The sequence below is a fragment of the Microbacterium sp. NPDC080220 genome, from assembly GCF_040686395.1.
Lineage (GTDB): Bacteria > Actinomycetota > Actinomycetes > Actinomycetales > Microbacteriaceae > Microbacterium > Microbacterium gawkjiense.
In genome coordinates this window covers 1-227,757 of the sequence record NZ_JBFBOP010000004.1, presented here as the reverse complement: position 1 = coordinate 227,757, position 227,757 = coordinate 1, and the positions used below count along the sequence as shown (strand labels likewise).

The window sequence follows — 227,757 nt, the reverse complement described above, 5'->3', positions numbered from 1 at the left end:
TTCGCGGACGACCTTCTCGCTCACGGTGGTGCGGATGCGTTCGACCGCCTGCGTGCCGATCGTCGAGGCGAGGTAGTTGTTGGCGTCGTTCGTCGTCAGGTCGATCTCGGCCTGACGCGGGTCCGCCGACGAGATCGAGGCGACGGCTGCGGTGAAGTCGGCGGGCAGGGTGACGGCGAAGTCGAACGCGCCGTCATCGAGGCCGCGGCGGGCACCGGCGGCATCCACTTCGTGCCAGTCGAAGCTGCCGTCCTCGAGCAGCGAGTCCGCGACCTCGTCGCCGAGGTTTCGGGCGCTGCCGTTGAGCGTCGCGCCCTCGTCGCTGACGACCAGGGCGACCGGCACCTGCGACAGGTTGCCGTACGGGTCCTGGTTCGCCCACAGGTACAGCCCGCCGTAGAGGACGGGCACGAGGATCAGGGCGATGAGGGCGATCACCCGCATGCGGGTGGAGGTGAGCCGCCGCAGCTCGGCGGCGAACAGGGCGGGGATCTTCACGGACGGATGCCTCCGGTCGAAGGGCGAGCGGTGACGGATGCCGGCCGGCGGCGCGCGCGGCGCAGCGCGGCGCCGGCGCGGATCCGCGGCCGACCGACGTGCGCGGGCGCCGCGGGCACGCTCGGGGTGAGCGCGCTCGCCGCGGCCGTCCCGGCGATGACGAGCACGGCGAAGCCGCGGGCGGCGAACTCCTCGGCGATCCGCTGCCAGTGCACGGGATCGCCGCCGTGGCGGTCGGGCGAGACGAGGACGAGAGCCTCGATGCCGCGGCGGAGCGCCGCGAGTTCGAGCAGCATGCGGATGCGGTCGTCCGCCGGGACCTGGCCGAACGGTGTGCGGGTGAGGTGGCGCCAGCCGTGGTCGTCGAGCCAGTGCCGGGCCGACAGGGGGTCGGCGCGACGCCCCGCGAACATGAGCTCCTCCTCGACGACACCGACGACGGCGACGTCGGGGGCCGGGTCGTTGACCTCGGGGGCGTCGACGAGCGCGGCGACGCGGCGGAGCCGACGGGCGCCGGGGTGTCCGCCGAGGGTCACCGTGCCGGCATCCTGACGCATCCGTCCCGTCGCGATGAGACCGAGCACCGAGGGGCGCTGCTCCGTCTCGGCGGTGGCGAGGGTGACACGTCCCGTCTCGAGGATGAGCGAGGTGGGGGGCAGGATGCCGCCGTCCTTGCCCTTCGCGACGGCGTCGAGGGCGATCCTCATGCGCGAGCCTCCGCGAGCACGGCGTCGGCCTCGCGCCACCCGAGCCCCGCGACACCGAGGACCGCGCGGACGGCCACACCGGCGGCATCCGGCCGACTCGAATCCAGCCGCGTGATGACGGTGCGTGCCGCCTCTTCGACGAGGCGCGCGACCGTCGTGACGTGCAGGTCGCCGCGGAGGGTGCCCTCGCAGCGGCCGCGGTCGACGATCTCGAGCACGCGGCGGCGGACCGGCGTGAGGATGGCGGCGGTCTCGCCGACGTGGGAGTCGTCGAGGGCGAGGGCGGCGGCGAACTGCACGTGCGCGGCGCCGTCCCAGAGGGCGAGGGCCAGCCGGGCGAGGGCGAGCGGCGCGGGGCCGTCGTCGTCGACCGTGTCGGCGATGGCGTTGAAGCGCTCGGCGCCGGCGTGAATCATCTCGCGGATGAGCGCGTCGCGGTCGTCGAAGTGGCTGTAGAGGGCGCGGCGGCTGAGGCCCGCGGCACGCGCGATCGTGTCGACGGAGGCGTTCGGGTCGGCCGCCAGGGTCTGTGCCGCAGCCGTGAGCAGGCCGGCGCGGTTGGCGACGGCGTCACGGCGGATGCGGCGGGGAGTAGGGGAGTCGGTCACGGAGCCAGTGTAATTATCCTGCACACATGTGTGCAAGATAATTCAGCCAACCCACAGCGGGCGCTCGTCAACTACTACCTGGACGTGGCTCGTCCGCCGCTCGGGCGAGACCCGTGCCCGGGTCGCGTACCGCCCGCCGCGGGGCTGAGGCTCAGTCGGCGCCGAAGTCGAACGAGGCGGACTCGCCGGCTTCGTCGAAGGCCTCGGCGAGACCCTCGCGCTGCTCGTCGAAGGGCTGCGCGTGACCCGTGATGGCCGCCGCGCCGCCGCGCTCGAGGTCACCGACGAGCTCGCCGGTCGCCCCGCCGATGAGACCGAGCGACACGAAGTGCTCGAGGCGGGCGCGCGAATCGGCGATGTCGAGGTTGCGCATCGTCAGCTGGCCGATGCGGTCGGTCGGGCCGAAGGCGGCATCGCCGACGCGCTCCATCGAGAGCTTCTCGGGCGAGTACGACAGGTTGCGGCTCTCGGTGTTCAGGATCGTGTAGTCCTCGCCGCGACGCAGACGCAGGGTCACGGTGCCGCTGATCGCGGACCCGACCCAGCGCTGGATCGACTCGCGCAGCATGAACGACTGCGGCTCGAGCCAGCGGCCCTCGTACATGAGCCGACCGAGACGCCGGCCCTGCTCGTGGTACGTGGCGAGGGTGTCCTCGTTGAGGATGCCGTTGACCAGGCGCTCGTACGCGATGAACAGCAGCGCCATGCCCGGGGCCTCGTAGATGCCGCGGGACTTCGCCTCGATGATGCGGTTCTCGATCTGGTCGCTCATCCCGAGGCCGTGGCGCCCGCCGATCGCGTTCGCCTCCATGACCAGGGCCACGGCATCCGCGTACTCGACACCGTTGATCGCGACGGGGCGACCCGCCTCGAACGTGATCGACACGTCCTCGGTCGCGATCTCGACCTCGGGGTCCCAGAAGCGGACGCCCATGATCGGCTCGACGATCTCGAGCGACACGTCGAGGTGCTCGAGCGTCTTCGCCTCGTGGGTCGCGCCCCAGATGTTCGCGTCGGTGGAGTACGCCTTCTCGACGGAGTCGCGGTAGGGGAAGCCGTGCGCGACGAGCCACTCGCTCATCTCGGTGCGGCCGCCGAGCTCGGTGACGAAGTCGGCATCCAGCCACGGCTTGTAGATGCGCAGGGCCGGGTTCGCCAGCAGTCCGTAGCGGTAGAACCGCTCGATGTCGTTGCCCTTGTAGGTGGAGCCGTCGCCCCAGATGTCGACGCCGTCCTCCTTCATGGCGCGGACGAGCATCGTGCCCGTCACGGCGCGGCCGATCGGCGTCGTGTTGAAGTAGGTGCGCCCGCCGGAGCGGATGTGGAACGCGCCGCACGAGAGGGCGACGAGGCCCTCTTCGACCATCATCGGCTTGCAGTCGATGAGGCGGGAACCCTCGGCGCCGTACTGCAGGGCACGGCCGGGGATCGATGCGATGTCGTCCTCGTCGTACTGGCCGAGGTCGCCGGTGTAGGTGAACGGGACGGCGCCCTTGTCGCGCATCCAGGCGACCGCGACCGAGGTGTCGAGACCCCCCGAGAAGGCGATGCCGACGCGCTCGCCGACGGGCAGGGACTGGAGGACCTTCGACATGGCCTCCATCCTATCGAGCGGGCGGTCCGCTCCCCGGCGCGGTTACGCGCGGGCGGTTGCGGCGGAGATGCGGGGCGACACGCGGGGGAACGGATGCCGGGGGCCGGTGTGTCGGCGAGAACTTCCGCTCGGCGGGTCGGTGCGCCGGGATGTGAATGCTCACATCCCCTGGGGCCGGGCCGCCGGGCGTCCGGGCAGGTGCAGCCCCGCTCGCCCCCCGTGTTACCGGAATGTTATCGCTCACAATCTAGCGCTGCAAGAAATGTGAAGGCTAACATTCGAGCATCCGAAGGCCAGGGCGGCCCGGAACACCGGCGGTGAGCCGGACCCGAACAAGGAGGTTTTGGGATGAAGAAGAGCGTTTTCGCGGCTGCAGCCATGCTGGGGGCATTCGCGCTGGTCGCAACAGGCTGCGCCGGCGGCGCGGCTCCCGGAGCCGGTGGCAACGGGGGCGGTGGCGGTGACGACGTCATCAAGGTCGGCTTCGCGCAGACCGGGTCGGAGTCGGGGTGGCGTGCCGCCAACACCGAGTCGATGAAGAAGGCCTTCTCGGCAGAGAACGGCTTCGAGCTGATCTTCAACGCGGCCGACAACAAGCAGGAGGCGCAGATCTCCGCCGTCCGCAACTTCATCAACCAGGGTGTCGACGCCATCGTCATCGCCCCCATCACGGTCGACGGCTGGGACGACGTCCTGAAGGAAGCCAAGGATGCCGGGATCCCCGTCATCCTCGAAGACCGCACCGTCTCGGCCAGCGAGGACCTCTACGCCTCGTGGGTCGGCCTCGACTTCGAGCAGGAGGGTCGCACCGCCGGCGAGTGGGTCAAGGAGAACTTCGACGGCAAGGGCGCGAACCTCGTCGTCCTGGAGGGCACGACCGGTTCGTCGGCCGCGCTCGACCGGGCGACGGGCTTCAACGAGGCGATCGAGGGCACAGACATCAACGTGCTCGACTCGCAGACCGGCGACTTCACCCGTGACGGCGGCAAGAAGGTCATGGAGGGCTACCTCCAGAAGTACGGCAAGGACATCAACGTCCTGTTCGCGCACAACGACGACATGGGCCTGGGTGCGCTCGACGCCATCAAGGCCGCCGGTCTGACCCCCGGCAAGGACATCCAGATCGTCACGATCGACGCGGTGAAGGACGGCATGACCGCCCTCGCGAACGGCGAGTTCAACTTCATCGTCGAGTGCAACCCGCTCCTCGGTGACAAGGCCGCCGAACTCGTCAAGGCCGTCGTCGCCGGCGACGAGGTCGAGAAGCGCACGATCGTCGAGGACCAGTCGTTCACGCAGGAGCAGGCCGCCGAGGTCCTCGACTCCCGCCCCTACTGATCGACGGAACCCCACGGTCCGTACGGATCACCGAACCACCGCCGGGGACCGGATTCCGGTCCCCGGCGGTCACCACGGAAAGGTGCGCGTCATGGTCGATGTCGCAGCCACGCCGGAGTCCCCGGCCACCGTCCCGGCGCACGACGAGGTCGTGCGGATGCGGGACGTCACCATCCGGTTCCCGGGCGTGCTCGCCCTGGACCGGGTCGACCTGACGCTGCGCGCCGGCGAGGTCCACACCCTGATGGGTGAGAACGGCGCCGGCAAGTCGACGCTCATCAAGGCGCTGACGGGCGTGTACGCCATCGACGGCGGGACGATCGAGGTGGCCGGCGAGCAGCGGGTCTTCCGCTCGACGGCCGACGCCGAGGCATCCGGGATCTCCACGGTGTACCAGGAGGTCAACCTCTGCACCAACCTTTCGGTCGGCGAGAACGTCATGCTCGGCCGCGAGGTGCGCCGGGCGGGCTTCATCGACTGGCGGGCCACCCACCGCGAGGCGACGCGGTACCTCGCCGCCCTCGGCCTCGACATCGACCCGCGCTCGGCGCTCGCATCGCACTCCATCGCGGTGCAGCAGCTTGTCGCGATCAGCCGGGCGACGGTCGCCGATGCCCGGGTTCTCGTCCTCGACGAGCCCACCTCGAGCCTCGACCGCAGCGAGGTCGAGCAGTTGTTCGCCGTCGTCCGCGGTCTCCGCGACCGCGGCGTCGCCATCCTCTTCGTCACGCACTTCCTCGACCAGGTCTACGAGATCTCCGACCGGCTCACGGTGCTGCGCAACGGCCAGCTGGTGGGCGAGTACCTGCCCGCCGAGCTTCCCCGCGGCGAACTCATCGCCAAGATGATCGGCCGGCAGCTCGACGAGCTCGAGGCCCTCTCGCGCTCGGCCGAGCGCGAGATCGACCGCACCGCGACGCCCGTCCTGCGTGTCGCGGGCCTCGGCCGCAAGAACGTCATCGAACCCGTCGACATGGAGGTCTACGAGGGCGAGGTCGTCGGCATCGCGGGTCTGCTCGGCTCGGGGCGCAGCGAACTCGTCCGCCTCGTCTACGGCGCCGACCGCGCCGACGCGGGCACCCACGAAGTGCGGGGGGATGCCGCACGCATCACCAACCCGCGGAACGCGATCGACAAGCGCATCGCGTTCTCGAGCGAGGACCGTCGCGCCGAGGGCATCATCGCCGACCTGACCGTCGCCGAGAACATCGTCCTCGGCATCCAGGCCAAGCGCGGAGCGATGCGCCCGATCGGCCGCGCCGAGCGCGACGCCATCGTGACTGAGTACATCTCGGCACTCGGGGTCCGCCCCGCCGACCCGAACGCACTCGTGCGCAACCTCTCGGGCGGCAACCAGCAGAAGGTGCTGCTCGCGCGCTGGCTCGCCACCGCGCCGCAGCTCATCATCCTCGACGAGCCGACCCGCGGCATCGACGTCGGCGCGAAGGCCGACATCCAGCGCAAGGTCGCCGAGCTCTCGGCGGAGGGCCTCTCGGTCGTCTTCATCTCCTCGGAGCTTGAGGAGGTCGTCCGCATCGCGCAGCGCATCGTGGTGCTGCGCGACCGTTCTAAGATCGGCGAACTGGACGCCACCGACGTGACCGTCGACGACCTGGTCGCCCTCATCGCGCAAGAGTCCGGCGAGACGACGACGTCCCGCCTCAACCCGGAGACAGCGGCATGAACCCGACACTCAAGCGCTTCCTGGCGCATCGCCTCGTCTGGCCGATCGCGGCACTGCTCGTGCTCGTGATCATCAACACGATCGCGCGGCCCTCGTTCATCTCGATCACGGTGCAGAACGGTCAGCTCTACGGGCCGCTCATCGACATCCTGCGCAACAGCGCACCGCTCATGCTCGTCGCGCTCGGCATGACGCTCGTCATCGCGACGCGCGGCATCGACCTCTCGGTCGGCGCGATCATGGCGGTCTCGGGCGCGGTGGCCCTCACCTTCATCTCGTCGTCGCCGGCGCCCGAGGACCTCTCGACGGTGCTCATCGCGATCGCGCTCGCCGTCGGGGTCGCCCTCGTGCTGGGTGTCTGGAACGGCTTCCTCGTCGCCGTCGTCGGGGTGCAGCCGATCATCGCGACCCTCGTGCTCATGCTCGCCGGCCGCGGTGTCGCCCTCCTCATCACGGGCGGCTTCATCACGACGATCACGAGCGCGCCGTACCGCTTCATGGCGCAGGGGTACCTCGTCGGTCTGCCGTTCGCGTTCTACGTCTCGGTGGTCGCGATCGTGATCGTCGCCGTCCTGCAGCGGCGCACCGCGCTCGGCGTCCTCACCGAGGCCGTCGGTATCAACCCCGAGGCCAGCCGCCTCGCCGGTGTCCGCTCGCGCGGCATCGTCTGGGGCGCGTACGCGGCGAGCGGGCTGCTCGCCGGGTTCGCCGGCATCCTCTACTCGTCCAACATCATGGCGGCCGACGCGAACGCCGCGGGCCTCTACATCGAGCTCGACGCGATCCTCGCCGTCGTCCTCGGCGGAACCAGCCTCATGGGCGGCAAGTTCACGATCGCCGGCACCGTCGTCGGCGTCTTCACGATCCAGACCCTCAAGTCGACGATCACCTTCCTCGGGGTGCCGCCGGCGGTCAGCCCGCTGTTCCTCGCCATCGTGGTCGTGATCGTCGTCCTCGTGCAGTCCCCGCGCACGCGGTCCCTCTTCGCCAAGGGAGCCGATGCCGTCCGGGGCGGCACCCGTCGCACCGTGGAGGTGGCCTCGTGAGCGCGATCACCGCAGACCTCGGACGCACCGGCGGCTTCGCCGACACGGTCCAGCGCTTCCGCAGCCGGCACGCCTCGTGGGTGCCCGTCTTCGCCGCCGTCGTCATCCTCGTCGCGATGCTCATCGGGGCGCAGGCCTACTTCGGCAACTTCGTCACCCCGCGCGTGCTGTCGGCGCTGCTGCTCGACAACGCGTACCTGCTGATCCTCGCCGTCGGCATGACCTTCGTCATCCTCACTGGCGGCATCGACCTCTCCGTCGGCGCCGTGATGGCCTTCACCGGGATGCTGGGTGCCAGCATGCTGAGCCAGGGGATGCCGGTGGCCCTCGTCATCCCGGTCATGCTGGTCCTCGGCGCCCTCATGGGTCTGTTCGTCGGCGTGCTCGTGCAGTACTTCGGGGTGCAGCCGTTCATCGCCTCGCTCGCGGCCATGTTCGCGGCGCGCGGTCTCGCGTTCATGGTGAGCCTGTCGTCGATCCGCGTCGAGGAGCCCGCCATCCTGTGGCTGCAGTCGACCCGCATGCAGGGCGGACCGGGCAGCTTCTATCTGACCCCGACCGGCATCCTGGCGCTCCTGGTCGTGCTCGCCGGCATCCTGATCCTGCAGTTCACCCGCTTCGGACGCACGATCTACGCGATCGGCGGCAACGAGCAGTCCGCGCGCCTCATGGGTCTGCCGGTCGTGCGGACGAAGCTGCTCGCCTACGTCATCAGCGGGGTGTGCGCGGGACTCGCGGGCGTCGTCTTCACGGCGTACACCGGGGCCTCCTACCCGTTGAACGGCATCGGTACCGAGCTCGACACCATCGCCGCGGTGGTGATCGGCGGCACGCTGCTCACGGGCGGCAGCGGGTTCGTGCTCGGATCGATGATCGGCGTGTTCGTCTACGGCACCATCAAGACGGTCATCTCCTTCCTCGGAGTCGACCAGTCGTGGACCCGCATCACGATCGGAGCACTGCTGCTCGTCTTCGTCGTCGTGCAGCGCCTGCTCGTGGCGCGGACCGCGCGAACGTCGCGGTGACGCTCGGGGGGAGCTCACCGCGGGCATGATGGTCCGTATGGATGCGTGCGAAGCAGCGGTCGCGCCGGTCGTCGAGGTGACCGGCGCGACCGTTCGCTTCGGCTCCGAGACGGTGCTCGACGCCGTCGACTTCCGTCTGCTGCCCGGCGAGGTCCACTCGCTGATGGGCGAGAACGGCGCCGGCAAGTCGACGCTCATCAAGGCGATCACGGGTGCGCTGCGACCGGATGCCGGGACGATCCGCGTCGGCGGTGAGCCGGTGCACTTCGGCTCGCCCGCCGATGCGCTCGCCGCCGGGATCAGCGCCGTCTACCAGGAGATCGACCTGCTGCCGAACCTCTCGGTCGGCGAGAACGTGCTGCTCGGACGTGAGAGCAGGCGGTTCGGGGCGATCGACTGGCGCGAGACGCACCGCCGCGCGGGCGAGATCCTCGAGGGGCTGGGGCTCGACATCGACCCCCGCACGCGACTGTCGCGGCATTCCCTGGCGATCCAGCAGCTCGTCGCGATCGCGCGGGCCATCTCGGTCGACGCCCGTGTCGTGGTGCTCGACGAGCCGACCTCGAGCCTCGACCTCGACGAAGTCGCGGAGCTCTTCCGCGTCATCCGCGAACTGACCTCCCGCGGTGTCGCGGTGCTGTTCGTCTCGCACTTCCTCGACCAGGTCTACGAGATCTGCGACCGCATCACGGTGCTGCGCGGCGGCCGCCGCATCGGCGAGTACGTGCCGACCGAGCTGCTGCGCATCGACCTCGTCGAGAAGATGCTCGGACGCGGGGCCGACGAGCTCGACGTCCACCAGCGGGAGGACGCCGCGGCATCCTCTCCCGTCGCCCTCGCCGGACGCGGCCTCGCCTCGGGGACGGGGCTGACCTCGGCCACCCTGGCGATCGGCGAGGGCGAGGTCGTGGGTCTCGCGGGGCTGCTCGGTTCGGGACGGTCCGAACTGGCGCGCGCGCTGACCGGGGTGGATCGACCGGATGCCGGTGAGATCGAGGTCCGCGGTGCGCCCGCCGTGCTCGCGACGCCGCGACGGGCGATCGGGCAGGGGATCGTCTACTCGTCCGAGAACCGGCGCACCGAGGGCATCATCGGCGAGCTCAGCGTGCAGGACAACATCACCCTCGCGCTGCAGGCCGATCGCGGCATCCTGCACCGGCTCTCGCGGGCCCGCCGACGCGAACTCGCTCTCAGCTGGATCGAGGCGCTCGACATCCGTCCCGCCGATCCGGACCGGCCCGCGGGCACCCTGTCCGGCGGCAACCAGCAGAAGGTACTGCTCGCGCGGCTGCTCGCGCTGTCACCCCGGGTGCTCGTGCTCGACGAGCCGACCCGCGGCATCGACGTCGGCGCGAAGGTCGAGATCCAGCGGCTCGTGGCCGACCTCGCCGACAACGGCCTGTCGGTGCTGTTCATCTCGGCCGAGCTCGAAGAAGTGCTGCGGGTCTCGAACCGCATCGCGATCATGCGGGGCGGTCGACTCGTCGACACCATTCCGGCGGACTCGCTCACCGTCGACTCGCTGCTGGCGCTCGTGGCCCGACCCGAGGACGAGTCGTGAGCGACGAGCGCGGCGCGAAGTCCGCGAACATCTTCGACGTCGCGCGCCTCGCCGGCGTCTCGCACCAGACCGTCTCGAGGGTGCTCAACGACCTGCCGAACGTCCGGCCCGCCACCCGCGCGCGGGTCGAGCAGGCGATGGCGCAGCTGCGCTACAGCCCGTCGCCGGCCGCCCGTGCCCTCGTCACGAAGCGCACCCGCACGATCGGTCTGATCACGCCGGGGACGGCGGACTTCGGGCCCACCTCGATCGCGATGCACTTCAACGTCGCGGCGCGCGTGGAGCGGTACTCCGTCGACTCGGTGACCGCGCCCGACACGGATGCCGCCAGCATCCGCTCGGTCGTTGAAGGGCTCCTCCGGCAGCGCGTCGACGCGATCGTCCTCGTCGTGACCGACCTCGGCGTCCTCGAGGTCGTGCGCGGGCTCGACCTCGGTGTGCCGATGGTCGCCGCCGCCGCGACGCAGCGCCGGCATCCGCAGCTCGTGTCGATCGATCAGTACCGCGGCGCGCGGTCGGCCGTGCGTCACCTCGCCGAGCTGGGGCACCGCCGCATCCTCCACATCGCGGGTCCGGTGCGGAATCCGGATGCCGTCGAGCGCATCCGCGGCTGGCGCGACGAGCTCGCGGCCCGCCAGCTGGCGGTGGTGGAGCCGCGCCACGGCGACTGGACCGCGGCGAGCGGGGCCGAGATCGGACGGTCGCTCGACCTCTCCCCGGGTGACGCGGTCTTCGCGGGCAACGACCACATGGCGATCGGTCTGCTCTCGGCGCTGCGCGCCCGTGGACTGCGCGTCCCCGAGGACATCGCCGTCGTGGGGTTCGACGACGTGCCTGAGGCCGCCTACCTGTCGCCGCCGCTCACCACCGTGCGGCAGGACTTCCGTGCCCTCGGCGAGCTCATGATGCAGAAGGTGCTCCTCGCCGTCGAGGAGCCCGACGGACTCACCGAGGACACCCCGCTCCCGACCCACCTGATCGTGCGCGAGTCCTCGCGCCCCGCGGAGTGATCCCGGAGGTCCACTGATGAGCGTCGAGGAACTGATGGCGATCGTCCGCGAGGAGTCCCTCGATGCGCCCGTCCTGTACGGCGTGGGCGACGTCCACATGAACGCGGTGCTGCTCACGCGCACGGATGCGCAGTGGCAGGCGTGGGTGTCGGACGAGCGCGGCGGTGTCATGGGACGCACGCTGCAGACCTTCGACACGGAATCCGCAGCGCTCGAGTACGTCCTGTTCAAGCTGCGGCAGGTGACTCCGCTGCGCCGCAAGCTCGCCGCCTGGCGTAGCTGACGCGCGCGACCGCCCTCGGAATGATCCGGGGTTCAGACCGTGAGGGCGGAACGCGCCCCGCGGGTGCGCAGGCGCCCGACGGCGACGACGATCGTGCCGACGACGACGAAGGTGACGGCGATCCCGGCGACGTACGCCCAGACACCGCCCCACCCGGCGACCCCGTTCGGGTTCAGGAACGGGTACGGGTACCAGAACGCGACGCCGCGCACCGGGTCGGTGACGAACGGTCCGCGGATCAGGGTGTAGACGATCCAGAGGATCGGGACGGCGAGGATGACGAGGACCGACCGCCACCGCAAAGCGCGGTGGGTGGGCGCGACGAGCAGGTCGATCACGAGGAACAGCGGCGCGACGACGTGGAGGATCTCGTTGGCCCAGGCGACGTGGTCGTCGGCCGTGGGCAGCCCACGCAGCAGCAGGTTGTAGACCACGCCGGTGATCGTGAGGTAGGTCGTGGCTGCGGCCAGGGCGACGGCGATCCCCCGGGGTTCGCGGTCTTCGTGCGGCGGTCGCATGAAGAACCAGATGACCGCCGCCAGCAGGGCGATGGCCCCGACGAGGTTCGACAGGATCGTGAAGAAGCTGAAGAAGTTCGCGATCGTGGTCGTCACGTCGTGGTCGTTTGCGATCGCCAAGCGGATCGTGGTGACGAACTGCCCGACGACGGCGGTCATGAGGACCGCGGCGGCGAGCAGCCTGACGACCGACCACACCGTCGGCCACGTTCGGGTACGCATGACCGAACCCTAGCGCGCGGCCCGGCGAGGCGGGCCGCGCGCTAGGGGAGAGGTCAGCCCTTGACGACGGGGACGACGAGGCCGCCCCAGGTCTCGTTCTCGAAGTCCGCGGTCTCCTGCGAGGTCAGCAGCTCGTAAAGCTTCTGCACGCGGGCGTCGTCCTTCAGCTCGGGGCGCGTCGCGAGGACGTTGTAGTACGGGCTGTCCTCGCCCTCGAGCAGGATCGCCTTGTCGCTCGTGAGGCCGGCGGGCAGGGCGAACGAGATGGTGACGAAGGCGGCATCCACATCGGGCAGCGCCTGCGGCAGCGTCGCGTTCTCGATCTCGCGGAACTCGAAGTCCTTGGGGTTGGCGGTGACACCGCTCAGGTCGACGACGTCGTCGGTGACCTCGATGAGGCCCTCGGATGCCAGCAGCTTCAGCGCCCGTCCCTCGTTGGTCGGGTCGTTGGGGATCGCGATGCTCGCGCCGTCGGCGAGGTCGTCGAGGCTCGACACCTTGTCGGAGTAGAACGCTGCGCTCGGCAGGTATGCCTCGCCGAGGCTGACCAGTTCGCCGCCGGCCTGCTCGTTGAAGGTCTCGAGGAAGGTCGCGTTCTGGAACAGGTTCGCGTCGATCGACCCGTCGGCCAGCGCGGTGTTGGGCGTGTTGTAGTCGGTGAAGGGCACGAACTCGATGGTGAGTCCCGCCTCCTTCGCACTCGTCTCGGCGATGTGGTTGAGGATGTCGCCGGCCGGCGTCTGCAGCGCGCCGACCTTGAGCGTGCCGAGGCCGTCGCCGTCGCCCTCACCACCGGCGGAGGGCGTCGAGGCGCAGCCGCTGAGCAGGAGCGCGGTGGCGGCGGCGGTGGCCAGGAGGGCGGAACGGAGGGTGCGGGACATCGTGATGCCTTTCGTCGGTGGTGCGGGGGACCGGCGTCGGGACGGCCGGAGGAGGGAGGGGCGGATTAGACGGTGGATGCCGCGGCGACTCGCGCGCTGCGGCGGGTGCTGCGTCGGCCGAGGCGCCGGGCGCCCCAGGCGGCGAGGCTCTGCAGCACCATGACGATCGCGAAGATGATGACGATGACCGCGACGATGTGGATCCAGCTGTACTGCTGGTAGCCGTAGCGGATCGCGACGTCACCGAGACCGCCGCCGGCGACCGTGCCGACCATCGCCGAGAAGTTGATGATCGAGGTCACGGTGGTCGAGAGGCCGAGGAGGGCGGCGGGGGCCGCCTCGGGCAGCAGGACCTTGGTGACGAGCTGCCACCGGCTCGCGCCCAGGGACGAGGCGACCTCGAGCAGACCGGGATCGACCTCCTTGACCGCGATCTCGACCATGCGGGCGAAGAACGGGATCGCGACGGCCGACAGCGGGACGATGGCCGCGGTCGATCCGATGAAGGTGCCCACGAGGGCGCGCGTGACGGGGATGAGGGCGACCATCAGGATGATGAACGGCACCGACCGGCCGAAGTTGACGATGAAGTCGAGCGCCCGGTTGATGGCGACACCCGCGGCGCGCGACCCGAACGGACGCTCGAGGAACCGGCCGGCCTCGGTGCCGACGAGCACGACGCCGAGCGGCAGCCCGATGACGATCGTGACGAGCAGGGCCACGCCGACCATGTAGAGCGTCTCGCCGGTGGCCTTCAGCAGGACGTCGATCAGCTGCTGGTTCATGCGGCCACCCCCTGGAGGACCTCGATGAGCAGGCCCTGCGCGCGGAGGTCCGCGATGACGGCCGCGGCGACGTGGCCGGGCACCTCGAGGCGGGTGCGGCCGGCCTGGGTTCCGGCGATGCGCTCGACGACGGCGCCGAGGATCGATACGTCGGCGTCGTGGTCGCGTGCGAGCCGTGCGATGACGGGCCGGTCGGCGGTGCCGCCCGCGAAGGTGATGTCGATGACCGTTGCCTCGGCGGATACGCCGTCGGGCACAGGGCCGAGCGGGAACAGCTGCGAGGTGAGGCGGGAGCCGGGCGTGCGGATGACGTCGACGAGGCGCCCCTGCTCGACGACGCGGCCCTGCTCGAGGAGTGCGGCCGAGTGGCAGGTGGACTTCACGACGTCCATCTCGTGCGTGATGAGGAGGACCGTGAGTCCGAGCTCCTCGTTGATGCGGCGGTACAGCTCGAGGATCGAGTCCGTCGTCTCGGGGTCGAGGGCGCTGGTCGCCTCGTCCGAGAGCAGCACGCTCGGCCGCGAGGCGAGGGCGCGGGCGATGCCGACGCGCTGCTGCTGACCGCCCGACAGCTCGTGGATCGACGCGTCGCCGCGGTGGCCGAGGCCGACGAGGTCGAGCATCTCCTGCGCGCGGTCGCGACGGGCGGCGCGGGAGCCGCCGTCGAGCTCGAGGGCGAGCTCGACGTTGCCGCGCACGGTGCGGCTGCTGAGCAGGTTGAACCGCTGGAAGACCATGCCGATCCGGCGGCGGGCCGCACGCAGCTCCGTCTCGCCCAGTGCCGTGAGCTCGACGTCGTCCACGGTCACGGTGCCGCGGTCGGGCCGTTCGAGGAGGTTGACGATGCGGGCGAGGGTGCTCTTGCCGGCGCCGCTCTGACCGACGATGCCGAACACCTCGCCGGTGGGGATGGTCAGCGAGACGTCATCTACGGCGGGGACACCGCCGTAGTGCTTCGAGACCCGATCGAGCGCGATCAACGGCCGTCCTCTCGGATGGTGGGGGTGGGGGAACGATGGCGCGGTTCCGCGCGCAGTCCCCTCGATGCAACCCAACCCGTGCCGACGACGACAAATCGTGTGACGCCGCGTTGCGGGGCGGATGCCGCGGCTCGGGCCGCGGACCCGGCCCGATAGGATGGGGTGTAACCGTCCGATAACGGGGGAGAGCCCATGCCAGGCATCGTGATCGTCGGCGTTCAATGGGGAGACGAGGGCAAGGGCAAAGCCACCGACCTCCTGGGTGAGCGCACCGACTGGGTCGTCAAGTTCAACGGCGGCAACAACGCCGGCCACACCGTGGTGATCGGCGACGAGAAGTACGCCCTGCACCTGCTGCCCAGCGGCATCCTGTCGCCGGGCGTCAACGCCGTCATCGGCAACGGTGTCGTCATCGACCTCGAGGTGCTCTTCGCCGAGCTCGGCGCCCTGCAGGCCCGCGGCGTCGACGTCTCGCGGCTGAAGGTGAGCGCCAACGCGCACATCATCACGCAGTACCACCGCACGCTCGACAAGGTCACCGAGCGCTTCCTCGGCAAGCGCATGATCGGCACGACCGGTCGCGGCATCGGCCCCACCTACGCCGACAAGATCAACCGAACCGGCATCCGGGTGCAGGACCTGTTCGACGAGAACATCCTGCGCCAGAAGGTCGAGGGCGCCCTCGACCAGAAGAACCACTTGCTGGTGAAGGTCTTCAACCGCCGCGCCATCACCGTAGACGAGGTCGTCGACGACCTGCTCTCGTACGCCGAGCGCGTGCGGCCCATGGTGTGCGACACCGGTCTGCTGCTGAGCGACGCGCTCGATGCCGGCGACGTCGTCGTCTTCGAGGGCGGCCAGGCGACGATGCTCGACATCGACCACGGCACCTACCCGTTCGTCACGTCGTCCTCCGCGACGGCGGGCGGCGCATCGACCGGATCGGGCGTCGGGCCGAACCGCCTCGACCGCATCGTCGGCATCGTGAAGGCGTACACGACGCGTGTCGGCTCGGGTCCGTTCCCGACCGAGCTGTTCGACGAGGACGGTGACTTCCTGCGCTCGCGCGGGTTCGAGTTCGGCACGACGACCGGCCGGCCCCGCCGCGTCGGCTGGTACGACGCCCCGATCACGCGCTACGCGACGCGGATCAACGGCATCACCGACCTCGTGCTCACCAAGCTCGACATCCTCACGGGTCTGAAGGAGATCCCCGTCTGCGTCGCCTACGACGTCGACGGACAGCGGTTCGACGAGGTGCCGGTCAACCAGAGCGACTTCCACCACGCGACGCCGATCCTCGAGAACTTCCCCGGCTGGAGCGAGGACATCTCCACCGCGCGCACCTTCGAGGACCTGCCGCAGACTGCGCAGGACTACGTGCTCGCCCTCGAGAAGATGAGCGGCACGCGCATCTCGGTCATCGGCGTCGGGCCCGCGCGCGACGCGGTCATCGTGCGCCACGACCTGCTCGACTGACCCGTGCGGTTCCTGCTCGGCGGGTACTCCGCCGACATGGGCGGCTCCGCGACGGGCATCGGCCTGCTGGATGCCGGGAGTGCCGCATCCCCGTTGGCGAGCGGCCCCCTCGGCTTCGGCGGCGACGTCGTCGCGGCCGAGTCACCGTCGTGGATCGCGCGGCACCCGTCCCTCGACGTCGTCTACGCGACGCTGGAGGGCCGCGGCACCGTTCGCGCCTACCGTCAGACGGGGGAGCGCACGTTCGCTCCGCTCGGACCCGAGGTGGCCGTGGGCGAGAGCCCCTGCCACGTGCTCGCGCTCGAGGACGCGCTGATCGTCTCCTGTTACGGCGACGGCGCGGTGGTGCGCGTCGCGCTCGCTCCCGACGGGCGGCTCGGGTCCGCCCGCGCGTGGACGGCCGCCGCCGAGGGCGGACCGGCATCCGATCTCACCGCTGCGGCCCGCGCGCTGCGTGCCGCCGCCGGCGCGGAGTACGCCCACCTCATCCCGCACGCCGACGACGAGACCGATGCGGCGGGACCCGCGCCCGGCCGACCGTCGCACGCGCACCAGGCGGCCGCGCTGCCCGGCGGAGTGATCGCGACGACCGACCTCGGCCTCGATCTCGTGCGCTTCTGGCGCGGCGGCCGCGAGGTGCAGCGCCTCGCCCTGCCGACCGGCACCGGCCCGCGTCACCTGCGGGCGCACCCGAGTGAGCACGTGTACGTCGTGACGGAGTACTCGGGCGAGGTGTTCGCGCTCGCGGCGGATGCCGCCGGCGAATGGCGCCTGGTGGGTGGGGCGCAGCTGGGCGCCTTCCCGGGCGACAGGGGCGCGGAGCTCGCGATGTCCGCCGACGGTGTCTTCCTCTACGCGGGGCTGCGCGGCAGCGACACGATCGCGACCGTCAAGGTGCGCGGCGGCGGCGAGGCCCTGCAGCCGATCGCGCTCGCCGAGGCGGGCACGGTCTGGCCGCGTCACCACGTGGTCGCGCGCGACACGCTGCTCGTCGCGGGTGAGCGGGCCGACGAGGTCGTCTCGCTCGCGATCGAGGATCGCACGGGGGTCCCCGGCCGCGTCCGGCACCGGACAATAGCACCGTCGCCGACGGCGCTCCTAGCCTTCTCGTCCTGACCTCCGTGCCCGGTAACGTGTCGGGACGGAGGGGAACATGAGCGCGGGCGGGCAGACGGGCGCGAGCCGGACGGCGATCGCGCGACTGGGCGGTTTCACCGCTTTCGTCTGGATCGCGGGCCGGTCGGTGTCGACGAGGACTACGCGCGCGAGCCGTGGACGAGCCCGGCCCCGATCGTCGCGGACGACCGCGGCGGCGGCGGGATCGAGGTCTGGGGTCCGCTCGACGATCTCGTGAACTCCGTCGCGCACCTCGCGGGGATCGTGGTCGCACTCGCCCTGAATCCGGGCTGGCTGCGCACGATGTGGGAGCGTCGCAGCCGGGGTCAGAGTCTGCGAGGGTCGGATGCCGCGGGCGCCGAGCAGTCGGGGGCTCGCGCGCCGCGGCCTGCGGGGTCCTCGCGCTGGTCGCGTTCCTCGCGTTCGAAGCGTTCCTCGCGTTCGAAGCGGTCGGCGGCGCGGGGAGCGCGGGTGCGCGACGAAAAGCCCGCCGAATCCGAGGCGACCAGGATCGCGGCTGATCTGGGTGCGGGGTCGTCCGACCTGCTGGCGTCGGAGGCTCCCGCCGAACCGGTCGACGTGCAGACGGCGACGGCTGAAGAGCTGCAGGACCTGCCCGGCATGAACCGCACCCGCGCTCGCCGCGTGGTGAAGGAGCGCACGAAGCAGAACGGCTTCTCGTCGCTCGAGGACTTCGGCGAGGCCGCCGGGCTGCAGCCGCACGAGATCGTGCGGCTCCGTGCCGCGGCGACCTGCTCGCCCCGGCCGCGCGGTGAGCGCCGCTTCGGGCGCCGGGTCGACCTCTGAGATGAGTCGCTCGACCCTCGACCCGCGCGCGTGCCCCACCTGCGGCGACCCGCTGCGGTTCGAGATCCTCGACGACGAGCGGTTCCTCGTCGTGTGGTCCTGCCTGACCTGCGGTGCGCTCCCACCCCCTCTACGGGGATGCGGACGCCGGAGACGACGAATTGTGGCGAGCGCTCGAGATCGCGCAGGCCCGCGAGCTCGTCGAGGCGTTTCCGGAGGGCCTCGACGCCCCGGCGCCGCCCTCGTGCACGAACTGAAGCGACGTGCCGTCGGGGAAGGAGTCGCGGAGAGCGTCGGGGGAGAGGCGGTCGATCTCCATCGAGGCGGTCGCCGGGTATGCCTCGGCGCCGCAGCTGCTCGCGCCGAAGCCCCCGTCGTCCTCGGTGACGACATCGAGGCAGGACTGGGCGCCGCCGGGGCCGAAGGTCTGCGGGAACACCAGCACGCGGAGGCTGTCGCCGCCGCGGCGGAGGGGAGCTGGGCGGCCGGCGCGACACCCGACGGCAAAGGCGAGTTCACCTACCTCGACGGGCCGACGACGTCGGTGCTGATGCCGACTCCGACGCAGCCCGACCCGCGGTTCTACGGTGCGGACGCCAAGCCCAACGTGATGGACAAGGCGGCGGGCGTCGTCGAAGACAAGCTCAGCAAGAAGTGAGCCGCGGCGTGCGCAGCGCCGTGATCAGTGGGCGGTGCGCACGCCGACGAGGTCGTGCACGAGCACGGCCGCGGCTCGGGCTCCTTGGCCTGCGGCGACGATGAGCTGCTGCGGGCCGGGGGAGGCGGCATCCCCCGCGGCGTACAGTCCTCGCACGGACGTGCGCCCGGAGCGGTCCGTCACCAGGTTGCCGAACCCGTCGCGCTCGAGATCGAGGCCGCCCAGGAAGTCCAGCGCCGGATGCCACTGCGGGCGCACGAACCCGCCGTCGACCTCGACGCGTCCGCCCCCCTGCAGGCGCACCGCCGACACGGCGCCCCTGTCGCCTTCGAGGTCGTCGATCCGGCGGCGTTCGACGACGATCCCGGATGCCGCGAGCTCGGCCTCTTCGACCGTGTTCACGGCGTCCGAGCCGTGCGTGAAGACGGTGAGCCGGTCGGTCCAGCGCGCGATCAGCCGCGCCCTCACCGCGAGGTCGGGCGTCTCGCCGATGAGCGCGAGGGGCCGGTCCTGCAGCTCCCACGCGTCGCACGCGGCGCAGCTGAAGACGGTCATCCCGTAGAACGCGCGGAGGCTCGGGATGTCCGGGAGCGTCTCGCGCAGACCCGTCGCGACGAGCACCGAGCGCGCCGAGACAGCGGGCGGGATGCTCGCGCCACGGCCGCTCAGCGCCGCGATGAATCGGCGTCCGTCGCCGCAGTCCTTCTCGAGGAGAGCCGTCGCGGCGGTGCGGTCGTACACCGTCACGTTCGGGTAGGCGGTGAGCTCCGCCCTGGCCAGCTTGCGCAGCTCGAGAGGCGAGACCCCGTCGCGTGTGAGGAACCCATGCGAGCGCAGCGTGGCGGCGTTGCGGGGCCGGCCGGCGTCCACGACCACCACCGACGCACGCGCGCGCGCGAGGTTCAGCGCCGCGGAGAGCCCGGCGGGACCGCCGCCGACGACGACGACGTCGACCTCGGTGGGCGGCGCGTCCGCCGAGGCGGGAGGGGTGTCAGCCATGGCCTTCTCCTTGGGGAGGCAGGGCGGCGATCACGGGATGGTCCTTCGCGATCACGCCGGTCTTCGCCGCGCCGCCCGGCGAGCCGATGTCATCGAAGAACTCGACGTTCGCGGTGTAGTAGTCCTGCCACTGGTCGGGCAGGTCGTCCTCGTAGTAGATCGCCTCGACGGGGCAGACCGGTTCGCAGGCGCCGCAGTCCACGCACTCGTCGGGGTGGATGTACAGCGACCGCGTGCCCTCGTAGATGCAGTCGACCGGGCACTCGTCGATGCAGGCGCGGTCCTTGACATCGACGCACGGCAGCGCGATCACATACGTCACTGGACGAGCGCTCCCCGCGAGATGCCGACCTGCTCGTCGCGCGGCACCACCTTGACGCGCTCGCGGGTGTGGACGTGCTCGGCGCCGAGCGACCGCTCGTGCGCGTCGAGGGCGAGCCAGCCGTCCCACGTCGTGTAGGCGACCTTGCGCTCGTCGAGCAGGTCGAGCACGTCTTCATCCAGAGTGGGGGCGACGAGCCGGCCGGCCTGGACGTCGGCCACGAGGTGGGCGATCGTCTCCATCGCGTCGGACTTGGTGTGGCCGATGAGTCCCACGGGCCCGCGCTTGATCCATCCGGTGGCGTAGAGGCCCGGGATCACCGGTGCGTCGGCGTCGCCGGTGGTGGAGGCATCCGTCACCCGTCCCTCGACGTTCGAGACGACGCCGGCCTTCTCGTCGAACGGCGCGTCGACGACAGGCGTGCCGTAGTAGCCGACGGCGCGGTACACCTGCTGCACCGCGTAGTCCCGGAACGCGCCGGTGCCGCGCACCCGGCCGTCGCCGACGGGCTCGGTGCGCTCGAAACGCAGCCCTTCCACCCTGCCGTCGCCGAGCACCTCGACGGGCGAGTGGTAGAAGTGCAGGTGCAGGCGGCGGCTCGCACCGGTCGACTCCCGCGTGCGCCAGCTCTCGAGGATGCGCAGCATCACTTTGAGCTGGTTGTTCGCCGGTGTGAGGCCTTCGAGATGGGCGAAGTCCTCGTCGCTCACGACGATGTCGACGTTCGGCACCTCGCCCAGCTCGCGCAGCTCGATCGGCGTGAACTTGATGTCGGCGGGTCCGCGGCGGCCGAAGACGTGCACATCGGTGACGGCGGATGCCTCCAGCCCGGCGAGCACGTTGTCGGGGACCTCGGTCGAGCGCAGGTCGACGGCGTGCTTGGCGAGGATGCGGGCGACGTCGAGCGCCACATTGCCGTTGCCGATGACCGCGACCTCGCGCTGGTCGAGCGCCCACTCCGTGGGCACGTCGGGGTGACCGTCGAACCACGCGACGAAGTCCGCGGCCCCGAACGATCCGGGCAGGTCGATGCCGGGGATGTCGAGCGACGCGTCGCGGATCGCCCCGGTGGCGAGGATCACGGCGTCGTACCGCTCGTGCAGCTCGGCGAGGGCGATGTCGCGGCCGACCTCGACGTTGCCGATGAACCGGGTGTCTCGACGGTGCGCGGCCAACGAAGAGCGATCGAGCATCTCGTGGAGCGAGTTGACGATGCCCTTGATGCGGGGGTGATCGGGCGCGACGCCGTACCGGATCAGGCCGTACGGCGCCGGCAGCGACTCGAAGAGGTCGATCTCGACGGAACCGCCGACGGCGGTCACCGTTGTGGTCAGGATGTTGCCCGCGTAGATGCCGGCGGGACCGGCGCCGACGATCGCGACGCGCAGGTTCTGGAGGCTCGAGGAGGTCACTGCGTGGGGGCCTTTCGGGAGGTGCCGGAAACGGCGAGGGGGTCGTACTGCGTGAGATTTCGGGTGGTGAGCTGCTCGGGTGCGTAGGGGCTCAGCCGCACGACGTCGCCGACGACGACGACGGCGGGGGAGCGGATGCCTCGTTCCGCGGCCTGGTGCGCGATGGTCGCGAGCGTGCCGACCGTGACCCGCTGGCGCGGTCCGTATCCGTCCTCCACGACTGCGACCGGGCAGTCCGCCCCGCGCTCGCCGCGGGCCAGCGTGATCGCGGAGTTCGCCAGCGTGCCGATCCCCATGAGCAGGACGACGGTGTGGTCGCGTCCGCCGCCGAGGGCCTCGATCTGGTCGTGGGCGGTGGCGACCGTGAACGCGGTCGCGACGCCGCGGTGGGTGAGCGGGATGCCGGCGATCGCGGGCACCGAGATCGCGCTGGTGATCCCCGGCACGACCTCGACCGTGACGCCCGCCGTCTGGCAGGCGAACAGCTCCTCGCCGCCGCGGCCGAAGACGTACGGGTCGCCGCCCTTCAGGCGGACGACCGTCTTGCCGCTCTGCGCGAGCTGCACGAGGAGGGCGTTGATGGCGTCCTGCGGCACGGCGTGATGGCCGGGCAGCTTGCCGACGTCGACGACCTCGGCCCGGAGCTCGACGCCGTCGGCGGCGAGCCCTTCCAGCACCGCCCGGGCGCCGAGCCGGTCGGCGACGATGACGTCGGCCGCCTCGAGGGCGCGCAGTCCCTTGACGGTGAGGAGGCTCGCGTCGCCGGGACCGGCCCCGACGAGCCACACCTTGCCGGTGGGCGTCGACTCTGGCACGTGTATGAGGGCGGTCATCGGGAACCTCCTGTGATGAGAAGACCCCGGCGCTGCAGCATCCGGCGCTCCAGGGGACCGAAGAAGACGAGCTCGATGAGCACGCCGATGGCGAGGATCACCAGGATGGTGCCCAGCACGCCGGCGAGGTCGGCGAGATCGCGGCTGTTCTGCAGCATCGAGCCGAGTCCGAAGCCGATGGTGCCGCCCATCGCGATGATCTCGGCGGCCATGAGCGAGCGCCACGAGAACGCCCAGCCCTGCTTGAGCCCAGCGAGGTAGCCGGGGAGGGCGGCGGGGAGCACGACGGCGGTCGCGAGCTGCCAGCGGGAAGCGCCGAGCACGGTCCCCACGCGGCGCAGCTGCGGCGGCACCTGGTCGATGCCCGCGATGAGGCCGTTGACGATCGACGGGATCGCGCCCATGAGGATCACGAAGTACACGGTCGCGTCCGACAGGCCGAACCAGATGATGGCGGCGGGCACCCATGCGACCGACGGCAGTACCTGCAGGCCCGAGATGATGGGCCCGACGGCACGGCGGATGGGGCGCACCTCGGCGAGCAGCAGGCCGAACGGGGTGCCGACGACGATGGCGATGAGGAAGCCGATGATGCCTCGCTCGAGGCTCGTGGTCACCGCCTCCTGCAGGCGTCCCGCGTCCCACGCCGACCCGAGCGCGGCTGCGACGTCTGCGGGCCCCGGGATGATGTCGGGCCGCGGCTGAGCGATCACGACGTACAGCTGCCACGCGACGATCAGGAGGATCACGAAGACGATCGGCGGCACGACGCTCGCGGTGATGCGACGCCAGTGACGCGGGCCGGTGCTCGCGTCGGTCTGGAGGCGATCCAGCCCGGCCTCGAGCGACCTCAGCTCGTCGGAGTGTGCGGCCTCTGCCCGGTTTCCGGTGTGGACGGCATCCGTCTTCGAGGCGGTGAGGTTGTCATGCGGCATTGCGACGGATCTCCTTCCGCAGCTGGTCGGTGATCTCCACCGAGAGCGCGGCGACCTCGGGCGACTCGATGCGGCGCCCCGTGGTCTTCGCGATCTGCCACTGCTGCACGACGCGCCCGGGGCGGCTGCCCATGAGCACCACGCGCTGACCGAGACGCGCCGCCTCGCGCACGTTGTGCGTGACGAACACGATGGTGCGGCCGGTGGCCCGCCACACGCGCTCCAGCTCCTCGTGCAGCAGGTCCCGCGTGATGGCGTCGAGTGCCGCGAACGGCTCGTCCATCAGCAGCACCGGCCGGTCCTGCGCGAGCGCCCGCGCGAGGGCGACGCGCTGTCGCATGCCGCCGGAGAGTTCGTGCGGTCGCTTCTCGGAGGCATCCGCCAGATTCACGGTGTCGAGCAGTATCAGCGCCTTCTCGCGGCGCTCGCCACGGGGGACCCCGCGCAGACGCAGGGCGAGCTCGACGTTCTTGCGCGCGGTGAGCCACGGCATGAGGGCCGACTCCTGGAACATCACGGCCGAACCGTCGACGGGCGTGTCGATCCGACCCGCCGTGGGGCGATCGAGGCCGGCGATGAGGTTGAGGAGCGTGGACTTGCCGCAGCCGGATGCGCCCAGGAGACACACGAACTCGCCGGGGGCGATGTCGAGCGACACGTCGTCGAGCACGACCGGGCCGACGCCGAACCGCTTGGACACGCCGTCGATGCGGACGGCGGGGGCGGGGGCCGGCGCCGGCACGGGCACCGGCGCGACACCGTCGAAGCTCGGTGCGAACGGCACGGCCACGCTCGGCGCTGCCGGCGCAGCGGTGACCGGCGCGCCGGGCGCGCCCGCCTCCGGGGACGCCGGCGTCTGAGCCGGCGAGCTCGGTGCGGCCCCGGAGGCGGAAGCGGGAGCGGTGCTCATGTCAGTCCTCGCCGAGTCCTGCGGCCGAGACCGGCTCGGTGCCGTTCCCCTCGAGCAGCTCGTTGAGCAGGCGCAGATCGAACAGGCCCTCGATCGAGCCCTCCTTCTGCGTGCCTGCCCCAATGCCGTTGTCGACGAGCGTCTCGAAGGTGTCGGCGTGCGGGTCAACCGAGAAGGTGACGTGCTCGAGGGCGCGCTCGATGACGGCGTCGGCGAGCGGCTTTCCCGCTTCCTTCTCGATCGCGCCGTTGATCACAGCGGGGGCGTCGGCGGCGTTGTCGGCGATCCACTGTACCGACGCCTGGTGGCCCGCGAGCAGGTCGGCGACGACGTCGGGGTGCTCATCGAGGAACTCCTTGCGCACCAGCAGCACGGTGGTGGGGAACTCGCCGTCCTCCCACAGGTCGGCCTCGTCCTGCAGCACCTTCGCGCCGGCGTCGATGATGAGCCGCGAGACCCAGGGCTCCGGCAGCCACGCGCCGTCGAGCTGGCCCTGCTGGAACAGCGTCAGCGTCTGCGCGTTCTCGGTGGGCGTGATGTTGACGTCGCCGCCGCCCGACGTGTCGGTCTCGAACCCCTCGTCGGCGAGCCAGACCCGCGCCGCGACGTCCTGGGTGTTGCCGAGCTGCGGCGTGGCGATCATCGTGCCCTCGAGGTCGGCGGCGTCGTCGATGCCCTCGCGGACGACGAGCGCGGCACCGCCGGTCGCGGCGCCGGCGATGATGCGTGCCGACTCGCCGTCGGACTGGATGAAGGTGTTGATCGACGGGTTCGGCCCGATGTAGGTCGCGTCGATCGCGCCGGCCGAGAGCGCCTCGATGGCGGCGGGTCCGGCGTTGAACACCTGCGTGGTCACCTCGACGTCGCCGAGCGCGTCCTGGATGAGTCCCTCTTCGAGGCCGACGAGCGCCGGCGCGTGAGTGACGTTCGCGAAATATCCCAGGCGCAGCTCGTCAACCGACGAGCTGTCGCTGTCGCCCGACGCCTCGCCGGGCGACGCGGCGGCGGAGGCGCAGCCGGCCATCATGGCCGCCACGAGCCCCAGGGTTGCCAGTGTGGTCAATGAACGGCGTGCGGTCGCGGTGCGGATGTTGTTCACGGTGTCGCCTCCTTAGGTCGGGTGGTGCTCGATCGGGGTGGGAAGGGTGTGCGCGACGGGTCAGTCGCGCACGATGCCGGCGGCGAGCGTGGCGCCGTCGGACGGATGGATCACGAGGAACGATCCCCCGTGACGGCTGGCGCGGTAAGGCTCCAGCGGCAGGTCGGCCGCCAGGCGCAGCCGCACGCGGCCGATGTCGTTGGTCTCGAGCGTCTGCGCCGGCTCGTGCACCAGTGCGTCGAGGTCGTAGCGCGACTCGATCTGCGCGACGATGGCCTGCACGGTCGCGGTGCCGTGCTTGACGAGGACGCGGATGCCGGGCGTCAGCGCCCGCGCGTCGAGCTGGAAGAGCTCCGCCTCGAACTCGCGACGTGCAGTCGGCAGCGAGCCTGCGGCGACCACGAGCGCGCCGCGCGCGGTGTCGATCTCGTCCTCGAACTCGAGCGACACGGACTGGGGAGCGGTGGCCTCTTCGACCTCGACGCCGGCCGACCGAATGCCGGTGACGGTGGTGGCGCGGGCGGCGGGGAAGATCTCCACGCGGTCTCCCACGCGCACGACGCCGCTCGAGATGCGACCGGCGACGGCGCGGTAGTCGCGCAGACCCTCGGCCTCGTCGGCGTCGATGTCGGGCGCAAGACCGCCCTGCGGACGCAGCACGAGCTGCACCGCCAGTCGCAGCGGCTCGAGCTGACGCTCGGCGTCGTCTGCGGCGGGCAGCGTCTCCAGCAGCTCGAGGAGAGCAGGCCCGTCATACCAGGGGGTGCGCTCCGAGCGCTCGACGACATTGTCGCCCTCGAGCGCCGACACGGGCAGCACGTGCAGATCCTCGATCCCCAGCTCGGCCGCGACCGCACGGGCCTGCGCGGCGACGTCGGCGAAGGCATCCGCCGAGAAGCCGATCAGGTCGATCTTGTTCACCGCGACGATGACGTGCGGAACGCGCAGTAGCGCGACGACGGCGAGGTGACGCTTCGTCTGCTCGAGCACGCCCTTGCGGCCGTCGACGAGCATCACGACCGCGTCGGCGGTCGTCGCACCGGTGACCATGTTGCGCGTGTACTGCACATGGCCGGGGCAGTCGGCGAGGATGAACGACCGCGCGCCCGTGGAGAAGTAGCGGTAGGCCACGTCGATCGTGATGCCTTGCTCGCGCTCGGCCCGGAGGCCGTCGGTCAGAAGGGCGAAATCGACCTCGCCGTGCGCGAAGCCGCGGTCGGCCGAGGTGCGGGCGACCTGCTCGAGCTGGTCGGCGAGGATCGCCTTGGAGTCGTGCAGCAGGCGGCCCACGAGCGTCGACTTGCCGTCGTCGACCGAGCCCGCCGTGGCGAAGCGGAAGAGGGTCGGCTGCGCGGTTAGTGTCGCGGTCATCAGAAGTACCCGTCCTTCTTGCGGTCCTCCATGGCCGCCTCGCTGAGGCGGTCGTCGGCGCGTGTCGCACCGCGCTCGGTGAGGGTCGAGACGGCGACCTCGGCGACGATCGACGCGAGGTCGGCGGCATCCGATTCCACCGCTCCGGTGCAGCTCATGTCGCCCACGGTGCGGTAGCGCACGGTGCGCACTTCGACCGTCTCGCTCTCGCGCGGCGGTGAGAACGGGCCGGCCGGGCGCCACATGCCGTCGCGGGCATAGACCTCGCGTTCGTGCGCGAAGTACAGCGACGGCAGCGGGATGCCCTCGCGCTCGATGTAGCGCCACACGTCGAGCTCGGTCCAGTTCGAGATCGGGAACGCACGCACGTGCTGGCCGGGCGTATGGCGGCCGTTGTAGAGGCTCCAGAGCTCGGGGCGCTGGTTGCGCGGGTCCCACTGGCCGAACTCGTCGCGCAGCGAGATGATGCGCTCCTTGGCGCGGGCCTTGTCCTCGTCGCGACGCGCGCCGCCGAAGACGGCGTCGTGGCGGCCGGCGGCGATCGCGTCGAGGAGCGGCAGCGTCTGCAGGGGATTGCGGGTGCCGTCGGCGCGCTCCTGCAGGCGGCCGTCGTCGATGTAGTCCTGCACGCGGGCGACCTCGAGACGGATGCCGAGGCGCTGCACCGTCTCGTCGCGGAAGGCGAGCACCTCGGGGAAGTTGTGTCCGGTGTCGACGTGCAGCACCGGGAACGGCACCTTGCCCGGCGCGAACGCCTTGGTGGCGAGGTGCAGCACGACGACGGAGTCCTTGCCGCCCGAGAACAGCAGCACCGGACGCTCGAACTCGGCGACGACCTCGCGGATGACGTGGATCGCCTCGGCCTCGAGCAGGTCGAGCGTGCTGAGGCCCGCGGGCGCATCCCGGGAGTCGGAGATCTGCCGCAAGTCGGACGTTTCGGCCGAATCGGTCCGATTGTCGGAAGATCTCCGAGTCTGTGGCGTGGTGGGGGCGGTGGCCGTGTTCGACAGAGTCATTCGTGGAGCCCGCATTCGATCTTGGCGGAACCGGCCCAGCGGCCGGATCGGGGGTCTTCGCCGGGGGCGACCGGCCTCGTGCACGGCTCGCAGCCGATGGAGGGGTAGCCGAACCCGACGAGCAGGTTCACCGGCGCCTTGTGCGCGGCGGCGTAGGAGAGCACGTCGTCGAAGCTCCACGCGGCGACCGGGTTCACCTTGACGAGACCGTTGCGCTCGTCCCAGGTGACCAGCGGCGTGTTCGTGCGGGTCGGCGCCTCGTCGCGGCGCACGCCGGTGAACCACACCTCATAGCCGCCGAGCGCCTGCTGCAGCGGGGCGACCTTGCGGCGCGCGCAGCAGAGGCTCGCGTCCCGCTCGAAGAGCTTCGCTCCGAACTGCGCATCCTGCTCGGCGACGGTCTGGTCGGGGGTGATGTCGACGATCCGCACGTCGAGTGCGCGCTGCACCTCGTCGCGCGTGGCGTACGTCTCGGTGAAGTGATACCCGGTGTCGAGGAACAGCACGTCGACGCCCGGCAGCTGCTCGGCCACCAGGTGCGGGAGCGCGGCGTCGGCCATCGAGCAGGCGACGGCGGCGGCATCCGTCCCGAAGTTGCGCGCGACCCACGCGACCACCTCGGCGGCGGATGCCTCGTGGTCGGTGAGGCTGCCGAGCTCGGCGTTCCCCTGCGCGGCGAGCGCCTCGAGCTCGTCGCGGGAGCGCTTGACCGCGATGCGCGGGGCGAGGGAGACGGTCACCGCAGCGCCTCCTCTCGCGCGCTTCGCCCTCTTGCGTGTCCCGATTTCCCGCCTTCGTGTCCCGAAAACGGAGTGCTCAGCGCCGCCTTGCGAACGAAAGTGGGACATGCAGGCGCTGTGGGGGCGGGGATCGCGGCGCGGCTCACTGCAGGGCCTCCTCTTCGGCCCGGTGCGCCCACTGCGCGAACGTCTCGTTCGACGCGGTGTCGCGGTCGGCGAGGAAGCGGGTGACCACGCGCTCGACGTAGTCGGCGATGCCGTCGGCGGCCACCTTGAGGCCGCGCACGGTGCGGCCGAGACCGGGCTCGTCGCGGTCCTGCGACGCCAGCCCTCCGCCGAGGTGCACCTGGTAGCCGGGAACCTGCTCGCCGTCGATCGTGACGAGCTGGCCCTTGAGCCCGATGTCCGCGGTCTGGATGCGCGCGCACGAGTTGGGGCATCCGTTCACGTGCAGGGAGATCGGATGCGGCAGCTCGAAGCCCTTGAGGCGCTCCTCGAGGTCGATGACGGCCGCCGTGGCGTTGACCTTCGTCTCGACGATCGCGAGCTTGCAGAACTCGATCCCGGTGCACGCGATGGTGCCGCGGCGGATGAGGCTCGGACGCGCCTGCAGGCCGAGGGCGTCGAGCTCGCCGATGAGCGGCTCGACATCGCCTTCCGGCACGTCGAGGATCACGAGCTTCTGGTGCGGCGTGGTGCGCAGCCGCGTGGAGCCGTGCGCCTCGATGACGTCGGCGAGCTTCGCGAGGTTCGAGCCCGAGACGCGGCCGACGATCGGTGTGACGCCGACGTAGAAACGGCCGTCCTTCTGGCGGTGGACCCCCACGTGGTCGCCGATCGTCGTCGGCTGCGCGGGCGCGGGACCGTCGGGCAGGGCGTAGCCGAGGTACTCGTCCTGCAGCACCTGGCGGAACTTCTCGGTGCCCCACTCCGCGAGCAGGAACTTCAGGCGCGCCTTGTTGCGCAGGCGCCGGTAGCCGTAGTCGCGGAAGATCTGCGTGACCCCGTGCCAGGCATCCGCCACCTGGTCAGGTCGCACGAACGCGCCGAGGCGCTCGCCGAGACGCGGAGTGGTCGACAGGGCGCCGCCGACCCACAGGTCGTAGCCGATGCCGAGCTCGGGGTGTTCGACGGCCACGAAGGCCACGTCGTTGATCTCGTGCACGACGTCCTGGCTGGGGTGGCCGGTGATCGCCGACTTGAACTTGCGGGGGAGGTTGGCCAGCGTCTCGTCGCCGAGGAAGCGTGCGGTGATCTCCCGGATCTGCGGCGTCGGGTCGATGAGCTCGTCGGCGGCGATGCCGGCGACGGGCGAGCCGAGGATGACGCGCGGCACGTCGCCGCAGGCCTCCGTGGTTCCGAGACCCACGGCCTCGAGGCGCCGCCAGATCTCAGGGACGTCCTCGACGCGGATCCAGTGCAGCTGGATGTTCTGACGGTCGGTGATGTCGGCGGTGCCGCGCGCGAACTCGGTGGAGATGCCGGCGATGACCCGCAGCTGCGTGGTGGTGAGCTGGCCGCCGTCGATGCGGACCCGCAGCATGAAGTACTCGTCCTCGAGCTCTTCGGGAGTCAGGGTCGCGGTGCGGCCGCCGTCGATGCCGGGCTTGCGCTGCGTGTACAGGCCCCACACGCGGAAGCGGCCGTGCAGGTCGGTGGGGTCGATCGAGGCGAAGCCGCCCTTCGAGTAGACGTTCTCGATGCGCTCGCGAACGCTCAGGCCGTTGTCGACCTGCTTCCACTCCTCATTGCCGTTGAGCGGCGTCGTGCCGTCGATCTTCCACTGGCCGTTCGGCTTCGACGACGGCCGGGGAGGGCGCACGGCGGCGCGCGGACGCTCTGCCGCTGCGCGCGCGTCGGTGTCGCTGATGGTCACGGTGGCCTCCGGGTCGATTCCCGGGCCGCGCCCGGGCAGGACTCGAGCGAGCCCATTCCATGAGACTAGAAGCGCGCGGCGCCCCGTCCTGAGCGAGTGTCAACGTGCGTTAACCGGCGTAACGGGGCGTCACACAGTTGCGGCGCGGGCGACGCGGGGATGTGATCCGCGTGCCCGGCTGCTGAGCCGACCCGCAGTCGGGCTCAGCCGGCGCGGCCGGCGGCGACGCGGTAGCGCTCGACGACGAGGTCGACGAGGGCGGCGGGCGGCTCGTCCTCGCCCAGCAGCGGCGCCGCGACGGAAGCGCCGTCGGCGAGCGTCACGGCCAAGTCGTGGAAGTACCCGGGGGCGAGGAGGTAGTCGGCGACCACGACGCGGGAACCGCTCGTGCGCGCGGCTCTCACCGCAACGTCGACGCGTGGGTCGGCGGCCGCGAGGAAGCCGACCGTGATCTCGCGTCCGAGCCGGGCGCCCAGCATCCGTCCGATCTCGCGGCAGTCCTCATTCGCACGGTCGTCGCTGGAACCCGCGACGGCGAGCACGACGGCATCGGATGCCGCGAGCTCGAGCGGAGCGAGACGGGCGAGCAGGGCGTCGACGAGCCGGGAATCGGGTCCGAGTGCGGGGGCGATGAGGACGCCATCACGCCCCGCCGTCTGCTGGATGAGGTCGACACGCACGTGATAGCCGGCTGAAAGCAGGAGCGGCACGACCACGACGGGCGCGCCGGCGGGGATCGCGTCGAGGGATGCCGCGACATCCGGCTGCTGCACGTCCACGTGCCCGAGCCGCATGATCGTGTGGGGCAGCCGCCGGGCTACCGCCTCGACGAGCGACTCCACCGCCGCCTGTCCCGCGGGCGACGACGTGCCGTGCGAGATGGCGAGGAGCGCGGGCGTCGAGGTCACGCGCCCATTGTGCCTCGCCTCGATGACGGGCGTGTGACGCCGACGCCCGGGAGAGACCACGGACGCGCCGAGACATCCCGTTCGCAGTGGTGTCTCGGCGCGCGTGTGGCTTGTGGACGGATGCCGCGGCTCAGGCCGCGCCGGCCTCCCGGCCGCGTGCGAAGCCGGCGTCGAAGCCGCGCTCGTACGCGCGCTGCGCGCGCCGTCCGCCGTGGTGTCCGCGATAGGGTCGGGCGCGGAGGAATCATGACCGACCCGATCGCCCAGCTGCACAGCCTGCGATCCAGCATCGACAACATCGACGCCGCCCTCGTCTTCATGCTCGCCGAGCGATTCCGCTGCACGAAGCAGGTCGGCGTCCTCAAGGCCGAGCACGGGATGCCGGCATCCGACCCCTCCCGCGAGGAGCAGCAGACCGCGCGCCTGCGCCGTCTCGCCCTCGAGGCCGACCTCGACCCCGAGTTCGCCGAGAAGTGGTTCAACTTCGTCGTCGCCGAGGTGATCCGCCACCACACCGAGGCCGCCGAGGAGCGCTGAGCCCCAGCTGCGCCGCCGGCGTTCACGGATGCAATGGATCCGAGGCGACACGCCGGTGAATGAACGGATGCCGCGGCGCGCCGCGCGGCATCCGTGGCATCCCGTGACAGCAGGCGTCAGACCGGCCGCACCCGCAGCCAGCGGAACCCGTGCGCCGGCAGCTCGAGCCCGCCCGACAGGTCGACATCCTCGCCGGTGACGACGTCGGTGGCGTCGGCCCGGAACCCCGAGAGGGTGTCGGCCTCGACGACGACCGCGTCATCGCCGACGTTCGCGAGCACGAGCACGACGCCCTCGCCGATGCGCTGGAAGCCGACGACGGACGGATGCGGCGTGTGGAACGGCGTCAGCGGGATGTCCGCGAACTCCGGCGTCCGCCGCCGCGCCTCGATCAGCGCCGTCAGCCGGGTGTGGATGCGGCCCGCCACCGTCGTCGGGTCGTGTCGCGCGGCGAACGCGACCGGGTCGGCCGCCGGTCGGTGCACCCACCGGCTGTCGCCCGCGTGGGCGGGGTCGTCGCGGTAGCTGTAGTCGTTCAGCTGCCCCAGCTCGTCGCCGAGGTAGAGCAGGGGGATGCCGCCGGTCGACAGCGCGAGCGCATGCGCGAGGATGACGCGGTCCTCGCCGCCGGGGTCACCCGCCTCGACGCCGGCGAGCGACGCCGTCGTCCCCGTCACCCGGGCGTCGCCGGCCTTCGGGTTCTCCTGGAAGGGCACCCCGCGCGAGAACGTGCCGGGGAAGCGGCCCACGTAGAAGTCGTTGAGGAACCGGCGGTGGGAGTAGCCGTCGATGCCGAGGGCCGCGGCATCCTCGTCGGCGAAGGTCCAGCCGATGTCGTCGTGACTGCGGACGTAGTTCACCCACGCAGTGCCGGCGGGCAGGGCGTGACGCTCGTCGAGCGCCTTCTGCAGGAGGCGGCCGTCGCGGGTGGCGAGCGCCTCCCACCCGAGCGCCATCTGCAGCGGGTTGTAGGAGAGCTGGCACTCGTCGGTCGAGATGTAGGTGATGACCTCGTCGGGGTGCACGATCGCCTCGGACTTGAACAGCACCGACGGCGCACCGAGCGAGAGCACCTGGTTGAAGGCGCGCAGCAGCAGGTGCGCTTCGGGCAGCGACTCGCACGTCGTGCCGAGCCGCTTCCAGATGAAGGCGACGGCATCCATCCGCAGCACCTCGACGCCCTGGTTGGCGAGGAACAGCATCTCGCCCGCCATCGCGCGGAACACCGCTGGGTTCGCATAGTTGAGGTCCCACTGGAAGTGATAGAACGTCGCCCAGATCCAGCGGCCGTCATCGAGCTGCACGAACGCGCCCGGGTGGTCGTCGGGGAAGATCTCGCGGACGGTCTCCTCGTACCGGTCGGGCATCGTCCGGTCGGGGAAGATCAGGTAGAAGTCCTCGTACCCCGGCTCACCCGCGACCGCCTTCTGCGCCCACTCGTGCTGGTTGCTCGTGTGGTTGAAGATGAAGTCCACGACGAGCGAGATCCCCGCCTCGCGCAGGTCGGCGGCGAGCTCGGCGAGGTCGTCCATCGTGCCGAGCTTCTCGTCGACGGCGCGGTAGCTCGACACCGCGTACCCGCCGTCATTGTTCCCCTCGGGCGAGGCGAACAGCGGCATGAGGTGCAGATAGGTGAGCCCGAGTTCGCGGAAGTAGGGGATGCGATCCCGGATGCCGCGGAGCGACCCCGCGTACCGGTCGACGTAGCAGACGCCGCCCAGCATCCGCTCCGACAAGTACCACCCCGGGTCGGCCGTGCGCCGACGGTCGAGCGCCTTCAGGTCGTCGGGCCGGTCGCGCCAGCTCGCGGCGGCCGATGCGACGACGGCGGCCAGCGCCTCGCGGCCGTCCTCGCGCTCGCCGTAGAGCTGCCGGAACAGGTCGTGCAGCACGGGCAGGGACTCCTGCAGGCGGGCGTCGAACGACGCATCCGGTCCGCCGAGTTCGGACCTGACCGCAGCCCTCGCGGCCTCGAAGTCGGTCGTCGGATCGGGGCTCAGACGTGCCATGGTGCTCCCAGCGTCGGGTCGGTGTTCCGCATCGTAGCGCGGCCGGGGACCGCGAGTGCGATCCCCGGCCGCGCCGGTCACGAGGGCTCCATCACGCGATGGCGCGTCGCAGCATCCCGTACGAGAGGGCGGCCAGCAGGGCGCCGACCAGCACCATCCCACCGGTCACCGCGATGGGTGTCAGCGAGCCGAAGAAGGCGAACAGATCGCCCCACGCCCGAAGCTGCCCCACGAGCCACATCGCGGCGATGAGCACGAAGCCCAGCGAGACGAGCACGACCGTGAGGACGAGGTTGCCCCACCGCTTGTAGACGGTCGCCGCGCAGAACCCGACGACGAAGAACAGCATCGCGAGCCCGAAGAAGAACAGCCCCGCGACGACGGGGCCCTGCGACCAGACCCACGGCAGGTAGAACATGTAGCCGCCGATGCCCCAGCCACCGGTCGCCTGCTCGATGAGCCCGCCCACGATGAAGAGGGCGGCGAGTACGAACGACGTCAGGGCGGCGGTCAGCAGGGTGCCGAGGTAGAACTCGCGCCGGGTGACGCTCATGGCCTGCGAGAACGGGAACGTCAGGGTGAGGGCCTGCACGCCGACGACGCCGAAGTACCACAGCGGTGCCTGCGCGCCGCCGCCGAACATCTGCGCGTCGGCCCCGCTGCTCGAGATGAGCCCGAAGATCGCGAGACTGATGAGGAGCGTGCCGCCGAGGATGATCAACGGCACCCAGATGTAGGTGGCGCGGTTGACCAGCTGCATGCGCACGACGTTGAGGGTGCGGTTCATCGGAGTGCTCCTTCGTCGGTGGTGGCGGCGTTCTGGGTCTGCCGCACGATGAGCTGCTGCAGCGAGACGGGGGTGACGTCGAGGCCGGATGCCGCCAGTTCGGCGCGGTCCGCAGCGGTCAGCTCGCCGATCACCGTGGCGCTCGTGACGCGGCCGAGGGTCTCGCGGTGGATCACCTCGCGGCCGGCGACGAACGCCTCGACGGCCGCCGAATCGCCGACGACCGTGGCGGCCCGGCCGCGCACGGACTCGGTGTCCTCGTCCATCACGATCCGCCCGCCGTCGATCACGATGACCTTCTCGAGCAGGTTCGAGACCTCGTCGATCAGGTGGCTCGACAGGATGATGGTGCGCGGGTGCTCCGCGTAGTCCTCGAGCAGCCGGTCATAGAAGATCTGGCGGGCGACGGCATCCAACCCCAGGTACGGCTCGTCGAAGAAGGTGACCTCGGCGCGGGCCGCGATGCCGATGATGACGCCGACGGCCGAGAGCTGACCGCGGGACAGCTTCTTGATGCGCGTCTTCACGGGCAGCCGGAACTCGCGGATGAGCTTGTTCGCGAGCGCCTGGTCCCAGTGCGGGTAGAACAGCCGCGCGATGCGGAACGCGTGCAGCGGCGTCGCGTCGTCGGGGTACTTCTGGCTCTCCCGCACGAAGCACATGCGGCTGAGCACGGCGGCTTTCTCGTACGGCGACTCGCCGAACACGCGGACCTCGCCCGCGGTCGGGAAGTTCTGCGCCGTGAGGATCGACATGACGGTGGTCTTGCCGGCGCCGTTGCGGCCGAGCAGTCCGTAGATCGAGTCGCGCTCGATGGTGAACGAGATGTCGTCCACGGCGGTGGTGTCGCGGTAGCGCTTGGTGAGGTTCTTCACCTCGATGACGGCGGTCATCGTGCGGTTCCTTTCGTTCCGGATGCGGTGGCGCGCTCCGCCAGCAGGCGCGCGAGGTCGTCGGGGCCGAGGCCGAGCTTGCGGGCTTCGGCGATCAGCGGGTCGAGGTAGCGGTCGGCGAAGGCCGAGCGCCGCTCGGTGAGCAGGAGCTCGCGCGCACCGTCGGCGACGAACATGCCGATGCCGCGTCGCTTGACCAGCACACCCTTGTCCGTGAGCATCGTGATCCCCTTCGCCGCGGTGGCCGGGTTGATGCGATGGAAGGCGGCGAGCTCGTTCGTCGACGGGGCCTGGTCCTGTTCGGACAGGCTGCCGTCGATGATCGAGTCCTCGATGCTCTCCGCGATCTGCAGGAAGAGCGGGCGTCCCTCATCGACCATTCCGACTCCGCGTTGTTCGTTGGTTAGTTACATGAGTAGGTAACCATTGAACCCGAGGAGTATCAAGAGGGCCGTGCGGCCGGAATCAGACGGAGCGGACCGCCTGCCCGAGGCGGCGGACGATCTGCTCGAGGATCGGCCTCGGCGTCGCGAAGATCAGGCGGGTGAAGCCCGTGCCGGCCACGCCGCACATCGACCCCTCGGTGAGGGTGACGCCGGCCTCGCGGGTGAAGAAGTCCGCGGGGCGGTCGCCGAGCCCGACGGCGCGGAAGTCGATCCAGCCGACGTATGTCCCCTCGGGCTCCGGCATCCAGGCGCCGGGGATCTCCTCGGCGAGCAGGTCGAGGAGGGTGTCGCGGTTCTGCTCGAGGTAGGGGACGAGGTCGGCGAGCCACGGGTCGCCCTCGCGGTAGGCCGTCGCGTTCGCGATGGCGCCGAGGTTGCTGGTGCCGTGACCGGCGAAGGGGCCGAGCTTCTCCCATGTCTCGCGGTCGGCGTCGCTCGTGAGCACGAGCTGCGCGCACTTGAGCCCCGGCAGGTTCCACGCCTTCGACGCACTCATCGCCGTGATCGTGTGCTGCGCCGCGGCGGGGGAGACGGTCGCATAGGGGGTGTGGGTGGCGCCGCCGTAGACGAGGGGCGCCCAGATCTCGTCCGAGAACACGCGGCCGCCGTTGCGCTCGACGACCTCTGAGATCGCGACGAGCTCGTCCCGCGAGAACACGCGCCCCACCGGGTTGTAGGGGTTGCAGAGCAGAAGGAGGCCGCCGCCGTCGTCGAAGGCGCGCTGCAGCGCGTCGAGGTCGAACTCGTACCGACCGTCGCGGACGGCGAGCGGCACCTCGATGACCTCCCGCCCGCGCATCGGCGGCACGAAGAGGAATGGCATGTACGACGGCGTCGGCACGATGATCTTCGACCCGGCGGCGGAGCAGTGCTCCATCGCGAGCTCGAGACCCATGATGACGTCGGGGATCGGCTGCACGTCGGATGCCGCCACCTGCCACCCGTACCGACGCGCGACGAACTCGGCGGTCGCCGCCGAGAGATCCGCCGAGATCCCCTGCGGCATGTAGCCGAACGACCCGGCATCCACCGCGCGGTGAAGGGCGGCCGTGATCGTCGGGTCGATCCCGAAGTCCATTTCGGCGACGAACGCGCCGAGCGTCCCGTCATCCGCCGACCACTTGGTGGCCCCCGTCGAGCGCAACTGCTCGATCGTCGTGCCGTCGATCCGTCGTGCGAACCCGCTCATGGCGCTCCTCTTCTCGGGCTCTCCTGATTCTGGCGGATCGCCGACGCCGTGTCGTCGCCCCGGCGCGCGCGTGATACCACCGTCGGCGATTCATGCAACCCGATGGATCGATTTGATTCCGGTCAACGATCTTCGTTAGCGTCGAGGCGGGCCATGTGCCCTCGACGACCAGTCCGCGGCCGCTCGAACCGACACCCCGTGATGTCGGCGACGAGCGGGCGTATGGTCGGCGGTCTGGACGACGAGCCCGATGTTCGTCGTCGGAGCCCTGCACTCGAGTGACGTTTTCGCTCGTGCGGATGCCGGTGATCGCCACCCGGGCGCTACCTATGCGGACGCGTGCGCGCCCGCCGAGGGAAGCACGTGACAACTGCCGCTGTCGAAGCGAAGAACCTGTTCAAAGTCTTCGGACGCAATCCCGCCCAGGCCGTCAAGCGCCTGAAGGCGGGAGAACGCCGGGACGCCGTCCGCGATGGGGGCACCGCCGCCGTGATCGACGCGAGCTTCCGCGTCGAGAAGGGCGAAATCTTTGTGATCATGGGTCTGTCGGGGTCGGGCAAGTCCACCATCATCCGCATGCTCAACGGGCTGCACGACGCGACCGGCGGGGAGGTGCGCGTCCACGGCGAGCCGATCACCGGCATCCCGGCCGCGAAGCTGCGCGGCATCCGTCGTGAGCGCATCGCAATGGTGTTCCAGCACTTCGCCCTGCTGCCGCACCGCACCGTCGCCGCGAACGTCGCCTACCCGCTCGAGCTGCAGGGCGTCGGTAGAGCCGAGCGCCTCGCCAAGGCCGAGGAGATCCTCGCCCTCGTCGGCCTCGAGGGCTGGGGCGACAAGCTGCCCTCGGCGCTGTCGGGCGGGATGCAGCAGCGCGTCGGGATCGCCCGCGCGCTCGCCGCCGACACCGACATCCTGCTGATGGACGAGGCGTTCAGCGCGCTCGACCCGCTCATCCGCCGCGAGATGCAGGAGCAGCTGCTCGAGCTGCAGCAGACCCTGCAGAAGACGATCATCTTCATCACGCACGACCTGAACGAGGCGATGTTCCTCGGCGACCGGATCGCGGTCATGCGCGACGGGCGCATCGTGCAGATCGGCACCCCCGAGGACATCCTCACCGACCCCGCCAACGACTACGTCGAGCAGTTCGTGCAGGACGTCGACCGCGCCCGCGTGCTCACGGCGGCGAACGTCATGGAGCGTCCGGGCTCGGTCTCGGTGACCGTGGCCGCCGGTCCCCGCACGGCGCTGCGCACCATGCGCGACGCCCGCATGGCCGCCGTCTACGTGACCGACCGCAGCCGCAAGCTCCTCGGCATGATCACCGACCGCGACGCGCTCAAGCTCGTCCGCCGCGGCGAGACGACCATCTCGTCGCTGCTGCGCCCCGTGCCGCAGGCGGTCGGCCGCGACGACGTCCTCATGGACCTGTTCTTCCCCGCCGCCGAGTCGCCGCTGCCGCTGGCGGTGACGGATGCCGAGGGTCGCCTCGTCGGCGTCATCCCGCGCATCACGCTCCTCACCGCGCTGGGCTCCTCGACGACCGAGACGACCGAAATCCCCGTCATCCTCGACCCGGTGCCGGGCGCCGAGATCGACGCAGCCCTCGCAGGTGCCTCCGGCGAAGGCCCGGCATCCGACGCGGAGGTGGTGCGCTGATGGATGGTTTCCGCATCCCCGTCGGCGAATGGGCCGACGCCGCCGTCGACTGGATCCGCGACACGCTCGGATGGCTGCTCTCGTTCATCTCGACGGTGGTCGGTTGGCTGGTCGACACGCTCGCCGACGGGCTGCTCGCGCTGCCCATCGTCGTCGCGATCGTGCTGTTCGCCGCACTCGCCTGGCTGCTGCGCTCGTGGCGTTTCGCGATCGGCACCGTGATCGGCTTCGTGCTGATCCTGGGCGTCGGTCAGTGGGTGACCGCGATGCAGACCCTCGCTCTCGTGCTCGTCGCGGCGCTCATCGCCGTCGTCATCGCGGTGCCCGTCGGCATCGCGGCGGCGCGCAGCGACGCGTTCAGCGCCGCCATCCGCCCGGTGCTCGATCTCATGCAGAGCATGCCGGCGTTCGTCTACCTGATCCCGGCGATCGTCTTCTTCAGCATCGGCGTGGTACCCGGCGTGATCGCGACCGTGATCTTCGCGCTGCCCCCGGGCGTGCGACTCACCGAGCTCGGCATCCGCGGAGTGGACAACGAGACCGTCGAGGCCGGCCACGCCTTCGGTGCGACGCCCGGCCAGATCCTGCGCGGCGTACAGCTGCCGCTAGCGATGCCCAGCATCATGGCGGGCGTCAACCAGCTCATCATGCTCGCCCTGTCGATGGCGGTCATCGCCGGCATCGCCGGCGCCGACGGTCTCGGCAAGGAGATCGTCCAGGCGATGTCGACAGTCAACATCGCGAAGGGCGTCGAGGCCGGCCTCAGCGTCGTCATCCTCGCCGTCTACCTCGACCGTCTCACTGGGGCGCTCGGCGCGCTGAAGAACCAGCGCGGCTCGCTCCTCGGCGCGATCGCGCGTCGCCGGGGACCCGGTCAGAAGGGCGGCGAGACGTCGCATCCTCGGGATGCTGCGCAGGATGCCGCCACCGAGGCGGAGCGCGAGCAGGCGTCGCCTCGCCGGGCGCCGATCGCCACGGGCGGCATCTGACCCCACACACGTGCGGCCTCGGTCGCACGGTCCGGTTGCACCCGGACCTGCACGATACGGAACCAGCAATCACATACGGAAGGCACTTCATGAACAAGCGACACCTGACCGGCATCCTCGCGATCGGCGCCACGGCATCCCTCGCGCTGGCCGGCTGCGCCAGCGGCAACCAGGCCGAGGGCGGTTCGAACGAGGGAGGGGACGAGAGCCTCGGCACGATCACCCTCGGCTTCCTGCCCTCGTGGACCGACGGCCTCAGCACCGCGTACCTGCTCGAGGACCAGCTCGAGAAGATCGGCTACACGGTCGAGATGCAGGAGCTCACCGAGGCGGGCCCGCTGTACGCCGGCCTCGCGCAGGGCGACGTCGACATCTACCCGTCGGCCTGGCCCGAGCTGACCCACAAGTCCTACATGGACGAGTACGGCGACCAGATCGAGGACCTCGGCTCGTACTACGACGGTGCCAAGCTCACCATCGCGGTTCCCGAGTACGTCGACATCGACTCGATCGAGGATCTGAAGGCGAACGCCGACCGCTTCGGCGGCAAAATCTACGGCATCGAGCCCGGGGCCGGCCTGACGGCGCAGACGCAGGACTCCATGATCCCCGAGTACGACCTCGGCGACAGCTACGAGCTCGTCACCTCGTCCACCGCGGCGATGCTGACCGAGCTCGACAGCGCGATCGCTGCCGAGCGCGACATCGTCGTGACGTCGTGGCGGCCGTTCTGGGCCAACGACCGGTACGGCCTGAAGGACCTCGAAGACCCGAAGGGTGCGATGGGCGAGGCCGAGGCGCTGCACTTCCTCGGCACGGACGGCTTCGCCGAGGAGTACCCCGAGGCTGCGGAGTACATCGCCGGCATCGCCCTCGACGACGAGCAGTACGCCTCGCTCGAGGACATGGTCGTCAACGAGTACGGCGAGGGCAAGGAAGCCGAGGCCGTCGACGCCTGGCTCGAGGCCAACCCCGACGCCTACGACACGATCGTCACCGACTGACCGTCGGCGACGTCAGGGGGATCCGGCTGCGGCCGGGTCCCCTTCGTCGTTCGGACGCTGCGTCAGCGGCTGGGCGACCTTCTTCTCCAGCACCTCGACCGCCTCGTCCGACAGGGCGATGAGCCCGTCGACCTCCTCGCGCACGCGCTGGTAGGCGAGGTGGCGCTCGGCGGGGGTGGCGGCTTCGTCGGTCGCGACGGCGAGCATGCGGGATGCCGTCGCGAGACGCTTGCGCTCCGCGTCGGTCAACCCGGAGTCGCGCACCCGACGGGCCTCGCGCTCGGCGAGGTCGAAGGCGACCTCGAAGTCGGTGACGGCGCGACGGTACTCGCGCACCTGGTCGGCCGGGGGCTTGACGCTGTCGGCCGGTCGCGCGCGGTCGGCGACCTTCTTGGCGCGCAGGAACCCGGCGGTGAGCGGGTCGCGGCCGTCGCTCATCGACGGGAAGGCGATGAGCTTGGCGACGTCGAGCTCGTAGTCCAGCCAGCGATGCGTGACCTCGTCGTGCACGGCTCGCAGGTCGTCGAGCTGATCGGCGAGGGACTGCGACGGCGCCTCGACCTCGGCCGCGGAGGCCGAGCCGACGCCGCGCTTCGCGGCGGCGCGGGCGGCGGTGAGCTCGGCTTTCGCCTTCATGATCTCGAGACGGTGCTTGTGCCGACGCTTCGAGGCGGCGGCGAACGATCCGCTGGCGGCCGAGGCGAGTCCGAAGAGCGGGAACACGAGCCACCAGTAGTTGCCGGCGAAGGCCCAGAATCCGTCCACCCGCTACAGCTTAGGTGCGGGGACGATCGTCACGACCGCCGCGGCGCGACCGGTAGGCGTCGAGAGCGGATGCCGCGCCCTCGGCCGCGCGCGTGATCCCGTCGACCGAGCGGGCGATCGCCTCACCGGCGATGACCGTCCAGACGGGTGCGGAGGGTGCGTCGGTCGGGGCGTCGTCGGGTCGGTGCCCGGCGCGGCGCCACGCCTCCTGCTCGGCGGCGGTGAAAGCGCGGCCCACCTCGTCGACGGCGGACCGGTAGGCGGTGAACTGGTCGGGGGTGAGCTTCGCGGTGGGGGATGCCGGGCGCAGCTCGCGGGCGATGCCCTCGAGGCGCAGGAACTCGGCCGTCGCGGGTACGCGCACGTCGCTCATCGCGGGGAAGGCGAGGCGGCGGGCGGCATCCGTCTCGTACTCCATCCAGCGCGCGGCGATCGCGTCGTGGGCGGCCATGAGGCGCGCGAGGGGGAGGTGCTTCGGGTCGGTGCCGCGGGCGGGGACGGCGGCGCGCTCGGCGCCCACACGGGCGCGCGCGACACGGATGGTCGCGGTCGCCGCGGCCTTCGCGCGCTGGGCGGTCTCGAGCGCGCGGCGCGCGGCGCGGACGTCGTCGGGGCGGGCGCGGCCGGCGGCACGCTCGGCTTCGGCGCGGACGAGCTCGGCCTGCGCGACACGCGCCGCAGCGCGGGCGCCGACCGCGTCGGAGCGGGCCTGCTGCAGTTCGCGCTGCGCCGCGGTCAGGCCGAGGCGCCGCGCGCGGGTGATGCGCCCGCGTCGCACGCCGAGGACGCTGACCGCGCCGGCGCCGACCGCGGCGGGCGCGACCCACCAGAACTCCGCCACCGCGGCCCCGATCGCGACGACCCAGAGCTGCATGCCGCCATGCTAGCCGCGACCGGTGGGTGCGCTCCCAGGTCGCGCTCAGCGCACGCGGCGTGCGCCCGAGAACCGGGTGACCACCCCGGGGTGCCGGGCCGGCATCGCGAGCACCGAGTCGGGTGCGCGGTCCGCGAGGCCGGGGAAGCCGGCATCCGCGAGCAGGCCGTCGTCGAGACGGCCGACCGTCGCGCGGACGATCGGCCACGGCTCGTGCTCGTTCGCGGCCCAGATCGTCCGGCCGAGGTGCCGTTCGTGGAAGCCCCAGCGCGCCGTGAGGAACCGGCTCAGCTCGTCGTCGACGGCCTCGGTTCCGGGGGTGACGCGGATGCGGGTGCGCACCCGATCCCCGAATCCCGGATGCCGCCGCGACGCGTACTCGATCGCGTCGCCGTCCGTCCGCGTCGCCGCCTTCGCCCAGCGGTAGGGGAGCCCGAACACGGCGCGCGCGCCGAGGACCGGCAGGAGGTGCTCGGCCTCGAGCGTCTGGAAGACGACGCCGCGGCGACCGTCGGCATCCCGCGCGTACGTCCGGACGTTGATCTCGACGAACCGCCCCACGAACGGGACCGGGGGCAGCGGCAGGAACCGGAACTCGCTGAGGACGAACGGGATGAGGCCCACCCACGCCGACCCGTCGAACACGTCGGGTTCGGTGCCCGGCGGCAGCAGCGGCGCGACCTGCGACGGGTCGACGCGCCAGTGCAGGAAGCACGCCCCGCTCCAGCGCTGCTGCAGCACCGCACGGCCGGGAAGGGCGGGAGCGGTGGCGTCCATGACCCGGGTCAGCCGAACAGGAGCGTGAGCACGGTCGCGCCGCCGCCCACGAGCACCATCGAGATGATCACGGTCCACGCGATCACCTTCGTGCGGGCGCGCCTGCGCCCGACGAAATCGGCGTACTCCGGGTCGTCGCTCACGCGGGGACCTCGTCGACGATCGGGCCGAAGGCGGCGGGCAGCGTCGCCTTCGCGACGCGTCGCAGCTCGGGCACCGGGATCGAGAAGACATCCTGGATCTCGAGCGACGACTGCTCGCCCTCGGGGGCCGAGTCGGTGACGCCGATGCGCAGCACAGGGTAACCGCGACCCTCGCACAGGCCGCGGAACTTCACGTCCTCCTCGCGCGGGACCGAGACGATGACGCGGCCGGTCGACTCGCTGAAGAGGGCGGTCGCGGCATCCACCCCGTCGCGCTCCATGATCTCGCGCAGCCACACGCGGGCACCGACGCCGAACCGCGTCGTCGCCTCGGCGAGGGCCTGCGCCAGACCGCCGGCCGAGAGGTCATGCGCGCTCGAGACGAGCATCTCGTCGCGCGCGGCCTGCAGCAGGCCCGCGAGCGTCTTCTCGCCGGCGAGGTCGACCTTCGGCGGACGACCGCCGAGGTGACCGTGGACGGTGTCGGCCCAGGCCGAGCCGTCGAGCTCGGTGGAGGTCGTGCCGAGCAGGTAGATGTTCTCGCCGGCATCCTGCCAGCCGCTCGGGATGCGGCGGGCGACGTCGTCGATGATGCCCAGCACGCCGACCACGGGGGTCGGGAAGATGGGCTGGTCGCCGGTCTGGTTGTAGAAGCTGACGTTGCCGCCCGTGACCGGGACGCCGAGCTCGAAGCAGGCGTCGGCGAGACCGTCGACGGCCTGCCCGAACTGCCACATGACCTCGGGGTTCTCGGGGCTGCCGAAGTTGAGGCAGTCGGTGACCGCCGTCGGCTGGGCGCCCGTGACGGCGACGTTGCGGTATGCCTCGGCGAGGGCGAGCTGCGCACCCGCGTACGGGTCGAGCTGGCAGTAGCGGCCGTTGCAGTCGGTCGCGATCGCGAAGCCGAGACCGGACTCCTCGTCGACGCGGATCATGCCGGCGTCGTCGGGGAAGCTGAGGGCCGTGTTGCCCATGACGTAATAGTCGTACTGGTTCGTGACCCACGACGTGTCGGCGAGGTTGGGGCTGCCGAGCAGCTGCAGGAACTGCGTGCGGAGGACCTCGGGATCGTCGCTGCGCTCGAGCGCGGCGGCCGAGTCGTCGCGCAGCGCGTCGATCCACGTCGGGTAGGCGACGGGGCGCTCGTAGACGGGGCCGTCGACCGCGACGGTCGAGGGGTCGACGTCGACGATCTGCTCGCCGTGCCAGAAGATCTGCAGGCGGCCGTCACCGGTGACCTCGCCGAGGACGCTCGTCTCGACATCCCACTTCTGCACAACGGCGAGGAACGCGTCGAGCTTCTCGGGAGCGACGATCGCCATCATGCGCTCCTGGCTCTCGCTCATGAGGATCTCCTCGGGCGTGAGCGAGGGGTCGCGCAGCAGCACCTTCTCGAGGTCGACGCGCATGCCCGAACCGCCGTTGGCGGCCAGCTCGCTCGTCGCGCACGAGATGCCGGCGGCGCCGAGGTCCTGGATCGCCTCGACCAGCTCGCCCTGGTACAGCTCGAGGCAGCACTCGATGAGCACCTTCTCGGCGAACGGGTCGCCGACCTGCACGGCGGGACGCTTGGTGGGGCCGCCGTCGGCGAAGGTGTCGGATGCCAGGATCGACGCGCCGCCGATGCCGTCGCCGCCCGTGCGGGCGCCGAAGAGGACGACCTTGTTGCCGGCGCCGGTGGCGTTGGCGAGCTTGATGTCCTCGTGGCGGAGGACGCCGACCGCGAGCGCGTTGACGAGCGGGTTGCCCTGGTAGACCTTGTCGAAGACGGTCTCGCCGCCGATGTTGGGCAGGCCGAGGCAGTTGGCGTAGAAGCTGATGCCGCTGACGACGCCGTGCACGACGCGGGCGGTGTCGGGGTCGTCGATGTCGCCGAAGCGCAGCTGGTCCATGACGGCGACGGGGCGCGCGCCCATCGAGATGATGTCGCGGACGATGCCGCCGACGCCCGTCGCGGCCCCCTGGAACGGCTCGATGTAACTCGGGTGGTTGTGGGACTCGACCTTGAAGGTGACGGCCCAGCCCTCGCCGACGTCCACGACGCCGGCGTTCTGGCCCATGCCGACCATGAGCCGTTCCTTCATCTCGTCCGAGACCTTCTGGCCGAAGCGGCGCAGGTAGATCTTCGAGGACTTGTAGGAGCAGTGCTCGCTCCACATGACGGAGTACATCGCCAGCTCGCCCGAGGTGGGGCGGCGGCCGAGGATCTCGCGGATCTTGTCGTACTCGTCAGGCTTGAGGCCGAGCGCCGCGTACGGCTGCTCCTTCTCCGGCGTGGCGACGGCGTTCTGGACAGTGTCTGCGACGGGGGTGCTCACGCGGCTGGGCTCCAAGACTCGGGATGCCGGGGGACGCCCCCATCCTATCGGCGGGGCACCCGCATCCCGTCGTATACGGGTCGGGCCCGTAGCGATACGCTGACGCCGTCAGCTCGGCGCACTCCTGGGGGAACACATGTCGACAGCACCGCGTCGAGGGCGCCTCATCACGACGGCCGGCGTCGGCGTCATCCTTCTCGCGGCGACACCGATGCTCGCGGGATGCTCCGAGGTGGTGTTCGCGGTCGCCCGCGGGATGGCGCAGGCGGAGAAGGGCCCGACCGCAGCGCCGGAGGACGATGACCCGGCGTCGCACCTGCAGGTCAGCGTGAGCGGGCTCGAGGTGGGGGACTGCTTCGACGAGCCCGAGCCGGACGAGTCGACCCCCGAGTGGAGCTCGGCGGTCTATCCGGTGTCGTGCGACGACCCGCACATGTTCGAGCTGTACGCCGACACCGACATCCCGGAGTCGCTGTTGCCCGCGGGCGAGTACCCCGGCGACGAGGCGGTCTGGGACGCTGCCGACACCGTCTGCTACTCGGCGTTCGAGGACTACGTCGGTGAAACGTACGAGGACTCGTTCCTCGAGTTCTGGTCGTACACCCCGACCGAGGCGTCGTGGAAGTACGACGATCGTCGGGTGCTCTGCGTCGTCTTCGACGAGGACGGGATGCTCACCGGCAGCGCCGAGGGCAGCGGGGCGGAGTCGTCCTAGTCCTCAGCGCCGGGCTCGTCCGTCTCGCTCGGGTCGGAGTCGATGACGCCGATGCCGACGGCGTGGTGGCTGGGTTCCTCATCCTGCTGCGGGGGAGCCTTCGGCTCTTCGCCGGGCTCCTTGGCGACGCTGGGCTCCTCGAGCTCGTCGGTGTCGGGCATCTCCTCGGGGTCGGCGTGCTCGGTGCCTTCCTGATCGGTGCCTTCGTTCTCGGTGCCTTCGTTGTCGGCCATGGCGGCTCCTTCCGTTGGTCTTACTGTGCGGGTGGGATGCCGCGGTCGCGACGGTCTTGACGGCCCTCGTGTCGGTGGGTAGGCCTAGGCTGACCGGATGGATCCGATCGAGCGTCTGCGGGAACGTGAGCGTGAGTTGCGCGCGCAGCTCGCCCGGCTCGATGCGGATGATGCGGCGCTGCGGGTCGACCGGTCGGACGCGACGGCGGATGACGAGCACGACCCCGAGGGCTCGACGCTGTCGGGTGAGTGGCAGCGCGTCGACGCCTTACGGGCCTCGACGCGGGACGAGTTGACGCAGGTGGCGACGGCGTTGGCGCGGGTGGATGCCGGGACCTACGGCGTCTGCGAACGGTGCGGACGACCGATCCCCGAGGCGCGACTCGAGGTGCGCCCGCAAGCGACGATGTGCGTCGCGTGCGCGTCGATCGGCTGACCGCAGCCGCCTTCGTTGGTCGGCGCTTCGCGGCGTTCGGGGAACGCGCGGTAGGGCGCGGTCTTCGTCGCCGGGCGGAAGGCGGCCGGTTTCCCGCACGCCGCACGGGCATGCGGGTCTCGCCGGGCATCGCGCGAGCGCCGGACTGACTGCGATGCGTCGGGGTGGATGCTGCTGCCGCAACACGACGCGCGCCGTGGGTGACGTCAGAAGGGTGCGGGTTCCGCTGGTGCGGTCGGCGGTGATGGTGGTGCGGCAGGGGTGAAGGCGACTGCCGGGGCGGGGGCGTCTTCGCGGTAGGTCCTGCCGAGGGGTGAGGTCCATTCGAGGACGCCACCCTTCAGTTGTCGGACTCTCCAGGCGGTGAACTGCTTCATCGAATGGTGCCGTTGGCACAAGTGCGCCAAGTTGGTGAGTTCGGTGCGGCCGCCGAGGGCGTGGTCGTGGGTGTGGTCGACTTCGCAGCGGATGGCCGCGACGCGGCATCCGGGGAACCGGCAGTGCTGATCACGGGTTTGCAGGAACCGGCGCATCCCCGACGGGACACGGTACGAATCTGTCGACACCGTGACCCCGGTGGTGGGGTCGTGGAACAGGCGCTCCCAGACGCGGGTGCCGCCGGCGAGCGTCCGCGCGGTTGCGGGGTCGATAGGGGAGCGCCCGGTCAGGTCGCAGGGCCCGTCGTCCTGACCGGTGAGTGTCGCTGCGGGGATGAGTACCTGCACGCGAGCGCGGATCGCGCCCAGCGGACCGGCGGTGGTGTCGCGGGTGTCGTCGAGGGCTGGGGTTCCCGCGAGGAGCATATCCGCGAACACGTCCGCCCGGACCTGGTCGATGGAGCGCTGGTCAGTGGCGACGATGGCTGCGGCATCGTCGCTGTCGCTGTGCGCCGTGGCTGCTTCCCCGAACGCGACACCAGCCCCGCCGTGCGCAGCGGCGCGCTCGTCGCGGGTGTCGATGATCGCCCTCGCTTGCTGGGTGAGTCGGTCGTGGATGCCCTCGGCGATCACCGTCGAGACGGTTGCGACCACGTCGGACATTCCGTCTCGGCCCGACACGATCCGGACGCACCGCGTCGCGGCGGCATCCTCGTGCCGCTCCGCGAACGAGCGGGGATGCATCCGGTGGGCGAGGATCTCGAGCTCTCCTCGCACACGGTTCGGGGTGTCCTTCTCGCATCGGCTGATCGCGAGCTGTTCGAACTCGGACCACATCTCCGCCGGCAGACTCGTCCCGGTCTCGAGAATCGCGATCGCGTGCCCGCGGACGATCCGCCCCTGCTCCCACGCCTCGACCGTCGCGGGAAACCCTTCGATCATGGTTCGTGCTTCACCGATCCGGCGTTGCACGGTCCGATCGGTGACACGCATGACCCCGCCCACCTCGGCCGCGATCGACCGCAGCGCCATGTCATGGACCTGGACGCGGGCGTTGCGCTGCGCGGTCTGCACCTCCGCCAACCGGCCCGCCGCAGCCAGCGCGCGAAGTTCCTCGATCTGCGCGGCGGCGATCCGCCGGGCCGCGGAATCGACGTCCGCGACGACACCCGCCAGGGCGGCGAGATAGTCCTCGCCACCGGGGGTTTCCGCCGCATCCGTCATACCTGCACTCTGCCACGGACCACCGACATCGATTCCTGACGGAACCACTCCCGGCAGAACGGATACTCGCCCGGGTGGCGAGAATCCTCGCCTCCGTCGACGCCGCGTCTTCAGGCCGCCTTCGCTAGGACACCCGGAGCGACAAACCCTGAGGGCCCTGCCCGGGTGGCAAATATCCTCGCCCCCGTCGACGCCGCGTCTCTCAGCATTCACGGCCGGGGCGGAACCGCAGGGTCGGGCGCGTCGGGGCTGCCGGCTGCGTCGGGGCCTCCGGCTGTGTCTGCTGCTGGAGGGTGCGCATGGCCTCCTCCGCCTGAGCAGCGACGGACGGAGCGCCCTTCGCGCGCTCTGCGATCTTCGGAGCCTCCTCCTCGCCCTTCGTCGGGATGGCTTCCCATCGCTGCTGCATCGGCTTGATGAGTCCGCCGCCGGCGCCGACGATGATGACGCCCGCGATGATGGCCAGGACGGCGATCAGAATGGGGCTCGTGACCGAGGTGGCCACGTCGATCTGGTTCAGCGCGGCGGTGACGCCGAGGAAGATGATGAACACGGCGGCGATGTTCGCGAGGGCTGAGGCGATGGCGGCGGCCTGACATCGACTCCGTAGCCGCCCCTTGACGCGGGGCATCCGCTGCCCTAACGTACAACCAAATGGTTGCACAAACGGAGCTCAGCGACGATCGGATCGACCGTGTCTTCCACGCCCTCGCGACGGCGACGCGGCGCGACATCTTGCGCCGCACGTTGCAGCGCGAGCAGTCCGTGTCCGCACTCGCGGCCGACTACGACATGTCGTTCGCGGCGGTGCAGAAGCACATCGCGGTGCTCGAGGCGGCCGAGCTCGTCGTCAAACGCGCCGAGGGTCGCGAGCGACTCGTCCGAGCGGACCCCGCGATGATCGCCCGCGCCCGCGCGCTGCTCGCCCAGTACGAAGACCTGTGGCGCGCGCGCATCGACCGCCTCGATGCGCTGCTGGCCGAACCCGAACCCCAGAACTGACCGACCGTCCACCGAAGGAGAAGGACATGCCCGTCACCGACATCACCACCGACACCGAGAACCTCACGATGACGCTCATCGCCGACGTCGACGCCCCCGTCGACCGGCTGTGGCGCGCGTTCACCCAGCCGCGTCAGCTCGAGCGGTTCTGGGGCCCTCCCGGCTGGCCGGCGACCTTCACCGAGTTCGACTTCACGGTCGGCGGTCGCGCCCGGTACGCGATGACGAGCCCGCAGGGCGAGAAATCCCGTGGCACGTGGGAGTTCCTCGCCATCGACGAGGGCCGCAGCTTCGAGGTGCTCGACGCGTTCGCCGACGAGGACGGACAGCCGATCGCCGAGTTCCCGTCGATGCGGATGGTCTTCTCGTTCGCCGAGACCGCCGGCGGTTCGCGCCTCTCGAACGTCACGTACTTCACCTCCGCCGAGGCGCTCGAACAGGTCGTCGCGATGGGCGCCGTCGAAGGCTCCCGCATGGCGATGGACCAGCTCGACACCGTGCTCCACGGCCTGCGCGAGTGGTTCCAGGGCAAGGGCACGAACGTCGAGCTGCTCGACGACACCCACGTGCGCATCACGCGCCTCGTCGAGGGGCCCCGCGATCTCGTGTGGCGTGCCCACCACGATCCGGAACTTCTGAAGAAGTGGATGCTGGGCCCCGACGGCTGGTCGATGGTCGAGTGCGTCGTCGGCGACACCTACCGGTACGTGTGGGAGGAGGGCGGAAACCCCGAGAGCCGCTTCGGCTTCGAGGGCGAGACCCTCCTCGACGACGAACCCCGCCGCTCGGTCAGCACGGAGAAGATGATCGGCATGGACGGCCCGTCGACGACCAACGACCTGCAGTTCTACGAGGAGGACGGCGCCACCCTGCTGACACTCCTCATCGAGTACCCCGACAAGGAGACGCGCGACATGATCCTCGCCACCGGCATGGCCGACGGTATGGAGACCTCCTATGCCCGCCTCGAGAGCGAGGTGCTGCAGGCGGCCTGACCGGGTGCGCAACGGCGCGCCGCGGGGCGGGCCGCGGCATCGTCAGGCTCAGGCGCGGGCGAGGGCGTCCTCGAGCGCGACCCACGCGAGCATCGCGCACTTCACGCGCGCCGAGAACTTCGAGACCCCCGAGAGCGCCGCCGCGTCCGCAAAGGTCTCCTCGTCGAGCGGGATCGCGCCGCGTGAGCGCAGCGCCTCGCGGAAGCCGTCGATGAGCTTCACGGCATCCTCCCGCGGCAGTCCGTCGTCGCCGCCGTCCTCCTCGATCAGCGCCGCGAGCATCGAGGCGGACGCCTGCGAGATCGAGCAGCCCGACCCCTCCCAGGACAGGTCGGTGATGCGCTCGCCCGCGTCGTCGACGCGCACGCGCAGCGTGATGTCGTCGCCGCACATCGGGTTGTGCTGGTGCGAGCTCGCCGTCCGCCCCTCCTCGGGGGACAGACCGCGCCCGTGCGGGTGCTTCGAGTGATCCAGGATGAGCTCCTGGTACAGCGAGTCGAGACCGTTCATGCGTCCACTCCGAAGTAGGAACGGATGCCGCCCACGGCATCCACCAGCGCATCGACGTCGTCGTCGGTGTTGTACAGCGAGGCCGACGCCCGGACGGACGCCGTCACCCCGAACCGCTTGTGCAGCGGCGCGGCGCAATGGTGCCCGACGCGCACGGCGATCCCCTGCGCGTCAAGGTACTGACCGGCATCGTGCGCGTGCACGCCGTCGACCGTGAAACTCCACAGGCCCACGCGCTCGGCGCCCTCGGCGTCTCCGAGCAGGCGGATGCCGGGGATGTCGACGAGCCCCTCGCGCATCCGCGCGGCCAGGCGCACCTCGTGCGCGTGCACGGCGGCCATGCCCGCATCCTCGAGGTACGACACCGCGGCGGCGAGTCCGATCGCGGGACCGATCGGCTGGGTCCCCGCCTCGAACCGCTGCGGCGGCGGCAGGTATCCCGCCTCGTCCAGCGTCACGGTCGTGATCATCGACCCGCCGGTGAGGAACGGGGGCAGCGCCTCGAGCACGTCGCTGCGGCCGTAGAGACCGCCGACGCCGTACGGGCCGAGCATCTTGTGCCCGCTGAAAACCGCGAGGTCCACCCCGAGCGCGGGCAGGTCGAGCCGCATGTGCGGAGCGGACTGGCACGCGTCGAGCACCGTCAGTGCGCCGACCTCCTGCGCGAGCGCGACGAGCTCGGCGACGGGGTTCACGATCCCGAGCACGTTCGACACGTGTGAGAACGCCACGATCCGGGTGCGCTCGCCGATGATCTGCGCGGCGGCATCCAGGTCGAGGCGGCCGTCGTCGTGCACGGGGATGTGGCGCAGCACGGCGCCGGTGCGCGCGGCGAGCTCCTGCCATGGGATGAGGTTCGCGTGGTGCTCCGCCTCGGTCGCGACGATCTCGTCGCCGGGCTGCAGCGCGAACCGAACGGATGCCGGTGCCCCCCGCCCGAGCGTCGCGTTGCCGATCGCGTACGCCACGAGGTTCAGTCCCATCGTCGCGCCGCTCGTCCACACGAGCTGCTCCTCGCGGGCGCCGACGAAGCGCGCGACCGTGGCCCGGGCATCCTCGAACAGGTCCGTCGCCTCGGCGGCGAGGGTGTGGGCGCCGCGGTGCACGGCCGCGTTGCTGCGGGTGAGGAAGTCGTACTCGGCCTGCAGCACCTGACGCGGCTTCTGGCTCGTCGCACCGGAGTCGAGGTAGACGAGCGGGTGCCCGTTCACCTCCTGCTGCAGGATCGGGAAGTCCGCGCGCAGCCGGGCAGCGTCGAGCGTCGCGGTCTCGGACAGGGCGGGAGAAGTCACCCCTCTAGGCTACGCCGGTGCGGGGTTCCGGGGCCGGTCGCCCCGGCTCAGAGCTCGGACCACGGGCGGTACGTGATGGAGACCACCGTCTCGTCGGCGGGGTCGGTGTTGACCCACGGCGAGTATCCGTCGAGCTCGGCGTCGTCCTCGGGTCCGTCGGCGCGATCGATCGCGAAGAAGAAACGCGGTTCGCCGTCGGGCATCTCGACCTCTTCGTCGGGTCCGAGGGCGCGGACGTCGTCGGCGGTGAGACCGATCGCGAGGTCGAACTCGGGCGTGACGGCGACGTCGCCCACCTCGTTCGCCGTGACCGAGACGTACGAGGGGACGAAGTACTCGTCGCGCGGCTTGCCGTCCTCCGTGACGATCATGTCGCGGAACATGAACCCCTCCCAGTCGTACGACGTGTAATCGGGGAAGTGCGAGCCGTCGCCCTCGTAGACCGATTCCGACGGCTCGGAGCCGAACGCGTCCGTGAGCGCCGCGACGGCAGCTTCCGCGTCGTCGCGCCACCCGTAGGCGTACAGCTCCGACCCGTCATCCGCGACGATCGTGAAGCCGTCCGCGCCCAGCAGGACCGCGCTCGCCGTCGGGTCCTCGGTCTGCGTCTCCGAGGGCGCGGGCGTGGGCGCCGCCGGGGACGGAGTGGATGCCTCGGGCGTCGGCGAGCCTGCTCCCGGCGCGGCGGCGGGGGCCGGCGCGCGGTTCAGCAGGAGCACGATCGCGATGACGGCCGCGATCGCGAGCACACCCGCGAACGTCAGGAGCGGGATGAGGTTGCGGGGACGCCGGGACTCTGCCATGGGCACATCATGGCAGCCCGCCGACTTTCATCCATCAGCTTTCGGAATGCTCTACCAAACCGTAATGACGCTGTTCGACGCGGCCGCCGCGGTCGTCGCCGGGGAGGGGGCGCGAACGCCGTCCGTAGACGATTTCGGACGAGTCGAGCAGCCATGGCACGAGCGTCACCGTGACGCCGTGCACCATCATCAGCTGCTGCGCGATGCGGCGGGCCCGGCGGTTGTGGAGGGGTGTCTCCCACCAATGCCCGACGATGTACTGCGGCAGGTAGACGGTCACGACGGAGGGTCCGTGCTTCTCGCGGTACTTCTCGATGAAGCCGATGAGCGGCCCGGCGTAGTGGCGGTAGGGCGAGTCGACGACGACGAGGGGCACCGGCATCCGGTGGTACTCCCAATCGGCTTTCAGCTCGGCGATGTCGTCGGTCGTGACGGCCACGTGGACGGCGAGCGTCTTCTCGTGCTTGGCGGCGAGGGCGTAGTCGATCGCCTTGGCGACGGGCTTCTGCAGCTTGCCCACGAGGATGATGGCGAGGTCGCCCGACGAGCCGAACTTCACGGAGTCGTCCATCTCGATCTCGTGCTCGACGTCGCGGTAGTAGCGGTTCACGCCGATCATGAGGAACGCGAGCACCGGCATCGCCAGGAAGACGAGCCACGCGCCGTGGGTGAACTTCGTGATCGTCACGATCGCGAGCACGGCCACGGTGAACGCCGCCCCGATCGAGTTGATCACGAGTCCCGCCGTCGCCTCGCGTCGCGCCGCGGCGGGCCGGGTCTTGAGCAGCCGCAGCTCGCGCCGCCAGTGGCGCACCATGCCGATCTGTCCGAGCGAGAACGACACGAACACACCGATGATGTAGAGCTGGATGAGGGTGGTCAGGTTGGCCTGGAAGACCACGAGGATCGCGATCGCCGCGCCGCCGAGGATCAGCATCCCGTTCGAGAAGACGAGGCGGTCGCCGCGGGAGTTCAGCGCCTTCGGCGCGTAGCTGTCGCGCGCGAGCACCGATCCGAGCAGCGGGAACCCGTTGAAGGCGGTGTTGGCCGCCAGCAGCAGGACGCACGCGGTCGCGGCCTGGATGACGAAGAAGAAGATCGAGTCGCCGCCGAACGTCGCCGCGGCCACCTGGGCCATGAGGCTCGGCTGGGGTCCCGCCTCGCAGTCGAACCCGATCAGCTTGCAGGGGTTCTCGGCGTAGTGCACCCCCGCGATGAGGGCGAGGGCGGTGAGCCCGGCGAACAGCGCGATGGCGATGCCGCCCATGAGGACGAGGGTCGTCTGCGCGTTCTTGATCTTCGGCGTGCGGAAGGCGGGGACGCCGTTGCTGACCGCCTCGACACCGGTGAGGGCGGAGCATCCGCTCGAGAAGGCGCGCAGCAGGAGCAGGATGAAGGCGACCTGCGACAGGCTCTCGGCCTCGACGGTGAAGTCGGCGCTCGAGGCGACGGGGGCGTCGCCCATCGCCCACCGGGAGAGACCTGTCACGATCATGAGGGCGACCGACCCGATGAAGACGTACGTCGGGATCGCGAACGCCTGCGACGCCTCGCGCACGCCGCGCAGGTTGACGATGACCAGCAGGATGACGAAGCCCACCGCCAGTTCGACGCGCCAGGGGTCGAGTGCCGGGAGGGCCGAGATGATGTTGTCGACGCCGGAGGAGACCGACACGGCGACGGTCAGCACGTAGTCGACGAGCAGAGCGGATGCCACGACGACACCGGCCTTCTCGCCGAGGTTCGTGCGGGCCACCTCGTAGTCGCCACCGCCGGAGGGGTAGGCCTTGATGAGCTGGCGGTAGCTGAGGACCACGACGACCAGCAGCACCACGACGGCCGCCGCCACCGTCGGCGCGAAGGCCATGAACGCCGTGCCGCCGAGCAGCAGGATCATGAGCAGTTCCTGCGGCGCATAGGCCACCGACGAGAGCGCGTCGGAGGCGAAGATCGGCAGCGCCCGCTTCTTGGGCAGGAGCTGCCCGTCGAGCTTCTCGGTGTCGAGGGGTTCGCCGATCAGCATGCGCTTCACGGCGGGGGAGGGGGCCGCGTTCGGATCGCGGCTGTCACTGGTCACGGCGGGCGACATTACGCCTCCCGCGAACACAGTGCAACGCGACGCGGATGCCGCTCCGTCCCCAGAATCCAGGCATGACCGGGGAGCTCTCGCGGTCAGACTCCGCGCGCGCCGACGGTCACTGACCGCGGGCGCGGAACGTGTACGTGATCGTCGCGACCTTCTGCGCGGACTCGTCCGACTCGACGAAGGCGCTGAACACGCGCTCGCCGTTGTTGTAGAACGTGCCGCGGCCCTCGCCGTAGGTCAGGCGGAGGCGCCCGTTCGTGAGGGCGAACTCGTCGAACGGCCCCTTGCTGCGGGCCTGGTCGATGGTGTCGCCCACCGCGACGCCGAACTCGTTCGTGACCTGCACGTCGGCCGGCAGACCGGCACCGACGGTGACCCAGGTCGGCGCCGGCACCTCGCTGCGCGAGCGTCCGCCGTCACCGAGGAAGACGTCGTAGAGGCGGAAGCCGGGCCACACGTAGATGTCGTACGCCCAGTTCTCGGCGTCGCCGTTGACGAAGTCCTCCTCCGGCGCCGTGCCGAACGCTTCGGTGAGCGCGGCGATCGCGGGGGCCGCGTCATCCGCCCATCGGTGCGTGAACTCGCCGTCCTCGGACGTGATCGTGAAGCCCGATCCGTTCAGCGCGATCGTCGAAGCCGCCGCCGGCGGCTCGGGCGTGGGCGTCTCGGACGGCTGCGGCTGCTCCTGCGGCGTCGAGGGCGCGGGCTGCGGCGCGGCCGGTGAACTCGCCGCGGGCGGGGCCGCTGTGGTCGGCTCGGTCGCGCGCAGCAGGTAGGCGCTGACCACGACGATCACGGCCACGAGCAGCACGCCGGCGATGGCGCCGAGGATCATCGGCACCCGGTTCGGGTTCTCGGGGCGCTCCGGCTCGCGGTGCTCCTGCGGGTCGAGGGGGGCGAAAGGCAGCCAGTCGTCGTTGCTCACGAGAGGAACTCCCGCGCGGCGACGGCCAGGGCGTCGACGCCGCGCTCGATGGCCGGATGCAGCACGGGGGCGAAGAAGGGGGAGTGGTTCGTCGGGATGTCGCGCGAGATCGTGCCGGCAGCGGCGGCATCCGCGTACTGCTGCGGGTCGACACCGCCCCAGAACCAGTAGACGAGCGGGGCGCCGGACTCGCGGGCGAACCACGAGACGTCCTCGCTGCCGGTGAACATGCCGGGGTCGACGACCGTGCCCTCGCCGAACGCGCGGTCGAGCGCCGCGGTCAGACGCGCGGTCGCTTCTGCGTCGTTGATCGTCGGCGGGAGGGAATGGAGGGTCGAGATCGTGGGTTCCTGCTCGGCACCGGAGGCCGCCGCCTCGGCGCGAACGACGCGTTCGACGCGCGCGAGGATGTCGGCGCGCGCCTCGTCGTTGGGGTAGCGCAAGCTGAGCTCGAGGGTCGCCTCAGCGGGGATGATGTTGTTCTTCAGTCCCGCGTGGATCGAGCCGACGGTGACGACCGCCATCTCGCGCGGGTCGACCTCGCGGGACACGATGGTCTGCAGACGCATGACGGTGGCCGCCGCCATCACGACGGGGTCGATCGTCGAATGGGGGCGCGAGCCGTGTCCGCCGCGGCCGTGCAGGGTGACGGTGATGCCGTCGGATGCCGCCATCTGCGTGCCCGAACGCACACCGATCGTCCCCGCCGGCAGCGGGGTCAGGTGCTGACCGAGGACGATGTCGGGCTTCGGGTACCGGTCGAAGACGCCGTCGGCGATCATCGCCTGCGCGCCGGCGCCGTACTCCTCGGCGGGCTGGAAGACGGCGACGACGGTGCCCGACCATTCGCCGCGGGTCGCCTGCAGCTTCTCGAGTGCACCCAGCAGCGCGGTCACATGCATGTCGTGTCCGCACGCGTGCATGACGGGTACGTCCTGCCCCGCCGGGTCGACGCCGCGGGCGGTGCTGGCGTAGGGGAGTCCGGTCTGCTCGGCGACGGGGAGGCCGTCCATGTCGGCGCGCAGCCAGACGACGGGGCCGTCGCCGCTGCGGACGACCGTGACGACACCCGTGCGGCCGACGCCCTCCTCGTACTCGAGGCCGAGCGCCGCGAGCTCGCGCGTGATGACGCCGGCCGTCCGGGTCTCCTGGAACGAGAGTTCCGGATGCCGGTGCAGATCGGTGTAGATCGCTTCGAGGTCGAGGGGCATACCTTCGAGCCTACGGCGCGGGAGACCCCGATACCTCAGCGAGTCCTCCATGCGGGGCGCTCGTCGAGGTGCGTTCGACGAGCCGGAACGAGAGCTCCCCCAGTTCGGTGCGTCCGTCGACCGCGGCCAGGACGGCGTCGGCGGCCCGCTCGCCCTGCTCGTGCGGGAACTGCGCGATCGTCGTGAGGCCGAAGAAGTCGCTCATCTCGTGACCGTCGACGCCGATCACCGAGAGGTCCCACGGGACGTCCCGGCCCTCGTCCCGCGCCGCGAAGAGCGCACCGAACGCCAGTTCGTCGGATGCCGCGAAGATCGCCGTCGGCGGCTCCGCCTCCTGCAGCAGGGCGCGAGCGGCGCGGTAGCCGCCGTCGATCGTGAAGTCGGTGGCGACGAAGCGCGCGTCGCGGATGCCGGCATCCGCCATCGCCGCATCGAACCCGTGGCGGCGCTGGGACGGGATGTCCAGGCCCGGGTCTCCCGGGTACCCGGCGCCGAGGTGCGCGATCCGGCGGTGCCCGAGCGCCAGCAGGTGTTCGGTCGCGAGGCGCGCGACGGCGACGTCGTCGATCCGCAGCGCGGGCAGCCGGCGGTTCGTGGAGCCGAGACCCACGACCGGCAGGTCCAGGGCCAGCAGCCGGTCGACCTCGTCGTCGGCGAGCGTGAGCGACAGCACGATCAGCCCGTCCACGCGCCCGCGGCGCAACGACACGTCGAGCACCCCGTCGCGCTGCGCGCGGTCCGTGCTCATGCTGTACAGCGTCATGTCGTACCCGCGCGGGGTGAGCCGACTGGCGATCCCGTCGAGCACGTTCGCGAAGAACCAGCGGTCCAGCAGCGGCACCACGACGCCGATGTTCGCCGCGCGGCCCGTCGCGAGAGCGGATGCCGCGGCCGAGACGACGTAGCCGAGGTCGGCGGCGGCGGCGCGCACGCGGGCGCGGGTCGCATCCGAGATGCGCCCGCGCCCGCTGAGTGCGCGGGAGACGGTCGCCGCCGACACGCCGGCTGCGCGGGCGACGTCGTCGATCCCGGTCACGTCACTCCGCGGCGATCCACACGGTGGTGTCGGCGGGCAGTTCGCGACCGAGGAACGCGTCGCTCTCGATGAGCAGGGTGCCCTTCGGCAGGGCGACCGGCGTCGACCCGACGTTCGCGATGACGGTGACGTCGCCGTTGCGGAACGCGATGACGTCGTCGCCGTAGCCGTCGAGCCACTCGAGCGCGCCCGAGCCGAGGTCGTGCGCGCGACGGGTGGCGAGCAGCGTGCGGTACAGCCACAGCGTCGACTCGGGCTGGTCCTCCTGCACGTCGCGGGCGAGCGCCTTCCACTCGGCCGGCTGCGGCAGCCAGCTCTCGCCGGTCGGGCTGAACCCGAAGGCGCCGTCATCCGCGGTCCAGGGCAGCGGGACGCGGCATCCGTCACGGCCGTAGCGCTCGCCGTCGGTGCGGAACCAGGTCGGGTCCTGACGGGCGTCGTCGGGCAGCTCCATCGCCTCGGGGAGGCCGAGCTCCTCGCCCTGATACAGGTAGGCCGAGCCCGGCAGGGCGAGCATCAGCGCGGTCGCCGCGCGGGCACGACGGAGGCCCGCCGCGGGGTCGGGCTTGCCGGGGGTCGCCGGTCCCACGCCGTGCCCCTGCGGGTGACCCGCCATCGCGAGGCGGGTCGCGTGGCGGATGACGTCGTGGTTCGAGAGGACCCAGGTGGCCGGCGCGCCGACGGCGGGGAAGGCGCGCAGCGACTCGCTGATGACCTCGCGCAGCTGCGCGGCATCCCACTCGCTCATCGCGTAGGGGAAGTTGAACGCCTGGTGCATCTCGTCCGGGCGCACCCACTTCGCCGTCTCGTCGACCGTCGGCAGCCACGCCTCGGCGCACAGCGCGCGGTCCCCGTCGTACTCCGCGAGCACACGGTGCCATTCGCGCCACACCTCGTGCACACCGTCCTGACCCCAGTAGGGGACCGGCTCGGCGCCGCCCATCGAGTCGGCCTCGGCCGGGGGCGTGTAGTCGGGCAGGCCGTCGGCCTTGATCAGACCGTGCGCCACGTCGACGCGGAAGCCGTCGACGCCGCGGTCGAGCCAGAAGCGCAGCGTCGTCTCGAACTCGGCGCGCACCTCGGGGTTGTTCCAGTCGAAGTCGGGCTGCGAGCTGTCGAACAGGTGCAGGTACCACTGGCCGTCGGGGACCCGGGTCCAGGCCGGCCCGCCGAAGACGGACTCCCAGTTGTTGGGGGGCAGTTCGCCGTTCTCGCCGGTGCCGTCGCGGAACATGTAGCGCGCGCGCTCGGGGCTGCCGGGCGCGGCGGCGAGGGCCTGCTGGAACCAGACGTGCGCGTCGGACGAGTGGTTGGGGACGAGGTCGATGATGACGCGGATGCCGCGGGCGTGCGCCGCCTCGAGCATGTCGTCGAAGTCGCCGAGGGTACCGAAGAGCGGGTCGACGTCACGGTAGTCGGCGACGTCGTAGCCGGCGTCCTTCTGCGGAGAGGTGAAGAACGGGCTCAGCCAGACCGCGTCGACGCCGAGCGAAGCGAGGTCGTCGAGGTGCGCGGTGATGCCGGGCAGATCGCCGATGCCGTCGCCCGAGGCGTCCGCGAAGGAGCGGGGGTAGATCTGGTAGATCACGGCGGTGCGCCACCACTCGGCGCCGGGGCGGCTCTCGCCGATCGGGGCCAGCGTCGAGGTGACGGTCGAGACGGGGGTCGAAGTCATGCGCGCCAGCCTAGCGCAAGCGCTTGCGCACCGGGTATCCGTTGTCGTCAGGCGAGGCGAGTAACCTCGACCCAGTGAATCCCGACGCCCTCGCCCGAGCCGAATCGCTCATCGCGACGATCCCCGACTTCCCCGAACCCGGCATCCTCTTCCGTGACATCTCGCCGCTGTTGGCGGATGCCGCGGCCCTCCGCACGATCGCGATGGCCATGGCCGAGCCGTACGACGGCTCGTTCGACGTCGTCGCCGGCGTCGAGGCGCGCGGGTTCCTGCTCGCCGGGGCGATCGCGGTCGCGTCGGGCACCGGCCTCGCACCGATCCGCAAGGCGGGCAAGCTGCCGCGTCCGGCGGGATCGGTCAGCTACGACCTCGAATACGGCAGCGCGACGATCGAGATGACCGACGACCTCACCGCCGGCGCCCGCGTCCTGCTCGTCGACGACGTCCTCGCCACCGGGGGGACGCTGCGCGCCGGGCAGCAGCTGCTCGAGCAGCTCGGCTACACGCTCGCGGGCACCTCGGTGCTGATGGAGCTCACCGCCCTGCAGGGCCGCACCGTCTGCGGCGACGTGCACAGCGTCTTCACCGTCTGAGCGGCTTCACGCCCGCAGAGGACCGCCGAGGTTCACCGGGCTGCCGTCGACGTTGCCGACGATGCCGCGGATGATGCCGGCGCCGTCCGTGCCGCGCAGGCTCTCGTACCAGGCGGCGGTCACCGCGGGGTCGAACGCGTGCGTCTCGTGGCCCCGCTTGCGGGCGCGCAGCACGAGGTCTCCCGCACGTTCGACGCGGATGTCCTGGTAGCGCAGCAGGGTGTCCGGGACGCTCACCGTGTTCGTCGCGAACGCGATGCCCAGGGCGAACGAGTCCTCGAGGGCCGAGCACGCTCCTTGACCGATGTCGGGGGCGGTGTTGTGCGCCGCATCGCCGAGGATCGCGACTCGACCCTTGACCCACGTCGAGAACGGGGTGATGTCCCAGATCTCGACCCGGTTCAGTGACGACTCGGGGTCGATCGCGTCGATGAGGGCCTGCACGCCCGGGGCCCAGCCCTTGAACGCGGCCCGGAGCGGCGCGGTGCCCTGGGAGCGGTCGTAGGGCAGTCCCGACGCCTGCGGCACGTCGAACCAGAAGTAGAAGCGGTCGCCCGCGACCGGCATGACCGCGGCGCGTTTGCCGTCCGCCACGTAGGTCGTCCAGGCCGTCGCACGCCCGATGGACTCGTCGACGGGCACGAGCCCGTTGAAGTTCGTATAACCCGCGTACTCGCGCTCGATCGGCGCCGCACCATCGGGCTGCACGTAGGCGCGGGTGATCGACCGGGCGCCGTCCGCCCCGATGAGCAGGTCAGCGGTGTCGGTCGTGCCGTCGGCGAACGTCGCGGTGACCGTCTCGCCGTCGTCCTCGATGCCGACCAGTCGCATTCCGAGGCGGATGCTGTCGCCCCCGAGCCGGCGCATCATCAGCGCCTGCAGGTCGGCGCGCGCGACCGGGTAGGGGCGCTGGCCGGTCTGGGCCGTCACCGGGGCGAGCGAGAAGTCGCAGAGGGTCTCGCCGGTCCTCCCGTCGGCGTAGACGAGGTCGGCCATGTCGCCGCCCAGCCGCGCGACCTCGTCGCCGAGGCCCAGCCAGTTGAGCACCTTCACCCCGTTCGGCCAGAGCGAGAGCGCGGCGCCGACCGGCTTGTTCTCGCGCATCTGGTCGTAGACGACCACCTCGTGCCCGAGCCGCTGCAGCGCGATCCCCGCGCTCGTGCCGCCGATCCCGGCGCCGACGATGATGACCTTCATGCCGAGCACGCTACGGCTCGCATGTCACGGCCTCGTTTCGTGGGACCTCAACTGCCCCGGTACGTCGAGTAGGCGAACGGGCTCAGCAGCAGCGGCACGTGGTAGTGCGGGCGGTCGCCGACGACGAACGCGACGGTCACCGTCGGGTAGAAGGTCTCGGTCCCGCTGCGCGCGAAGTACGCGCCGGTGCCGAAGCGCAGGGCGTGCTCGCCCGGCTCGAGCGAGTCGGGTCCGACCGCGGCGCGGCCGTCGGCATCCGTCGTCGTCCGAGCGACCTCGGCGCCGTCGGGGCCGAGGAGGACGACCTCGACGCCGGCAGCCGGCGCCCCCCGCACGGCGTCGAGGACGTGAGTGGTCAGCAGGCTCATGTGCGCTCCTCGTCGTCGTCGTCGTCGACGAGAGTCGCGCGCAGTCGGAGCAGGGCGATCTCGCGCAATTGGGTGAGGGCCTCGTCGGTCTCGGTCACGGCGTCGTTCCCCACGCGGCGACGCGCCTCGGCGAGCATCTCCTCGGCCGATCGGCCCGCGGCGCGGATGAGGAACACGCGTCCGAACCGTGCCTCGTACGCGGCGTTCGCGGTGGCCATCGCCTCGCTCAGATCGTCGGATGCCGCGCTCATCGCCGCCTGCTCGGTGCGGGAGTGGTCCGCCTCGGCTCCGGCACCGGCCGGTCGCTCGCCGATGCGAGGGTGGTGGGCGAGCGCGGCCGCGAGGTCGTCGGCATCCCACTCCTGCGACAGCAGGGCCGCCCGTTGCGCGAGCTCGTCGACGCTGTCGTACGGGCGCCCGGCGACGACGGCGTCTACCCAGTCGGGGACCGCGGCGAAGGCTGCGACGGTGCGGGCGGCTTCGGCATCCGGTGCCGCGTTGAAGGCGCTGAGCTGCATGCCGCGAGGCTAGCGGTCCGAGGTTTCGCCGGGATGTCGCGTCAGTGCGGCGGGTGCACGATGAGCCACTGCGCGACGGCGATCTCGGCACCCGCGTTGTGGATGCGGTGCGGCCTCGAGCAGGGGAAGCTGATCGAATCGCCCGGCCGCAGCACGACCCGCTCGGACTCGAAGTCGATCGTGAGCTCGCCGGAGCGGACGGTGCCGATCTCGTACCCGTCGTGGCGGAACAGCTCGGTATCGGCGTGGGCGCTCGAACCCGGAGGGTAGATCGACTCGAAGTAGTCGACCCCCGGCGTCCGTCCGGGGGTGAGCCGGCGGAAGGCGACCCCGCTGTCGAGGACGACGGTCGATCCGTGGCCGGCGCGCTGCAGGACGAAGCCGTCGGCATCGGGGTCGGGAACCGCGTCACCCGGCTCCGCATCGGCCTCGAACACCGATGCGAGGGGCACGCCGAGTGCGTCGGTGATGGCGATCAGCCGCGAGACGCTCGGCTGCAGGACGCCGCGTTCGATCTGCGACACCGCGCTGGGGCTGATGCCGAGCGTCTCCGCCAGTGCACGCGCCGACATGCGCTGGGCCCGACGCAGCTCGCGGAGGCGGCGTCCGACTTCGGGCACCGTCCCCACGGCAGCGAGCTCTGACATACCGCCGATCCTACGGGCGGGTCGGAGCGCATCCGCGTCATCCACTCTCGGTCGATCCCGTCCGGTGAATGTGAAGCGACGACTTCACACGGCTGTTACATGAGCGAAACCGCCGCGATCCCGTGAATCAATAGCTTCATTTCACGTACCACCAGGCCGCGGACTCCACGTCGTGGTCCCCTCATCCGCGGGCCGTATCGGCCCCACCTGGAAGGTAAGCCCACCAATGACCACATCGCAGGAGCTGTCGGTGACGACGAAGCCGCACGACCTCGTCGAGGCCGCCGGCCACCCGACCGGATCGGGGAACGTCAAGCCCGGATACGACCCCCGCCTCGCCAACGAGGACCTCGCCCCGCTTCGCAAGCAGAAGTGGACCTGGTACAACATCTTCGCCTTCTGGATGTCGGACGTGCACTCCGTCGGCGGCTACGTGACGGCGGGATCGCTGTTCGCGCTCGGCATCGCCGCGTGGCAGGTGCTCGTCGCGCTCGTCGTCGGCATCGTCATCGTGCAGATCTTCGCCAACCTGGTCGCGAAGCCCAGTCAGAAGACGGGTGTGCCCTACCCGGTCATCAACCGAGCGATCTTCGGCGTGCGCGGCGCGAACATCCCCGCGATCATCCGAGGCATCATCGCGATCGCCTGGTACGGCGTGCAGACGTTCCTCGCGGCGCAGTCGCTCAACATCATCTTCCTGAAGTTCATCCCGGGTTCCGAGGTCCTCCTCGACATCGAGTTCCTCGGACTCTCGGCCCTCGGCTGGATCTCCTTCTCGATCCTGTGGGTCGCGCAGGTCGCGCTGTTCTGGAACGGCATGGAGGTCATCCGCCGCTTCATCGACTGGGCAGGCCCCGCCGTCTACGTCGTCATGATCGTGCTCGCGATCTACCTGGTGAGCCAGGCCGGCTGGGAGAACATCGACCTCAACCTGTCGGACCCCGAGGCAGCCCCGCACGACTTCTGGGGCACGCTCGGTCTCATGGCCATGGCCGTCGGCATCGTCGTCGCCTACTTCGCGGGACCGATGCTGAACTTCGGCGACTTCGCCCGCTACGGCCGCTCATTCCGCGACGTGAAGAAGGGCAACTTCTGGGGTCTGCCGGTCAACTTCCTCTTCTTCTCGATTCTGACGGTCCTCACGGCCGCCGCGACCGTCCCGGTCTTCGGCGAGCTGCTGCTCGACCCGATCCACACGGTCGAGGCGATCGACACCCCGTTCGCGATCCTCCTGGGCGGACTCACCTTCGTCACCGCGACGGTCGGCATCAACATCGTCGCCAACTTCATCGCCCCCGCGTTCGACTTCTCGAACGTCGCTCCGCAGAGGATCTCGTGGCGGATGGGCGGCATGATCGCCGCCGTCGGCTCGGTGTTCCTCACGCCCTGGAACTGGTACTCGGATGCCACGGCCATCCACTATTCGCTCGGCATCCTCGCCGCGCTCATCGGGCCCCTCTTCGGCCTCCTCGTCGCCGGTTACTACATCGCCGCGCGGCAGCGGATCAAGACGGACGACATGTTCACAATGAGCGAGCAGGGCGCCTACTGGTACCGGCGCGGCTACAACCCGAACGCGATGAAGACGCTCCTCGTCGCCGGCATCCCCACCGTGCTGATCGCGATCCTACCGAAGACCTTCGCCGACCTCGGACTGTTCGACGTGTCGTGGATCGGCAACTTCACGTGGTTCATCGGCTGCGGCCTCGCCTTCGCCGCCTTCGTCGTCTTCGAGCGCATCGACCCGCAGGTCCCGACCTTCGACGGCGAGACCGAGGGCATCTCCGACGGCAGCATCGAGCAGGAAGCCCCGGCGACGGTCCCGGCCACCGCATGAGGATCCTCCTCATCAACCCCAACACCTCCCGGGCGATGACGGCGAAGATCGCCGCCGCCGCCCGGGAGGCGGCGGGGCCCGGCGTCGTGATCGACGCGGTCTGCCCCGAAACGGGCGCCGCCGCGATCGAGTCGCACGTCGACGAGGTCCTCGCCGCCGCGGCGGTGGTCGACCTCGTCCGGCAGGACCAGCAGGCGGGGGGCAGTGACGCGTACGTCATCGCCTGCTTCGGGGATCCGGGGCTGGATGCCGCGCGGGAGCTCGTCGACGTTCCCGTCATCGGCATCGCGGAGGCCGCGATGCACGCCGCGACCCTCGCGGGACGCACCTTCGCCGTCGTCACGACCCTGAGCCGCACGCTCGGCCGCGCCCGCGACCTCGTGGCCCGCTACGGCATGGGTGACGCGGCCGTCTGGCTGACGGCCGCCGAGATCCCCGTGCTCGAGCTCGAGGACACCGGGTCGGAGGCCGCGGCATCCATCGCCCGCCTCTGCCACGAAGCGGTGCGCCGCGAGGCCGACGTCATCGTGCTCGGCTGCGCCGGGATGGCGGATCTGTGCCGCATGCTCACCGCGACAGCGGGTGTCCCCGTCGTCGACGGTGTCGCGTCGGGTGTGGGCCTCGCGACCGCGATGGTGCGGATGGGGCTGAAGACGAGCAAGCGCAGCGAGTACGCGAGCCCGCCCCGCCTCGTCGCCGTGTGAGGCGCTGCCCCGCGGCCGGGGCCGGGGCCGGTGTCAGGCGTGATCGCCTGCGCCGTGCACGAGGTCTGAGATCTCGCGCTTGTACGCGTTGAACGCGGGGGTCGTGACATCCCGCGGCTCGGGCAGGTCGATCGGCACGGTGCGCGCGATGTGCCCGGGCACGCCGTGCGAGGCCCCACCGGTCATCACCACCACGCGGTCGGCGAGGAACACGGCCTCTTCGATCGAGTGCGTCACGAAGACGACGGTTGTGCGGGTCTCGAGGTGGATGCGCTTGAGCTCGGCCTGAAGATCCGACCGCGTCAGCGCATCCAGCGCGCCGAACGGCTCATCCATCAGCAGCACGCTCGGCTCGTTCGCGAGGACGCGGGCGATCGCGACCCGCTGCTGCATGCCGCCGGACAGCTCGCCCGGGTAACGGTCGGCGAAGCGGCTCAGCCCGACGGTCTCGGTGAACCGGTCCGCAAGCTCGCGCACACGTGCGCGCGGCAGGCGCCGCCGTTTCGGGCCGTAGGCGATGTTCTCGCGCACCGTGAGCCAGGGGAACAGCCCGTAGTCCTGGAAGACGACCCCGCGGTCCGGACCGGGGGCGGTCACGGGCCGCCCGCCGACGGTGACGCTGCCGCTCGTGGCGGGCTCGAATCCGGCGAGGATGCGCAGCACGGTGCTCTTGCCGCAGCCGGATGCGCCGACGACGGCGATGAACTCGCCCGCCGCGATGTCGATGTCGACGTCGGCGACGGCCTGCACGCCGGCCCATTCCGGACCGTAGCGCTTGCCGAGATCCTGCAGGACGACGTCGGCGGTGGTCAGATCGGTCATGTGCTGTGCTCCCGTCACTTCACCAGGGGGCGCCCGCGCGTGAGCAGGCGGAAGGCTCCGACGAGGATGCGGTCGGAGAGGAAGCCGGCGAGGCCGATCACGATCATGCCGACGACGATCATGTCGGTGCGCACCACGTCGCGGGCGAGGATGATCGCAGAGCCGAGGCCGACATTGACGCCGACGCTCTCGCCGAGCACGAGCACGACCCAGGCGAGCCCGAGCCCGACGCGCATTCCGTTGATGACGGCTGCCGCCGAGGCGGGCACGACGATCTGGCCGAGGATCTCCCACCGCCTGGCGCCGAGCATCTGCCCGGCCTCGATGAGCCGACCCGGGACCTCTTTGGATCCGCTGATCGCGCCGAGCACGATCGGGAAGAACGAGGACAGGGCGATCAGGAAGATCGTCGCCTGGTCGCCCCAGCCGATGAGGAGGCCGACGAGCGGCACCCACGCCGTCGCCGGAATCGGCCGGAACAGGTTGATGAACGGATCGAACATCGCGTCCATCTTGTAGTAGCGGCCCATCAGGATGCCGAGGGGGATCGCCAGCACCGACGCGATGAGGAAGCCGATGAGCACCCGCAGCGAGGACGCCCCGAGGTTCACCCACAGGTCGCCGGAGAAGGCGTCGTCGTGGATGCCCCCGAATGCGTAGTCCCACAGCGACGCGACGACGTCGCCGGGGGCGGGCAGGTACCCCATCCGGATGCCGATGAGGGGAATCTCCCACGCCTGGTCGCGCCCCACCTGCCACAGGACGAGGAACAGAAACGGGATCGGGATCCCGAGGAGGATCCGCGTGAGGAGTGCGCGCTGATTGGGTCGCTGCGCGGGAGGGCGTCGGCGAACGGGTCGCGCCGTCGTCTGCGTGGCCATGCGGCCGCCCTTCTGGCGTGCGGGGGAGGCCGCAGCCGCCCCCGCACGCGCGATCACGAGGTGAAGGAGGTGTCCACGATGTCGTCGCCCGTGGGCGTCGTGGTGATGAGCCCGATCGAGGCCATCGCCTCGGCGAGGGCGGAGAGCTGTCCGACGTACTCGTCGGACAGATCCGAGCGCAGCCAGAAGTTCGCCAGCGCCGACGTGAACACGTCCTCGTCACCGCCGAACTCCTCGACCATGCCGGGCAGCCACTCCTCGATGTTGTCGGCCATGTAGGCGGTCGTCGCGGCGTGCGTGTCGACGACCTTCTGCACGAGCTCGGGGTTCTCCTCGATGAGCTTGCCGGTGGTGACCAGGCCGATGTTGACCTTGCCGATGGGCGTCGAGTACGGGTCGACGACCTCGGTGCCGCCGGCGTTCTTCGCGATCGAGACGCCGATCTCGACGCCCATGAACGCGTCGATGTCGCCCGCGATGAACGCCGATGCCATCTCGGGCACGGGGATCACCGACAGCTCGAAGTCCTCGGGGGTGAGACCGGCCTCGTCGATCAGCAGGCGGAGGGCGACCTCCTGGGCCGACCCCTGGACGATGCCGATCTTCTTGCCGACGAGCTCGTCGAGGCTCGACTCGCCGTTGCCGATGAAGCCGGATCCGCCGTCGGCGGCACTCGCGATGATCTTGAGATCGCGGCCCTGCGCGATCGAGGAGATCGTCGGCGTGACACCCGAGATCGCGAAGTCGATCGACCCCGACACGAGCGCGTCGGAGAGGGCGGGCGTCGTGTCGAGCGTGACGACCTCGAACTTCACACCGTCGACGGCGTGGTCGTCGTAGAGGAACGGCTGGTAGAAGTGCGGCTGGCCGCGCAGGGTGCCGATCTTGACGGTGACGGTCTCGGCGGCATCCGACGACGCGGGTGTCGTGTCACCCGAGCTGCAGGCGGACAGGATGAGGACGGATGCCACGGCCAGCGCGGCGGCGATGCGAGGACGGAATCGTGCCATGTGAAGGACTCCCGGGTTCGGTCCGCCGACGACACGGCCGACGGACGGTGCGAGGTGCTGTGTGGCCCCAGTAAAGCGAGCGCGGTCGCGCTCGCCATGAAGGCGGTGTAACGGTTGTGTTAAGTCATGACTGAACACGCGCGGAGTCGGTCGCGCATACGATGGGTCGCGCACGAGGACCGGAGGATGCCGTGGAAGAGAGCCCCCTGCCCGCACAGATCGGTGCGCGACTGCGTCGGCTGCGGACGGCCTCGGGCCGCTCCCTCGCGTCGGTCGCACAGCAGCTCGGCATCTCGTCGAGCGCGCTGTCGCAGATCGAGACGGGCACGATGCGTCCCTCGGTCAACCGGCTCGTCGAGCTCGTCGCCGTGCTGGGCGCTCCCGTGTCGGCGATCTTCGATGATCTCGATCTGTTCGCACCCGACCTCGATCACGCCGCGGGCGACGTCGCCGAACCCCTCCCGGGGGTCCTCGTCACCGGGCCGGGCGAGGCTGCCCCCGCGCAGCTGGACCAGGACGTGGTCTACCGACGACTGTCGCCGGCGCCTCTTCCCGGCGTGGACTTCTTCGAGTCGATCTACCCGCCTGGCTCCGCGTCGAGCGCCGACGGTGCGATGCTCGTGCACGACGGTCTCGAGTCGGGCTACGTGCGCTCGGGCGAGCTCACGTTCGAGTTCACGGAAGGCGCCGTGCGGCTCGGAGCAGGCGGGTCGCTCTCGTTCGCGGCGTCTCGGCCGCACCGCGTCGTCAACCAGACGGCGGAGGTGGCCTCGGCGATCTGGCTGACGATCCTCCCGGCGCGCGGCGTCTGAACCCTGCGGCGTTTCACACGCCCGTTACGTGGGGGTAATCGCTCGCGTCACGTTAAGCAATAGCTTTAGAGGCGTGAAGACCGGTGAAGAGCAGGTGGATGGCGCGGACCTCGTGATCCGTGCGGAGCGCGCGTGGATCGACGGTGCGTTCCGCCCCGCCGAGGTCGTCGTGCGCGGCGGAGTCATCGCGGACGTCCGGGTGCCCCACGGTGCCCCGCGCGGAGCCGTCGAAGTGCCCGAAGACGCGGTCCTCCTCCCTGGTCTCGTCGACTCGCACGTGCACGTCAACGAACCCGGCCGCACCGAGTGGGAGGGCTTCCGCGCGGCGACCCTCGCCGCCGCCGCGGGCGGCGTGACGACCCTCGTCGACATGCCGCTCAACTCGATCCCGCCGACCACGACGACGGAGGCCCTCGCGATCAAGCGGGCGGCTGCCGCGGCATCCGCCTATGTCGACATCGGGTTCTGGGGCGGCGCGGTTCCGGAGAACCTCGGTGCGCTCGGGCCGGTCCACGACGCGGGGGTGTACGGGTTCAAGAGCTTCCTCGCGCCCAGCGGCGTCGACGAGTTCGGACACCTCGATCGCGCCCAGCTCGACCGGGCGATGGCCGAGGTCGCGGCGATCGGCTCGCGCCTGATCGTCCACGCGGAAGACCCCGACCTCCTCTCCGGTGACGGGTCGCTCGGGCGCGGCTACGCCGCCTTCCTCGCGTCGCGCCCGCCGGCGAGCGAAGAGGCTGCGATCGACGCCGTCATCGCCGCCGCGCGGCGTCACGGCGCACGCGCCCACATCCTGCACCTGAGTGACGCGCGCGCCCTTCCCGCGATCGCGGCCGCCAAGGCCGACGGCGTCGACCTCACCGTCGAGACCTGCCCGCACTACCTGACGATCACCGCCGAAGAGATCCCCGACGGCGCGAGCGAGTTCAAGTGCTGCCCGCCGATCCGCGAAGCGGGCAATCAGGAGCTGTTGTGGCAGGGCATCCTCGACGGAACGATCGACGCGATCGTGAGCGACCACTCGCCCTCCACCGTCGACCTCAAGCGGTCGGGGAACGGCGACTTCGGTCTCGCGTGGGGCGGCATCGCCGGCCTGCAGGTGGGGCTCTCGGCCGTCTGGACCGAGGCGCGCCGCCGCGGCATCCCGCTCGACACCCTCCTGCCGCTGTTCACGACCGGTCCCGCGCGCGTCGCGGGGCTGACGGGCGTCGGCGAGATCGTCGTCGGCGCGTCCGCGCACCTCGCGGTGTTCGGCCTCGACGACACCCTGCGCATCGAGGCGCGCGCCCTGCAGCACCGCAACCCCATCTCGGCCTACGACGGCAAGGTCCTCACCGGACGCGTGCGCCGCACGTGGCTGCGCGGGCAGAGTGTGTACGACGCGAGCGAAGGCGGCGCCGGCGAGGCGCCGTGGCTGAGGCGCCCACCGGCGGGCCGCCTCCTGTCGAGAGGAACGGCGTGAGCGAGATCCTGCAGCCCGGAGTCGGGCCCATCCCCGGCGACCACTACGTCGCCGCGTCGCCGCAGACGGTGATGTGGGGGAGGTTGCCGTGCGAGACGGATGCCCCGGTGCTGGCCGTTCCGGCCGGGGCGACCGTCACGTTCGACACCGTCAGCCACGAAGGCATCCTGCCTGATCAGGGGCAGGATCCGTTCGCCTACTTCACGGGACACGGGGTCGCGCCCGAGGCCGTGCTCACCGACGCGATCGAGATCGCGGCATCCGTCCCCCGCGACGCCGTCGCCGACGGTCCGCACGTCGTCACGGGTCCCGTCTTCGTTGAGGGAGCCGAGCCCGGCGACCTGCTCAAGATCACGGTCGTCGATCTCGCACCGCGCGTGCCGTACGGCGTCATTTCGAACCGGCACGGCAAGGGGGCCCTGCCCGGCACGCTGCCGCGCGGCCCCGAGAACGTCAGCGTCTTCACGCCGGTCGCCGGCGGCGCCGGACGCCTGCCGCTCGTCGAGGGAGGCGATCGCGTCGTGGGCTTCCCGCTCGCGCCGTTCCTCGGCACGATGGGCGTCGCCGTCGCGGGGCCGGAGCGCCCCCACTCGGTGCCGCCCGGCTCGCACGGCGGCAACATCGACATCAACCTGCTCGTCGAGGGCACGGTCCTGTACCTGCCCGTGCAGGTGCCCGGCGCCCTCGCCTACGTCGGCGACCCGCACTTCGCGCAGGGCGACGGCGAAGTCGCGCTGACGGCGCTCGAGGCATCCCTGCGCGCGACGCTGCGCTTCGAGGTCGTGCCGCGCGCCGAAGCGCTCGCCGCCTTCGGCGAGGTCACCGGCCCCCTCGTGCGGACGGACGAGTACCTCGTGCCGACGGGACTCGACCCCAACCTCAACGAGGCGATGCGCAAGGCCGTGCGCGCGGCGCTCGACCTGCTCGCGGCCCGCTACGGCATGGCCGAGCACCTCGCCTACGCGTACCTGTCGGCGGCCACCGACTTCGACATCTCGCAGGTCGTCGACATCGTGTGCGGTGTGCACGCCCGCATCCGCGAGGCCGACTTCGCCGGCGTCGCGAGGGCGGGCGACGCGTGACCGAGATCCCCGCCGACCTGCGCGCGGCGTTCGACGCGTACGAGGCCGCGATCCTCGCGAACGACCTCGATGCGCTGGATGCCGCGTTCGCGCCCGGCGCCGAGACGATGCGCGGCGACGGCGCGGGCCTGCTCGTCGGGCACGACACGATCAGCGCGTTCCGCGGCGTGCGCGCTGGGGTTCCGCCCCGCACGATCGAGCGCATCGAGTATCGCCCGCTGGCAGACGGCGTCGCGCTGCTCGTGTCGGTCTCGCGCTTCCGCGGTGGTGGCACGGGACTGCAGACGCAGGTCTGGGAGCGCCTCGACGGGCGCTGGCTCATCACGGCCGCCCACGTCACGCCGCGCGCGCAGGCGCTCGACCGGTCGGTCTGGCGATCGGTCGGTGACCCGCTGTTCCAGGGCGCGTGGGAGGGTCCGCTCGAGGGCCTCACGGTCGCCGTCAAGGACCTCTTCGCCATCAAGGGCTACCGCATCGGCGCGGGCAACCCCACCTACCTCGACTCGGCGCGCGCCGAGACGACGACGGCTCCCGCCGTGGGCGACCTGCTCCGCGGCGGCGCGTCGCTGCGCGGCATCGCCCGCACCGACGAGTTCGCGTACTCGATCGCGGGCGACAACGCGCATTACGGCACCCCGCCCAACGGAGCCCTCCCGGGGGCCCTGCCCGGCGGCTCGTCGAGTGGACCGGCGACCGCCGTCGCGACAGGCCAGGCCGACATCGGCCTCGCGACCGACACCGCCGGCAGCGTGCGCGTGCCCGCGTCGTACCAGGGGCTGTGGGGTCTGCGTACGACGCACGGCCTCGTGCCGCGGCAGGGTCTGCTGCCTCTCGCGCAGAGCTTCGACACCGTGGGCTGGCTGACGCGCGACGGCGCGACCCTGCAGCGCGTCGCGGACTGGTGCCTCAGCTACGACGGGTCGGACTCGACCGAGTCGGTCTTCGGTGAGTCCGGCGCCGACCTGCCCTGGCGCTTCGTCATCCCGGCCGAGGCGCTGGATGCCGCGGATGCCGCCACGCGCGCCGCGTTCGAGGCCCTCGTCGCGGCATCCGCTCTGCCCGTCGAAACCGCCTCGATCGGCGACCTCGACGACTACCTCGTGCCGTTCCGCACGGTGCAGGGCGCGGAGGCCTGGCGCAACAACGGCGACTGGCTGCGCGCGCACCCGGGCGCCACGGGTCCCGCCGTCGCAGACCGCTTCCGCGCGGCCGCTGCCGTCACGGCCGCCGACGAGGCCGCGGCCCGCACCGCCCTCGCCCCGCTGCGCGCACGGCTGACCGACCTCGTGACGGATGCCGTCCTGATCCTGCCGACCGCGCCCGGCCCTGCCCCCGCGCGCACGGCCGGCGGCGAGGGCATCGACGCCGTGCGCCAGGCGACGCTGCGGCTCACGACCCCCGCCGCCGTCGCGGGGCTGCCCGCCCTCTCGGTGCCGCTCCTGACGGTCGCCTCGCCCCTCGGGCCGGCCCCCGTCGGCGTCTGCCTCGTCGCGCGCTCCGGAACCGACATCGCCCTCGTGCGGCAGGGCCTCGCCCTGCACGCACTCACCACCGGAACGGAAGCACCATGACCACCGTCATCCCCGGCCCCATCGACCCGCCTGCGCGCCTGCTCATGGGCCCCGGCCCGATCTCGGCCTACCCGAGCGTGCTGCGCGCGATGTCGGCACCCCTCGTCGGGCAGTACGACCCGTTCATGACGACGGCGATGGCCGAGACGCAGGAGCTCTACCGCGTCGTCTGGAACACCACCAACGACGCGACCCTGCTCGTCGACGGCACGAGCCGCGCCGGCATCGAGGCGGCGATCGTCTCGCTCGTGCGCCCCGGCGACCGCGTGCTGGTCCCCGTCTTCGGCCGGTTCGGGCATCTGCTCGCCGAGATCGCCGAGCGCGCGCAGGCCGAGGTGCACACGATCGAGACCGAGTGGGGGCAGGTGTTCCCGGCATCCGTCATCGAGGAGGCGATCATCCGCGTCAAGCCCGCCCTGCTCGCCCTCGTGCAGGGCGACACCTCGACGACGATGAACCAGCCGCTCGAGGACATCGGCGCGATCTGCGCCCGCCACGGCGTGCTGTTCTATTCCGACGCCACCGCATCGCTCGGCGGCAACGCCTTCGATGCGGATGCGTGGGGGCTGGATGCCGCGACCGCCGGACTGCAGAAGTGCCTCGGCGGGCCGTCGGGCTCGTCGCCGATCACGCTGTCGGAGCGCGCCGTCGAGGTCATCCGCTCGCGCGGCCGCGTCGAGGCGGGCATCCGTGAGGCGGGCGATGTCGCGGCATCCGACTTCGTGCTGTCGAACTACTTCGACCTCGGCATGATCCTCGACTATTGGGGGCCGCGGCGGCTCAACCACCACACCGAGGCGACGAGCATGCTGTACGCGGCGCGCGAGTGCGCACGCGTGCTGCTGCTCGAGGGGCGCGACGAGGTCATCGCCCGGCACGAGCTCGCCGGGCGCGCAATGCTCGCGGGCGTGCGGGGCCTCGGCCTCGGCGTCTTCGGCGACGTCGCGCACAAGATGAACAACGTCGTCGCCGTCGAGATCCCGGAGGGCGTGCCGGGGGATGCCGCGCGTTCGGCCCTGCTCGAGGACTTCGGCATCGAGATCGGCACCTCGTTCGGACCCCTGCACGGCCGCGTCTGGCGCATCGGGACGATGGGCTACAACGCCCGGAAGGACGCCGTGCTCACGACGCTCGCCGCGCTCGAGGCCGTGCTGCGGCGGTTCGGGGCCTCCGTGCCCGCCGGTGGCGGTGTCGAGGCGGCCGCTGACGTCTACGCGGGGGCCGCGTGAGCGCTGCGTCCCGCCTGCTCACCGCGTCGCCGGATGCCGTGGCGGCAGCCGCGCGCCGCGTCATGGCGCGCTGCGACGAGCTCGCCCGCGTCACCGCGACGCCGGGGCGCATCGAGCGCGTCTACCTCTCGCCCGAGCACGCCCGCGTCAACCGCCTCGCCGCCGAATGGATGCGCGAGGTCGGCATGCGCACGTGGCAGGATGCCGCCGGCAACCAGGTCGGGCGGATCGAGGCGGCCGGCGACGCCTTCCCCGGTGGTCGAGTGCCGTCGCGGAGCGACGCGTCCCCCGGTGGTCGAGTGCCGGGCGTATCGAGACCATCCGACGCTCCCGCACTGCTGCTGGGGTCCCACCTCGACACGGTCATCGACGCGGGCCGGTTCGACGGCATCGCGGGCGTGCTCATCGCGCTCGAGGTCGTGCGGCTGCTGCGGGTGCCGGCCGACACCGGCTGGGCCGTGCCGCTACCGTTCCCGATCGAGGTCGTCGCCTTCTCGGACGAAGAAGGCACCCGGTTCGGCAAGGCGCTGCTGGGTTCGTCGGCGGTCGCCGGTTCGTGGAACGACGCGTGGTGGACGTTGACGGATGCCGACGGCGTGAGCCTGCGGCAGGCGTTCCTCGAGTTCGGACTCGACCCCGCGCGCATCGGCGAGGCGGCTCGCCGCCCCGATGAGCTCGTCGCCTACCTCGAGGCCCACATCGAGCAGGGCCCCGCGCTCGACCGCGCCGGCGAGCCCCTCGCGGTCGTGTCGTCGATCGCGTCGGCGCGCCGGTTCCAGCTCGTCGTCGAGGGCGAGGCGCGGCACGCCGGCGGCACTCCCTACGACATGCGCCGCGATGCCCTGCTGGGCGCAAGCGAAGCGGCGCTCGCCGTCGAGCGCGTGTGCGCCGCGGAGCACCACATCATCGGCACGGTGGGCCGGTTCGAGGCCTTCCCCGGTGCCGTCAACGTGATCCCCGGCGAAGTGCGGTTCTCGCTCGATCTGCGCGGCGAGTTCGATGGCGAACGCGACCGCGTGTGGGACCTGCTCTCGCGCGACCTCGACGAGATCATGGGTCGCCGCGGCCTGCGCTGGTCGGCGCGTGAGGTGCACAGCGCCCCGGCCGTGTTCTGCGCGCCGTTGCTGCAGGATGTCGTGGCCGCCGGCATCCGCGCGACACTGCCCGTGCGTTCGGATGCGACGCCGGTCCTCTTCAGCCCGGCCGGCCACGACGGCATGGCGCTCGGCGCGATCACCGACGTGGGGATGCTGTTCCTGCGCAACCCCGACGGCATCAGTCATCACCCCGACGAGTTCGTCTCGGCCGGTGACGTGGCCCACGGCATCCGCGCCCTCGCCGAATCGATCCTGCACCTCGCCGCCGAGCCGCGCTGACCCGCTGCCCGTGCAGCCCGCGGCCCGCGCCCGCCGCGTCAGGGCCGCACGGGCAGCGACAGCGCGCCGGTCATCTCAGCGCCGGGCGATGCCTCGCTCCGCGCCGGCGGCACGTAGTCGCGCAACCGGGCGAGGGCCTCGTCGGCCTCGGTCGCGACGACGAGCATGTCGGTGTAGCGAGGGTGGGTGAAGCCGCGGTCGCGCATGTTCGCGACGAACGCGAGCAGCGGGTCGAAGTAGCCGTCGATGTTGAGCAGGCCGACGGGCTTCTGATGGATGCCCAGCTGCGCCCACGTCCACTGCTCGGTGAGCTCCTCGAGCGTGCCCGGCCCGCCGGGGAGGGCCAGAAACGCGTCGGCCCGGTCGGCCATCATCATCTTGCGCTCGTGCATCGTGTCGACGATGACGAGTTCGGCGATGTTGTGGTTGACGGCCTCACGCGCCTGCAGCGCGCGCGGGATGACGCCCGTGACGTGCGCGCCGGCTGCCACCGCGGCATCCGCCACCGTGCCCATGAGCCCGACGTGCCCACCGCCGTAGACGAGGTTCATGCCGGCCCGGCCGATCGCGGTGCCGACCGCGCGGGCGGCGTCGACGTAGATCGGGTCGAACCCCGGCGAGGATCCGCAGAAGACCGTGACTGTGAACCGTTCCATGGATAGACGCTAGAACTCGCGTGTTTCCGGGGCGTGCCTGCGTGTTTCCAGGCCGTGACAGCGCGGAAACATCGCCCGGATACCGTGACGAGCATGTCTGTTCTGGTCACCCACGCGCGTCTCATCACGATCCCCGCCGGCACCGCCGACCCCGGGTACATCGAGGACGGCTGGATGCTCATCGGAGACGGTCGCATCGCGGCGATCGGCTCCGGGACCCCGGATGTCACCGCCGACGAGGTCCTCGACGTGGCGGGCAAGTTCGTCGCCCCCGGGTTCGTCTCCAGCCACTCGCACCTGTTCACGTCGGGGCTGCGAGGGCTCGGCGTCGCCGACACGCTCTACGGCTGGTGCGACTCGATGCTCGGCACGACGGCGCACATGACGCCCGAGCAGATGTACTGGTCGACCCTGCACGGCAGCCTCGACTTCCTCGGCAACGGCGTCACGACGGCCTACAACTTCACTGACCCGCTGCAGGCCTGGGAGTCGATGGTCGACGGCAAGCGCGCCGGCACCGCCGGCATCCGCGACCTCGAATACCACTTCCGACAGGCCGACGGCACGCGGGACGCCGGCATCCGCTTCGTCGATGCGACCGGCATGGACGTCACCGTCGGCACCGCGGACGAGGTGTTCGAGCGTTTCGCCGCCGAGGTAGCCCACACCCGGAGCATGGACCCCGACTTCGCACTCGGCTCATCGATCATGGGCCAGGTGCAGTGGTCGCCGCACCCGGATGCCGCGGAGTTCGAGGTGGAGGCGATGCGCCGCTACGGCGTCACCAACCAGGCGCACTTCCTCGAGTCGCCCGAGGCGATCGAGCACCAGCAGTCGAAGTTCGCGCTGTACCGAGATGCCGGGGCGCTGGGCCTCGGCCTCATGTTCGGGCACTTCATCCAGACGACCCCCGAGATCATCGAGCAGGCGGTCGCCGGCGGTGCGTCGATGTCGTGGCAACCGGCATCCAATGGTCGGCTCGCATCCGGCGTGGCGCGCGTGCCCGAGATGCTCGCGATGGGAATGAAGGTGGGCGTCGGGCTCGACGACCAGGCGTGCACCGACGTCAGCGACCCCTGGCAGAACATGCGCATGGGCATCTACATGCAGCGGGCGCGGACCAAGGACCCGCTGTCGATGATGCCCGAGCGGATGCTGCGCCTGCACACCCTCGGCGGCGCCGAGATCCTCGGGGTCGACGACCGGGTCGGCAGCCTCGAGGTGGGCAAGTTCGCCGACTTCGTCGTGGTCGACCCGCGTCGCCCCGACGTCGGACCGCTGTGGCATCCGGTGCGGTCCTACGTCCTCGCGATGAGCCCGCGCAACCTCGAGGCGGTCTACGTCGGCGGCGTCCTCGTCGACGAGGGCGGCGTGTCGACGAACCCGCTGGCCGTCGAGGCTTCGGCGAAGGTGCACGAGCTGCCCGCGGCCCTCCTGCCGCACCGCGGCCACCCGCACTGAGCGGCGGGCGGGTCGGCTCAGCGCGAGCCGGTCATGCCCATGCGGGTGAGGGCGACGTTCTCGAGGATCTGCACGAGGTTGTAGAGCACGAGCGTGATGACGGTGATCAGCGCGATCGAGGCCCACACCTGCGTGAACTGGGCCTGCGCGTTGAACTTGAGGATCGACCCGCCGATCCCCGTGCCGGTCGAGAGCCACTCGGCGAGCAGTGCTCCCGTGACGGCGCCGGGCACCGAGACGCGGGCTGCGGCGAAGACGCTGGGCAGCGCCCCCGGCAGGTTGACCTTGCGGAGGGTGGTGAACCGACCGCCGCCGAACACCCGCACGACGTCGACGCTCTGCTGGCTCGCCCGGCTCAGGCCGAACAGCACGTTGGCGAGAGCGGGGAAGAGCACCACGATGGTGCCGATGACCGCGACGGATGCCGGGGTTCCGCGCCCGGTGACCAGGATGATCACGGGCGCGATCGCGACGAGCGGGATCGTCCGCAGCAGCAGCACGAGCGGCATGACGCCGGCCTCGATCGACCGCGACAGGCTGAACAGGATCGCGGCGACGATCGCGACGCTCATGCCGACGACGAACCCGATGGCCGCGTCCGCGAGGGTCACCGCGACCAGCGGGAACATCTGATCGCGATGCTCGGCGGCATCCTCGTCGGTGAACAGGAATCCCCACACGTCGAGCGGACCCTTGGCGACGAAGGGCGAGATGCCGGTGAAGCTGACGACGGCCTGCCACAGCAGGAGCAGGACGGCGAGGGTGAGCGCGGCGCCTCCCAGTGAGCGCAGCAGCGTCCTCCCGAGAGCGCGACGGCGCTCGGCACGCAGTCGCGCCTGCGCGGCGGCGTGGGCGGCGTCCTCGGCCGCGGGCGCCGCGCCCGTCGGATGCGTGGTGTCGACCATCAGCGTGCCTTCCCCGAGACCCACGGCGTGACGAGCCGTACGAGCAGACCGAACAGGCCGTACGCGACGAGCGCGAAGACGGCCGTGAGCAGGAACACCGACCAGACGCCGGCGGAGTCGAGCTGACCCTGCAGGCGGATGAGCGTGGGCCCCACGCCCGCGGTGATGGAGCCGAGGTACTCGCCCAGGACCGCGCCGAGGAACGCGCTCGGCACCGCGATCTGCAGGGCGTTGAGGATCGCGGGGAGCGCGGCGATCAAGCGGACCTTCACAAGCTGGGTCCACGCGCCGCCGCCGAAGACGCGGACGACGTCGAGCGAGGCCTTGTCGGCCGAGGTGAACCCGAGGATCGAGCCGACCACCGTGGTGAAGACGCACACGAGCGCGGCCAGGAAGATCGCGGTCGGCGACGGGTCGCCGGGGTTCTTGGCTCCGCCGAGCACGACGATCGAGATGCCGCCGACGGCGACGATCGGCAGGCAGTAGGTGACGACGGCGATCTGCGACACGAGCAGCTCGAGGCGCGGGAACAGCAGCACGAGGGCCGCGAGCAGCAGGGCGATGCCGTTGCCCCAGAGGTAGCCGACGGCCGCGGCGGTGACCGTGGGCTGGAACACGTTCCAGGCGCCGGCGATGTTGCCCTGCACGATGAGCCAATCGAAGACCGCCCCCGGCGAGGGGACCGGAGTAAAGCTCGTCCCCTCCTGCGGGCGGAAGGCGGTCGCCGAGAACAGCCACCAGAGCAGCACGAGCGCGCCGCCGCCGAGGATCCCCGAAACCCAGCCCGGGAGGCCCCTGCGGGTCACGCTCACGCCTCCGCTTCGGCGCGCCCGTCGGCCCCGAACAGCAGCTCGGAGGCGCGGTCGACGTAGGCGTGGAACTCGGGGGTGCGCATCATGTCGGGCGTGCGGGGACGCGGCAGGTCGATCTCGAGGATCTCCTTGATCCGCCCCGGGCGCGGCGACATCACCGCGACGCGGTCGGCGAGGAAGATCGCCTCGCTGATCCCGTGGGTCACGAGGAGCGTCGTCGCGGGCTTCTCGGTCCAGATGCGCAGCAGCTCGAGGTTGAGGTTCTGCCGGGTCATGTCGTCGAGCGCACCGAACGGCTCGTCGAGTAGCAGTACCGACGGCTTGAGGACGAGCGCCCGGGCGATCGAGGCGCGCTGGCGCATGCCGCCCGAGAGCTGCGCCGGCTTCGCGTTCGCGAAGTCCGCGAGCCCGACGAGCTCGATCAGCTCGTCGACGTACGCCTTGTCGACCTTGCGACCGGCGACCTCGAAGGGCAGTTCGATGTTCTTGCGGATGCTGCGCCACGGCAGCAGGGCGTGGTCCTGGAACGCGATCCCGAGCTCGCTGCGGGCTCGCAACTGGTCGGGCGTCTGCCCGTCGACGAGCGCCACGCCCGAGGACGTGTGCTCGAGCGCGGCGAGGATCCGAAGGATTGTCGACTTGCCGCATCCGGACGGACCGAGCAGCGCGAGGAAGGAGCCCTTCTCGGTGTGCAGATCGGTGTCCTGCAGCGCGGTCAGGGTCTTGCCGCCGCGCAGCGGGAAGGTCTTGGAGACTCCGGTGATCCGGATGCCGGTTCCCGCGAGGGAACCGGCATCCAGGGTGTCAGTGGTGCTCATGACGGGTCGGCCTGCTCAGGGCAGGTACTCCTTCAGGTCGGGGTTCTCGGCGTAGATCTCGTCGATGATCGTCGTGTCGAACAGGTCGTCGGCCTCGAGCTCCCAGCCCGACGCGGCGAGCGACGTGAGGGTCTGCTCCTTCAGCTCGTCCGAGATCGTGAACAGGCCATTCGCCTCGGTCTCCTCGGTCGAGATGAGCTTGGCCTGAGCGGCGAGGCCCGCCTCGACCTTGGCGGGGTCCAGCTCGCCGAACGTCAGGTCGCCGGCGGCGGCGGACTCGTTGTAGTGCTCGATGACCTTCGCGACCGTGTCGTCCACGGGCTCGGTGAAGGTGTCGGTCCAGCCCTTGATCTCGGCGGTGAGGAACGCCTTGATGAGCTCACGGTTCTCGGCGAGGTACTGGTCGGTGACCGAGAACGTCTCGGCCACGTAGGGCAGGCCGTTGTCGGCGTAGGCGAGGTTCGTCACCTCGTACCCGGCCATCTCGACCGTGATGGCCTCGTTGGTGAGGTAGGCCATGAAGCCGTCGACCTCGCCGTTCATGAGCGGCGTCGGGTCGAAGTCCACCGGGACGATCTCGACCTCGCTCTCGTCGATGCCGTTCGCGGCGAGGAGAGCCTGGAACACCGAGGCGTTCGAGTCCTGCACGCCGATCTTCTTGCCCTTGAGGTCCTCGGGCGTCTCGATGTCGGCGCCGTCGGCGAGCGAGAGGATCGTGAAGGGGTTCTTCTGGAACGTCGCGCCGACGATCTTCAGCGGCGCGTCCTCCGTCGCGACGGCCGCGCCGATGGATGCCGCATCGCTGAGTGCGACCTGGACCGTGCCGGAGAGGAGCTTGGCGACGCCGGTGTCGGGGCCGGCGATGCCGGTGACCTCCGAGAAGCCGGCCTCGTCGTAGTAGCCGTTGTCGTAGGCGTAGAACTCGCCCGCGAACTCCTCGTTCTTGATCCAGGAGTACTGGACGCTGATCGAGCCGAAGTCGGCGGCCTCGCCGGAGCTCGACGCCTCTTCGGCGCTCGTGCCGGCGCAGGCGGACAGGGCGAGGGCGGCGGTGGCGGCCAGGGCGAGGACGGTTCCGCCGCGGCGGCGGGTGAGGTGAGGTGCGTGCATCGGGACTCCATCTGTGAGAGGTGCAGTCGTTACGCTAGACCGCTCGTATTTCCGGCTGACGGTCAGTCACGTTTCCGACGTGTGACGGCGAGTTCCCAGACCCGGTCGCGGGAGAACGGCTGCACGAACGGGCGGGCGCCGAGCGCCCGTGCGATGGCGTTCCCGATCGCCGGGGCGACGGGGTTGTAGGGCGATTCGCTCATCGACTTCGCCCCGAACGGCCCCAGGTCGTCGCTCGTGTCGGCGAAGAGGACCTCGGTCTCGGGGATGTCGGCCGGCTGCGGCATCCGGTACAGCCGGAGGACCGGCGTCGTCACGCGGCCCGTGTCCGCGTCGACCATGACCTCCTCGTACAGGGCGCTGCCGATCCCCTGCGCTACGCCGCCCTCGATCTGGCCGCGGCACTGCGCGGGGTTCATGACGAAGCCCGCGTCGGCGGCGTGCACCGACTGCAGGATCCGCACGACACCCGTCTCGGGATCCACGGCAACGCGCACCGCGTGCACGTTGAAGGCGAGCGAGCGCTGCTCGCCCAGTTCCCCGCCGTGCGCCGAGAGCTCGCCGTCGGCGGTGAGCGCGGCGAAGCCCACCGTGCCGCGGGGCGTGGACACGCCGGTCTCCGTCAGCACCGCTTCGTCGGGGTCGGTGCCGGTGAGCGAGGCGGCGCGCTCCCGCATCCGCCTCGCGAGGGCGAGGCACGCCGCGTGCAGGGCCTTGCCGGCGACGGTGATGCCGGCCGAGGCGAACGCTCCCGTGTCGTGCGCGACGGCGTCGGTGTCGGCCGTCCACAGCTCGAGGCGGTCGAAGGATGCCGCGAGGTCGGTCGCGGCGATCTGACGAAGCACCGTCGTCGTGCCGTTGCCGAACTCCGTGGTCCCGGTGCGCAGCAGGTACGTACCGTCCGGTCGGAGGGTGGCGCTCGAGTGCGCGATGTGGCCGAAGGGCGCCATCGTCGCGATCATGGCGGCGGCCACCCCTTCGCCGACCCGCCAGCCGGCGGGCGCCTCGACGCCGTTGCCGCGTCGGAGCGCGTCCTGGGCGAGGTCGAGGCACTGGTCGAAGCCGTAGCTGCCCCAGACCAGGTCGTCGTGGCCGGGGTCGTCGCCGGGGCGGATGGCGTTGCGCCGCCGCAGGTCGAACGGATCGATGCCCAGCCGCTCGGCCAGCATGTCCATCGCCGACTCGACGCCGAGCATCACCTGCCCCAGCCCGTACCCGCGGAAGGCGCCGGAGGGGACGTTGTTCGTGTAGACGGCCTCCGCCTCGATGCGCCGGGCGGGGAAGCGGTAGATCGTCGTGGATTCCGCGAGCGAGTGGAAGAGCACGCCGCGCGAGTGGTTGCCGTAGGCGCCGGTGTCGCTCAGGACATCGAGCTTGAGCGCCGTCAGCATGCCGTGCGCGTCGGCCCCGAGGTCGACCCGCACGCGCATCGGATGCCGCACGGAGGTGCGCTGGAACTCGTCCGCGCGGCTGAGCTCGTACGCCACGGGTCTCCCGGTGCTCAGCACGGCGAGGGCGACGAGGTCCTCGGCGAAGATCTCCTGCTTGCCGCCGAAGCCGCCGCCCACGCGGGCGGTGTGCACACGGACCTGCTCGCGGTCGAGGTCGAACAGCCGCGCGATCTCGTCGCGGGCGAGGAAGGGCACCTGGGTCGACGCGCGGATGACGAGCCGGCCGTCGTCGTCGAGCCAGCCGACGGCCCCGTGCGTCTCGAGCTGGGCGTGGCTCACGCGCGACGTGCGCCAGGTGCCGCCGACGACGACGGCGCTCGCCGCGAGGATGTCGTCGACGTCGTCGCCGGACTCGACCCGCAGCACGACGTTGCGCCCGGCGTCGTCGACCCTGTCGGCGGGCGTGCGGTCGGGGTGGATGAGCGGTGCCCCCGGGCGCCGGGCGGCCTCGGGGTCGAAGACGGCGTCGAGCAGCTCGTACCGCACGCGCACGAGCGCGCGTGCGGCGTCGGCGGCCTCGGCCGTCTCGGCGACCACTGCGGCGACGCGCTGCCCGACGTGGCGCACGACGTCGTCGAGCATGCGGGTGTCGTCGGGGTCGTCCTCACGGTGCTCGTGGCGTCCCGTCGAGTAGCGCCGGTCGGGCACGTCGCGGTGCGTGAACACAGCGACGACGCCGGGAACGGCGAGGGCCGCGGCCGTGTCGATCGACAGGATGCGGGCGTGCGCATGCGGGCTCGTCACGACCCGGAGGACGAGCGCGCCGGATGCCGGATGCCCCGGCGGCAGGTCGAAGGTGAACGGCTCGGTGCCCTGCACGACGCGGGCGGCGGCCTCGGGCCGCGTCGAGTGCCCCACCCGTTCCGGGGCGGGGCCGCTCTCGCAGGCGGGGCCGGTCTCGCGCACGGGCCCGAGCACCGCGGCCGTGATCGCCTCGCGGATGGGACGGTACCCCGTGCACCGGCACAGGTTGCCCTTCATCCGGCGATCGAGGTCGGGAAGGTCGCTCGCGCACAGCGTCGAGGCGGTCACGCTCATCCCCGGCGAGCAGAAGCCGCACTGGAACCCGAAACCGTCGGCGATCGCCTGCTGCACCGGATGCAGGTCATCGCCCGGCGCGAGTCCCGCCGCGGTGGTCACGCGCCTGCCCTCGGCGCGGACCGCCGGGATGAGGCAGGAGTGCACCGGGTCGCCGTCGAGCAGCACGCTGCACGCGCCGCAGTCGCCCGCATCGCAGCCCTTCTTCACCGAGGTGCGATCGGCCTCGCGCAGCAGGGTCCGCAGGCACTGGCCGGGGCGGGGCTCCGCCTCCACCGGCTCGCCGTCGACCTCGAACCTCATGCGCCCCCCTCGATCAGTTCCACGCGGATCCGCTCCGCGAGCACCCCGCTCACGCCCCGTCGCCAGTCGGCCGACCCGAGGGGGTCGGTGTAGTACCCGGATGCCGCGGCCACCGCGGCGGCCAGGGCTGCGGCATCCGGCATCTCCGCGAAGCGCAGCACGGTGGGCGTCCAGGTCGCGGCGGTGATCGTGAACACCGACGCACCGTCGGGCTCGACCCGCCCGGTGACGACGGCGCCCGACCGGCCGTGCTCGGCGAGGGCGATCTTGCGCAGCAGCGCACGCGAGCGCAGCGCCTCGGCCGGCAGCCGGACCGCGCGCAGCACGTCGCCGCGGGCGAGCACGTTCGTGCCGTCGCCGGTGACGAGTTCGGCGACGGGGATGCGGCGCTCGCCGCCGTCCGCCGTCCAGACCTCCGCGACGCCGTCCAGGGCGACGCACAGCGAGACCATCGCGGCGGCGGCGAAGGAGCGGCAGAGGTTCCCGCCGACGGTGGCGGTGTTCCAGATCTTGAACGAGGCGAGCAGGGCGTTCGCGGCATCCGGCACGATCGCGGCTGCGCGCCAGTCCGCGGGGACGGGCAGCGCAGGGAGGCGGCCCTCCGCCCAGGCGACGAGCCGGGCAATCGTGCAGGTGGCGGCGATGCGCAGCCCACTCGCATCGATCTCGAGGTCGGGCCACCCCAGGGTCGTCAGGTCGACGAAGCCGGTCGTGCCCGGCTGCGGTTCGCTCATGAGCCAGGTGCCGCCGGCGATGACGACCTCTCCGGGCGCGAGCGCGAGGTCGCCGCGGTCGCGTGCGCGGCGATAGGAGGTGACGGACGTGATGTCCACGGCGGCCTCCGATCCCGGGTCCCGGTCGGGGCTCGGCCGGGGATCGCTCGATCGAACCACTCGGTCGTTTCCGCGGTGTTTCATGCGTTCGAAACGATGGCGCAACGCGGCGGTGCCGGCGCCGTCCTACCGTTGCCGGATGCAGGAGATCCTCGAAGCCGCCGCCGACTGGGCGCGCGCGGGGCGTGCATTCGCCGTCGCGACGGTGATCGCGGTGGCCGGCAGCGCGCCGCGCGAGATCGGGGCGAGCATGGTCGTCTCGGCCGACGGCGACCTGTTCGGCAACGTCTCGGCGGGCTGCGTCGAGGGCGCCGTCTACGGCACCTCGCTCGAGGTCATCGCCGACGGAGCGCCCGTCGTGGAGCGCTTCGGCTACAGCGACGCCGATGCGATCGAGATCGGGCTCACGTGCGGCGGCGTCGTCGAGGTGCTCGTGCGCCGCATCCTTCCCGGCTCGGCGGAGGCCCGCGAGCTCATCCTGCTCGCGGAGCGGGATGCCGCCGGCATTCCCACCCGGTTCGACCTCGCCCTCTCGGGGGCGCACCTCGGGCACGGCCGCATCGTCGACGTCGACTCGGCGCCCGATCCGACGGCCCTGTCGGTCGTGGTGGGAGCGCAGCCGCGGCTGATCGTCGTCGGCGCCGTCGAGTTCGCCGTCGCCCTCACGCGCCTGGGTGTCGCCGCGGGCATGCGGGTCACCATCGTCGACGGGCGCGCCGTCTTCGCGACCGCCGCCCGCTTCCCCGGGGCGGAGGTCGTCGTCGACCGTCCCGGCCGCTACCTCGCGGCGCAGCGCCTCGTCCCGCGCGACGCGGTCTGCGTGCTCAGCCACGACCCCAAGTTCGACGTCCCCGCCCTCCAGGCCGCCCTCGCCTCCGCGGCCGGCTACGTCGGGGCGATGGGGAGCCGGCGCACGCACGACGACCGTGCTCGACGCCTCCGCGAGGCAGGCGTCCGGGACGACGCGCTCGCGAGGCTGCGCTCTCCCCTGGGACTCGACCTCGGCGGCCGGACGCCGGCCGAGACCGCGCTGTCGATCCTCGCCGAGATCGTCGCCGACCGGCACGGAGCCAGCGGGATGCGGTTGACCGAGCGCTCCGGGCCGGTCCACGCCGGGACGGTCGTGTCCTGATGCGGGTGCGGGGCGTCGTCCTCGCCGCCGGCGCCGGCACGCGCTACGGGCATCCCAAGGTGCTGGCCCGCACCGACGACGGCACCCCGTGGGTGACCCGCGTCGCCGAGGCGCTCGCCGCCGGCGGCTGCGACGAGGTCGGCGTCCTGCTGGGAGCACGCGCCGAGGAGGCCCTTCCGTTGGTGCCGCGTCGGTGCGACGTCACCGTCGTCCCCGACTGGCGACGCGGTGTCTCGGCCACCGTGCGGCGGGCCCTCGCGGCGGCGGCGGACTCGACGGCCGATGCGCTGCTGGTCGTTCCCGTCGATGTGCCGGGGCTCCCGGCATCCGTCTGTCGCCGCATCGTCGCGTCGGCGATCGGACCGGCCGCGCTCGTCCGAGCCGGATTCGACGGGATGCCGGGGCACCCCGTGCTGATCGGGCGCGACCACTGGGCCGAGCTCGCCGCCGCAGTGACGGGTGACCGCGGCGCCGGACCCCTCCTCGCGGCGCGCGGGGCGCTCGTCGTGGAGTGCGGTGACCTGTGGGACGGCGCCGACACCGACCTTCCGCAGCCGATCAGCCGCCGATGACGATGTTCTCCGGCCGCTCGCCGGCCAGGACGTGGGCGATCTGACGCCGGAGGAGCGCGACCATCCGGGGCCGCATGGCGCTGCTCGCCCCGCCGACGTGCGGCGAGATCAGCACCCCGTCGTTCCGCCACAGGGGGTGGTCCGCGGGCAGCGGCTCGGGGTCGGTGACGTCGAGCGCGGCGCGGATGCGCCCGGCCGCGGTGTGGCGCACCAGTGCGTCGGTGTCGATGAGCGGGCCGCGGCCGACGTTGACGACGAGCGCGCCGTCGGGCAGAGCGGCGAGCTCTGCGTCGCCGACGATGTGCCGCGTCGCATCGCCGCCGGGGAGGGACACGATCATGATGTCGGTCGTCGGCAGGAGGTCCCCCAGCTCGTCGATGCCGTGCACGTGGACGCCGTCCTCGTCGCGGGCCCGTGAGGCGACCGGGACGATCTCGACCTCGAACGGGGCGAGTCGGGCGGCGATCGCGGTGCCGACGCCGCCGTAGCCGAGGAGCAGGACGCGGCGGTCGGCGAGGCTGTCGGTGAGGACGGGGTTCCACCGGCCCTCTCGCCCGTCGACGGCGAACCTGTCGATGCGACGCTGCGACGCGAGCACCAGACCCACCGCGAGTTCGGCCGTGGAGGTCTCGTGCACCGTGGTGGCGTTGGCGAAGACGGTGCCGGGCGGGAGCTTGTCGGCGATGCCCTCATAGCCGATCGCCTGTCCCTGCACGAGGCCGATCTCGACGCCGGCCAGACGATCGAAGGTGACGTCCGACATGTAGGGCGGCACGACGATGTCGATCCGTGGGCGCGGCGCGGGGGTGTCCAACGCCCAGACGATCACCTCGACGCCGTCGGGCACGGGGGCGAGGTCCGCGGCGAGACCCGCGGTCGGGACGGTCACGACGAGGGTCATCCCCTCACGCTACCTTCGGTCCGACACGGACGCCGTGGCATCTCGCGCGGGCGCCCGCGCGGCGCTACTGTCGCCCCGACAGCACTTCTACGACGGGTCCTACTTCTGGGCGGCGATCGTCACCGCGGTCCTGCTGTGGGCGGGGTTCACGGCATCCCGGTTCATCACGCATGACGCCTTCGAGGGGCGGCCGTCCTCGCTCACGGTGATGAACATCGGGCACGAGCTCGTCACGGTCCTCGTCATGGCCGTGATCATCGGCGTCTGGCCCCGGCGGGGACTGTCTGACGGCTCAGGCGGCGGAGTGCACGACCGCGGAGACCGCCGCGGTGAAGAAGCGCAGACCGTCGACGCCCGATCGCATGGCGGCGGGGGTGTCGGGACCGAAGCCCGGCTCGATCGCGTGCTCGGGGTGGGGCATGAGACCCACGACGTTGCCGCCCTCGTTCGTCAGGCCCGCGATGTCGTCGATCGACCCGTTCGGGTTGACGCCGGCGTAGCGGAACGCGACGAGGTTCTCGCCCTGGATCCGCTTGAGCGTCTCGTCGGAGGCGATGTAGCCGCCGTCGGCGTTCTTGAGCGGGATGACGATCTCCTGCCCGCGGCGGAACTCGTTCGTCCACGCGGTGTCGGCGTTCTCGACGACGAGCCGCTGGTCGCGGCGGATGAACTGCTGGTGGGCGTTGCGGATCAGTCCGCCCGGCAGCAGGTGCGCCTCGACGAGCATCTGGAAGCCGTTGCAGATGCCGAGGATGGGCATGCCCTTCGCCGCGGCATCCTTCACCTCGGACATGATCGGCGCGAGCGCGGCGATCGCGCCGGCGCGCAGGTAGTCGCCGTAGCTGAACCCGCCCGGCAGGACGAGGGCGTCGACGCCGTCGAGATCGTGCGAGCCGTGCCAGAGGGCGACGGGCTCGGCGCCGGCGAGACGCACGGCGCGGCGCGCGTCGCCGTCGTCGAGCGAGCCGGGGAAGGTGATGACCCCGACGCGGACGGTCACTCGACGACCTCGATGCCCACGACGTCCTCGATGACCGAGTTCGACAGGATCTCGTCGGCGATGGTCTTGACGGCGGCGAGGGTCTGCTCGTCGGCGCTGTCGACCGTGAGCTCGAACCGCTTGCCGATGCGGACGTCGCCGAATCCGGCGTGACCGAGGCGCTGCAGGGCGCCGGCGACGGCCTTCCCCTGCGGGTCCAGGAGCTCGGCCTTGGGCATGACGTCGACGACGATGGTGGGCATCAGAAAGCTCCGGGAAGTCGCGGGCAGGGTGCGCGACCAGTCTAGAGCCCGCGCCGCGCCGCCGTTGCGTTCCACCGCGGCCGTCCGTGACCAAACCGTGACTCCCGCCGTGGGAGCGCTCCCCTGACAGTCGTGGGAGCGATCCCATAACGTCTCCCACAACCCGATGAGAGCGCTCCCAAAGGCGGAGTACGGCACCTGGCTCTCGTCCACACCACAAAGGAGTGTCCTGTGAACTCACGCGTTCTGCGACGCGTCGGAATCATCGCCGGCGCGGCCGCATCGTCCGCTCTCGTCCTGGCCGGCTGCTCGGCCGGCGGTACCGGCGGCACCGGCAGCGGCGGTGGCGGCGACGACGTCACCCTCACCATCACGACCTTCGGCACCTTCGGCTACGAGGACCTCTACAAGGAGTACGAAGAGGCCAACCCGGGCGTGAAGATCGAAGCCACCAACATCGACACCGGCGGCAACGCGCGCACCGACCTCTTCACGAAGATCGGCGCCGGCGGGCTCTCCGACATCGTGGCGATCGAGGAGGGCTGGCTCGGCGCGATCATGGAGGAGGGCGTCGTCGAGAACTTCGCCGACCTGCGCGACTACGGCATCGAGGACCGCAAGGCCGACTGGGTCGATTGGAAGTACGAGACCGCCACGGCACCCGACGGTCGTGTCATCGGCTACGGCACCGACATCGGCCCGAGCGGCATCTGCTACAACGCCCCGGCGTTCGAGGCGGCCGGCCTGCCGACCGACCGCGAGAGTGTCGCCGAGCTGCTCGACGGCGACTGGGAGAACTACTTCGAGATCGGCCAGAAGTACGCCGACGACACCGGCAAGGGGTGGTACGACCACTCCGGCTTCGTCTGGAACGCCATGGTCAACCAGCTCGACGAGGGTTACTACACCGCCGACGGGACGCTCAACGTCGAAGGCAACGCCGAGCTCAAGCGGCGCTTCGAGCTCCTCGGCGCCGCCACCGAGGGTGGCCAGTCCGCCGCGCAGGCGGCGTGGGACTGGAACGGCAACAAGTCGTTCGTCGACGGGACGTTCGCGACCTTCGTCTGCCCGGGATGGATGCTGGGCATCGTCAAGGAGCGCGTCGAGAGCGCGGGCGGGGACGCCTCCACCGGGTGGGACTTCGCGGATGTCTTCCCCGGCGGCGCAGCCAACTGGGGCGGCGCGTGGCTGTCGGTCTCCGAGACCTCGGAGCACAAGGAAGCGGCGGCGAAGCTCGCCGACTGGCTGACGCAGCCCGAGCAGCAGGTCACGCAGTCGGCGGCTGCGGGCAACTTCCCGTCGACCATCGAGGCGCAGGAGAAGCTCGCGAGCGACGCGACGCCCAACGAGTTCTTCAACGACGCCCCGACCGGTGCGATCCTCGCTGAGCGTGCCAAGGGTGTCGTCGCCCAGTACAAGGGACCGGACGACTCGGTCATCCAGGAGAACGTCTTCGGGCCCGCGCTGAGCGCGCTGGACCGGGGCGAGGTCGACACCGCCGGCGCGTGGGACAAGGCCCTCGCGGAGCTGGCCAAGCAGGTCGAGTCCGACTAGGACCTCCCGCACGGGTCACCGGCATCGCCGGTGACCCGTGCACCATCCCGGCGCACACGAGAGGACACCATGACCACCACCGCTTCGCCGCCGCCTCGCGTGCGCCCGGAGGCCCCGACCGACGTCGCGGCTCGACCGCCGCGCCTCACCGCACGTCAGCGCCTGTCGCGGTTCGCGTATCGCGGTTCGCCGTACGCCTACATCGCCCCGTTCTTCCTCCTCTTCGCCCTCGTCGGTCTTTTCCCGCTGCTGTACACGGTCAACGTCTCGTTGTTCGACTGGGATCTGCTGAGCGGTCAGGACGAGTTCGTCGGCGCGGGCAACTTCGTGAGCGTGCTCCAGGACGACTCGTTCTGGAAGTCCATCGGCAACACCTTGAGCATCTTCCTGCTCTCGGCGATCCCGCAGCTCTCCGTGGCGCTCCTGGTGGCCTACCTCCTGGACCGCGGTCTGCGTGCGCCGACCTTCTGGCGGATGAGCGTCCTCATCCCCTTCGTGGTCACCCCCGTCGCCACCGCGTTGATCTTCTCCAGCGCCTTCAACGAGGCCGACGGCCTCGTCAACAACGTGCTGAACCTCGTCGGCATCCCCGACCAGGAGTGGAAGCACGACACGTTCCTCAGCCACATCGCGATCGCCACGATGGTCAACTTCCGGTGGACGGGATACAACGCCCTCATCCTCCTCGCGGCCATGCAGGCGGTGCCGCGCGACCTCTACGAGTCGGCCGCCATCGACGGTGCGGGACCCGCGCGCCGGTTCTTCTCGATCACGATCCCCTCGATCCGACCGACGCTCATCTTCGTCATCATCACCGCGACGATCGGCGGTCTGCAGATCTTCGCGGAGCCCCGGCTGTTCGACGTGTCGACCGCCGGCGGCACCGGCGGCAGCGACCGGCAGTTCCAGACGACGGTCCTCTACCTCTGGGAGCTGGCGTTCTTCCGCCGCGATCTCGGCGAAGGCTCGGCCGTCGCCATCCTCCTGTTCGTCCTCATCGTCGGGATCGGCCTCATCAACTTCCTCGTCTCGCGCGGCATCGCCGGCGGCGCGGAGCGTGCCGACCGCAAGGCGCGCCGCGCGCGTCGTCCCGACTCCACGAAAGGCACCCGATGACCACCGCGATCCCGGCACCGCTGCCCGTCCAGCAGGTCGACGTCGTCGAGCCCGAGCGTCCGCGCCGCGGCGGCCGTCGACGTCCCCGCGAGAGCGGGCCGGCCGGCATCGGCAGCCGCCCCGGCTTCCTGACCTACGGACTGCTGACCGCGTTCGTCATCGGCAGCGTCTACCCGATGTGGTGGTCGTTCGTCGTCGGCAGCGGCACCAACGCCACGCGGGCGGAGACTCTTCCGCTCATCCCGGGCGGCAACTTCCTGGCGAACGCCATGAAGGTCCTCGACGCCATCCCGTTCTGGGTCGCCCTGGGTAACTCGGTCCTCATCTCGTCGATCATCACGGTCTCGGTCGTGTCGTTCTCCACCCTCGCGGGCTACGCGTTCGCGAAGCTGCGGTTCAAGGGCCGCGACGGCCTCATGGTCTTCGTCGTCGCGACGATGGCGATCCCCACGCAGCTCGGCATCATCCCGCTGTTCATGCTGATGCGCGAGCTGGGCTGGACCGGCAGCATCGGGGCCGTCATCATCCCGACCCTCGTCACGGCGTTCGGTGTCTTCTTCATGCGGCAGTACCTCGTGGACGTCATCCCCGACGAGCTCATCGAGGCCGCCCGCGTCGACGGCGCGGGGCAGTTCCGCACCTTCCTCACGGTGGGTGTGCCGGCGGCGCGACCGGCCATGGCGATCCTCGGCCTGTTCACGTTCATGACGGCATGGACCGACTTCCTGTGGCCCCTGCTGGTGCTCAAGCCGCAGAGCCCGACGCTGCAGACGGCGCTCAGCCAGCTGCAGTCGGGCTACTACGTCGACTACTCGATCGTCCTGACGGGCGCGATCCTGGCGACGCTCCCGCTCCTGGTGCTCTTCGTGGTCGCGGGCAAGCAGCTCATCAGCGGCATCATGGCCGGCGCGGTCAAGGGCTGACGGTCATCCGGTGAACGTCCTCGCGCAGGAGTACTCTGCCCCCGTGCCCGCCACCCGCATCCGCCCCTTCCCGACCGGCTTCCTCTTCGGGGCGGCGACCGCCGCCTACCAGATCGAGGGCGCCGCCTTCGAGGACGGTCGCACCGCGTCGATCTGGGACGCCTTCAGCCGGGTGCCGGGGGCCGTCATCAACGCCGACAACGGCGACGTCGCGTGCGACCACTACCACCGCTACCGCGGCGACGTCGCGCTCATGAAGGAGCTGGGCCTCGACACCTACCGGTTCTCCACGTCGTGGTCGCGCGTGCGCCCCGACGGCGGCGCGGTGAACCCGAAGGGTATCGACTTCTACGAGCGTCTCGTCGACGAGCTGCTGGGTGCCGGCATCCGCCCCTGGCTCACGCTCTACCACTGGGACCTGCCGCAGGCGCTCGAGGAGCGGGGCGGGTGGACGGCGCGCGAGACCAGCGAGCGGTTCGCCGAGTACGCCCTGTCGGTCCACGACGCGCTCGGCGACCGCGTGACGGACTGGACGACGCTCAACGAGCCCTGGTGCTCGTCGTTCCTCGGCTACACCGGCGGCATCCACGCGCCCGGCCGGTTCAGCATCGCCGACGGGATGCTGGCCTCCCACCACCTGCTGCGCGGACACGGTCTCGTCGTCGAGGAGCTGCGCCGTCGCGACCCCGCGCTGAACCTCGGCATCACCCTGAACCTGACGGTCGCCGAGGCGGCGGACCCCGCCAGACCCGAGGACGTGGATGCCGCGCGCCGGATCGACGGGCAGTTCAACCGCTGGTTCCTCGACCCGATCTTCCGCGGCGGCTACCCGGAGGACATCGTCGCCGACATCCGCGCCGTCGACGCGGACGCGGTCGCGCGCTTCGAGGCGGCGGTGCTGCCCGGCGACCTCGACACCATCTCCCGGCGGCTCGACGTGCTGGGCGTCAACTACTACCACGGCGAGTTCGTCGGCGGCACGGCCCCCGCGGACCCGCCGCTGCCCGGCGATGCCCCGACCGACCGCGCGGTCGGGTCGCCGTGGCCGGCGGGCGACGGCATCCACTGGTACGAGCGCGGACTGCCGCGGACGGCGATGCACTGGGAGGTGCAACCCGAGGCGTTGACGGTGCTGCTCGAGCGGGTCTGGGACGAGTACGCGAAGGATGCCGGGACGGCGCTGTTCGTGACCGAGAACGGCGCGGCCTACGACGACGAGGCGGTCGTGGACGGCGGCACCGTGCGCGTGCACGATGCGGACCGGGTCGGGTTCCTGCGCGGCCACCTCGCCGCGATCCTGGATGCCGCCGACGCCGGCGTCGACGTCCGCGGCTACTTCTACTGGTCGCTCATGGACAACTTCGAGTGGGCGTGGGGCTACGACAAACGCTTCGGTCTCATCCGGGTCGATTACGCCACGCAGGAACGGACGTTCAAAGACAGCGCCCTGGAGTATCGTCGGGTCATCGCCGCCCGAGCGATGGAATGACTGCACTCCGCGAGGTGACCGTGTCCGATGTCCTCCACCCCCCGGTGACGATCGAAGAGGTCGCCTCGGCGGCGGGGGTGTCCCGCTCCACGGTCTCGCGCGTCGTGAACGGTTCGACGGCCGTCAGCCCCGCCGCGCTCGCCGCCGTCCGCCGCGCGATCGATGAGCTCAACTACGTGCCCAACCGGGCTGCGCGCTCGCTCGCCAGCCGCGCCACGATGGCCGTCGCGCTCGTCGTCCCCGAGGACACGACGCGGTTCTTCGGCGACCCGTTCTTCGCGGCGATCGTCAGCGGGATCAACAAGCGGATCTCGAAGTCGGAGTACGTCCTCAACCTGATCATCGCCAGCGACGATCCGAACGACAAAGCCACCGAGTACCTCCGCAGCGGAGCGGTCGACGGCGCGATCATCGTGTCGCACCACACGAGTGACGCGTTCATCGACCGCATCGCCGCCGCGATGCCCGTCGTGTTCGGCGGGCGACCCGTGCGCCAGCGCGAACGCGATTACTACGTCGACGTGGACAACGTCGAGGGCGGCCGTGTCGCGACGCAGCATCTTCTCGACCGGGGTCGGCGCAGGCTCGCCATGGTCACGGGCCCGACGACGATGCCGGGCGGCATCGACCGGCTGACCGGATTCCACGAGGCGCTGGACGCTGCGGGCCTGTCGCCCGTCGCGGTGGAAGACGGCGACTTCACCGCCGCGGGCGGCGCCGCCGCGGTCACGCGGATCCTCCGGTCGGGTGCCGAGTTCGACGGACTGTTCGTCGCGAGCGACCTGATGGCGGGAGCCGTCCTGACCGAGCTGACGCGCGCCGGCATCCGCGTCCCCGAGGACGTCGCGATCGTCGGCTACGACGATTCCCCTGTCGCCACGTCGGTCTCGCCCGCGTTGACGACGGTGCGTCAGCCGTCGCTCGAGCAGGGCGAGGTGATGGCGGACATCCTCCTCACCCTCTTGTCGGGCGGATACCCGCCGCGCGAGAGCCTGCTCGACACGCAGCTGATCGTCCGCGAGTCCGCCTGACGCGGCTCACGCGACGGCGGTCGCGTGCAGCGTGTTGCGCCACGGGTCGGTGAAGGTCACCGTCCGACCGTCGTCGGCCACCTGCACGCCGTGGTGCCGCAGGCGTTCGCTCAGTTCGCCGAGACCGTCGCGGTCGGGCAGGGCGAGGTCGACGCGGCCGAGGCCGAGCGCGGGCATGCGCGGCCCCGCGCCGCGCGAGTTCCAGACGTTCATCGCCATGTGGTGGTGGTAGCCGCCCGCACTCACGAACAGGGCGGAACCGCTGAGCTCCGCAGTGACATCGAACCCGAGCGTGTCGACGTAGAAGGAGCGGGCGGTCTCGACATCCCCCACCGACAGGTGGACGTGACCGACGGATGCCGCCTCGTCGGCGGTCGCGCCCGCTGCGGCGGCGTCGGTCAGGTGCTCGCGGATGAAGGCGTTCGGGTCGAGGAAGAGCGTCGCCATCTCCACCCGTCCGTGCGTCCACGACCAGGCGCTCCGGTCGCGGTCCCAGTAGAGCTCGATGCCGTTGCCCTCGGGGTCGGTGGCGTAGAAGGCCTGGCTCACGAGGTGGTCGGCGCTGCCCGTGAAGGTCTGGGGCGCATGGCGTGCGAGGGAGTACAGGGCCGCCGCGAGCGCCGTCTGCGATTCGAAGAGGATCGCGGTGTGGAACAGTCCCGCGGAACCTGCGGGGGCGTGGCGCAGCGACGGTTCGGCTCGGAGCACGACGATCGGGCGGTTCGCACGACCGAGCGTCACCGTGTCGCCCTCCGCGTCGAGCACCTGCAGTGTGATGACGTCGCGGTAGAACCGGGTCATCCCGTCGAGGTCTGCGACCAGGAGCGTGACCGCACCCATCGACGTGTCGGGCGCGAGACGGTCCGGCGTAGGCGTATTCACATGAATCGGTAACGCCGCCGCTTCCCGTTTGTTCCCGCGGCGCCGGAACTCAGTCCGGGTCGCCGCCCAGCTGACCGATCGGGACGATCGGGCCCCCGTCATCCGCCCCCGTCTTGCGCGCCCGGGCGATGGCGTTGCCGCCGTGGTAGATCGCGAGCGCGGCGAGGGTGCCGAGGACGATGCCGCCGAACTGCAGCTGGCCGAGGTCCATCGTGAAGTTCGCGATCGCGATGACGAAGGCGACCGCGACCGTGTACTGGTTGACCGGGCGGGAGAAGTCGACCTGGTTGTCGACCCAGATCTTGATGCCGATGACGCCGATGAGGCCGTAGAGGGCGGTCGTCACGCCGCCGATCACGCCGCTCGGGATCGTGAAGAGCACGGCGCCCACGACGGGTGAGAACGACAGCAGCACCGCGATGATGCCCGCCACCCAGTACGCGGCCGTGGAGTAGATGCGGGTGGCCGCCATGACGCCGATGTTCTCGCCGTAGGTCGTCGTGCCCGAGCCGCCGAACGCGCCGGCGAGGGTCGTTGCGAGTCCGTCGGCGACGAGGGCGCGACCGGTCCGCGTGTTGACGGTGGGGTCGCCGGTCATGGTCGCGACGCCGCGGACGTGTCCGACGTTCTCGGCCACGAGCACCAGCACCACCGGCAGGAACATCGGGAGCAGGCCCCACGCGATCGGGTCGCCGAAGGACGGCAGGTGGAAGGCGGGCAACCCGAACCACGCGCGGTCCTCGATGAGCTTCGCCACACCGGTGAAGTCGACGCGGCCCATGATCAGCGCCGCGATGTAGCCGACGACGACACCGAGGAAGATCGAGACGCGCCCGAGGATGCCGCGGAACAGCACCGCGAACAGGATGCACGCGACGAGCGTGATCGTCGCGAGCACGGCGTCGGTCGTGAAGTTGTTCCAGGCGGCGGGTGCCAGGTTCAGGCCGATGAGCGCGACGATCGCTCCCGACACGACCGGCGGCATGAGCTTCTCGAGCCAGCGCGTCCCCGTCGCCTGCACGAGGAAGCCGATGCCGGCGAGCAGGAGGCCGGCGACGAACACGCCGACGAGCGCCTGCCCGATCTGCTCGGGGCTGTCGAGCGGCTTGCCCTCGCCCGGCCCGAAGGCGGTGATCGGCGCGATGAACGCGAACGACGACCCGAGGTAGCTGGGGAGGCGGTTGCGGGTGAGGAGCAGGAAGAGGAGGGTGCCGAGGCCCGAGAAGAGCAGCGTCGTGCTGACGGGGAACCCGGTGAGCAGGGGCACGAGGAAGGTGGCGCCGAACATCGCGACGACGTGCTGGGCGCCGATGGCGATCGTGCTGCCCCAGCCGAGGCGCTCGCGGGGGGTGACGACGGCACCGGGGGCGACGCGACGGCCGTCGCCGTGGAGGGTCCAGATGGGCATGCGCGTACTCCTCGGGTGATGGGGGGATGCCTGGCGTCAGGCTACCTGGGAGTCGGCTGAGTGCGTGGGAGCGACGCCGTCAGGACGTGAGGCGTTCGAGCAGCTCGCGGTACTTCGCCGCCGTCTGGGCGACGATCTCGTCGGGGACGACGGGCGGCGTGCCCTGCATGTCCCAATGCGCCGCCAGCCAGTCGCGCACGATCTGCTTGTCGAAGCTCGCCATGCGCGCGGCGGGGGTCTCGGCGGTGCGCCAGGTCTCGGCATCCCAATACCGCGACGAGTCGCTCGTGAGCACCTCGTCGGCGAGGGTGAGGACGCCGTCGGCGTCGAGGCCGAACTCGAACTTCGTGTCGGCGAGGATCAGCCCCTTCGCCTCGGCGAGGGCGGCGGCGCGGCGGTAGATCTCGAGCGACGCGTCGCGCAGCTCCGCCGCGCGCTCCGGTCCGACGAGCTCGACGGTGCGCTCGAAGGAGATGTTCTCGTCGTGCTCGCCGAGCGGGGCCTTGTAGGCGGGGGTGAAGATCGGTTCCGGCAGGCGGTCGCCGTTGCCGAGGCCGGTGGGGAGGGGGATGCCGCAGACCGTGCCGTCCGCCTGGTACTCGACCCATCCCGAGCCGGTCAGGTAGCCGCGGACGACGCACTCGACCGGCAGCATGTCGAGCGAACGGACGACCATGCCGCGCCCGTCGGTCGCGGCCGGCGGCGTCTGGCCGGGGAGGAGGTGGTTGGCGATCGCGCGGCCGCCGTCGGCACCGGCGAGTTGCTCGAACCACCACAGCGACAGCGAGGTGAGGAGGGCGCCCTTGCCGGGGATCGCCGGCTCGAGCACGTGGTCGAACGCGCTGACACGGTCGCTGGCGACCACGAGCAGTCGGCCGTCATCGGCGCCGTCGGAGGGCCGGTAGAGGTCGCGGACCTTGCCCGAGTACACGTGGGTCCATCCGGGCAGGGGGGTCGCGGCATCCGTCACCAGCCCATTATGTCGGGCGCGCGGAGCGCGTACCGTGGCGGGATGCGTCGCCCCCTGCTCGCCCTGACCGCCCTCGCGGTGTCGTTCGGACTGAGCGGCTGCGTCTCGACCGCCGCGGTCGATGACGACGCGCCGACGCCGTCGTCGTCCCCGACCAGGTCGGCCGAGGCCGCGCCGACCCCGACCCCCACTTCGATGCCCGAACCCGAGGAATCGGTGGACCCCTCGTACGCCGTCCCTGAGCAGGACCCGCTCGAGGCCTCGCGCCTGGTATTCGAGAGAGATGCCGTCGGCGTCGACCCCGTGACGGTCGTGAGCGTCTCGAGCAGTGCGGTCAGGGACCAGGACTACGTGCTCGACTTCGACTGCGTCCCGCGGGACGCCACCATCACGCTGTCCCTGTCGCCGGCCGTGGGCGAGGACGACCCTCCCGTGAACTTCTCCGGGCCGATCGCTCTCACGCAGGGGTGCAGCGCGCCGGGACGGGCGACCGGCATCCGCGTCGACCGGATGGTCGGCGTGCAGATCTCGCTGATGGGCGGCGAGGTGTCGCGCGCATGGGCGGTGCTGCGTCCCGACCAGTGATCCCGGCGTCGCCGGACCGGCGTATAGTCCACATGGACTAATTCACCGGGAGCTCCATGGCGCACGGGACGGGCGCGCTCACGCCGACCGCCGTCATGCTCCTCGCGCTGCTGCACGAGGACGACATGCACGCGTACGAGATGGTGCGCCTGCTGCGCGAGCGCCGCGCCGACCGGCTGATCGCCCTCACCCACGGCACGATCTACCACACGGTGGCCCGCCTCGAACGGCAGGGTCGCATCGTCGAGGTCGGCAGCGACCGCGACGGCAACCGTCCCGAGCGCACGACGTACGCGTTGACGGATGCCGGTGGTGCCGACCTCCTCGCCTGGATCCGCCGCGAGCTCGTGTCGGTCGACGACCCGGGCCGCTTCCGGATCGCCCTGACCGAAGCGCACAACCTGCCCCGCGACGAGGTGCTCGCGCTCCTCTCCCAGCGTCGGGAGCTGCTCGCGGCATCCCGGGACGCCCATCGGAGCGCCCGCGATCGCGCGATCGCGCACGGATCGCACCCCCAGTTCCTCATCGAGGTGCACCGCCAGGCGGCGCTCCTCGACGCCGACATCACCTGGCTCGACGAAGCGGTCGAGTTCATCCGTCGTCCCGACACCGTCTGGGGTGTCGTCGACATCCCCGCCACCGACCGCTATCTGGCACAGAGAGAAGCCGCACGCGCATGAGCGAGAGCACGTCCACCGTCCGCGCCCCGGGCGCGCCCGCCGCCCCCACGAACCCCTGGCCCGCGCTCTGGGCGCTCGTCATCGGGTTCTTCATGATCCTCGTCGACACGACGATCGTCTCGGTCGCGAACCCCGCCATCAAGGCGGCCCTCGACCCGACCACGAGCAACCTCGACAACGTCGTGTGGGTCACGTCCGCCTACCTGCTGACCTACGCCGTGCCGCTGCTGGTCACCGGCCGTCTCGGCGACCGGTTCGGCCCCAAGAACATGTACCTGATCGGCCTCGCGATCTTCACTCTCGCGTCGCTCGCGTGCGGACTGTCGGGCTCGCTCATGGCCCTGATCATCGCGCGAGCCGCGCAGGGCCTCGGCGCCGCGTTGATGACGCCGCAGACGATGGCGGTCATCACCCGGACCTTCCCCGCCGAGCGCCGCGGCGCCGCCATGGGCCTGTGGGGCGCGACCGCCGGTGTCGCCACCCTCGTCGGTCCGCTCGCGGGCGGCCTGCTCGTCGACGGCTTCGGGTGGGAGTGGATCTTCTTCGTGAACATCCCGGTGGGTGTCGTCGCCTTCGTGCTCGCGTGGCGGCTCGTGCCGCAGCTCGAGACGCACCCGCACCGGTTCGACGTCCTCGGCGTCGTTCTGAGCGCGGTCGCGCTCTTCCTCATCGTCTTCGGCCTGCAGGAGGGCGAGCACTACGACTGGGCCGCGTGGGTGTGGGCGATGATCGCCGCCGGCGTCGTCGTCCTCGCGGTCTTCATCTGGACGCAGGGCCGCACGACGAGCGAGCCGCTCGTGCCGCTCCAGCTCTTCCGCGACCGCAATTTCGCGATCTCCAACCTCGCGATCGCCGCCGTCGGGTTCACCGTGACGAGCATGGCGCTGCCGATGGCGTTCTTCACCCAGCTCGCCCGCGGGCTGACGCCGACCGAGTCGGCACTGCTCCTCATTCCGATGGCGGTGCTCTCGGGTGTGCTCGCCCCCTTCGCGGGCCGCATCCTCGACCGCGTCGACCCCCGCGTGCTGCTGGTCCCCGGACTGACGCTGATGGCTGCGGGGCTCGTCGGGTACTCCCTGCTCATGAACACCGAGGCGCCGATCCTGCTGCTGCTGATCCCGTCGGCGGTCATCGGTGTCGCCAACGCGGGTATGTGGGGACCGCTCGCGACGACCGCCACGCGCAACCTGCCGCCGCAGCAGGCGGGTGCCGGGTCCGGCATCTACAACACGACCCGGACGATCGGGTCGGTCATCGGTTCCGCGGCCATCGCCTCCGTCATGCAGTCGCGCCTCGAGGCGAACCTGCCGGGTGCCGGTGAGGCGACGGGCGGGGACTTCGGCGGCGGTGGCGGGATGCCTCCCGTCGTCGCCGAGGGGTTCTCCGCCGCGATGGCTCAGGCGATGCTCCTGCCCGCTGCCGTGATCGCGCTCGGCGTCGTGCTCGTGCTGTTCCTGCGCCGCCCCGCGCACCTCGCGCAGCGCTGAGCGCAGCGCTCGGTGGCGCCTGCGGGGCTCAGCCCGCGGCGCGGGCGGCGATGTCGCGGCGGTAGTGCCCGCCCTCGAGGGTGATGCGCTCGAGGGCGGTGTACGCCCGCTCGCGCGCGTCGGCGAGGTCGGCGCCCACCGCGACGACGTTGAGCACGCGCCCGCCGGTGGCGACGAGCGCACCGTCGGCGGTGGCGGTCGCGGCATGGGCCAGGTGCACGCCGTCGACGGACACCGCGGCATCCGTCCCCTCGATCGCGCGGCCGGTCTGCGGCGCCTCCGGGTAGCCCTCACTCGCGAGGACGACGGTGACGGCGGCCTCGGGGGAGAACTCGGGGGCCGGCTCGGACTCGAGCGTGCCGCTCGCCGCCGCCAGGAGCAGGCGTGACAGCGGGCTGCGCAGACGCGCCAGGACGACCTGCGTCTCGGGGTCGCCGAAGCGGGCGTTGAACTCGATCACCTTGACGCCGGACTCGGTGAGGATGAGGCCCGCGTAGAGCAGCCCGATGAACGGGGTGCCCTCGGCATCCAGCTGCCGGATGACGGGCTCGGCCACCTCGGCGGTCACCTGCGCGACGAACGCGTCTTCGCCGCCGAAGCGCTCGCCGAGCCAGGGGAGCGGCGAGTAGGCGCCCATCCCGCCCGTGTTCGGGCCCTCGTCGCCGTCGTACGCGCGCTTGAAGTCCTGCGCAGGGCTGAGCGCCCGCACGCTGTCGCCGTCGGAGACGAAGAAGAGCGAGACCTCGGGGCCGGCGAGGAAGTCCTCCACCAGGACGGGACCGCTCGGCAAGTAGGTGTCGGCGTGCGCGAGCGCCGCGTCGCGGTCGGACGTGACGATCACGCCCTTGCCGGCGGCGAGACCGTCGGCCTTCACGACGTGGGGGGCGCCGAACTCGTCGATCGCCGCGGCGACCTCGTCGCGGGTGTGCGCGCGCGCCGCGCGACCGGTCGGGACGCCCGCGGCATCCATGATCCGCTTCGCGAACGCCTTCGAGCCCTCGAGCTGCGCGGCGGCCTTGCCGGGACCGAAGACGGGAATGCCGCGCTCACGCAGCGCGTCGGCGACGCCGGCGACGAGGGGGGCTTCGGGGCCGATGACGACGAGGTCGATCGCCGCCTCGTTCGCGTAGCCGGTGACGGCCGCGGGGTCGTTCTGATCGAGCCCGGGGACGATCCTCGCGTCGGCGGCGATGCCGGCGTTGCCGGGGGCCGCGAAGATCTCGTGCCCGGCGCCTTCGGCGGCGAGGGCGAGGATGATGGCGTGCTCGCGCGCGCCCGAGCCGAGGACCAGGATCTTCACCCCGCCAGCCTACCGACCGGCCTGCGCGCGTTACGGTGGCTGCCATGGCCCGCACGATCAGCACCGGCGACGGACGCGACGCCCTCGCGGCCGTCGCCGCCGGCACCCCGACGCGTCCCGAGACGGCGACGGCGGTCCGCTACCTGCTGCAGCTGCTGGTCGAGAAGGCGCCGGGCAACTCCGTCGAGGTGCGCGTGCCGCCCTTCGGCGCGGTGCAGGTCGTCGAGGGACCGCGTCACACGCGCGGCACCCCGCCGAACGTGATCGAGACGGATGCCGCGACCTGGATCGCTCTCGCGACCGGACAGGTCGCCTGGGCCGACGCCGTCACGGCCGGCACCGTCCGGGCGTCGGGCGTCCGGGCGAACCTCGACGGGCTGCTGCCGCTCCGGCCCTGACCGACCGCCGGTACCATCGCCTGCGGAGAGGATCCCCATGCAGGCACGGCACCCCCGGAGCGTCACACGTCCCCTCGTCGTCGGGTTGATCGGTGCGGCCGCGGTCGTCCTCGTTCCCACGGCACCCGCGAACGCCGCGGCGCCCACGTGCGTCGTCTCCGCGGCGACGGCCGTCTGGGATTCCGGCGCCGATGAGCTGCGGACCGACGGTGCGATCTCGGCGGAGGGCGGCATCCTCACGTTCGACGGCGGCGCCGGCGTGCTCGAGCCGGTCCGCCCCTCCGGCAGCCTCAGCTTCGACGGGACCGTCGCCTACACGAGCGCCGCGGGCGTCGAGACGACGCTGTCCGCCCCGACCCTCGTGATCGACGGCGGCTCGGGCACCCTCTTGTTCGACGTGCAGCCCGAGGGGACGGAACTGATCCCCCAAGCGGCGCTCGCCGAGGTCGACCTCCGCGCCGTCGCCGTCTCGGAATCGGGCGACACCATGAACCTCGACGGCGTCGACGCGCAGACCGACGCGACCGCCGACGGTTCCGACCTGCTCTGGGCGGGCACCCTCGGGGACCTCGATCTCACCGTGACCGCGGACTGCACCACGATCGCCGACACCGCGGTCGTCGAGGAGGAGGAGCAGGATGCCGCGGCCCCCGGCATCCTCGTCCCGCTCATCGTCGTCGGGATCGCCACGGCCGTGACGGTCGTCCTCGCCGTCGGATCGGTCCAGCGGCGCAAGCGCAACAGTGCCCGCGCCGCCCAGCCGGAGACCGTCGGCGACCCGCTCCCCTGAGACGGGGGTGGACAATGGAAGCATGGCCGAGCACTCCGAAACGCACGTCGAGTCCGCCGAGCTGCGGCGCACCCCGCGGTTCGCGGCCTTCTTCGCCGTCGGGGCGGCCCTCGGCATCCTCGTCGCCCTCATCCTGACGTTCGCGTTCGGCGACGGAGCGATAAGCGAGAGCACGGGAGCGCGCTACTCGCAGAGCCAGGTGTTCGGCTTCCTGCTGCTGTGGTGCGTGCCCGCCGGGATCGCGGTCGGCGCGGTCGTCGCGCTCGTCTTCGACCGGGTGCTCGGCAAGAAGCACCGCACCGTGCGCATCGAGCGCGAGCGCGTCGAGGGCTCCGAGGACTGAGCCCGCCTCAGGCGAGCTCGGCGATGATCGGCTGGATCGCCGGATCGAACGCCGCGACGTCGCCGCGCAGGCCGTCGGTGACGGCGATCGTCAGTGAGCCGATCCACCAGACGCCGCGCTGCGTGAGCGGCAGCACCTGCACGTTCAGCTCGAACGAGTGCGCCCGGCGGCCGACGCGGCGCTCGTGCTCGGCGATCGCGCTCGCGTAGGCCCGGTAGCTGCTCGCCGATGCGGCCCGCGCCTGCATCGTGTAGCGATCGGCGGCCCACCGCGCGAAGGCGACGGCATCGTCGGCGAGCGGCGCCATGGCGGCGCGCAGCTCGTCGAAACCGTCGACGGGGAGCACGGCGAGCGTCTCGTAACCGTCGACGAGATCGAGAGGCACGGGAGAGGGGTGCGCCTGCGGTTCGACCGCCATCGCCCAGTACGCGAGCCACTGCCGCTGCAGCAGGCGGGCGTCGTCGTCATCGCCGGCGGGCGGTGCCGCGGGGGCTCCCCGCAGGTGGGGCAGCTCTTCGGGGGCACGGATGCCGAGTGCCTGGCGCACGAACAAGGCGACGAGCACCGTCGTACTCGCGTCCTCCCGCACCACCCATTCGGGCCGCTCAGCCCCGCTCATGGCGCCATCCTATGGCTCGCCTGTGGTCCCCGTCCGCTCCGCGTCGCCTCCGCGGCGGAAGCAGGCGGCGTCCGGGGGCCGGTAGGCTGTGCGGGTGGCCTCGACTCCCACCGATCCCTACTCCGCTGCCGGCGTCGACACCGCGGCGGGGGACCTCGCCGTCGAGTTGATGAAATCGGCCGTCCGTCGCACCCAGGGCCCCGAAGTCCTCGGCGGCGTCGGCGGTTTCGCCGGCCTCTTCGACGCCTCGGCCCTCCTCGGGTACACGAAGCCCCTGCTCGCGACCTCGACGGACGGCGTCGGCACGAAGGTCGCCATCGCGCAGGCCCTCGACAAGCACGACACGATCGGCCAGGACCTCGTCGGCATGGTCGTCGACGACATCGTCGTGGTCGGCGCGAAGCCGCTCTTCATGACGGACTACATCGCGACGGGCAAGGTCTTCCCCGAGCGCATCGCCGACATCGTCCGCGGGATCGCCGACGGCTGCGCCGCGACCGGCACGGCGCTCGTCGGCGGCGAGACGGCCGAGCACCCGGGCCTGCTCGGCGTCAACGACTACGACGTCGCGGGAGCGGCGACGGGAGTGGTCGAAGCGGATGCCGTCCTCGGCGCCGACCGGGTGCGTTCGGGCGACGTCGTGCTGGCGCTGGCCTCGAGCGGTCCCCACTCCAACGGCTACTCGCTGATCCGCCACATCATCGCGAACGCCGGCATCGGGTACGGCGACAACGCCGCCGACTTCGGTCGCACGTGGGGCGAGGAGCTCCTCGAGCCGACGCGCCTCTACACGTCGCCGCTGCTGCGCGCGATCGACGCGCACCCGGGCGCCCTCCACTCCCTCAGCCACGTCACCGGCGGCGGCATCGCGGCCAACCTCGCCCGCGTGCTGCCCGTCGGCACGTGGGTCGACGTGGACCGCGCCACGTGGTCGCCCCCGCCCGTGTTCCGCGTCCTCGCCGACATCGGCGGGCTGTCGCTCGAGCAGACCGAGGGCACCTGGAACCTCGGCATCGGCTTCCTCGCCGTCGTGTCGGCCGAGGCCGCCGACGCCGCGGCATCCACCCTCTCCGCGGAGGGCATCCACACCTGGCAGGTCGGGACGGTGTCGGATGCGGCACTGCCGGCCGGCGACTACGAGCAGGGCGCGAAGGGCGTCGACGGCGGCGCGGTCCGTCTCGTCGGCTCTTACGCAGAAACGGACTGAGCTACACCCATGTGCGGAATCGTCGGCGTCGTCGGACAGGGACCCGCCAACCAGGAGGTCTACGACGCACTGCTGCTGCTGCAGCACCGCGGACAGGACTCGACCGGCATCGCGACAGCGGAGTCGAGTGGCGTCTTCCACATCGCGAAGAACCGCGGGATGGTGCGCGAGGCGTTCCGCACCCGTGACATGCGCTCGCTCCTCGGTACGATCGGCCTCGGTCACGTGCGGTACGCGACGAAGGGGACCGCCTCGAACGAGGAGGAGGCGCAGCCGTTCTACGTGAACGCCCCGTACGGCATCGTCCTCGTCCACAACGGCAACCTCACGAACACGCGCGAGCTCACCGAGGAGCTCTTCCGCACCGACCGCCGGCACCTCAACACGAGCTCCGACACCGAGCTGCTCGTCAATGTCCTCGCGAACGAGCTGCAGGCCGTCATCTCGGGGCTCGAGCTCGACCACGAGCAGATCTTCGAGGCCGTCACGCGCGTGCACCAGCGCGTCGAGGGCTCGTACGCCGCCATCGCCCTGATCGCCGGGTACGGTCTGCTCGCCTTCCGCGACCCGTTCGGCATCCGTCCGCTGATCCTCGGCACCCGCCGGGCCGAGAACGGCCGGTACGAGTGGACCGTGGCCTCCGAGTCGCTCGTCCTCGAGAACGGCGGCTTCGAGGTCGTCCGCGACGTCGAGCCCGGCGAGGCGGTCTTCATCGATCTCGACGGCAACCTCTTCACGAAGCAGTGCGCGCCGAACCCCAAGCTCGTGCCCTGCTCCTTCGAGTACGTCTACCTCGCCCGTCCCGACTCGGTCATGAACGGCATCTCGGTCTACGAGGCCCGCCTCCGCATGGGCGAGCGCCTCGCCGACACGATCGCGAAGTACACCCCCGAGGGCTCGATCGACGTCGTCATGCCGATCCCGGACTCCTCGCGTCCCGCCGCGATGCAGGTCGCGCGCAAGCTCGGCATCGAGTACCGCGAGGGCTTCTACAAGAACCGCTACATCGGCCGGACGTTCATCATGCCGGGCCAGGCGATCCGCAAGAAGAGCGTGCGCCAGAAGCTCAACGCGATGTCGACCGAGTTCAGGGGCAAGAACGTCCTCCTCATCGACGACTCCATCGTGCGGGGCACCACCTCGCGCGAGATCATCCAGATGGCACGGGATGCCGGGGCCACCTCGGTGACCTTCGCCTCGGCCGCCCCGCCCATCCGCTTCCCCCACGTGTACGGCATCAACATGCCGTCGCGTCACGAGCTCGTCGCATACAACCGGACCATCCCCGAGATCGCCGAGGAGCTCGGCTGCGACTACCTCGTGTACCAGGAGATCGACGACCTGAAGGCCGCGATCCTCGAGGGTGCGCCCGACGTCGAGGACCTCGACATGAGCTGCTTCGACGGTCGCTACGTCACCGGCACGGTGAGCGACGAGTACCTCGCCTGGGTCGAGGGCACCCAGGAGTCCTGAGCCGCCTAGGCTGAATCGGTGACGTCCCCCGATCCCCTCGCCGTGCGTCGGGGTCGGATCCTCGCCCTCGTCGGCATCGTCCTGCTCGCGTTCTCGCTGCGCTCGGCGGTCGCGTCGCTCTCGCCGCTGTTCGATGCGATCGGCGAGGACTTCGTCCTTCCCGCCGCGGTGCTCGGCCTGATCGGGACCGTGCCGCCGCTGTGCTTCGCGGTGTTCGGCCTCCTCGCCTCGGGGTTCGAGCGTCGCTTCGGGCTCGAGCGGACCACGCTCGTCGCACTCGGCGCCGTCGCCCTCGGCTTGGTGGCACGCGCGGCAGCCGGCGACGCGTACGGGCTGCTGCTCGGCTCGGCGCTCGTGTTCGCCGGGGTCGGGGTCGGCAACGTGCTCCTGCCCGCGCTGGTCAAGAAGTACTTTCCCGACCGCATCGGCCTGATGACCACGGTCTACTCGACGATGATGGCGATCTCGACCTTCGTGCCTCCGCTGGTCGCGGTGCCCGTGGCGGATGCCGCGGGGTGGCGCACGTCGCTGGGGCTCTGGGCGGTCTTCGCCCTGGCCGGGCTCGCCCCCTGGATCGTGCTCGCGCTGCGCGCCCGCCGCGCCGCCCTCGCCGAGGTGGACCTCGAACCCGTGAGCACACGGGTGTTCGGGCGGATGTGGCGGTTGCCCACCGCCTGGGCCCTCGCCGTCACCTTCTTCGTCTCGAGCGCCGTCGCCTACACGTCGTTCGCGTGGCTGCCGAAGATCCTCGTCGACACGGCGGGCGTGACGCCGCAGGTCGCCGGCACGCTGCTGTCGCTCTTCGCGCTGATCGGACTGCCCGCGTCGCTCGTCGTGCCGGTGCTCGTCGCCCGGCGGGGCGTCGTGCTGCCGTTGTTCATCGTCGCCTCGGCCTCGGGGGTGCTCGGCGCCGGCGGACTGCTGGTGGCCCCGGCATCCGCCCCCTGGCTCTGGGTCGCGCTGCTCGGCATCCTGCCGCTGCTGTTCCCGCTCGTCCTGACGTCCGTCGGGCTGCGCACGCGCACGCACGACGCGACGGTCGCGCTGAGCTCGTTCGCGCAGAGCCTCGGTTACGGCGTGACGATGCTGATGCCGACCGGGGTCGGCCTCATCCACGATGCGACGGGGTCGTGGACGGTGCCGCTGGTCATACTCCTCGCGATCTCACTGCTCGCCGTGCCGGCGGGCGTCGTGATCGCGCGACGGAAGACGGTCGAACAGGAGTGGGAACAGCGCCACGGTTCGTGGTGAGCGGACGAGCGAGAGGTCAGGCCTTCTCGAAGGATGCCGGGGCCGCGGCCGACGGGTCTTCTTCGTCGTCCTCGTCGGCGTACTGGTCGGCCCACTTGTCCTCGTACTGCTCGTCACCGGGCGCGCCGAGCTCACGCTCGAGCGCGTTGATGTTCAAGCTGTACGTGTCGTACTTCAGCTCACGGGCGATCTTGGTGTTCTTCGCCTTTTGACGGCCACGCCCCATGCGTAACCCCCTCATTTCACGAGTGCGGGCTTGGTCCGGCAGCCCGACGAGTCACAGTCCGGCAGTGGCCGGGAAGAGTAGCATTCAGGGTACCACGGAGCGTTCCCACCGCCCTCGCGGCGGGGATCCAGGAAGGGTGATCCGACATGTCCGATGCCGTATCGCAGCCGCAGACCCGCCGTCCGCATCGCCCCGTGATCGCGGGGATTGTGCCCGGGCAGCCGGCCCGCGTCCTCCGCGAAGCCGCGCAGTACGCCCGGCTCCACGGCGCCGCCCTGCTGATCGCCCACGTCGACATCACCCGGTTCGTCTCCTACGAGGATCCCGACGGCTACGTCCACACGGCGCCGATCAACCTCGACGCGATCCCGAGCGAGGCGCTCGAGGCCCAGCTGCGCGACCAGGCCACCGCGGCGCTGTCGGGCATCGACGTCGCGTGGTCGCTCGAGATGCTGGCGGGCGACCCGGCGCTGGCGATGAAGGACCTCGCCGAGCGCACCGAGGCGCGTCTCATCGTCGTCGGCACGCGCAAGCGCGGCATCGGTGACTCGATCCGGGAGTTCTTCACGGGGTCGGTCGCGGCACGCCTCGCGCATCGGCAGCCGCGCCCCGTCCTCGTCGTCCCCCTGGGGGAGCCCGTGAAGGACGACGAGGACCCGTGGCGCGACCGGCAGGACTGGCCCGAGGAGCTCTGGCCCGGCAGCTGAGTCAGCTGCGCATCGCGCGCCGGACGGCCTCTGCCGTCTCGTCGAGCGCGGTCTTCAGGTCGTCGACGACGGATGCCGCGAGGTCGCCGCCGCGGGCGACGTGACCGCGCAGGTCGGCTCGCAGACCGGCCCGGAACTCGGCCAGCAGCTCGTCCGCGCGTCGCGCCTGTTCGCGCGAGGCGGCCCGGGGATCGGGAGCCGTCGAGGCAGCCTCCCGGCGGGGAGCAGCGGATGCCGCGGCCAGGTCGGCCCGCAGGCTGCGCATGGCCTCTTGCACGCCCGCGCGCACCTCGTCGGCGATGAGACGGACGCTGTCCGCGAGGCCGGCCTCGATGCCCGCGAGGTCGCCCGAGCGCGACGCCACTTCGGCGCGACCGGCATCCGTGATCTCGTAGACGGTCTTGCGGCCGTCGACGGTCTTGGTGACGAGACCCTCCTCCTCGAGCTTCGAGAGACGGGGGTAGATCGTGCCGGCGCTGGGGGTGTACGTGCCGCCGGTGCGGTCGGACAGCGCCTGCATGAGGTCGTACCCGTGGCGCGGCGCCTCGTCGAGCAGGCTCAGCAGGTAGAGGCGCAGGTCGCCGTGGGAGAAGACGGGGGGCATGTCAGTACTCCTCTGCCGCGGGGGTCGGGTCGGTGATCGCCGAGGCGACGCGTCGGATGACGGAGACGTCGCCCGAGACGGTGTTGGCGCGGACCTCCGCGAACGAGCCGCTGAGCTCGCCCACCGATCCGGAGTAGGTCGAGCCGATCCCGCTCTGGGATCGGTCGATGCCGTCGACGTTCAGCTTCCCGCTGACCGTGCGCAGGGTGTACTTCGCCGCCACGGCCTCGTCGAGGCGCAGGGTCGCGGCGCCGCTGACCGTGTTGAACGAGACGTTCTGGGTGGGTCCGGCCGAGTCGATGAGGACGGCGCCGCTGACGGTGTCGGCGTACGCGGTGCGGATCGTGCCGGCCGCGGTGATCGCGCCCGAGACCGCGTTGGCGTTGAGCGTGCCGGTGAGGTCGCGCATCTGCACGTCGCCCGAGACCGAGTTCACCGTCACGTCGCCGGTCAGGCCGTCGACGATGATGTCACCCGACACGGTGTTGAGCTTCGCGTCGGTGACGAGCCCCGTCACGAGCGCGCTCGCGCTGACGACGCCGAGGGTGAGGGCGATCTCGCGCGGAACCGCGATGCTCACCTCCGCCTGCGGTCCGCCGCTGCCGAAGTTGCGGAACGACGACAGGAAGTTGTCCCAGCGCAGCTGTGCGTGATCGATCTCCACTGCACCGTCACGAGCTTCGATGCGCAGTTCCTTCTGCGTGACGGAGTGCACCTCGATGCGGACGCCGGGCTCGTCGTGGGCGACGACGTCGATCTGTCCGCCGACGAGTCCCACCTTGAGTCGACGGATGCCGTCGAGGTCGATGACGCGGGTCTCCCCGGGCTGGACCAGCCACTTCTCGAGAGTCATGTTGTCTCCTGCGGTCGATCGCGAATCAAGATATATCGCGTTGCAGGTACGGTAACACGATATATCTCGAATTGTCGAGACCTATGTGCAACGAGCGCTTGACCTTGACGCTGCGTCAAGTTCTAGCGTGGTCGTCATGACGCGTGAATGGTCGATCCAGGGACTCGCCCGCCTGGCGGGGACGACGAGCCGCACCCTGCGCCACTACGGCCAGGTCGGACTCCTGTCGCCGACGCGGACGGGCACCGGGGGGTACCGGTTCTACGACGCCGCCGCCCTGCGCCGCCTGCAGCACATCCTGCTGCTGCGCGAGCTCGGACTGGGTCTGCCCCGCATCGCAGAGGTCCTCGCCGAGGACGTCGACGAGACCGCGGCGCTGGCCACCCACCTGGGCTGGCTCGAGACCGAACGCGCGCGCATCGACCGGCAGATCGCCGCCGTCGCATCGACCCTCGACGCAAGGAGAAGAGGAGAGGAACCCATGGCCGAGAACATGTTCGACGGCTTCGACCACACCGTGCACCGCGAGGAGGTGACCGAGCGCTGGGGCGCCGACGCGTACGCGCGCTCCGACGCCTGGTGGCGCGGGATGTCGGCCGACGAGAAGAAGGGCTGGATGGAGCGCAGCGCGCAGCTGACCTCCAACTGGAGCGACGCGGCGGGCCGCGGCATCCGTCCCGATTCCGACGAGGCGCAGGAGCTCGCCGCGCGGCACATCGCGTGGCTCGAGAGCATCCCCGGAACGCCCGCCGCCGACGGCGGCGACCTCCGCGGATACGTGCTCGGCCTCGCCGACATGTATGTGGCCGACGACCGCTTCGGTGCGAATTACGGCGGGACGGCGGGCGCGACGTTCGTCCGGGACGCGCTGCGCCACCACCTCGACCGGTCGTGAGCGGACGTGACGAGGCCCCCTCGACCGAGATCGGGAGGGGGCCTCGATGCGCTCGTGGGGGCGAGCGCCGCTGACGCGCCTGGGGGTGCGCGTCAGACGATCAGGTGTTCTTGCGGAGGACCCGCAGCAAGAAGGCGATCAGCGCGATGACACCCACGATGATGGCCACCCAGAGCAGGAACTGGAGACCTTCCGTGATGCCACCCACGATCGCCAGCACGATGGCGATCACGATGATGATGATGAGTGCAAGGTTCATTGGAGGCTCCCTCTGTTTGTCTCCGTTGTCCGCCGGAGCGGGGGTGACGCGGGTGTGCGTCGTACCCATTGCTATCAGCGTTCTCCCAGGCGGATCAGGGCCTTGACAGGCGCTGCGGGCGGTGACATAACGTGGCCGGACGCGGGCGATCCCCGTCCGCACGGATGACGTGAGGCGGATGCACCATGCCGGCAGGACGCGGCTCGACCAGCCTGAAGGACCCCGATCTCTACGAAGAGCTCCGCAAGGACGGCGCCTCGAAGGAGAAGGCCGCGCGCATCTCCAACGCCGCCGCGCGCGACGGCCGCAGCGCCGTGGGCCGCCGGGGCGGCGCGTCCGGAGACTACGAGGACTGGACCGTGGCAGACCTCCGCGGCCGCGCGAAGGAGCTCGGCATCCGCGGGTACTCCCACGCCCGCAAAGCCGACCTCATCGACATGCTCCGATCGCACTGACGTGCCACGGCTCAAGCGGGTGCGGCCCGGCACCGACGTCGGCTATCGCCGGCTGCGCTCCGGGACCGGCTTCCGGTACGTGGATGCCGACGGCGACCCCCTCCCGAAGGCGGAGGCCGACCGCGTGCGCGCCCTCGTCCTGCCGCCCGCGTGGCAGGACGTGTGGATCTGCTCCGACCCGAACGGGCACATCCAGGCGACCGGCGTCGACGAGGCGGGGCGGGTGCAGTACCGCTACCACCCGCAGTGGACGGCGGGACGCGACAAGGGCAAGTACGCCCGGGCGCTGCAGCTCGCCGAGGCGCTGCCGCGGGCGCGCGGACGCGTCACGACGTCGATCCGTCGCGAGGACATCGACCAGGAGCGTGTGCTCGCCGCCGCCTTCCGGCTGCTCGACCTCGCCGCGCCGCGCGTGGGAGCCGAGCGCTACCTCGTCACGCACGGCAGCCGCGGCCTCACCACGCTGCTGCGCCGGGACGCCGTCGTCGACGGCACCGTCGTCGCGCTGCGCTTCCCGGGCAAGAGCGGCCAGCGCCAGGAGATGGAGGTCGAGGACCCCGACCTCGCCGCGGCCGTGGAGCTGCTCGTCGCGGGCAGGCCGAGCTCGCCGCTGCTCGCCTACCTCCGCGGGCGTCGCCGCGTCGCCCTCACGCCCCGGGACGTCAACCTCTACGTCCGGTCGATGACCGGGGGGACGTTCACGGCGAAGGACTTCCGCACCCTGCGGGGCACGATCACCGCCGCCGACGCCCTCGCCCGCATCGGGCCTTCGACGAAGAAGTCCGACCTCAAGCGCGCCGAGGTCCTCGCGGTCAAGGTGACCGCCGAGGCGCTCGGCAACACCCCGTCGGTCGCGCGCAGCTCGTACATCGACCCGCGCGTGTTCGACCGCTACCGTCGCGGCATCCTGCTCGACACCACCGTGTCGCCCGAATCCGCCATCCGGACGCTCATCCTCACCTGACCCCTCCCAGCCCCGCGGGTGGGGTGCCGTGAAATACTGACGCGCACCCCCGCATCCCTCACCTGCACCGTGAAATGGGCCTCCGTTGTCGAACCTCGCTGTCCTGAGCCTCAAGAACCGCGCGCTCATCGCCCTCATCACGATCGTCGCGGCGGTCTTCGGCGGACTGGCCCTCACGAGCCTCAAGCAGGAGCTGATCCCGCCGATCCAGCTGCCGCAGCTGTCGATCCTGACCACGTACCCCGGCGCATCCCCCGACGTCGTCAACAACGACGTCTCGACGCCGATCGAGCAGGCGATCCAGGCCGTCCCCGACCTCGAGTCCACGTCGTCGACGAGCACGACGAACGCGTCGATCATCCGGGCATCCTTCGCCTACGGCACCGACCTCGCGACCGCCGAGCAGAAGATCCTGCAGGCCATCAACCGCATCGACGACACGCTGCCCGACGGTCTGGACACGAGCGTCCTCGCCTTCTCGACCGACGACCTCCCCGTCATCGCGCTCGCCGTCACGGGATACGACAACGCGACCGAGGTGCAGACACGGCTCGAGAACGCCGTCGTCCCCGACATCGAGGACCTCGACGGAGTCGCCGCCGCGCAGATCGTCGGCGGGCAGACCTCGCGGGTGACGATCACCCCCGACCAGGCCGCGCTCGCCGCCGACGGGTACACGCAGACCGCGATCACCGACGCGCTCGACCAGAACGGCGTCCTGTTCCCCGGCGGCACGATCGACGAGGGCGACCAGACCCTCACCGTGCAGACCGGCACGAAGCTCGACTCCATCGACGAGATCGCCGCGCTCCCGCTCGTCCCCACGGACGCCGACCAGTTCGCCGCCGGCAAGGTCACCGTCGGGGACGTCGCCGACGTCGTCCTCGACACCGACCCGGTGACCTCGATCTCGCGCGTCGACGGCAAGCCCGCGCTCACGGTGTCGATCACGAAGCTCCCCGCGGCCAACACGGTCGACGTCTCGCACCTCGTCCGCGACGCGATCGGCGCGTTGCAGGACGACATCGGCAGCGGCGCGACGATCACGGTCGTCTTCGACCAGGCGCCCTACATCGAGCAGTCGATCGAGGCGCTCGCGCAGGAGGGGCTCCTCGGGCTCGCGTTCGCGGTCGTCGTCATCCTGATCTTCCTGCTGTCGGTGCGCTCGACCCTCGTCACCGCCATCTCGATCCCGACGAGCGTGCTCATCACGTTCATCGGCATCCAGGCCTTCGGCTACTCGCTCAACATCCTGACCCTCGGCGCCCTCACGATCGCGATCGGCCGTGTGGTCGACGACTCCATCGTCGTCATCGAGAACATCAAGCGGCACTACGTCGGCGGCGCCGCCAAGCTGCAGGCGATCCTCCTCGCCGTCCGCGAGGTCGCGGCCGCCATCACGGCCTCCACCCTCACGACCGTCGCCGTGTTCCTGCCGATCGCCTTCGTCGGCGACCTCACCGGCGAGCTGTTCCGTCCGTTCGCGCTGACGGTCACCATCGCGATGCTCGCGTCGCTCTTCGTCGCGCTGACGATCGTGCCCGTGCTCGCGTACTGGTTCCTGCGGCCGGGCAAGCCGGTGACGGATGCCGCGGGTCGGGCGATCGACCCCGAAGACCCGGCCGCGCCGCCGAGCCGCCTGCAGAAGTCCTACCTGCCGGTGCTGCGCTGGACGCTGAAGCACTCGGTGGTGACGCTGCTGCTCGCCGTCCTCGTGCTCGGCGGCACCGTCCTGGCCGCCCCGCTCATGAAGGTCAACTTCCTCGGCGATTCGGGGCAGAACACCTTCACCGTGACGCAGAACGTCGGCGACACCGCGAGCCTCGAGACCCAGGACGCCGCCGCGAAGCGCGTCGAGGAGGTCCTGCTCGACGTCGACGGCATCGAGACGGTGCAGACCTCGATCGGCTCGAGCGGGTCCGCGCTCCGCGACGCGTTCTCGGGCGGGGGCACCGGCATCACGTACTCGATCACGACCGACCCCGACGCCGACCAGGAGCAGATCCGCACCGACGTGCAGCAGGCCGTCGCCGACCTGCCGGATGCCGGTGAGGTCGTCGTCTCGGCGGCGCAGGGCGGCTTCGGGTCGACCGACATCGAGGTCGACGTGACTGCGCCGGACGCCGGCGTGCTGCGCGACGCGACCGACGCGGTGGTCGCCGCGCTCCGGGACGCGAAGGGCATCGAGCAGGTCGACTCGAACCTCTCGGCATCCCTCCCCTTCGTCTCGGTCGCCGTCGACCGCGACAAGGCGGCCGAGCTGGGCCTGTCGGAGGTCGCCGTCGGCGGGCTCGTGTCGAACACGATGCAGCCGCGACAGATCGGCACCGTCGAGATCGACGACGCGTCGCTCACCGTGTACCTGAAGGCGGCCGACATCCCGCAGACGATCGACGAACTCCGTTCGCTCGAGATCGCGAGCGCGTCGGGCCTCGTGCGCCTCGACGAGGTGGCGACCGTCGAGCAGTCCGAGGGACCGTCGTCGATCACCAGCGAGCGCAGTCAGCGCACGGCATCCGTCACCGTCACCCCGGCCACCGACGACTTGAACGCCTCGAACGCGGCCGTCACCACGGCCCTCGCCGACGTCGACCTGCCGCAGGGCGCCGACGCCGAGATCGGCGGGGTCGTGACGCAGCAGCAGGACGCCTTCGCACAGCTCGGGCTCGCGATCCTCGCGGCGATCCTCATCGTCTACATCGTCATGGTCGCGACCTTCAAGTCGCTGCGGCAGCCGGTGCTGCTGCTCGTCTCGGTGCCCTTCGCGGCGACGGGGGCGATCCTGCTGCAGATCGTCTCGGGTGTGCCGCTGGGCGTCGCGTCGCTCATCGGCGTCCTGATGCTCGTCGGCATCGTCGTCACGAACGCGATCGTCCTCATCGACCTCGTGAACCAGTACCGCGAGAAGGGTCTGTCCACGCCCGAGGCGGTGCTCGCCGGCGGTGCGCGCCGACTGCGGCCGATCCTCATGACGGCCCTCGCGACGATCTTCGCGCTCACGCCGATGGCGCTCGGGATCACGGGGCACGGCGGGTTCATCTCGCAGCCGCTCGCGATCGTCGTCATCGGCGGACTCGTGTCGTCGACCGTGCTGACCCTGCTCGTGCTGCCCGCGCTCTACAACCTCGTCGAGGGCGCCGAGGAGCGTCGCGCCGCCAAGCGCGGCGACGTCGTGCCCGCCGCGACCGCGACCGAGGCGCCGCTCACGCGACGCGCGCGTCGGGATGCCGCGGCTTCGGCGGGAGCGGTCACCGGCGCGGCGGCCGTCGACACGGCGCTCGTGATCGAGGAGGCCCCGGACATCGAGATCCCGGCGGTCGAGGCGCCGGCGGCGTCCGACGAGGAGCCGCGGCGCGAGGAGTGAGGGTCAGCCGACGAGGTCGGCGCCCCACTCGAGCGTCCAGCTCTCGCCGGGGGCGAGACGCCGCAGGCTCCGGCCGGAGTTGAACGCGTCGGCCGGCGCCGTCATCGGCTCGATCGCGACGGCCAGGTCGTGCCCAGGGAAGCGGTCGGTCGTGAAGACCTGGACGTACTCGAATCCCTCGCCCGCCCACACCGTGAGGCGGCGCCCGTCCGGGGCGATCAGGTGCGCATGGATCCGTCCGTCGCGGCGGGGGAGTCCCGCGAAGGCGACGTCGAGCGACAGGTCGCCGACGCGTCGGGGCGTGCGGAGGTCGTGCTCGTCGTCGAGCGACTCCTCGGCGACCGGGATGCTCTGATCGTCCAGGCGGAACCAGGTCCGCGCCTCGACCTGCAGTGACAGGTCGGCGGTGTCGACGTCGGAGATCCGGAAGTACGGGTGCGTCCCGAGGGCGACCGGGGCGTCGCCGTCGCCGATGTTCGTGATCTCGTGGGTCACCCGAATGCCGCGCTCGCCGAGGCGGTAGGTCACGCGGGTGGCGAGGTGGTACGGGTACCCCGTCTGCGGCACGACGTCGGCCCGCAGGGTGAGCGCGGCATCCGTCTGCTCCTCCACCCGGTACGACGCGAACCGCAGCAGCCCGTGCGACGCGTTGCCGAGCTTCGGCTCGGTGATCGCGAGCTGGCGGAGTTCGCCGTCGTCCTCCCAGCGGCCGTCGCGGACGCGGTTCGGCCAGGGGACCAGGACGATGCCGGATGCCGCGGGTGTCGGCGCGTCGTCGGGGTAGTCCGGGACGAGGTCGACGCTGCCGACGCGCAGCGCCCGGAGCGCGGCCCCGACCTCGGTGATCTCGGCCGAGACGTCGGCGGCACGGAGGGCGAAGCGGGTTCCGGTGGGATCGGCGGCCATGCGGTCAGCGTATCGGCGCGGCGGGTTCCCAGGTGGGCCGGGTATCGTGGACCCGTCGGCGGAGGACACCGCGCTGTGCGCGGGCATCCTGTGTAGTCCTCGGGGCCGATCTCGACACCCGCTCCGTGGTGTCGGAACCAGTAACTGGAATGGCCCCCGGCCGACGGAAGTCCGGGTCTCACCGTGCGTGCGCGCACGGCGCTGTTTCGTGCGAGAACCCAGAAAGCACACGCATGCCCAAGAACAAGAAGCCGGCCGGCGGCCGCGCGCAGAACTTCGAGCCCCGCTACGGCAAGAAGACCTCCTACCAGGACGCCAAGCGCCGCCCCGGCCAGGCCTCCGCCGGAACCGCCGGCAGCAAGAGCCCCAAGCACCGCGGCTTCCGCGCCGCCGAGGAGTCGGCACCTGCGAAGGGCCGCTGGACCGAGCAGGACCGCGCCGGCCGGGCCGAGGCCCGCGGCATCCGCTCGCACGCCCGCGGCGACCGCGCCGCCGCTGGCGAGCGCCCCCGTTTCGACCGTGCCGGTGGCGCGGAGCGCCCGCGTTTCGACCGCGCCGGTGGTGCGGAGCGCCCGCGCTTCGACCGCGAGCGCGGCAACGACCGCGGAGATTTCGATCGTCGGGGCCCCCGTGGGGCCGATTCGCGTCGGGATGGGCAGGATGTCCGCGGTTACGGCCGCCCCGAGCGCGACGATCGTGCGCGGTTCGGCCGGACCGAGCGCCCCCGCTTCGACCGCGTCGACCGTGGCAACGACCGCGGAGATTCCGACCGCCGCGCCCCTCGTGACGCCGGAAACGGCCGTGACGCACGCGAATTCCGCGGTACTGGCCGTCCCGAGCGCCCGCGCTTCGACCGCGCCGACCGCACCGCGCGCTCGTTCGACGACCGGCCCCGCCGCGACGACCGGCCCCGCCGCGACGAGCGCGCGAACCGGTCGGACTGGGCCCAGGCGGCCGGAGGCTCCGCGCGGCGCGGCAGCGGCGCGTGGAGTGGCCGTGGGGAGAACGCCGCCGAGAAGTCGAAGGCGCACCAGGAGCACGTCGACGTCGTCCACGAGCGTCTCCAGGCCGAAGCGGTGGATGCCGCATCCGTCGAGCAGGCGTCGTTCGCCGACCTCGGGCTCGGCCAGAACATCGTGCGCACCCTCGAAGGTCTCGGCGCCACGAGCCCGTTCCCGATCCAGGCAGCCACTGTCCGTCCGATCCTCGAGGGCCGTGACGTCCTCGCCCGTGGCCGTACCGGCTCGGGCAAGACGATCGCATTCGGCGCTCCGCTCGTCGAGCGTGTGCTGCGCGGCCAGGTCGGCAAGCGCCGCGCGTGGGGCCGTTCGCCGCAGGCGCTGATCCTCGCGCCGACGCGCGAGCTCGCGCTGCAGATCGACCGCACCGTGCAGGAGCTCGCGCGGAGCGTCGGCCTCTTCACGACGCAGGTCTACGGCGGCGTCCCGCAGGGCCGCCAGGTCGGCGCGCTCAAGAAGGGCGTCGACATCGTCATCGGCACCCCTGGCCGCATCGAGGACCTCGAGAAGCAGGGCAAGCTCGACCTGTCCGAGGTCGGGATCGTCGTCCTCGACGAGGCCGACCACATGAGCGAGCTGGGCTTCCTCGAGCCGATGCAGCGGATCCTCCGCCTCGTGCAGGACGACGCGCAGAAGCTGCTCTTCTCCGCCACGCTCGACCGCGAGGTCGCTGCTCTGGTCGACGAGTTCCTCGTGAACCCGGCCGTCTACGAGGTTGCGGGCGAGACGCAGGAGACCAGCACGATCGATCACCGCGTCCTCGTGATCGACCACCGCGACAAGGCCGAGATCCTCACCTCGCTCGTCGACCGCGACGGCAAGACGCTCGTCTTCACGCGCACCCGTGCGTACTCCGAGATGCTCGTCGAGCAGTTCGAGGATGCCGGGATCGCTGCCGTCGCCCTCCACGGCGACCTCAACCAAGCCAAGCGCACCCGCAACCTGCAGCGTCTGACCGACGGCAAGGTGAACGTGCTCGTCGCGACCGACGTCGCGGCGCGCGGCATCCACGTCGACGACATCGACCTGGTCGTCCAGGCCGACGCTCCCGACGAGTACAAGACGTACACGCACCGCTCGGGCCGCACCGGTCGCGCGGGCCGCGCGGGCACGGTCGTCACGCTGATCACGCGTCAGCGTCGTCGGCGCATGACCGAGATGCTCGAGCGCGCCGAGATCGATGCGCCTTTCGACGAGGCGCGCATCGGCGACGACGTGCTCGAGGAGATCACGGGTCGTCAGGCCGCGAACGTCGACGCCTGAGCGGTGTCACTAGGGTGGGCGGATGCCGGTCGTCATCCGCCCCCTCGGTGATCCCGACGTCGCGCAGGTCGTCGCCCTCTGGCACGAGGTCGGCCTGACCCGTCCGTGGAACGACCCGCACCGCGACGTCGCACGGGCGCGCGCGGTGTGGCCCGATCTGCTGCTGGTGGCGGCAGACGGCGACCTCGTGATCGGCGCCGTGATGGCCGGGTACGACGGACACCGCGGCTGGCTGTATTACTTGGCGTCGGCTCCCGATCGCCGGGGCGAGGGGATCGGCCGGATGCTGGTGGCTGAGGCGGAGCGCCGGCTCGAGGTCCTGGGATGCCCGAAGGTCATGCTCATGGTCCGAGAGGGCAACAACGGGGTCGTCGAGTTCTACGACGCCCTCGGCTACGCGCGGGACGCGACCTCCGTCCTCGGCAAACGCCTCATCCCCGACGACTGAGTCAGAACAGCATCGCTGCCGCCTGCTCGCGCGTCGCCGCCTTCATGACCGGACCCGTGGTCCGCACCGGGCCGAGCCCGCGCGGGGGAGCGTCCTCCTCTTCGAGCCTGCCGTGCAGTCCGTGCTTACGCAGCAGCGGACGCACCCGCGCGGACAGCCAGGACCGGTACCCCTTCGGCGCCGAGACCGAGACGCCGGGGTAGAGACCGCGGTAGGCCGGCACGAGGTCGGGGCACTCGCGTTCCAGCCACTGCCAGAACCACTCCTTCGCGCCCGGCCGCAGGTGTAGGGCGCCGAAGACGACCCGACGCGCACCGGATGCCGCGATCCGCGCGATCGCGTCGTCGAGCACGTCGATCCCGTCGGTCAGGTGCGGCACGATCGGCATGAGGAACACGGTCACCGAGAAACCGGCATCCGTCGCGGCCTTCACGGTGTCGAGCCGTGCCTGGAACGACGGCGCGCCCGGCTCGAGGAGTTGACGCAACGGTTCGTGGGGGATCGCGATCGACATGGCGATGTGGATCGGGACGCGGGTCGCGGCATCCGTCAGCTGCGGCAGGTCGCGGCGCAGCAGCGTGCCCTTCGTGAGGATCGAGAACGGCGTGCCGTTCGAGGCGAGGGCGTCGATGATGCCCGGCATCAGCCGATAGCGGCCCTCGGCCCGCTGGTACGGATCGGTGTTCGTACCGAGGGCGACCGGTTCGTGCCGCCACGACGGCTTGGCGAGCTCCCGCGCGAGCACCTCCGCCACGTTCACCTTCACGACGATCTGCGAGTCGAAGTCGGCCCCCGCGTCGAGGTCGAGGTAGGTGTGCGTGTTGCGGGCGAAGCAATTGTGGCTGACCACCCCGGCGGCGATGAAGTCCTCGGTGTCCGTGGAGATGTCGACGAGATCGCGTTCACCGACGTCCTCGATCGAGATCACCGTCAGATCGGTCGCGGTCTTCACGGCCGCGCCCACGATCGACAGTTTCCGCGTGATGGCGGGGCTGGTGATCCGGAAGAACCGATCCCGCGAGGGCAGCCCGCCGGTCACGCGGATCGCCCTCAGACCATTGGGCCGCACGGGCTCTCGGATGAAGCCGATCCCGAAGTGGTCGAGCGAGGTCGACACCGTCTCGAGCAGCCGCTCGTCCGTGTTGACGACGCGGAGGATGCCGCGCGAGCACGAGCCCTCCGCATCGAAGATGCCGGACAGGAATCCCGCCCTCCAGGCGGACGAGGGTGCGATGGGTTCGACGATCAGCGTCTCGATCGTCTCGACATCGGCCTGCCGTGCCGTGTGGATCGCCGTCATCGGCCGCCGCACGTCCGTCGCCGGAGTGAACGCTCGCTCGTGCGTGAGAACTCCTGCCCGCTCCAGGAAGCGCCGAGTCCGGTCCAACGCGTCGACATCCGCCAACGCGAGGCGGAATCGGTGAATCACCCGGACCCGCTTCGCGTCGGTGTACGTGCCATGGAAGATCATCCCGTCGCCGCGGATCATCCCACTGAGGTATCCCCGTTCGAAGTCCGGGTCGGCGACGAAAGCGCTCTGCCCGCGCGGGGCGCCCATCCCGAACCCCTGCAGACGATTCCCCGTGGTCAGATGCGGACGACGGCCGGCGCCCGATGTCGTCCCCGTCACGTGCTTCCATCCGCGCTCGGTCAGGAACCGATGATCGCCACTCGCGATGATCTCCGTCGCGTCGGCAAGGGTGATCCGGTAGGCCGCTTTCCGCGTGTGCCAGACGGCGCGCACCGTCGTGGGGACGTAGCGCCGGTACGCACCATCCACCCGCGTCCCCATCAAGTCCTCGCCGACGCGCACGTCCCCGAGCCGCTTGTGTCGACCCTCAGCCGTCATGACCAGGGTCTCGGGATCCAGGCAGTAGACGCAACGATGCGAGCAGCCTCGATACGGGTTCACGGTCCACGAGAACGGCATCGCGGAACCGCTCGGCACGCGATTCAGCGCGGACTTCGCGACCACCTCGTGGAACGTCATCCCGGCGAACTCCGGCGTCGTCACCGAGCGGACGAGACCGCCCATCGACTCGAGCCCGGGCAGGGCGGCCTCATCGACCGTCGAGATGTCCTGCCCCTGCCACCGCATCTCCTCAGTCGAACACATCTACGAGGGAAGAGTCAATGCCGCGCGCGGGAGAGTAGAACATCGAGGACGCACTCTCCGGCCTGGGACAATGATCACGTGTCAGAGTCGAGGAGCGCCGCGAGGCGGCGGGTGCTCCGTCGGCGACGCCAGCGCCGCGCGGTCGTCCTGCTCGCCCTCGTCGCGACGCTCATCATCGCCCTCGTCGTCGTCCTCCCGCGCGCCCTCGCCCCCGACGACGCCGTCGCCGAACCGGCATCCACCCCCGCTCCGCCCTCGTCCGTGCCGACGAGCACACCGACGCCGACGCCGGAGACCCCCGAGGCCGAGCCGGCCTTGTGCGAGACGGATGCCGTGACCGCGGCGCTCGAAAACGGTTCCGACCGCGACGTGATCGCCGCGTTCGGCGGCGCCGAACCGTTCCGCGCGGCGATCGCCGACGGCGCGGCCCCCTGCGTCGACCTGCACGAGGCGGGGCGCCTCTGGGTGGTCGCGAACAAGCGGCAAGCCCTCGATCCGATCGACTACTGGCCCACACCGCAGGCGCGTCCGCAGGACACCCGGATCGTGGCGGGCGGGTGGCTGCTCGACGAGACGGCGGCGGCGCTCGACGAGCTCTCGGCCGACGTGCGGGCCGCGGCGGGCACCATCGGGGTGAGCAGCGGGTTCCGCCCCTACGACTTCCAGGTCGACACGTACAACCGCTACGTCTCGATGCGCGGCAAGGCCGCCGCCGACCTCCGGAGTGCACGCCCCGGCCACAGCGAGCACCAGACCGGACTCGCCGTGGACGTCGTGGCATGCGACTCCGGATGCGGCGACCATGACGGCTTCGGCGGCACCCCGCAGTCGGACTGGATCGCCGAGAACGCCTGGCGGTACGGCTTCATCGTCCGCTACGAGGAGGGACGCACCGCGACGACGGGCTACTCCGCCGAGCCGTGGCACCTGCGGTTCATCGGCCGTGAGTTGGCCGCCGCCTACGCCGACGGCGGCTTCCACACCCTCGAGGAGTTCTTCGGACTCGAGCCCGCCCCCGACTACGGCTGAGGCTCGCCGCGGAACTCAGTCGCGCTCACCCTGGCATCCGATCCCACGGCGCGCGTACAGTGGAGGGTGGCGACGCCGCCCACGAGCGCAGCGTCGCGCCGACACGAAGGGGGTCCGCACATGGAGCGGAACATCTACGACGAGGACCACGAAGCGTTCCGCGACGTCGTCAAGGAGTTCATCAAGCGCTACGTCACCAACGAGAAGCGCGAACAGTGGGATGCCGCCGGCGAGATCGACCGGGCGACGATGCGCGCGGCCGGCGAGGCCGGTGTGATCGGGCTCAGCGTGCCGGAGGAGTTCGGCGGCGCGGGGATGCTGCAGGACTACCGCTTCCGCACGATCGTCAATGAAGAGGTCATCCGGGCCGGTGCGGGATCGCTCGCCGGTGCCTTCGGCATCCAGGACGACCTGGCCGTGCCCTACCTCGTGCACATGGGCACGCAGGAGCAGAAGGAGACCTGGCTCCCCCGCATGGCGACCGGTGAGATCATCGGTGCGCTCGCGATGACCGAGCCCGGTGCGGGATCGGACCTCCGCGGCATCTCGACGACCGCGAAGAAGACCGACGGCGGCTACATCGTCAACGGCGCGAAGACCTTCATCTCGTCGGGCGCCACCGCCGACATCTTCGTCGTGTTCGTGAAGACGGGCGAGGGCAACCGGCCCGACGCCTTCTCGCTGCTGCTGCTCGAGGCCGACATGGCGGGCTTCGACCACGGCAAGAAGCTGCACAAGATGGGCTTCCACGGCCACGACACGGCCGAGCTCAGCTTCACCGACGTCTTCGTCCCCGACGCGAACCTCATCGGCGGCGAAGAGGGCAAGGGCTTCATCCAGCTCATGATGAACCTGCCGCTCGAGCGCCTGTCGATCGGTGTCGCGGGCGCCGCGGCCGCGCAGGCGGGCGTCGAATGGACGGTCGCGTACACGAAGGACCGCGAGGCCTTCGGTCAGCGGATCATCGACTTCCAGAACACCCGCTTCACCCTCGCCGACCTCGTCACGACCGTCGACGCGCTGTGGGCCTACGTCGACCGCGCGATCACCCTGTACGGCGAGAACAAGCTGTCCGCCGAGGATGCCGCTCAGGTCAAGTTCTGGGCCACCGAGCGCGAGTGGGAAGTGCTCGACGCCTGCGTCCAGCTGCACGGCGGCTACGGCTACATCATGGAGTACCCGATCGCCCGCGCCTTCCTCGACGCCCGCGTCCACCGCATCTACGGCGGCACGAACGAGATCATGCGCGACATCGTGTCGCGCCGGATCGCCGGCAAGCGCTGACCCGACGACCGAGGTCGCGATCGGGCCGCAGAACCCGCGCGGTTACCCGGCCCGATCGGGACCTCGGCGGCGCGGGGGGACGAACCCGAATGCTGACGTTAGCCGCGTCTTAGGCGCGGTTAAGGATGGCGGGGTGGGATCGGCGCATGCCCATTCGACACCTCCGCCTCGCTCTTTCGCTCGCTCTCGTCTCGGCGGGTGCCGTCGTTCTCGCCGGGTGCGTCGCCCCCACCACCGACGAGAGGGAGGGGGAAACGGATGCCGCACGTCTCTCGACCTCGACGGCCAGCTTCTGGGACTCCTCCACCGTCCACTCGATCTCGGTCGACGTGGACGACGACGCGCTCGCCGAGCTGCTCGAGACGTACGAGAGCACCGGGGACAAGGAATGGATCGAGGCCGCCGTCACGATCGACGGCGAGGTCTATCAGGGTGCGGGGCTGAAGCTGAAGGGCAATTCGTCGCTGAAGAGCGTCACGAGCGACGACGACCCGAGCGGCATCCCGTGGATCATCCGGCTCGACAAGTTCGTCGACGGCCAGAACCACGAGGGCATCACCGAGTTCGTCGTCCGGGGGAACAGTTCCGAGACCTCCTTGAACGAAGCCGTCGCGCTCGACCTGCTCGACCTGGCCGGCCTCGCCAGCGAACAGGCCGCCGCCACACGGTTCACGATCGCGGGGTCGACCGCGCTGCGCCTGGTCGTCGAGAACCCGGGCGACAGCTGGAACGACTCCACTCTCGGCGCGACCGCGCTGTACAAGGCTGAGTCGGGCGGGGACTACTCCTACCGCGGCGACGATCCCGAGTCGTACACGGACGTCTTCGATCAGGAGGCGGGCGACGACGACCTCACCCCGCTCATCTCCTTCCTGGAGTTCATCAACGACTCCGACGACGAGACGTTCAGCGCCGAACTGTCGGCGCACCTCGACGTCACGGAGTTCGCGACCTACCTCGCGTTCCAGGATGTCGTCGACAACTTCGACGACATCGACGGGCCGGGGAACAACTCCTACCTCGCCTACGACGCCGACACCGGCCTGATGACCGTCGTCAACTGGGATCTCAATCTCGCCTTCGGCGCGTCGCCGAGCGGTGCCGGAGCGGGCGGTGCCGGCGGGGACGGGATGGCGATGCCCGACCGCGGCGACGCGGTAGCACCCGACCGCGGTGATGTGGCAGCGCCCGAGGGCGACGCCCGTGCGGATCGGCCCACCCTGCCGGGTGACGACGCGGGCGCGCAGATGGGCGGCGGCGGGGGTCGCGGCGGCTCGAACACCCTGGCCTCGCGCTTTCTCGCCGACGAGGACTTCCGCGCGCTCTACGAGAGCGAGCTCGAGGAGCTGAAGGATCTCTTCTACGGCTCGGGCGCCGCGGAGGACATCCTCCAGACCTGGTCGGATGCGCTCGTGGCCGGTGCCGGCGACCTGGTCGAGGCCGACGTCATCGCCGCGGATGCCGCGGACCTGACGGCATCCTTCGAACGACTCGCGGACTGACGCACATCGAGGTCCCGATCGGGTCGGAAAACCTGCGCGGTCACCCGGCCCGATCGGGACCTCGGCGGCGTGAGACGGGCCTACTTGGCGACGAGAGTCGTCTCGAAGCTGTCGCCGCGGGCGCTGCGCGCGCCGATCTTCTGCTTCGCGACCCGGATGGTGACGCCCCGCGCGCGCAGGATCTCGTAGAGCCCGTGCTCCTCGAGCTGCTCACGGGTGATGTCGGCGAACTCCGACGGCAGGTAGTTCTCGAACACCGCGACGGGGACGCCGTCGGTGCTGCGCTGCCGGCGCACGAAGACGACGTCGTCGCCCCGGCCGGATCGGGACCTCGCCGTGCGACCCGCGGCTCAGGCCTCCGACGCGACGGGATGCGGCTGTTCGCGCATGCCCCACGGTGAGCCGTAGCCCTCGGGTTTCGGTGCCGCGAGCAGGTCGAGGAACGGCTTCGCGTCGAACGCCTCGGGGCCGAGCACGCCCGTGCCCGACCAGGTGCCGCGGGCGAGCAGCTCGAGCGCGATGACGGGGTTGATCGCGGTCTGCCAGACGACGGCCTGCGAGTTGTCCTCGCGCATCGTCTCCTCGTTGTCAGCCACGTGGTACAGGTACGTCGAGCGGGGCTTCCCGTCCTTGCCGGTGCCCGTCACCCAGACGCCCGCGCAGGTCTTGCCGCTCATCTTGTCGCCGATCGTGGCGGGGTCGGGCAGGGCAGCCGCCACGACGTCGCGCGGTGAGACCTGCACGCCCTTCACTGACAGCGGGTCGGTCTTGTCGAGGCCGAGCTTGTTCAGCACCCGCAGCACCTCGATGAACTCGTCGCCGAGGCCGTACTTGAACGTGACGCGCTTTGCTTTGGTCCACCGCGGCATGAGGAGCACTTCCTCGTGCTCGACGTTGACGCACTCGACCGGACCGATGCCCTCGGGGAAGTCGAACACCTCGGGCTCGCTGAACGGCTCGGTGACGTACCAGCCCTTCCCCTCCTCGTAGACGACGGGCGGATTCAGGCACTCCTCGATCGTCGTCCAGATCGAGAACGACGGCGCGAAGTCGTACCCGGCGACGACGAGGTTCGCCCCGTCGCGCACCCCCAGCTCGTCGATCTCGTCGAACAGCTCGTCCTCCGCGTACCGGGCGAAGACGTCCGACAGGCCCGGCTCGACGCCGATCCCGACGAGCGCCAGGCGCCCGGCATCCTTCCACTCCTGCTCCTTGGCGAACTGCGCGTCGCCGAGCTTGACGCCCACTTCCTCATAGGGGCGTTCCGGATGCCGCTGCGACAGGCTCATCGCCATGTCGAGGTACGTCGCCCCGGCCGCGAAGGCGCCGTCGAAGATCGGCATGACGAACCGCGGGTCGACGGCGTTGAGCACATGGGTGGCCGAGTGCTCGCGGATCAGGGATGCCACGGACTCGGCGCTCGAGGCATCCACCTGCGCCGCGGCGAACCGCTCGTCGCCGAGTTCCGCCACGAGCGCCTCGGGGCGGGCCGGGTCGTAGTCGGCGATGACGACGGCCTCGAAGAAGTCGCGGCGGCGGAGGATGCGGGCGGCGGCACTGCCGACGCCGCCGGCGCCGATGATGAGGATGCGCATGCGGGGTCCTTCCGGGCGGTCAGATGCCGCCGTCGATGGAGCGGGGGAGGGTGCTCGTGTCGTCGGGGACGAGCACGGGGGTCTCGCGGTTGAGGCTCTCGCCGCGGAAGAACCGCTTCGAGCGCGGGAAGAGGAACCACACGAGCATGAGCACGACGCCGAGGCCGAGCGCGCCGATGCCGACGACGAAGGTCGATCCGACGCCGAGCAGCGTGCCCGAGTAGCCGTAGTCGGGGTTCAGCATGTCGATCGCCGACTGGATGAAGGCGTAGGTCAGCATGAGGGCGCCGACGAGGGGGAACACGCCCTTGAACCAGGTGTCGCGCGCGGAGCGGAACAGGTCGTTGCGGAAGTACCAGACGCAGGCGTAACCGGTGATCGCGTAGTAGAACGCGATCGCGAGGCCGAGCGAGAGGATCGTGTCCTGCAGGATCGCGTCGCTGAGCGAGGTCATGACGACGTAGTAGACGCTCGCCACGACGCCCATGACCAGGGTCGAGAACGACGGCGTCTTGTAGCGCGGGTGGACGTCCTTGAACTTCGCCGGCAGGGCGCGGTACACGCCCATCGCGAGCGTGCCGCGCGCCGTCGGGAGGATCGTCGTCTGCGTCGACGAGACCGCCGAGATGAGGACGGCGACCACGAGCAGCCAGCCCCACGGGCCGAGCAGCCCGTCCTTGATCGCGAGGAAGAAGTCATCGGCGTTGTCGACGTTGCCGAGGCCCGTGCCGTCCTCGCCGATGCCGGCGTACATCATCGCCGCGATCGTGACCGAGACGTAGGTGACCAGCAGCAGCACGCAGGTGAGGAGGGCGGCGAGGCCCGGGATGCGCTTGGGGTCCTTCGTCTCCTCGTTGAGGGCGAGGCAGGTGTCCCACCCCCAGTAGATGAAGATCGCGAGCAGGATCGCCTCGATGAACCCGCCCCACTCGCCGAAGGCGAACGGGTTCAGCCACTGCCAGTCGAACGGGGTCGGGTTCGGGGCCGAGCCGGAGAAGAACTGGGTGAGCGCCGCGATCACGAAGACGATGAGGGCGAGGTACTGGATGCCGAGCAGCACGTTCTGGATGCGCTCGCCGATCTCGACGCCGCGCCACGACACGTACGTCATCGCGGCGATGAAGGCGACCGCGACGAGGACGATCCGCCAGTCGTTCGGTTCCTCGAACTCCTGCCCGAGGAGGGCCCAGAAGTAGATCGAGGCGACCTGGGCGAGGTTCGCGAGCACGATCATCCCGGCGATCGCGACGCCCCAGCCGCCCATCCAGCCCACCCAGGGACCGAACGCCTTCGTCCCCCACGTGAACGTCGTGCCGCAGTCGGGCACGTCGCTGTTGAGCTCGCGGTAGGCGAAGGCGATGAGCAGCATCGGGATGAAGGCGATCACGAACGCGATCGGCGCCTGCCCCCCGACGGCGAGGACGACGTAGCCGAGCGTCGCGACGAGCGAGTACACCGGTGCGGTCGAGGCGAGGCCGATGACGGTCGAGCCCCACAGGCCCAGGGTGCCGCGCGCGAGGCCCTTGCCGTCCGGACGGGTCAGATGCACAGGCGTCGTGGTCACGCCGACCTCCTCAGGGAAAGCGATCCGCCTTCCCGCGGCCGGGTACCCGGGCGGCGCCGTCGCCGTCCTGAGCGGGAAGTGGCCTCACCCTAGCACCGGCGTTCCACGCCGCAGGAGACCCGGTGTCAGTGCGCCGCAGGTGCCCGCGCGGGAGGGGGGAGGCTCAGACGCCCCAGGGGAACAGGGCCGTCAGGACCACAGCGGAGACCGCCCAGAAGACGAGCATGAACACCGTGTCGCGCGCTCGCCACGGCAGCAGGTACCGCTCGGTGCGGTCGCGGTGGGCGCCGAACGCGCGGGCGTCCATCGCGAGCGCCACCCGCTCGGCGTGCCGGATCGCGCCGGCCAGCAGCGGCACGACGTAACCCGCCCAGCGGGCGATCGCGGCGAACGGCCCGCGCCCGCCGTGCGCGCCGCGCACCCGGTGCGCCTGCCGGATCACTTCGAGCTCGTACCCGAACCGCGGCACGAACCGGATCGCCGCGAGCGCGGCGTAGCCGATGCGGTACGGCACACGCAGCTGCTGCACGGTCGCGCGGACGAGGTCGGGCCCCGTGGTCGTGAGCCCTGCGATGAGCCCGAGCGCGAGGATCGCCGCGAGGCGCGCCCCCGTCGCGAGCCCGACCTCGACGGCGCCCGAGTAGAGGGTCCAGGATCCGACCGAGAGGATCGGCGCGGTGCCGTCGACGAGGTCCCGGTCGACCCACAGTCCCAGCGACAGACCGATCGCGGACGCTCCGATCGGGATGCCGAGAAGCAGCAGCGCCGCGACCCGCACCGACACGCGGGTGCCGGTGAGGATCACGAGGTACGCGAGGGCGAGGAAGACGAGCGGGGTGACCAGATCGCGCGAGAAGACGAGGGCCACCATCGCCGGCAGGGGAGCTGCGAGCTTGGCGAGCGGGCCGATGCGGCCGAGCATGCCCCGGGCGGGGGCGCCGGTGTACGGATCGGCGACGGCGGTCACGACGCGCCTCCGCTCAGGGCGCGCAGCGACGTCACGCCGGCGAGTCCGGGATGCCGCGTCACGCCCCGCAGCGCCTCCTGCAGCGCCGGGCGGCGCAGACCGCTCTCGCGCAGGAGCGTCTCGTCGGCGAACACGTCGGCGGTGGCGGCATCCGCTCGGATCCGGCCGTCGTGGACGACGACCGTGCGATGTGCGTACTCGGCGACCAGCTGCATGTCGTGCGTGACGACGACGATCGTCGTGCCCGCCTCGTTGAGGTCGCGCAGCAGCCGCAGCAGCTCGTCGGCGCGGGCGCGGTCCTGTCCGAACGTCGGCTCGTCGAGGGCGAGGATCGGGGCTCCCGCGATGAGCGCCGTCCCGACCGAGAGGCGCCGCTTCTGGCCGCCCGACAGCAGGAACGGGTGCACGTCGGCCTTGCCCTCGAGGCCGAAGCGCTCGAGCATCGCGGTGGTGCGCGCGTGGATCTCGGCCTCGCCGAGTCCGCGTCCGCGCAGGCCGTGCGCGAGCTCATCGAAGACCGTGTGCGCGATGAACTGGTGCTCGGGGTTCTGAAAGACGAAGCCGATCCGGCGCGACAACTCGCGCAGGCCGGTGCGCGACGCGTCGACCCCGTCGACCCGCACCGTGCCGCGCGGCGGCGGGATGACCCCCGCCATCGCCTGCACGAGCGTCGTCTTGCCCGCGCCGTTCGCCCCCACGACGACGACGAACTCGCCCGCCCGCACCGTCAGATCGACGCCGTGCAGCACGGTGCGCCGCCCGCGCCGGAGGGTGAGCCCGCGCACCTCTACCGCGGTGCGCTCGTTACTCCGGACGGATGCTGCCGTCGGCATGTCATCGGACACCGACGGACCCATCGATCCGGAGAACGGTCCGCCGCGGGCGCGACCGGGCGCCTCCGCCGCCTCGAGCGCCTCCGTCAGCTCCGCAGGGGTCAGCGGCGTGCGGGGGAGGTCCCACCCGGCTCGCCGCAGGGCGAGGGCGGCCATCGTCGAGACCGGCAGCCAGACGCCGATCGCCTCGAGCTCCTCGGCGCGGCCCCGCAGCACCGCGTCGACGGGGCCGTCGGCGACCGTGCGGCCCTCCGCGTCGAGCACGACGACGCGGTCGGTGAGGCCGACGGCGGCGTCGAGGTTGTGCTCGACCAGCAGGATCGAGCGACCCTCGGCGGCGACCGCGCGCAGCGCGTCGTAGACGTCCTCGATCCCGGCCGGGTCGAGGTTCGCGGTGGGTTCGTCGAGGACCAGCAGCTCCGACCCCATCGCCAGCGCGCACGCGATCGCCAAGCGCTGCTTGCCGCCGCCCGACAGCCGGTCCGGGTTCTCGCCGCGGCGCTCCCACAGTCCGACCTGGCGCAGTGCGGCTTCGGTGCGCGCGAGGACGTCGGCCACCGGCATCCGCAGGTTCTCGGGGCCGAAGGCGACGTCGTCGAAGACCGTGCCGGTGATCAGCTGCGCGTCGGGGTCCTGGAACACCATGCCGACGTGCGCCGCGAGCTGTGCGACGGGCGTCGTGGCCGTGGCGCGCCCCCGCACGGCGACCTCGCCGGTGAGGGTCGTCGGCACCGCCTGCGGGATCAGGCCGTTGGTCGCGAGGGCGAGGGTGGACTTGCCCGAACCGCTGGGTCCCAGCAGCAGGACGACCTCGCCGGGGGCGATGTCGAACGTGACGGATGCCGGGACCGCGGCATCCGCTCCTTCGTGGGTGATCGCGACTCCACGCACGCGCAGCAGCGGCGTGGGCGGCCGATCGTCGCGGGGCGCCTGCGCCGTGGTGGGGTCGGAGGCGGCAGGGCTCACGGACGGTCCAAACGAGGAGGGCGGGTCGGCCTTAGCTTAGCCTGCCCTAACTCCTCGCGCCACGCCCGCGCGGCGCAGGCTCTCGCCCACGCCGAGGCCGGCCGCCGTCCACACGACCGGACCGGCGAGCGCGATGACGAGGTAGGCGATCTGCGCCCACGCCGCGAGCTTTCCGAGGTTCGCCGCGAAGAACACGACGACGGCGACGAGGACCCCGATGACGAGAGCGGCGGCGAAGAAGCGCCACGCCCCCCACGAGCGGTACCGCGTCAGCGCGGCGACGCCCTCCTGGATCGCGCCGAACAGGAGTGCCGTCCCGAGGAACCGCCCGATCCACGCCGGGTTGACGGCGCTCGCGACGAGCGCGGCGAGCACGTGCGTCGTCAGGGCGACCAGGGGCAGCCGGAACACCTGCTGCGCGATGATCCCCGGCAGCACGTGCGACCCGAGCACGAGGCCGTAGGCCCACGGTGCGGCGGCGAGCACGAGTGGGGTGATCGCCCCGGCCACGCCGCCCAGCAGACCCGTCGCGACTCCGAGCGCGGCGCACACCAGCAGCACGCGCGTCGAGAGGAGTGTGCGGGTCACGGATTCAAGGCTATCCACGCCCGAGAGGGCCCCGGCCGTGCAAAATCAGTCCCGACGACGCCGCTTCGTCAGTCGGACGGTGGGCAGCGGCGGGGCCGGGATGCGCTCGTCGCCGTGGGTGACGACGTGCCCGAAGCGGGGGGTGTCCGCCTCCCACTCCTCACGCGCGGCGACGATCTCCTCGTGGCTGCGCCCGACGAAGTTCCACCACATGACGATGTCGCTCTCGAACGGCTCGCCGCCGAGCAGGAACACCGTGACGTCGGTGGGCGCGGCGATCTCGATCCGCTCGCGCCCGACGCCGAGGTAGAGCAGGTCGTTGTCGCCGAGGGCGACGGGCTCGTCGGCGGAGTGCACGAGCGGCGCACCGTCGACCCCGACGATCGCGTGCTCCCACGCGGGGTTCAGCGGGATCCGGATGCGAGCACCGGCCGGGATGAAGACCTCCGCGCCGACGATGGGCGTGTACACGGTGGCGGGGGAGCGGATGCCGGCGAGCTCGCCGACCACGACGACGGCCGCCGCGCCCTCGCCGAGTTCGACGATCGGCAGATCGGTGTGCCGCTCGAAGTCCGGCCCGCCGTGCCGGCGCGACTCGGGCAGGGCCACCCAGAGCTGGAGCGCGTCGGTGACGGACGGCTCGTCGCCCATCGAGTACTCGGAGTGCGCGATGCCGGCGCCGCTCGTCATGATGTTCAGCTGTCCGCGCTTGATGACGACGTCGGAGCCGATCGTGTCGCGGTGCCGCGTCTCGCCCGCGAACGGCCACGTCACCGTCTGCAGCCCGATGTGCGGGTGCGGTTCGACCCGCATCGTCGTGACCTGCGGCCCGAACCGGTCGAGGAAGCACCAGGCGCCCACCATCGGCAGCTCGCGCTGCGGCAGCGCGCGGTGCACCTGCATGCCCCGCACCCCGCCGAGGGGCACCTCTCGCGAGGTCAACAGGACGGAACGCGGGCCGTCGCAGGATGCCGGGGCGTCGACTGTCTCGGTGGGATCGGCGTCGAGGCGGGTCATCCGGTCACTCCGCGTCGGGTGAGACGACGGTGAGGCCGGGAACGTCGTTGCTCTCGAGGTACCCGGCGACGAACGGGCACGTCGGGACGACCTCGGCGTCGCGTCGCGCGAGGTCGGCGAGCGCCTCGGAGACAAGGATCTTGCCGAGACCCTGGCCCTTGTAGGCGGGGTCGACCTTGGTGTGGGGCATGACCGTGCGACCGGCGTCGTCGGTCGTGATGAGCGTGTACCCGGCGACCGCGCCGTCGACGTGGATCTCGTAGCGGTTCTTCTCGTCGTTGCGCGTGACCGTCGGTGCGGCGTCGTGTGCCACGGGGACCCCCTCTGTCGTGTGGGTCAACCGTATGCGGCCCGTGCGTCTTCCCGCCAGGACCCCGCGCCTCCGCCCGTGCCGTTCGTCGCGCCGGTCGCGCCGCTCGTCGCAGCGGCACCCGTCCGAGCGGAGAGGCGCGGCATCCCTCTTCTTACCCTGTCGTGTACGCAAAGACGCGCCCTGAAGGAGTCGCCCATGTCTGCACCGTCGCGCCGTGGCAAGGCCGCCACGCTCGAACCCGATCCCTCCCTTCCCCCCGTCGCCCTCACCGAGGAGCAGAAGACCAAGGACGGCCGCTGGACGCCGCTGAAGATCGTCGTCTGGGCCGCCATCGCCCTCGCCGGCGGTCTCGGCTGGACGATGCTCGCCATCGTCCGCGGTGAGACCGTCAACGCGATCTGGTTCGTGTTCGCGGCCGTCGCCACCTACCTCATCGGCTATCGCTTCTACTCGAAGGTCATCGAGAAGCACCTCCTGCGTCCCGACGATCGGCGCGCCACCCCCGCCGAGGTCAAGCAGGACGGCAAGGACTACGTCCCGACCGACCGTCGGGTGCTCTACGGCCACCACTTCGCCGCCATCGCCGGCGCGGGCCCGCTCGTCGGCCCCGTCCTCGCGGCGCAGATGGGCTTCCTCCCCGGCACGATCTGGATCATCGTGGGTGTCGTCCTCGCCGGCGCCGTGCAGGACTACACCGTGCTCTTCTTCTCGATGCGCCGCGGCGGTCGCACCATCGGCCAGATGGCCCGTCAGGAGCTCGGCCGCATCGGCGGCACCGCCGCGATCATCGCGTCGCTGCTGATCATGCTGATCATCGTCGCGATCCTCGCCCTCGTCGTCGTCAACGCACTCGGCGAGAGCCCGTGGGGTGTCTTCTCCGTCTCGATGACCATCCCGATCGCCCTGTTCATGGGGCTGTACCTGCGGTACCTCCGCCCCGGCAAGGTCACCGAGGTCTCGATCATCGGCTTCGTCCTCCTGATCGCCGCCATCGTCGCCGGTGGCTGGGTCGCCGAGACCGCGTGGGGACAGGAGTTCCTGCAGCTCGACCGCACCGTGATCGCCTGGGGCATCATCATCTACGGCTTCATCGCCGCGGTCCTCCCGGTCTGGCTGCTGCTCGCCCCGCGCGACTACCTGTCGACCTTCATGAAGATCGGCGTCATCGTGATGCTCGCCGGCGCCATCGTGCTCGTGCGCCCCGAGATCACCGTGCCGGCGGTCACCGACTTCGCGCTCGAAGGCACCGGGCCGGTGTTCGCCGGTCCCCTCTTCCCGTTCCTGTTCGTGACGATCGCCTGCGGTGCCCTGTCGGGCTTCCATGCGCTCATCTCGTCGGGGACGACGCCGAAGCTCGTCGAGAAGGAGCGCCAGACCCGCTTCATCGGTTACGGCGGCATGATCATGGAGTCCTTCGTCGCGATCATGGCCCTCGTCGCCGCGATCTCGATCGACCAGGGCATCTACTACGCGATGAACGCGTCGGCCGCGGCCACGCAGGGCACCGTCGAAGGTGCGGTCGCGTTCGTGAACTCGCTCGGCATCACCGGGGTGAACCTCACCCCCGAGATACTCACGAGCACGGCGGCCGCGGTGGGCGAGGAGTCGATCGTCTCGCGCACCGGCGGTGCGCCGACCCTCGCGCTCGGCCTCGCGCACATCATGCAGCAGGCCCTCGGCGGCCCCGCCATGATGGCGTTCTGGTACCACTTCGCCATCATGTTCGAGGCGCTGTTCATCCTCACGGCGGTGGATGCCGGTACCCGCGTCGCGCGCTTCATGCTGCAGGACTCGATCGGCCACTGGGTCCCCAAGTTCCGCGACGTCTCGTGGCGCCCGGGCGTGTGGATCACGACGGCGATCATGGTCGCCGGCTGGGGAGCGATCCTCATCCTCGGCGTCACCGACCCGCTCGGCGGCATCAACACGTTCTTCCCGCTGTTCGGCATCGCCAACCAGCTTCTCGCCGCGATCGCGCTCGCCGTGGTCCTCGCGATCATCGCCAAGCGCGGCCCGTCGTTCGTGAAGTGGCTGTGGATCGTCGCCCTGCCGCTCGCGTTCGCCGCGGTCGTGACGATCACCGCGTCGGCCTACAAGATCTTCTCGCCCAACCCGGCGATCGGATACTGGTCGAACCACTTCCGCTACCGCGACGCGCTCGCCGCCGGCGACACGACCCTCGGCACCCCCGAGGTCATGGGCGCCGTCATCCGCAACACCTTCGTGCAGGGCACCCTGTCGATCGTGTTCGTGACCCTCGCGATCATCGTGATCATCGCCGCGGTGGCGGTCACGATCACCGCGATCCGCCGCGGCGGCGAGAACCACGAGGACGAGCCGGTGCCCTCGCGCCGCTTCGCCCCGGCCGGCTTCATCGCCACTCCGTCCGAGCGCGAGCTCGACAAGCAGTGGGAGCCGATCCTCGCCGACGAGCGCGCGGCGAACCGGCACTGAGAGGGCCCCGGAAATGAGTACTCGGACGGATGCCGCGGTCTCGCCGATGCGGGCGATGCTCGACCTCGTCGTGCGGGCGGGCCGCGGTGTCCGCTGGTACATGACGAACCTCATGGGCGACAGCGCCTATGGCACCTACGTCGCCCACCACCGGCGTGTGCACCCCGGGGAGGAACCGATGACCGAGCGGCAGTTCTGGCGTCAGAAGATGGACGACCAGGACCGCAACCCGGGCGCCCGCTGCTGCTGACGCCCGCGATCTAGGCTCGTCGCATGACCGATGCCGTCGTCCTCGCCGCCCTGCTCGGCGTGGTCGGCGGCATCGTGCTGTCGGCCGTACTGCTGCTCGCGCGACGCTACGCCCGCGGCGCGGGCGGGCTCGGCAGCGAGGCGGAGGAGGCCACCTACCGCGCACTGCACCAGGCGAGCCTCGCCGCGCCGCACCTGCGCGGCGGGCTCGACACCGCCGACGTCGCCCGCGCCGCGAAGCACCTGCGGGCGGTGCTCGGCAGTCCCGCGATCGTCCTCGTCGTCGGCGACGTCATCGTCGCCCGTGACGGGCAGACCGAGGGATTGGATGCCGCGGCCCGCCGCATCGCCGCGCAGGTGACCGAGACGGGCAAGCGCCGCATCTTCCCCCGCGCCGACGGCGGCGACGGGCTCGAGGCGGTCGGCGCGCCGATCCGCGTGGACGGGCGGGTCTCGGGCGTGCTCGTCGCCTTCGCCGCGCCCGTCCGGGCGGCGCTCGTGCGCGCGGCGGGGGAGGTGGCGGACTGGTGCGCGGCGCAGGCCACGCTCGGTGAGCTCGACGCGTCGCGGGCGGCGCTCGCCGAGGCCGAGCTGCGCTCGCTCCGCGCCCAGATCTCGCCGCACTTCATCTACAACGCGCTGACCGCGATCGCCTCGTTCATCTCCACCGACCCGCCGCGCGCCCGCGAACTGGTGCTCGAGTTCGCCGACTTCACGCGGTACTCGTTCCGGCGCCAGGGGGAGTTCACGACGCTCGCCGAGGAGCTGCGCAGCATCCATTCCTACCTCGAACTCGAGCACGCGCGCTTCGGCGGACGGCTGTCGGTGACGCTGCGGATCTCGCCCGAGACGCTCGCCACCGTCATCCCGTTCCTGTCGGTGCAGCCCCTCGTCGAGAACGCCGTCCGGCACGGGCTCGAGCCGGGGGAGGGCGGCGGCACGATCCTGATCGCGTCGGAGGACGCCGCGACCCACACCGAGATCACCGTCGAGGACGATGGTGCGGGCATGGACCCCGACGAGCTGCACGCGCTGCTCACGAGCGCCGCCGACGGTCGCAACGTCGGCCTGCGCAACGTCGACACGCGGCTGCGCCAGCTGTACGGCGCCGAGGGCGGACTCGTCGTCGAGACGGCGCCGGGCGCCGGTACCCTCGTGCGCATGCGGATCCCGAAGTCGCAGCCGCACCACCTCACCCGGGAAGAGGGATGAGCGCCGTGATCGACGTCCTCGTCGCCGACGACGAGAAGCCGGCGCTCGACGAACTGGCCTTCCTGCTGCGCGCCGACGACCGGATCGGCGAGGTGCTGACGGCGTCGTCGGGCGCCGAGGCGCTGCGACTGCTCACCGAGCGGCCGGTCGCCGCCGCGTTCCTCGACATCCACATGCCCGGGCTCTCGGGACTCGAGCTCGCGACGGCCCTCCGCGGGCTCGCGTCCCTTCCGGCGGTCGTGTTCGTCACCGCCGACGACGCGCACGCCGTCGACGCGTTCGAACTGCAGGCGCTCGACTATCTGCTCAAGCCCGTCCGGGTCGAGCGGCTGCGTCGCGCCGTCGACCGCATCACCGAGAGCGATCGCCCCGCCGAGAGCGACGAGGTGCTGCCCGTGACCGTCGGGTCGGCGGTGCGGTTCGTGCACCGCCGCGACGTCCGCTGGGTGCGGGCCGAGGGCGACTACACGCGCCTCCACACCGACGCCGCCTCCGGGCACCTCGTCCGCATCCCGATCTCCGAGCTCGAGACGAGGTGGGCGGATGCCGGTTTCGTCCGCATCCATCGCTCGTTCCTCGTGCGGGCGGCATCCGTCACCGAGGTCCGGCTCGCGGGGGCCGAACCGACGGTCTGGGTCGACGGGACCGCGCTGCCGGTGAGCCGGCGGCTGCTGCCCGCCGTCCGCGAGGCGCTCGTCGGGCGGGCGGGGTCGTGACCCGCGAGCGGGTGCGCGTCACCGCGGGATCGGGGCGGCCCGGTGCGCCCACGCGCGGCATCGCGCTGCCGGGCGCGCCCGTCGACGACGCCGAGGCGGCGTACGCGCGCGCCCTGCGGCGCTCGCAGCTGCGGCTCGCGCTCGGGACGCTGCTCGGGTTCGTGACGGTGACCGTCGCGCTGCTGCTGGCCATCACCCTCATCCCCGAACTGGACGAGATCGTCGTGCTGGGGGTGCCGCTGTCGTGGCTGCTGCACGCCTTCGGGTTCTATCCCGTGATCGCGGGGTTCGCGGTGCTCTACCTGCGCGGGGCGAACCGCAACGAGCGCCGCTGGCGCGCGCTCCGCGACGAGGGCGCATGAACGCGGTGCTCGACCTGCTCGCCGTCGCGGCCGTCGTGGGCGCGACCGTCCTGATCGGGGCCTACGGGCTGCGGGTCTCGCGCACGACGAGCGACTTCTTCGTGGCATCCCGCACCGTCCGCCCCGTGTGGAACGCGTCGGCGATCAGCGGCGAGTACCTCTCGGCGGGGACGTTCCTCGGGCTCTCGGGGCTCGTGCTGCTGAGCGGGGCGGAGGGTTTCTGGTTCCCGATCGGGTACGCGGCGGGGTACCTGCTCGTGCTGCTGTTCGTGGCGGCCCCGCTGCGGCGGAGCGGGGCGTACACGATCCCCGACTTCATCGAGGCACGGCTGGACTCGCGCCTCGCGCGGCGGGTGACGAGCGCCGCCTGCCTGCTCATCGGGTGGCTGTACATCGTGCCGCAGCTGCACGGGGCGGGGATCACGCTGCAGGTCGTCGCCGACATCCCGCCGTGGGTCGGCGCCGTGCTCGTCGCGGTGCTCGTCGCCGCCGCGGCGGCGGCCGGAGGGATGCGAGCGATCACCTACGTGCAGGCGTTCCAGTACTGGTTGAAGCTGACCGCGCTGCTCGTGCCGGCCGTGCTCATCACCTTCGCCGTGAACGGCGGGGCGCGCGAGATCGAGCCCCTCGTGGTCTTTCCCGCCGAGGCGGGACCCGCGGGCATCGACGCCTACGCGGCCGGGTCGCTGCTGCTCGCGCTCCTGCTCGGCACGATGGGCCTGCCGCACGTGCTGGTGCGGTTCTACACGAGCCCGACCGGCGGGTCCGCGCGGCGGACGACCGTGCTCGTCATCGTCATGGTCAGCGTCTTCTACGCCGTCTCGAGTGTCATCGGGCTGCTCGCGCGGGTGGTCGCGCCCGAGCTCGCGCAGCCGGGTGTGGCCGACACGGTCGCGCTCGTGCTGCCCGCGCGGGTGTTCCCCGGCATCGTGGGGGAGCTGCTGACGGCGCTCGTCGTCGCCGGCGCGTTCGCCGCGTTCCTCGCGACCTCCGCCGGGCTCACCGTCTCGCTCGCGGGGGTCATCAGCCAGGACGTGTTCTCGGGCTCGGTTCGCTCGTTCCGTCTGTCGGCCGTCGTGGTCGCCGTCGTGCCGCTCGCGATCGCCCTGCTCACGGCGCCGGCCGGGCTGGTCGCCTCGGTCGGAGTCGTGTTCGTGTTCGCGGCATCCGCTCTGTCTCCCGTGCTGCTGCTGTCGATCTGGTGGTCGCGGTTGACGGCGCGCGGCGCCGTGGTGGGCATGGTGACCGGCGGCGTCGCGTGCGCCGTCGCGTTCGCCGTGCATGCGGCGGTGGGAGGCGTGGGGCTCGCGGCGCCGCTGCTCGCGCAGCCGGCGGCCTGGACCATCCCGCTCGCGACGGCCGTCACCGTCGTCGTGTCGCTCACCGACCGCGCCGGCGCGCCCGTGCGGGCGGGCGCGTACCTCGCCCGGCTGCACACCCCCGGCCGCGGCTGAGCGGGCCGCGGGCCGTTCTCCGGAGATTCTGCGGGGTCAGGGCTGCCGACGCGCTGGATGCCCCATTTTCTCCGAAGAACGGCTCGCCGCGGTTTCCGTCTCCGCGTCCGCCCCGGCCCCGCAGATCCGCCGGAACCGGGGTCGTGCGGGCTGACGCCGCCCCTGCGGGCTGCTCACGGAACGACCATGCGATCGCTCCGACCGGCCACGTCCCGGTTGGGGGAGAGCAGAATGTGCGCATGCGTCGGTCTTTGAGGTGGTCCGTCCTCGGTGCGGCCGTGGTCGTGTCTCTGCTCAGCGGGTGCGCCGCGTCACCGTCTCCGTCGTCGTCCCCGTCCGCGGCCGCCACGCCGTCCGCGGGCCCCACGCCGACCCCGTCCGCAACCCCGTCCCCCGACCCGGTCGCCGCCCTCACGCTCGAACAGCGCGTCGGCCAGCTCTTCATGGTGGGCACGAAGGCGACGCAGGCGTCCCCGGTGACCCTCGCCGCCGTCGCCGACCGCCACGCGGGTGGGATCTTCCTCAGCGGCCGGTCGCGCACCGGGGTCTCCGCCACCGCGGACGTCGTCGCGAGGTTCACCGCGCTCGATCACCCCGACGGCGCGCCGCTGTGGGTCGCGACGGATCAGGAGGGCGGCGAGGTGCAGGTGCTGCAGGGTCCCGGGTTCGACGCGATGCCCTACGGCATCCGTCAGGCAGACCTCCGCGACGCGCAGCTGCGCGCGTCCGCCGAGAAATGGGGCCGCGAGCTCGCCGACGCGGGCGTCAACCTCGACCTCGCCCCCGTCGCCGACATCGTCACGAGCGAGGCGACCCGCTTCGACAACCCGCCCATCGGCGGCTACGGCCGGCAGTACGGCTACGACGCTGAAACGGTGGCGGCGAAGGCGGGTGCGTTCGCCGAGGGGATGCGGGATGCCGGCATCCTGCCCACCTTCAAGCACTTCCCGGGCCTCGGCCACGTCACGGCGAACACCGACACCGCGGCGGATGTCGTCGACACGACGGTGACCCCGGACGGTCCCGACGTCGACGTGTACCGGCCGCTGACCGAGGCGGGGCCGAGCGCCGTCATGGTCTCGTCGGCGATCTACGACCGCATCGACGGATCGAGGCCGGCGGTCTTCTCGCCCACGGTGGTGAAGGTCCTGCGCGACGAGGTCGGGTTCGACGGCGTGCTGTTCTCGGACGACCTGTCGGCCGCCATGGCGGTGTCGGCGTGGTCGCCGGCCGAGCGCGCCGTCGACGCGATCTCGGCAGGTGTCGACGTGGTGCTGGTGTCGGCGAAACCGTCGGTCTTCCCCGCCATGTACGACGCCGTGCTGGCGAAGGCGCAGAGCGACCCGCGGTTCGCGGCGCAGGTGGATGCCGCGGCCGCGCGGGTGCTCGCCGCGAAGGCCGACATGCCCTGACCCGTCGCGTGCCGGATGCAGGGCGAAACGCCCGGTCGCGCCCGATCGGCGGCCGGCGGCGTCGATCCGACCTGCACCGGGCACACCGTCCCGGCGCCCGTGAGGCAGACTCGAGGGATGACCTCGACGCTCCGGGACCGCATCCCCGTCGGGTCGACCCCCGACGCGGTGTACGAGGGTTTCCTCGAATGGACGATCGAGCGCGGCATCGAGCTGTACCCCGCTCAGGACGAGGCGGTCCTCGAACTCGCGTCCGGGTCGCACGTGATCCTCGCGACGCCGACCGGCACGGGCAAGTCGCTCGTCGCGGTCGCGGCACACGCGGCATCCCTCGCCCGCGGCGGCCGCACGTACTACACGGCTCCGATCAAAGCCCTCGTCAGCGAGAAGTTCTTCGCCCTCGTCGACATCTTCGGACCGGATGCCGTGGGCATGGTCACGGGCGATTCGTCGGTGAACCCCGACGCGCCGATCATCTGCTGCACGGCCGAGATCCTGGCGAACAGCGCGCTGCGCCTCGGCCCTGACGCGCAGATCGACCAGGTCGTGATGGACGAGTTCCACTACTACGGCGATCCCGACCGCGGGTGGGCGTGGCAGGTGCCGCTGCTGCTCCTGCCGAAGGCGCAGTTCCTGCTCATGTCGGCGACGCTCGGCGACGTGTCGGCGATCTCGGCCGACCTCGAGCGGCGCACGGGTCGACCGGTCGCGCACATCGCCGGCGCGGAGCGCCCGGTGCCGCTCGACTTCTCGTACGCGCGCCGCCCCGTGCACGAGGTTCTCGAGGGGCTGCTCGAGAACGGCGAGGCCCCGGTCTACATCGTGCACTTCTCGCAGGCCGCCGCCCTCGAGCGCGCGCAGGCACTGTCGAGCGTGAAGATCACGACGCGCGAGCAGCGCGACGCGATCGCCGAGACGATCGGCGGCTTCCGCTTCACGACCGGGTTCGGCAAGACGCTGTCGCGGCTCGTCCGCGCGGGCATCGGGGTGCATCACGCGGGGATGCTGCCGCGCTACCGGCGGCTCGTCGAGACGCTCGCGCAGCGCGGGCTGCTCCGCGTCATCTGCGGCACCGACACGCTCGGCGTCGGCATCAACGTGCCGATCCGGACGGTGATGATCACGGCGCTGTCGAAGTACGACGGCACGAAGATGCGGCAGCTGTCGGCGCGCGAGTTCCACCAGATCGCCGGGCGTGCGGGGCGTGCGGGCTTCGACACCCACGGCAGTGTCGTGGTGATGGCGCCCGAGTGGGAGATCGAGAACGCCGTCGCGCTCGCGAAGGCGGGCGACGACGCGGCGAAGCGCAAGAAGATCGTGCGCAAGAAGGCGCCGACGGGGGTCGTCAACTGGGGCGAGGGGTCGTTCGAGCGTCTGGTGGCGGCCGAACCCGAACCGCTGTCGCCGCAGTTGAAGCTGACCTCGGCGATGCTCATCAACGTGATCGGTCGCGGCGGCGACGTGTTCGCGAACGTGCGGTCACTCGTTTTCGACAACCACGAGCCGCGCGCGCGGAAGTACGAGCTGGCCCGCCGGGCGATCGCGTTGTTCCGGACCCTCGTGGCGGCGGACATCGTCGTGGCGGACGGCGACGGCATCCGTCTCACCGTCGACCTGCAGCCGAACTTCGCGCTCAACCAGCCGCTGTCGCCGTTCGCGCTCGCCGCGATCGACCTGCTGTCGCCGGAGGACGGCGAGACCGGGACGGGGCACTATGCGCTCGATGTCGTGAGCGTGATCGAGGCGACGCTCGACGATCCGCGCGCGATCCTGTCGCAGCAGGAGTACAAGGCGCGCGGCGAGGCCGTCGCGGCGATGAAGCGCGACGGCATCGAGTACGACGAGCGCATGGAGCTGCTCGAGGCGGTGACGTGGCCGAAGCCGCTGGCCGAGCTGCTGGCGCAGGCGTACGAGACGTTCGCGTCGAGTCAGCCGTGGGTGCGCGACTTCGAGCTGTCGCCGAAGTCGGTCGTGCGCGACATGTTCGAGCGGGCGATGTCATTCGGCGAGTTCGTCTCGTTCTACCAGTTGGGGCGCAGCGAGGGGCTGGTGCTGCGGTACCTGTCCGATGCGTACCGGGCGATCCGGCAGACGGTGCCGGCGGAGGCGCGCACCGACGACCTGCTCGACCTGATCGAGTGGCTCGGCGAGCTGGTGCGCCAGGTCGATTCGAGCCTCGTCGACGAGTGGAATGCGCTCGTGAACCCGGCGGACGAACCCGAGGCTCCCGTCGTGCCGCCTGCACCTCCGTCGGTGCTGACGAACCGTCGAGCGTTCGTCGTGCTGGTGCGCAACGAGATGTTCCGCCGGGTGCAGTTGGCCGCGCTGCAGGACGACGATGCGCTGGTCGAGTTGGATCCGGATGCCGCCTGGCCCGACGTCCTCGACCGGTACTTCGACGATCACGACGAGATCCTCACCGGCGGGGCGGCCCGCAGCCCCGCGTTGTGCGTCATCGACGAGTCGTCGGCGTCCGACGGGGTGTGGCGAGTGGAGCAGATCATCGACGACCCGGCGGGCGACCATGATTGGCGGATCCGCGCGGAGGTCGACCTCGAGGCATCCGTCGAAGAGGGCGCTGCGGTCGTGCGGGTGACCGAGGTCCTGCGGCTCTAGAGCTCGCGGGTCCAATCCTCGCCGTCGCGTGTGAAGACGATGCGGGTGTGACGTCGGTCGGGGGAGCCCTGCCAGAACTCGATGCGCTCGGGGACGAGGCGCCAGAGCACCCAGTCGCCGGGCGCGAGGAGCGCACCGGCCGGACTGCCGGCGATGTCGGCCGCGCTCTCGTCGGGTGCGGCCTCGCGCACGGCGCCGCGGACGCGCACGGCGCGCATGACGGGCTGCCACCAGAGGTTCAGCGCGGCGGCGGGGTTCTCGGCGAGCTGCGCGCCTTTGGCCGACGAGCGCGGACCGGCGAACTGCCAGCCGTTCGCATCGACCCCTTTGAGGATGAGGGTGCGCGCGTCGGGGCGACCACCGGCATCCGCTGTGGCGAGGGTCATCGCGCGCGGTTCGGCGACACCGGCGTCGGCGGCGTGGCGGATCCACGTCTCGAAGAGGGTGATGGGATCGGCCGGGAGGTCCGAGGGGTCGAGCGGCGGCGGAGATCCGGTGAGGGACGGCTGGGCGCGGAGCCACCGGGTGAGCTCGTTCATGCTCCCATCCTGCTCCGAGGTGTCACGATGTCGGTGCGGGCGGGCAGACTGACCCCGTGGCGACCTACCTGGCATTCCTGCGTGCGATCAACCTGGGGGCGAAGCGGGTGTTCCCGAAGGACGACATCCGGCGCGTCGTCGAGAGTGTCGGGTTCGAGGATGTCGCGACCCACATCAACACGGGCAACGTCCGTTTCGAGTCGCGGATGCGGTCGCGCCAGCGGATCGAGCGGACATTGGAGGCGGCCTTCGCCGCGGATCGCGGGTTCGAGGTCCCGACCATCGTGTTCTCGACCGCGGAGTTCCGCGAGGTCGCTCGACAGACGCGTGAGCTGGATGATGCGAACCCCGGGCTCGCGCGCCACTACGTCTACCTGCTGAAGGACGAGCTCACGGAGGCCCAGATCGCGGCCAACGAGGGTCGTGCGGACGGGCGCGGTCGGATGGTGGTGCGGGGGCGCGCGGCGCACGCGCTGCTGCAGCCCGGGTACCAGGACGGTGCGGTCGATCCGCTGGGCGCCGCGTCGTTGCTGGGTGTCGCGACGAACCGGAACGCGAACGTCATCGGGACACTCGCCGAGAAGTGGTGCGGCGCGTGAGCGCCGTGATCCGCGAGCCGGTCGCAGCGGATGCCGAGGCGATCGCCGCGCTGCACGTCGCGACGTGGCGTGAGACGTATGGGCATCTGCTCCCCGACGATTTCTTCACTGGAGAGCTCCTGGACCGGCGGCGTCGCATGTGGACGCGGATCCTCACCGATTCGCGCCCGGAGCATGTCGTACGGGCGGCGGAGGCCGGCGGCGAGCTGATCGGTTTCGCGATGTCGGGCATCTCCGATGAGGGAATCCCGCAGCTGTACATGCTCTACGTCCTGGCGGCGCAGCACGGCGCGGGGATCGGGCAGAGGCTGTTCGACGGAGTGCTCCCGCCGGGTCCGGCGGTGCTGTGGGTCGCGAAAGAGAATCCTCGGGCCATCGCGTTCTACCGCCGCAACGGCTTCGCTTTCGACGGCGCCGAGCAGAGCGACCCGGGAACGGCGGGAATCGTGGAAGCGCGGATGGTGCGGTGAGAACGCGGGATTGCGATCAGTGCGCGATCGGCAGCACGAGTCTCGCTGCAGGAGCGGGGTCGGTGACGAGTCGCGCGTGGGTCTCGACGTCATAGCGAACCTCGCCGTAGCGGAGCTTCTCCCGCTCGATCCCCTCGGCGAGGAATCCCGCCGCCGTCGCCACTCGGCATGACGCAGGGTTGTTCACCCGATGTCCGAGCTCGAGCCGGTACAGCCCGTTCGCAAAGGCCCACTCGCTCACCGCGATGAGCGCGCCCGCCGCATAGCCCTTGCCGCGCGCAGCGGGTGCGAGCCAGTAGGACATCCACGCCGTCTCGTGCCGGAACTCGATCGCAGCCGCTCCGACGTTGCCGACGGCGATGCCGTCCTCGACGACGGCCCAGTTCTTCACGTACTCGTCGAAGCGTAGGGATCGGTCGATGAACGCCTCAGCAGCTGCCCGGCTCGGCAGGTCGATGCCTCCGAACTGCGTCGCCAGATCAGAGGCGCTGCGTGATGCCTCGTTCAGCGCGGAGGCATCACCGGTATCCCACGGGCGAAGCGTGACACTCACGACCCCATCCTGCCTCAGCCGTCGGATCGCAACCCGACTCGGCCTTCGGCGACACCGCCTAGAACGGTGGCGGTCCGGGTGGGTCGACGGTGAAGGTGGGGATGCGGCGTTCGGGCTGGACGAGGTAGACCCGGCCAGCGGGTGAGGTCCATTCGAGTGCGCCGCCGGGTTTGGCTCTGACCTCCCAGTCGGATTGGTGTTTGAGGGTGTGATGCCCGCGGCACAGCGGTGCCAGGTTGTCGGCGGCGGTGTCTCCGCCGTGGTGCCAGTCGACGGTGTGGTCGACGTCGCACCGGTCGGCGGGGATCCCGCAGCCGGGGGCCATGCACCGCGCGGCCCGCCAGGTGACGAGCCGTCGCAGGTCGGCGGGTGGCCGGTACTGCTCTCGCCCGACGGAGAGGACGACCCCGGTTTCGGGGTGGGTGAGCACCCGCATCCACCCCGACGCCGCCCCGCACAGTTCCCGCGCCTTATCGAGCGGGATCGGGCCGACACCGTCGACCTGCGCGGCCGGGCCGTCACCGGTGAGAAGCGTCAGGGCGGGGACGGTGATCGCGACGGTGGGACGGATCCCGCGTGCGGAGTCGGGGAGCGCGTCCGTCTCCCCATCGAGGAGCAGATCCCCGAACACGTCCGCGCGCTTCTGATCCAACGTCCGCTCATCGTTGGCGGAATCGAGAGTCTTCGCGATCGCGGTGAGACGTCCGGCGATCGCATGCGCTTCCACTGCGGGGAGGTGTGCGGTGAGCCATGCCATCCCATCCACCCCCGCATCCACCCGCACGTGCCGGTGCGCGACGGCCGCGGCGTGCTGCTCGGCGAGGGTGGCTTCCTGCTCGCGGTCGACGATGCGTTTCATCGCCCGCCGGAACGGCCCGGTCGGCAGCTCCTGGGCCAGGCTCAGCACCTCAGACACCAGCCCCGCGGTCACGTCGTCGAGCTGGTCGAGCCCGTCGACGATGATCGTCGCGTGGGTGTCGGTGATGTCCGCACGGCTCATCGCCTCCCACACCTGCGGGTACCGGCGCAGCAGCGCGTGCCCGACACCCATCAACCGTCCCGCCGCGTGCTCGGTGATCCGCAACGCGGCGGCGACTTCGAGCCGCACCGACCGTTCCACGAACGCGACCGGCTCGTCCCGACGGCGCGCGTCGGCGATCGCGTCATCCCACAACTCGACGATGCACGCGTACCGCTGCGCGGCGTGGATGGTCGCCATGTCCGCACTCAGCACCACCCAGTCAAGCGTCGACGGGATCCCCTCCGGGACCTCGTCGCGACGATCGGCTGAACTGGACATAGTTCCAGACTAGGAGGGGGTTCCGACATCGCTTCCGGCTGCCGCCCGGCATCCGTCCCGCCGTTCGTCGAGGCGTCGCAGATGGTCACATTCGACGCCGCCGGCCGACCATCTGCGACCCCTCGGCGCAGCACCCGCCGGCCTCACGCCCCGCCGAGCACCCGCGTCCACGCGACCTCTCGCGTGATCTGCCCGGTCGCGACGAACGCCCGCACCTGATGCGTGTCGGCCAGGACGCGCGCGAGCTCCGACAGGTCCGCAGCGACGAAGCCCAGCGACTGCCAGAACGCGCCCGACCGGCGGCTGAACAGCCACGCCGTCGTCGCCCCCTCGTCCGCGGCGCGTTCGAGCGCGAAAGCGGCCATTTCCCTCCCGCGCCCGCGGGTGCGCGACGCCGACGCGACGGCGACGCTCCGGATCAGCGCGTGCGTGCCGTCGCCGCTCAGCTCGTACCCGGTGCTCCCGACGATCCGCCCCGACTCGTCGCGCTCGACCCACAGCCGGGTCGACGGCGCGTCGAGTCCCGTGACGGTCAGGTCGACCTCGCGCAGGAAGGCCTCGACCTCACCGGCATCCGCCGCCGTGCACCTGATCAGTTCCATCCCCGCTCCTCCCCGTTCCCGCGCCGCGCCCCCTGCGCCGAGACTGCACGAGCGCGTCGAGACTGCGTTCGCGCGCCGCATCCTCGTCGCCCGGGTGCAGTCTCGCGAATCGGTCTCCCCATCCTGCCCACGCCGCGCGACCCGTCCACACCCGAAGACCGTGTCGGATGCCGCGGCTAGGGTTGACCGGGTGAGTGACGGCGGATGGCAGAACGACCCCTACGCCGATCTCGTGTGGGATCCCGACGACGTTCCGCCGCCGGACGACTTCGACTCGCCGCCTCCGCCTGACCCGCGGTTCGACGACTACGCCGCGTCCGTCGCCCGCGCGACGCGCGCCGAACCGGCACGCCCCCAGCCCGCGCGAACCCAGCCCGCACGCCCCGCCGCACCCCCGGCATCCGTCCTGCGTCTCGAGCGACGCGACCACGTGGGCGATGACCCGGTCAAGGTCCTCACCGAGGTCTTCGGCTACACGGCCTTCCGCGGCGACCAGGGCGACATCGTCTCGCACGTCATCGCCGGCGGCGACGCGGTCGTCCTCATGCCGACCGGCGGCGGCAAGTCGATCACGTACCAGGTGCCCGCGCTCGTCCGCCCCGGCACGGGCCTCGTCGTCAGCCCGCTGATCGCGCTCATGCACGACCAGGTCGACGCGCTCATCGCCAACGGTGTGCGTGCCGCGTTCCTGAACTCGACGCAGACCCCGGCGGAGCGCGCGGGTGTCGAGCAGGCGCTCCTCGACGGCGAACTCGACCTCGTCTACGTCGCACCCGAGCGGCTGTCGGTCCCCGCGACGACCGCGCTCCTGCAGCGCGCGCAGCTCAGCGTCATCGCGATCGACGAGGCCCACTGCGTGTCGCAGTGGGGCCACGACTTCCGCCCCGACTACCTCGCGCTCGGCGACCTGGCCGAGCGGTTCCCCGGCGTTCCGCGCATGGCGCTCACCGCGACGGCGACCCGCGCGACGCACACCGAGCTCACCGAGCGCCTGCACCTGCAGGGCGCACGGCATTTCGTCGCGAGCTTCGACCGCCCTAACATCCAGTACCGCATCGAGCCCAAGGTCGACATGCGTCGCCAGCTCGTGCAGTTCGTGCGCTCACAGCCCGAGGGCGCCGCCGGCATCGTCTACGCGCTCAGCCGCAAGTCGGTCGAGCAGACGGCCGAGTACCTGCGCACGCAGGGCGTCGACGCCCTCGCGTACCACGCGGGATTGGATGCCGCGATGCGCGCCCGGCACCAGTCGAGGTTCCTCCGCGAAGATGGTGTCGTCATGGTCGCCACGATCGCGTTCGGCATGGGCATCGACAAGCCCGACGTCCGTTTCGTCGCCCACATCGACCTGCCGAAGTCCGTCGAGGGCTACTACCAGGAGACCGGCCGCGCTGGCCGCGACGGCGAGCCCGCGGTCGCGTGGATGGCGTACGGTCTCGGCGACGTCGTGCAGCAGCGGCGCCTCATCGACCAGTCGCCCGGCGACCGCACCTACAAGATGCGCATGGGGCAGCACCTCGATGCGATGCTCGCCCTCTGCGAGACGGTCTCGTGCCGGCGACAGAATCTGCTGAACTACTTCGGTCAGTCGTCGGATGCCTGTGGCAACTGCGACACCTGCCTCACCCAACCCGATACGTGGGACGGCCTCATCGCGTCGCAGAAGCTCCTGTCGACGATCGTCCGCCTGCAGCGGGAGCGCAACCAGGCGTTCGGCGCCGGGCACCTCATCGACATCCTCCGCGGCGCCTCGACCGAGCGCATCCGCCAGCAGGGGCACGACAAGCTCTCGACGTACGGGATCGGGAACGATCTGTCCGAGCAGGACTGGCGTTCGGTCGTCCGCCAGCTGCTGGCCCGCGGCATCCTGGTCGCGCAGGGCGAGTACGGCGTGCTGACAGTGGGCGAGACCGGAGCGGCCGTGCTGCGGGGCGAGGAGCCCGTGCCGCTGCGGCGCGATGTCCTCGGCCGCACCGGTGGGGGAGCGACCCGCGCGAAGAAGTCGTCGACGGCCGACTCGTTGCCCGAGGGCGACCGCGACCTGTTCGAGGCGCTCCGGGCGTGGCGGGCCGAGCAGGCCCGCGAGCAGGGCGTCCCCGCGTACATCGTGTTCGGCGACGCGACGCTCCGCGCCCTCGCCGAGCACCGCCCGCGCTCGGTCGCCGACCTCGACGGCATCACCGGCATCGGTGCGAAGAAGCGCGAGGCCTACGGCGAGGCCGTCGTCGCCGTCATCGCCGCGAACGCCTGAGCCGCGGAGCCCCCGGGTCAGCGCCGGCCCCGACGGATCCCCATGTGACGTAACACTCCTACCTCCCGTGACCACGCGGCGTGCGGCCGCGGAGCGGGCGTGCTCGGATGAGGCCTGCACCCGTCCTCATCCGTCCTGGAGTCCTCATGACCCGTCCCTTCCGCGCCGCCCTGGCCGTCACCCTCGGCGCCGCCCTCGTCGCCGCGATAGCCGGCTGCGCCGGCGCCGGCACCACCCCCAGCTCCAACGCTGCCGCGGGCGAACCGCAGACCGGTGGCACCCTGACCTACCTCGAACCGCAGACCTGGAACACGCTGTACCCGGGGTCGGGCGGTTTCTACCCGAACGGCGGTGTCATCAACAACATCACCGACCGCCTGCTCTACCAGGACCCCGAGACCCTCGAGCTGGAGCCGTGGATCGCCGCCGAGCTGCCCGAGGTGAACGCGGATGCCACCGAGTACACGTTCACGCTCCGCGATGACGTCACCTACTCCGACGGCACGCCGCTCGATGCCGAGAACGTCGCGAAGAACTTCGACCTGCTCGGCCTGGGCGACCCCGACCGGAAGTTCACCGTCTCGGAGCAGGTGACCAACTACGAGAGCAGCGAGGTCCTCGACGAGCACACGGTGCGCTTCCACTTCAGCGCCCCCGCACCCGGTTTCGCGCAGGCGACCTCGGCGATCAACGCCGGCCTGCTCTCCGCCGAGACGCTCGACCGCACGAGCGAGGAATTCGGCCCGGGCAACGCGACAGAGATCATCGGCAGCGGCCCCTTCGTCGTCGCGTCCGAGGAGATCGGCACCAGGATCAGCCTGACGGCGCGCGACGACTACGACTGGGCACCCCCCTCTCTCGAGCACCAGGGACGCGCCTACCTCGACGGCATCGACTACGTCGTGGCCGCCGAGGACAGCGTGCGGGTCGGCACCGTCGTTTCGCGCCAGGCGCACATCGCCCGCGGCATCGAAGCGCCCGACGAGGCGCAGTTCTCCGCCGACGGCCTGCACCTGCTCGCCTCGGCGACGAACGGCGTCAACAACGGGCTGAGCTTCCGCCTGCGCGACCCGATCACCTCCGACCTCGCCGTGCGCCAGGCGCTCATCGCCGGCATCGATCGTCAGGCGATCGTCGACACCCTCTTCAGCGACAGCTACCCCCTCGCCACCGGCGCCCTCGCGACCACGGCGCGCGGGTACACCGACACGTCGGAGTTCTACGTGTACGACCCCGACCAGGCGACGAAGCTCCTCGACGACGCGGGCTGGGTGCCCGGTTCCGACGGGATCCGCGAGAAGGACGGCACCCGCCTCTCCCTCACGGTCAACGAGGCGCTGCCGCAGCCGCGCTCCCGCGAGGTGATCACCCTCATCCAGGACCAGCTGAAGGACATCGGCGTCGAGATCACCCTGCTTCCGGGTGACCAGGCGGCGCAGGATGCCGCGCGCGGCGTCCCCGGCGAACTGCAGGTGTACCACTCCATGGTCGGCCGCGCCGATTACGACGTCCTGAAGTCGCAGTACTACTCCGGCAACCGCAACGCGCTGCTGAACGGGTACCCCGACGGGACGGTCGCCGATGAGGAGCTCGACGCGCTGCTGCTGGCGATCGCCTCGAGCCCCACCGAGGAGGGCCGCCAGGAGGCATCCGCCGCGGCCCAGCAGCGCCTCGCGGAGCAGGCCTACATCCTGCCCTTCTTCGAGGAACCGCAGGTCTACGGCTACGTCGACGCCGTCCACGGCTTCGCGACGGAGTCGATCGGCCGCCCGTCGTTCTACAACACCTGGCTCGCCCAGTAAGAGGGACGACCGACCCGGATGCGGGGAGGCGACCCCTCCCCGCATCCACCCCGTTCCGACTCGAGAGGTGACCATGCTCTTCGCCCTGCGACGCGCCGGCGGCGCCCTCCTGGTCCTGCTGCTCGCGTTCACCGCCGCGTACCTGCTGCTCGCGGCCCTCCCGGGCGACGGTGTGCTCGCGCGGTACGGCAGCCCCGAGCTCGGTCTCACACCCGCGCAGCTCGACGAGATCCGGGCCGCCTACGGCGCCGACCGGCCCCTGTTCGAGCGCTACGCCGACACCGTCGCCTCCTTCCTGCGCGGCGACCTCGGCTACTCGGTCCAGAGCGGCGCCGCCGTCGCCGATCTCGTCGCCGTCGCGCTGCCGTCCACCCTGACCCTCGCCGTGCTGGGACTCGCGGTCGCCGTTTTCCTCGCGGTCGTCATCGCGTTCACCGCCACCTACGGCGCGTTCCGGCCGCTGCGCGCGGTCTTCCGCCAGCTGCCGCCGCTGTTCGTCTCGATGCCCGTCTTCTGGATCGGCATCATCCTCATCCAGGTCTTCTCCTTCCAGCTCGGCTGGGTGCCGCTCATCGGTGCCGACCCGGTCGAGGCGCTCATCCTGCCGGTGCTCACCCTCGCCGTACCCATCGCGGCGCCGCTCGCGCAGGTGCTGACCCGCAGCATCGACGAGGTATCCGAGCAGCCGTTCGTCGCGGTCGTGCGCTCGCGCGGCGCGAGCACGTCGTGGCTGCTGTGGCGCAACGTGGCGCGCAACGCCCTCCTCCCCGCCCTCACGATGGCGGGCGTCCTCTTCGGTGAGCTCGTCGGCGGCGCCGTCGTCACCGAGGCGGTCTTCGGCCGCCCGGGCATCGGTCAGCTCACGGCGCAGGCGGTCGCGAACCGCGACACCCCCGTCCTCCTGGCGATCGTCGTCATCTCGTCCGTCGCCTTCGTCGTCATCAACCTCGTCGTCGATCTCCTGTACCCCCTGCTCGATCCGCGTCTGCGCCGCGGCGGACGCCCGCTCGCCGCCTCGCGCAGCCGCGTCGCCGGGGCCGTCCCGACGCCCGTCCCGCTCACCGAAGGGATCGCGCGATGACCCTCACGCTCGCCCGGCCCGGCGCCCGCACGGCGGCCCCGCGCCGCGTGCTCCGCCTCGGCACCGTGGTCCCCGCCCTCGTCCTCCTGATCGCGGTCGCGTGGGCGCTCGCCCCGGGACTGTTCACCGCGGCGAGCCCGACCGAGACGGTGGCGGCGGCGTTGCAGGGCCCGAGCCCCGCCCACTTGTTCGGGACGGATGCCACGGGCCGCGACGTCTTCGCCCGTGTCATCCACGGCGCCTCGCACTCGGTCACGGGCGCCCTCGTCGCCGTCCTCGTCGGACTCGTCGCCGGGACGGCGATCGGGGTCACGGCGGGCGCGGCGGGCGGCGCCGTGGACGAGGTGCTCATGCGGGTCGTCGACGTGCTGCTCGCGATCCCCGCGCTCCTGCTGTCGCTCAGCGTCGTCATCCTCCTCGGGTTCGGCACCACCAACGCGGCGCTCGCGGTCGGGGTCACCTCCGTCGCCGTGTTCGCCCGGCTGGCGCGCGCACAGGTCGTCAGTGTGCGGGTGGCGGACTTCGTCGAAGCGGCATACGGGTCGGGGGGAACCGCGGCATCCGTCCTGTGGCGCCACATCCTGCCGAACTCGCTCACGCCCGTCCTGGCGCTCGCCGCCCTGCAGCTGGGGTCGGCGATCCTGCAGATCTCGACCCTCGGGTTCCTCGGCTACGGGGCGCCCCCGCCCACCCCGGAATGGGGGCTGCTCATCTCCGAGGGGCGCAACTACGTCGCCACCGCGTGGTGGCTCACCGTGCTGCCGGGCCTCGTCGTCGTGGCCGTCGTCCTCGCCACCAACCGTCTCAGTCAGGCCCTCCGGGGAGGGGAACGCCCATGACCGGTGCACTGCTCGGCATCCGCGACCTCGTCGTCCGCTACCGCACCGAACGCGGCGACGTCGACGCCGTCCGCAGCGTCTCGCTCGACGTGGCCCGCGGACAGGTCACCGCGCTCGTGGGCGAGTCCGGCTCGGGCAAGTCGACCGTCGCGCAGGCGGCGATCGGGCTGCTCGCCGGCAACGGACGCATCGACGGCGGGACGATCACGCTCCACGGCGACGAGGGCGACACCGAACTCGTCGGTCTCTCCGACCGCCGCTGGCGCGCCCTCCGCGGCACGCGCGTCGCGCTCGTCCCGCAGGACCCCGGCAACTCGCTCAACCCCGTCGCCACGATCGGCGCGAGCATCGGCGAGGTGCTGCGCATCCACGGCTGGCGGGATGCCGCGAAGATCCGCGCGCGCGTCATCGACCTGCTCGAGCGGGTCGAGATCGACGACCCCGCGACGCGGTACCGCCAGTACCCGCACGAGCTCTCCGGCGGCATGCGCCAGCGGGTGCTCATCGCCGCGGCGCTCGCCCTCGATCCCGAACTGATCATCGCCGACGAGCCGACGAGCGCGCTCGACGTCACCGTCCAGCGCACGGTCCTCGACCTGCTCGACCGGCTGCGCGCCGACACCGGCACCGGGGTGCTCTTCATCACGCACGACCTGGCCGTGGCGGCGGACCGCGCCGACACGATCGTCGTCATGAAGGACGGCGCCGTGCAGGAATCCGGGCCCGCCCGATCCGTCCTCGCGGCGCCGGAGTCCGACTACACGCGTCGCCTGCTGGCTGACGCCCCGTCGCTCGGACACGTCGTCGAGCGCCGGGCCCCGTCATCCGTCTCCGCCGCGCCGCTCGTGACCGTCTCGGGACTGCGGCAGGAGTTCGGCCGCGGCGCCGGGCAGCCGCCGCTCGTCGCCGTCGACGACGTCTCGTTCACGGTCGCGCCGGGGACCACCCACGCGATCGTCGGGGAGTCGGGGTCGGGCAAGACCACGATCGGCCGCGCGCTCGCCGGATTCGGTGCGCCGCAGCGCGGCACGATCACGGTCGACGGCGTCGAGGTGACCGCGCTCCGCCCCGGGCGGCACCGCCGGGGGTACCGCCGCACCGCGCAGCTCGTCTACCAGAACCCGTACGCGTCGCTCGATCCGCGCCAGCGCATCGGCACGATCCTCGAGGAGCCGCTGCGGAACTTCGGCCTGGGCTCCGCCGCCGAGCACCGCAGCCGCGCCGCGCACGCCCTCGCGCAGGTCGCCCTCGCGCCCGAGATCGCCGCGCGCCGGCCCCGGGAACTGTCGGGCGGTCAGCGCCAGCGCGTCGCGATCGCGCGGGCGCTCATCCTCGAGCCGCGGCTGGTCGTCCTCGACGAGGCGGTCTCGGCCCTCGACGTGACGGTGCAGGCGCAGATCCTCCGTCTCCTCGCGAGCCTGCAGGAGGAGCTCGGTCTCACCTACGTCTTCATCTCGCACGACCTCGCCGTCGTCCGGCAGATCTCCGACACCGTCTCGGTCCTCCGCCGCGGCGTCCAGGTCGAGCACGGCACCGTCGACGAGGTCTTCGGCTCGCCGCAGCACGAGTACACCCGGGGGCTGCTCGACGCCGTCCCCGGCTCCGCCCTCCGGAAGGACACCACATGACGACGCCCCGACTGGGCTTCTTCAGCCGCCTGCTCGAGGACGCCCCCGCCGCCGACCGGTACCGGTTCGGGCTGGAGCAGATCCAGCACGCCGAGCAGTCCGGCTTCGCGTCGGCCTGGGTAGCCCAGCACCACTTCGGCGCGCACGAGGGCGGGCTGCCCTCGCCGCTCGTCTTCCTCGCCGCGGCGGCCGAGCGCACGAGTCGCATCGGCCTCGGCACCGCCGTCCTGACCCTCCCCATCGAGGACCCGGTCCGCGCGGCCGAGGACGCCGCCGTGCTCGACGCCCTGAGCGGCGGTCGCCTGCAGCTCGGCGTCGCCTCCGGGGGGACGCCCGGCTCGTTCGCCGCTTTCGGGAAGGGTGCCGCCGACCGCGCCGCCCTGCACGCGGAGCACCTCGACGTGTTCCGGTCGACGCTGCGCGGTGACAGCGTCCGCGGCACGGAGTCGGTCGCCTACCCGCCCGCCGGCGATCTCGCCGACCGTATCTGGCAGGCGACGTTCTCGCCCGCCGGGGGTGCTCGGGCGGGCGCGGCGGGCGATGGCCTCATGCTCTCGCGCACGCAGCCGCGGACGCCCGAGGCGCCCGACGCGACCATCGGCGACATCCAGCAGCCCATCGTCGACGCCTACCTCGACGCGCTGCCCGAGGGGGCGGCGCCCCGCATCCTCGCCTCGCGCACCGCGTTCGTCGTCGACCCCGACCGGCGCGACGAGGCCTTCGCGCTGGCCGAGCGCGGGCTGCGCGCCGTCGCCGCGCAGTTGATCGGTGCGTACGCGGCCGACCTGCCGCTCGCCGAGTTGATCCGGCTCTCCGACACCCACATCGGCACCGTCGACGAGGTCGTCGCCTCGCTCGCCGCCGACCCGATCATCGCGCAGGCGACCGACGTCACCTTCCAGGTCCACTCGGTCGCCGCGACCCACGAGCTCACCCTCCGTTCCATCGAGCTTCTGGGCACGCAGGTGGCCCCCCGGCTCGGCTGGGCGACCGGCCCCGACGCCGCCGACGACATCCGAGACCACCATCGGGCCGCGGCCCGGAAGGAGTACGCATGACCGCCGACATCATCGACCTGCTCGCCGGCATCACGCCCGGCAGTCCGCTCGCCGAGACCCGCGCGCTGCGACCGCAGGCGCGCGCGAACGCGCAGCGCAGTTTCGAGGCGCTCCTCGAGCCCGCGCAGCCGGGGGGTTTCCCGCTCGCCGAGCGCTACGCGATCGCCGCCTTCACCGCGCGGATCCACCGATTCGACGCGGCGACGGCGTTCTACGACGATCTGCTCCGCGAGGAGGATGCCGCCCTCGCCGACGCCATCGCGGACCTCGCCGCCGACGCCGCGCAGCGCGGACCCGTCGGCGCCTACCGCGAGCCCGGACTCGCCGGCGAGAGCACCCCGGCCGTCGCCTGGCACCCGGCATCCGCTGCCGTCGGCGGCCGGCTCGCCGCGGCCCTCGCCCACACGCACCTGCTGGTGTTCCGTCCGCGCGAGGCGTCGCCGCAGGCGCTGCGCGCGCTGACGGATGCCGGGTGGTCCGCCGACGCGATCGTGAGCCTGTCACAGCTCGTCGCCTTCCTCGCATTCCAGCTGCGGCTGGCGTGGGGCCTGCGCGTGCTCGGCGCGTCCGCATCCGCTCACACCACCGCCCACACCCTCGAAGGAGCCGCGCGATGACCGTCGCCGAGTACCCCGACCTCGCCCGCCCCGACCGCTTCACGCAGCTGGGTCTCGGATGGGTGCCCTGGCTCGCGCCCGTCCCCGAGGCGGAGCTCACCGAGCGTCAGCGCGAGGCCCTCGTCGAGCCGGCCCGTACGAAGATGCCCTACTTCCGGCTGCTGGCCCGCGACCCCGACGCCCTCGAGGCGCGGACGCTCACCGACCTCGACATCTTCTTCAACGTCGACGGCGGCATCGGCCGCGCCGAGCGGGAACTCGCGGCGACCGCGGCCAGCCGGGTGAACGGCTGCGTCTTCTGCGCCTCCGTGCACTCGGCCGCCGCCACGCGGGAGTCCGGCCGGCGCGACGACGTCCAGCGGCTGCTCGACGAGGGCACCGACGCCGACCTCGGTGACGAGCGCTGGAACGCCGTCGTCGCGGCATCCGTCTCGCTCACCGCGACACCGCTGAGTTTCGGTCCCGACGACGTCGACCGGCTGCGGGATGCCGGGCTCGACGACGCGTCGATCGTCGACGTCATCGGGGGAGCCGCGTTCTTCAACTGGGCCAACCGCCTCATGCTGTCGCTCGGCGAGCCCGAGGTGCCCGCGGCCCGCTGACCGTCAGGCCCAGGGCTGGCGCGCGACCCGGACGTCGGCGCCCGTCCGAGCCGATTCACCGATCGCGAGACTGAGCAGGTGGTCCTGGCACGCCTCGGCGAGCGGATAGGGCTCGGGGCCGTCGCCCCGGGCCCACCGTCCGGTGCTCTCGAGCAGCGACGCGACGGCGATGTCGTCCTCCGACAGCCGCGTGCCGGCCCACGGGTTGCGGTAGACGATCCGCCCCTCGAAGGAGGCCGACACGACGTCGTTGCCCTCGAGGTTCAGGTCGACGCCCGTGCGGCGGTAGGTGATCGGCGAGACGACCACCTCGGAACCCTCGAACCGCCGCACCGTGTCGCCCTCGAGTTCGCCGTGCGAGCCGCGGAGGATGATCCGTCGCGACAGGATCGGGTTCCACCACTGGTTGTCGACGAAGTCGTAAAGGCCCATGCGGCCGTCGCCGAAGTCGAGCGTCGCGATGGTCGTCGTCCGCGGCTGCGGCGAGACGTCGTCCGACCAGCCTGCGGGCGAGAGCGGGTCGACGAGCGGCGCGGTGAAGGTCCGTGCCGACACCGTGGCCTCGGCCATCCCGGCATCCAGGAACGTCCGGATCATCGAGGTCGCGTGGTACAGGTGGGTCGACGACACCTGCACGCCGCCGATCGTGCCGAGGGCGCCCGAGCGCACGACCTCGAGCCGGGCGGCGTGGCCCGGCATGAGCATGTACTGCTCGGCCACCTGCACGAGGCCGCTCGCGCCGACGTCGTGCCACAGCTTCCGCAGGCCGTCGGCATCGGGTGCGGGCGGCGTCTCGGCGAGCACGCGCACCCCGCGGTCGACGAGGTCCGTGATGACACCGGGCATGGCGTCCCACGACACCGACGCGATCACGACGTCGGGCCGCGCTGCAAGCAGGTCGTCCATCGACCGGTGCACCGGCACGCCCCAGGGGGCGATGCGCGCCGCCGATGCGTCCGACCGGGCGAGCATCCCCGTCACCTGGAGGCGGTCCGGTGCCGCCGCGGCGAGGCGCAGGAAGAACTCCGCCCGCCAGCCCGTGCCGATGATCGCGAATCGTGCCGGCTGCGTCATGAGACCCCTTCGTCGCGGCGTCCCGATGCGGTCGCCCCCGGCATCCTCCAGGCCGCCGCAGGCGGGGTCAACCCTCTCGCGTCGGTGCTCGGCGCCGTGCGCGCCGAGGCTGCCGCGCGTCGCGAGAAGCTCCGTCGGCAGGTCGAGATGGCCGACGAGTTCCTCGACCAGCTTGAACGGATCTGACGGACCTCAGACCGCGGTGACCTCGACGACGACGGCCTGCTGCGGGTTCTGCACCGGCGGTCGCAGACCGACGACGGCGAGTTGACGCCCCGTCAGCACGGTGTCGTGGTGCGCCCATTCGAGCGGGGACTGCGCGGGGGTCTGCACGATCCCGCCGGGGGTGACGATCTCGATCCGGTAGGTGCGGTCGGGGTCGAGTCCCGGGAACCGCACGCGCCCCGCCGGTGAGGAGATGAGGGTCTGGGTCTGGGTGATGGTGAAGAAGGCGGATGCTTGGTCGTCGGCGACGACGCCGCGGACATCGAGCCCGGGGTCGGCGACGTCCGCGTTGACCAGGCGGCCCGTGGCGACGAGGGGGCGCACCCGCTTCGCGAGGGCGACCCACGCGCCGACGGTCGCGGCATCCGTCTCGGTGAGGGTGGTGACGTTGTCGGTGGAGAGCAGTATTTCGGGAGGCAGTATTCGCACCACGGCTTGGTGGGCTCCATGTTGACCAGGTGATGATCGTGTCCGCCGGTTACGCCTGCTCGGGCAATGCTCGGATCGCCCGTTCGATCTGGGACGTGGTTGGTGCCCCAGCGAACCCGTTCTCCGTTGTGTAGACGCGGCACGCAAGTGCCTGTACAGGAGATGTCGGGAATAGGTCGACGCCGTCGGCCAGGAGCGTGGGCGATCCTCCGAACCCGAGGCTTGCCGCTTCGGCCTCGGTGTGGATCGTCACCAGCTCGACGGCGACGCCCCCGAGCCCGAGAGCGTCGAGCGCCGCGCGTGCGTTGGCTTCGGCGATGTCCGTGTTGGGGCAGTCGACGATGTGCAGCAATTCCACTTTCACGAGGCGCTTTCCGTTCTCTCGCTGTTGGTCATCGTGCGAGCGTTCGGCAGGAGGAGGTTCAGGCAGACGAGTCCGACCCCAATCACGACGAAGACGTCGGCGACGTTCCCGACGAAGAGGTCGCCGTAGGCGAGGAAGTCGGTGACGTGGCCGCGGCCGAACGCGGGCGGGTTCATGATTCGGTCGATGAGGTTGCCGACCGCGCCGCCGAGGACCAGCCCCAGCGCGAGGCCCCAGCGGGCACCGCGCAGCCGAATGGCGAAGATGACCACCGCGGCGGAGGCGAGTACGCCGATGAGGGTGATGATCCAGGTGGCCCCGGAGCCGAGCGAGAACGCGGCTCCGGGGTTGTAGACCAGGGACAGGCCGAACAGGTCCCCGACCAGCGGGATCCGTTCCCCCGGGGCCAGCTGTGCCACGGCGAGGGCCTTCGAGGCCTGGTCGAGCACCACAGCGAGCACGGCCACGACCAAGGTGAAGCCAAGGGCTCTCCTCGCCTGCGGCCGTGGGCCCGTACGGTCTTCGCCGACTGTCGCGGCGACGTCCTGCACGGTCACGCGATGGTCTTCCGGGTCCGGGCGGCGCGCAGAGCGTTGAGGATCACGACGACCTCGGCGATCTCGTGCACGAGCACCACGGCGGCGAGGCCGAGGACGCCGAAGAGGGCGAGCGGGAGCAGGGCGCTGATGATCAGCAGCGACAGGATGATGTTCTGGTTGATGATGTGCCGTCCGCGGCGGGCGTGGTCGAACGCGCGCGGCAGCAGCCGCAGGTCGTGGCCGGTGAAGGCCACGTCGGCGGACTCGATCGCGGCATCGGAGCCGGTCGCGCCCATCGCGATGCCGATATCGGCAGCGGCCAGGGCGGGGGCGTCGTTGATGCCGTCGCCGATCATCGCGACCGAGCCCTTCGCACCGAGCTCTGCGATCGCAGCGGCCTTGTCCTCCGGGCGCAGTTCGGCGCGGACGTCCTCGATCCCCGCTTGGGCGGCGAGGGCGCGGGCGGTGCGAGCGTTGTCGCCGGTGAGCATCGTGACCCCGATGCCCTGCGCGGCGAGGGTACGGACGACCTCGGGGACCTCCGGGCGCAGCTCGTCGCGGACGCCGATCGCGGCGACCGGCTCGCCGTCGCGGTGGACGATCACGACCGTCATGCCCTGCTCCTCCAGCCCCGCGACCTGGTCGCCGAGGAATCCGGCGTCGAGCCAACGCGGGCTGCCGACCGTGATCCGCGCGCCGTCGAGCTCGCCTTCGATGCCGTGACCTGCCTGCTCGGTCACGCCCTCGGCTGCAGGGGCCTCAGGCGCTGCAGCGGTGATCGCGGCCGCGAGGGGGTGGGTGCTGTGCTGCTCCAACGACGCCGCCCACGCCAGCGCCTGCGCCTCGGTCACGCCGTCGGCGGTGAGCACCGCGGTGACGGCGGGCTCGTTGCGGGTCAGGGTGCCGGTCTTGTCGACCGCGACGTGCCGGATCACGCCGAACCGCTCGAACACGGCCCCGGACTTGATGATCACGCCGAACTTGCTCGCCGACCCGATGGCGGCCACCACGGTCAGCGGGACCGAGATCGCCAGCGCGCAGGGCGATGCCGCGACCAGCACGACGAGTGCGCGGGTGATCCACAGCTCCGGGTCGCCGAGCAGCGACCCGATGATCGCGACGAGAGCGGCGAGGATCAGCACGCCGGGCACGAGCGGGCGGGCAATGCGGTCGGCGAGACGGGCGCGGTCTCCCTTCTCGGTCTGCGCCTTCTCGACCAGCTCCACGATCGTGGTGAGCGAGTTGTCGGTGCCCGCAGCGGTCGTTTCGACCTCCAGCGCGCCGGCGCTGTTGATCGCACCGGCCGACACCGCATCGCCGGGCTCGACCTCGACGGGGATCGACTCCCCGGTGATCGCCGAGGTGTCCAGGCTGGAGCGGCCAGAACGGACGATCCCGTCGGTTGCGATCCGCTCGCCGGGACGGACCACCATGACCTGGCCGACCGTCAGCTCTCTCGCGGGCACCTGCGCAGAGACGCCGTTCTGCAGCACGGTCGCTGTCTCCGGCACGAGCTTCAGCAGCGCCCTCAGCCCGCCCCGGGCACGGTCCATCGCCTTGTCCTCGAGCGCCTCAGCAATCGAGTACAAGAACACCAGAGCCGCGGCCTCCTCGACGTAGCCGAGGATGACCGCGCCGACCGCGCTGATCGTCATCAGCAGCCCGATGCCGAGCTTGCCCTTGAACAGTTTCCGGATCGCGCCGGGCGTGAACGTCGACGCACCGAGGAGCAGACCGGCCCAGAACAACACCAGCGCCGGGATCTCGAGGCCGGACCATTCAAGGATCAGACCGGCCAGGAAGGCGACGCCGGAGAAGACCGGGACCATGATCCCGCGGTCCCGCCACCAGGGGCGCTCCGCCTCCTCGGCTTCATCGCCTATGACAGTCTCGGGCTCGTCGTGCTCGCAGCCGCACGCCGCGCTCACTCGCCTGCTCCCGTCCCGCAGCAGCCCGGCACGGTGCACGAAGAGTCCACGCAGGGAGCGTGCTCGTCGACAGCAAGCGTCACGTCCACCAGTGCGGTGAGCGCCGCCGCGAGGTGCGGGTCGGCGATCTCGTAGCGCGTCTGCCGCCCCTCAGGCTCGGCGACCACGATGCCGCAGTCGCGCAGACAGGTCAGGTGCTCCGGCCACCCGGAGAACAGTCGCACGTGTCCCCACTCGGACACGGCAGCACCGGCCGAGCCGCCCCGCTCGACGACCACGGCGTCAACGCCGCGTTCGGTCAGGTGGGCGGCTGCAGCCAGGCCCTGCGGACCGGCACCGATGACGACGACAGGAAGCTCAGACATCACATCTCCTCAGATCGAAAAACTTCAATACGAGAACACTCGCTTACCTATCGAAGTTTGTCAATACGTGTCAGACTATCCGCATGAGCCTTCCCGTGACCATCGAGCAGAGCACGTGCTGCGTGCCGCGCATCACCGCATCGATCACCCCCGAGGAGGCCGAGCGTTCCGCTCGGGTGTTCAAGGCCATCGGTGATCCGACCCGCGTGATGCTGCTCTCCCTTATCGCCGGCACCGAAGGCGGCGAGGCCTGCATCTGCGACCTCATCGAGCCGGTCGGATTGTCACAGGGGACGGTCTCGCACCACATGAAGCTCCTCACCGACGCCGGGCTTGTCACCCGCGAACAGCGCGGGAAGTGGGCGTACTTCGCGCTCAACGACGGGGCGCTCGAGGCGGCCGCGGATGCGCTGCGACCTGCCGCGCTGGGCAGTGCGAACTAGTAGTCATCGACGCACGGCTGGGTAGTTCGACCAGATCCCGCCGGCTTTGCTCTTACGCCGGTCCGCCGTGTGGTTGCCGATTCCGATGACGTCGGCAACCACGGCCGAGGGCATCCGCATGCTCAGCAGGTTCATCCGGGTCTCGCGTGACACGCGTGGACGGATCCCGAGTTCCGTGAGGCGCAGCCTGATGTAGGCCGCAGTCATGTGAGCGCCGGGCGAGAGTCCCTCGAACAGCCAGCTCGATTCCCCCGCGGCGTATCCCCGTCGCGGCGCGGCGGAGAGGTGCCGTCTGACGATGTCCCCGACCCGGTCATCGAGCACGACGGGCGTGACCCCGAACCGCACGGTCACCTGCGCCCCGGTGGCGTCTACTCGGTCGCGAGTCATACTGACGGCGCGTCCGAGGATCTGCGCATAGAGGAGCATGAACAGCCCTGCCACGCGCACTTCCAGTTCCACATCTTCTCCGTTGAGCAGAAGGTCGATATCGCGCCACAGCTCCTCCTCGGTCACGTTCGACATCGTGTTCCGTGCAGCCCGGACGTTGGTGGCGAGGTCGCCCGTCAGCCGCGTCTTGGTCGCCCACCGCACGAAGTGCTCCACGGGCTCTCGCGTCTTGACGCGGGCGATGTAGTGATCGAGCGTGCGTTGATCAAGGTCACTGACGGCGAGCCCGCGAGCATCCATCCAGGTCAGGAACCGGACGACCGCGGCCAGTTTCCCGCGCTGGCCGATGAAGGCCTCGTTGGACAGGTCTCGATCGCGGTCTCGATAGCGCCTGTGAAGCTTGGGCAACACGTCCCATCTGTAGAAGCGGCGGAGCTTGTTCCCGGTCGGGCGCTCGAGAGTCGCAGCCACCGCGGCAACGTGCAGCGTGAGCTCGTGCTGCAGCACGTGGATGTTCGGCAGCACCTGGGCTTCGATGAGCAGACGCCGGAAATACCGCGTTGCTGGCCTTTGCTGGAGTTGATCAAGAGACGAGTGATCAACGGGCAGCGCGCCCGTGGCCATGCCGCGCAGGGTCTCTGTGACGTGCGGCCGCCGCAGCCAGCGCACCACCGAACGCGGGTCCATCGGCGCGTTCGCAAGGTACACGCGAAGCCTGGTCAGCTCGATCGGAGCCGATCCCTTGGGTCCGATGAGCTCGTCCAGTCGTGCCTGCAGCCGGCATCGCCCGCAGTGCGTTCCGGTCAGGAACTCCTCACTGCCGCACGTGCGGCACGCGAACCGTGGCGGGTGTCCGGCGCAGATCGCACAGGTGATTACGCCTTCATCGGTGCGAAATGCGAGGACTCGGATGTTCCCGCACAACGGACACTCTGACGGGTTCCTGCGGAGCGCGCTGTAGCAGACGTTGCAGATCTTCTCGCCGAGCAGCGAGTAACGGCCCGCGCTCGAACGCCCGCAACGGTCACACGTCTGTGACGGCGTAGCCGTCATCGGCCTGGATCGGCGGGACGATGAAGTCGCGCACGCACAGGACGAAGGTCCCCGATCGCCGTGTCACGCCCCCGCCCAGTGCCCGTCTTCTTCGCCGCTGCCGGTCGCGCCACGACAGTGATGAGGTCGTTCGGCTGGCATCCGAAGATGCGGCACAGCGCCGCAAGAACTTCGACGTTCAACCGCTCCGGTGCTTTGGTGACCAGTCGATACACCTGCTCGCGGGACAAGACGATGCCCTGCTCGCGCAGCGGCGCGAGCAGCTCCGTGGTCTGGAACATCCCAGCCTCGGCCATCAGAGCACGCAGGTGCCAGTCGATCGGCCCCTTCGAGTCAGTCCCCATCACGGTCCTCCGTGTTCCTCTTGAGCGCATCAGCGAGCACCCGGTTCTTATAGTCGTCCCCGACAGACGTGTAGATCGCCGTCGTCGAAGCGAACGTGTGGCCCACCTGATCCTGCACGAACTTCTCGCTGTAGCCCCACTCGATGAGGTTCGTCACATAGGTGTGCCGCAGCGAGTGCAGAACCAGCTCTTCCGGAAGTCCGGCTTCGTCGCGCAGCTCGGCGAAACGGTCGTTCAGGTAGCGGCCACCGATTCTGGTCCTGCGCTCCGTCGGCCAGAGGATGTCCGTCTCCCAATCACCGACCACCCGCGGCCGGCCCTGGTCCACCCAATGGGTGAGGCCGTCAACGACCCAGTCGAACTCGGGCAGAGTCAGCACGGTCCGTCGCTTCGGACCGGTGCCCCGACTGCCCTTCCCGTGCCGGACATACACCGCTCCGAAACTCCCGAACCCCGGGGCCACCGGGTTCGACCGCAGATCGGCAACGTCGAGCCCAATGCACTCGGAACGCCGCAGCCCAAAGGCGTAGATGGTCTTGAACATCTGCGCGTTCCGGAGCGCAGCAAGCGCACCCTTCCTCCTGGCACGTACGATCGCCTCGACCCGAGCATCCGCAGCATCGAAGAACCGCTCCAGCTCATCGAAAGTGAGGGCACGTCGCCCGGGATCCCCCTCATGGTCGAGCAGGTGCGAGATCGTGTTCCAGTCATGGCAGATCTGCTGCGGCGCATCCCCGAACCGAGCCAGACACTCCGCCTGCCAGCCGTACCGCGGGTCAGTGAGGAAGTCGCAGAACAGACGGATCCTCGTCTGATACCCCCGAATCGTTGACCGCTTCAAGGGACCCTTGCCGGGTCGCACGCGCACTGAATAGTCCTCGAGATCCCGCGGCTGCCACTGCCACGGGTACGCCGCGCAGAACTCGGCGAAATCCTCGATGAACCGCCGGCGCGAATCGATGGTGGTCGCCTGCAAACCGCGACTTGTCTGCTGGTTCGCCCAGCCATCCAGCATCGACTCGAAGACGTACTTCCCCTCATCGAGGGCGACGACATTTCCTGTCAGCCGCAGCGAAGAGCGACCATCAACATCTGAACCAGAACGCACCCCTCCATGGTTGCAGCAGTTGCATCATTGTTGCAACCACTCTCCATGATCTTCACCCGCAGAGGCTGTTGGACACGTTCGTGAAGCACCACCCCAGCAGGCAAGAAGGTGACTTGGTAGCCGAATCACCCTTGTCGGCACCATACGCGACAGCCACGCCGCCCGTGATCCACTCCTGGGCTCGGCGGCCAGCTCCCGCCGAGCCTCCTGCCGCGACCGAGAAACTCCAGATCAACCATGCAATCGCAAGCAAGTGATGCATCTGATGTCGATACTGCTTGGTCCCCATTCGATGCCGAAGTGACCGAACAAGGCGACGGCGCCGCTGAGGGTGAGGGAGACGGTGCGGCCGGTGGAGTGCACGTGCGGCGTGGTCAGGTGCATGCCCATCATCTCGGGCGGCACGACCAGAGCGGTGTACCGCTGGTTCTCGAGGCGTTCGATCGGGTCGAGGCAGTCGCTGGTCCAGATCCGGTCGGTGCGATCCAGGATGCCGAGGTCCACCCGGGCACCGCCGGAGGCGCAGCTCTCGATCTCCAGGCCCGGGTGCGCGGCCTTGAGGTCGTCGATCAGGCGGTACACCGCGAGGGTCTGGGCGTGCACGAGCGCCGCCCCGCCGGGACCGGCGGCCGCGTCGACGAGGTCGCGGTTGTGATCCCATTTCACGTACGCGATCGGGTACGCGGCGAGGATGTCGGAGATGACGCCCAGGATGTAGGCGTACGCGTCGGGGTGCGCGAGGTTCAGGACCTGCTGCTGGCGTGCGGAGGGCGGCAGCTCGGTGCGGCCGCGGAGGATCCAGTCGGGGTGCGCCAGGGCGAGGTCGCTGTCGGGGTTGACCATCTCGGGTTCGAACCAGAGCCCGAAGTCCATGCCCTTCGCCACGACGTGGTCGGCGATCGGGTGCAGGCCGTCGGGCCAGACGGTGTCGTCGACGTACCAGTCGCCGAGGCCGGCGGTATCGTCGCGGCGGTGGCGGAACCAGCCGTCGTCGAGCACGTACCGTTCCACGCCGAGCTCGGCCGCGGCGTCGGCGAGGGCGATCAGCTTCGGGAGGCGGTGGTCGAAGTACACCGCTTCCCACGTGTTGAGCGTGATCGGCCGGGGACGGGTCGGATGCTGCGGCCGCGCCCGCCACTCGTCATGGAACCGCGCCGCGAGCTCGTCGAGGCCGTCGCCCCACGACCCCAGCAGTTCGGGAGACGAGATCTCCTCACCCGGCGCGAGACGGATCTCCCCCGGCAGGTAGAGCTCGCCGGCTCCGAGGAAGGACTCTCCGGTCGGGACCCGCTCCGCGAAGATCCGCGAGTTGCCGCTCCACGCCAGGTGCACCCCGTGTACACGGCCCCGTTCGAACCCGAACCCCGGGACGCCCGCGGCCAGCAGCAGGGTGGCGTCGGCACCGGGGCGGCCGCGCCGGGACTCGCGCAGGTGCGTCCCGAACGTCAGCTCGTGACGTTGGGCGGACCGCTCCCGCAAGTGGCGGCCCGTCGTGTCGAGGATCTCCGTCGCCTCCCACGGCAGGGGGAGCGTCACGTGCAGCGCCTGCACCGTGTAATGGCCGTCGCCGTCGTTCCGCAGGGTCGTCCGGGCGCGCACGAGGCCCGAGGGCGTCACACGCAGTTCGTAGCGCGCCGACACGCCGGCCTCGCTGTCGGCGAGTTCCACCTCGAGCGCGTCGCCCGAGGTGCGCGTCTCGACGACGGTGAACAGCGCGCTGACGCCCGCGCCGTCGCGGTGGCCTTCGAGAGCGGGGGTGCCGGCCCACCCCGAGGCCGCCGTCGTGACTACCCCGAGGCGCACGGTGTGGTCGAGCCCGCCCGAGATGCGCTGCAGGCGGGATGCGGTGGCCAGCGAGACGAGCGTCTCGCGCGGCGCATCGCCCAGGTCATCGCCCCAGTGGACGATCGCGGGGACCGCTCCGGGCTGCAGGTCGACGACGACGCTGGTGCCGCCGGAGCGAAGGTGGACGACGGTCTCGTCAGCGGAAAGGACGCGCATGCTCCCAGTGTGTCAGGAGTCTGGGAACGTGCACACACGTTCGATGCGCATCACGTGCGGAAGAGCTCCGCCATCGCGCGGTCCGTCCCGTCGCGGCAGCTCGTAGAGGTCGAGCATGAGCTGCACCGGGTAGTCGATCCGCTGGGCGACCGTCTTCACCCACCGACCGTCGATGAAGAACCGCAGCCGATCGGGAGACCAGTCGACGGCGTACTCGTGCAGCGTGGTGAGGTCGCCGTCGATGCGGATCCTCTCGACGTCGTCGCGCAGCCGCGGGTCATGGTGGGCCTTGACGCCGACCCCGACCCATCCGCCGGTGTCGTCCACCTCCGATCCGAAGATCTCGGCGATGCAGATCTCCCCGGATTCCTCGGGCGAGTCCTCGAACCCGATCGGCCAGAACGCGACCATCGCGTCCGGATGCCGCACCGCGGCGAGGCGTGCCGCGATCACCCCGAAGCGGGGTAGCCACAGGCGCCGCTCCACCTGGGACTCGCGGACGACCAGCCCGTCGCGGAAGCGGTGCTGCCCGGCATCCGATCCGACCTCGGCGGTGGCCTGCCCGGTCTGCAGGTGCGAGACGCGGACGTCACCGTCCCACTCCGGCGCCCACGGTTCGGTGTCCGCGTCGATGCGCAGCTCGAGGCCGCCGTCGACCCGGTACCGGGCCGCCGTCCGCGAGCGCGACGACCAATGCGGCAGGTGATGCGGCCACCACCGCTCCGCGTCGAGAGCGTCACCTGTGAAGCGCTCGTCGACATCGGGGGTACGTCCGGTCAGATCCAGCGGCGACATGTCGAGCACCCACCTCCGGAAGGTGAGGATGCCGCCGCGCCACGGCTCCGATCCGATGCCGCGTTCCTCGAAGCCGGCTCGGGCGCACAGCGCGTTCGAGGGGGCGTTGTCGACGCCGGGATACGCGGTGAGGAGCGTTCGGGTGCCGTCACGACGCACCTCGGCGATCAGCAGGCGCAGCGCCGCGGTGGCAACGCCGCGCCCCTGGAAGCCGGGGAGGACGCTCCACCCGGTCTCGAAGGCGGGGGTCCCCTCCTCGTCGACGGGCCAGAATCCGATCGCACCGGCGGGCTCGCCGTCGACGTCGATGCGGTACATCGCTCCCGGTCGATCGGACCACGTGCGCACGTACCGGTCGTGCCGGTCGTCAAGCTGCTCCTCGGTCTCGGGGCCGCCCAGATATGACGTCATGGCGGGTGTGTTCAAGAGCGTCAGCAGGCCGCGGTCGGCGGCATCCCATCGGGCGAGTGTGATCATCGAAGCCTCCGGGGCGAGTCTGCCAGGGCGCCCCGACATCGACCGGTGTAGGCGGAGCACAAGTCAGGCCGACGACGTCCCTCCTGCATCTTGTCTCAACCGGACAACGCCTTTGGTTCGCTGTTGGAGGACTCCTACCGTTGTGGTCGAACTTCCCTGTCCCGTCGCCGATTCGGCGTCCTCAGAAAGGCCAGTGATGACCGACACCGTCGTCCGCTCCTCCACCCCCGCCGCCGACAAGCGCACCCCCGCTGGCGGCGCCCCCACCGCGCCCCACACCGCCGACGAAGCGCACGAGCCCCGCATCGACATCGACGCCGTGGGCGCGATGCTCCGCGGCACCTGGGGAGACACACGCCTCACGGTGCGCGAGCTCATCAAGGACCCGGCCTACTGGCGCATCGACGGCCAGAGCGTCGCCGAGCACCGCGAGCGGGTCATGGATCAGGTGCGACTGCTGGCGAAGAACGGCGGCTCGACCCGCGCCCTGCCGAAGGAGTACGGCGGCGAGGAAGACAACGGGGCCAACCTCGCCGGGTTCGAGGAGCTCGTTCTCGCGGACCCGAGCATGCAGATCAAGTCCGGCGTGCAGTGGGGGCTGTTCGGTTCGGCCGTGCTGCAGCTCGGCACGAAAGAGCACCACGACACGTGGATTCCGGCGATCCGCGACGCGGAGCTCCCCGGCGCCTTCGCCATGACCGAGATCGGCCACGGATCGGATGTCGCCGCGATCGGAACGACGGCGACCTACGACCCCGAGACCGAGGAGTTCGTCATCCACACGCCGTTCCGCGCGGCGTGGAAGGACTACCTGGGCAACGCCGCGAAGCACGGACAGGCGGCGACCGTCTTCGCACAGCTCATCACGAAGGGCGTGAACCACGGCGTGCACTGCTTCTTCGTGCCGATCCGCACGCCCGACGGCGAACTGCTCCCGGGCGTCCAGAGCGAGGACGACGGGGTCAAGGGCGGGCTCAACGGCATCGACAACGGCCGGCTCGCGTTCGACCACGTCCGCGTGCCGCGGACGAACCTCCTCAACCGCTACGGCGACGTCGCTCCCGACGGCACCTACTCGAGCCCCATCGAGAGCACGGGCCGTCGCTTCTTCACGATGCTCGGCGCCCTCGTCCAGGGCCGCGTCTCCCTCGACGGCGCCGCCACGATCGCCTCGTCGCTCGCGCTCTACATCGCCGTCACCTACGGCAACCAGCGCCGGCAGTTCGACTCCGGCGCCGGCACCGACGAGGTCGTTCTCCTCGACTACGGCAAGCACCAGCGCCGCCTCCTGCCGCTCCTCGCGCAGAACGTCGCCCAGTACTTCGCGCACGACGAACTGCTGCGCACCTTCGACGGCGTCTTCGGCGGCACGTCCGACACCCCCGCCGAGCGCGAGAACCTCGAGACCCTGGCGGCCGCGCTCAAGCCGCTCAGCACCTGGAACGCGCTGCAGACCATCCAGGAGGCGCGCGAGGCCTGCGGCGGGTCGGGCTTCATGGCCGAGAACCGTCTCGTGGGGCTGCGCTCCGACCTCGACGTCTACGTGACCTTCGAGGGTGACAACAACGTGCTGCTCCAGCTGGTCGGCAAGCGCCTGCTCGCCGACTTCGCGAAGCAGTTCAAGGGGGCGGATGCCGCTACCCTCGCGAAGTTCGCCGTCGGCCAGACGGCGGGCAAGGTCTTCCACGGCGCAGGGCTCCGCAGCCTCGGGCAGACGGTCGCCGACTTCGGCTCGACTGCGCGCTCGGTCGAGCTGGGGCTCCGGGCCGAGCAGCAGCACGAACTGCTCGCGGGACGCGTCGAGCAGATGGTCGCCGACATCGCCGGCGCGCTGCGCCCGGCATCCAAGCTCCCCGCGGCCGAGGCTGCGGCGCTGTTCAACACGCACCAGGCCGAGCTCATCGAGGCCGCGCGGGCGCACGGCGAGCTGCTGCAGTGGGAGGCGTTCTCGGATGCGGTGAAGGCCACCGAGGATGACGGCACGCGGCAGGTCCTCACCTGGCTGCGCGACCTCTTCGGTCTGCACCTCATCGAGAAGCACCTGGCCTGGCACCTCATTAACGGACGTCTGTCGACGCAGCGCGCCGCCGCGGTGTCGAAGTACATCGACCGCCTCTGCGCGCGGCTGCGTCCTCACGCGCAGGACCTCGTCGACGCGTTCGGGTTCGCGCCCGAGCACGTGCGCGCACCGATCGCCTCCGGCATTGAGCGGCAGCGGCAGGACGAGGCGCGGGCTCACTACGCCGACCTCGCGGCTCGCGGTGAGGCACCCGTGCCGGAGAAGTCGCTCAAGAAGAAGTGAGCGTCGGGGGCCGTCGGTAGCCTGACACGCGTGGAACTGCGTGTCGGGCCCGACGGCCTCCTTCGTTGCGGCTGGGTCGGCGACGACGCCGAGTACCGCCGCTACCACGACGAGGAGTGGGGGCGCCCGCTGCACGGCGACCGGGCGTTGTTCGAGAAGATGAGCCTCGAGGGGTTCCAGGCGGGGCTCTCGTGGATCACGATCCTCCGCAAGCGCCCGAGGTTCCGCGAGGTGTTCGCGGAGTTCGACCCGGTGACCGTCGCCGCGTTCGACGAGGCCGACGTCGACCGGCTCATGGCCGACGCGGGCATCATCCGCAATCGCGCGAAGATCCTCGCGACGATCGGCAACGCGCGGCTCGTCACAGAGATGGCCCCGGGCGAACTCGACGCGTTCATGTGGTCGTTCGCCCCGGCATCCCATCGGCGACCGGAGACCTTCGCCGAGGTCCCCGCCACGACGGCGGAGTCCGACGCGATGTCAAAAGCGCTGCGGGGGCGCGGGTTCCGCTTCGTGGGGTCGACGACGATGTACGCCCTCATGCAGTCGACGGGCATGGTCGACGACCACGTGAGCGGGTGTCACCGGGCCGGCTGCTGACCGCTTGCCCCCGGGGGTGTGCGCGAGGATCATGTGGGGACGGCGGGCGGAGAGGCGGACATGGCGGAGCACGAGATCACCGACGTCGACGGGCCGGCATCCGACCTTCCCGTCGCCGACGCGCACGACGTCATCCGCGTCATCGGGGCGCGCGAGAACAACCTCACGGGCGTCGACGTCGAGATCCCCAAGCGCCGCCTCACCGTCTTCACGGGGGTGAGCGGGTCGGGCAAGTCCTCGCTCGTGTTCGGCACCATCGCGACCGAGTCGCAGCGCCTCATCAACGAGACGTACCCGACGTTCGTCCAGCAGTTCATGGCGCAGCTGTCCCGTCCCGAGGTCGACGGCCTCGAGAACATCAGCCCCGCGATCATCGTCGACCAGGAGCGGATGGGGGCCAACGCGCGCTCGACCGTCGGCACCGCGACCGACGCGTACGCGATGCTCCGGCTGCTCTTCAGCCGCCTCGGCGAGCCGCGGGTGGGGTCGCCGCAGGCGTTCTCGTTCAACATCCCGACCGTGCCCGGGTCCGACGTCGTCACCGGCGGCATGTGCCCCCGCTGCGAGGGACTCGGCGAGGTCAGCGACGTCGACCTCGACGAGCTCTTCGACAGCTCGAAGTCGCTCGCCGAGGGCGCGATCACCGTCCCCGGCTACAACGTCGACGGCTGGATGGTCCGGATCTTCACCGAGTCGGGGTTCCTCGACGCGGCCAAGCCCATCGCGCAGTACACCGAGCAGGAACGCGCCGACTTCCTCTACAAGGAGCCGACCAAGGTCAAGCTCCAGAACATGAACATGACCTACGAGGGTCTGGTCCCGAAGATCACGAAGTCGTTCCTGCAGAAGGATCGGGAGGCGCTGCAACCCCACATCCGTGCGTTCGTGGATCGCGCCGTCAAGTTCCTCCCCTGCCCCGAGTGCGGCGGCAGCCGACTGAACGAAGGCGCACGCTCCTGCCGGATCGGCGGCGTGAACATCGCCGACGCCGCCGCGATGCAGATCACCGACCTCGCCGCGTGGCTCGACACGATCGATGCGACGACCGTCGGGCCGCTCCTGTCGGGGCTGCGCAAGGTCATCGCGTCGTTCGTCGACATCGGCCTCGGGTACCTGTCGCTCGACCGCTCGTCGGGGACCCTGTCCGGCGGCGAAGCGCAGCGGACGAAGATGATCCGTCACCTCGGCTCCGCGCTGACCGATGTCACCTATGTGTTCGATGAGCCCACCGCGGGACTCCATCCCCACGACATCCAGCGCATGAACGACCTGCTCCTCCTGCTGCGCGACAAGGGCAACACCGTCCTCGTCGTCGAGCACAAGCCCGAGGTCATCGCGATCGCCGACCACGTCGTCGACCTCGGCCCGCACGCGGGATCGCGCGGCGGGCGGATCATGTACGAGGGGGACGTCGCCGGGCTCCGGGCATCCGACACCCTCACGGGACGGCACCTCGATCACCGGGCAGCGCTGAAGACCTCGACCCGCCCGGCGACCGGTGCGCTGCAGATCCGCGGCGCCACCCAGCACAACCTCACGGGGGTGGACGTCGACATCCCGCTCGGTGTCTTGACGGTCGTGACCGGCGTGGCCGGGTCGGGCAAGTCCTCCCTCATCCACGGCAACGTCCCGTCGTTCGACGACGTCGTCGTCGTCGACCAGTCGCCGATCAAGGGGTCGCGCCGCTCCAGCCCGGCGACGTACGAGGCGTGCTCGATGCGATCCGCACGCGTTCGCGAAGGCGAACGGGGTGAAGGCCTCGCTGTTCAGCGCGAACTCCGAGGGTGCGTGCCCGGCCTGCAAGGGGCTCGGGGTCATCATCACGAACCTCGGCTACACGCAGAGCGTCGAGACGCGCTGCGAGGTCTGCGAAGGGTCCGGCTTCAGCGAAGCGGTGCTCGAGTACACCCTCGACGGCAGGAACATCGCCGAGGTCCTGGCGATGTCCGCCGAGGAGGCGCACGGGTTCACGACCGGACCGGCCAAGACGACGCTCGGTCGCATGATCGACGTCGGTCTCGGCTACATCACCCTCGGTCAAGCGCTCAACACGCTCTCGGGCGGTGAGCGGCAGCGGTTGAAGCTCGCGATCGCCATGGCGAAGAAGGGGGCGGTCTACGTCCTCGACGAGCCGACGACGGGGCTTCACCTCGCGGACGTCGACAACCTGCTCGCCCTGCTCGACCGATTGGTGGATGCCGGCAACTCCGTCATCGTCATCGAGCACCACCAGGCCGTCATGACGCACGCCGACCACATCATCGACCTGGGTCCCGGCGCCGGTCGCGACGGCGGTCGCATCGTGTTCGAGGGGACACCGGCGGCGCTCGTTGCCGACCGCAGCACGCTGACGGGCGAGCACCTGGCCCGCTACGTCGGCGCGGGCTGAGTCGACCGAACCGAAGAGCATAAGTGGGGAGAACTCCCCACGTCACGCGCTCGCCCGAAATTGGTCCCTCGCTTAGGCTTTACCGCGTCCACACGCCGTGTCGTCCGGTCCATCCATCGGGCGCGCACGGTCCTGCGAACTCGTCTGCCCGGGGGGAGTCAGAACGCTCATGAAGTCCTTCGCCTGGCTCCGTTCGCGGCCCCGCACGATGGCATCGATCGGCGCCGTGACCGCCGCCGTGGTCGCCATCGGTGTACTCGCGCTCACCTACGACGGCGAGCCGACGACCGAGGTCGAACTGAACGACGGCGGCGTCTGGCTGACGAAGCAGACGAGCCTGCTGGTCGGGCACTTCAACAACGAGTCGCGCCTCCTCGACGGCGGCCTCCGCACGCTGTCGCAGGAGTACGACATCCAGCAGGCGGGCAACCGCGTCCTGGTCACGGACCAGGCCGAGAACACCGCCACGGCGATCGACCCGGCTCGTGTCGTGCTCTCCGACAAGGCCGACCTGCCCTCGAACGCCCAGGTCGTGCTGGGCGGCCCGACCGTCGCGACGATGGACGAGGGCGGAGCGCTGCGTGCCGCGCCGTTCACCTCGCTCGCCGCCGTCGGCAAGGAAGCCGGTGATCCGATCGCCGAGCTCGGCCGGGGCGCCGCGGTCACGGTCAGCACGGCCGGCCTCGTCTACGCCGTCTCGGCCGAGAAGGGTGTGCTCTACGCCTATGCGCCGGATGCGCAGGGGGCGTTCGTCCAGACCGCCGAGCGCGAGCTCGAGGGCATCGAGAAGAACGACGAGCTCGCGATCACCTCCGTCGGCGGCGTGAGCGTCGTCCTCGACCGCACCTCCTCGACGCTCTACACGAGCGACGGGCTCGTGACCCAGGTGCCCGACGAGGCGATCCTGCAGCAGCCCTCGAACGTGACCGACACCGTCACGCTCGCGACTCCCACCCAGCTGGTGCGCGTCCCGCTCGCGGGCGGCGACCCGGTCACGACGGATGCCGGTGACGGCGGCGCTCCCGCGCAGCCGGTCTACGTCGCGGGGTGCGCGTACGGGGCCTGGTCGGGCTCCGGCTCCTTCGTCCGCAACTGCGTCGGCGACGAGGACGATGTGACCAAGACGGTCGAGGGGATCGACCGCTCGAGCCAGCTCCGCTTCCGCGTGAACCGCGACGTCGTGGTCCTCAACGACATCTTCGGCGGGTCCGCCTGGATGGCCAGCGACGCCCTCCAGCAGGTCGACAACTGGGAGGACCTCACGCCGCCCGAGGGCGAGGGTGAGGAAGAGGAGGAGACGACCGAGGAGACAGTCCAGGCGACGCTCCCCGAACGCACCGAGAAGAACACCCCGCCGGTCGCGGAGAACGACCGCTACGGGGTGCGTCCGGGCCGCACGACGGTGCTCCCCCTGCTCGAGAACGACCTCGACGCGGACGGCGATGTGCTCGTCGCGAAGGTCACAGGCGACCCGTCGATGGGTGAGATCACGCCCATCTACAACGGCACGGCTCTTCAGATCGCGCTGCCCGAGGATGCCGCGGGGACGACCTCGTTCCGGTACGAGGTGTCGGACGGTCGCGGCGGCAAGGACACGGCGCGTGTCGACCTCGAGGTCCGGCCGCTGAGCGAGAACTCGGCGCCCACGCAGAAGCGCAGGACCGCGATCACCGTCGAGCAGAGCGGTGTCGTGTCCTTCAACGTCCTTAGCGACTGGATCGACCCCGATGGCGACGACATTTTCCTGCTCGATGTCACCCCGGACGGCGGGGATGAGGCCGAGTTCACCTCCGACGGGCAGATCACCTACCGGGCGATCGGGGGCATGCAAGGGCGCAAGGACGTGCCCGTGGTCGTGTCCGACGGCAGTGACTCCACCACGGGGGTGGCGAGGATCGACATCCGGCCCCTCGGAACGACGATCCCCGTGACCAACGCGGACCACGTCGTGACACGACCCGACCGTCCCGTCACAGTGCGACCGCTGACCAACGACACCAGTACCGGAAGCGAGCAGCTCCGGCTGACGCGAGTGGACGACGTCGACGGCGGCACGGTGACCCGTGATTATCCCGACAAGTCGTTCACGTTCGAGGCTCCGAACACCGGCACCTACTACGCCACGTACCTCGCCTCTGCGGGCGCGAACTCCGCTCCCGGCATCGTGCGCATCGACGTCCTTCCGGACGAGGATGCCGACGTCGCGCCGATTGCGGTGCGTGATGTCGCACTCCTCCCCGCAGGCGGCGATGTGCTCGTCAACGTGCTGGGCAACGACACGGACCCGGCCGGCGGCATCCTCGTGGTCCAGTCGGTCACCGTCGACGAGGACAGCGGGATCGCCGCGGCGGTGCTGGGACACGAGACGATCCGCGTCAGCGACCAGGCGTCCCTGGACAAGCAGGTGCGGCTGACCTACACCATCTCCAACGGATCGCAGTCCGTCACGGGCGAGGTCATCGTGATCCCGGTGCCCGCCCCCGAGAAACTACGCCCGCCGATCGCCGTCGACGACGAGGTCGTCGTCCGCGTCGGCGATGTCGTGACCATCCCCGTGATGGAGAACGACTTCCACCCGAACGGCGACGAGATCCACATCTCGCCCGAGCTCGTGCCGCCGCTCATCGATGAGGCCGACGGCGACCTCTTCGTCTCCGAGGACACTCTCCGCTTCCGCGCGGGTCCCGAGCCCAAGACGGTCAACGCGACCTACGAGGTCGAGGATTCGACGGGCCAGCGGGATGCCGGTTACGTCACCATCCGCATCCTCCCGCGTGACGACGACGCGAACGCCGCGCCGCGCCCCCGCGACGTGACGGTCCGCACCCTCAGCGGCTCGGGTGTGCAAGTGGCGATCGATCTCGACGGGATCGACGCCGATGGCGACTCGGTGGAGCTCGTCGGTCTCGCATCTTCTCCGAAGAAGGGCCGTGTGTCGGCCATCGACGCCGACTCGTTCACGTACACCGCATTCGAGGAGTCGGTCGGTGTCGACCGCTTCCAGTACCGCGTCCGTGACAACCTCGGTAAGGAGGCGACGGCGATCATCGAGGTCGGCATCGCGCCGGCCGAGTCGACCAATCAGGCGCCGTACGCCGTGCGCGACACCATCACGATGCGGCCCGGCCGCACCGTCGCCGTCGACGCGCTCCAGAACGACTCCGACCCTGACGGTGACAAGTTCGGATTCGCGGAGAATGCGGTGAAGGTCGCGGACGTCCCGGGACTGAGCGCGGAGGTGTCAGGACAACAGCTCCTCATCGCGGCGCCCGACGAGCCGATGCAGACCAGCGTGCTGTACACGATCGCCGACGAACGCGGACTTCGCGCGACGACCTCGGTGCAGATCACCGTCGACCCGGACGTGCCGTTGGCCCGGCCGATCGCTCGCGACGATCGGGTCCGGGCGGAGGACGTGGCCGAGGACGGTACCGTCGTCGTCGACGTGCTCGAGAACGACGACGACCCCGACGGCACCCGTTCGGCGCTGGAGGTCGCGCTCGGCGAGGGCGGAGAGAACGCGCGTGTCCTCTCAGGCGGTCGGGTGAGTCTCTCTGTAGGTGACGAGCGTCAGCTCATCACCTACCTCGTGACGGACGAGGACGACCAGGTCGCCGCAGCCTTCATCCACGTCCCGGCACTCGCCGATCTTCCGCCGACGCTGATCTCGGCGGAGGGCGTCACCGTCAAGAGCGGCGAGACGATCGAGCTTCCGCTGTCGGACTACGTCCGTGCGTCCGGGGGGCGCGACGTGGTCATCACGGAGACCGAGAAGGTGACTGCCGCACACAGCAACGGTGCGGGACTCGTCAAAGATGAGTCGACGCTCGTCTACACCTCGGCCGACCGCTACTTCGGAGCGGACGCGTTGACCTTCGAAGTCACCGACGGCAATGGACCCGATGACGCGGACGGCCGCAAGGCCACGCTCACCATCCCGATCACGGTGACCCCACCCGACAACGAGCCCCCGACCATGATCGGTGCGTCCGTCTCGGTTGCGCCGGGCGAGGACCCGGCCACGCTCGGTCTGCGGGAGCTCGTCACTGACCCCGATCCGGGCGACATGGACAACCTCACGTTCGCGCTCGCCTCCGACCCGCCGGCTGGTGTGAGCGCCTCGGTCGACGGTCAGTCGTTGCAGGTGTCCGCCCAGCCCGACGTCGCGAAGGGCACGCGCTTCTCGCTCGCCGTCCGCGTGACCGACAACGAGACCGAGCCCGTGGAGGCCAACATCCAGGTGACGGTGACCGCGTCGACGCGCGAGTTGCCCTCGGTGAACGACGATGTCGTCCCGCAGGCCGACCAGGGCGAGACCGTGTCCCTCAACGTCCTCGAGAACGATGTCAATCCCTTCCCTGACGCACCGCTCGAGATCGTGAACACGCAGATCGAGACGGGTGAGGTGACCAGCGTCGATGTCTCGGGTGGCACGGTCCGAGTGACGACGGGCAGTGAATTCGTCGGCAACGTCGTCGTCCGCTACACGGTGCAGGACGCGACACAGGATGCCGACCGCCGGGTCGACGGCCGGATCCGCATCACGGTACAGGGCCGTCCCGACGCGCCCGGCAAGCCCACCGTGACGGCGGTGGAGAGCCGCACCGTCGTCCTCAGCTGGACGCCGCCGGTCGACAACGGCCGCCGTATCGAGGGCTACACGGTCACCTCGACGGCGGGCGGCTACACCCGCGAGTGCCCGTCGACGACCTGCACGCTGGACGGCCTGACGAACAACGTCGAGTACAACTTCGTCGTGACCGCGACCAACAGCGTCGGCGAGTCCGACCCGTCCGTTCCGTCCGAGACCGCGCGGCCCGACGTGCGGCCCGACCAGCCGGCGCCGCCGACGCTGCAGTTCGGCGACCGCAGCCTCGACATCGCGTGGAAGACCCCGCGCACCGAGGGCTCGCCGGTGGAGAGCTACACCCTCGAGATCTCCCCTGCGCCGCCATCGGGCGTCGCGCAGAAGACCGGCCTCACGGGCAACACGCACCGCTGGGAGGGCCTGCAGAACGGCACCGAGTACCAGGTGCGCGTCCGCGCCCACAATCGCGCGCCCGAGCCGTCGGACTTCTCGCAGTGGTCCGCCGGTGAGATTCCGGCCGCCCCTCCGTCGGCCTCGGGCGCTCCCACAGTGGCGCGCCTCGAGCCGGTGGGGAACCGCGCGCAGATGCGCGTGTCCTGGAACCGGCCCGCTGAGAACGGCGACGCGATCGGCGGGTACGAGCTCCGCGTGATCCGCGGCGGCAACGTCGTCGACACGATCGCCGTGCCCGCCGGGCAGACCAGCCAGGCCGTCGTCGTCGACACGTCGCAGTCCGACTACACCTACGACGTCCGCGCGCAGAACAAGGCGGGATGGGGCGATCGAAGCCCGCAGTCCGCGCCGCGCCGCGCCTTCACGCCGCCGAGTGCGCCGACCAACGTGGTCGCACGTGAGGGCGACAACCTGATCGACGTGCAGTGGCAGCCAGCCAACGGGAACGGCGCGAACGCGAACGAGATCCAGTACCAGTACAACGTCGGCTCCGGCTGGCGCGCCGACTGGGCCTCCGGCGGCGGCTCGGGCACCAGCGGCCGGATCGCCAACGGCGTCGTCGCGAACAACAATGCGTACACGGTTCAGGTCCGCGCCGTCGCGACCGCCGATGGGACGACATACGAGGGCCCCGCATCCGCCCCGTCCAACCAGGTCGCGCCCTATGGTCAGATCGGCAGCCCCACGGCATCAGCACGCGCCGGCGCGACGAACGTTGAGGTCAGTTGGACGCTGCCCGCGGCGAACGGTCGTCCGGTGTCCGGCACGGTTCGGATCACGGGTGACGTGAACGAGACCTTCGACGTGACAGGCAATGGGTCGAAGCCCTACAACCCTGGATTCAGTAAGACGGTCAAAATCGTGGTTATCGCTCGGGCGGAGGGGAGCGAGAACACAAGAGCCGAATCGTCCGCGCGCACACAAGACGCGCCGCCGCCACCTCAGCCGCGCGTGTGGGTCACGCAGGGCGGAGCCGCGGGCAGCTGCGTGAACGGTTGTCGGTTCTACACCGTGAACTGGGAGAACCTCAACATCGGTTCGCACCGGGTGTCGTGCGTCAACGACCGCGATGGCGCCTTCTCGACCTACACGATCAACTTCGACGGCAGGGGCTCGCAGCAACTGGGCTGCTACGCCGGCCGCGACGGCTACAACGTGTGGGTTGACATCCAGGGTTGGGGCGACGGCGTCGACACCGAGAAGACCTTCTGGCCGCGGCCGTGACCCCCTTCGAGAGCAAGGACTGAACGAATGAGCATGACCCCCGAACAGGCGGCCTGGTTCCGCGACACGTTCACGCGTCTCGTCGACAACGTCGACCAGGCGCTGATGGGCAAGCGCGAGGTCGTCGGCCTCGTCCTCGCGGCGATGCTCGCCGAGGGACACGTGCTCCTCGAGGACGCGCCCGGTACCGGCAAGACCAGCCTCGCGAAGGCGCTCGCCGCCAGCGTGCAGGGCACGTCCACCCGCATCCAGTTCACGCCCGACCTGCTGCCCTCCGACGTGACGGGTGTCACGATCTACGACCAGCAGAACCACAAGTTCGAGTTCCACAAGGGACCCGTCTTCGCGTCGATCGTGCTCGCGGACGAGATCAACCGCGCCTCGCCGAAGACCCAGTCGGCGCTCCTCGAGGTGATGGAGGAGTCGCGGGTCACCGTCGACGGCGTGCCCCACGAGGTGGGCCGTCCGTTCCTCGTCATCGCGACGCAGAACCCCATCGAGCAGGCGGGCACCTACAAGCTGCCCGAGGCGCAGCTCGACCGCTTCATGATCAAGACCTCGATCGGCTACCCGTCGCTCGCCGTCGCCGAGCGTATCCTCGCCGGCGAGGTCGACCGCAACCCGTCCGGCAAGCTGAGCCCCGTCATCACGACCAAGGCCGTCGCCGACATGGCCGACCTGGCCGCATCCGTCCACGTCGACCCCGCCGTCGCGCGGTACGCCGCCCAGCTCGTCGAGGCGACCCGCGAGTCGGATGCCACGAAGCTCGGCGTCTCGGTGCGCGGCGCGATCTCGATGATGCGGATCGCGCGCGTCGTCGCGGCATCCCAGGGACGTCACTACGTCATCCCCGACGACGTGAAGGCGCTCGCCGCACCCGTCTGGACCCACCGTCTCGTCCTCGACCCCGAGGCCGAGTTCGCCGGCACGACCTCGGAGTCGGTCATCGAGCGCGCGCTGGGCCAGGTCGAGGCACCCCTCGCGAGGGCGTCGGCCTGATGACGATGACGCCGGAGACGGTGGCCGCGGCGCCCGACGCGCCCGGCCCCTCCGGCGTGCCCGCAGACGCCCCGGACGAGACCACCGACGCGCCCCAGCTCGCCCCCCGTCAGGCGACGCGGTGGGAGAAGGTGCGGGAGGATGCCGGGGTGTGGGCGCGCCGCGCCGGGGCACGCTTCGCGGTCATCGCGGATGTGATCCAGGTCACCGGCTGGGTGGTCATCGCGGCCGCGATCGTCCTGTGGATCACCGCGTTCGCCCTCGGATGGCAGGAAGCGTTCGTCGCCGCGGTGGTGGCCACGATCCTCGCGCTGCTCTGCGCTGTCTTCCTCTTCGGCCGCACCGCCTACGACGTCGACCTCGACCTGACCCGCACCCGCGTCGTCGTGGGGGAGCGTGCGGTCGGCGCGCTGACCCTCGCGAACCGCACCTCGCGGTCGCTGCTCCCCTCGGAGGTCGTCCTGCCCGTCGGCGCCGGCCGCGGTCTGTTCCAGGTCCCGCGCCTGGCCGCGGGAGCAGAGCACGAGGAGCTCTTCGCCATCCCGACGACCGCCCGCGGCGTGCTCGCGGTCGGCCCCGTCAGCGTGCTCCGCGGAGACCCGTTGGGCCTGTTCGAACGAACCCACGATCGCCGGCAGGCCGTCGACCTGTTCGTCCACCCCCGCACGCTGCCGCTCGACGGCCTGTCGCTCGGCCAGATGCGCGACCTCGAGGGCCTGCCCGACCAGCACCTCGCGCGCGACGACGTGTCGTTCCACGCGCTGCGCGACTACCAGCCCGGCGACGACCTGCGCCACGTGCACTGGAAGTCGACGGCGCGCACCGGCACGCTGATGGTCCGCGAGTACGAGCAGACCCGGCGCTCCCACTTCGTCGTCGCCCTCTCCACCCACCCCGGCGAGTACCGCGACCCGGAGGAGTTCGAGACCGCGATCTCGGTCGCCGGCTCGATCGGCCTGCGCGCGCTGCGCGACTCCCGCACCCTCGACGTCCGCACCTCGGCGGGCAAGATCCGCGCCGAGACCGGACGCCGCTACCTCGACTCCCTCGCGGCCATCGAGCCCAGCAAGCCCCGCGAGGGCGGGATCGTCGCGCTCGCCGGCATCCTGGCCGCGCATTCCCCGGATGCCGCCGTGGCCGTCCTCATCTGCGGGTCCACGGTCGACGCGGGGCAGCTCCGGCTCGCCTGCTCGCGCGTGCCGTTCGGTGTGCGCACGCTCGCGATCATCGCGGACAGCCGCCTCGACGCCCCGGCCCTGCGCCGCGTGGGCGACGCGGACGTCGTGGCCCTGGGCGAGCTCGACCAGCTCCCGAACGCGATCCGCAAGGTCCTGTCGTGAACCGGCTGCGCTTCCTCCTGCTCCCCGGGTCGACGTGGCGTCGCCTCGTCGCCGACGTCGGCGCAGTCGTCCTCCTCCTCGCCGTCGGCATCGTCGGCTTCGCGGCGACGTTCGAGGGCGCGACCTACCTCGTCGCCGCCGTCGGCGCCCTCGTCGTCGGCATCGCCCTCGCGTGGGTCGGCGCGAGGTGGCGCTGGGGGGTGCTGACCCTCGCGGGTGCGACCGTCGCCGTGTACTTCCTGCTCGGCGGCGCGCTGGCCCTGCCCGCCACGACGTTCCTCGGCGCCATCCCGACCCTCGAGACGTGGCGTCAGCTCGCCTTCGGCATCGTGACGGCGTGGAAGGATCTGCTGACCACGGTGCCCCCCGTCGCGTCCGACGACGGCCACCTGATCGTCCCGTTCCTCATGACGCTCGTGGCGTCGGTGCTGACCGCATCGCTCGCGCTGCGGCTGCGTCGGCCCGCGTGGGCGCTGATCCCGGCATCCGCCTTCATCGCCGGCGAGATCCTGCTCGGCACGGCGCAGACCGTCGCCCCGATCGTGCAGGGTGCCCTGTTCGTCATCGTCGCCGTCATCTGGTTGGCGCTGCGCACCCTGTGGAGCCCGGAGCGCACCGCGGTCGAGGCCGCGACCCCCGGGGCGGATGCCTCGCGTGCCGCACGCCTGCGCCGCCTCGTCTCGGGCGGGGTCGTCGTCGCCCTCGCGACCGGAGCGGGGGCGGCCGTCGCGGCGACCGCCGCCCCGCCTACGCAGCGCTACATCCTGCGCGACTTCGTCGTGCCGCCCTTCGACATCCACGACTACGCGAGCCCCCTGCAGTCCTGGCGCGGCTACGTCCGCGACTTCGAGAGCGAACCCCTGTTCACGGTGAGCGGCCTGCCTGAGGACGCTCGGGTTCGGCTTGCGACGATGGACGCCTACGACGGCATCGTCTACAACGTCGCCGAGGACGGCGCGGGCTCGTCGAGCGCCTTCACCCCCGTCCGGTCCAACATGTCGCCGCAGGCGAAGGGCGACGAATCGACCGTGCGCGTCGACATCGAGAACCTCGACGGCGTGTGGCTGCCGTCGGTCGGTTCCGCCCACGAGATCACCTTCGCCGGTGATCGGGCGAACGACCTGCGCCGCGGCGCGCACTTCAACGACGGCACCGGCACCGCCGTCGTCACCTCCGGTGTCCACTCCGGCGACCAGTACACGATCGACACGACCGTGCCTGTGGAGCCGACGGACGAGCAACTCGCCGACCAGCAGTTCGCCCCGCTGAAGATGCCGCGGCAGACCGGCATCCCCCGGTCCCTCAGTGAACTCGCCTCGGACGCCACGGAAGAGGCCGAGACCCCGATCGAGCGGGCGCGCGCGCTCGAGAGCTACCTGCAGAGCGAGGGCTACTTCAGCCACGGTCTCGCCGACGACGTCTACTCGCCCTCCGGTCACGGAGCCGCACGGATCACGATGCTCGTCTCGAACGAGCAGATGGTCGGCGACGACGAGCAGTACGCCGTGACGATGGCACTCATGGCGCTGCAGCTCGGGATGCCCGCGCGGGTGGTCATGGGCTGGTACCCGGACGAGGGCGAGCAGGACGGGAGCGGGGTCTTCACCGCCACCGGCGACAACATGCACGCCTGGGTCGAGATCGCGTTCGAGGATGCCGGATGGGTGACCTTCGATCCGACCCCCGACGAGGACAACGAGCCGAGCCAGCAGAACACGAAGCCGCGCGCCAACCCGAAGCCGCAGGTCCTGCAGCCGCCGCCGCCCGCGCAGGAGCCGGCGGAGTTGCCGCCGGCGCTCGCCGAGGAGCGCGACCAGGACGAGGAGGAGCCTCCGGGGCTCGACTGGCTCGGACCGGTGCTCCTGTGGACCGGGATGGGTCTCGGCACCCTCCTGCTCCTCCTCTCGCCGTTCCTCGTGATCGGCGGGGTGAAGGCCGCCCGCCGTACCCGCCGCCTGCGCGCCGAGCGCACCGCCGACCGGGTGTCGGGCGGGTGGGATGAACTCGTCGACCGCGCGGTGGACTACCGCGTCGCGGTGCCGCCGGGGTCCACGCGCGCCGAGAGCGCTCGCGCCGTGGGGGAGACCTTCGACGGTCCCCGCGTCGCGACCCTCGCCCAGCGCGCCGACGCCGAGGTGTACGGCCCGGGCGACCCCACGCCGGAGGACGTCGACGCGTTCTGGCGCGAGGTCGACGAGATCGTCGCGGGCATGGCGGGCGGTGCCACGTTCTGGCAGCGGCTGCGCGCCCGCCTGAGTCTGCGGTCGCTGCGACGGGGTGGGATCCGGCGAACGGCGCGACGGCCATGACCGCCCGCGTGCCCGCGTCGATGCGCCACCGCATCCTCGCCGTCGTCATCGACTCCGCGATCGCGGCCGCCGTGAACGGCATCGCCGTCGGCGTCGTGTTCGCCCTGTCGATGGTGACCGCGGTCCCGATCTTCTGGCTGCTGCCCGTGCTCGCCGTCGTCAGCACGGCCTGGTTCCTCGTGCACACCGGGATGCAGGGCGGTCGCGGCTCCCTCGGCATGCGCTTCATGGGGGTCCGGTTGGCCCACGCCTCCGACGACGCCGAACTCGGTTTCGGGCGCGCGCTCGGTCGCAACCTCCTCTGGGGCCTCACGGCGAGCATCGTCGTCGGGTTCTTCTCGCCGCTGTTCGACTCCTCGCGCTGGCGGCGCGGGTGGCACGACCTCGCCTCGGGCGCGGTCGTCGTCGACGTGGCACCCGCCCCGCGCCCGTCGGCCCCCGTCGAGCAGTCCCCGTCGGACGTGCGGCCCGCGCCGCTCCCGGCGGTGCTCGCGGCCACGGTGCCGCCCGCCCCCTCGGGCGCCGTCCGGCCCGTCGGCGCGCCGGCATCGGGCCCTCTGCCGCCGCCCTCGTGGGCCCCGGCACCCGTCCCCGCGAACCGTCGCATCCCGCGCACCCTCCCCGTCGACGTGATCTCGACGGTCCCCGGCGTCCCGCACCGCGACGGCCGGCCCGCGACGGCCGAGCGGGTCGCGCCCCCGGTGATCGCGATCCTCGGGTGGGATGACGGCACCCGGCACACCGTCTACGAGCCCACCCTGTTCGGTCGCGGCCCCGGTCAGCAGCCGGGACGGCGCAGCACCGCGGTGCGCGACGAGACGCTCTCGCTGTCGAAGACGCATTTCGAGATCCGCGCCGACGACGAGGGCACGTGGGTCGTCGACCGGCATTCCCTCAACGGGGTCGTCATCGTGCGGGCCGGCCAGCCGCAGCGCCTCATGCCGGGGCGAAGGGCGCGCGTGTGGTCGGGCGACGTCCTCGAACTCGGCGACCGGCGGCTCACGGTGGAGAGCGCCCGGTGACGGCGATCGACGTCCGCGTCGGAGCGGCGACCCACCCGGGGCTGCGTCGCCGTGTGAACGAGGACTCGCACCTCGCGGAGTACCCCCTGTTCCTCGTCGCCGACGGGATGGGCGGCCACGACGCCGGCGCCGCCGCGAGCGGGGCGGTCGTCGCCGCGTTCCGCGCCCTCGTCGGGCGGGACTCCGTCGGCATCGAGGGGATGCGGGCCGCCCTGTCGCGTGCCCGCGTCGCCGTCGAGCGCATCGGGTATGCGGGGCGCGCGGCGGGTACGACCCTCAGCGGCGTCGCGATCACCGAGGTCGGCGGTCACGGGTGCTGGCTCGCGGTCAACGTGGGCGATTCGCGCACGTACCGCTTCGCGGACGGCGAGCTCGAGCAGATCAGCGTGGACCACTCCGTCGTGCAGGAGCTCATCGACGCGGGCGAACTGACCGGCGACGCCGCCGGTCGTGATTCGCGCCGCAACGAGATCACGCGCGCGATCGGCGGCGGCAGCGGCGGCGAGGCGGACTTCTGGCTGCTCGCGGCCGAGGCGGGGGATCGCATCCTGGTCTGCTCGGACGGGCTCTCGGGCGAGGTGCCCGAGGAGCGCATCACCGGCATCCTGCGCGACGTCGTCGATCCGCAGGATGCCGCGACCCGCCTCGTCCACGAGGCGATGCTGCACGGCGGACGCGACAACATCACGGCCGTCGTGGTCGATGCCGTGCGCGTCGCGGGGCAGGATGAGGGGGAGACGACGCCCGGCCTCGGGTCGTCGGACGCCGACGAGGACACACGGCCGCGTGCAGCGGCAGGAGGAGACGCCTGATGCGCGCAGTGCGGTATCGGCCCGACGGCAATGCCGAGGCGTGGCGTGCGGCGGTGACCGGGTCGGCGCTCGCCGTGCTGCCCCCCGCGGTCACGCCGCACGCCGTCGAGGGCGTGTGGCGCCGTCTCGAGGGCGGCGGCATCGGCGCCGTGCTCGACTCGCTCACCGGCGCGTTCGGCACCTCGCTCGCCGCGATCCCGCCGTTCGGCCTCGCGGTCGCCGAGGGTGACGGCGTCCGCGTCGCGGTGCGCGGCCCCGTCTCGCTCGTCGTCGAGACGGCGGACGGCGTCGAAGAGGTGTCGGGAGCGGGTGTCGCGACCTGGACCGAGCGGTTCCTGCCGCGCGCCGTCCGGGTGAGCGTCGACATCGGTGCGGGATCGGATGCCGACCTGCTGCCCATCGAGTCGGGGGTCGTGCCCGCGGCCCAGATCGTCTTCGACCTCGTCGCGCGCGACGCCGCCCCGGCGGCCGCGCCCGTCGAGGCCCCCGCGTCGCCGGTGGCCGAGCCTGCGGAGGTGGCCTCGTCGGCGGCGGATGTACCCGAGAGCGACGTCGCGGAGTCGGACGCCGCGGAGCCGGAAGCGCCGGAGCCGGATGCGGCGGAGCAGGAGCCCGACCCGACCGCCGCCGAATCGGAGCCCACAGAATCGGCCGCGCCCGAACCGCACGCCGCAGCGCCGGAGCCCGCGAAGCCGGGCCCCGCGGAGCCGGACCACGACGCCGTGGCGGAGGACGTCGGCGAGACGATCGCCTCCTCGCGCACGCTCGCGAAGGAGTCCCCGCCCGCGCCGCCGGCAGTACCCGGGCTGGTGACCGGGGTGCCTCCCGTGCACACGCTCGGCGGGTCGCCGGTGTCGACCCCCGGCATCCCCGAGGCGACCCGCGCGCCCGACGGGGGCGTGACCATCGCCGGGATCGACGAGGACCCCGTGCTCGGGGCGACCATCGCGAGCCCGCGCACCGCCGCGCCGGTGCCCGCGCTGCCGCCGTTCGTGCCGCCCCACCTGCCGGCCCCGCCGCTGCCCGGCACCGCCGAGCTCGGCGATCACGACGGCGCGACGGTGTCGGTCGCCGAAGCCCGCGCGATGCGCGCGGCATCCGCCTTCGACTCGATCGAGGACGTCCCGCCGCGCAGTCCGTCGCGCGGACGCATCCGCCTCGCCGACGGGCGGGTCATTGAGCTCGAGCGCACGGTCATCGTCGGTCGACGCCCGCGCTCGACCCGCCCCGCCGAGAACGAGCTGCCCACGCTCGTCGCGGTCGACGGACCGCAGCACGACATCTCGCGCAACCACGTCGAGATCCGCGCCGAGGGTGAGCACGTGCTCGCCGTCGACCTGGCGAGCACCAACGGCACCGTCCTGCTGCGCGGCGGACACGACCCCGTGCGGTTGCACCCCAACGAGCCGACCATGGTCATCGACGCGGACGTGCTCGACCTGGGCGACGGTGTCACGCTGACCTTCGAGGACCTGCCGTGAGTGCGAAGCGCGCTCCCGCCGCGCCGCCGCAGCTCCCCGGTTTCTCGTACGTCCAGGTCCTCGGCTCCGGCGGCTTCGCCGACGTGTACCTGTACGAGCAGGCCCTACCGCGCCGCCGCGTGGCGGTGAAGGTGCTCCTCGCCGAGAAGATGACCGGCGGCGCCGTCGAGCAGTTCCAGGCCGAGGCGAACGTCATGGCGATGCTCTCGACGCATCCCGCCATCGTCACGATCTACCAGGCCGGGGTGGCCGACGACGGCCGGTCGTACCTCGTCATGGAGTACTGCTCCAAGCCGAACCTGCAGGTGCGCGCCCGCTCGGCGCCCATCTCGGTCGCCGAGGCGCTGCGTGTCGGCATCCAGGTCGCCGCCGCGGTCGAGACGGCCCACCGCGCCGGCATCCTGCACCGCGACATCAAGCCCGCGAACATCCTGGTCACCGAGTACAACCGTCCCGCGCTGACCGACTTCGGCATCGCGACGACCGCCGATGGCCGCGATCCTTCCGCGGGGATGTCGATCCCGTGGTCGCCTCCGGAATCCTTCGCCGACAACCCCGAGTTCACGGTGCAGTCCGACGTGTGGGCGCTGGGCGCCACGGTCTACAACCTGCTCGCCGGCCGTTCACCCTTCGAGGTGCCCGGCGGTCGCAACGGCGGCGCCGACCTGATCCGCCGCATCGACTCCGAGCCGCTCGCGCGTCCGGAGCGACCCGACGCTCCCGCATCCCTCTTCCAGGTGCTCGAGCGGGCGATGGCCAAGCGCCCGGTGGACCGGTTCGAGTCGGCCGTCGCCTTCGCCCGCGCGCTGCAGAAGGTGCAGATCGAGCTCGCGCACTCGGTCACCCCGATCGACATCCTCGACGATGCGCCGCCCGTCGAGGAGCAGGAGGAGGACGGCGAGCTCACGCGCGTGCGGGGCATCGTCAGCATCGATCCGCACACCGCACCCGCCGCAGGGCCCACGTGGGAGCGTTCGGCTCTCGCCGCCGGTTTCGGGACGGGCCCCGACGCGACGGTCCAGCGCGACACCTCGGGTTGGGCGCCCGGTGGCGCGCCCGCCGACACGGGAGCGGACGCCACCGTGCTGCGCCCGCCGACTGCCATCCCGCCGGCCGCGCCGGTGACGAGCGAGGTCGACGAGGGCACGATGCTGCGTGCCCCCCAGCGCACAGCGGCCACCCCCGCGGCGACCCCCGCGTCGACGGGACCCGCGCCCGCCACTGCCACGACCGCGCCGCCGGCGCGCTCGCGCAAGGGGCTGTGGATCGGCCTCATCGCGGCGGCCGTCGTCGCGGTCGTCGTGGTCGGTGCGGTCCTCGTCGCCTCGGCACTGGCGCCTCCCGCCGAGGTGGCGGACCCGCAGGAGACGACGACGACCGCCCCCGAGCCGCAGGACCCGGTGGCGGACTTCATCGCCGCGCCGGAGAAGAGCGACAACACGATCCGAGGCGGCGAGGTGATCTTCCGCTGGGTCAACCCCGATCCGCAGGAGGGCGACACCTACGTCTGGCAGCGGGTGCGTCTCGACGGCGGCGAGGCGGCCGCCGAGAACGTCGCGGAGACGAGCGTCGTCGTCCCGCTCGACGGCGACACGCAGGTCTGCATCGACGTCAGCGTACGGCGCGAGAACGGCGCGACGAGCGACGCGACGCGCCTCTGCGCCTCGTCCTGAGGGGGCGGATCAGCCCCGGTCGAGGACCTTCACGATCACCGACCGGCGGCGCAGCTCCGCGATCGTCCGGGTCTCCTCGTGCGCGTCGCGCCCGAGCGCCTTCACGTCCGTGACGACGAGGACGTCCCCGGCGCCGAGGCGGCCGAACAGACGCGTGAGCCGGTCCTCCCACGTCTCGCCGGTCTCGGGGGCGGGATGCCGGAACCCGGCGATCGGCACCCCGAACTTCGCGAGCGCCTCGCGCTGCGCGACGATGCTCGGCATGTCGGGGCGCGAGACGACGAGACCGACGAGCCGGGACCCGGCGGGCAGGGCGAGCCACCACTCGGGGCTCGGATCGACCGCGGCGAACCCCGGGGCATCCGTCATCGGGTCGTCGGGGATCGCGATGGTGCGCGACTCGGCGTAGTCGCCGGGTGTCGGCTGGTCGGCGTGTGCGTCCACGGTGATCTCCTCGCTCGCTCCCATTGTGTCCGATGACGGCGGTGCCGCGAATCCGAGCACGGTCGAGGCCGTCGCCGCAACCCGTTCCCCGCGCGGCATCGGCGGGCGTACCGTTCCGGTATGACCTTCAACCCGGATGCGGACGTACGGGGCTCGCGCGCGACCCGCCGCGGCGGCCGCGGCGCCGTGATCGCCGGCGGTGCCGGCGGCGCGGGAGCCGTCGTCGTGCTGCTGCTGATGCTCTTCACGGGGCAGGACTTCAGCGGATTCCTCGGCGGGGGCGGCGGGGGTAGCACGTCCCCCGACCAGGGCGTCGTGGAGAACTGCGACAGCGGCGCGGACGCCAACGCGAACGACGACTGCCGCCTGGACGCCGGCGAAGAGGTCATCAACACGTACTGGCAGAGCGAGCTCGACGGCTACGAGAAGCCGCAGCTCGTGCTCGTGGAGCAGCAGGCGCAGACGCCGTGCGGCACGGCATCCAATCAGACCGGTCCGTTCTACTGCCCGACCGATCGCACCGTCTACATCGATCCGACGTTCTGGAGCATCCTGCGCGGACAGCTCGGCGCCGAGGGCGGCGACCTCGCCCAGCTGTACGTGCTCGCCCACGAGTACGGGCACCACGTGCAGAACCTCCTCGGCGTCTTCGAGGAGTATCCGCGCGACGGCACCGGTGAGGACAGCAACGCCGTGCGCACCGAGCTGCAGGCCGACTGCTTCGCGGGCGCCTGGACGGCCGCCGCTCCCGATCAGACGGATGCCGAGGGTCGACCGTTCCTCCTCGAACCCACGCAGGCGCAGATCGATGACGCGCTGAACGCGGCCGCCGCCGTCGGCGACGACCACATCCAGCAGCAGTCCGGGCAGGTGAATCCGGAGAGCTGGACGCACGGATCGAGCGAGCAGCGACAGCGGTGGTTCATGGCCGGGTACGAGGGCGGCAGCACCGCGTGCGACACGTTCGCGGTCCCGGCGGGGGAGCTCTGAGGGCCGCCGGAGGCCCCGACTGCTAGACTGGGCGGGTTGCGGCATCCTTCCCTGGTGCCCCTCGCGTCGTAGAACGCATCATCCGCTGCCGATCCATCGATCGTCGCCGGCGACTCCTTCTCACGGCGAACCCGTCTGCGCACTCGCACCCGGGACACCGATCCGGGCGATCACGCCCGAGTTAGCTCTCTCATGACTGAACCCACGTTCGGCACGCTCGGCGTGCCCGCTCCCCTCATCGCCGCGCTCGCCGCGGAGGGCAAGACCAGCCCCTTCCCCATCCAGGTCGACACCCTGCCCGACACGCTCGCCGGGCGCGACGTGCTCGGCCGCGGCCGCACCGGCTCAGGCAAGACGCTCGCGTTCTCGATCCCGATGGTCGCGCGCCTCGGCCAGGGTCTCGCCGGCGGCACCCGCCGCCGCGGCCGCATCCTCGGTCTCGTCCTCGCTCCCACGCGCGAGCTCGCGACCCAGATCGACCGCACCCTCGCGCCGCTCGCCGCGGCCTACGGCATGAAGACCGCCACGGTCTTCGGTGGCGTGAACCAGAACCGCCAGGTCGAGGCCATCCGCGCCGGCGCCGACATCGTCGTGGCCTGCCCCGGCCGCCTCGAGGACCTCATGCAGCAGAAGCTCGTGAGCCTGGACGCCGTCGAGATCACCGTCATCGACGAGGCCGACCACATGGCCGACCTCGGCTTCCTGCCGGGTGTCACCCGCATCCTGAACGCGACCCCGCAGGGTGCGCAGCGCATGCTGTTCAGCGCCACGCTGGACAACGGCGTCGACAAGCTCGTGAACCGCTTCCTGCAGAACGAGGTGCTGCACTCCGTCGACGAGGCGCACTCGCCCGTCGCCGCGATGACCCACCACGTCTTCCACGTGCCCGGCTCCGACGAGAAGAAGGAGCTCGTGCGCTTCCTCGCCTCGGGCACGGGCCGCCGCATCCTGTTCCTGCGCACCAAGCACGCCGCGAAGAAGCTCGCCAAGCAGCTGACGTCGCAGGGGATCCCCTCGGTCGACCTGCACGGCAACCTCTCGCAGCCGCAGCGCGACCGCAACCTCGCCGCCTTCTCGGCCGGCACCGCCCGCGTGCTCGTCGCGACCGACGTCGCCGCGCGTGGTGTGCACGTCGACAACGTCGAGCTCGTCGTCCACGTCGACCCGCCCATGGAGCACAAGGCGTACCTGCACCGTTCGGGTCGCACCGCGCGCGCCGGCGCCGAGGGCGCCGTCGTCACGATCGTCCTCCCCGAGCAGCGTCGCGACGTCGACCAGCTGCTGCGCAAGGCGTCGATCTCGGTCACGCCCGAGACCGTGACCGCGGCATCCGCGTCGGTCGTCGAGCTCGTCGGCGAGGTCGCCCCCCACGTCACGCCGGCCCCCGAGCAGCCGCAGACCCGCGGTGGCGGACAGAGCCAGGGCGCCAACGCGCAGCGCAAGCGCGCCGCCCGCGAGGGCCAGGGCGACCGCGGTCGCCAGGGTCAAGGCGGGGGCCGCGGGCGCGGCCAGGGTCGCAGCGCGGAGGCGTCGCGTCGCACCTCCGACGCGCCGCGTCGCGATACTCAGCCCGCGCGCACGGCCGGTCACGGCCAGGCCGCTTCGCACGGCGCCCCGAAGGCCGCTCCGGCCGGCGGCGCGCGCCGCACCGGCCGTCGCGCCACCGGGGGCGGGTCGCTCACCGTCGGCTCGGTCGTGCGCCAGAACGGCGCCGGCCGCCGCGGCGGTCGCTGACCCGCAGGATTTGGGCCGAGAGCCGCATCCCGTCCACCGGGGTGCGGCTCTCGTCGTCCGTTCGGGTCGGACGTCTCTCAGCCCGCGGCATCCGTCGGCGGCTGGATCACGACGCCGGTGACGTCGATCGTCCGACCGGCGATGGCGGAGATGCGGAACACCGTCGCCTGGCGCGGTGTCGACACGTCGAGCGGCAGGATGACGACCTCGACGCGATGGTCACCGACGGTCAGGATGCCGTGACCGGGCGCATCGACGAACAGCGAGTACGTGCGCGCCCGCATCGGCGGACCGCCGTCCACGGGGGTGCCGGGCTCGGGGGAGCGCGGGAAGATCCGCCGCACGGTCGGCTGCGGCCGGCCCGGGATCTGCCCGCTCTTCATCCGGAGCGGGAACAGAGCGATGACCTGTCCGACGAAAAGCTCGACGATGTCGTCGGGCCCCGTCGAGGATGCAGCGTCGTCAGACGCTGCCACGCTCACGCCGACTCGGAACGGACGAGCTCGCGATCGGAAGAGGCGACCTCGAGCGCACGACGCAGCTGCGTGCTCGAGGTGTGGACGGTGTACGGGAAGTAGACGACCTCGACGCCGACCTTCGCGAACTCGCGCTCGAGGCGGTCGCCCTTCTCGGTGCCGCGCCAGTCGTCACCCTTGAAGAAGTGCGTGAAACCGACCTCCCGCCACACGTCGAGCTTGTTCGGCACCGTCTCGATGTGGACGTGGTCGACGAAGCGGATGCCGCGCACGATGTCGGCGCGCTCCGACGTCGGGATGAACGGATCGACACCCTTCACCTGGTGCAGCATCTCGTCGCTGACCACCCCGGCGATGAGCAGATCGCAGTTGTCCCTGGCATGCCGAAGGATGTTCAGGTGTCCCACGTGGAACAGGTCGAACGCCCCCGCGGCGTAACCGATACGCACAGTCATCGCAAGCTCCCCAGCAAGCAGACAGATCGAGCCCCAACTCGAACCGGGCCCCCAAAGCCCGATGGGGGGAGACTACACCACGGCGAGGTGGGGCGTCACGACTCGTTCCGCGGCCGGTACTCGAGGTAACGGAATCCCGCGCCGCCCGCGGCCATCCCCGCCCCGCGGGCGATGAGCCGTGCACCGCGGGCGCGGTGCGAGACCGATCGGGAGACGGCGCCGACGAGCCATCGGCCGGCGCCCGCCAGCGCTCGAGCGGTGCCGACGAGGACCCACCGGACGCGGCGGGTCAGGCGGCGAGCGGCGCCGCCCGTCAGGACGATGTCGGCGCGGGCGGTCGTCGTGCCCACGCGGAAGGCTCGCCGCAGGACCCACGACGCCGTCGCACGCTCGTCGGGGACGTGATCGATGACGAGGGCGTCCGGTGCCGCGAGGATCCGCGCGCCGCGACGGTGGAGCGCGGACGTGAAGTGGATGTCCTCGCCGCCCGTACGACCGAAGCCCTCATCGAAGCGGATGCCGGTGGCCCGGAGGATCGCGCAGCTGATCAGGAGGTTGTTGGTCGGAGCCACCGGCATCCGCTCACCATCGGCGAACCGCACGCGCCGGAAGAACCCGCCCGCCGTGATCCACGCGGACGGCGGGGAGTCGAAGGTCGATTCCACGCGGCCCGACACCAGGTCCGCCTCGCCCGCCGCCCACGGTGCGACGAGGGTCCGCAGCCATCCCGGCTCGGGGACCTCGTCGTCGTCGATGAAGACGAGCGCGTCCGCGCCGCGGGCGAGGGCCTCGTCGATCGCACGGTTGCGGACGGCGGCGAGCCCGGGACGCGGCTCGGGCACGTACGCCGCCTTCGCGGCATCCGCGACACCGGCCGCGCTGCCCTCGGGGTCGTTGTCGATGACGAGGACCTCGACGCGCAGGGGCGCCACGTCGTCGCGGTGACCGCCGAGCGCCGCGAGCAGCCTGCCGAGGCGCTCGGGCCGCCGGTAGGACGGCACCGCGATCAGGACGAACGACGCCGTCCCGCTCACGCTCCGCTCCGCCGGGAGCGGATGGCGCGGAGGTAGGCCTCGCGATGACGGATGCCGACGAGTGACCAGCCGCGATCGTCGAGGTCCGGGGCGGCGGCGGGCGGTGTCGCCGCGTTCTGCGCGAACTCCTCGAGGGCGCCGGCGGTGAGGTCGCCGTCGAACATCGAGACCCAGCCCGGCCCGACCTCGTCGGCGAGCGCCGTGTTGACCTCGTTGCGCGGGACGAGCACGGGGCGGCCGAGCGAGAGCGCCGCGAGCGCCGTTCCCGAGTTGTGCATGAACCGGTACGGCAGGACGATGCCGACGGTCGACATGACCGCGCGCGCGAAGTCCTCCTCGGACAGGTAGCGGAGGTCGAGCGAGATCCGGTCATCGGCGGATGCCAGCGTGCGGATCTCGTCGGCGAGCTCGCGGTTCGACGGGTTGCCGGAGATCCGGAGCCTCCAGTCGGCGAGCCCCGCCGCGGTCGCGCGGAAGGCGGCGATGAGGGATTCGACGCCCTTGTACCGGCGGACCAGTCCTACGAACCCGAGCGTGCGCGGCTCCGCCGGAACGGGATCGACGTCGGCGAACCAGTCGCGGTAGTGCCCGTGGGGGATGACGACGGACGGGACGCCCGCGCGCACCGGCGTGGACTCGTTGAGACGGATGTGGAAGTCCGCGCGGCGGTCGACCCAGCGCAGCAACAGACGCTCCCATCGCGAGTCGACGTCGGGCAACTCCACGTTGTGGAGCGTGCGGACGATCGCCACCCGCGTGAGGCGCAGGCGTGCGATCAGCACGGTTCCGAAGAGCCGCCGGACGAATCGCTTGAGCGGGGTCGCGCCGCCGAAGAGCGTCTCGGGCCAGTGGAAGTGCAGGGCGTCGTAACGGCCGAACAGGGCCGTCCGCCGGTCGAAGCGCAGGTGCTCCAGCCCGGGGTCGGCGGCCAGGGCGGCGTCCAGCATGTGGACGTACGGGTTGGATGTGGGCCGGGGGGCGCCGAAGGACTGCATCACGCGCGGGCGGTCACCGGTCGACATAGCCGACAGTCTGGCAGGTTGACGCATCCCTTATGCTCAGACCGGGGACGATGCATCTAGTCGGGGGACGGAGCATACAGCGATGAGCGCATTCGGGGACTCGTACGGTCGGCTGGCCGCGGCGCAGAAGGGCCACGCACGGGGCGCGCCGGCGTACTCGGTGTACATCAACCGGCGCATCGGCAGGGCCCTGGCCGCCGCCGCGCACCAGTGGGGGATCACTCCCGACGGTGCGACCGGCATCAGCGCGCTGCACACCTTCGGCGCGCTCGTCCTGCTGGTGGTCGCGCCCGCGCAGTGGTGGACCGGATGCCTCGTCGCGGCACTCCTGGTCCTCGGCTACGCGTGGGATTCGGCCGACGGTCAGCTCGCCCGCCTGCGCGGCGGGGGCAGCCTCGCCGGGGAGTGGCTCGACCACTTCGTGGACGCCTTCAAGACGGCATCCCTCCACCTGTGCGTCCTCGTCGCGCTGTGGTGGCACACCGACGCACGCGACACCCTGTGGCTCGTGGTGCCACTGGCCTACTGCGTCGTGGCGGTCGTGACCTTCTTCGGGATGCTGCTCAACGACCTGCTCAAGGGCAAGAAGGGCGTCCCGTCGACGCACGCCCGCGGCGGCGGCACGGCGCTGCGCTCGCTCGTCCTCGTGCCGACGGACTTCGGCCTGCTGTGCCTCGTGTTCGTGCTGTGGGGCGCCCCGCCGCTCTTCCTGGCCGCCTACACGCTGCTACTCGTCGCGAACGCGGTCTTCCTCGCCGCGGCCGCCGTGAAGTGGCACCGCGAGATCCGCGCGCTCGACGTTGCGACCCCCGACGAGCCCGCCGTACCGGCCGCAGGGGTCCTGGCGCCGTGACGCCCCGCGCGGCGGTGGTGATCGTGAACTACGGCGCCAGCGCGATCCTCGAGCCGAACGCCGCGACGGTGCAGCCGCCCGGGGACGGATTCGTCGTCGTGGTCGACTGCTTCAGTTCAACGGACGAACGCGCGCGCATCGACGCGGCCTGCCGGCGCCACGGCTGGGTGCCGGTGCTGCTCGAACGCAACGCCGGGTTCGGCGGCGGGACGAACGCCGGAGCGGCTCTCGCGCTCGAACGCGGCGCCGAGGTCGTCGTCGCGCTCAACCCCGACGCCACGATCGACCGCGAGAGCCTGGCGCAACTCGTTCAGGCGGCCGCCGACGACCCGCTCGCGCTCGTCTCGCCGACGATCCTCGACGGAGCGGGCGGCGTGTGGTTCGGCGGCAGCGACCTCTACCTCGACGACGGGTCGATCGCCGGCGCCCGGCGCCGCGCCGAACGGGCCGGAAGGCCCCGCCACGAGTGGGCGACCGGCGCCTGCTTCGCGATGTCCGCGGAGCTCTGGTCGCGGGTCGGCGGATTCGACGAGGAGTACTTCCTGTACTGGGAGGACGTCGACCTCTCGCGGCGTGTGCTGGACCTCGGCGGTTCGCTGCGCACCCTCCCGGTCACCGCGGTACACGACGAGGGCCAGACCCATCTCGACGCCGTGCGGGGGCGCGCGAAGTCCGAGACGTACTACTACTTCAACATCCGGAACCGACTCCTCTACGCCGCCAAGCACGGCGACGCGGAGACGGTCCGACGGTGGTCGCGGGCGACCCTCCGGGTGTCGTGGTTGATCCTGATGCAGGGCGGACGCGCGCAGCTCCGCTCGATCCGTCCGTGGCGCGCCCTCGCACGCGGCATCCGCGACGGACGACGCGCCCTCGCCGGCGCACCCGCGAAGGGCCGCGGCTAGCGGCTGCGGGCCGCGCCGCGCAGGCGCTCCACGGCCGACCGCCACGTGTGTCGCGCGACGACCGCGTCGCGGGCCACGGCATCCGCTCGTCCTCCCCAGGCGCCGTCGATCGCGGCCGCGACGTCCCCGGCGGTCGCCGTCGGCGACACGAAGCGGGCGTAGGTGCCGACGGTCTCGCGGAAGACGGGGATGTCGCTGACGAGGAGCGGCGCACCGAACCACGCCGCCTCCACGGCGGGAAGCCCGAACCCCTCGTCGAGGCTCAGATTGATCGCCAGGGCAGCGTGCGTGTAGAGCCAGGCGACCTCATCGTCGTCGAGGGAGCCGAGGAACACGACGCGTCCCTCGGCGACGGCGGTGCGGAGCCCCTCGGGCAGTTCCGTGCTCACCCCGGAGTGGGCGGAGCCGCCGACGATGTACAGCGGCGTCCGCGGCGTGACCGAGGCGGCGAGACGGGCGCCGTCGATGACCGCGGCGAGGTTCTTGCGGACGTTCAAGCGCCCGACCGTGACGGCGAACTCCGCGCCCTCCGGGACGGCGCGCGGGCGGCGCGGAGCGGCATCCGTCAGAGCCGTGGGCACCCCCAGCCCCACCGCGACCGGCGCGAGGCGCGGCGCGAGGCGCGCGATCCGGCGGGCCTCGGTCTCGGTCGACGTCGACACCACCGCGGCGCGGCGGGCCCACGGCAGCATGGGGGCGAAATACAGCCGCTCGCGGCGCGAGAACCACTCGGGGTTGTCGTGGAACATCGCGTCGTGGACGAACACGACGGAGCGTCCCGACCGGGGAGCGTAGTTGTGCACGACGCTCACGTCGGCGCGCGCGGCGCGGGACAGCCGCGGGAGCTCCCAGCGGTTCGAGACGGCGTGCGGCCAGAGCCTCGTGCGCACGACCTCGGCGCCCGCGGGGACGTCCGAGGCGTCGGCATCCCGCCGCAGCGCGAGGACGAGCTCGTCGCCGGGGAACACCTCGGCCCAGGTGCGGATGAACTCCCGCTGCACGGTCCGGTTCGCCCCGGGTCCCCGGCCCCACCAGAACGCATCGAACATGACTCGCATCGTCGCCCCCCGGGGCCATCATACGAGGCCGCCGCGGAGCGCCCGCGAAGATCGCACTTGCGCTGAAGAGCGGGGGGACGTATGTTGTGCACGATCCTGCTGGGGGCGGGATCTCTCGTTGGGGAACGAGAAACGACTTTGGGGGTCGGATCCGCGTGGGGACGATTGATGCTGGGCGTGGCATGCGCCGGCTGGGCTGGGGGACGCTTCTCGCGCTCTCGGGGATGGTGCTGCTCGTCGGCTGCAGCGCCGTAGAGGCGGCGGAACGGCCGGCCGCCGTACAGGAGTCGGAGAGTCCTTCTCCCACGCCGATCGACCCGGATGCGCCGGCACCGACGCCGTCCGTCGAGGCGGACGCGCCGACGAAGGCTCCCGCCGCCGAGGTCGAGACCGGCCCGATCGACGAGCCGATCGAACTGTCGACGGGTCTGGTGATCGAACTGGACTCGGTCTCGGCCACCACTGTGACGGCGGCGACCCCGGGCGAGGTGTCCGGCCCCGCTGTGGTCGTGAAGCTCACCGCGCGCAACGACTCGCGCGAGACGGCCGACCTCGACTCCGCGGTCGTCACCCTCACCGCCGCCAACGGCGAGTACGGCATCGGCACCACCGCCGGGCCCAACACGCCTCTCGCCGGCGACCTCGAGCCGGGCGACTCCGCCTCCGGTTCGTATGTCTTCATGCTCGACCCGGCGGCGGATCGCTCCGTGACCGTGAGCGTCAACTACTCGGCCGGGGAGCCCGTCGCCGAATTCTCGGGAAAGACGGACTGATGATCCACAACGCAACGACTCGGAAGCCGTCGAAGCTGACGCGCGCCGTGAGCATCCTCGCGGCTGCGGTGCTGATCGGTACCGGGATGCTGGCAGTGTCGCCGGCCGCCCACGCCGCGGAACCCCTCTCGCCCGAACCGGCTCCGCTCCTGCAGCGCGACGCCGACGTCGCCACCGCCGACGCGCTCCCGACGGTGCAGATCGACGACGGTTACGTGTGGGCGCAGACGATGGTCGGCAACACGGTCTACGCCGCGGGTTCGTTCACGAACGCCCGGGCACCGCTCGCCGCTCCCGGCACGAGCCTGACGCCGCGGTCCAACATCCTCGCCTACGACATCACCACGGGCGCCTTGAAGCCGTTCGCCCCGCAGGTCAACGGTGTCATCAAGGCCATCACCGCCTCGCCCGACGGCAGCCGGATCTACATCGGCGGGTCCTTCAACTCCGTCAACGGCTCGACCCGCTTCAACTTCGCCGCCCTCGACGCCACGACAGGCGCTCTCGTGCCCGGATTCGCTCCGTCGGTCGGCGGGACCGGCGTCTACGCCGTCGCCGCGACGGGCAGCACCGTCTACGTCGGCGGCCGCTTCACGCAGGGCAACGGCGTCGCGCGCGCCAACCTCGCCGCCTTCAGCGCGAGCAACGGCGCATTGATGTCCTGGGCGCCCACCACCGACCTCCAGGTCGACGCGATGGTCATGGAGCCGGGCAACCAGAAAGTGATCATCGGCGGTCGCTTCTACACCGTCAACGGCGTCGGTGGCGAGCAGCGCGGCATCGGCGCGCTCGACCCCGCGACGGGAGCGACCGTCCCGTGGGCGGTGACGTCCATCATCAAGAACGGGTGGGCCGAGGGTGGCAACGCCGGCCGCAGCGGCATCTTCGGACTGGCGACGGATGCCGGTGGTGTCTACGGCACCGGCTGGACCTACGCTGACGTGGCCACCGGCAACATCGAGGGCACCTTCGCGGTCAACGCGGGAGCAGGCGACCTCCGCTGGCTCGCCGACTGCCACGGTGACCACTACGGTGTCTGGTCGACGGGCAAGGTCGTCTACTCGACGAGCCACACCCACGAGTGCGACACGGTGGGCCTCTGGCCCGAGCAGCCCAAGCGGCAGTACCGCTACATCGAGGCCTACACCGCCGATGCCCGCGGCACGCTGCCTCGGACACCGAGCGAGAGCTCGATCTACAAGAACTGGGCGGGAACGCCGTCCCCGTCCGCGTACGCCTGGTACCCCGACTTCACCGTGGGCAACACCTCCGGGCTCGGGCAGGCGGGCCTCTCGATCACGGGAACCGGCGACTACATCTCCGTCGCCGGTGAGTTCGGCAGCGTCAACAACCAGCGGTACCAGGGCATCGTGCGCTTCTCGACGAAGCCGTCGACGGGCGCCAAGCAGGGTCCGCGCATCGCGACTGCGAGCTGGACGCCGAGCGCGCGATCGATCGCGGCCGGCGAGGCCCGCGTGCAGATCCAGGCGAACTGGGACCGCGACGACATGAACCTCACCTACGAGCTCCGCCGCAGCGGACGCTCCACCCCCGTCGCGACGACCACCGTCGCCTCGACGTGGTGGCAGCGACCGGGCATCGTGATGAAGGACACCGACGTCGTCGCCGGGCAGACCTACACCTACACGGTGGTGGCTCGCGACGGCAACGGCAACACCGTCCAGAGCTCTCCCGCGACCGTCACGATCACGTCCGCATCCGCGTCGGCGTACGCCACGACGGTCATCGAGGACAGCGCGACCCACTACTGGCCCCTGGGCGAGGACTCCGGCACCGCCGGCTTCGACTGGGCCGGGAGCGACGACCTCACCGTGAACGGCGCGACGCGCGGCGTCACGGGACAGAACCAGGCCACGCCCACGAAGGCGACGCAGTTCGCCGGCGGGGACAGCTCCTTCGCCTCGACCGCCACGTCCGAGGCGGGCCCGAACACCTTCTCCGTGGAGGCTTGGTTCAAGACCACCAGCACGTCCGGCGGCAAGATCGTCGGATTCGGGAACAACGCCGGCGGGACCTCCGGCAGCTACGACCGGCACGTCTACCTCAGCAACGATGGTCGGTTGACGTTCGGCGTGTACCCGAACAGCGTCCAGACGCTCGAGAGCGGGCCCGGCTACAACGACGGCGCCTGGCACCACGTGGTGGCCAGCCTGTCGCCCGCCGGGATGCGGCTCTACGTCGATGGCGCCCTCGTCGGCGCCCGATCGGACATCACGTCCGCGCAGGGGTACAACGGCTACTGGAAGGTCGGTGGCGACAACACCGGCGGGTGGCCCAACCGCGGCAGCAGCAACTACCTGTCGGGCACCATCGCCGACGTCGCGGTCTACCCGACGGCGCTGAGCCTCGACGCCGTGGCTCGCCACTACGCCGCGAGCGGCCGCGGGACGACGCCCGCTGCGGCACCGTCCGACACGTACGGCAAGTCCGTCTACGCGCTCAACCCGTCGGTCTACTGGCGCCTCGATGAGACGTCCGGTTCCGCCGCGGCGGATTCGAGCGGTGCGGGTTACATCTACCCGGGTACTTACTTCGGTGGGGTGACCAAGGGAGCTCCGAGCGCGCTGGCCACCGGCGCGGGCTCCTCGATCACGCTGAGCCCCAACGGGCAGACCGGCGTCACGGGCGACAAGCAGGTCTTCAACCCGACCACGTACTCGATGGAGACGTGGTTCAAGACGACGAGCACCGACGGTGGCAAGCTGATCGGCTTCGGCAACAACCGCGTGGGGCAGAGCGGGAGCTACGACCGGCACGTCTACATGAGCGGTGACGGAGCGATCAAGTTCGGCGTGTGGAACGGATGGGCCGGCATCATCCAGAGTGGTCCGGGGTTCAACGACGGCGAGTGGCACCACGTCGTGGCCACGCAGTCGTCCGCCGGTATGCGTCTCTACCTGGACGGCCAGCTGGTCGACCAGAACGACATCGCGACTGCCCAGAATTACAGCGGATACTGGCGCATCGGTGGCGACTCGGGCTGGGAGGGTGCGACCTACTGGACGGGTTCGCTCGACGAGGCCGCCGTGTACCCGACCGCGCTCACTGCGGCCCAGGTGTCGGACCACTTCATCATCGGGTCGGGGCAGCAGCCGCCGAACGCGGCACCGCGCGATCTGGACATCGCTGCTGAGGCGAGCGGCCTGAGCGTCGACGTCACCGGCACCGCCACCGACCCCGACGGCGACACGCTCAGCTACGAGTGGGACTTCGGTGACGACGCCACCGCGACCGGGGCGACCGCCTCGCACCGCTACGCAGCGGCCGGGACCTACGCCGTCACGCTGACGGTGACCGACGGTCGCGGTGGCTCGACGGAGCACACGGAGAACGTGACCGTGACCCACGCGGCACCCGTGGCGGCGTTCACCTCCGAGACCGACGAGCGCACGGTGACGACGGATGCCGCGGGTTCGTCGGCCTCCGACGACGCCACCCTGTCCTACGACTGGAACTGGGGGGACGGCTCGGCCCACTCGAGCGGCGCCACGGCGACGCACGAGTACGAGGAGGACGGCGAGTACACCGTCACACTCACGGTGACCGACAGCCTCGGATCCACGTCCACCGTGGACAAGACGGTCACCGTCGCATCCACGCCCGCGCCAGCGTACGCCGCGGCGGATGCCTTCGGTCGCACGGTGGCGTCCGGATGGGGCACCGCTGACACCGGGGGCGCGTGGACCTTCGCCAGCAGCTCGACCTCGGGCGCATCGGTGCAGGACGGCAAGGGTCAGCTGACGATCGCGGCCGGTCAGACGCGGACGCTCGCCCTGGGAGCCGCCCTGCGCGACTCCGAGAGCCGGGTCGGCTACACGCTGACGAACGGTCCCTCGACGGCGGGCTACGTGGGGCTGGGTGCACGACGAAACGGGTCGAACTTCTACAACGTGCGCGTCTGGCACCGCGACACGGGAGCCGTCTGGCTCGTCGCGCAGCGGGGCAGCACCGTCATCACCTCCAAGGCGGTGAGCGGGCTCACATGGGCCGCCGGCGACTCCTTCTCGCTCCGCGTCGACGTCACGGGTGCCAGCCCGACGTCCATCAAGGCGAAGGTGTGGAAGCAGGGCACGACGGAGCCGACGGCCTGGCAGCTCGAGACGACGGATTCGACGGCGGGGCTGCAGGCGGCCGGTGGGCCGATCCTGCACTACGCGACGGCCGGTTCCGCGACGGCACCGGGCACGGTCCGCTTCGACGACCTCGCGGTGCGCGACACGCAGGCCGCCCCCGCTCCGAACCAGGCGCCTGTGGCGAGCTTCACGTCCTCGACATCCGGCCTCGCCGCCTCAGTGGACGGGTCGGCGTCGACGGACGCGGACGGGTCGATCGCCTCGTACTCCTGGAGTTGGGGAGACGGCTCGCCGGCGTCGAGCGGGGCGACAGCGTCGCACACCTACGCGTCGGCGGGCGACAAGCAGGTCACCCTGACCGTCACCGACGACGACGGCGCCACGCACGCCGTGACCAAGACCGTGACCGTGACGGCACCCGCACCGAACCAGGCGCCCGTCGCGAGCTTCACGACCGCGGCATCCGACCTCACCCTGTCGGTGAACGGCTCGGGATCGACGGATGCCGACGGGTCGATCGCGTCGTACTCGTGGAAGTGGGGCGACTCGTCGCAGGATTCGACGGGCGCGACCGCATCGCACACCTACGCCGCCGCGGGTGACTACGAGGTGACCCTCACGGTCACCGACGACAAGGGCGCGACGCACTCCGCGAAGAAGACCGTGACCGTCACCGCTGCGGCGCCCGCCGACGTCCTCGCCCGCGATGCGTTCGAGCGCACCGCGACAGGCGGTTGGGGCACGGCCGACGTCGGTGGCGCATGGACGATCAGCGGCGGGTCGGCATCCGCGGCGAGTGTCAGCGGCGGGACGGGGCGATTCGCGCTCGCCGCGGGTGGCACGCGGACAGCGCTGCTCACGCAGACGCCGCTGCGGAACTTCACCGCGTCGACCGATTTCACGATCGACGTCGCCTCGTCCACCGGTTCCGGCTATGTCGGCATCGTCCCGCGCAACTCCGGCAGCAGCTACTACGTCGTGAATGCCTGGCTCCGTACGGACGGCAGGGTCTACCTCGTCGCCCAGCGCGGCTCGACCGTGCTGCAGACGATCAGCGCAACGGGCCTGACGTACGCCGCCGGCGACAGCTTCTCGATGAAGGTGGAGTCCACCGGAGCGAGTGGCACGACGGAACTTCGCGCGAAGCTGTGGAGGAAGGGCGCCACCGAGCCGTCGGCATGGCAGCTCGTCACCAGTGACACGACGAGCGATCTGCAGGCTGCAGCCGCGGTGGGTCTGCGCGCCAACCGTGCGTCGTCCTCGACGAGCGCGATGACCGTGTCCTTCGACGACTTCCGGGTCGCGCCGATCGAATGACGATGATGTCGGCCCGCCGGCATGCACCGACGCATGCCGCGGGCCGACCCGCGCTGAGGGGAGGTGGATGCGGATGACGGACGGTCTGATGATGATGGCCGCGCTCACCGCTCTCCTCGCGGCGGGTATCGCGGCCATGTTCCTTGCTCGGGCGCCGCGGCTGAGCCTCGCGATCTGGGTCGTCGCGGTCTTCTTCCTCCCGATCTGGGTCGGTGTGAACCTCGGGTTCTTCCTGTCCGCGGTCACCCTCTTGACGCTCGGGTTCGTCGTCCTGCACAGCGGGCGGTTCCGACTCGCCGCCCCGGATGCGTTCATGCTGCTCTTCGTCGGTGTGATCGTCCTGCTGTTCGCGGCGAAACAGGTCGACCTGTCCTACCTCGTGTCGGGCGTCCTCGAACTCGTCCTCCCGTACTTCTGGGGACGCATCATCTACGAACGCATCGGATCCCGGCCGATCGCGGGTTGGATCGCCGGTGCCGCCGTCGCCGTCGGCGTCCTCGCCGTGATCGAGTTCCTGACCGGGTCCAACCTCTTCATCGGTATCCCCGGTCACGGACCGCTCCAGGCGACCTGGGGAACCCTGCAGCCGCGAGCCGGCTTCCTGCGAGCGGAGGGAGCCTTCGGACACTCCATCGCACTGGGTGGGGCGCTGGCCATGTCGGCCGCGTTCGTCCTGGCCACCCGCATGTCGACGTGGGTCAAGGCCGTCGGGCTCGTCGTCATCGGTGTCGCCGTCGTCTTCACGTTCAGCCGGATCGGGATCATCACCTTCGTCCTGACGGTCGTCCTCTCGATCCTCGTGCTCCGCGGCGTCGGAACCTCGATCCGATGGGTGACGGCGGGTCTGCTGGCCGTCGGCTTGTTCATCCTCGTCCCGTTCCTCGACACCGTGTTCCTCGACGCCGGGAGCGAAGCGGGGGGCAGCGCGGACTACCGCGGCAGCCTGACCGTCCTGCTCAGCCAGGTCCAGTTGATCGGCGGCGCATCCGGCTGGGAGGACCTCGTCGTCGGCGACACCTACCTCGGTTCGTTCACCGCGTCGACGGACAACGCGTTCATCTCACTGCTGCTGCGCTACGGATATCTTCCGACCGCGGCACTGTTCACGGTCTACGTCGGCGCAGTGGTGGTCGCCCTGCGGGCCGGGCGCATGTCGCCGGCATCCGTGGCCATCATCGCGCAACTGCCCGGACTGTTCGCCGTCGCGTTCATCACGCAGTACGGCATCCTGCTCTGGTTCATCGTCGGCGTCGCGGTCTCGAGCGCGCTACGGCCGGAGCCCGAAAGCACGATGGCGGCCGCGGCGGAGCACCCGCGCACGGACGTCATGATCATCGACGGAGCCGGTCACGGCACGTCATCAGGGGGGAGATGAGTTGTCACTACGACGAGAAGGAAAGTCGCGGCGATCCGCATTGACGACGCTGAAGGCGTCGGTGGCGGCGTGGCGCCGGGTCGGGCCGTTCTTCACGAGGTCCCGGGGCAAGATCGTCCTCATCGCCGTCGCCTCAGTGGCGGCCGGGCTCTTCGAAGCGGCGCTGCTCACGCTGATCGCGGCGCTCGCACTCGCGCTCGCCGAGAGTCGCGACGTCCAGGTGGATCTCGTCGGGCTCCAGGTCTCGCTGAACCTGCCGCTCGCCCTGGGGCTCGGCATCCTCCTCGCACTCCTGCGGGGTGCTCTGCAACTGTGGGTCGCCTACCTCCCCGCCGTCATGAGCGGGCAGGCGATGGTGGACCTGCGCACGCGACTCTTCGACGCATTCGTGGGTGCGGCCTGGCCGTCGAAGTCCGCGGAGCGCGACGGCGGCTTCCAGTCGGTCATGCTGAACCAGGTCCGGGCGACGTCCGAGACGATCATCCTCATCGCGGGGGTCATCTCCTCCGGACTGATGTTCCTCAGCCTGCTCGCGTCGGCGGTCGTCATGAGCCCGCCCGCGGCTGCGGTGATCACCGTGGTGTCGTTGGCGCTTTTCGCGGTGCTGCGCCCGCTCTCGCGTTCGTTGCGACGGGCTTCCACGGTCCTCAGCTCCGAGAACATCGAGTACGCGAAGACCACGCAGGAGGTCGCCGCCCTCGCCGAGGAGACCGAGGTCTTCGGTGCGACCCCCGCCTATCGTGAGCGCTTCTACGCGCAGCTGCGGGCCGTGCAGCAGCCGTTCCAGCGCGTGCGCTACCTCTCCGGCGCCGTCCCCGCTCTCTACCAGAGCGTCGCGCTGCTCGTCCTCGTGATCGCGCTCGGCGTCGTCGCCCTCCTCGGCGCCGGCAACATCGCGACCCTCGGCGCCGTCGTCCTGATCCTGATCCGCGCCGTCACCTACGGCCAGCGGGTGCAGGGGGCGATCACCTCGGTCGACGAGAAGCTGCCCTTCGTCCACCACCTCGCCGACGCGATCGAGCGGTACGAATCACAGCCCCAGAGCACCGGTCACGAGGCGGCCGATCACATCGGCGACCTCACGATGAGCGGCGTGGGATTCGGCTACGACCGGGGTGCCGAGGTCCTCCACGACGTGTCGTTCTCGGTGAAGATGGGCGAGATCGTCGGCATCGTGGGTCCGTCGGGCGCGGGCAAGTCCACGCTCGTCCAGCTGCTGCTGCGCCTGCGGGAGCCGACCTCCGGTACCTACTCGGTAAACGGTAAGCCCGCGGCCGACATCGATCGGGCCGACTGGCGTCGGATGGTGACGTACGTCCCGCAGTCCCCGCAGCTGTTCTACGGATCGGTGAGGGAGAACATCCGGTTCTTCCGCGACGACATCGACGACGCGGCTGTCGAGGATGCCGCCCGGCGCGCGCACATCCATGAGGACATCCTGCGGCTTCCCGACGGCTACGACACGATCGTCGGAGCGCGCGCATCGCTGGTTTCCGGTGGCCAGCGCCAGCGCATCTGCCTCGCTCGGGCGCTCGCGGCGCGTCCTGCCGTCATGATCCTCGACGAGCCGACGAGTGCGCTCGACGTCAAGTCGGAGGAATCCGTTCAGGCGACCCTGCACGACCTCGCGGGCGACGCCGTCGTCTTCCTCGTGGCGCACCGGTTGTCGACGTTGGCGATCTGCGACCGCGTGATGGTCGTCGCGGACGGCACGATCGCCGGTTTCGACTCGGCCGAGAACCTCCGTCACGACAACCATTACTTCAAGGAGGTCAGCGAGATCTCCGGGAGGGCCGCCTCGCAGGGCGGCCCCCGTCGACCGGCATTGGGCTGACCCGTGGACGACCTTTCGGTGGGAAGCGGCCGCCAACGCGTGCGCGCCGTCTGTCGAGACCTCGCGCCGGGACTCTGGGTGAAGGCCGGCCCGCTCATGTGGCGTCGCGTCGGCGCGGCCCCGGTGCCCGGGCATGCTTCGTCGACCAAGGGCACCGGGTCGATGCGGACGCCGGCCCACCCGCTCGCGTGGCTGAGCGATCTGCGTCACGCCTTCGTGGTCCTCGGCCGCGGCGGAACGGCGGATGCCGCGATCGCCGCCCACGACGGCGGGACGGTTCTCTTCGACACGGCCGCACACCACGTCATCCGTCGGTACGGCACCGGACCCGTGAGCGAGGAGTACGTGCGGATGCGGACCGCCTTCACCGCCCACGTCGGTGCTCCCGCCTTCGCCGTCGGCGACCACGGTGCGTACGTCATCGAGGATCTGATCGCCGGCGAGCACCTCCTCGACGTCCCTTCTGCCGCGCGCATCGACGCCGTTCGGCAGCTGATCACCGACTACGCGGGGTTGACGGCGCATGCGGCGGTGGATGGTGCCGGCCTGCGACAGCTGCTCGCTCACGTCGCAGACGACCTCTTCGAGGACGCGCCGTTCCGCGAGAGGTGGGATGCGCCGCACATCGGCGACCTGCTCGATCGGATGTCGTGGGTGCCCAGTGCGTACGAGGCGACGGCGAAGAACCTCATGGTCGGACGCGACGGTGGCCCCGTTCCCATCGATCTGGGGGATCTGCAGCTGCAGCCCTTCTTCGCCTATCCGATCGGAGTGCTGATCTCCGCCGGCCCCGATGCCCTGGGCGCCTACCGCGATGGCGGGTTCGACGACGTGTTGACGGCATTGTGGGCGGCAGCCGGACAGGAATGGACCGGCGATACCCGGCAACGCGATGCCGTCCTCGTCGCCCGCGCCGCGTTCGGCGCGGCCCGGGACCACGACAACGGTGTCGCAGGCGGTGTCCGATCCCTCTTCGCCGATCGGCTGGCGGCGATCGACCCCTGGCTGAGCGCCAGCCGTACCGGAGGATTCGTATGACTGACGGTGTTCTCTTCCTCTGCCACGCGAATGTCTGTCGTTCACGGTTGATGGAGCACGAGTTCCGCGCCGCGGAGCGTGCCACCGGTTCGGAGCGATGGTCCGCCGTCAGCGCGGGTGTCGCAGCGGTGGCAGGTCGCCCGGTGTGCGACGACGTGCGAGCGATCATCTCGCCGGCAGGTGGCGACGATGCGCCGCTCGCCGTCGACCGCGGCGCCGTGCTGCTCGACCGTGACCTGCTCCAGAGCGCGAGCCTCGTGATCACCGCGACCCGGGCCGAGCGCGCTGACGTGGCCCTCCTCATCCCCGCAATGCGTTCCCGCACGTTCACGCTGCGCGAGGCGGTCGTCCTCGCGCAGCTCGAACCGGTGATCGCACCCGCCGGTCGGGGTCGCGACGGCGACGATCTCCTCACCGCCTTCGCCGAATCGCTCGATCAGCGTCGAGGCAGTGTCCGTTCGGAAGACCGGAGGAGCCGCGTCCGGTGGTTCCACCGACGCGACCACTCCGATGACCTCGACATCCCCGACGCGCACCACCGTCGTCCGCGGGATCACCGTCGGGTGCTGCAGACCGTGCAGACCGAGACCACCGCGCTCCACGAGCACCTGCGCGCCTTCGCGGGACGCTCCGAGCGCCGCGGCGCCCGCGCCCGCTGATCGTCTCCGCACCGCCGGCCGACCCCGCCGTGCGACCGGCTCCGAGGCCGGGTTCACACCTGCGTCGGCGTGGTTCCGATGTCCGAGGGCTCGTCGGCGGCGGGCCGGACGCGGGTCACCGGGCCGTAGTAGTCGCCCGCCCGCTTGTCGTGGCGGGCTCGGTTCAGGATGCTCCCGAGCACTCGCGCGCCCGCGCCCTCGAGCAGCTTGATCGACTTCGCCGCGTTCGGTCGACGGGTCTTGGTCGCGTCGACGACGAACAGCACACCGTCGACCGACGGGGCGAGCAGGCTCGCGTCGGCGACGTTGAGGATGGGCGGAGCGTCGACGACGACGAAGTCGTAGCGCTCCGCCGACTCCTCGAGCAGGTCCGCCATCGCCTGCGAGGCGAGGATCTCCGCGGGGTTCGGGGGAGTGCCGCCGGAGGGGAGCACGTCGAGCGTCGAGGAGCGGAAGGGGTATCGCGCCGTGTCGAAGTCGTGCATCTTGAGGAGGACCGAGGTGAGGCCGACGGCATCCTCGATACCGAAGAAGACGTGCACCTGCGGCCGCCGCAGGTCGGCATCGATCAGCAGGACGCGGTGGTTGAGGTCGGCGAGAGTCAGCGCCAGGTTGACGGCGACGGTCGACTTGCCCTCGCCGGGGGAGCCCGACGTGACGAGCAGGGTGGAGACCCGTGATCCCACATTCGCGTAGGTGAGGGCGGAGCGGAGGCGTCGGAACTCCTCCGCGGATCGTCCCATCGGCTCCTGGGCGATGCCGGCGGCCCGGCGCGCCAGGAGCGGCGCGCGGGTGATGACTCCCAGCACCGGGGTGCCGCTCACCCGCGCCAGGATGTCCTCGTTCCGCACCCGGGTGTCGGCGGCGCTGAAGATCAACGCCGCGGCGGTGCCGATGATGGCACCGAGGAGCAGACCGAGCAGAGCATCCCGGGGTTTGTTCGGCGACGACTGGGATGCCGGCACCACCGCCTGGTCGATCGTCTCCGCGGTGATGGTCGGCGCCCCCTCCGCCCCCTTCGGGGAGATCTCGAGGACGACATCTGCGAGCTCGGCGGCGACGGCGTTCGCGAGTGACGCCGCCCGGTCGGCGTTGGTCGTCGTGGAGGTGATGCGGAGGATGACGGTGTCCTGCGGGATCGCGACATCGATCGACCGCGCCAGTTCGCGGGGGGTCGTGTCGATACCGAGCTCTTCGATGACCGGCTCGAGCACCCGCGAGGTGGTGGCCAGCTGTGCGATCGAGAGCATCTGGTTCTGGGTGTAGGCCGACCCCTGATTGAGGTCCGACGCGCTCGCCCCCTGGTTGAGCGCGAAGTACAGCGAGGCCGTCGACTGATAACGCGGTGTCTCGAGTGCGGACAGGCCGTAGGCCACGCCGCCTCCGAGGAGGGCGCACAGCGCCACACCCCACCAGAATTTGCGCAGCGCGCTCAACAGCCAATGCCCCGACCAAGGCGTGGATTCCGCCATGGGTCCCCCTCCCCAAGGACTCCCATTCTAGGGGGGTGAGGGCGTCCACCGACAGGGTTCCGAGGTTCGGGGCGGGAGGCGCAGCGTACTCGTTCGGTCCACCTGTGCGCATGAGGGGTCTCTCATCCGAAACGGAGAGCGACAATCGCTCTGATACCGTCATCGACGATTTCCCCCGCTCGCGATGCATTTCGTCGCTCATTCCGTCGGTCCCCCCCAACGGCGAATTGAGGCCCCCATGATCTCCTTCTCCCTGCCCAGACGCGCTGCCGGCGTCTCGCTCGCACTCGTGTTCGTCCTGATCGTCGGACTGCTCGTCGGCGTCGGTGCCCCCGCGTCGGCCGCGGCTTCCGTCTACGCGCGCGATCCGATGTCGCGAACCGTGGGATCGGGCTGGGGCAAGGCCGAAACCGGCGGCGGCTGGACGAAGCTCTCGTCGACGGTGGCCTCCGTCAGCGGCGGAAAAGGGTGGATCACCAGCCCTCGACCCGGGCGCACTTCCCGTGTCACGCTCCCCGTCTCCGCTCGTGACGTGGATTCCCGCTTCACGGTGACTGTGCCCACCCTCCCCACGACCGGAAGCGGCCTGTACCTCTCGCACGGCGTGCGCGCCACTGCGGAAGGCGCCTACCAGGTCGGTGTTCGCGTCATGGTCGGCGGCTACGTCGACCTCACTCTGGAGAAGCGCTCGGGTACCTCGGTGACCACGCTCGAGCGTGTGCGCCTCACAGACAGGGTTCGAGCAGGCGGCACGCTCCACGTCCGGATGCAGGCGACCGGGACGACGAAGGTCGCCCTCACGGGCAAGGTCTGGCGCTCGGGGGCGTCGGAGTCCACGGCCCGGATCGTCACGCACACGGATTCGTCGGCGGAACGCATCGCCGGCAAGGGCGCCGTCGAGTTCTCTCTCTATACCTCCGCTGCGACGAAGGCGCTGCGTGTCGGTGTCGACGACCTCGGGGTCTCGGCCGCGACGGCGACGCCCGCCGCCCCTTCCCCCGCGCCGAAGCCGACGCCCAAACCGACTCCCGCGGAGCCCGCTCCCGCTCCCGGTGCGGAGCGGGTCGCAGGTGCTCGCGCGACCGCCGGCGCGGCCGAGCCGGGTACACGGGACTACCCCGTTCCTGCGGCCGCGGTCATCGTCTCTCCCGCCGGACGTGATTCCGCCGCGGGCACCGTGGCGTCGCCGCTGCGAACGATCACCGCCGCACTGAAGAAGGTGTCGAACGGGGGCACGATCGCCCTCCGGGGTGGGACGTACCACGAGAGCGTCATCATCCCGCCGCAGAAGCGGGTCACGCTTCAGCCGTATCGCGCCGAGGCGGTCTGGCTGGACGGTGCCGAGACCGTCACGGGATGGCGGAAGTCGGGCAACGTCTGGGTCCGCTCCGGCTGGACGCAGTCGCTCGACGCGAGCCCCACGTTCAAGCGGGGGGAGCCGGACGGCACCGCGAACGGCTGGCGTTTCGTCGATCCCGCGTACCCGATGGCCGCCCACCCCGATCAGGTGTGGGTCGACGGGCGGCAGCTCACGCAGGTCGCATCCCGCTCCCAGGTCTCGAACGGACGCTTCTTCGTGGACGAGAAGTCCGATGAACTCGTCGTCGGTACGGACCTCACCGGGAAGAAGGCCAAGGTGAGCACACTCATCAGCGCTCTCTCAGTGCGTTCCGAGGGGTCGGTGGTGAAGGGCATCGGCGTCCGGCGGTACGCGACCAGCGTCCCGTCGATGGGGACCGTCATCGTCGCCGCCGACCGGGTGACCCTTTCGGACGTCACGATCCGCGACAACTCGACGACCGGTCTCTACACCTGGTCGAAGGACACCACGCTCGCGGACGTGTCGGTCATCGGGAACGGTCTGCTCGGCGCCGGTGCCTCGCAGGCGGACGGCCTCGAGATCCGCCGCATGCTCTCGACCGGCAACAACCGTGAGCGCTTCAACAGGGCGCCGGTGTCGGGCGCCCTCAAGATCCACAGTTCAACGGACGTGGTCGTGGCCGACAGCGTCTTCGCCGACAACCTCGGCCAGGGTCCGTGGTTCGACGAGTCCAACTACGGCGTCGTCTTCAGCGGCAATGACAGTCTGCGCAACACGGGCAGCGGCGTGGTGTTCGAGTTGTCGGAACGCGCGGTCTTCGCCGACAACCTCGTGGCCGACAACGCGCTGCATGGAATCCTGATCGCGAACGCAGGGGATGCGGCGATCTGGAACAACACCCTCGTGGGCAACGAACGCAACATCGCGGTCACGCAGGACAAGCGGCGATCAGCGAACAGTCTCATTCCGTGGATGAGTAAGGGCATCGTGATCGCCAACAACATCGTGGCGGAACCGCGGGGCGAGTGCCTGGTGTGCGTCGACGACTTTTCGCGGGCCCTCGTGGGCGGGCAGATGGTGACGCGAGCGGAGGGCAACTTCTATCACCGCGCATCGCCCACGGCGACCCGCTGGTTCGCGATCTACTCGCGCGGCGCGGCCGGATCCTCCGAAGGCTTCGCGACGCTCGCCGACTTCACGTCCGCCACCGGGCGGGACAAGCGGTCGGTGCTGGTCGAGCAAGCGGCATCCCCGGTTCACGACGACTACTCGCTGCGCTCCGCGACGGCCTCGCGGCAGACCTCGATCGCGGTACCCGTCCCGGCTCAGATCGCGGGCGTCTCCGACCTGACGACGGGCGAGGTGAGCCTCGGCGCGCGCTTCCGGTGACCCACGGCGCGACGGACGCGCTCCATTCCGCGGGTCCACACGATCGCCGGGAGATACCGTCGGCGGAAGCGCCGGATGAACGTGCCTGCGGAGGCGGCATCCGGGAACAGGCCGAAGGTGGTCCACGCCTCGGCGATGCGGGCGAGGGTGGCGGGGTCTGCCGCGGCGAGCACCTGGCGGTGCACGGCGAACACGGCCGCGTCCTCTCGGCGGTGCTCCGCGATCGCGGCGCGGACGCCGTCGACGGATGCCGCCTTCGGCCACACTGCGGGTGCCGGAAGCGACTGGTTGTTGCGCAGCGCGGCGAGGCCCGGCCCCCTCGTCTCGATCCAGCCCGCGTAGAGGAAGAACTCGAGCAGCTTGCGGCGCTCGAACTCCTCCGGGAAGGTTCGGCCCGACCGCCGCTCGATGTCGTCCATGACAGCGCGGACGGTGTCGGTGTCGAAGACGAAGGGCGTGGCGGTGGGCGGGAACGCGGCGACGGCCCGTTCGGTCTGGTGCGCATCGGCGCCGAGGTAGGTGAGGGTCCCCACGAGTGACTCGCGGAGCGGATGCGTCGTGTACGGGTGCGAGCGTCCGAACGCGCGACCGGTGAGGTCGACGAACTCCGCGGCGCTCGCCGCGCGCGTGAAGTGGTTCTTCGCATCGAGGACCACGTAATGAGGAGTCCGGATCCGCCGGGCGATCGCGAGTTTGGCCGCCTGCTGGCTCCGCCAGCCCCCGGTGGCGCCGGGATCGATCAGCTCCCGCGTGCGCACGATGCGCACCCTGTCCCGCAGAGCTCCGTACTCCCGCAGGAGGCGGCGACGGGAGGGCCCGCTCAGTCCGAGGACGCTGTTGTCGAGGATGATGATCTCCTCGACGCTGGCGGGGTCGAGATAGCGGGCCATCGAGCGGGCCTGCAGTTCGAGGAGCGGGACCTCGGCCTCGAAGACGACGGTCACGAAGGTGAGGGGCGACATCATCGGGTCGCCTCGACGAGGTGCTGGACGTCGGCGAGGAGCCGCTGCCCCCGCTGCTGCGCCTGCCGTGCCTGGGCGGCCAGGGACGGGTCGTCGACGGCGGCGAGGATCCGGTCGGCGACCTCCTCGGAGCCGCTCGCGTCCACGACGTGCGGCCAGCCGAGCTCACCCATGAGCGGTGCGAACTTGCGGGAGTAGGCCATCGCGATCGCGGGGGTTCCCGTCGACAGGGCGTTCAGGCACGCGTGCATGCGCGCTCCGATGACGAGGGATGCCCCGGCGATGACCGCCCGGGCGTGCTCGAGGTCGCGCGGCACGACCAGCCCCAGGCGCCCTTCGTACTCCGCGTGCAGCTCGGTCGCCACCGGGACGTCGTTGTCGGGGTCGGCGGAGTCGAGGACGTGGGGGAACAGGGTGACGGAGCGGCCGCGGACGAGAAGTCCGTCGATCACCGCGCGGATCTGGCGTCGGTACGCCTCGGGGTCTCCGTGACGGGTCGACCGCCAGAGCAGTCCCGAGACGTTGAGCAGGACGTCGTGACCCCGCTCGGCCACGGGCTGGTCGATGCCGAACACGAGGTCCGTCGTCGTGAGGTCGACGGGTCGCCCGAGCGTCGCCGACGCTGCGGCGCTCAACGGATCGCGGGCGAGCACGAGCCGTGAGCGGTGCACGTCACGCCGAGCGAGCAGCCGCGACCGGCGCGAACCGAAGGGGCCGATCGTCTGCGGCGCCAGGACCGTCGGGACGTGTCGACGGGCCGCGAACTCGTGGATCATCGACATGGTCGTGTGCCGCGGGAGGCCGTAGATGTCCGAGAAGCTGTCGCCGGAGCGGGTGTCCCAGTAGAGGTCGAACCCGTCGAGCCAGTCGCGCATGCCGCGGCGGCCGGTCACCCACTCGCGGACGAGACCGCGCGGGGACCATGTGACGGCCTCGGGCTTCGAGCCGTAGTTCATGTACACGAACTCCGCCTGCGGCCAGATGCGGCGGAGCAGGTCTTTCGACCCGCGCCCGAGGGCGCGGACGCCGAGGTTCGGTGAGGTCTCATCCGTCCAGGCGAGGAGGATGCGCATGGGGTGTCCTTTCCAACCGTCGGGCCGCGGTGCCGCACACCGCGGCCCGACGCCGGGGGGTTCGGGTCAGCGGGTGGAGTCCGGCCGCCGGCGCGCACGACGCCCGAGCAGGTGCATCGACTCGCCGCGGGCGAGTCGGACGGCGAGGTCCTCGTAGTCGGTCGCGATGTCGTCCCAACGGAACGCCTCGCGGGCGCGCTCGCGGACGATCCGCCCCATCACGGTCGCGCCGGCGGGGTCGCCCTCGAGGGTCGCGAAGTGCCGGCCGGCTTCGGTGGCATCCGCGAAGAACAGGCCCTGCTCGGCCAGCGTCTCGTGGTTGAAGCCGACGTCGTACGCGAGGACGGCCGTGCCGGCCCCCATCGCCCGCAGGAGCGACGGGTTGGTCCCGCCCACGGAGTGCCCGTGCACGTAGGTGAGCGCGTGGAAGTAGAGCGCGTCCAGCAGGTCCTGGTCGAAGACCCCGCCGAGGAAGTGGATGCGGGGATCGCCGCCCGCGGCGGCACGGATCTGCTGCGTGTACTCGGCGGCGTAGGGCGCGGAGCCGACGACGACGAGGGGCCGGGTCGCGGAGCTCCTGCGGTAGCCCTCGACGATCTCGAGCACGTGGTTCTCGGGTTCGAACCGGGCGACCACGAGGTGGTATCCGCCCGGTGCCAAGCCGAGGGAGCGGATGCCGTCGGCCGGGGCGTCCTCGAGGATCGGGGCGCCGTAGCGGATGAGCTCGGTCGGCACGCCGAACTCGCGGTCGTAGTAGTCGCGGATGCCGGGGGCGTCGGCGATGAGCGCGTCGGCGGTGCGGACGCCGAACTCCTCCGCCCAGCGGTAGTACGCCTTGCCGCGCCGGCCCCACTTCGACCGCTTCCATTCCAGGCCGTCCATGTGCAGGGCGGTCGGGATGCCGCGGGCGCGGAGCGCCGGCAGGAACGGCGAGTTCGCGGCGTTGAAGACGAAGGCGGCATCCGGTCGGCGGCCGAACACGGCGTGCACGGCCGAGAGCCCGGTGTGGCTCAGCGTCTCGAGCTGCTTCACCCGGAGGGCGGGCAGGTGGACGACCTTCATGCCGAGGTACTCGCGGGCGCGGCTCTCGGAGCCCCGCGTGTACACGGTGACGCCGTGTCCACGCTCGACGAGCCGACGACCGACCTCCTCGACCGCGGTCTCGAAGCCGCCGTACGAGGCCGGGACCCCCCGGGTGCCGATCATCGCGATCTCGAGCGTCCGCGTGGCGCGGGGCCGCTCGTCCTGGGTGAGGCGGACCGGCTCGCTGTCGAGCCGCCGCGGGATTTCGATGACCATCAGTACGCTCCCTCGGTGGTGACCATGACCTTGGCTGTCCGCCACATCAGGACCAGGTCCGTCATGACGGTCCAGTTCTCGACGTAGCGGAGATCGAGCCGGACGCTCTCCTCCCAGGAGAGGTCGCTGCGTCCGCCGACCTGCCAGGGGCCGGTGATGCCCGGCTTGATGTAGAGGCGGCGCGACACGGTGCCGTCGTAGGCGATGACCTCGGACGGCAGCGGCGGCCGCGGACCGACGACGCTCATGTCGCCGCGCAGCACGTTCCAGAACTGCGGCACCTCGTCGAGCGAGAACGACCGCAGGAACCGGCCGACCCGCGTCACCCGCGGGTCGCGCCGGAGCTTGAAGAGGGGCCCCGAGCCCTCGTTGTGGGCGAGGAGCGCCGCGAGCTCGGCCTCCGCATCCACCCGCATCGTGCGGAACTTGAGCATCGCGAACTCGCGTCCGTCGCGGCCGACGCGCGCCTGGCGGAAGAAGACGGGACCGCCGTCGTCGGCCGTGATCGCGATCGCGATCACAAGCGCGATCGGCGCGAACAGGACGAGGGCGGCGAGCGACACGAGGATGTCGAGCGCCCGCTTCACGTAGAAGGCGGCTCCCTCGAAGCTCGGGATCTTGACGTGGATGAGCGGCATCCCCTCGACGGGCCGCAGCGACATGCGCGGCCCGGCGACGTCGGTGAGGCGGCTCGAGATCACGAGCTCAGCGGCGGTGCCCTCGAGCGCCCACGCGAGCCGCTTCACGTACGCCGGGTCGCCGGCGGGCTGGCTCGCGACCACGATCGTGTCGCTCTCGTGGATCGCAGCGGCACGCAGGACGGCGTCGTCGCCGCGCGTGACCGGGTACACGACGTCGTCGACGGTGAGCGAGTCCCGGTCGTCGTCGAGCAGGGCCACACCGACGACGAGGTATCCCAGCTGGCCGGCCGGTCCGAGCGACCGGATCGCGTACTCCACGTCATCCCGCGAGCCGACGACGACGGTGCGCGAGGCGTACCGGCCCTCGGCGCGCTGGGCGATGAGCCATCGCCGCCATGCCCACCGCGAGGCGAGGAGCGCCAGGGTGCCGAGCGGCAGCGCGGTGAACAGCTGCGCACGGATGCCGTGCCACTCGAACACCACGAAGACGATCGCGAGCAGCCCGAACGCGAGCCCGGTCGCGTGGGCGACGCGCGCGTACTCCGTGGGTCCGGTCCCGACGACTGTCGTCGACCGGGTGTTGAAGAGGCCGAGCGAGATGAGCCAGATTATCGCGGTCGCGACCGCGATGATGACCCGGTTCCGGACGGCGATGTCGGAGGGCGCAGCGGCGGTGAGCGAGACGATCGTCGCGAAGGTGCAGGACACCGCCACGATGACGGCGTCGTTCACGCGGAGCCGCGTGCGGAACCGGCGCTCCCACTGCAGGCGGCCGACGAGCGCCGCCGAGGCGCGGGGCGCCTCAGCGGTCGAGGTGCGCGACGCCGTCTTCGGGCCGAGCCCGGGCAGCGTGAGACCCGGCGCGATGCCGTCGACCGCGGTCACCGAGCGTCCCCACACACATCGGTCAGCTGCCGCATCATGCCCCCAAGCAATGTGCGTCACTGCATCCGCCCCCAAGGCGGCTGCATGTTCCCCAAGCGAGCTTCGCGGTCCCCCAAAGACCTCCGCGCGACCCCCCGGCCGCGCGATCCACTCGGAGGCAACTGTAGCGCGCACCGGGCGAGCGTGCGAGTGCGATTCGTAAACTCGGCGTCAGCCGATGTTCATCCGCCCCGCCGTCGCCGCCCGCCGCGGCCGGTCACGCGGCGGGGTCAGGCGCCGAACGCCCGCACGAGGGTGAGGAGCAGCGGCCCGACCCGGCCGTCCATGCGGAACCGCGCGAACCCCTCCGACACAGCCCGTCCGGTGCGTGAGGTGACGAACCACGGCGGTTTCGGCAGGACCGAGAACCGGCCGCGTCCGAGCGAGCGCGGGAAGGGCCGGAACGGTCCGCGGACGACCGTCCGCTCGGCCTCGTCCAACAGCAACGCGTTGTGCACGACGCTGATCCCGCTGGGCGCGTCGTCGATCGTGCCGCCCGGGTACGCGCCCCAGGTGGCGGTCGGGGTCAGGAACCCGAACGCGGTCCACGCGTTCACGCCCACGGTGCCGTAGCGCAGGCGCGCGAGGGCGTCCTCGAAGCCGGCGCCGAGATCCCGCAGGGTCGCCGGGTCGACGAGGACATTGGCGCCGAGGGTGCCGGTGAGCCGGTCGTTCGCGTGGGCGACCGCCGCGTCGAGGAACGCGGCCCCGGTGCCCGGGAGGTCGATGACGCCGAGCACGGGCGCGAAGTACTCCGTCGTCTCGATCTCGCCGCCGCCCGCCGCGATGGCGCGGGTGTTGCCGGCGAACCACGCGGCATCCGGGTACACGTCCCTCACGCGCTGCAGTCGGTCGGCGGCGTTCGGGTACCAGACGGGACGCTGCGGCGTCCGCCCGAAGGCCCGGTGCAGCTCGCGCACGAACTCCTCGCGCTGGTCCCAGTCGCGGCTGAGCAGCACGACCTGCCCGGCGATGCAGTTGTGCCCGCTGTTGTGCAGCCGCATCGTCGCGACGTGCTCCGCCTGGAAGCGCAGGTCGGCCTTCGACCAGCGCCCCGGCACGACGATGATCGGCGACACCCCGCCGAGCTCGGCGGTGATCGGCACCCGCAGCCGGTCCTCGCCCGTTCCCACGATGGCGCGGAAGGTGGTCTCGGATCCCGTGATGTGGACGTGGTCGATCCCGGGATGCCGCGTGAGGTACGCCCCGACGTCGCCGCCGCCGCTCGCCACGGCGACGAGGCCCGCGCGGATCAGCGGTGCGAAGGCGCGCTCGAACACGGGCACGAGCGCGTCCTGCGTGGGGTTCACCTTCAGGAGCGCGACGCGCCCCTCGGCCAGCAACTCGTACAGCACGTCGAGGAACGGGATCGAGGTGACGTTGCCGGCCCCGAGGACGAGACCGACGCCGCCGGCGCAGTGCGGGTGCCGCGACGCGAGGCCCGCGGCATCCCTCGCCTCGTGCGGGGTGACGCCGGGCTGCAGCCACACCTCGGTGGTGTACCCCGACAGCAGTAGGCGGTCCGAGGCGCGCAGGGGCGAGGAGTGCACGACGGTGCGTCCGCCGGGGCCGGTGCCGAGGCGGACGCCGGCGAGCGGGCTGCGACCGCGCGCGAGGGCGTCGAGGCTGGCGCCGTACGCGTCGAGCGCGACGAGCGCCGCGTAGGGACCGGCGAGCCACTCCTCACCGGCGAGCGGATGCCGCGGGTCGAGGCCCTTGCTCGCGGCGGCGATGCGCGCCCAGTCGTCGGCGGCGTCGGCGACGGCCGCGCGGACCTCGCGGAGCAGGTCGCGCCGGGCGGCGGCGGGGAGCGCGCGCCAGTCCGCGGAGCCGGTGCGCAGGCGCGCGAGCGCCGCGTCGAGGGCGGCGCGGGTGTCGGCGTCGGGGGAGCGGTCCCGGGGCGCGGCCGGTGACGTCGTCGTCATCGTCGCGGCGCGGGTGGGCTCAGATGAGCGAGAGTTCGCGGAGCTTCGCGGCGACGTCGTCGTTGCTCGGCTCGACGTGGTGCGTCGCGTCGGGGTAGACCACGACGGGGATGTTGGTGCGACCGGAGATCTCGCGGGCGACATCGGCGGCGTCGGGCTCGGCTTCGAGGTCGATGTAGCGGTAGTCGACTCCGAGGCTGTCGAGCTGCGCTTTCGTGCGGCGGCAGTCGCGGCACCAGTCGGCGCCGAACATCGTGATCTGAGCGGACGTGTCGGTCATCACTCCAGCGTACGCCCGCCCACCGCCGTGGGCGCGGCGTCGGGTTGCGCCGCGCGGCGCCCGGATCTGCGGGGGGCGTAGACGACGAGGGCGTGGAAGACGAAGCGCAGCACGAAGGCGGCGACGAGGGTGAGGGCCGCGGCGAGGACCGCCGGGATGTGCGCTCCCTCGACGAGGATCGACAGCACCGGGATGCGGACGATCGCCTCGAGCCCGTTGAAGCTGAACGACTTCAGGAACCGGGTGAGCATGCGCCCGGATTCGGAGCGCATGTCGGCGAAGACGAGGTACTCGAGCAGCAGGAAGTTCGTGATGATCGTCACGACGCTCGCCACGACGGCGGCGGGGACGTAGTCCATCCCGAGGCGGATGAGGCCCCACATGATCACGAGGTTCGCGATGGCCCCGAACCCGCCGACGAGCGCGAACGCCGACATCCGGCCGAAGCGCAGCATCGCGAGCTGGGTGAGGAAGCGGACGCCCTGCGTGAACGTCGCCTTCGAGGTGCCGGCGTGGCGCTGCGCGAAGTCGAAGGGCACCTCGTCGACGCGCAGCTGACGACGGGCGAGCACCTCGAGCAGGATCTTGAAGCCGCGCGGGCGCAGCGCGTCGACGTCGACGGCGTGCGTGTCGAGCAGGAAGAACCCCGTCATCGGGTCGGTGCAGTTCGCGAGCTTGCGCGGGAACATCGCCTTCGTCAGCGCGGTCGAGGCGCGCGAGACGGCGGTGCGGGTCGCGTCGGCGAGTCCCTTCGAGGTGCCGCCCGACGCGTACCGCGAAGCGACGACGACGTCCACGTCGCCGCGTTCGGCGCGCTCGATGAGGCGGGGGATGTCCTCGGGGGGATGCTGCAGGTCGCCGTCCATGACGAGGCACCAGCGGGAGCTCGCCGCCTGGAACCCGGCGACGACGGCGCCGCCGAGGCCGGCGACCGGCTGCTCGCGGTGGATCAGGCGGACGGGGAAGGGCGACGTGCGGGCCGCTGCCGCGATGATGTCGGCCGTGTCGTCGGTCGAGTCGTCGACGAAGACGACCTCGAAGACACGGCCGTCGAGCGTGTCACCGATGCGCCGCAGCAGCTCGACGACGTTCGGACCCTCGTTGAAGGTCGGAACGATGATCGACAGATCCATGGCGGGGCTCGCGATGCTCGGCGGGCACGGGACGTCTCAGCCTAATGGCGCCTGCCCGGGCGGGACTGAGGATGTCCCCGGCGAACCTCCTGTGAGGGCTGGGGGCGGGTGCCTTCCCGCCGAGGGGTACGCCCGATAGCCTGGCCGCATCCGGCGAGGGGAGTGCGCGATGAGCACGCAGGGATCAGCTCGGACGGTGGTGGGCGGCATCCGCGGTGCCCTCCTGATCGGCGGGTTGCTGGCGGTCGTGGTCGGCATCCTGATGCTCGTCTGGCCGGACAAGACGGCGATGGTCGTCGCCGGGATCATCGCGGCGTGGGCAGTTGTCGCCGGCATCGTGAACGTCGCCATCGGGCTGCTGTCGCGCACGGCGGGCTCGTGGGCGCGCGTGGGCCTCATCGCCCTGGGCCTGGTCTTCGTGATCGGCGGTGTCGTCGCCTTCTCGAACCTCGGGCTCGCGGCCGAGACGCTCGCGACGTTCCTGGGGGCGTTGGTCGGCATCCTGTGGATCGTCGAGGGCGTCGTCGCGTTGACGACCCTCCGCGGCACCCGGTCGCGCGGCTGGACGATCGCGTTCGCGATTCTCAGCCTCGTCGCGGGGGTGGCCATCCTCTTCGCGCCCGTCTGGGGCGCGCTCGTGCTCTGGCTGTGGATGGGCGTCTCGCTCATCCTGCTCGGCGTCATCCAGATCGTCCGGGCCTCGCGGCTGCGCACGATCTGACCCCTCTGCTAGACAGGGGGGATGATCTGGGGGGATGCCGCTGACACCCGAGCGCGCCGGGTGTGGAGCGGTCTCGTCCTCACCGTCGCGGCGCTGGTCCTCACGACGGGGTGCGTCGCGACCGCGACGGAGGCCCGGAGGGTCGCGGAGGCGGCGAGCGAGCCGACTCCCGAGGCGAGCCCCGACCCGACCCCGGTGGCGACCCCCGTGGTGATCCCCGCCGACGGGCCGGTCGTCGGCGAGCAGACCGTGTCGGGCGTCGGCCCTCGGACCGAGGAGCGGGTGCCGCTGGCCGTGCCTGCGGCCGCGCGTTCCGTGCTCATCGACCTCTCCTGCGACGCCCCGTCGCACTTCATCGCCGAGCTGGGCGACGCGATGATGCTCGGGCAGGCGCAGCTGTCGGGCGAGTGCGACGGTTCCCGCACCCTGGCCTGGCCCTGGACGTACGGATCGTCCGGGATGCTGTGGCTGTCGATCGGGCCGGAGGTCGGGTGGACCCTCTCCGCCACCTACTCGTCCGAGCCGTTCGCGCAGGACGCCGACCTGGCCGAGGAGTGCGAGGCGTACTCGCAGGTGTACAGCCAGGTCTCGAACGCCGACGACGGCTACGGCTTCTACGCGGCGTTCGGAGCCGACGAATGGAACACGCGGGTGGATGCCGCGGCACGGGCGGCGGCCGCGCTCGCCGACGCGTCGGACACGTCGCTCGCCGACGGCTTCGCCGCCATGCGCGACGTGCTCGCGGAGCGCTCGCCGATCCCGGGTGGGATGACGGAGGTGCAGGAGTTCTGGGAGGTGCACCGGCCGATCGCCGAGACCTGCGCGTGGAACCACACCGAGATCGCGGTCTACGCCGAGTTCGGCGGCTGACCTCTCAGCTCACGTGGTCGCGCCAGGAGTGCTGCGGCCGGTAGCCGAGCAGGCGCTGCGCCTTCGCGGTCGAGAACAGCGAATCGTGCGTGCCGAGGTCGCCGCGCGTCTCGGCATCCGGGAACACCTCGGCGACCAGCTCGTCGTTCGGGCGGCTCATGACGGTGTCGGCGGCGGCGATGAGGAAGTGGTCGAACCCGGCGGGCGCGACCTCGAGGGCCCGCGCGACCGCCTGCGCACCGTCGCGCGCGTCGATGTAGCTCCACAGGTTCCACTTGCGGCCGCGGGCGTCGGCGTCGAAGGAGGGGAATTCCGCGTAGTCCTCCGGCACCATCACGTTCGAGAACCGCAGAGCGGTGATGGATGCCGCCGGGTACCAGCGCGTCAGCTGGATCGCCATCTGCTCCTCGAGGTGCTTCACGAGCGAGTACACCGACTCGGGGCGCGCGGGGTAGTCCTCGTCGACGGGGATGTAGGGCGGCGGGACGTCGAACGGCAGCCCCTGCACGGTCTCGCTCGAGGCGTAGACGATCTTCGTGATGCCGATCCGCAGCGCCGCCCAGAACACGTTGAACGTGCTCGCGATGTTGTTGTGGAAGGTCGCGACGTCCGAGCGGATGCCGGGGGCCGGGATCGCCGCGAGGTGCACGAGCGCGTCGACGCCGTCGTGCTGGTCGCCGACCCCGGTCAGCGCGTCGATGACCTGGCCGTAGTCGGTCAGGTCGACCTGGACGAAGCCGGGTCCGCGCCGGCCGTGGACGTCGAAGCCGATGACCTCGTGACCGGCGGCCCGGAGTTCGCGGACGACGACCGTGCCGAGCTTGCCGGAGGACCCTGTGACGGCGATGCGCATCCCGCCAGCATGACATGCGGGAACGGCGCGGAGGCCGTCACCACCCGTGGGTGTTCAGCCACTCCCGGCGGTGGGAGGTCTCGGCATCCGTCTCGTGCGGATCCGACGTCTCGTGCGCGGTGAGCCTGCCGTCTTCGAGGGGGACGAAGCGGTGGCACACGGGGCAGAGGGCGCGCCCGGAGGGCCAGCCGTCCGCGAGTGCTGCGGCGGGCTCGCCGGGTAGACCGGAGCCGGGGCATCCGGCGGGGTCGGCGGCGGCATCCGTCCACATGATCGTGCGGTGCCGGTGCAGGCCGGGGTGGTCGAGCGGCCGCGTGCACCGACGCCCGGCGTTGCGGCTGCGGCAGAAGCGGATGACGCCGGTCATCAGTTGATGATCTCGCCGCCGGCGAGCTCGGCCGCGCAGCCCGCGCCGTCGCGCTGCGCCGTGCCGTGGAAGAAGGGTCCCGTCTCGTCCGCTGCGCTCACCGCGCCAGGCTAGCGCGCAGGCTCAGGCGTCGGTTCGGGGCATCGGCGCGAGGCGCGTGAGCTGCGTCACGTGGCGGGGCTCGAGCTCGGCGATCGAGGCGACGCCGAGCAGCTTCATCGTGCGCTCGATCTCGCTGCGGAGGATCTCGATCGTCTTGTCGACGCCCGCACGCCCGCCGGCCATGAGGCCGTAGAGGTAGGCGCGGCCGATGAGGGTGAACTTCGCGCCGAGCGCCATCGCGGCGACGATGTCGGCGCCGTTCATGATGCCGGTGTCGACCATGATCGTCGCGTCCTTGCCGACCTCGCGCACGACGGTGGGCAGCAGGTGGAAGGGGATCGGAGCCCGGTCGAGCTGGCGTCCGCCGTGGTTCGACAGGATGATGCCGTCGACGCCGTGGTCGATGAGCCGCTTCGAGTCCTCGACGTTCTGCACGCCCTTGATGACGATCTTGCCGGGCCAGATCCCGCGGATGACCTTCAGGTCCTCGTAGCTGATCGTCGG

205 protein-coding genes and 5 pseudogenes (1 of these 210 only partly in view) are annotated in these 227,757 nt (G+C 71.1%); 100 read left to right on the top strand and 110 right to left on the bottom strand.

Going from position 1 to position 227,757, the window contains the following annotated elements; all coding sequences use genetic code 11:
• The 4 genes from AB0P29_RS08805 to argG form a co-directional block, all read right to left on the bottom strand.
• Positions 1-498, bottom strand: partial view of a YhgE/Pip domain-containing protein gene (locus AB0P29_RS08805; RefSeq protein ID WP_363379430.1) — the start only. 1,398 nt of this gene lie to the left of the window's left edge; only the first 498 of its 1,896 coding nucleotides appear in the window; its start codon is at positions 496-498; the stop codon falls past the left edge of the window.
• Positions 495-1,205, bottom strand: coding sequence for a hypothetical protein (locus AB0P29_RS08800; protein WP_363379429.1), 711 nt, complete (start codon positions 1,203-1,205; stop codon positions 495-497). Before AB0P29_RS08800 ends, AB0P29_RS08805 begins: the two co-directional genes overlap by 4 nt.
• Positions 1,202-1,813 (bottom strand): helix-turn-helix domain-containing protein, encoded by a 612-nt coding sequence (locus AB0P29_RS08795; protein WP_363379428.1) that lies wholly within the window; start codon positions 1,811-1,813, stop codon positions 1,202-1,204. Before AB0P29_RS08795 ends, AB0P29_RS08800 begins: the two co-directional genes overlap by 4 nt.
• Before the next feature lie 151 nt (positions 1,814-1,964).
• On the bottom strand, positions 1,965-3,407 hold the full coding sequence (argG, locus tag AB0P29_RS08790; RefSeq protein WP_217528967.1) for an argininosuccinate synthase: 1,443 nt from the start codon (positions 3,405-3,407) through the stop codon (positions 1,965-1,967).
• Between the two features lie 348 nt (positions 3,408-3,755).
• Here argG and AB0P29_RS08785 point away from each other — a divergent pair, with 348 nt between their 5' ends.
• From AB0P29_RS08785 to AB0P29_RS08755, 7 genes are all read left to right on the top strand, one after another.
• The gene (locus tag AB0P29_RS08785; protein ID WP_253035102.1) at positions 3,756-4,745 is read left to right on the top strand and encodes an ABC transporter substrate-binding protein; all 990 of its coding nucleotides are present in this window, start codon (positions 3,756-3,758) and stop codon (positions 4,743-4,745) included.
• Between the two features lie 91 nt (positions 4,746-4,836).
• A complete protein-coding gene (locus tag AB0P29_RS08780) occupies positions 4,837-6,429 on the top strand; it encodes a sugar ABC transporter ATP-binding protein (RefSeq protein ID WP_363379427.1) in 1,593 nt (530 codons plus the stop codon).
• The gene (locus AB0P29_RS08775) at positions 6,426-7,475 is read left to right on the top strand and encodes an ABC transporter permease (RefSeq protein WP_311860854.1); all 1,050 of its coding nucleotides are present in this window, start codon (positions 6,426-6,428) and stop codon (positions 7,473-7,475) included. The genes AB0P29_RS08780 and AB0P29_RS08775 overlap by 4 nt, the downstream gene beginning before the upstream one ends.
• Positions 7,472-8,500 (top strand): sugar ABC transporter permease YjfF, encoded by a 1,029-nt coding sequence (locus AB0P29_RS08770; protein ID WP_064002850.1) that lies wholly within the window; start codon positions 7,472-7,474, stop codon positions 8,498-8,500. The genes AB0P29_RS08775 and AB0P29_RS08770 overlap by 4 nt, the downstream gene beginning before the upstream one ends.
• Positions 8,501-8,537: 37 nt before the next feature.
• Positions 8,538-10,061, top strand: coding sequence for a sugar ABC transporter ATP-binding protein (locus AB0P29_RS08765; protein ID WP_363379426.1), 1,524 nt, complete (start codon positions 8,538-8,540; stop codon positions 10,059-10,061).
• Positions 10,058-11,071, top strand: coding sequence for a LacI family DNA-binding transcriptional regulator (locus AB0P29_RS08760; RefSeq protein ID WP_363379425.1), 1,014 nt, complete (start codon positions 10,058-10,060; stop codon positions 11,069-11,071). The genes AB0P29_RS08765 and AB0P29_RS08760 overlap by 4 nt, the downstream gene beginning before the upstream one ends.
• 16 nt (positions 11,072-11,087) lie before the next feature.
• Entirely contained in the window at positions 11,088-11,354 is a 267-nt protein-coding gene (locus AB0P29_RS08755) for a hypothetical protein (RefSeq protein ID WP_363379424.1), read from the top strand.
• Positions 11,355-11,386: 32 nt separating this feature from the next.
• Here the strand turns inward: AB0P29_RS08755 and AB0P29_RS08750 are convergent, their stop codons facing one another.
• The 4 genes from AB0P29_RS08750 to AB0P29_RS08735 form a co-directional block, all read right to left on the bottom strand.
• Complete coding sequence (locus AB0P29_RS08750) at positions 11,387-12,094, bottom strand: Pr6Pr family membrane protein (protein ID WP_363379423.1); 708 nt, start codon at positions 12,092-12,094, stop codon at positions 11,387-11,389.
• A gap of 53 nt (positions 12,095-12,147) precedes the next feature.
• Positions 12,148-12,975 carry a MetQ/NlpA family ABC transporter substrate-binding protein gene (locus tag AB0P29_RS08745; RefSeq protein ID WP_217528982.1) on the bottom strand — a complete coding sequence of 276 codons (828 nt, stop codon included), beginning with the start codon at positions 12,973-12,975 and terminating at the stop codon, positions 12,148-12,150.
• 65 nt (positions 12,976-13,040) lie between these two features.
• Positions 13,041-13,760 (bottom strand): methionine ABC transporter permease, encoded by a 720-nt coding sequence (locus AB0P29_RS08740; protein WP_311286611.1) that lies wholly within the window; start codon positions 13,758-13,760, stop codon positions 13,041-13,043.
• Entirely contained in the window at positions 13,757-14,740 is a 984-nt protein-coding gene (locus tag AB0P29_RS08735) for an ATP-binding cassette domain-containing protein (protein ID WP_363379422.1), read from the bottom strand. Before AB0P29_RS08735 ends, AB0P29_RS08740 begins: the two co-directional genes overlap by 4 nt.
• A 192-nt stretch (positions 14,741-14,932) precedes the next feature.
• On the opposite strand from AB0P29_RS08735, the gene AB0P29_RS08730 reads away from it, so the two are divergent.
• The 5 genes from AB0P29_RS08730 (at position 14,933) to AB0P29_RS08710 (ending at position 18,800) form a co-directional block, all read left to right on the top strand.
• On the top strand, positions 14,933-16,219 hold the full coding sequence (locus tag AB0P29_RS08730) for an adenylosuccinate synthase (protein WP_363379421.1): 1,287 nt from the start codon (positions 14,933-14,935) through the stop codon (positions 16,217-16,219).
• 3 nt (positions 16,220-16,222) lie between these two features.
• Positions 16,223-17,335: a beta-propeller fold lactonase family protein gene (locus tag AB0P29_RS08725; protein ID WP_363379420.1), complete on the top strand. Its 1,113-nt coding sequence runs from the start codon at positions 16,223-16,225 to the stop codon at positions 17,333-17,335.
• 234 nt (positions 17,336-17,569) lie between these two features.
• Positions 17,570-18,142 carry a helix-hairpin-helix domain-containing protein gene (locus AB0P29_RS08720; RefSeq protein ID WP_363379419.1) on the top strand — a complete coding sequence of 191 codons (573 nt, stop codon included), beginning with the start codon at positions 17,570-17,572 and terminating at the stop codon, positions 18,140-18,142.
• A 113-nt stretch (positions 18,143-18,255) separates the two neighbouring features.
• Positions 18,256-18,399 (top strand): hypothetical protein, encoded by a 144-nt coding sequence (locus tag AB0P29_RS08715; protein ID WP_363379457.1) that lies wholly within the window; start codon positions 18,256-18,258, stop codon positions 18,397-18,399.
• A complete protein-coding gene (locus AB0P29_RS08710) occupies positions 18,387-18,800 on the top strand; it encodes a hypothetical protein (RefSeq protein WP_363379418.1) in 414 nt (137 codons plus the stop codon). Before AB0P29_RS08715 ends, AB0P29_RS08710 begins: the two co-directional genes overlap by 13 nt.
• 24 nt (positions 18,801-18,824) lie before the next feature.
• On the opposite strand, the gene AB0P29_RS08705 is transcribed toward AB0P29_RS08710, so the two are convergent.
• The 12 genes from AB0P29_RS08705 to AB0P29_RS08650 all read right to left on the bottom strand — a co-directional run bounded on the left by AB0P29_RS08705 (position 18,825) and on the right by AB0P29_RS08650 (position 31,221).
• Complete coding sequence (locus AB0P29_RS08705; protein ID WP_363379417.1) at positions 18,825-19,799, bottom strand: NAD(P)/FAD-dependent oxidoreductase; 975 nt, start codon at positions 19,797-19,799, stop codon at positions 18,825-18,827.
• Positions 19,792-20,121 (bottom strand): ferredoxin, encoded by a 330-nt coding sequence (gene fdxA, locus AB0P29_RS08700; protein WP_253035088.1) that lies wholly within the window; start codon positions 20,119-20,121, stop codon positions 19,792-19,794. Before fdxA ends, AB0P29_RS08705 begins: the two co-directional genes overlap by 8 nt.
• The gene (locus AB0P29_RS08695) at positions 20,118-21,533 is read right to left on the bottom strand and encodes an FAD-dependent oxidoreductase (protein ID WP_363379416.1); all 1,416 of its coding nucleotides are present in this window, start codon (positions 21,531-21,533) and stop codon (positions 20,118-20,120) included. Before AB0P29_RS08695 ends, fdxA begins: the two co-directional genes overlap by 4 nt.
• Positions 21,530-22,366: a uroporphyrinogen-III C-methyltransferase gene (gene cobA, locus AB0P29_RS08690; RefSeq protein WP_363379415.1), complete on the bottom strand. Its 837-nt coding sequence runs from the start codon at positions 22,364-22,366 to the stop codon at positions 21,530-21,532. Before cobA ends, AB0P29_RS08695 begins: the two co-directional genes overlap by 4 nt.
• Positions 22,363-23,301, bottom strand: coding sequence for an ABC transporter permease (locus AB0P29_RS08685; RefSeq protein WP_363379414.1), 939 nt, complete (start codon positions 23,299-23,301; stop codon positions 22,363-22,365). Before AB0P29_RS08685 ends, cobA begins: the two co-directional genes overlap by 4 nt.
• Entirely contained in the window at positions 23,291-24,010 is a 720-nt protein-coding gene (locus AB0P29_RS08680; protein ID WP_363379455.1) for an ABC transporter ATP-binding protein, read from the bottom strand. Before AB0P29_RS08680 ends, AB0P29_RS08685 begins: the two co-directional genes overlap by 11 nt.
• A 202-nt stretch (positions 24,011-24,212) precedes the next feature.
• Positions 24,213-25,310: an ABC transporter substrate-binding protein gene (locus tag AB0P29_RS08675; RefSeq protein WP_363379413.1), complete on the bottom strand. Its 1,098-nt coding sequence runs from the start codon at positions 25,308-25,310 to the stop codon at positions 24,213-24,215.
• A gap of 60 nt (positions 25,311-25,370) precedes the next feature.
• Entirely contained in the window at positions 25,371-26,681 is a 1,311-nt protein-coding gene (locus AB0P29_RS08670) for a GTP-binding protein (RefSeq protein ID WP_363379412.1), read from the bottom strand.
• Complete coding sequence (gene cysD, locus AB0P29_RS08665) at positions 26,681-27,607, bottom strand: sulfate adenylyltransferase subunit CysD (protein ID WP_363379411.1); 927 nt, start codon at positions 27,605-27,607, stop codon at positions 26,681-26,683. Before cysD ends, AB0P29_RS08670 begins: the two co-directional genes overlap by 1 nt.
• A gap of 86 nt (positions 27,608-27,693) precedes the next feature.
• Complete coding sequence (locus AB0P29_RS08660) at positions 27,694-28,437, bottom strand: phosphoadenylyl-sulfate reductase (RefSeq protein WP_363379410.1); 744 nt, start codon at positions 28,435-28,437, stop codon at positions 27,694-27,696.
• A gap of 142 nt (positions 28,438-28,579) precedes the next feature.
• Positions 28,580-30,307, bottom strand: a complete 1,728-nt coding sequence (locus AB0P29_RS08655; RefSeq protein ID WP_363379454.1) for a nitrite/sulfite reductase — start codon at positions 30,305-30,307, stop codon at positions 28,580-28,582.
• 209 nt (positions 30,308-30,516) lie between these two features.
• Complete coding sequence (locus AB0P29_RS08650) at positions 30,517-31,221, bottom strand: CbiX/SirB N-terminal domain-containing protein (RefSeq protein WP_363379409.1); 705 nt, start codon at positions 31,219-31,221, stop codon at positions 30,517-30,519.
• A 246-nt stretch (positions 31,222-31,467) separates the two neighbouring features.
• Between AB0P29_RS08650 and AB0P29_RS08645 the strand changes: the two genes are divergently transcribed.
• Positions 31,468-31,758 carry a chorismate mutase gene (locus AB0P29_RS08645; protein ID WP_363379408.1) on the top strand — a complete coding sequence of 97 codons (291 nt, stop codon included), beginning with the start codon at positions 31,468-31,470 and terminating at the stop codon, positions 31,756-31,758.
• 116 nt (positions 31,759-31,874) lie between these two features.
• On the opposite strand, the gene AB0P29_RS08640 is transcribed toward AB0P29_RS08645, so the two are convergent.
• From AB0P29_RS08640 to AB0P29_RS08620, 5 genes are all read right to left on the bottom strand, one after another.
• Positions 31,875-33,767, bottom strand: coding sequence for an amylosucrase (locus tag AB0P29_RS08640; RefSeq protein ID WP_363379407.1), 1,893 nt, complete (start codon positions 33,765-33,767; stop codon positions 31,875-31,877).
• A 91-nt stretch (positions 33,768-33,858) separates the two neighbouring features.
• Positions 33,859-34,554, bottom strand: coding sequence for a hypothetical protein (locus AB0P29_RS08635; protein WP_253035077.1), 696 nt, complete (start codon positions 34,552-34,554; stop codon positions 33,859-33,861).
• Positions 34,551-35,447 carry an ABC transporter ATP-binding protein gene (locus AB0P29_RS08630; protein WP_363379406.1) on the bottom strand — a complete coding sequence of 299 codons (897 nt, stop codon included), beginning with the start codon at positions 35,445-35,447 and terminating at the stop codon, positions 34,551-34,553. The genes AB0P29_RS08635 and AB0P29_RS08630 overlap by 4 nt, the downstream gene beginning before the upstream one ends.
• A complete protein-coding gene (locus tag AB0P29_RS08625) occupies positions 35,444-35,827 on the bottom strand; it encodes a GntR family transcriptional regulator (RefSeq protein WP_064002872.1) in 384 nt (127 codons plus the stop codon). The genes AB0P29_RS08630 and AB0P29_RS08625 overlap by 4 nt, the downstream gene beginning before the upstream one ends.
• An 85-nt stretch (positions 35,828-35,912) precedes the next feature.
• Positions 35,913-37,082, bottom strand: a complete 1,170-nt coding sequence (locus AB0P29_RS08620) for an aminotransferase class I/II-fold pyridoxal phosphate-dependent enzyme (protein WP_363379405.1) — start codon at positions 37,080-37,082, stop codon at positions 35,913-35,915.
• A 363-nt stretch (positions 37,083-37,445) separates the two neighbouring features.
• On the opposite strand from AB0P29_RS08620, the gene AB0P29_RS08615 reads away from it, so the two are divergent.
• The 3 genes from AB0P29_RS08615 to AB0P29_RS08605 all read left to right on the top strand — a co-directional run bounded on the left by AB0P29_RS08615 (position 37,446) and on the right by AB0P29_RS08605 (position 40,737).
• Positions 37,446-38,744, top strand: a complete 1,299-nt coding sequence (locus AB0P29_RS08615; RefSeq protein WP_363379404.1) for a betaine/proline/choline family ABC transporter ATP-binding protein — start codon at positions 37,446-37,448, stop codon at positions 38,742-38,744.
• Positions 38,744-39,733, top strand: a complete 990-nt coding sequence (locus tag AB0P29_RS08610) for a proline/glycine betaine ABC transporter permease (RefSeq protein ID WP_363379403.1) — start codon at positions 38,744-38,746, stop codon at positions 39,731-39,733. The genes AB0P29_RS08615 and AB0P29_RS08610 overlap by 1 nt, the downstream gene beginning before the upstream one ends.
• Before the next feature lie 89 nt (positions 39,734-39,822).
• A complete protein-coding gene (locus AB0P29_RS08605; RefSeq protein WP_363379402.1) occupies positions 39,823-40,737 on the top strand; it encodes a glycine betaine ABC transporter substrate-binding protein in 915 nt (304 codons plus the stop codon).
• A 12-nt stretch (positions 40,738-40,749) separates the two neighbouring features.
• Here the strand turns inward: AB0P29_RS08605 and AB0P29_RS08600 are convergent, their stop codons facing one another.
• The 5 genes from AB0P29_RS08600 to purL are packed head-to-tail and all read right to left on the bottom strand — an operon-like array spanning position 40,750 to position 45,614.
• A complete protein-coding gene (locus tag AB0P29_RS08600; protein ID WP_363379401.1) occupies positions 40,750-41,502 on the bottom strand; it encodes a hypothetical protein in 753 nt (250 codons plus the stop codon).
• 10 nt (positions 41,503-41,512) lie between these two features.
• Entirely contained in the window at positions 41,513-42,376 is an 864-nt protein-coding gene (locus tag AB0P29_RS08595; protein WP_363379400.1) for a hypothetical protein, read from the bottom strand.
• Positions 42,377-42,421: 45 nt separating this feature from the next.
• The gene (locus AB0P29_RS08590; RefSeq protein ID WP_363379399.1) at positions 42,422-43,153 is read right to left on the bottom strand and encodes a DUF2071 domain-containing protein; all 732 of its coding nucleotides are present in this window, start codon (positions 43,151-43,153) and stop codon (positions 42,422-42,424) included.
• A gap of 8 nt (positions 43,154-43,161) precedes the next feature.
• Positions 43,162-43,296: a hypothetical protein gene (locus AB0P29_RS08585; protein ID WP_308210393.1), complete on the bottom strand. Its 135-nt coding sequence runs from the start codon at positions 43,294-43,296 to the stop codon at positions 43,162-43,164.
• Positions 43,293-45,614, bottom strand: a complete 2,322-nt coding sequence (gene purL, locus AB0P29_RS08580; RefSeq protein WP_253034884.1) for a phosphoribosylformylglycinamidine synthase subunit PurL — start codon at positions 45,612-45,614, stop codon at positions 43,293-43,295. The genes AB0P29_RS08585 and purL overlap by 4 nt, the downstream gene beginning before the upstream one ends.
• A 136-nt stretch (positions 45,615-45,750) precedes the next feature.
• Here purL and AB0P29_RS08575 point away from each other — a divergent pair, with 136 nt between their 5' ends.
• The gene (locus tag AB0P29_RS08575) at positions 45,751-46,329 is read left to right on the top strand and encodes a septum formation family protein (RefSeq protein WP_363379398.1); all 579 of its coding nucleotides are present in this window, start codon (positions 45,751-45,753) and stop codon (positions 46,327-46,329) included.
• On the opposite strand, the gene AB0P29_RS08570 is transcribed toward AB0P29_RS08575, so the two are convergent.
• The gene (locus AB0P29_RS08570; RefSeq protein WP_311286585.1) at positions 46,326-46,562 is read right to left on the bottom strand and encodes a hypothetical protein; all 237 of its coding nucleotides are present in this window, start codon (positions 46,560-46,562) and stop codon (positions 46,326-46,328) included. The two genes, AB0P29_RS08575 and AB0P29_RS08570, sit on opposite strands and share 4 nt — an antisense overlap.
• Before the next feature lie 97 nt (positions 46,563-46,659).
• Between AB0P29_RS08570 and AB0P29_RS08565 the strand changes: the two genes are divergently transcribed.
• Positions 46,660-46,998, top strand: coding sequence for a TraR/DksA C4-type zinc finger protein (locus tag AB0P29_RS08565; protein ID WP_363379397.1), 339 nt, complete (start codon positions 46,660-46,662; stop codon positions 46,996-46,998).
• 206 nt (positions 46,999-47,204) lie between these two features.
• Here AB0P29_RS08565 and AB0P29_RS08560 read toward each other — a convergent pair whose 3' ends face one another.
• Together AB0P29_RS08560 and AB0P29_RS08555 are read right to left on the bottom strand one after the other, a co-directional pair.
• A complete protein-coding gene (locus AB0P29_RS08560; protein ID WP_363379396.1) occupies positions 47,205-48,599 on the bottom strand; it encodes a DUF222 domain-containing protein in 1,395 nt (464 codons plus the stop codon).
• A gap of 202 nt (positions 48,600-48,801) precedes the next feature.
• On the bottom strand, positions 48,802-49,230 hold the full coding sequence (locus AB0P29_RS08555) for a hypothetical protein (protein ID WP_363379395.1): 429 nt from the start codon (positions 49,228-49,230) through the stop codon (positions 48,802-48,804).
• 23 nt (positions 49,231-49,253) lie between these two features.
• On the opposite strand from AB0P29_RS08555, the gene AB0P29_RS08550 reads away from it, so the two are divergent.
• On the top strand, positions 49,254-49,601 hold the full coding sequence (locus AB0P29_RS08550; RefSeq protein WP_363379394.1) for a helix-turn-helix domain-containing protein: 348 nt from the start codon (positions 49,254-49,256) through the stop codon (positions 49,599-49,601).
• A 26-nt stretch (positions 49,602-49,627) separates the two neighbouring features.
• The gene (locus AB0P29_RS08545) at positions 49,628-50,596 is read left to right on the top strand and encodes an SRPBCC family protein (protein WP_363379393.1); all 969 of its coding nucleotides are present in this window, start codon (positions 49,628-49,630) and stop codon (positions 50,594-50,596) included.
• 48 nt (positions 50,597-50,644) lie between these two features.
• Here AB0P29_RS08545 and sufU read toward each other — a convergent pair whose 3' ends face one another.
• The 8 genes from sufU to AB0P29_RS08505 form a co-directional block, all read right to left on the bottom strand.
• Positions 50,645-51,106 carry a Fe-S cluster assembly sulfur transfer protein SufU gene (sufU, locus tag AB0P29_RS08540; protein ID WP_217529033.1) on the bottom strand — a complete coding sequence of 154 codons (462 nt, stop codon included), beginning with the start codon at positions 51,104-51,106 and terminating at the stop codon, positions 50,645-50,647.
• Positions 51,103-52,398, bottom strand: coding sequence for a SufS family cysteine desulfurase (locus AB0P29_RS08535; protein ID WP_363379392.1), 1,296 nt, complete (start codon positions 52,396-52,398; stop codon positions 51,103-51,105). Before AB0P29_RS08535 ends, sufU begins: the two co-directional genes overlap by 4 nt.
• 47 nt (positions 52,399-52,445) lie before the next feature.
• A complete protein-coding gene (locus AB0P29_RS08530) occupies positions 52,446-53,201 on the bottom strand; it encodes a hypothetical protein (RefSeq protein ID WP_253034875.1) in 756 nt (251 codons plus the stop codon).
• Between the two features lie 34 nt (positions 53,202-53,235).
• Positions 53,236-55,290, bottom strand: a complete 2,055-nt coding sequence (locus tag AB0P29_RS08525; protein ID WP_363379391.1) for an APC family permease — start codon at positions 55,288-55,290, stop codon at positions 53,236-53,238.
• 106 nt (positions 55,291-55,396) lie between these two features.
• On the bottom strand, positions 55,397-56,212 hold the full coding sequence (locus AB0P29_RS08520; protein WP_253034873.1) for a hypothetical protein: 816 nt from the start codon (positions 56,210-56,212) through the stop codon (positions 55,397-55,399).
• On the bottom strand, positions 56,209-57,423 hold the full coding sequence (locus tag AB0P29_RS08515) for an amidohydrolase (protein ID WP_363379390.1): 1,215 nt from the start codon (positions 57,421-57,423) through the stop codon (positions 56,209-56,211). The genes AB0P29_RS08520 and AB0P29_RS08515 overlap by 4 nt, the downstream gene beginning before the upstream one ends.
• A gap of 10 nt (positions 57,424-57,433) precedes the next feature.
• On the bottom strand, positions 57,434-58,459 hold the full coding sequence (locus AB0P29_RS08510) for a LacI family DNA-binding transcriptional regulator (RefSeq protein WP_363379389.1): 1,026 nt from the start codon (positions 58,457-58,459) through the stop codon (positions 57,434-57,436).
• A 1-nt stretch (position 58,460) separates the two neighbouring features.
• Positions 58,461-60,134, bottom strand: coding sequence for an alpha-amylase family glycosyl hydrolase (locus AB0P29_RS08505; RefSeq protein ID WP_363379388.1), 1,674 nt, complete (start codon positions 60,132-60,134; stop codon positions 58,461-58,463).
• A gap of 74 nt (positions 60,135-60,208) precedes the next feature.
• Between AB0P29_RS08505 and AB0P29_RS08500 the strand changes: the two genes are divergently transcribed.
• Positions 60,209-60,727, top strand: coding sequence for an adenine phosphoribosyltransferase (locus tag AB0P29_RS08500; protein ID WP_363379387.1), 519 nt, complete (start codon positions 60,209-60,211; stop codon positions 60,725-60,727).
• 6 nt (positions 60,728-60,733) lie between these two features.
• On the opposite strand, the gene hpxO is transcribed toward AB0P29_RS08500, so the two are convergent.
• The 4 genes from hpxO to AB0P29_RS08480 are packed head-to-tail and all read right to left on the bottom strand — an operon-like array spanning position 60,734 to position 63,457.
• The gene (gene hpxO, locus AB0P29_RS08495; protein ID WP_363379386.1) at positions 60,734-61,924 is read right to left on the bottom strand and encodes an FAD-dependent urate hydroxylase HpxO; all 1,191 of its coding nucleotides are present in this window, start codon (positions 61,922-61,924) and stop codon (positions 60,734-60,736) included.
• 47 nt (positions 61,925-61,971) lie between these two features.
• Positions 61,972-62,292, bottom strand: coding sequence for a hydroxyisourate hydrolase (gene uraH / locus AB0P29_RS08490; RefSeq protein WP_311286572.1), 321 nt, complete (start codon positions 62,290-62,292; stop codon positions 61,972-61,974).
• The gene (gene uraD / locus AB0P29_RS08485) at positions 62,289-62,810 is read right to left on the bottom strand and encodes a 2-oxo-4-hydroxy-4-carboxy-5-ureidoimidazoline decarboxylase (protein WP_363379385.1); all 522 of its coding nucleotides are present in this window, start codon (positions 62,808-62,810) and stop codon (positions 62,289-62,291) included. The genes uraH and uraD overlap by 4 nt, the downstream gene beginning before the upstream one ends.
• 41 nt (positions 62,811-62,851) lie before the next feature.
• Positions 62,852-63,457 (bottom strand): helix-turn-helix domain-containing protein, encoded by a 606-nt coding sequence (locus AB0P29_RS08480; protein ID WP_311286570.1) that lies wholly within the window; start codon positions 63,455-63,457, stop codon positions 62,852-62,854.
• Positions 63,458-63,683: 226 nt separating this feature from the next.
• Between AB0P29_RS08480 and AB0P29_RS08475 the strand changes: the two genes are divergently transcribed.
• Entirely contained in the window at positions 63,684-65,294 is a 1,611-nt protein-coding gene (locus AB0P29_RS08475) for an NCS1 family nucleobase:cation symporter-1 (protein ID WP_311286569.1), read from the top strand.
• On the top strand, positions 65,291-65,998 hold the full coding sequence (locus AB0P29_RS08470; RefSeq protein WP_311286568.1) for an aspartate/glutamate racemase family protein: 708 nt from the start codon (positions 65,291-65,293) through the stop codon (positions 65,996-65,998). The genes AB0P29_RS08475 and AB0P29_RS08470 overlap by 4 nt, the downstream gene beginning before the upstream one ends.
• A 33-nt stretch (positions 65,999-66,031) precedes the next feature.
• Here the strand turns inward: AB0P29_RS08470 and AB0P29_RS08465 are convergent, their stop codons facing one another.
• From AB0P29_RS08465 to AB0P29_RS08455, 3 genes are read right to left on the bottom strand one after another with little or no spacing between them, the layout of a single operon-like run.
• The gene (locus AB0P29_RS08465) at positions 66,032-66,820 is read right to left on the bottom strand and encodes an ABC transporter ATP-binding protein (RefSeq protein ID WP_076688357.1); all 789 of its coding nucleotides are present in this window, start codon (positions 66,818-66,820) and stop codon (positions 66,032-66,034) included.
• Between the two features lie 14 nt (positions 66,821-66,834).
• Complete coding sequence (locus AB0P29_RS08460) at positions 66,835-67,701, bottom strand: ABC transporter permease (protein ID WP_084201860.1); 867 nt, start codon at positions 67,699-67,701, stop codon at positions 66,835-66,837.
• A gap of 53 nt (positions 67,702-67,754) precedes the next feature.
• A complete protein-coding gene (locus AB0P29_RS08455; RefSeq protein ID WP_028497146.1) occupies positions 67,755-68,711 on the bottom strand; it encodes an ABC transporter substrate-binding protein in 957 nt (318 codons plus the stop codon).
• A gap of 191 nt (positions 68,712-68,902) precedes the next feature.
• On the opposite strand from AB0P29_RS08455, the gene AB0P29_RS08450 reads away from it, so the two are divergent.
• The 6 genes from AB0P29_RS08450 to AB0P29_RS08425 all read left to right on the top strand — a co-directional run bounded on the left by AB0P29_RS08450 (position 68,903) and on the right by AB0P29_RS08425 (position 76,243).
• Entirely contained in the window at positions 68,903-69,523 is a 621-nt protein-coding gene (locus AB0P29_RS08450) for an XRE family transcriptional regulator (protein WP_311286567.1), read from the top strand.
• A 73-nt stretch (positions 69,524-69,596) separates the two neighbouring features.
• Positions 69,597-70,985 (top strand): allantoinase AllB, encoded by a 1,389-nt coding sequence (gene allB / locus AB0P29_RS08445; RefSeq protein ID WP_363379384.1) that lies wholly within the window; start codon positions 69,597-69,599, stop codon positions 70,983-70,985.
• Entirely contained in the window at positions 70,982-72,067 is a 1,086-nt protein-coding gene (locus AB0P29_RS08440; protein WP_359919017.1) for an acetamidase/formamidase family protein, read from the top strand. Before allB ends, AB0P29_RS08440 begins: the two co-directional genes overlap by 4 nt.
• The gene (locus AB0P29_RS08435; protein WP_359919015.1) at positions 72,064-73,638 is read left to right on the top strand and encodes an AtzH-like domain-containing protein; all 1,575 of its coding nucleotides are present in this window, start codon (positions 72,064-72,066) and stop codon (positions 73,636-73,638) included. The genes AB0P29_RS08440 and AB0P29_RS08435 overlap by 4 nt, the downstream gene beginning before the upstream one ends.
• A complete protein-coding gene (locus AB0P29_RS08430; protein WP_311286563.1) occupies positions 73,635-74,867 on the top strand; it encodes an alanine--glyoxylate aminotransferase family protein in 1,233 nt (410 codons plus the stop codon). The genes AB0P29_RS08435 and AB0P29_RS08430 overlap by 4 nt, the downstream gene beginning before the upstream one ends.
• A complete protein-coding gene (locus AB0P29_RS08425; protein ID WP_311286562.1) occupies positions 74,864-76,243 on the top strand; it encodes a Zn-dependent hydrolase in 1,380 nt (459 codons plus the stop codon). The genes AB0P29_RS08430 and AB0P29_RS08425 overlap by 4 nt, the downstream gene beginning before the upstream one ends.
• 38 nt (positions 76,244-76,281) lie before the next feature.
• On the opposite strand, the gene AB0P29_RS08420 is transcribed toward AB0P29_RS08425, so the two are convergent.
• Positions 76,282-76,899: a TIGR00730 family Rossman fold protein gene (locus AB0P29_RS08420; protein ID WP_287270402.1), complete on the bottom strand. Its 618-nt coding sequence runs from the start codon at positions 76,897-76,899 to the stop codon at positions 76,282-76,284.
• 93 nt (positions 76,900-76,992) lie between these two features.
• On the opposite strand from AB0P29_RS08420, the gene AB0P29_RS08415 reads away from it, so the two are divergent.
• Positions 76,993-78,360: an amidohydrolase family protein gene (locus tag AB0P29_RS08415; protein WP_363379383.1), complete on the top strand. Its 1,368-nt coding sequence runs from the start codon at positions 76,993-76,995 to the stop codon at positions 78,358-78,360.
• A gap of 17 nt (positions 78,361-78,377) precedes the next feature.
• On the opposite strand, the gene AB0P29_RS08410 is transcribed toward AB0P29_RS08415, so the two are convergent.
• From AB0P29_RS08410 to AB0P29_RS08385, 6 genes are all read right to left on the bottom strand, one after another.
• Positions 78,378-79,265, bottom strand: a complete 888-nt coding sequence (locus tag AB0P29_RS08410) for an ABC transporter permease subunit (protein WP_311286560.1) — start codon at positions 79,263-79,265, stop codon at positions 78,378-78,380.
• Positions 79,265-80,071 (bottom strand): ABC transporter permease subunit, encoded by an 807-nt coding sequence (locus AB0P29_RS08405; protein WP_311286559.1) that lies wholly within the window; start codon positions 80,069-80,071, stop codon positions 79,265-79,267. Before AB0P29_RS08405 ends, AB0P29_RS08410 begins: the two co-directional genes overlap by 1 nt.
• Positions 80,072-80,073: 2 nt before the next feature.
• Positions 80,074-80,895 (bottom strand): ABC transporter ATP-binding protein, encoded by an 822-nt coding sequence (locus AB0P29_RS08400; RefSeq protein WP_363379382.1) that lies wholly within the window; start codon positions 80,893-80,895, stop codon positions 80,074-80,076.
• Positions 80,896-80,910: 15 nt separating this feature from the next.
• On the bottom strand, positions 80,911-82,005 hold the full coding sequence (locus AB0P29_RS08395) for an ABC transporter substrate-binding protein (protein WP_363379381.1): 1,095 nt from the start codon (positions 82,003-82,005) through the stop codon (positions 80,911-80,913).
• Between the two features lie 62 nt (positions 82,006-82,067).
• On the bottom strand, positions 82,068-84,797 hold the full coding sequence (locus AB0P29_RS08390) for a molybdopterin cofactor-binding domain-containing protein (RefSeq protein ID WP_363379380.1): 2,730 nt from the start codon (positions 84,795-84,797) through the stop codon (positions 82,068-82,070).
• A complete protein-coding gene (locus AB0P29_RS08385; RefSeq protein WP_359919004.1) occupies positions 84,794-85,630 on the bottom strand; it encodes an FAD binding domain-containing protein in 837 nt (278 codons plus the stop codon). Before AB0P29_RS08385 ends, AB0P29_RS08390 begins: the two co-directional genes overlap by 4 nt.
• A gap of 139 nt (positions 85,631-85,769) precedes the next feature.
• Between AB0P29_RS08385 and AB0P29_RS08380 the strand changes: the two genes are divergently transcribed.
• Together AB0P29_RS08380 and AB0P29_RS08375 are read left to right on the top strand one after the other, a co-directional pair.
• Positions 85,770-86,762: an XdhC family protein gene (locus AB0P29_RS08380; protein ID WP_363379379.1), complete on the top strand. Its 993-nt coding sequence runs from the start codon at positions 85,770-85,772 to the stop codon at positions 86,760-86,762.
• Positions 86,762-87,334, top strand: a complete 573-nt coding sequence (locus AB0P29_RS08375) for an NTP transferase domain-containing protein (RefSeq protein WP_359919001.1) — start codon at positions 86,762-86,764, stop codon at positions 87,332-87,334. Before AB0P29_RS08380 ends, AB0P29_RS08375 begins: the two co-directional genes overlap by 1 nt.
• Here AB0P29_RS08375 and AB0P29_RS08370 read toward each other — a convergent pair.
• Positions 87,321-88,235: a 2-hydroxyacid dehydrogenase gene (locus AB0P29_RS08370; protein ID WP_359918999.1), complete on the bottom strand. Its 915-nt coding sequence runs from the start codon at positions 88,233-88,235 to the stop codon at positions 87,321-87,323. The two genes, AB0P29_RS08375 and AB0P29_RS08370, sit on opposite strands and share 14 nt — an antisense overlap.
• 82 nt (positions 88,236-88,317) lie before the next feature.
• On the opposite strand from AB0P29_RS08370, the pseudogene AB0P29_RS08365 reads away from it, so the two are divergent.
• Positions 88,318-88,506, top strand: a pseudogene (locus tag AB0P29_RS08365) (DUF1761 domain-containing protein); the annotation flags it as partial.
• Positions 88,507-88,527: 21 nt separating this feature from the next.
• Here AB0P29_RS08365 and purQ read toward each other — a convergent pair.
• Positions 88,528-89,235 carry a phosphoribosylformylglycinamidine synthase subunit PurQ gene (gene purQ, locus AB0P29_RS08360; protein WP_359918997.1) on the bottom strand — a complete coding sequence of 236 codons (708 nt, stop codon included), beginning with the start codon at positions 89,233-89,235 and terminating at the stop codon, positions 88,528-88,530.
• A complete protein-coding gene (gene purS / locus AB0P29_RS08355) occupies positions 89,232-89,477 on the bottom strand; it encodes a phosphoribosylformylglycinamidine synthase subunit PurS (RefSeq protein ID WP_064003491.1) in 246 nt (81 codons plus the stop codon). Before purS ends, purQ begins: the two co-directional genes overlap by 4 nt.
• A gap of 231 nt (positions 89,478-89,708) precedes the next feature.
• On the opposite strand from purS, the gene AB0P29_RS08350 reads away from it, so the two are divergent.
• The 5 genes from AB0P29_RS08350 (at position 89,709) to AB0P29_RS08330 (ending at position 95,590) form a co-directional block, all read left to right on the top strand.
• Positions 89,709-91,031, top strand: coding sequence for an extracellular solute-binding protein (locus AB0P29_RS08350; RefSeq protein WP_363379378.1), 1,323 nt, complete (start codon positions 89,709-89,711; stop codon positions 91,029-91,031).
• A gap of 69 nt (positions 91,032-91,100) precedes the next feature.
• A complete protein-coding gene (locus AB0P29_RS08345) occupies positions 91,101-92,147 on the top strand; it encodes a sugar ABC transporter permease (protein ID WP_363379377.1) in 1,047 nt (348 codons plus the stop codon).
• Positions 92,144-93,070, top strand: a complete 927-nt coding sequence (locus tag AB0P29_RS08340; protein WP_064003494.1) for a carbohydrate ABC transporter permease — start codon at positions 92,144-92,146, stop codon at positions 93,068-93,070. Before AB0P29_RS08345 ends, AB0P29_RS08340 begins: the two co-directional genes overlap by 4 nt.
• 43 nt (positions 93,071-93,113) lie before the next feature.
• Complete coding sequence (locus tag AB0P29_RS08335; RefSeq protein WP_363379376.1) at positions 93,114-94,559, top strand: GH1 family beta-glucosidase; 1,446 nt, start codon at positions 93,114-93,116, stop codon at positions 94,557-94,559.
• Complete coding sequence (locus tag AB0P29_RS08330) at positions 94,556-95,590, top strand: LacI family DNA-binding transcriptional regulator (protein WP_363379375.1); 1,035 nt, start codon at positions 94,556-94,558, stop codon at positions 95,588-95,590. The genes AB0P29_RS08335 and AB0P29_RS08330 overlap by 4 nt, the downstream gene beginning before the upstream one ends.
• Positions 95,591-95,596: 6 nt before the next feature.
• On the opposite strand, the gene AB0P29_RS08325 is transcribed toward AB0P29_RS08330, so the two are convergent.
• The 3 genes from AB0P29_RS08325 to AB0P29_RS08315 all read right to left on the bottom strand — a co-directional run bounded on the left by AB0P29_RS08325 (position 95,597) and on the right by AB0P29_RS08315 (position 98,850).
• Complete coding sequence (locus AB0P29_RS08325; protein ID WP_363379374.1) at positions 95,597-96,472, bottom strand: VOC family protein; 876 nt, start codon at positions 96,470-96,472, stop codon at positions 95,597-95,599.
• A 49-nt stretch (positions 96,473-96,521) separates the two neighbouring features.
• Positions 96,522-97,880, bottom strand: a complete 1,359-nt coding sequence (locus tag AB0P29_RS08320) for a solute carrier family 23 protein (protein WP_311860762.1) — start codon at positions 97,878-97,880, stop codon at positions 96,522-96,524.
• Between the two features lie 79 nt (positions 97,881-97,959).
• Positions 97,960-98,850 (bottom strand): phosphoribosylaminoimidazolesuccinocarboxamide synthase, encoded by an 891-nt coding sequence (locus tag AB0P29_RS08315; protein WP_363379373.1) that lies wholly within the window; start codon positions 98,848-98,850, stop codon positions 97,960-97,962.
• Positions 98,851-98,892: 42 nt separating this feature from the next.
• Between AB0P29_RS08315 and AB0P29_RS08310 the strand changes: the two genes are divergently transcribed.
• The 3 genes from AB0P29_RS08310 to AB0P29_RS08300 are packed head-to-tail and all read left to right on the top strand — an operon-like array spanning position 98,893 to position 101,602.
• Positions 98,893-99,435 (top strand): hypothetical protein, encoded by a 543-nt coding sequence (locus tag AB0P29_RS08310; protein ID WP_363379372.1) that lies wholly within the window; start codon positions 98,893-98,895, stop codon positions 99,433-99,435.
• Between the two features lie 56 nt (positions 99,436-99,491).
• Positions 99,492-100,115 carry a helix-turn-helix transcriptional regulator gene (locus tag AB0P29_RS08305; protein WP_363379371.1) on the top strand — a complete coding sequence of 208 codons (624 nt, stop codon included), beginning with the start codon at positions 99,492-99,494 and terminating at the stop codon, positions 100,113-100,115.
• Positions 100,112-101,602 (top strand): DHA2 family efflux MFS transporter permease subunit, encoded by a 1,491-nt coding sequence (locus tag AB0P29_RS08300; RefSeq protein ID WP_363379370.1) that lies wholly within the window; start codon positions 100,112-100,114, stop codon positions 101,600-101,602. Before AB0P29_RS08305 ends, AB0P29_RS08300 begins: the two co-directional genes overlap by 4 nt.
• Before the next feature lie 28 nt (positions 101,603-101,630).
• Here the strand turns inward: AB0P29_RS08300 and purD are convergent, their stop codons facing one another.
• Positions 101,631-102,902 (bottom strand): phosphoribosylamine--glycine ligase, encoded by a 1,272-nt coding sequence (gene purD / locus AB0P29_RS08295; RefSeq protein WP_363379369.1) that lies wholly within the window; start codon positions 102,900-102,902, stop codon positions 101,631-101,633.
• Between the two features lie 44 nt (positions 102,903-102,946).
• Here purD and AB0P29_RS08290 point away from each other — a divergent pair, with 44 nt between their 5' ends.
• From AB0P29_RS08290 to AB0P29_RS08280, 3 genes are read left to right on the top strand one after another with little or no spacing between them, the layout of a single operon-like run.
• Entirely contained in the window at positions 102,947-103,300 is a 354-nt protein-coding gene (locus AB0P29_RS08290; protein ID WP_311286540.1) for a sterol carrier family protein, read from the top strand.
• Between the two features lie 37 nt (positions 103,301-103,337).
• Positions 103,338-104,090 carry an HtaA domain-containing protein gene (locus tag AB0P29_RS08285; protein ID WP_363379368.1) on the top strand — a complete coding sequence of 251 codons (753 nt, stop codon included), beginning with the start codon at positions 103,338-103,340 and terminating at the stop codon, positions 104,088-104,090.
• Between the two features lie 22 nt (positions 104,091-104,112).
• The gene (locus AB0P29_RS08280; RefSeq protein ID WP_064003507.1) at positions 104,113-104,433 is read left to right on the top strand and encodes a hypothetical protein; all 321 of its coding nucleotides are present in this window, start codon (positions 104,113-104,115) and stop codon (positions 104,431-104,433) included.
• A 7-nt stretch (positions 104,434-104,440) separates the two neighbouring features.
• Here the strand turns inward: AB0P29_RS08280 and AB0P29_RS08275 are convergent, their stop codons facing one another.
• Positions 104,441-105,052: a zinc-binding alcohol dehydrogenase gene (locus AB0P29_RS08275; RefSeq protein WP_363379367.1), complete on the bottom strand. Its 612-nt coding sequence runs from the start codon at positions 105,050-105,052 to the stop codon at positions 104,441-104,443.
• 88 nt (positions 105,053-105,140) lie between these two features.
• Between AB0P29_RS08275 and purM the strand changes: the two genes are divergently transcribed.
• From purM to AB0P29_RS08260, 3 genes are read left to right on the top strand one after another with little or no spacing between them, the layout of a single operon-like run.
• Complete coding sequence (gene purM / locus AB0P29_RS08270) at positions 105,141-106,259, top strand: phosphoribosylformylglycinamidine cyclo-ligase (protein WP_311286536.1); 1,119 nt, start codon at positions 105,141-105,143, stop codon at positions 106,257-106,259.
• Positions 106,260-106,268: 9 nt separating this feature from the next.
• Entirely contained in the window at positions 106,269-107,732 is a 1,464-nt protein-coding gene (gene purF / locus AB0P29_RS08265; RefSeq protein WP_217529089.1) for an amidophosphoribosyltransferase, read from the top strand.
• Positions 107,733-107,750: 18 nt separating this feature from the next.
• The gene (locus AB0P29_RS08260) at positions 107,751-108,983 is read left to right on the top strand and encodes an MFS transporter (RefSeq protein WP_363379366.1); all 1,233 of its coding nucleotides are present in this window, start codon (positions 107,751-107,753) and stop codon (positions 108,981-108,983) included.
• Between the two features lie 16 nt (positions 108,984-108,999).
• On the opposite strand, the gene AB0P29_RS08255 is transcribed toward AB0P29_RS08260, so the two are convergent.
• Positions 109,000-109,209 carry a DUF3073 family protein gene (locus AB0P29_RS08255; RefSeq protein WP_064003512.1) on the bottom strand — a complete coding sequence of 70 codons (210 nt, stop codon included), beginning with the start codon at positions 109,207-109,209 and terminating at the stop codon, positions 109,000-109,002.
• A 146-nt stretch (positions 109,210-109,355) separates the two neighbouring features.
• Between AB0P29_RS08255 and AB0P29_RS08250 the strand changes: the two genes are divergently transcribed.
• Positions 109,356-109,916 carry a universal stress protein gene (locus AB0P29_RS08250; protein ID WP_217529093.1) on the top strand — a complete coding sequence of 187 codons (561 nt, stop codon included), beginning with the start codon at positions 109,356-109,358 and terminating at the stop codon, positions 109,914-109,916.
• Between the two features lies 1 nt (position 109,917).
• Here the strand turns inward: AB0P29_RS08250 and AB0P29_RS08245 are convergent, their stop codons facing one another.
• Both AB0P29_RS08245 and AB0P29_RS08240 read right to left on the bottom strand, forming a co-directional pair.
• Positions 109,918-110,520 (bottom strand): PadR family transcriptional regulator, encoded by a 603-nt coding sequence (locus AB0P29_RS08245; RefSeq protein WP_363379365.1) that lies wholly within the window; start codon positions 110,518-110,520, stop codon positions 109,918-109,920.
• A gap of 1 nt (position 110,521) precedes the next feature.
• Positions 110,522-111,373 (bottom strand): DUF4097 family beta strand repeat-containing protein, encoded by an 852-nt coding sequence (locus AB0P29_RS08240; RefSeq protein WP_363379364.1) that lies wholly within the window; start codon positions 111,371-111,373, stop codon positions 110,522-110,524.
• Between the two features lie 136 nt (positions 111,374-111,509).
• Between AB0P29_RS08240 and AB0P29_RS08235 the strand changes: the two genes are divergently transcribed.
• Entirely contained in the window at positions 111,510-112,268 is a 759-nt protein-coding gene (locus tag AB0P29_RS08235) for a MerR family transcriptional regulator (protein ID WP_363379363.1), read from the top strand.
• Between the two features lie 100 nt (positions 112,269-112,368).
• Here the strand turns inward: AB0P29_RS08235 and AB0P29_RS08230 are convergent, their stop codons facing one another.
• On the bottom strand, positions 112,369-112,527 hold the full coding sequence (locus AB0P29_RS08230; RefSeq protein WP_164499361.1) for a hypothetical protein: 159 nt from the start codon (positions 112,525-112,527) through the stop codon (positions 112,369-112,371).
• Between the two features lie 185 nt (positions 112,528-112,712).
• On the opposite strand from AB0P29_RS08230, the gene AB0P29_RS08225 reads away from it, so the two are divergent.
• The 3 genes from AB0P29_RS08225 to AB0P29_RS08215 all read left to right on the top strand — a co-directional run bounded on the left by AB0P29_RS08225 (position 112,713) and on the right by AB0P29_RS08215 (position 117,310).
• Positions 112,713-112,982 carry a Rho termination factor N-terminal domain-containing protein gene (locus tag AB0P29_RS08225; RefSeq protein ID WP_363379362.1) on the top strand — a complete coding sequence of 90 codons (270 nt, stop codon included), beginning with the start codon at positions 112,713-112,715 and terminating at the stop codon, positions 112,980-112,982.
• Position 112,983: 1 nt separating this feature from the next.
• Entirely contained in the window at positions 112,984-113,946 is a 963-nt protein-coding gene (locus AB0P29_RS08220) for a DNA topoisomerase IB (protein ID WP_363379361.1), read from the top strand.
• An 85-nt stretch (positions 113,947-114,031) separates the two neighbouring features.
• Positions 114,032-117,310: an efflux RND transporter permease subunit gene (locus AB0P29_RS08215; RefSeq protein WP_363379360.1), complete on the top strand. Its 3,279-nt coding sequence runs from the start codon at positions 114,032-114,034 to the stop codon at positions 117,308-117,310.
• Between the two features lie 3 nt (positions 117,311-117,313).
• Here the strand turns inward: AB0P29_RS08215 and AB0P29_RS08210 are convergent, their stop codons facing one another.
• Complete coding sequence (locus tag AB0P29_RS08210) at positions 117,314-118,216, bottom strand: aldose 1-epimerase family protein (protein ID WP_363379359.1); 903 nt, start codon at positions 118,214-118,216, stop codon at positions 117,314-117,316.
• A 233-nt stretch (positions 118,217-118,449) separates the two neighbouring features.
• Here AB0P29_RS08210 and AB0P29_RS08205 point away from each other — a divergent pair, with 233 nt between their 5' ends.
• Both AB0P29_RS08205 and AB0P29_RS08200 read left to right on the top strand, forming a co-directional pair.
• A complete protein-coding gene (locus tag AB0P29_RS08205) occupies positions 118,450-120,498 on the top strand; it encodes a DEAD/DEAH box helicase (RefSeq protein WP_363379358.1) in 2,049 nt (682 codons plus the stop codon).
• Between the two features lie 22 nt (positions 120,499-120,520).
• Positions 120,521-120,946 (top strand): GNAT family acetyltransferase, encoded by a 426-nt coding sequence (locus tag AB0P29_RS08200; protein ID WP_363379357.1) that lies wholly within the window; start codon positions 120,521-120,523, stop codon positions 120,944-120,946.
• A 1-nt stretch (position 120,947) separates the two neighbouring features.
• Here AB0P29_RS08200 and AB0P29_RS08195 read toward each other — a convergent pair whose 3' ends face one another.
• Entirely contained in the window at positions 120,948-123,044 is a 2,097-nt protein-coding gene (locus tag AB0P29_RS08195) for an intein-containing Rv2578c family radical SAM protein (protein ID WP_363379453.1), read from the bottom strand.
• A 96-nt stretch (positions 123,045-123,140) separates the two neighbouring features.
• Here AB0P29_RS08195 and AB0P29_RS08190 point away from each other — a divergent pair, with 96 nt between their 5' ends.
• The 3 genes from AB0P29_RS08190 (at position 123,141) to AB0P29_RS08180 (ending at position 126,877) form a co-directional block, all read left to right on the top strand.
• Positions 123,141-124,091 carry a M15 family metallopeptidase gene (locus AB0P29_RS08190; protein WP_363379356.1) on the top strand — a complete coding sequence of 317 codons (951 nt, stop codon included), beginning with the start codon at positions 123,141-123,143 and terminating at the stop codon, positions 124,089-124,091.
• Between the two features lie 120 nt (positions 124,092-124,211).
• On the top strand, positions 124,212-125,375 hold the full coding sequence (locus tag AB0P29_RS08185; RefSeq protein ID WP_217529244.1) for an acyl-CoA dehydrogenase family protein: 1,164 nt from the start codon (positions 124,212-124,214) through the stop codon (positions 125,373-125,375).
• Between the two features lie 146 nt (positions 125,376-125,521).
• A complete protein-coding gene (locus AB0P29_RS08180; protein ID WP_363379355.1) occupies positions 125,522-126,877 on the top strand; it encodes a CotH kinase family protein in 1,356 nt (451 codons plus the stop codon).
• 80 nt (positions 126,878-126,957) lie between these two features.
• On the opposite strand, the pseudogene AB0P29_RS08175 reads toward AB0P29_RS08180, so the two are convergent.
• The 8 genes and pseudogenes from AB0P29_RS08175 to AB0P29_RS08140 form a co-directional block, all read right to left on the bottom strand.
• A pseudogene (locus tag AB0P29_RS08175) lies at positions 126,958-127,185 on the bottom strand (UTRA domain-containing protein); the annotation flags it as partial.
• A 42-nt stretch (positions 127,186-127,227) separates the two neighbouring features.
• The gene (locus tag AB0P29_RS08170) at positions 127,228-128,472 is read right to left on the bottom strand and encodes a saccharopine dehydrogenase C-terminal domain-containing protein (protein WP_363379354.1); all 1,245 of its coding nucleotides are present in this window, start codon (positions 128,470-128,472) and stop codon (positions 127,228-127,230) included.
• A gap of 19 nt (positions 128,473-128,491) precedes the next feature.
• Complete coding sequence (locus AB0P29_RS08165; RefSeq protein WP_363379353.1) at positions 128,492-130,036, bottom strand: APC family permease; 1,545 nt, start codon at positions 130,034-130,036, stop codon at positions 128,492-128,494.
• A gap of 163 nt (positions 130,037-130,199) precedes the next feature.
• Positions 130,200-130,958 (bottom strand): energy-coupling factor transporter transmembrane component T, encoded by a 759-nt coding sequence (locus AB0P29_RS08160; protein WP_363379452.1) that lies wholly within the window; start codon positions 130,956-130,958, stop codon positions 130,200-130,202.
• A gap of 41 nt (positions 130,959-130,999) precedes the next feature.
• Positions 131,000-132,802: an ABC transporter ATP-binding protein gene (locus AB0P29_RS08155; RefSeq protein ID WP_363379352.1), complete on the bottom strand. Its 1,803-nt coding sequence runs from the start codon at positions 132,800-132,802 to the stop codon at positions 131,000-131,002.
• Positions 132,803-132,838: 36 nt separating this feature from the next.
• Positions 132,839-133,390: an ECF transporter S component gene (locus tag AB0P29_RS08150; protein ID WP_363379351.1), complete on the bottom strand. Its 552-nt coding sequence runs from the start codon at positions 133,388-133,390 to the stop codon at positions 132,839-132,841.
• Between the two features lie 45 nt (positions 133,391-133,435).
• On the bottom strand, positions 133,436-134,407 hold the full coding sequence (locus AB0P29_RS08145) for a pirin family protein (RefSeq protein ID WP_363379350.1): 972 nt from the start codon (positions 134,405-134,407) through the stop codon (positions 133,436-133,438).
• A gap of 4 nt (positions 134,408-134,411) precedes the next feature.
• Positions 134,412-134,720, bottom strand: a complete 309-nt coding sequence (locus AB0P29_RS08140) for a GNAT family N-acetyltransferase (protein WP_217529952.1) — start codon at positions 134,718-134,720, stop codon at positions 134,412-134,414.
• A 195-nt stretch (positions 134,721-134,915) separates the two neighbouring features.
• On the opposite strand from AB0P29_RS08140, the gene AB0P29_RS08135 reads away from it, so the two are divergent.
• The 8 genes from AB0P29_RS08135 to AB0P29_RS08100 all read left to right on the top strand — a co-directional run bounded on the left by AB0P29_RS08135 (position 134,916) and on the right by AB0P29_RS08100 (position 145,195).
• Entirely contained in the window at positions 134,916-137,174 is a 2,259-nt protein-coding gene (locus tag AB0P29_RS08135) for a carbon starvation CstA family protein (protein WP_363379349.1), read from the top strand.
• 13 nt (positions 137,175-137,187) lie between these two features.
• On the top strand, positions 137,188-137,424 hold the full coding sequence (locus AB0P29_RS08130; protein ID WP_363379348.1) for a YbdD/YjiX family protein: 237 nt from the start codon (positions 137,188-137,190) through the stop codon (positions 137,422-137,424).
• A gap of 23 nt (positions 137,425-137,447) precedes the next feature.
• Entirely contained in the window at positions 137,448-138,635 is a 1,188-nt protein-coding gene (locus AB0P29_RS08125; protein WP_363379347.1) for a histidine kinase, read from the top strand.
• A complete protein-coding gene (locus AB0P29_RS08120; protein WP_363379346.1) occupies positions 138,632-139,351 on the top strand; it encodes a LytTR family DNA-binding domain-containing protein in 720 nt (239 codons plus the stop codon). Before AB0P29_RS08125 ends, AB0P29_RS08120 begins: the two co-directional genes overlap by 4 nt.
• Complete coding sequence (locus AB0P29_RS08115; protein WP_064003543.1) at positions 139,348-139,713, top strand: hypothetical protein; 366 nt, start codon at positions 139,348-139,350, stop codon at positions 139,711-139,713. The genes AB0P29_RS08120 and AB0P29_RS08115 overlap by 4 nt, the downstream gene beginning before the upstream one ends.
• The gene (locus tag AB0P29_RS08110; protein WP_363379345.1) at positions 139,710-141,167 is read left to right on the top strand and encodes a cation acetate symporter; all 1,458 of its coding nucleotides are present in this window, start codon (positions 139,710-139,712) and stop codon (positions 141,165-141,167) included. The genes AB0P29_RS08115 and AB0P29_RS08110 overlap by 4 nt, the downstream gene beginning before the upstream one ends.
• A gap of 239 nt (positions 141,168-141,406) precedes the next feature.
• Entirely contained in the window at positions 141,407-142,579 is a 1,173-nt protein-coding gene (locus AB0P29_RS08105) for a glycoside hydrolase family 3 N-terminal domain-containing protein (RefSeq protein WP_363379344.1), read from the top strand.
• A 117-nt stretch (positions 142,580-142,696) separates the two neighbouring features.
• Positions 142,697-145,195, top strand: a complete 2,499-nt coding sequence (locus AB0P29_RS08100) for a DUF3516 domain-containing protein (RefSeq protein WP_363379343.1) — start codon at positions 142,697-142,699, stop codon at positions 145,193-145,195.
• On the opposite strand, the gene AB0P29_RS08095 is transcribed toward AB0P29_RS08100, so the two are convergent.
• A complete protein-coding gene (locus tag AB0P29_RS08095; RefSeq protein WP_363379342.1) occupies positions 145,192-145,734 on the bottom strand; it encodes a pyridoxamine 5'-phosphate oxidase family protein in 543 nt (180 codons plus the stop codon). The genes AB0P29_RS08100 and AB0P29_RS08095 overlap by 4 nt on opposite strands.
• A 56-nt stretch (positions 145,735-145,790) precedes the next feature.
• Here AB0P29_RS08095 and AB0P29_RS08090 point away from each other — a divergent pair, with 56 nt between their 5' ends.
• Complete coding sequence (locus AB0P29_RS08090) at positions 145,791-146,333, top strand: DUF1697 domain-containing protein (RefSeq protein WP_363379341.1); 543 nt, start codon at positions 145,791-145,793, stop codon at positions 146,331-146,333.
• Positions 146,330-146,803, top strand: coding sequence for a GNAT family N-acetyltransferase (locus AB0P29_RS08085; RefSeq protein ID WP_363379340.1), 474 nt, complete (start codon positions 146,330-146,332; stop codon positions 146,801-146,803). Before AB0P29_RS08090 ends, AB0P29_RS08085 begins: the two co-directional genes overlap by 4 nt.
• Before the next feature lie 16 nt (positions 146,804-146,819).
• On the opposite strand, the gene AB0P29_RS08080 is transcribed toward AB0P29_RS08085, so the two are convergent.
• From AB0P29_RS08080 to AB0P29_RS08070, 3 genes are all read right to left on the bottom strand, one after another.
• On the bottom strand, positions 146,820-147,356 hold the full coding sequence (locus AB0P29_RS08080; protein ID WP_363379339.1) for a GNAT family N-acetyltransferase: 537 nt from the start codon (positions 147,354-147,356) through the stop codon (positions 146,820-146,822).
• 58 nt (positions 147,357-147,414) lie between these two features.
• Positions 147,415-148,656: a DUF222 domain-containing protein gene (locus AB0P29_RS08075; RefSeq protein ID WP_363379338.1), complete on the bottom strand. Its 1,242-nt coding sequence runs from the start codon at positions 148,654-148,656 to the stop codon at positions 147,415-147,417.
• Between the two features lie 143 nt (positions 148,657-148,799).
• Positions 148,800-149,258 (bottom strand): GNAT family N-acetyltransferase, encoded by a 459-nt coding sequence (locus tag AB0P29_RS08070; protein ID WP_363379337.1) that lies wholly within the window; start codon positions 149,256-149,258, stop codon positions 148,800-148,802.
• A 190-nt stretch (positions 149,259-149,448) separates the two neighbouring features.
• On the opposite strand from AB0P29_RS08070, the gene recQ reads away from it, so the two are divergent.
• The 8 genes from recQ (at position 149,449) to AB0P29_RS08030 (ending at position 159,133) form a co-directional block, all read left to right on the top strand.
• Positions 149,449-151,506 (top strand): DNA helicase RecQ, encoded by a 2,058-nt coding sequence (gene recQ / locus AB0P29_RS08065; RefSeq protein ID WP_363379336.1) that lies wholly within the window; start codon positions 149,449-149,451, stop codon positions 151,504-151,506.
• Between the two features lie 146 nt (positions 151,507-151,652).
• Complete coding sequence (locus AB0P29_RS08060) at positions 151,653-153,308, top strand: TIGR04028 family ABC transporter substrate-binding protein (RefSeq protein WP_363379335.1); 1,656 nt, start codon at positions 151,653-151,655, stop codon at positions 153,306-153,308.
• Between the two features lie 73 nt (positions 153,309-153,381).
• On the top strand, positions 153,382-154,389 hold the full coding sequence (locus tag AB0P29_RS08055) for an ABC transporter permease (RefSeq protein ID WP_363379451.1): 1,008 nt from the start codon (positions 153,382-153,384) through the stop codon (positions 154,387-154,389).
• Entirely contained in the window at positions 154,386-155,228 is an 843-nt protein-coding gene (locus tag AB0P29_RS08050) for an ABC transporter permease (RefSeq protein WP_363379334.1), read from the top strand. Before AB0P29_RS08055 ends, AB0P29_RS08050 begins: the two co-directional genes overlap by 4 nt.
• Positions 155,225-156,856, top strand: a complete 1,632-nt coding sequence (locus AB0P29_RS08045) for an ABC transporter ATP-binding protein (protein WP_363379333.1) — start codon at positions 155,225-155,227, stop codon at positions 156,854-156,856. The genes AB0P29_RS08050 and AB0P29_RS08045 overlap by 4 nt, the downstream gene beginning before the upstream one ends.
• On the top strand, positions 156,853-157,914 hold the full coding sequence (locus AB0P29_RS08040; RefSeq protein WP_363379332.1) for a putative FMN-dependent luciferase-like monooxygenase: 1,062 nt from the start codon (positions 156,853-156,855) through the stop codon (positions 157,912-157,914). The genes AB0P29_RS08045 and AB0P29_RS08040 overlap by 4 nt, the downstream gene beginning before the upstream one ends.
• Positions 157,911-158,531, top strand: a complete 621-nt coding sequence (locus AB0P29_RS08035; protein ID WP_363379331.1) for a CMD domain protein — start codon at positions 157,911-157,913, stop codon at positions 158,529-158,531. The genes AB0P29_RS08040 and AB0P29_RS08035 overlap by 4 nt, the downstream gene beginning before the upstream one ends.
• The gene (locus AB0P29_RS08030; protein WP_363379330.1) at positions 158,528-159,133 is read left to right on the top strand and encodes an alkylhydroperoxidase domain protein; all 606 of its coding nucleotides are present in this window, start codon (positions 158,528-158,530) and stop codon (positions 159,131-159,133) included. Before AB0P29_RS08035 ends, AB0P29_RS08030 begins: the two co-directional genes overlap by 4 nt.
• 3 nt (positions 159,134-159,136) lie before the next feature.
• On the opposite strand, the gene AB0P29_RS08025 is transcribed toward AB0P29_RS08030, so the two are convergent.
• The 7 genes and pseudogenes from AB0P29_RS08025 to AB0P29_RS07995 form a co-directional block, all read right to left on the bottom strand.
• Positions 159,137-160,207: a Gfo/Idh/MocA family oxidoreductase gene (locus AB0P29_RS08025; RefSeq protein ID WP_363379329.1), complete on the bottom strand. Its 1,071-nt coding sequence runs from the start codon at positions 160,205-160,207 to the stop codon at positions 159,137-159,139.
• A gap of 192 nt (positions 160,208-160,399) precedes the next feature.
• On the bottom strand, positions 160,400-160,861 hold the full coding sequence (locus AB0P29_RS08020) for a GH36 C-terminal domain-containing protein (RefSeq protein WP_363379328.1): 462 nt from the start codon (positions 160,859-160,861) through the stop codon (positions 160,400-160,402).
• 49 nt (positions 160,862-160,910) lie between these two features.
• Positions 160,911-161,225 (bottom strand): hypothetical protein, encoded by a 315-nt coding sequence (locus AB0P29_RS08015; protein ID WP_016465414.1) that lies wholly within the window; start codon positions 161,223-161,225, stop codon positions 160,911-160,913.
• Complete coding sequence (gene lspA, locus AB0P29_RS08010) at positions 161,222-161,776, bottom strand: signal peptidase II (RefSeq protein ID WP_036283889.1); 555 nt, start codon at positions 161,774-161,776, stop codon at positions 161,222-161,224. The genes AB0P29_RS08015 and lspA overlap by 4 nt, the downstream gene beginning before the upstream one ends.
• A gap of 2 nt (positions 161,777-161,778) precedes the next feature.
• Entirely contained in the window at positions 161,779-163,692 is a 1,914-nt protein-coding gene (locus AB0P29_RS08005; RefSeq protein ID WP_363379327.1) for a cation-translocating P-type ATPase, read from the bottom strand.
• A pseudogene (locus AB0P29_RS08000) lies at positions 163,689-163,889 on the bottom strand (transcriptional regulator); the annotation flags it as partial. The pseudogene AB0P29_RS08000 and the gene AB0P29_RS08005, both read right to left, overlap by 4 nt.
• A pseudogene (locus tag AB0P29_RS07995) lies at positions 163,890-164,057 on the bottom strand (FAD-dependent oxidoreductase); the annotation flags it as partial.
• A gap of 83 nt (positions 164,058-164,140) precedes the next feature.
• Between AB0P29_RS07995 and AB0P29_RS07990 the strand changes: the two are divergent.
• Positions 164,141-164,500, top strand: a complete 360-nt coding sequence (locus AB0P29_RS07990; protein ID WP_061015170.1) for a metalloregulator ArsR/SmtB family transcription factor — start codon at positions 164,141-164,143, stop codon at positions 164,498-164,500.
• Positions 164,501-164,503: 3 nt separating this feature from the next.
• Here the strand turns inward: AB0P29_RS07990 and AB0P29_RS07985 are convergent, their stop codons facing one another.
• The 5 genes from AB0P29_RS07985 to AB0P29_RS07965 form a co-directional block, all read right to left on the bottom strand.
• On the bottom strand, positions 164,504-165,598 hold the full coding sequence (locus AB0P29_RS07985) for a hypothetical protein (RefSeq protein WP_157543490.1): 1,095 nt from the start codon (positions 165,596-165,598) through the stop codon (positions 164,504-164,506).
• Positions 165,599-165,939: 341 nt separating this feature from the next.
• On the bottom strand, positions 165,940-166,287 hold the full coding sequence (locus tag AB0P29_RS07980) for a helix-turn-helix transcriptional regulator (protein ID WP_061015168.1): 348 nt from the start codon (positions 166,285-166,287) through the stop codon (positions 165,940-165,942).
• Positions 166,277-167,395 (bottom strand): tyrosine-type recombinase/integrase, encoded by a 1,119-nt coding sequence (locus tag AB0P29_RS07975; protein ID WP_233486705.1) that lies wholly within the window; start codon positions 167,393-167,395, stop codon positions 166,277-166,279. Before AB0P29_RS07975 ends, AB0P29_RS07980 begins: the two co-directional genes overlap by 11 nt.
• Before the next feature lie 231 nt (positions 167,396-167,626).
• Positions 167,627-169,396 (bottom strand): alpha-galactosidase, encoded by a 1,770-nt coding sequence (locus AB0P29_RS07970; RefSeq protein ID WP_363379326.1) that lies wholly within the window; start codon positions 169,394-169,396, stop codon positions 167,627-167,629.
• Positions 169,397-169,408: 12 nt separating this feature from the next.
• Positions 169,409-170,668, bottom strand: coding sequence for a GNAT family N-acetyltransferase (locus AB0P29_RS07965; protein WP_363379325.1), 1,260 nt, complete (start codon positions 170,666-170,668; stop codon positions 169,409-169,411).
• A 196-nt stretch (positions 170,669-170,864) separates the two neighbouring features.
• Here AB0P29_RS07965 and AB0P29_RS07960 point away from each other — a divergent pair, with 196 nt between their 5' ends.
• From AB0P29_RS07960 to AB0P29_RS07910, 11 genes and pseudogenes are all read left to right on the top strand, one after another.
• The gene (locus AB0P29_RS07960; RefSeq protein ID WP_363379324.1) at positions 170,865-172,970 is read left to right on the top strand and encodes an acyl-CoA dehydrogenase; all 2,106 of its coding nucleotides are present in this window, start codon (positions 170,865-170,867) and stop codon (positions 172,968-172,970) included.
• A 30-nt stretch (positions 172,971-173,000) separates the two neighbouring features.
• On the top strand, positions 173,001-173,570 hold the full coding sequence (locus AB0P29_RS07955) for a DNA-3-methyladenine glycosylase I (RefSeq protein ID WP_363379323.1): 570 nt from the start codon (positions 173,001-173,003) through the stop codon (positions 173,568-173,570).
• Between the two features lie 60 nt (positions 173,571-173,630).
• Positions 173,631-175,959, top strand: a pseudogene (locus AB0P29_RS07950) (excinuclease ABC subunit UvrA).
• A gap of 169 nt (positions 175,960-176,128) precedes the next feature.
• Positions 176,129-182,224 (top strand): Ig-like domain-containing protein, encoded by a 6,096-nt coding sequence (locus AB0P29_RS07945; protein ID WP_363379322.1) that lies wholly within the window; start codon positions 176,129-176,131, stop codon positions 182,222-182,224.
• 27 nt (positions 182,225-182,251) lie between these two features.
• Positions 182,252-183,223 (top strand): MoxR family ATPase, encoded by a 972-nt coding sequence (locus tag AB0P29_RS07940; protein ID WP_064003569.1) that lies wholly within the window; start codon positions 182,252-182,254, stop codon positions 183,221-183,223.
• Entirely contained in the window at positions 183,223-184,563 is a 1,341-nt protein-coding gene (locus tag AB0P29_RS07935) for a DUF58 domain-containing protein (RefSeq protein ID WP_363379321.1), read from the top strand. Before AB0P29_RS07940 ends, AB0P29_RS07935 begins: the two co-directional genes overlap by 1 nt.
• Positions 184,560-186,872 (top strand): transglutaminaseTgpA domain-containing protein, encoded by a 2,313-nt coding sequence (locus AB0P29_RS07930; protein WP_363379320.1) that lies wholly within the window; start codon positions 184,560-184,562, stop codon positions 186,870-186,872. The genes AB0P29_RS07935 and AB0P29_RS07930 overlap by 4 nt, the downstream gene beginning before the upstream one ends.
• Positions 186,869-187,894 carry an RDD family protein gene (locus AB0P29_RS07925; protein ID WP_363379319.1) on the top strand — a complete coding sequence of 342 codons (1,026 nt, stop codon included), beginning with the start codon at positions 186,869-186,871 and terminating at the stop codon, positions 187,892-187,894. The genes AB0P29_RS07930 and AB0P29_RS07925 overlap by 4 nt, the downstream gene beginning before the upstream one ends.
• Entirely contained in the window at positions 187,891-188,706 is an 816-nt protein-coding gene (locus AB0P29_RS07920; RefSeq protein WP_363379318.1) for a protein phosphatase 2C domain-containing protein, read from the top strand. Before AB0P29_RS07925 ends, AB0P29_RS07920 begins: the two co-directional genes overlap by 4 nt.
• Complete coding sequence (locus tag AB0P29_RS07915; RefSeq protein ID WP_363379317.1) at positions 188,706-190,187, top strand: FHA domain-containing protein; 1,482 nt, start codon at positions 188,706-188,708, stop codon at positions 190,185-190,187. The genes AB0P29_RS07920 and AB0P29_RS07915 overlap by 1 nt, the downstream gene beginning before the upstream one ends.
• Positions 190,184-191,860 carry a serine/threonine-protein kinase gene (locus tag AB0P29_RS07910; RefSeq protein ID WP_363379316.1) on the top strand — a complete coding sequence of 559 codons (1,677 nt, stop codon included), beginning with the start codon at positions 190,184-190,186 and terminating at the stop codon, positions 191,858-191,860. Before AB0P29_RS07915 ends, AB0P29_RS07910 begins: the two co-directional genes overlap by 4 nt.
• A gap of 9 nt (positions 191,861-191,869) precedes the next feature.
• On the opposite strand, the gene AB0P29_RS07905 is transcribed toward AB0P29_RS07910, so the two are convergent.
• Positions 191,870-192,304, bottom strand: a complete 435-nt coding sequence (locus AB0P29_RS07905; RefSeq protein WP_217529910.1) for a recombinase family protein — start codon at positions 192,302-192,304, stop codon at positions 191,870-191,872.
• A gap of 120 nt (positions 192,305-192,424) precedes the next feature.
• Here AB0P29_RS07905 and AB0P29_RS07900 point away from each other — a divergent pair, with 120 nt between their 5' ends.
• Positions 192,425-193,294: a neutral zinc metallopeptidase gene (locus AB0P29_RS07900; RefSeq protein WP_363379315.1), complete on the top strand. Its 870-nt coding sequence runs from the start codon at positions 192,425-192,427 to the stop codon at positions 193,292-193,294.
• A 192-nt stretch (positions 193,295-193,486) separates the two neighbouring features.
• Entirely contained in the window at positions 193,487-195,028 is a 1,542-nt protein-coding gene (locus AB0P29_RS07895; RefSeq protein ID WP_363379314.1) for a DEAD/DEAH box helicase, read from the top strand.
• Between the two features lie 77 nt (positions 195,029-195,105).
• Here the strand turns inward: AB0P29_RS07895 and AB0P29_RS07890 are convergent, their stop codons facing one another.
• The 4 genes from AB0P29_RS07890 to AB0P29_RS07875 form a co-directional block, all read right to left on the bottom strand.
• The gene (locus AB0P29_RS07890; RefSeq protein ID WP_363379313.1) at positions 195,106-195,504 is read right to left on the bottom strand and encodes a hypothetical protein; all 399 of its coding nucleotides are present in this window, start codon (positions 195,502-195,504) and stop codon (positions 195,106-195,108) included.
• 2 nt (positions 195,505-195,506) lie between these two features.
• Positions 195,507-195,959 carry an adenylyltransferase/cytidyltransferase family protein gene (locus tag AB0P29_RS07885; protein WP_311860634.1) on the bottom strand — a complete coding sequence of 151 codons (453 nt, stop codon included), beginning with the start codon at positions 195,957-195,959 and terminating at the stop codon, positions 195,507-195,509.
• A 95-nt stretch (positions 195,960-196,054) separates the two neighbouring features.
• Positions 196,055-196,993 (bottom strand): glycosyltransferase, encoded by a 939-nt coding sequence (locus AB0P29_RS07880; RefSeq protein WP_363379312.1) that lies wholly within the window; start codon positions 196,991-196,993, stop codon positions 196,055-196,057.
• On the bottom strand, positions 196,990-198,015 hold the full coding sequence (locus AB0P29_RS07875; protein WP_363379311.1) for a glycosyl transferase: 1,026 nt from the start codon (positions 198,013-198,015) through the stop codon (positions 196,990-196,992). The genes AB0P29_RS07880 and AB0P29_RS07875 overlap by 4 nt, the downstream gene beginning before the upstream one ends.
• A gap of 82 nt (positions 198,016-198,097) precedes the next feature.
• Between AB0P29_RS07875 and AB0P29_RS07870 the strand changes: the two genes are divergently transcribed.
• Together AB0P29_RS07870 and AB0P29_RS07865 are read left to right on the top strand one after the other, a co-directional pair.
• A complete protein-coding gene (locus tag AB0P29_RS07870) occupies positions 198,098-198,868 on the top strand; it encodes a CDP-alcohol phosphatidyltransferase family protein (protein ID WP_311286480.1) in 771 nt (256 codons plus the stop codon).
• A complete protein-coding gene (locus tag AB0P29_RS07865) occupies positions 198,865-199,773 on the top strand; it encodes a glycosyltransferase family 2 protein (RefSeq protein WP_311286479.1) in 909 nt (302 codons plus the stop codon). The genes AB0P29_RS07870 and AB0P29_RS07865 overlap by 4 nt, the downstream gene beginning before the upstream one ends.
• On the opposite strand, the gene AB0P29_RS07860 is transcribed toward AB0P29_RS07865, so the two are convergent.
• The gene (locus tag AB0P29_RS07860) at positions 199,770-200,822 is read right to left on the bottom strand and encodes a glycosyltransferase (RefSeq protein WP_363379310.1); all 1,053 of its coding nucleotides are present in this window, start codon (positions 200,820-200,822) and stop codon (positions 199,770-199,772) included. The two genes, AB0P29_RS07865 and AB0P29_RS07860, sit on opposite strands and share 4 nt — an antisense overlap.
• Before the next feature lie 191 nt (positions 200,823-201,013).
• Here AB0P29_RS07860 and AB0P29_RS07855 point away from each other — a divergent pair, with 191 nt between their 5' ends.
• The 6 genes from AB0P29_RS07855 (at position 201,014) to AB0P29_RS07830 (ending at position 211,921) form a co-directional block, all read left to right on the top strand.
• Positions 201,014-201,604: a hypothetical protein gene (locus tag AB0P29_RS07855; protein ID WP_363379309.1), complete on the top strand. Its 591-nt coding sequence runs from the start codon at positions 201,014-201,016 to the stop codon at positions 201,602-201,604.
• Complete coding sequence (locus AB0P29_RS07850) at positions 201,604-207,015, top strand: PKD domain-containing protein (RefSeq protein WP_363379308.1); 5,412 nt, start codon at positions 201,604-201,606, stop codon at positions 207,013-207,015. Before AB0P29_RS07855 ends, AB0P29_RS07850 begins: the two co-directional genes overlap by 1 nt.
• Before the next feature lie 73 nt (positions 207,016-207,088).
• Positions 207,089-208,390: a hypothetical protein gene (locus tag AB0P29_RS07845; protein WP_363379307.1), complete on the top strand. Its 1,302-nt coding sequence runs from the start codon at positions 207,089-207,091 to the stop codon at positions 208,388-208,390.
• Positions 208,391-208,430: 40 nt separating this feature from the next.
• Complete coding sequence (locus AB0P29_RS07840) at positions 208,431-210,224, top strand: ABC transporter ATP-binding protein (RefSeq protein WP_363379306.1); 1,794 nt, start codon at positions 208,431-208,433, stop codon at positions 210,222-210,224.
• Between the two features lie 3 nt (positions 210,225-210,227).
• Entirely contained in the window at positions 210,228-211,262 is a 1,035-nt protein-coding gene (locus tag AB0P29_RS07835) for a hypothetical protein (protein WP_253034999.1), read from the top strand.
• Positions 211,259-211,921, top strand: a complete 663-nt coding sequence (locus AB0P29_RS07830) for a hypothetical protein (protein ID WP_253035000.1) — start codon at positions 211,259-211,261, stop codon at positions 211,919-211,921. The genes AB0P29_RS07835 and AB0P29_RS07830 overlap by 4 nt, the downstream gene beginning before the upstream one ends.
• A gap of 53 nt (positions 211,922-211,974) precedes the next feature.
• Here AB0P29_RS07830 and AB0P29_RS07825 read toward each other — a convergent pair whose 3' ends face one another.
• Entirely contained in the window at positions 211,975-213,393 is a 1,419-nt protein-coding gene (locus AB0P29_RS07825) for a polysaccharide biosynthesis tyrosine autokinase (RefSeq protein WP_253035001.1), read from the bottom strand.
• Positions 213,394-213,631: 238 nt separating this feature from the next.
• On the opposite strand from AB0P29_RS07825, the gene AB0P29_RS07820 reads away from it, so the two are divergent.
• Positions 213,632-216,103, top strand: a complete 2,472-nt coding sequence (locus tag AB0P29_RS07820) for a right-handed parallel beta-helix repeat-containing protein (RefSeq protein ID WP_363379305.1) — start codon at positions 213,632-213,634, stop codon at positions 216,101-216,103.
• On the opposite strand, the gene AB0P29_RS07815 is transcribed toward AB0P29_RS07820, so the two are convergent.
• The 7 genes from AB0P29_RS07815 to AB0P29_RS07785 form a co-directional block, all read right to left on the bottom strand.
• Positions 216,040-217,065: a DUF6492 family protein gene (locus AB0P29_RS07815; RefSeq protein WP_363379304.1), complete on the bottom strand. Its 1,026-nt coding sequence runs from the start codon at positions 217,063-217,065 to the stop codon at positions 216,040-216,042. The genes AB0P29_RS07820 and AB0P29_RS07815 overlap by 64 nt on opposite strands.
• Positions 217,065-218,138, bottom strand: coding sequence for a polysaccharide pyruvyl transferase family protein (locus AB0P29_RS07810; RefSeq protein ID WP_217529875.1), 1,074 nt, complete (start codon positions 218,136-218,138; stop codon positions 217,065-217,067). Before AB0P29_RS07810 ends, AB0P29_RS07815 begins: the two co-directional genes overlap by 1 nt.
• Before the next feature lie 66 nt (positions 218,139-218,204).
• Positions 218,205-219,437 (bottom strand): DUF1972 domain-containing protein, encoded by a 1,233-nt coding sequence (locus AB0P29_RS07805; protein WP_363379303.1) that lies wholly within the window; start codon positions 219,435-219,437, stop codon positions 218,205-218,207.
• Positions 219,437-220,963: a sugar transferase gene (locus AB0P29_RS07800; RefSeq protein ID WP_363379302.1), complete on the bottom strand. Its 1,527-nt coding sequence runs from the start codon at positions 220,961-220,963 to the stop codon at positions 219,437-219,439. The genes AB0P29_RS07805 and AB0P29_RS07800 overlap by 1 nt, the downstream gene beginning before the upstream one ends.
• Before the next feature lie 269 nt (positions 220,964-221,232).
• Positions 221,233-222,927: an aldehyde dehydrogenase family protein gene (locus AB0P29_RS07795; RefSeq protein WP_363379301.1), complete on the bottom strand. Its 1,695-nt coding sequence runs from the start codon at positions 222,925-222,927 to the stop codon at positions 221,233-221,235.
• Positions 222,928-222,946: 19 nt separating this feature from the next.
• Positions 222,947-223,207, bottom strand: coding sequence for a glutaredoxin domain-containing protein (locus AB0P29_RS07790; RefSeq protein ID WP_064003594.1), 261 nt, complete (start codon positions 223,205-223,207; stop codon positions 222,947-222,949).
• Positions 223,207-224,340, bottom strand: a complete 1,134-nt coding sequence (locus AB0P29_RS07785) for a glycosyltransferase (protein WP_311860606.1) — start codon at positions 224,338-224,340, stop codon at positions 223,207-223,209. Before AB0P29_RS07785 ends, AB0P29_RS07790 begins: the two co-directional genes overlap by 1 nt.
• A 169-nt stretch (positions 224,341-224,509) precedes the next feature.
• On the opposite strand from AB0P29_RS07785, the gene AB0P29_RS07780 reads away from it, so the two are divergent.
• The gene (locus AB0P29_RS07780) at positions 224,510-225,061 is read left to right on the top strand and encodes a DUF308 domain-containing protein (protein ID WP_363379300.1); all 552 of its coding nucleotides are present in this window, start codon (positions 224,510-224,512) and stop codon (positions 225,059-225,061) included.
• Between the two features lie 21 nt (positions 225,062-225,082).
• Positions 225,083-225,931 carry a hypothetical protein gene (locus AB0P29_RS07775; RefSeq protein WP_363379299.1) on the top strand — a complete coding sequence of 283 codons (849 nt, stop codon included), beginning with the start codon at positions 225,083-225,085 and terminating at the stop codon, positions 225,929-225,931.
• A gap of 4 nt (positions 225,932-225,935) precedes the next feature.
• Here AB0P29_RS07775 and AB0P29_RS07770 read toward each other — a convergent pair whose 3' ends face one another.
• From AB0P29_RS07770 to AB0P29_RS07760, 3 genes are all read right to left on the bottom strand, one after another.
• Positions 225,936-226,784 (bottom strand): NAD(P)-dependent oxidoreductase, encoded by an 849-nt coding sequence (locus AB0P29_RS07770; RefSeq protein WP_311860601.1) that lies wholly within the window; start codon positions 226,782-226,784, stop codon positions 225,936-225,938.
• A gap of 37 nt (positions 226,785-226,821) precedes the next feature.
• Positions 226,822-227,151: a hypothetical protein gene (locus AB0P29_RS07765; RefSeq protein WP_363379298.1), complete on the bottom strand. Its 330-nt coding sequence runs from the start codon at positions 227,149-227,151 to the stop codon at positions 226,822-226,824.
• 123 nt (positions 227,152-227,274) lie between these two features.
• Positions 227,275-227,757, bottom strand: a 483-nt coding sequence (locus AB0P29_RS07760; protein ID WP_363379297.1) for an alpha-hydroxy acid oxidase, incomplete at its 5' end; no start/stop codon positions are given.

What these genes read in the sequence shown, in the direction of transcription:
- AB0P29_RS08800 (WP_363379429.1), bottom strand. Translation starts at nt 1,205, where the DNA reads ATGAGGATCGCCCTCGACGCCGTCGCGAAGGGCAAGGACGGCGGCATC.
- argG (WP_217528967.1), bottom strand. Translation starts at nt 3,407, where the DNA reads ATGTCGAAGGTCCTCCAGTCCCTGCCCGTCGGCGAGCGCGTCGGCATC.
- AB0P29_RS08785 (WP_253035102.1), top strand. Translation starts at nt 3,756, where the DNA reads ATGAAGAAGAGCGTTTTCGCGGCTGCAGCCATGCTGGGGGCATTCGCG.
- AB0P29_RS08780 (WP_363379427.1), top strand. Translation starts at nt 4,837, where the DNA reads ATGGTCGATGTCGCAGCCACGCCGGAGTCCCCGGCCACCGTCCCGGCG.
- AB0P29_RS08775 (WP_311860854.1), top strand. Translation starts at nt 6,426, where the DNA reads ATGAACCCGACACTCAAGCGCTTCCTGGCGCATCGCCTCGTCTGGCCG.
- AB0P29_RS08765 (WP_363379426.1), top strand. Translation starts at nt 8,538, where the DNA reads ATGGATGCGTGCGAAGCAGCGGTCGCGCCGGTCGTCGAGGTGACCGGC.
- AB0P29_RS08755 (WP_363379424.1), top strand. Translation starts at nt 11,088, where the DNA reads ATGAGCGTCGAGGAACTGATGGCGATCGTCCGCGAGGAGTCCCTCGAT.
- AB0P29_RS08750 (WP_363379423.1), bottom strand. Translation starts at nt 12,094, where the DNA reads ATGCGTACCCGAACGTGGCCGACGGTGTGGTCGGTCGTCAGGCTGCTC.
- AB0P29_RS08745 (WP_217528982.1), bottom strand. Translation starts at nt 12,975, where the DNA reads ATGTCCCGCACCCTCCGTTCCGCCCTCCTGGCCACCGCCGCCGCCACC.
- AB0P29_RS08740 (WP_311286611.1), bottom strand. Translation starts at nt 13,760, where the DNA reads ATGAACCAGCAGCTGATCGACGTCCTGCTGAAGGCCACCGGCGAGACG.
- AB0P29_RS08730 (WP_363379421.1), top strand. Translation starts at nt 14,933, where the DNA reads ATGCCAGGCATCGTGATCGTCGGCGTTCAATGGGGAGACGAGGGCAAG.
- AB0P29_RS08705 (WP_363379417.1), bottom strand. Translation starts at nt 19,799, where the DNA reads ATGGCTGACACCCCTCCCGCCTCGGCGGACGCGCCGCCCACCGAGGTC.
- cobA (WP_363379415.1), bottom strand. Translation starts at nt 22,366, where the DNA reads ATGACCGCCCTCATACACGTGCCAGAGTCGACGCCCACCGGCAAGGTG.
- AB0P29_RS08685 (WP_363379414.1), bottom strand. Translation starts at nt 23,301, where the DNA reads ATGCCGCATGACAACCTCACCGCCTCGAAGACGGATGCCGTCCACACC.
- AB0P29_RS08670 (WP_363379412.1), bottom strand. Translation starts at nt 26,681, where the DNA reads ATGACCGCGACACTAACCGCGCAGCCGACCCTCTTCCGCTTCGCCACG.
- AB0P29_RS08645 (WP_363379408.1), top strand. Translation starts at nt 31,468, where the DNA reads ATGACCGACCCGATCGCCCAGCTGCACAGCCTGCGATCCAGCATCGAC.
- AB0P29_RS08640 (WP_363379407.1), bottom strand. Translation starts at nt 33,767, where the DNA reads ATGGCACGTCTGAGCCCCGATCCGACGACCGACTTCGAGGCCGCGAGG.
- AB0P29_RS08635 (WP_253035077.1), bottom strand. Translation starts at nt 34,554, where the DNA reads ATGAACCGCACCCTCAACGTCGTGCGCATGCAGCTGGTCAACCGCGCC.
- AB0P29_RS08630 (WP_363379406.1), bottom strand. Translation starts at nt 35,447, where the DNA reads ATGACCGCCGTCATCGAGGTGAAGAACCTCACCAAGCGCTACCGCGAC.
- AB0P29_RS08625 (WP_064002872.1), bottom strand. Translation starts at nt 35,827, where the DNA reads ATGGTCGATGAGGGACGCCCGCTCTTCCTGCAGATCGCGGAGAGCATC.
- AB0P29_RS08620 (WP_363379405.1), bottom strand. Translation starts at nt 37,082, where the DNA reads ATGAGCGGGTTCGCACGACGGATCGACGGCACGACGATCGAGCAGTTG.
- AB0P29_RS08610 (WP_363379403.1), top strand. Translation starts at nt 38,744, where the DNA reads ATGGATGGTTTCCGCATCCCCGTCGGCGAATGGGCCGACGCCGCCGTC.
- AB0P29_RS08605 (WP_363379402.1), top strand. Translation starts at nt 39,823, where the DNA reads ATGAACAAGCGACACCTGACCGGCATCCTCGCGATCGGCGCCACGGCA.
- AB0P29_RS08595 (WP_363379400.1), bottom strand. Translation starts at nt 42,376, where the DNA reads ATGCAGCTCTGGGTCGTCGCGATCGGGGCCGCGGTGGCGGAGTTCTGG.
- AB0P29_RS08590 (WP_363379399.1), bottom strand. Translation starts at nt 43,153, where the DNA reads ATGGACGCCACCGCTCCCGCCCTTCCCGGCCGTGCGGTGCTGCAGCAG.
- AB0P29_RS08575 (WP_363379398.1), top strand. Translation starts at nt 45,751, where the DNA reads ATGTCGACAGCACCGCGTCGAGGGCGCCTCATCACGACGGCCGGCGTC.
- AB0P29_RS08570 (WP_311286585.1), bottom strand. Translation starts at nt 46,562, where the DNA reads ATGGCCGACAACGAAGGCACCGAGAACGAAGGCACCGATCAGGAAGGC.
- AB0P29_RS08565 (WP_363379397.1), top strand. Translation starts at nt 46,660, where the DNA reads ATGGATCCGATCGAGCGTCTGCGGGAACGTGAGCGTGAGTTGCGCGCG.
- AB0P29_RS08560 (WP_363379396.1), bottom strand. Translation starts at nt 48,599, where the DNA reads ATGACGGATGCGGCGGAAACCCCCGGTGGCGAGGACTATCTCGCCGCC.
- AB0P29_RS08555 (WP_363379395.1), bottom strand. Translation starts at nt 49,230, where the DNA reads ATGCCCCGCGTCAAGGGGCGGCTACGGAGTCGATGTCAGGCCGCCGCC.
- AB0P29_RS08550 (WP_363379394.1), top strand. Translation starts at nt 49,254, where the DNA reads ATGGTTGCACAAACGGAGCTCAGCGACGATCGGATCGACCGTGTCTTC.
- AB0P29_RS08545 (WP_363379393.1), top strand. Translation starts at nt 49,628, where the DNA reads ATGCCCGTCACCGACATCACCACCGACACCGAGAACCTCACGATGACG.
- sufU (WP_217529033.1), bottom strand. Translation starts at nt 51,106, where the DNA reads ATGAACGGTCTCGACTCGCTGTACCAGGAGCTCATCCTGGATCACTCG.
- AB0P29_RS08530 (WP_253034875.1), bottom strand. Translation starts at nt 53,201, where the DNA reads ATGGCAGAGTCCCGGCGTCCCCGCAACCTCATCCCGCTCCTGACGTTC.
- AB0P29_RS08525 (WP_363379391.1), bottom strand. Translation starts at nt 55,290, where the DNA reads ATGTCGCCCGCCGTGACCAGTGACAGCCGCGATCCGAACGCGGCCCCC.
- AB0P29_RS08515 (WP_363379390.1), bottom strand. Translation starts at nt 57,423, where the DNA reads ATGCCCCTCGACCTCGAAGCGATCTACACCGATCTGCACCGGCATCCG.
- AB0P29_RS08505 (WP_363379388.1), bottom strand. Translation starts at nt 60,134, where the DNA reads ATGACTTCGACCCCCGTCTCGACCGTCACCTCGACGCTGGCCCCGATC.
- hpxO (WP_363379386.1), bottom strand. Translation starts at nt 61,924, where the DNA reads ATGAAGGTCATCATCGTCGGCGCCGGGATCGGCGGCACGAGCGCGGGG.
- uraH (WP_311286572.1), bottom strand. Translation starts at nt 62,292, where the DNA reads ATGAGCCTGCTGACCACTCACGTCCTCGACGCCGTGCGGGGGGCGCCG.
- uraD (WP_363379385.1), bottom strand. Translation starts at nt 62,810, where the DNA reads ATGCAGCTCAGCGCCTTCAACGCGGCACCGGATGCCGAAGCCGCCCGC.
- AB0P29_RS08480 (WP_311286570.1), bottom strand. Translation starts at nt 63,457, where the DNA reads ATGTCAGAGCTCGCTGCCGTGGGGACGGTGCCCGAAGTCGGACGCCGC.
- AB0P29_RS08475 (WP_311286569.1), top strand. Translation starts at nt 63,684, where the DNA reads ATGACCACATCGCAGGAGCTGTCGGTGACGACGAAGCCGCACGACCTC.
- AB0P29_RS08470 (WP_311286568.1), top strand. Translation starts at nt 65,291, where the DNA reads ATGAGGATCCTCCTCATCAACCCCAACACCTCCCGGGCGATGACGGCG.
- AB0P29_RS08465 (WP_076688357.1), bottom strand. Translation starts at nt 66,820, where the DNA reads ATGACCGATCTGACCACCGCCGACGTCGTCCTGCAGGATCTCGGCAAG.
- AB0P29_RS08460 (WP_084201860.1), bottom strand. Translation starts at nt 67,701, where the DNA reads ATGGCCACGCAGACGACGGCGCGACCCGTTCGCCGACGCCCTCCCGCG.
- AB0P29_RS08455 (WP_028497146.1), bottom strand. Translation starts at nt 68,711, where the DNA reads ATGGCACGATTCCGTCCTCGCATCGCCGCCGCGCTGGCCGTGGCATCC.
- AB0P29_RS08430 (WP_311286563.1), top strand. Translation starts at nt 73,635, where the DNA reads ATGACCACCGTCATCCCCGGCCCCATCGACCCGCCTGCGCGCCTGCTC.
- AB0P29_RS08420 (WP_287270402.1), bottom strand. Translation starts at nt 76,899, where the DNA reads ATGGAACGGTTCACAGTCACGGTCTTCTGCGGATCCTCGCCGGGGTTC.
- AB0P29_RS08415 (WP_363379383.1), top strand. Translation starts at nt 76,993, where the DNA reads ATGTCTGTTCTGGTCACCCACGCGCGTCTCATCACGATCCCCGCCGGC.
- AB0P29_RS08410 (WP_311286560.1), bottom strand. Translation starts at nt 79,265, where the DNA reads ATGGTCGACACCACGCATCCGACGGGCGCGGCGCCCGCGGCCGAGGAC.
- AB0P29_RS08400 (WP_363379382.1), bottom strand. Translation starts at nt 80,895, where the DNA reads ATGAGCACCACTGACACCCTGGATGCCGGTTCCCTCGCGGGAACCGGC.
- AB0P29_RS08395 (WP_363379381.1), bottom strand. Translation starts at nt 82,005, where the DNA reads ATGCACGCACCTCACCTCACCCGCCGCCGCGGCGGAACCGTCCTCGCC.
- AB0P29_RS08390 (WP_363379380.1), bottom strand. Translation starts at nt 84,797, where the DNA reads ATGAGGTTCGAGGTCGACGGCGAGCCGGTGGAGGCGGAGCCCCGCCCC.
- AB0P29_RS08380 (WP_363379379.1), top strand. Translation starts at nt 85,770, where the DNA reads ATGCAGGAGATCCTCGAAGCCGCCGCCGACTGGGCGCGCGCGGGGCGT.
- AB0P29_RS08375 (WP_359919001.1), top strand. Translation starts at nt 86,762, where the DNA reads ATGCGGGTGCGGGGCGTCGTCCTCGCCGCCGGCGCCGGCACGCGCTAC.
- AB0P29_RS08370 (WP_359918999.1), bottom strand. Translation starts at nt 88,235, where the DNA reads ATGACCCTCGTCGTGACCGTCCCGACCGCGGGTCTCGCCGCGGACCTC.
- purS (WP_064003491.1), bottom strand. Translation starts at nt 89,477, where the DNA reads ATGCCCACCATCGTCGTCGACGTCATGCCCAAGGCCGAGCTCCTGGAC.
- AB0P29_RS08345 (WP_363379377.1), top strand. Translation starts at nt 91,101, where the DNA reads ATGACCACCACCGCTTCGCCGCCGCCTCGCGTGCGCCCGGAGGCCCCG.
- AB0P29_RS08340 (WP_064003494.1), top strand. Translation starts at nt 92,144, where the DNA reads ATGACCACCGCGATCCCGGCACCGCTGCCCGTCCAGCAGGTCGACGTC.
- AB0P29_RS08330 (WP_363379375.1), top strand. Translation starts at nt 94,556, where the DNA reads ATGACTGCACTCCGCGAGGTGACCGTGTCCGATGTCCTCCACCCCCCG.
- AB0P29_RS08320 (WP_311860762.1), bottom strand. Translation starts at nt 97,880, where the DNA reads ATGCCCATCTGGACCCTCCACGGCGACGGCCGTCGCGTCGCCCCCGGT.
- AB0P29_RS08310 (WP_363379372.1), top strand. Translation starts at nt 98,893, where the DNA reads ATGCGTCGCCCCCTGCTCGCCCTGACCGCCCTCGCGGTGTCGTTCGGA.
- AB0P29_RS08305 (WP_363379371.1), top strand. Translation starts at nt 99,492, where the DNA reads ATGGCGCACGGGACGGGCGCGCTCACGCCGACCGCCGTCATGCTCCTC.
- AB0P29_RS08300 (WP_363379370.1), top strand. Translation starts at nt 100,112, where the DNA reads ATGAGCGAGAGCACGTCCACCGTCCGCGCCCCGGGCGCGCCCGCCGCC.
- AB0P29_RS08290 (WP_311286540.1), top strand. Translation starts at nt 102,947, where the DNA reads ATGGCCCGCACGATCAGCACCGGCGACGGACGCGACGCCCTCGCGGCC.
- AB0P29_RS08285 (WP_363379368.1), top strand. Translation starts at nt 103,338, where the DNA reads ATGCAGGCACGGCACCCCCGGAGCGTCACACGTCCCCTCGTCGTCGGG.
- AB0P29_RS08280 (WP_064003507.1), top strand. Translation starts at nt 104,113, where the DNA reads ATGGCCGAGCACTCCGAAACGCACGTCGAGTCCGCCGAGCTGCGGCGC.
- AB0P29_RS08275 (WP_363379367.1), bottom strand. Translation starts at nt 105,052, where the DNA reads ATGAGCGGGGCTGAGCGGCCCGAATGGGTGGTGCGGGAGGACGCGAGT.
- purF (WP_217529089.1), top strand. Translation starts at nt 106,269, where the DNA reads ATGTGCGGAATCGTCGGCGTCGTCGGACAGGGACCCGCCAACCAGGAG.
- AB0P29_RS08255 (WP_064003512.1), bottom strand. Translation starts at nt 109,209, where the DNA reads ATGGGGCGTGGCCGTCAAAAGGCGAAGAACACCAAGATCGCCCGTGAG.
- AB0P29_RS08250 (WP_217529093.1), top strand. Translation starts at nt 109,356, where the DNA reads ATGTCCGATGCCGTATCGCAGCCGCAGACCCGCCGTCCGCATCGCCCC.
- AB0P29_RS08245 (WP_363379365.1), bottom strand. Translation starts at nt 110,520, where the DNA reads ATGCCCCCCGTCTTCTCCCACGGCGACCTGCGCCTCTACCTGCTGAGC.
- AB0P29_RS08240 (WP_363379364.1), bottom strand. Translation starts at nt 111,373, where the DNA reads ATGACTCTCGAGAAGTGGCTGGTCCAGCCCGGGGAGACCCGCGTCATC.
- AB0P29_RS08235 (WP_363379363.1), top strand. Translation starts at nt 111,510, where the DNA reads ATGACGCGTGAATGGTCGATCCAGGGACTCGCCCGCCTGGCGGGGACG.
- AB0P29_RS08230 (WP_164499361.1), bottom strand. Translation starts at nt 112,527, where the DNA reads ATGAACCTTGCACTCATCATCATCATCGTGATCGCCATCGTGCTGGCG.
- AB0P29_RS08225 (WP_363379362.1), top strand. Translation starts at nt 112,713, where the DNA reads ATGCCGGCAGGACGCGGCTCGACCAGCCTGAAGGACCCCGATCTCTAC.
- AB0P29_RS08210 (WP_363379359.1), bottom strand. Translation starts at nt 118,216, where the DNA reads ATGGCCGCCGATCCCACCGGAACCCGCTTCGCCCTCCGTGCCGCCGAC.
- AB0P29_RS08205 (WP_363379358.1), top strand. Translation starts at nt 118,450, where the DNA reads ATGCCCAAGAACAAGAAGCCGGCCGGCGGCCGCGCGCAGAACTTCGAG.
- AB0P29_RS08200 (WP_363379357.1), top strand. Translation starts at nt 120,521, where the DNA reads ATGCCGGTCGTCATCCGCCCCCTCGGTGATCCCGACGTCGCGCAGGTC.
- AB0P29_RS08195 (WP_363379453.1), bottom strand. Translation starts at nt 123,044, where the DNA reads ATGCGGTGGCAGGGGCAGGACATCTCGACGGTCGATGAGGCCGCCCTG.
- AB0P29_RS08185 (WP_217529244.1), top strand. Translation starts at nt 124,212, where the DNA reads ATGGAGCGGAACATCTACGACGAGGACCACGAAGCGTTCCGCGACGTC.
- AB0P29_RS08180 (WP_363379355.1), top strand. Translation starts at nt 125,522, where the DNA reads ATGCCCATTCGACACCTCCGCCTCGCTCTTTCGCTCGCTCTCGTCTCG.
- AB0P29_RS08170 (WP_363379354.1), bottom strand. Translation starts at nt 128,472, where the DNA reads ATGCGCATCCTCATCATCGGCGCCGGCGGCGTCGGCAGTGCCGCCGCC.
- AB0P29_RS08160 (WP_363379452.1), bottom strand. Translation starts at nt 130,958, where the DNA reads ATGCTCGGCCGCATCGGCCCGCTCGCCAAGCTCGCAGCTCCCCTGCCG.
- AB0P29_RS08145 (WP_363379350.1), bottom strand. Translation starts at nt 134,407, where the DNA reads ATGACCCGCCTCGACGCCGATCCCACCGAGACAGTCGACGCCCCGGCA.
- AB0P29_RS08135 (WP_363379349.1), top strand. Translation starts at nt 134,916, where the DNA reads ATGTCTGCACCGTCGCGCCGTGGCAAGGCCGCCACGCTCGAACCCGAT.
- AB0P29_RS08130 (WP_363379348.1), top strand. Translation starts at nt 137,188, where the DNA reads ATGAGTACTCGGACGGATGCCGCGGTCTCGCCGATGCGGGCGATGCTC.
- AB0P29_RS08125 (WP_363379347.1), top strand. Translation starts at nt 137,448, where the DNA reads ATGACCGATGCCGTCGTCCTCGCCGCCCTGCTCGGCGTGGTCGGCGGC.
- AB0P29_RS08120 (WP_363379346.1), top strand. Translation starts at nt 138,632, where the DNA reads ATGAGCGCCGTGATCGACGTCCTCGTCGCCGACGACGAGAAGCCGGCG.
- AB0P29_RS08110 (WP_363379345.1), top strand. Translation starts at nt 139,710, where the DNA reads ATGAACGCGGTGCTCGACCTGCTCGCCGTCGCGGCCGTCGTGGGCGCG.
- AB0P29_RS08105 (WP_363379344.1), top strand. Translation starts at nt 141,407, where the DNA reads ATGCGTCGGTCTTTGAGGTGGTCCGTCCTCGGTGCGGCCGTGGTCGTG.
- AB0P29_RS08100 (WP_363379343.1), top strand. Translation starts at nt 142,697, where the DNA reads ATGACCTCGACGCTCCGGGACCGCATCCCCGTCGGGTCGACCCCCGAC.
- AB0P29_RS08095 (WP_363379342.1), bottom strand. Translation starts at nt 145,734, where the DNA reads ATGAACGAGCTCACCCGGTGGCTCCGCGCCCAGCCGTCCCTCACCGGA.
- AB0P29_RS08075 (WP_363379338.1), bottom strand. Translation starts at nt 148,656, where the DNA reads ATGTCCAGTTCAGCCGATCGTCGCGACGAGGTCCCGGAGGGGATCCCG.
- AB0P29_RS08070 (WP_363379337.1), bottom strand. Translation starts at nt 149,258, where the DNA reads ATGGAACTGATCAGGTGCACGGCGGCGGATGCCGGTGAGGTCGAGGCC.
- AB0P29_RS08060 (WP_363379335.1), top strand. Translation starts at nt 151,653, where the DNA reads ATGACCCGTCCCTTCCGCGCCGCCCTGGCCGTCACCCTCGGCGCCGCC.
- AB0P29_RS08055 (WP_363379451.1), top strand. Translation starts at nt 153,382, where the DNA reads ATGCTCTTCGCCCTGCGACGCGCCGGCGGCGCCCTCCTGGTCCTGCTG.
- AB0P29_RS08050 (WP_363379334.1), top strand. Translation starts at nt 154,386, where the DNA reads ATGACCCTCACGCTCGCCCGGCCCGGCGCCCGCACGGCGGCCCCGCGC.
- AB0P29_RS08045 (WP_363379333.1), top strand. Translation starts at nt 155,225, where the DNA reads ATGACCGGTGCACTGCTCGGCATCCGCGACCTCGTCGTCCGCTACCGC.
- AB0P29_RS08040 (WP_363379332.1), top strand. Translation starts at nt 156,853, where the DNA reads ATGACGACGCCCCGACTGGGCTTCTTCAGCCGCCTGCTCGAGGACGCC.
- AB0P29_RS08035 (WP_363379331.1), top strand. Translation starts at nt 157,911, where the DNA reads ATGACCGCCGACATCATCGACCTGCTCGCCGGCATCACGCCCGGCAGT.
- AB0P29_RS08030 (WP_363379330.1), top strand. Translation starts at nt 158,528, where the DNA reads ATGACCGTCGCCGAGTACCCCGACCTCGCCCGCCCCGACCGCTTCACG.
- AB0P29_RS08025 (WP_363379329.1), bottom strand. Translation starts at nt 160,207, where the DNA reads ATGACGCAGCCGGCACGATTCGCGATCATCGGCACGGGCTGGCGGGCG.
- AB0P29_RS07990 (WP_061015170.1), top strand. Translation starts at nt 164,141, where the DNA reads ATGAGCCTTCCCGTGACCATCGAGCAGAGCACGTGCTGCGTGCCGCGC.
- AB0P29_RS07980 (WP_061015168.1), bottom strand. Translation starts at nt 166,287, where the DNA reads ATGGGGACTGACTCGAAGGGGCCGATCGACTGGCACCTGCGTGCTCTG.
- AB0P29_RS07970 (WP_363379326.1), bottom strand. Translation starts at nt 169,396, where the DNA reads ATGCGCGTCCTTTCCGCTGACGAGACCGTCGTCCACCTTCGCTCCGGC.
- AB0P29_RS07965 (WP_363379325.1), bottom strand. Translation starts at nt 170,668, where the DNA reads ATGATCACACTCGCCCGATGGGATGCCGCCGACCGCGGCCTGCTGACG.
- AB0P29_RS07960 (WP_363379324.1), top strand. Translation starts at nt 170,865, where the DNA reads ATGACCGACACCGTCGTCCGCTCCTCCACCCCCGCCGCCGACAAGCGC.
- AB0P29_RS07945 (WP_363379322.1), top strand. Translation starts at nt 176,129, where the DNA reads ATGAAGTCCTTCGCCTGGCTCCGTTCGCGGCCCCGCACGATGGCATCG.
- AB0P29_RS07940 (WP_064003569.1), top strand. Translation starts at nt 182,252, where the DNA reads ATGAGCATGACCCCCGAACAGGCGGCCTGGTTCCGCGACACGTTCACG.
- AB0P29_RS07935 (WP_363379321.1), top strand. Translation starts at nt 183,223, where the DNA reads ATGACGATGACGCCGGAGACGGTGGCCGCGGCGCCCGACGCGCCCGGC.
- AB0P29_RS07925 (WP_363379319.1), top strand. Translation starts at nt 186,869, where the DNA reads ATGACCGCCCGCGTGCCCGCGTCGATGCGCCACCGCATCCTCGCCGTC.
- AB0P29_RS07915 (WP_363379317.1), top strand. Translation starts at nt 188,706, where the DNA reads ATGCGCGCAGTGCGGTATCGGCCCGACGGCAATGCCGAGGCGTGGCGT.
- AB0P29_RS07900 (WP_363379315.1), top strand. Translation starts at nt 192,425, where the DNA reads ATGACCTTCAACCCGGATGCGGACGTACGGGGCTCGCGCGCGACCCGC.
- AB0P29_RS07895 (WP_363379314.1), top strand. Translation starts at nt 193,487, where the DNA reads ATGACTGAACCCACGTTCGGCACGCTCGGCGTGCCCGCTCCCCTCATC.
- AB0P29_RS07885 (WP_311860634.1), bottom strand. Translation starts at nt 195,959, where the DNA reads ATGACTGTGCGTATCGGTTACGCCGCGGGGGCGTTCGACCTGTTCCAC.
- AB0P29_RS07875 (WP_363379311.1), bottom strand. Translation starts at nt 198,015, where the DNA reads ATGTCGACCGGTGACCGCCCGCGCGTGATGCAGTCCTTCGGCGCCCCC.
- AB0P29_RS07870 (WP_311286480.1), top strand. Translation starts at nt 198,098, where the DNA reads ATGAGCGCATTCGGGGACTCGTACGGTCGGCTGGCCGCGGCGCAGAAG.
- AB0P29_RS07860 (WP_363379310.1), bottom strand. Translation starts at nt 200,822, where the DNA reads ATGTTCGATGCGTTCTGGTGGGGCCGGGGACCCGGGGCGAACCGGACC.
- AB0P29_RS07855 (WP_363379309.1), top strand. Translation starts at nt 201,014, where the DNA reads ATGCGCCGGCTGGGCTGGGGGACGCTTCTCGCGCTCTCGGGGATGGTG.
- AB0P29_RS07850 (WP_363379308.1), top strand. Translation starts at nt 201,604, where the DNA reads ATGATCCACAACGCAACGACTCGGAAGCCGTCGAAGCTGACGCGCGCC.
- AB0P29_RS07845 (WP_363379307.1), top strand. Translation starts at nt 207,089, where the DNA reads ATGACGGACGGTCTGATGATGATGGCCGCGCTCACCGCTCTCCTCGCG.
- AB0P29_RS07830 (WP_253035000.1), top strand. Translation starts at nt 211,259, where the DNA reads ATGACTGACGGTGTTCTCTTCCTCTGCCACGCGAATGTCTGTCGTTCA.
- AB0P29_RS07825 (WP_253035001.1), bottom strand. Translation starts at nt 213,393, where the DNA reads ATGGCGGAATCCACGCCTTGGTCGGGGCATTGGCTGTTGAGCGCGCTG.
- AB0P29_RS07820 (WP_363379305.1), top strand. Translation starts at nt 213,632, where the DNA reads ATGATCTCCTTCTCCCTGCCCAGACGCGCTGCCGGCGTCTCGCTCGCA.
- AB0P29_RS07815 (WP_363379304.1), bottom strand. Translation starts at nt 217,065, where the DNA reads ATGTCGCCCCTCACCTTCGTGACCGTCGTCTTCGAGGCCGAGGTCCCG.
- AB0P29_RS07810 (WP_217529875.1), bottom strand. Translation starts at nt 218,138, where the DNA reads ATGCGCATCCTCCTCGCCTGGACGGATGAGACCTCACCGAACCTCGGC.
- AB0P29_RS07805 (WP_363379303.1), bottom strand. Translation starts at nt 219,437, where the DNA reads ATGGTCATCGAAATCCCGCGGCGGCTCGACAGCGAGCCGGTCCGCCTC.
- AB0P29_RS07795 (WP_363379301.1), bottom strand. Translation starts at nt 222,927, where the DNA reads ATGACGACGACGTCACCGGCCGCGCCCCGGGACCGCTCCCCCGACGCC.
- AB0P29_RS07790 (WP_064003594.1), bottom strand. Translation starts at nt 223,207, where the DNA reads ATGACCGACACGTCCGCTCAGATCACGATGTTCGGCGCCGACTGGTGC.
- AB0P29_RS07785 (WP_311860606.1), bottom strand. Translation starts at nt 224,340, where the DNA reads ATGGATCTGTCGATCATCGTTCCGACCTTCAACGAGGGTCCGAACGTC.
- AB0P29_RS07780 (WP_363379300.1), top strand. Translation starts at nt 224,510, where the DNA reads ATGAGCACGCAGGGATCAGCTCGGACGGTGGTGGGCGGCATCCGCGGT.
- AB0P29_RS07775 (WP_363379299.1), top strand. Translation starts at nt 225,083, where the DNA reads ATGATCTGGGGGGATGCCGCTGACACCCGAGCGCGCCGGGTGTGGAGC.
- AB0P29_RS07770 (WP_311860601.1), bottom strand. Translation starts at nt 226,784, where the DNA reads ATGCGCATCGCCGTCACAGGGTCCTCCGGCAAGCTCGGCACGGTCGTC.
- AB0P29_RS07765 (WP_363379298.1), bottom strand. Translation starts at nt 227,151, where the DNA reads ATGACCGGCGTCATCCGCTTCTGCCGCAGCCGCAACGCCGGGCGTCGG.